This window comes from Neorhizobium sp. LjRoot104 (assembly GCF_964253725.1).
Taxonomy (GTDB): domain Bacteria; phylum Pseudomonadota; class Alphaproteobacteria; order Rhizobiales; family Rhizobiaceae; genus Neorhizobium.
Genome location: NZ_CAXURS020000002.1, coordinates 1307194 through 1531954, shown reverse-complemented (window position 1 = coordinate 1531954; position 224761 = coordinate 1307194). Strand labels below are relative to the sequence as shown.

Sequence of the window (224761 nt, the reverse complement as noted above, 5' to 3'; positions counted from 1 at the left end):
GCGGGTGCCTGGCCGCGTCAACAGTTCGCTGTCGGAGCACGAGGAGGTGCTTGCAGCGATCCGTGCCCGCGACGACGCCCGCGCCCGCGATGCGATGCGCAACCATGTCGTCATCCAGGGTGAATATTTCAGCGACTTCCTGGCGCTGATGCGCCCGGTGGAACGCCAGCTGATCCCCGGCGAATGATGAGGAACATCGCCACCGGGATCGAGCGGGACGGGACGAACGCATGAATTTCTAAGCTCGGGAGGGTCGAGCTTATCGCCGGCGATGGGCCGGATCAAAGGGAGGAGAGATCATGAAGCATGCCATGACTTATGTGGCCGGCCTGGTTCCGGCATTCTTGCTGGCGGCCGGTCTTGCCGGCGCGGCCGATATGACGGCCGGCGAAAAGCAGCTCTACGATGCCGCCAAGAAGGAAGGTTCGGTCACCTGGTACGTCTCGCAGACGACTACCGAGTTCGCCGACGGCATGTGCGGCCTGTTCAAGAAGAAATATGCCGGCGTCGAGTGCAACGTCGTGCGCGCCTCCGGGCAGGTCATTTTCCAGCGCCTGGTGCAGGAATTGCAGGCCAAGGCCGTGCAGGGCGACCTGATGTCGACCAACGACGACGGCCAGATGCTGCAGCTGAAGGAACAGGGCGCGCTTGCCCAGTTCGCGCCGGAAAACCTGAAAGACATGGTGCCGGAGCTTCGCGCACTGGCCGACAAGGAAAACTACTGGATCACGTCGGGCGTCTCACCTCTTGTCATCGCCTACAACACCAAGCTGGTCACCGAGGCGGAAGCCCCGAAGAACTGGACGGATTTTGCCGATCCCAAGTGGAAGGGCCAGGTCGCCATCGGCCATCCGAGCTTCTCCGGCAGTGTCGGGCTCTGGACGATCCTGATGAACGATCTCTACGGCTGGGACTTCTTCACGAAGATCGAGAAGAACAAGCCGCAGATCGGCCGTTCCGTGGCTGACGGGCATAATCTCGTCGCTTCGGGCGAACGCAAGGTGGCGCTGGCGCCGCTGCCGTTGATCCTGTCGGACTCGATCCTGAAAAAGGTGCCGATCGGCGTCATCTACCCGACCGATGGCGCCTTGCTGCCGCCTTCGGCAACCGCGATCATGAAGGATGCGCCGCATCCGAATGCCGCGCGGCTGTTCGAGAACTTCCTGCTCGGACCGGAAATCGCCGAATACTTCGCTAAGGACTACCGTTATCCGCTTCGGGCCGGCGTGCCGCTTGCCGAAGGCATGCGCCCGCTCAACAGCTACAAGACAAAGTCGATCGCGACGGCCGACGGCATCAAGAAGCTGCCGGAAGTCCAGGAAAAGTTCCGCGACACGTTCGGGATCTGAACCGTATCCGGAGGCTGGCAGTCGCTGGCCTCCGCCCATCACGCCCGACGGCGTGACCTGTTTCCGACGCCTCCAGTGACAAAGCGAGCGCCGATCATGACGAGTGTTTCCCATCCCGCGGCCGCCACTTGGTCGGAAGACCAGCCGGTAAAGGTACGCGTGCCCTGGCACCAGCGGCTGCAGCCGGCCAATCTGCTCTGGGTGTTTCTGGCCGGCATCCTGGTCGTATTGATCGTCGCGCCGATGTGGACGCTCGTCGTCTCCAGTTTCACCGACGCCAAGACCGGCGGCTGGACGCTGAACAACTATGTCGAGGCTTATGGCAAGGAACGCCACATCACGGCGCTCACCAACACACTGAAGATGGGCGCCGTCGTCGTGGTGCTGAAACTGGCTTTCGGCGTGCCGCTCGCCTGGGCCTGCACCCGCACCGACATGCCGGGCCGCAATTTTGTGCGTTACAGCGTGTTCGGTGCCTTCATCATGCCGCCCTATCTCGCCGGTGTTGGCTGGATCCTGCTCGCCGGCCCCAATACCGGCTGGATCAACCGCGTCTGGCACAGCCTCTCCGGCTCGACCGAGCCGCTGGTCAATATCTTCTCCTTCGGCGGACTGGTGCTGGTCACCGCGATCGGCGGCTTCTTTCTCGTCTTCGTGCTGGTGAGCTCGGCCTTCGAGATGATCAATTCCGAGATGGAGGACGCTGCCAATATTCTCGGCGCCGGACCGTTCAAGACGGCGATGAAGGTGACCTTCCCGCTGGTCATGCCGGCGATCATCGGCGCAGCGCTTCTGTCCTTCCTCGGTGCGATCGCGCTCTACGGCGTGCCGGCACTGATCTCGATTCCGGCTCGATATCCGGTCGTGGTCATCCAGCTCACCGAATTCTTCTCCTTCCCGTTGCGGATCCAGGTGGCGGCCGCCTATTCGATCCCGCTCCTGCTGATCACCGCCGCGATGCTCGGCCTGCAGAAACTGATCCTGCGTCGCAAGGGCTATGTCTCCGTCAGCGGCAAGGGCGGCGAGCGCCGCATCGTCAAGCTCGGCCGTTGGCGCTGGGTGCTGTTCGGCTATTGCTTCTTCGTCGTGGCTCTGTCGGTGCTGATGCCGCTGTTCGTGCTGCTTCTCGCCGCTTTCTCGGATTCCTGGACGACGGGCTTCTCGTTCAGCAACCTGACGCTTTCCAACTTCCATTACGTGCTCTTCGAGCATTCCAGCTCGCAAAAGGCGCTGGTCGGCAGCATCGGGCTCGGCATCGTCGCGGCGACGGTGGCGATCACGCTGGCGCTGTTCATCGCCTATATCGTGCAGCGCAAGCTGATCCCGTTCTCGGGCCTGCTCGCCTTCCTCGCGGTCTCGCCCTATGTCGTGCCCGGCATCGTGCTCGCCATCGGCTTTTATGCGGCCTATGCCCTGCCGCCGATCGCGCTCTACGGCACTTATACGATCATGGCGCTCGCCTTCGTTACCCGCTTCCTGCCGATCGCCTTCACCACCAGTTCGGCCGGCGTGCGCAGCATCCATCCGGAAATGGAGGAGGCGGTGCGCATCCTCGGTGGTGGACGGGTGACGGCGCTGCGGCATGTGGTCGGGCCGCTCCTGAAGCGCACGCTTGCCGGCGGCTGGCTGCTGATCTTCGTGCCAGCGGCACAGGAACTCTCGACCGCCATCTTCCTCGTCGGTCCCACCACGCGCGTCGTTTCCGTCGTGCTGCTCGATCTCAGCGAGGAAGGCGAGCTCGAAAAGCTCGCAGCGCTGGGCTCTCTGTTGTTGATAATCATTGTCGCAGTCGTCGCCCTCGGGATGAGATATCTGGGCCGCGACTTCATGTTGAGGAGAAGCTAATGGACGGACTTGTCCTCAGGAAACTCGGCCGTCGTTTCGGCGCCGTCGATGCGGTTCTCGATTTCGACCTGCATATCAAACCCGGCGAATTCGTCTCGCTGCTCGGCCCTTCCGGTTGCGGCAAGACGACGACGCTGCGGATGATCGCCGGCTTCATCGACCCGACCTCCGGCTCGATCGAGCTCGACGGCAAGATATTGTCGGCACCGTCGGGCTCGGTGCCGCCGGAAAAGCGCGGCATGTCGATGATCTTCCAGTCCTACGCGATCTGGCCGAACATGACGGTGTCGCAGAACGTCGCCTTCGGCCTCAACCTGCGCAAGCTTCCGAGCGAGGAAGTCAAGAAACGCGTCGGCGCGGTGCTGGAGACCGTGCGCATGAGCCATCTCGCCGACCGTTACCCGGCCGAGCTCTCCGGTGGCCAGCAGCAGCGCGTCGCGCTCGCCCGCGCCGTCGTCATCCGTCCGGCCGTGCTCCTGCTCGACGAGCCGCTCTCGAATCTCGACGCCAATCTGCGCGAAGAAATGCGTTTCGAGATCAAGCGCATGCATGACGAGTTCAAGATCACGTCGGTCTATGTCACCCACGACCAGGGGGAGGCGATGGTGACTTCGGACCGTATCGCCGTGATGAACAACGGCCGCCTTGAGCAGATCGACAGCCCTTACGCGCTCTACAGCCGGCCGAAGACCCGGTTTGTGGCGAGTTTCATCGGCCGCACGAATTTCCTCTCCGGCAATTGCGGCAACCACATGATCGACTTTGCGGGCTTTAGCGTGCCGCTGGCGATGATCGGTGAGGAAGTGACCGGCTCCGGACCGGTCACAGTCTCGATCCGGCCGCAGGCGATGAAGCTTTCGGCGAGGGAGGCTCCCAAGGACAAAGCCATCAACCTGGAGGGTTTGGTTCGGCAGTCCGCATTCCTCGGCGAGACCTGGGACTACGTCTTCCAGCCGAAGGACAGCGGGCTGCAGTTCCGCGTCGCAGCGCCGCCGGCCGATGTCTTCCAGGTCGGCGCTCCGGCCTGGCTGCAGATCGATCCGACCCAGATCGTCCCGATCGCGGACTGAGCCGCTATTTCACCTTGAAGCCCATGCGGCGTACCACATCGAGCAGCACGTGCCGGCCCTTGAGGGCCGGTACGTCGGCGATGCGGCTGGCGACGACGCTGGTCCAACCCCGCACCGCCATGCCCTGGCCCGTCTGGAACGACTTCATCGTGTCGTCATAAGTGGCAAGCCCGGCTTCCCGCGGTGTTGCCTGATATTGCTCGCGGTGAAGCACGAGGGATTGCGGCAGGCGCGGCTTCACCTCCGTCTCGATGGCCGGGTCAGGATAACCGACGGTCATGCCGAACACGGCAAAGGCTTCCGGCGGCAGGCCGAGCAGCTCTCCCACTTCGGCCGGGTGGTTGCGGATGCCGCCGATATAGCAGGTCCCGAGCCCGAGCGATTCCAGCGCGACCAAGGCATTCTGGGCGGCGAGCGTCGCATCGATGGTCGCCAGCAGGAAGCTTTCGAGATAATCGAGACCTTCACCGGTCTTGCCATGTTCGGCGGTGATCTTTCTCAGCCGCGAGAGATCGGCGATCCAGACAAGGAAAAGCGGGGCGGAAATGATCTGCGGGTTGGGGGCGGCAAGTTCGGCGAGCTTTGCGCGGCGCTCCGGATGCTCGACTGCCACGACGCTCCAGGCCTGCAGGCTGGAGGAGGTCGGGGCCGATTGGGCGGCCGCAACGATCAGATGCAGTAGGTTTTCCGGCACTGGTTTTGGCAGATAGGTACGGACGGAGCGATGCCAGAGGATCGCGTCGAGCGCCGCATTCCATTCCGCCGTTGCGGCCTGCTGATCCGATCCGTAGCGCTGGCGCACCAGATCGGCTGGGGTCGGAGAGTTCTCTAGGGCTGAAGCAAAGCGAGAGACGGACATCGAAGAACTCCTTTGAATAGGAAAAGGGACCAAGCCGGCATGCAGGGAATGCTAGCCAACAGTTTCCGCGTGTAGGCATGGCTTGGAGCGGCGAGGATATTGCAGGTTTTACCGCTCTCGACGACCCGGCGGCGTTCGAGACAGCCGCGCATTCAAGACGGTCAGATCCGAACGCCCCGTGTGATGCTACTGTAAATCGCGCACCCACCTTAATGAGACTTGGTGTCGCCCTTTTCCATAATCGAAATAATCCACCGGTAGACGAGCCGCGAGCTTAGCATCCGACATTGCCTTTCGTTCGGCCATGCATGCGTTATCAAGCATTGAAGCGACTTTTTCCGCATCTTTGTTGGAAACGAGATACGATTTAGTAGACCGCTCCAAGCACTTGCCCAATGCACTCCCGGCTGACACGACACGGCGGATCTCTGGCGTGTAGTAGGGTGAAGTAGCGCACGACGCTAGAGCCTTACAAAGCTCGGAATAATGACCGTATATCGCAATGTTATTTCCGCTTAGATTGAAGTTGAGTCTCAGCGTTGCCATCGTGACCACTGAAGCCTATGTTTCAATACATAAATCGTTCGGCTGACCTTCGCCATCTGCGAAACCCCTCACAACACGGCGCAATAAGCTCCCACGCTCCGCCGATATCGTGGAAGACTAGTATCAAAGTCCCTGTCAACCGGAAGGCTGGCGGAGGATGATTTTGGGCGCAAGCGGGAAACGCTCTTCGCCACGACTAAGGCATTGCAGAATTTTGTTCCAGACGCTGGCGATTTCGCTGAAGCCCGGTTAAGGCCTTGAGAAAAGACCAATTTGGAGAGGGCGATGAGCGATATCGACCGCAGCCAGGCAGAGCGCCTGATGGCGCAAGCCGGCTTCGATGCGCTGGTGATCTTTCAGCCCGAAGCCTTTCGTTACGCGATCGGCGCGCCAGCCGGCGTTGCGACCATGTGGGGCAGGGCAGGGGCCGCGATCGGGCTCGTGCCTGCCGATGCCTCCATGGGGCTCGCGGCGGTCGCCAGCGACCACGCCGCCGGATCGATCCGCAAGGCCGCGCCCGATATCGACCTGCGGATCCATCGCGTCTGGATCGACATGCTGGATCTGACGGGCGCCGGAAGTGTCGAGCAGATCAACGAGGCCTATCGCCGGCTCGGTGCAGCGGGTCCGCGACCGGAGACGTTCGACCGCTCCGCCAGTTTCGCCCTGCTCGGCGACCTGCTGAAGGAACGCGGCCTCGAGAGGGCGAGGGTCGGGGCGGATCTCGAATTCATGCCGGCCGCCGATTTCGAAGCCCTGAAGCTCGCGCTGCCGACGGTGATCTGGGCCGATGGCTCGGAAATGTTGCGCCGCCTGCGGGCCGTCAAGACGCCGCGCGAAATCGACCGTCTGCGCCGTGCCGCCAAGGCCGCAGAGTCAGGGCTCGTTTGGATGGCAGCGGCGGTGAGGCCCGGCGCGTCGGTCGCCGAGCTCTCTGCCGCTTGGAAAGCGGGCGCTCAGGCGGCCGCAGGGGAAGGCGGTTTCGGCCTCAGCGGGTATTGGGACTTCATCTCGGTCGGCCCCGATCTTTCGGATATGTCGGCGGTCGTGACGCCGGGCGCGCTGATCAAGGCAGATGTCGGGACGCTGGTCGATGGTTACTCCTGCGACGGGGCTCGCACTTTCACCCATGGCCTTGCGTCGCCACTGGGCCGGGAGATCTTCAAGGCCCTGGAAAACGCGTTCGCGGCCGGGCTGGAGAAACTTCGGCCGGGCAACACGTTCGGCGCCGTGCACGCGGCCATGCTCGCCTCGATGCGCAAGGACGGCTTTGCGGAATATGACCGCGGCCATTTCGGCCATTCGGTCGGCGGCGGCGTCGGTATCGAGGAATGGCCGTTCTTCTCCGCCGGCAATCCGGAAACCATCCTGCCGAACATGGTGGTGGCGTTGGAAACGCCATTCTACGGCCAGGGCATTGGCGCGCTGATGATCGAGGATCAATTCCTGATCACCGACACGGGGGCCGAATGCATGAATGTGCTGCCGCGGACGTTGCGCGATCTTTCGGCAGAATAAGGCAAGACAAGGAAAGCGGCGTTGAACCTTTGTCACCGGTCCTGTATCGGTGTTATGCCTCCGGCGGTCTCGCCGGGAAGGATACCGGCCTGGCGGAATTTCGATCTTTGATGCTTACGAAAAAGGGAAAATACGGGCTCAAGGCCCTTGTCCACCTTGCACAGCTTGAACCCGGCAAGACCGCCTTCGTCAGCGATATCGCCCAACAGAACAATATTTCCAAGAAATTCCTCGATGCTATCCTCCTGGAATTGCGCAAGGGCGGCATGCTGCGCTCCAAAAAGGGACCGGGCGGTGGTTATGCACTTTCCAAGCCCGCGTCGCAGATTTACGTCGGCCAGGCGGTCCGCATCCTCGATGGTCCGCTCGCACCCATCCGCTGCGCCAGCAAGATGGCGTTCGAGCCCTGCGATGATTGCGACCACCCGGAAGATTGCCAGATACGCCATTCGATGACGGAGGTGCGCGATGCGATCGCCTCGGTGCTCGACAACATGACGCTGGAGCAGATGGTCGCCAAGCGCTCAAGCGGCGTTCTCGACAACGCCGAGGTCAGCAGCAAGTAGATCGCCACCCTGCTCATGTGCTGCCTCCCGGATCAAGTCTGTCATTGAGCCACGCCACGAAGGCCGGGAGAAGGAATAAAGCTTCAATTGCACGCGTCGAACGAAGTGAATTCTCTCTTTTTAAGGGTCGCAAAGAGACATTCGCGGATTGTCACGCCAAGTTGAGCGGAAGAAGAGAGAATTTCTCCGGCACGATGCAATCGGCGCAACAACTTTCCTTAGCGCATCCAACAGGAATGCCTAGTTTATGGGACTGAGCCCGTTTCTCCTCTCAACAGAGCAACTCCCATGGCAAGATCGCTACACCTAACCGCCTTCATGCGCCCCGTCAGCCTGCATACCGGCGCCTGGCGTTATCCCGGCGCCTATCCGGACGCCAATTTCAATTTCGGGCATATCAAGTCGTTCATCCAGAAATTGGAGGCCGCCAAGTTCGACGCCTTTTTCATGGCCGATCACCTGGCTGTGTTGAACATGCCGGTCGAAGCGCTGAAGCGCAGTCATACGGTGACGTCGTTCGAGCCGTTCACGCTGCTGTCGGCGCTTGCCGCGGTCACCGAGAAGATCGGTCTTGCGGCGACCGCCTCGACCACGTTCGACGAGCCCTATCACGTCGCCCGCCGGTTTGCCTCCCTCGACCATATCAGCAACGGACGCGCCGCATGGAACATCGTCACCACGTCCAACCCGGATTCCGCCCGCAATTTCGGTCTCGACGAGCATGTCGAGCACGGCGAGCGCTACAAGCGGGCGCGTGAGTTCTATGACGTCGTGACCGGACTGTGGGACAGTTTCGCCGACGATGCCTTTATCCGCGATCAGCAAAGCGGCATTTTCTTCGATCCGGAAAAGATGCATGTGCTCGATCATAGGGGCGAAGAACTCAGCGTACGCGGGCCGCTCAACATTGCCCGTCCGGTACAGGGCTGGCCGGTGATCGTGCAGGCGGGGCAGTCGGAACCGGGACGCCAGCTTGCCGCCGAGACCGCCGAACTGGTCTTCTGCTCGCCACGCGATCTCACAGCTTCCAAGGCGCTCTATGCGGATATCAAGGGCCGTATGGTCGCCGCCGGGCGAAATCCCGACCATTTGAAGATCCTGCCGGCCGCCTTCATCGTCGTCGGCGATACCATCGAGGAAGCAAAGGCCAAGCGCGCGGTGCTCGACAGCCTGGTACACTACGACAGCGCCATCGCCTCGCTGTCGATTGCGCTCGGCCACGACGCGTCGGGTTTTAATCCGGACCGTCCGCTGCCGGACATTCCGGAAACCAATGCCAGCAAGTCCGGCCGCGCCCAGGTCCTCAAGCTCGCCGAGCAGGAAAAACTGACGGTGCGCCAGCTTGCCCAGCGTTATGGCGGCTATTCGGGCCTCGCCTTCGTCGGCACGCCGGCAACCATCGCCGACGAGATGCAGGCCTGGCTTTCGGAAGAGGCAAGTGACGGCTTTACGGTCGTCTTTCCCTATCTGCCACAGGGCCTGGACGACGTGACACAACGGGTCATTCCGGAACTCCAGCGCCGCGGCATCTTCCGCCACGACTATGAGGGAACGACGCTTCGGGAGCATCTTGGCCTGCCGCGGCCTGCCAACCGCTTCTTTGCCTGAAGGAATGCAACCGCAAGCTGGCAGAGCTCTCTATTTCGCCGATTGCCACATTTTGGACATAACAATTTCAAATGTGTCAACGAATTAGTATAGCTTTTTAGTAGACTACGTTGACCGGAACGGCGTTTGGCCCGAAAGTTGGGATGCATGATGTTCAACCAACTGGAGGCTGACGATGATCGCTGGTGGCTTGTCCCTGTTTGGATTTGATCTGTTCGGGGTGACCCGGCGCGTGCCGGATAAAACAGGGGCAGACAGCGCCGAACGCAAGCCCCTCGAAAAAGGGCGCGAGGATCGTGATGAAAGCCGCGATCCTGATCGCGAACATTCTGAAAGCTTCTTCTGGGGCATGTATCCCGTCTATTGAGACGAGGCGCTGCAAGGCGATATCCAGAAATATAAAAAGGCCGGCGAAGCGATACGCTCCACCGGCCTTTTACGTTTGATCCAGCCGATATCAGGCCGTGGGCTGCTTGGTCTTGCGCAGGTAGGGCAGGACCGTGTCGAACGAACCGAAGCGGGTGATCGCATCTTCGTTGGAAACGGCTGCGGTAATGATCACGTCCTCACCCTGTTTCCAGTTGGCCGGCGTCGCCACCTGGTGCTTGGCGGTGAGCTGGATCGAGTCGATCGCCCGCAGGATCTCGTTGAAGTTACGGCCGGTGGTCATCGGATAGGTGAGGATCAGCTTGATCTTCTTGTCCGGGCCGATGACGTAGACCGAACGGACTGTCGCATTGTCGGCGGGCGTGCGGCCCTCCGAGCTTTCGCCGGCTGCGGCCGGCAGCATGTCGTAAAGCTTGGCGATCTTGAGGTCCCGGTCACCGATCAGGGGGTATTCAACGTCGAAGCCGGTCGCGGTCTTGATGTCGTCCTTCCACTTGCCATGGCTTTCGACCGGATCGACGGAGATGCCGATGATCTTGACGCCACGCTTTTTGAATTCGCCTTCAAGGCCGGCCATGGCGCCGAGTTCGGTCGTGCAGACCGGCGTAAAGTTCTTCGGGTGGGAAAACAGCACTGCCCAGCCGCTGCCAATCCAGTCGTGGAAATGGATCGCGCCCTGGGTCGTTTCGGCGGTGAAATCCGGTGCTATGTCGTTGATACGAAGGCTCATGTTTCAGCTCCCTTGAATTGTTGTGTCTGCAGTGACCGGGGCTTGAAAGCCGGCCCGATCAATCGGCCGCTTGGGTCGCCTGTCAATTATAGAGTATTTTGCGGATGCCTGCCTGCCCTTCCGGCCGGCGAGTGATTGCTTCGCCCGGCGGTCAGTTGCCAAAACCTTTCAGGCTCGACCGGCGCCTGGAAATGTCTGGCCGCGGAGATCTCGATTGCCCATCTTCGGGATCGGAATGCTGTTTTCCCGCTGCCCCAAGTGGGCCAAAAGCGAGGGGCGGCCATCGAGAGCTCCATATTCGTGCGATCACAAGAAGGGTATAAACGCTTCAAGATTGCAGGCCGACGCAGTTTGTTCCAAAATGCCGGCGGGAAAGAGTGTGGCTTTCCAAATCACGCCGTACCTGCAACGGTTCCATCATCCGCATCAAGAATGAACGTCAGCGGCGGTAGCCAAGCGCCCGGCTGATATCGTCCGCGGCACTGCGTACCATCAGCAGAAAACCCTCGCGCTGCCCGTTGTAGCGCACGGTCGGAACGCCGAGATTGAGCGCCGCGACAACCGCGCCATCGCCGTCGAAGATCGGCGCGGCAATGCCGGTCGAACCGGTGACGAATTCCTGGTCGTTCAGCGCGTAGCCATCCCGGCGGATCTTCACGAGCATCTCGCGGATGCGCTCGATATCGGTCACCGTGTAGCGGGTGTAGGAGAGAAGCTGGACCCGGGAGAGATAGTGCTCCAGCGCCTCCTTCGGCGTGAAGGCGAGCAGCACGCGGCCGGTAGCCGTGCAATACGCCGCGATCGCCGCGTCGAGGTTGACGTCATACCGGACGCGATGCCGGCTAACGCATTTCGCCAACCGGCGGATGTCGCAATGGGCGTTCATCGTCGCGAGCAGAATGGTCTCGCCGGATTCGTCGCGCAGTTTTTCCATGAACGGTTTTGCCACCACGACCAGCGGTTCCTCGTGGCGCCGAAACGGAAAACCGTGGCGGCTCGCCTCGACCAGCATGTAGCGACCGGCATCGTCCTGAACCACGTGGCCGCGCGCCGCCAGCGTCTGGACAAGGCCATGCGCACTGCTTTTCGGGAAGGAAAGATCCCGCACGATCTGGGCGAGCGGCACTGCTTCCCGCCGGGACGCCATGTATTCCAGGAGATCGAGAATCCGGCCGGCGCTTTTGATTTCGGAGTTCATGTATGTGAACGAAACCCCCATTGATGGTCATCGGATCGGCTCATAACAATTCTGCCTAGAAAGCAGCCACTAACATTTTCGAGTGTCGCGCTGATAAGGGTGAACGATCTCATGAATGCGCCGAATAAGCAAAACGATGCCTCCGAACCCTGGACCTGGCCGGATAGTGTCTGGCAGCAGAAAGTTCAGAAGGTGCGCGCCGGGCGCTCCCTGAGACCGGCGAAATGGAAAAACGGCGCACGCATGGCAGTCGCATTGTCCTTCGATTCCGATCACGAGACGATGGAACTGAAAAACGGGGGCATGTCCTTCGGCACGATGAGCCGCGGCCAGTACGGCTCCCGAGCCGGCATGCCGCGCATCCTGGGCCTGCTCGAAAAATATTCCGTGCCGGCCTCCTTCTTCATGCCGGCCGTCTCGGCGATGGTCAATGCGGAAGAAGTGAAGACCGTGGTTTCGTCGGGCCACGAACTCGGCATCCATAGCTGGATCCACGAGTTCAATTCCCGCCTCGACGAGACGACGGAACGGGATCTTGCGCGGCGCGCCGCCGACACTCTCGAACGCCTGTCCGGCATCCGCCCGGTCGGCATGCGCACCGCATCCTGGGATTTCAGCCCCTATACGCTGAAGATCGCCCGCGAGATGGGATTGCTCTACGACAGTTCGCTGATGGCCGACGAGGAACCTTACGAGCTTCTGGAGGATGGCGAGCCGACCGGCGTGGTCGAAATCCCGGTCGAATGGATCCGCGACGACGCTCCTTACGTGGCGATGGACCGGATGACCGGCGCGCGGCCCTATGGGGGGCCGGCCATGGTACTCGATATCTTTGCCCGCGAACTGGAAGTGGCCTGGGAAGAGGGCGGCCTGTTCCAGCTCACCATGCACCCGCACCATGTCGGCCACCGTTCGCGTATCTTCATTCTGGAAGAGATCATCCGGCTCGCCAAATCGAAGGGCGACGTCTGGTTCTGCACCCATGCGGAATTGGCGCGCTACTGCGCCGACGAGGCCGGGCTGAAGACCGCTGAGAAGGCGGCATAAACAGTTCTTGAATACAGCAGCAACAACAATGAGGGTAAGGAACATGTCTGCCAAATTCACATCCGTAGCCGCAATGCTACTGGCGCTCACCGCATCGACTGCACTTGCGCAAACCAAGGATACGCTGACCATCGATCTGCCGAACGACGCGGCGACGCTCGATCCGCATCTGCAGTGGAATACCGACAGCTATTCGATTTATCGCAATATCTTCGACAACCTGCTGACCCGTGACGTCAAGGGCGAGATCGTTCCGCAGATCGCCAAGTCCTGGAAATATCTCGACGACAAGACGCTCGAGTTCCAGATCCGTGACGACGTCACCTTCCAGGATGGTTCGAAGCTGACCGCTGAAGACGTCGCCTTCTCGATCAACCGCATCATCGATCCGAAGCTGAAGAGCCCGCAGCTTTCGCAGTTCGACCAGATCGCCAAGGCCGAGGCGGTGAGCCCGACCGTCGTCAAGATGACCACCAAGTCGCCCTATCCGGCGTTGCTCGCCCAGCTCGTCAAGCTGTCGATCGTGCCGAAGGCCTATGTCGAAAAGGTCGGCGACCAGGAATTCAACCTCAAGCCGATGGGTTCCGGCCCCTACAAGATGGCCAACTGGCAGAAGGGCGTTCAGACCGAGCTCGAAGCCTATGGCAGCTACTGGCGCGCCAAGCCGCCCTTCCAGAAGGTGGTCTTCCGCACCGTGCCGGACGTCTCGACCCGCATCGCCGACCTGAAGACCGGCAAGGCCGACCTCGTCCGCGACGTGCCGCCGGATCAGGCCGAAAGCATTAAGAACGACGCGAATTCGCAGGTCCTCTCGGTTCCGACCGAGCGCATCGGCTACCTGTTCATCAATGCCCAGGGTGGCGTCACCAAGGACGTCCGCGTCCGCCAGGCGATCGCCTATGCGATCGACCGTAAGGCACTCGTCGAAGCGCTGCTCGAAGGATACGGCAAGCCGGTGGAAGTGCTCGGCGCCGAGCCGGTCTTCGGTTACACCGACAAGATCAAGGGATACGAATACAATCTCGACAAGGCGAAGGAACTGGTGAAGGCCGCCGGCGCGGAAGGTGCGACCGTCGAATTCCTGACATCTCCCGCCTATAGCCGCGCTACCGTCGAAGCCATCCAGCAGATGGTCAACGAAGCCGGCCTCAAGGTGGAGATTTCGTCCAGCGACCAGGCGACCTTCCTGAAGCGCCGCCAGGGCGATCCGGCCAATGCCGGCGGTCTCGCCTTCGGCGCATGGTCCTGCGCCTGCCAGGACGTCGACGGCGTGATCTTCCCGCTGTTCCGCACCGGTAGCATCTGGGCCAAATATTCGAACCCGAAGTTCGACGAAGCCGTCGACAAGGCACGTGTCATCCTCGACAAGAACGAGCGGCTGAAGCTCTACGAACAGGCCTACCAGATCTTGAAGGACGACGTTCCGGGCATGGGCCTCTATCAGGCCTATGCGCTCTATGGCGCGAACAAGAAGCTGAAGTGGCAGCCGACCGCCAACGAAGCCATGTTCGTCACCGACATGAGCTGGCAGCAGTAACAGACGGATAACACGACCATGTTGAGATACGCCGTCGAACGATTGATACAGGCGATCATTGCGATCTTCGGCGTTCTCACCATCGTCTTCGTCGTCATGCATCTCTCGGGCGACCCGACCCTGCTGCTCGTGCCGCAGGACGCATCGGCCGAGATGATCGCCCAATTGCGCAGCCAGCTCGGTTTCGACCGGCCGATCTGGGTGCAATATCTCGAATATCTGGGCGGTCTTGCGCATTTCGACTTCGGCATTTCCGTCGTCCAGCGGGTGCCGGCATTCGATATCGTCGTTTCGCGACTGCCCTATACGGCCATGCTCGCCGCCGGCGCGCTGGTGGTGGCAATCGGCATGGGCATTCCGGCCGGCATCATCATGGCGACCAGACGCGGCGGCTGGCTGGAGCGGCTACTGACCGCGATCGTGGTCACCGGCCAGAGCGTGCCGACCTTCCTGTCCGGCATCGTCCTGATCTTCCTTTTCGGCGTGACGCTGCGCTGGCTGCCGACCTCCGGCTCCGGCGATTTCGCCTCGCTGATCATGCCCTCGATCGCGCTCGGGGCGATCTCGATGTCGACCTTCGCCCGCATGACCCGCATTTCGATCATCGACGAACTCGGCAAGGATTATGTCAGGGCAGGGCGCGCCCGCGGCCTGTCGCTCGGCTCCGTTGTATTCCGTCATGTGCTGCGCAATGCCGCGATCCCGGTGATCACCATTGCCGCGCTCGAAATCGGCAACCTGCTCGCGGGCGCCGTCATCGTCGAGACGGTGTTCGCCTGGCCGGGCATCGGCCAGCTCGCCATCCAATCCATCCAGTCGCGCGACTTCCTGGTCGTCCAGGTGATCGTGCTTTTGATTTCCTTCGTTTATGTGCTGACCAGCGTGATCGCGGATTTCGTCTACGCGCTCGTCGATCCGCGCATCCGTCTGGTCCGATAAGGAGAAGGCTTTGAGCACCGCCGTCCTCGCCCTTCGCCAACGCCTTCGCCGGGTTCCTCTCTCGGTCATTGTCGTATCGGTCATCTTCCTGGTGATCGTGCTTCTGGCGATCTTCGCGCCCTGGGTGGCGCCTGCCGATCCCAACCGGCAGAACCTGCTCGGCCGCCTGAAGCCGCCGGGCTTCGAGATGCGCGGCATCACCTACTGGCTCGGCACCGATGATCTCGGCCGCGATCTGCTGTCGCGTACGCTTTACGGGGCAGGCGTCTCGCTCTCCGTCGCCGTGCTTTCCGTGGTCGTCTCGTCGCTGGTCGGCGTGACGCTCGGCATGATCGCCGGCTGGTTCCGCGGCAAGATCGAGATCCTCATCATGCGCCTCGTCGACATCATGATGTCGATTCCGGCTATCCTGCTGGCGGTGCTCACCGTCGCGGTACTCGGCCCGGGCTTCCTGAAACTGGTCCTGGTGCTCGGCCTCACCCGCTGGCCTCGCTATACGCGCGTTGCCTATGCCCAGACGCTGCAGGTGGCGAACCTGCCGTTCATCAAGGCTTCCGAGCTTGCCGGGGCAGGGGCGGCACGCATCCTTTTCCACCACATCCTGCCGAATATCGCCGGCCCGGTGCTGATCGTCGCGACCGCCGAATTCGGCCTGATGATCCTGATGGAAGCGGGCCTGTCCTTCCTCGGCCTCGGCATCCAGCCGCCGGCTTCGAGCTGGGGTTCGATCATGAGCGTCGGCCGTCAATATATCGAACGGGCCTGGTGGATCGTCGCTTTTCCGGGCGCCTGTCTCTTCCTGCTCGTCTTTTCCGTCAACGTACTCGGCGACTGGTTGCGAGACCAGCTCGACCCTCGTTCCCGTTCGCGTTGAACCATCTGGCGCATTGAGGTTTCAAGTCATGGAATTCGAAAACAAGACCATCGTCATCACCGGCGCCGCAGGCATCTTCGGCCGCTGGATCGCCGCCTATTTCGCCCGGGAAGGTGCAAGGCTTTGCCTCAGCGACATCCGCATGGATGGCCTGGAAAAGGCGGTCTCCGAACTCGGCCTCGACCGCTCCAGGGTTCTGCTGCACGCGACCGAGCTGACCAGCGACGCCTCGATGCTCGAACTCGTCGATCTCGTGAAGCGTGAATGGAAAGCGCCGGATATCCTCGTCAACAATGCCGGCATCTATACCCGCTTCAGCCTGCTCGAGATGGAATTTTCCGACTGGGACCGTGTCTTCGGGGTCAACCTGCGCGCCCCCTTCGTGCTGTCGCGCGAGTTCGCCAAGCTGATGATTGCCGAAGGCAAGGCCGGCTCGATCGTCAACATCTCCTCGGGCGCTGCCCGCAAGATGAACCAGAATTCCGTTCCCTATTGCACGTCGAAGACCGCGATCGAGCGGCTTTCCAAGGGTTTCGCCATGGAGCTTGCGGAATATGGCATCCGCGTCAACGTCGTGGAGCCGGGTTTTGCGCCGGGCAGCGAGGTGAGCGAGCTTTCCGACGAATACGTCACCAACATGCTGAAGAACATTCCGCTCGGCCGCGCCAGCGGGCCGGAGGATGCGCCGAGTGCGATCGCCTATCTCTGCTCGGACAAGGCAGCCTTCATCACCGGCGCCGTGATCAGCGTCGATGGCGGCAATTCGATCGGCAATTACAAGCGCCCCGAACGGGCCAAGACGGTTGGCTGAGGAGGCATGATGGACGCCGCTGCCAATCCACTGCTGACCATCGACCGGCTGACCATCGATATCGGTGGCGCCAACGTCGTCGACGACATCTCCTTCACGGTCGCGCCCGGCAAGGTCATGGCGCTGGTGGGGGAGTCGGGCTGCGGCAAGTCGCTGACCTCCTATGCCATGCTCGGCCTGCTGCCGCCGGCCGCCCGGCGCACCGCCGGCCGCATCATGCTCGAAAACACCGATCTTGCCGCCCTCTCCGAGCGGCAGTTCCGCAAGGCGCGCGGCAAGGACATCTCGATCATCTTCCAGGAGCCGAGCGCCTCGCTCGACCCGCTGACGACGGTCGGTTCGCAGATTGCCGAAGCCTATCGTGTCCATCACGGCGTCTCGAAGGCCGAGGCCTACGAGAAGGCGCGGCAGATGCTGGTCGATGTCGGCATTCCCGACCCGACCCGGCGGGTGGATCAATATCCGTTCGAACTGTCCGGCGGTATGTGCCAGCGCATCATGATCTCGATTGCGCTGATCTGCGGCCCGCGCGTGCTCGTCGCCGACGAACCGACCACGGCGCTTGACGTGACCATCCAGGCGCAGATCCTCGATCTCATGAAGAAGCTGGTCGCCGATCGCGGCACGGCGATCGTTCTGATCACCCATGATATGGGCGTGGTCGCCGACATCGCCGACGACGTAGCGGTCATGTATGCCGGCCGCATCGCCGAAATCGCGCCGGTGCACGATCTCTTCCGGCAGCCGAAGCACCCTTACACGGCTCTCTTGCTGGCAAGCGTTCCCAAGCTCGATGATGCGCCGAAGGCGGACCTCGCGACCATCGAGGGGACGGTGCCGACGCCGAACGAATTCGGCGTCGGCTGCCGTTTTGTCGACCGCTGTCCTCTCGCGACCGACAAGTGTCGCACCGAACAGCCGCCTCTTTTCGATTGTGGTGGAGGCCATCGCTCGGCCTGCTGGCATATCGACCGGATGGTGGAAATCCGCGAGGTGGCGGCATGAGCGAGCATCAGAACGTTCTCGAAATCCGCGACGTGGCGGTGCATTTCGGCGGCCGCGGCGGCTTGCTCGGCAAGGCCGGCCCGGTGGTCAAGGCCGTCAACGGCGTTGACCTCGATATCGCCCGCGGCGAGACCGTGGCGCTGGTCGGCGAGTCGGGATGCGGCAAGTCGACCCTTTCCAACACCATCGTCGGCCTGCAGGCTCCCATTTCGGGAAGCGTGCGCATCAGCGGCGATGAAGTGGTCGGCGCCAATCGCCGGCAGCTCAACGACATCCGCCGCAAGGTGCAGATGATCTTCCAGGATCCGGCGTTGTCTCTCGATCCGCGCTCGACCGTTGGTGCCACGATCGGCGAGCCGCTGATCGTACGCGGCGTCGCCAGGGGGAAGGCGCTGAAGGAACGCGTCGCAACCCTGCTGCAGCAGGTCGGCCTGCGGCCCGAGCACGCGGACCGCTATCCGCACCAGTTCTCCGGCGGCCAGCGGCAGCGCGTGGTGATCGCCCGGGCGCTCGCCCTGGAGCCGGATCTCCTGATCTGCGACGAGCCGGTCTCGGCGCTCGACGTTTCGGTGCGCGCCCAGATCCTCAACCTGCTCGTCGCGCTGCAGAAGCGCACCGGCGTCTCCTACCTGTTCGTCAGCCATGATCTCGGTGTGGTCCGGCATATCTGCGACCGGGTCGTGGTCATGTATCTCGGCCGGTTCGTCGAGATGGCCGACCGTGACACCTTCTTCGCCAATCCGAAACATCCCTATACAAAGGCGCTGATGTCGGCCGTGCCGGAGGCCGATCCCGTGGTGCAGCGTTCGAAGGAGCGGCTGATCCTTGGCGGCGAACTGCCGAGCCCGGCCAACATCCCCTCCGGCTGCGCCTTTCACACGCGCTGTCCGCTGGCGACCGAAATCTGTTCGAACGAGCGGCCGGAGCTGACGCTGCGCACTGACGGCGCCCGCGTCGCCTGCCACCACGCATAAGAGAGTGCCATGACCGACGCCCAGACGAACGAAACCCTCCGGCTGACCGGCCTCGAAGCCCAGGCGGAAATCCGTATCGACCGCTGGGGCATTCCGCATATCAGGGCGGAAAACGAGAAGGACCTGTTCCTCGTCCAGGGTTTCAACGCGGCACGCGACCGGCTGTGGCAACTCGATCTGTGGCGCAAGCGGGGCCTCGGCCTGCTCGCCGCCGATTTCGGGCCCGGCTATCTGGCCCAGGATCATGCCGCCCGGCATTTCCTCTATCGCGGCGACATGGCGCCGGAATGGGTGTCCTACGCGCCGGATACGCAGGCGATCTGCACCGCCTTTGTTGCCGGCATCAACGCCTATGTTACGCTTTGCACGGCGGAGCCGGCCCGCCTGCCGCCCGAATTCGCCGTCTTCGACACCAAGCCATCGCGCTGGGAGCCGGCCGACGTGGTGCGCATCCGCAGCCATGCGCTGACCCGCAACGGTGTTTCGGAAATCCTGCGCGCCAACATCATGGCGCTTGCGGACGCCGAAACGGACCTGCTGCGCTTCGAGCTCGATCCTCCCGTCTCGCCGAAACCGGCCGACGGGATCTCGCTCGCCGATATTCCGCTCGCCGCGACCCGTCTCTTTAAGCTTGCCACCGCGGCCGTCACCTTCGACAAGGCCCGCCTGGCGGCAACACTCGAGGACGTCTGGAAATGGACGGAGGTAACCGATCTCGGCGATATCGTCCAGGCGATCGCGGAGGAAGGGTCCAACAACTGGGCCGTCCACGGTTCGCGCACCGAGACCGGCCGGCCGATCCTCGCAAGCGATCCGCACCGGGCGCATGCCGTGCCGTCGCTGCGTTATCTCGTCCACCTCGAAGCGCCCGGCCTCAACGTCATCGGTACGGGTGAACCGACCGCGCCTGGCATTTCGCTTGGCCATAACGATCGCACCGCCTTCGGCCTCACCATTTTCGGCGCCGACCAGGAAGACGTCTATGTCTACGAGACCAAGGACGGCGATCCGGAACATTATCGCTACGGCGACGGCTGGGAGAAGATCACCCGCATCGAGGAACCTTTCCCGGTCAAGGGCCACTCCGACCAGGCGCTGACGCTTTCGTTCACCCGCCACGGTCCGATCCTCCACGAGAATCCGAAAATCCGGCAGGTCATTGCCATGCGTTCCGTCTGGCTTTCGCCCGGCTCAGCCGCCTATCTCGGCAGCCTGTCCTATATGCGCACCGGTTCTGTCCGGGCGTTTTCCGAAACGCTCGGGTCCTGGGGCACGCCCTCGGTCAATCACGTCAGTGCCGATGTGGACGGCAATATCGGCTGGTTCACCGCCGGTTTCACGCCGGTGCGCCGCAACTGGGAAGGGCTGCTGCCTGTGCCGGGCCACGGCTCTCATGAATGGGATGGGTTCCTCGCCGCCGGCGATCTGCCCTGCGCCTATAACCCGCCGGATGGCTTCGTCGCCTCCGCCAACGAGATGAACCTGCCGGCCGACCGCGACCCGGCAGCCCCTTCCATCGGCCACGAATGGGCGGAGGTCAGCCGCGCCCAACGCATCAAGTCGGTCCTGCGCGCCGACCCCAAGCACACGCTGCGGGCTTCGATGGCTTTGCAGACCGATGTCTATTCCCGCCCGGCCGCGACCATCTGCGCCGTGCTTCAAAAAGTTGCCAGCCGTCAACCGCCGGATGACCGGCAGGAGCGAGCCATAAAGCTTTTCGACGGCTGGGATTGCCGCCTAGAAGCGGGGAGTGCGCCCGCCACGCTCTTCGAAGTCTGGTGGATGAAGCACCTGAGGCCGGCGCTGCTGGCGAGGTTCGCACCGAACCAGACCGTCCGCCAATTGCTGCTGCCCGGCGATGTCGATCGTATGCTGGTGCTGCTCGGCGAGCCCGGCACACTCTGGGACGCCGCCGATCGCGACGCCATGCTGCTATCGACACTTTCCGCTGGTTTTGCCGATTGCGAAACCCGGCTCGGCCCTGATCCAGCCGCCTGGCGCTGGGGCGACCTGCACCGCGCGCTCTTCGAGCACGCGACCAGCCGTATCAAGACCGAAGGGGCCGCCAACTGGAATGTCGGCCCGCTGCCGCTGGGAGGCAGCCGCTCGACGCCCATGCATGCCGGTTACCGGATGGGCGATTTCGGCGTCAACGCCGGCGCATCCGTTCGCCTCGTCATGGATGTCGGCGACTGGGACAACAGCGTCTGCATCAACGCCCCCGGCCAATCCGGCGATCCGCGCTCGCCGCATTATGGGGACTTGGCCGGCATTTGGTCGAAAGGCGAATACGTGCCGCTCCTTTATAGCGACGGCCGCATCGCCGAAGAGACGATCCGTCGCATTACACTTCTGCCGGCTTGAGCGGCGAGCGCATGTTGTATCGTTAAAATCCTGTGGGTTCTGCCTGATTCCGGGGAGTTGGTGGGTCTGGAGAATCTAGGTTGCTGCTTCCAGGCTGAATGCAACGCTTGCTGCAAACGTTATGCTTAGCTTCCCATAACGTGCAGATGATGCCGCCGCCTCGATTAAGGAACCAGGCTCCAGAAACCCTGCTTTTTACCGTGCCGGGACTTCAGCCCGGCGACATAGGCATCGTGGGAACCAACGCCTGCGAAGTCACCGACGTGAGGAGCAAGCGATGCACATTCCACAAGATGCCGCGCCGCGTGTTTGTAGCGGCTGGATCGTGCGTTCTCGAGCGTGAAGTCGATCATCGACCGCAGCACGATCGTTGCCGCGAGCGGGTGTTTCTCGGCAAATGCTTCCGCCGCCGGCGTCATCAGTTCATAAAGATCGCCGTCGAGTTCCGCTTTCCGCTTCTGCACGAGCTTGGCCGCCTCGACCATCGCCGGCCAGCGGAGGAAAAAAGCGAGCGCGCGATGGACCTCCGGAAACGCCTGGGCATAGACGAACGCCTTTTCCTCGGCCTCCATGTCATCGAAGTCCGGCAGCCGGCGGATAAACGCGCGCAGGTGTAAGTCGTTCAGCGACTGCTCGAACCACGTCCATCGATCGGCCTGAGCTTCGTCTGCGCGCCCCAGGGCTTCAAGCACCTCGACGCGGGCGAGTTGCCACTCGATCGGCACGTCGGGGTGGCCTTTGGAATCGACAGCGTCCAGCGTTTCGAGTGCCTCCGCGGTTCGTCCTGCGAAAAGGAGCCGCCGAGCGATGTCCGTCGCCACCAGGGGCATCTTGCGGCTCTTCTCCGGTTGCTGGGCGATATAGGCATCCACGTCGTCTTGAGCATCGGCGATGTCCTGCAGGGCGATGCGTACCGTCAGCTCCCGGTGATTTCCGTAGATCTGGTCTTCGTAGATCGGCCCCTGGCTGCTCCAGCCGATGATCTGACGGTCACCTGGAGCGACCTTGTCCTCCGGTTCCTTCGACCATTGCACAAGCAGGTCCTTGAGCCGGTCAAGACCGTCTCTGCCGAGCGCCGGCGCCATGGCTGCAATCAGCGGGTCATATTGGCCATAGTCATTATTCTGCACCGCCGCGAAGATCTTGTCGGCGAGGACGTCCTTCTCGACACCCGCCGACTTGGCGATCACGCCTGCATCGGCACAGGCTTGATGGAAGCTCTGGATGATCGAGCCGCTGCCGTCGTCGGACCTCTCGAAGATCGGATCGGCGAGAGCCAGGAATTGCCAGACAAGCTCCAGCGCTTCCTTCGGATCGTCGGGGGCGACGGTATCGGCGATCGTCTTGCGCTGCGTCTCCAGATCCGCCGTAAACGCCTTCACCTTGCGCCAGTTTATGACGGTTCGCGAACGGGCGATGCTCGCCAGCCGCTTGCGCACTTCACGGGCGATTTCGGCGCTGCTGTGATTGCCGGCAAGCTCCATGCGAAGCCGTCGTTTGTTTGCTGCGCTGCCGGTGCTGATCTCGATCAGCAGTTCGGCCAGACGCGGCGCGCCCAGCGCTTCGAGATTTTTCGCATTGAGTGTCGTCTTGGCTGCCATGGATTTCCGCTGTCGTTCGAGGCCGACACTAGCTGTGTGGCGGGATCGCGCAAGGCGGCTTTGGCGTCGCCGGGAGATTTTGGACGTCTGCGAATACCATGCCGGGGTCCGGGTGCGGCGGCGTCAAGCGCGCCGCGCGGGGTATTATTCTGGGCGCCCGCAAGCTGGGGGATCAAATGTTCCCAGCGACTACCGATTAGGCACAAATTTTGTTTGCTTAAAAAAATAATCATGCAATATTTGAATTGATGAAGGTCAATGCTGCATTTTGTGCATTATGGGTCGGCGATGGAAATCAAGCAGCTGGAAGTGTTCCTGGCAGTCATGTCGGCAGGCAGCATTACTGCCGCCGCCCGGCTGCTCGACCGCTCGCAGTCGCAGGTGACGCGGCTCATTCAGGAGCTCGAATCCTCCGTCGGTTTCGCGCTTTTCGACCGCAACGGCCCCCGCATCACGCCGACATCGCGGGCGATCGCTTTTCATTCGGATGCCGAGCGTTTCCTGACGGGCATCGGCCAGCTCAAGGAGCGCGCCAGGAATATCCTGTCGGAAGAGCCGGCGCCGATCGAGATCGCGGCGATCCCGGCGTTCGCAAGCGGGCTGGTGCCGCTCGCGCTTGCGGAAATGCCGATGGAACTCGTTCCGCGGAACGTGCATCTGCGCAGCATTTCGGCCGAGGCGGCCGTCCAGTCGGTGCTTGCCCGCACCGCGGATTTCTGCGTCGCCTCGCTGCCGGTCGAGCATCCGGGCCTTGATGCACACGGCCTGTTTCAAGCGCCTTGCGTTGCCGCGGTGGCGGCCGACGATCCCCTGGCGGACAAGGGCGTCATCTCGGTTCGCGACCTTGCCGACCGTTGCCTCATCACCATGGCCAATCCCTTCCGGCTGCGTCGCCGCGTCAATCAGGCGCTGCAGGCGGCCGATGTCCGGCCGTCGCGCGTCGTCGATACCAATGCGGCGCTGAATGCGCTGCAGCTCGCCTCCACCGGTTTCGGGGTCTCGATCGTGGAGCCCGCGACCGCCTACGGCCTGCAGCTCAAGAACGTCGAAATCCGCCCCCTCGATGTCGATATCCCGTTTCTCTGGGGCATTTTCTCGGCCGCTTCCAAGCCGCTTTCGGAAGGTGTCCTGGAACTCATCCAGTTGATCATCAGGGTTTCGGCGGCCCGCATACCGGGCTTCGTGGCGCATGATCCAGGCCACATCGAACGCGTGGCGGATGCGACTTTCGGCGCGGATGCGAAGGCACAGGAGCAGTGATTTTGAAGGCGCAGGACGCACAGCGGATGAAAGGTCTGGAAGCGCTCGAACAGCGGCTTGCCGAGGACCTGTCGTTTCTCGAACTCCCTCCCAAGGAGTGGGTGCCGGCGACCGAATATGAGGGTGTCGAGGTTTTCGATACCGTCGTAATCGGCGCCGGCATGTGCGGCCTGGTCGCGACCGCCTCGCTTAAAATGCTCGGCATCCACAATGTCCTCTGCCTCGACCGCTCCCCGCAAGGTCAGGAGGGCCCGTGGGTGACGTTCGCGCGCATGGAAACGCTGCGCTCACCCAAACAGCTGCCGGGGCCAGCGCTCGGCCTGCCGGCGCTGACATTCAGGGCATGGTATGTTTCGCAATTCGGCGCTCAGGCGTGGGATGCGCTCGGCAAGATCCCCAAGTCGCAGTGGATGGACTACCTGATCTGGTACCGCCGCGTGCTGCAGCTGCCGGTCCGCAATCTCGTCACCGTCACCGGGATGACCCCGGTCACGCAGGATCTGATCGCCCTCGACGTTTCGGATGCGGAAAGCGGTGCACAGGAAAGGCTTTATGCCCGGCACGTCGTTCTGGCGACGGGCCGCGACGGCCTCGGCGGCGGTTACGTGCCGGAATTCGTCGAGCGCGTGCAGCCAGAATTCTGGGCCCATTCCGCCGACGATATCGATTTTTCGGCCCTGAAGGGCAAACGCGTTGCGGTCGTCGGGGCAGGGGCCTCCGCCATGGACAACGCGGCAACCGCGCTCGAAGCCGGCGCCGGCCAGGTCGACATGATCATCCGGCGCAAGGAGCTTCCGCGCATCAACAAGTTCACCGGCATTGCCAGCCAGGGTGTCGTCCAGGGTTTTGCCGGCCTCAGCGACGCATGGAAATGGAAGTTTCTCGACTATGTGCTCGGCGCCCAGACGCCGCCGCCGCGCGATTCCACCCTGCGGGTGTCGCAACATCAAAACAGCCGGTTTTTCCTCGGCACGGCGGTGACCGGCCTGCGGGAAAGCGGTGACCACATCGTTGTTGAAACCAGCGGCGGCGACTTCGACTATGATTTCGCGATCTTCGCCACCGGCTTCCGGGTCGATCTCGACCGCCGCCCGGAACTGAAGCATTTCGCCCCGCATATCCAGTTCTGGAGCGACGTCTTCACGCCCGAAAGGGGCATGGAAAACGGCGAGCTCGCCACGTCTCCCTATCTCGGTCCCGATTTCGAGTTTCTCGAAAAGGTACCCGGCAGCTGCCCGTCTCTGCGCCTCGTCCATTGCTTCAACTATCCGGCCTCGCTCAGCCACGGCAAGTTGTCGGGCGACATTCCGGCGGTCAGCGACGGCGGGCGCCGGCTTGCCCGCGGCATCGCCCGCAATCTCTTCGTCGCCGACCGCGAAACTCATTTCGCCAACCTTGTCGCCTACGAAACACCGGAACTGCTCGGCGACGAATGGACGGATTCCGCCGCGTCGATCCCGGCCATCCTCAAGGGAGCGGCGGAATGACGACCATCGCTCCCGATCCCGCGAGGTGCCGGCCGTGACCCGCTATCTTGTCGGCAAGCTGGCAGAATCGCTGCTCGCCATATGGGGCGTGGTGACGATCGTTTTCTTCGTGAGCCGCGTTCTCGGCGACCCGGCCGTGCTTCTGCTGCCGGTCGGCGCCGGCCAACAGGATCTCGACGCGCTTCGGGCTTCGCTCGGTCTCGATCGCCCGATCCTCGAACAATATCTCATCTCCGTGCTGGCCATGGTCCGGGGAGACTTCGGCATTTCCTTCCAGCACCAGCGTCCTGCCATGGATGTAGTCCTGGAACGTATGCCGGTGACCGTCACGCTTGCCGGTACCGCGCTCCTGTTCGGAACGCTGATCGGAGCGGTGGCCGGTGCCATTGCCGCGCTGAAACGCGGCACCATCTCGGAATTCATCGTCATGGTGGCGGCTCTTCTGGGTCAGGCGACGCCGGTTTTCTGGCTCGGCATCATGCTGATCCTGCTGTTTTCGGTCGATCTCGGCTGGTTCCCGACCGGCGGCTCCGGGACGATCGCGCATCTGGTGCTGCCGGGGCTGACGCTGTCGGTCTTCGTGTCGGCGTCGATCGCCCGCCTGCTCCGCTCGTCGCTGCTCGATATCATGCGTGAGGATTATGTCAGGACCGCGCGTGCCAAGGGCCTGCTGCCGCGCACCGTGTTCTTCTGGCACATCGCGCGAAACGCGCTGATCCCGGTGATCACGATGATTGGCATCATCGCCGGCGAGCTGCTTGGCGGTTCGGTGGTCATCGAGACCGTGTTCGCCTGGCCGGGTGTCGGGCGTATCATCATGCAGGCGATCCAGGCCCAGGATTTCCCGGTTATCCAGGCCGGGGTCGCCCTGGTCGCCGCCATCTTCATCGTCGTCAACCTGCTGGTCGATCTGCTTTACGGCGTGCTCGATCCGCGCATCCGTCGGCGATAGGTGCGGCCATGAAAGCTTTCTTCCTTGCCCTCCTGAAGAGCCGCGCCGGACTGTTTGGGTTCCTGCTGGTGTCAATCTTCGTGCTGGCCGCGATCCTCGCGCCCTATCTCGGGCTGCCGGTGCCGACGCGGTCCAACCTGCTTGCCCGCATGGTGGCTCCCACCTGGACGGGATTGTTTTCGCCCGGCGCCCATCCGCTCGGCACCGACGAGCTCGGCCGCGATATCCTGTCGCGCATCGTCCATGGCAGCCGGATCACGCTGGCGATCGCGGCCGCGGCCGTTATTCTCGGCGGCATCGTCGGTACACTGCTCGGCATCGTCGCCGGTTATTACCGCGGCATGGTCGACCGCATCCTGATGCGCATCGTCGATATCCAGCTTGCCCTGCCGCTGATGCTACTGGCGCTTCTCGTCGTCGCGGCGCTTGGGCCCTCGACCCGCAACCTCGTCATCGTGCTCGCCCTGACAAGCTGGCTCCGCTACGCCCGCATCATCCGCGGCCAGGTGCTGGCCCTTCGCGAACGGGAGTTCATCCTGTCTGCGCATGCCATCGGCGCGGGGACCTGGCGCATCATGCTCAAGCATCTGCTGCCGAACGTCATGACCCCGGCCCTGGTAATCGCGACGCTGGAACTCGCCCGCATCATCATCATGGACGCGGCGCTTTCGTTCCTCGGGCTCGGCGTGCAGCCGCCCAATCCGAGCTGGGGCCGGATGCTCGCCGATGGCCGCGTCTACATCTCGACCGCCTGGTGGATCGTCACCTTCCCCGGCATCGCCATTCTCCTGACTGTGCTCAGCGTCAACCTCCTGGGTGACTGGCTGCGCGATCACTTCGATCCGAAATTGAGGACTACCCGATGAACCAGCTTTCCCGTTCCACGTTGCCGCCCCGTGTCGGCCGCCTGAAGGCCGGAATGGCGAAACAGGGCGTCGATGTCATCGTCTCCTTCAAGCCGGAAAACAGCTTCTATTTCACCGGCTTCAACCCGATCATCTATTCCCACCCGGTGATCGCCATCCTGACCCCGAACCATGACCCGATCATGCTCGTGCATGCGTTGCGCGACGATCACGGCCGCGCCAGCGCCTGGGTGCCGGATATCCGCCTTTACGGTTCCTGGTCGACCAAGGTGACGATGGGGCCGAACTGGCAGGATGCGCTGGCCTCGATCCTCGGCGATCTCGGCGTGGCCGGCAAGACGGTCGGCATCGAGGAGGAATTCATCTCGATCCAGCGGGCCGGCCAGTTGCGAAAGGCGCTGCCGGACGCGACATTCGCCGATGTCAGCCATCTGATCGACCATTGCCGCCTGATCAAGGACCCGGACGAGATTGCCAATGCGCGTATCGCCGCGCGGGCGGCGGATCTTGGCATGGATACGGCGGTCGCGACCCTTGCCGCCGGTGGCAACGAGCGCGAGGTCGCCATCGCCTCCATGCACGCGATGAACAAGCTGTGGACGGCCGAATATCCCGATGTCGAGGTGTGCGACTTCGGCTCGCTGGAAGGCGGGGTGCAGAACGGCATGGCCACCTGGGTGCTTTCGGGGCCGCGCATGTTCTACAATTGCGACAACCCCACCCAGCGCAAGCCGCAGCGGGGCGAGGCCGTTTCGGTGCTGATCTGGACGATCGCCAACGGCATTCACGCCGAAAACGAGCGGACAATTGCGATGGGGCCGCTGCCGGAGGTCAACAAGCGGGCGCTCGACGCCATTTTCGAGATCCGTGAAGAGGTCGATGCGCTGATCCGGCCCGGCACGCCCTACAAGGACCTTTTCGAAAAGACCCGCGAAGGGCTGAAGGCGCGAGGTTACGGGGCCAATATCCCCGGCCGCATCGGCCACGGGATTGGGCTTGGCGCGCACGAACATTCCTCGCTCGACGCATCGTCCTCGCTCGTCCTTGAGCCTGGCATGATCTTCACGTTCGAACCTAATATCCGCAACCCTGGCATTTGCGCGACGCAGATTTCCGATACCGTTCTCGTCACCGAGACCGGCCGCGAATATCTGACCCGCTCGGCCGGCGGCTATCTGGAGGTCTGAGCGTCCGATGGCACCCTTGCTCGAGGTCCGCAATCTTACCGTCGCGTTCGACACGCCCGATGGCACCGTGCATGCCGTCAACGAGGTGTCCTACAGCCTGGAAGAGGGCGAGACGCTCGGCATCGTCGGCGAATCCGGCTCGGGCAAGAGCGTACATGCCCTGTCGATGGTCGGGTTGATCGCGACGCCGCCCGGCCGTATCGTCCGGGGCGAAGTCCTGTTCAACGGCCGCGACCTGCTGGCGCTGTCGCAGCGCGAGCTGTTCGAAGTGCGCGGCAAGGAAATCGGCTTCGTCTTCCAGGATCCGATGACCTCGCTCAACCCGGTCCTGACCATCGAGCGGCAGATCGCCGAGCCGCTGCGGCGGCATTTCGGCATGTCGGCCGGCCAGGCGCGGGCGCGCGTCGTCGAACTTCTCGAGCTCGTCGGCATTCCCGACGCCGCCCGCCGTGCCGGACAATATCCGCACGAGTTCTCGGGGGGCATGCGCCAGCGCGTGATGATCGCGATCGGGATTTCGTGCAATCCGAAGCTGCTGATCGCCGATGAGGCCACCACGGCGCTCGACGTCACGGTCCAGGCGCAGATTCTCGATCTGGTGCGCGATCTCAAGAAGAAGATCGGCACCACCGTTATCTGGATCACCCATGACATGGGCGTCGTCGCCGGCCTCGCCGATACCGTCCAGGTCATGTATGGCGGCCGGATCATGGAGCGCGGTCCTGTCCGCGCGGTGTTCCACGATCCCCGCAACGCTTATACCTGGGGCCTCCTGAAATCGCTGCCGCATGGCGGCCGCCGCGGCGTGAACCGGCTTTACCAGATCCCCGGCAATCCGCCGGACCTGACGAAGAAGCCGGTCGGCGATCCCTTCGCGCCGCGCAATCCCTTTGCGACCGAGCGCTGCCGCATCGAGACGCCGCCGCTTGGCGACGTCGAGGGCAGCGTTCCCGGCCATCAGGTCGCCGCATGGTACGATCTTCGCGCCAAGCTGGCCGCGACGGAGGCGCAGCCATGAACGAGAGCAACATCAAGCCGCTCGTTTCGGTCCAGAACCTCTGCAAGACCTATGGCGGCGAAAAGCGCCTGCTCGGCGGTTCGGCGCCGGCTCTGAAGGCCGTCAACAATGTCAGCTTCGACATCGCCCCGGGCGAGACGCTCGGCCTTGTCGGAGAATCCGGTTCGGGCAAGAGCACGACCGGCCGCGTGCTGCTGCAGCTCGAGGCACCGACCAGCGGCGACATCCTCTACAAGGGCGAGAACATCACGGGCCTCAGCAAGACAATGTTGAAGCCTTACCGGCGCGACATGCAGGTCATCTTCCAGGATCCCTATGCCTCGCTCAATCCGCGCATGACAGTCGGCGAATTTGTCGGCGAGCCGCTGGAGGTCCATAAGCTGGCCGATTCGCGCCGCGAGCGCCAGGATCGCGTCGCCTCGCTGTTTGCCAAGGTCGGCCTCGATCCGTCCTTCATGAAGCGTTATCCGCATGAATTTTCGGGCGGCCAGCGCCAGCGCGTCAATATCGCCCGGGCTATCGCCCTCAATCCCGCCTTCATCGTCGCCGACGAGCCGATCACCGCGCTCGACGTGTCGATCCAGGCGCAGATCGTCAACCTGTTCCAGGATCTGCAGGATGAGCTCGGATTGACCTACCTGTTCATCGCCCATGACCTGTCGATGATCCGTTATCTCTGCCACCGGGTGGCGGTCATGCTGCGCGGGCGCATCGTCGAGATCGGTCCCTGCGATGCGATCTTTGAAAATCCGCAGCATCCCTATACGCGGGCGCTGCTTTCGGCGATCCCCGTTCCCGACCCGGATATCGAACGCAACCGCCGTCCGCTCGTCTTCGACGTCGGCGCCAACCTGCCGCCCGAGCAAGCCGTCCTGCGGCCCGTCGGCGACCGTCATTTCGTCCTGGAGGCTTGAGACAATGACGCATCTCTTCGCAACCCATTTCGGCACTTATGAAGTCGGCACGGATGCGAACGGGAAGCGCAAGCTCCTGCCGTTCCGTCACGACCCGGACCCGTCGGAAATGGGTCTCGGCTACCTGGATCTGGCCGATCATCCGCAGCGCGTCCGCTCTCCGATGGTCCGCAAGTCCTGGCTGGAGAAGGGGCCTCTTGCGGCCACCGGCGCGTCGCGCGGCCGCGAGGACTTCGTCGAGACAAGCTGGGACGAGGCCGCAAGCCTGATCGCCGGCGAGTTGCGGCGTGTCCGGGAGGCCCACGGCAACCAGGCGATCTTCGGCGGCTCCTATGGCTGGGCCAGCGCCGGCCGTTTCCATCATGCACAAAGCCAGCTCAAGCGCCTGCTCAATCTCGCCGGCGGCTTCACCTCTTCCGTCAACAGCTATTCCTATGGCGCCGCGGCCGTTCTTCTGCCGCATATCCTCGGGCCGGACCACAAGGACGCCTGCGATACCGCGCCGTCCTGGAACGACATTGCCGACGGCTGCCAGCTCGTCGTCGGGTTTGGCGGCTTCCGGCTGAGCAATGCGCAGGTCGAGTCCGGAGGGACCGGCAGCCACCGTGCCGTCGAATGGCTGCGGCACTGCCAGGACAAGGGCGTGCGCATCGTCGTGTTCAGCCCCGCTTCGAGCGATGCGCCCTCCGGCCCGAACGTCCGGCATATTCCGCTGCGCCCGAATACGGATGCCGCGGTCATGCTCGGCATGTGTCATACGCTGCTTGCCCAGGGCCTGTTCGACCGCGATTTCCTGAAACGCTGCACGACCGGTTATTGCGATTTCGAGAGCTATCTGGTCGGCGAGACGGACGGCATCGCCAAGGATGCCGAATGGGCTTCGGCCATATCCGGGGTGCCGGCGCAAACCATCGTCGAGATTGCCGAAGACCTGCATGACGCGCCGAGCCTGATCAACGTCGCCTGGTCGCTGCAACGGGCGCGGCGTGGCGAACAGCCGTTCTGGGCCGCGATCACGCTCGCCTCGATGGCGGGTCATGTCGGCAAGCGCGGCTGCGGCTTCGCCTTCGGGCTGACCGCCGTCAATGCCGTTGGCCAGCCGGTGCGGCGCCTGAAAGGGCCGGCATTCGAACAGGGTCCCAACCCCGTCCGCAGCTTCGTTCCGGTGGCGCGGATCACCGAGCTGCTGGAAAACCCGGGCGGGCGGATCGACTACGACGGCCAGGTTCTCGACCTGCCGGATATCCGGCTCGTCTGGTGGGCCGGCGGCAATCCCTTCCATCATCATCAGGATCTCAACCGGCTGGCCGAGGCTTTCCGGCGCCCCGAGACGGTGATCGTTACCGAGAACATGTGGACCGCCACCGCCAAGATGGCGGATATCGTCCTTCCCTCGGCATTTCCGTTTGAGCGCGACGATGTCGCGGCAGCATCGCGCGACAACTGGCTGGTCTACAGCCGTCGCGTGATGGATCCGCCGGCCGGCGTCCTGACCGATCACGAAGCCTATCGTCTGATCGCCGACAAACTCGGCTGCCGCCAGCAGTTCGACGAGGGGCTGAACATCGACGACTGGCTCGCCCGGATCTACGAGGGTTATCGGGAGCGTTATCCGGAATTGCCAGATTTCCAGGCGTTTCGCCTTCGGGGGTATGCGGCGCTCGACGAAGGCGAGCTTGCGCCGTCGCCCGCGAACCATTTTCGAGATTTCGTAAGAGACCCGGATGCGGCCCCGCTGAAAACAGCGAGCGGGAAGATCGAAATCGGGTCAAGTGTTGTCGGCGGCTTCGGCTATTCAGACATTGCCGGCCATCCCGTCTGGCTGGCGCCGGAAGAGTGGCTTGGCGCACCGCTTTCGGTCCAACATCCGTTCCACCTTATATCCCCGCAACCCGCCAACCGCCTGCATGGACAGCTCGAATACGGTCCGGCGAGCCAGGCGGCAAAGCGTGATGGCTACGAGCGGTTCACGCTGAGCGAAACCGACGCCAGGCGTCTTACCCTGAAACAGGACGATCTTTGCGAACTTTACAACGACCGCGGCAGCACGATCGCGGCGCTGACGATCGACTGCGGCTTGATGCCGGGCGTCGCCGTGCTTCCGACCGGCGGATGGTTCCGCCCCGACGCGCGGGGCGTCGACCACGGCGGCAACCCGAACACGCTGACGGCGATCACGCCCGCCTCGCATCTGTCGCAGGCGACCGCCCCCAATTCATGCCTGATCTCGATCCGTGCATGGCCCGGATCCGCAGGTGGAGCTTACCATGGGAATGAGTGACTTGGACCAGATCGACATCCTCTCCGGCCTGAAAGAGGGCTCCGAGCTTTATGCGATCCGCCGCGAGCGGCCGGAATTCGTGGAGGGCACGGAACTGTGCCGTGAAACGGTGTTGAGCCCAAGTCACGGCTTCGGCCTCAGCCATGCTCTGCGCGCCGCGCTTGCTTCGCGCATGGCCCGTTTCATCGGCCGCGAGGATCTCGCTGCAGTCTACGATCTCATGCTGGACGATGCCGGCAGCGACCCGGACCTCGCCGTCATCGCTTCCGGCGCCGAGGCGGCGGCCGATGTCTTTACCGGCGCCATCATCCGTCATGCCGATCTCGTCACCAAAACGCCGCGCGACAACAGCAAGGCGGATATCGAGCGCCTTGAAAGGGCGGGCCTCACGAACCCGCAGATCATCGCGCTGTCGGAGCTGATCGCCTTCGTCAACTACGAAGCCCGGGTCCTTGCCGGCCTCAGCCTGCTGGAGCAAGCCGAATGAGCACGTCGCGTTTCAAGGTCAAGGCGCTTTCGTGGTCGCCCTATATCGAGCCGGTCGAAGTCGCCACGGCGACCGAAGAGCAACTGGCGGCGATGCAGGTAACTCCGTCCAACACCAAGGTTTCCTCCTATGTGCGCACGCTGGCGCACGATCCGGAATCCTATGTGGCCCGCACGAAACTGTTCAACGCCATCATGTATGCCAAGGGCGGTCTCGACCGGGCCGAGCGGGAACTCGGTGCGCTGGTCGCCTCTGCCGTCAATCGCTGCGTCTACTGCGCCTCGGTCCATGCCCGCCGCTATGTCGAACTGTCGGCGCGCGAAGATGTCGTCGAGGAGATTTATGTGCGCGGCCTCGAAGGGCCGTTCGATGCCAGGACCCAGGCGATCGTCGATTTCTGTAAGGCGCTGTCCGAGACGCCGTCGCATGCCACCAGGGAGCAGGTACAGGCCCTTCGCGACCATGGCATGTCGAAGGCCGAGATCGTCGATCTCATCCACTCCGCCGCCATTTTCGGTTGGGCGAACCGGCTGATGCACACGCTCGGTCATTCGGTCCCGGTCGAAGCCAAATGAACGGAATGGAGGAAACAGCATGACCGCCGGCTCCGTCTCTTGAGAACGCAGCGTAAGCCAATGAAAAATCGAGAGAAATCAATCAGAAGGGAATGGACATGACCAGAAAATCGATCTCCGCGGCCATCGCCGCACTTTCGCTCGGCGCCACGATCTCCACATCGGCGCTCGCCCAGGACAAGACGCTGACCATCGCGATCACCAACACGATCAACACGTTCGATCCGCATATGACGGCATCGGTCGGCACCGACCTCAGCCTGCTCAGCCACATCTATCCGTCGTTGGTCCTGCGCGGTCCCGACCTGAAGATCGCTCCGGCGCTCGCGACCGAATGGACGAGCGTCGACGATCTGACCTGGCGCATCAAGCTGCGTTCGGACGCCACGTTCAACGATGGCGAGAAGATCGATGCCGAAGTGGTCAAATGGAACTTCGACCGCGTGCGCGACCCGGCCGTCAATGCGCGCATCAAGGCCTGGTTCACGCTGATCTCCGACGTCAAGGTCATCAGCCCGACCGAGATCGAGATCAAGACGAGTTCGCCTTATCCGGCGATGATCGGCCAGCTGTCGATGTTTTTCCTGCTGCCGCCGAAATGGGCCGCCGAGCACAAGCCGGCAACCGAAACCGCGTCGGGCGGCGCCTATGTCATCTCCTCCGTCAAGCCCGGCGAGAGCATCACCCTCGATGCCAATCCGCAATATTGGGGTCCGAAGCCGGACTTCGGTAAGGTCGTCGTCCGCATCATTCCGGATGCCGCCAGCCGTGTCGCGGCGCTGCTCGCGGGCGAGGTCGATTTCATCAACTCGATCCCGACCACCGAAATCACCCGGATCAAGACGAGCGGCAGCGCCCAGGCCGGCGCGGTGCCCAGCACCCGCACCGCGTTCATCAAGTTCAACACGCTGAAGCCGCCGCTCGACAACAAGTTGCTTCGCCAGGCGCTGAACTACGCCGTCGACAAGGAAGGCATCGTCAAGGCGATCTTCAACGATCAGGCGGAGATCGCCAAATGCCAGGTGACATCGAAGAGCTATTTCGGCTTCAACGCCGATCTGAAGCCCTATGCCTATGATCCGGACAAGGCGGCCGAGCTTTTGAAGAAGGCGGGCGGCGCGCCGCCCGAGCCGATCGAAATCGAGGTGCCGACCGGGATCTACCTCAACGGCGAGGAAGTCGTCCAGGCGGTCGCCAGCCAGCTGGAAGAGATCGGCGTCAAGACCAGGATCGTCGAGATGCAGTTCAGCGCCTACATGGACAAGTATCTGAAGACCAAGGATCTCGGCCGCATGAGCCTGCTCAGCCAGGCCTGGCCGACGATCGATGCCGACGGTCTCCTGACCCTGTTCGCGCCTGGCAACATATACGCCTATTGGGACAATCCCGATTTCGGCAAAGCCCTGGCGGACGGCCGCTCGACCATGGATGTGGCCAAGCGCCAGGCCGCCTACAAAAAAGCGACCGAGGTGATGTGCGACGAAGCGCCGGCGCTCTTCCTCTATACCCAGCCCGCTACCTACGGCCTGTCCAAGCGTATCACCTGGACTGCTCGAGGCGACGATTGGGTCCGCGCTTTCGACATGAAGCCCGCGGCCAACTGAGCGGCAATACGCCAAATATCGCCATCCCGCTTCACTCGAAGCGGGATGGTCTTCCATTGGCCCATGATATCAGCAGGACAGGATCCAATGCCGACAGTGACACTCAACGACGCCACCTTCGTCTACGACGATATCGGTAATCCCGATGCGGAGCCGATCATCGCGCTGCATGGCGGGCGTGGCATCGGCGACCGCCATGGAGAGTTCAACGCCTACAAGGTCCTGTCGGACAGATATCGTGTCATTGCCTATGACCAGCGCGGTTGCGGCGAGACGAGCCTGACGCCTCCTTACACGTTCGAGCAGCTGGCCGATGACGTGGAAGCCTTTCGCGTCAACCTGTGCGGCGGTCGCAAAATCATCCTCGAGGGTGGCTCGTTCGGCGGCATGATCGCGCTCACCTATGCCGTGAAATACGGCCAGAACCTGTCGCGGCTGATCCTGCGCGGCACCGCCGCAAGCTATCACCACGAAGACGATGCGATGGTGGTGTTCAAGCAGCGCATTCACAAGGCAACCAGCGCCTCGCTCGACATGCTCGACAAGATGTTCTCCGACAGGGTCAAGGACGATACCGAGCTGCGCCTGATCTGGCTGGCGCTGCAGCCGCTCTATTACGAAAAATTCGACCCGGATGCCGCGCTGGAGCGCACCCGCACCATGCATCTGCATGCCGAGACCCATAACGCGCTGTTCAGGGAACGGCTCTACGACCTGCGCGACAAGCTTAAAGACATCCCGGTTCCGACGCTGGTCGTCTGCGGTGCGGAAGACTGGATCTGCCCGCCGAACCATTCGCGCCTGATCGCCAAAAGCATCCCAAAGGGCGAACTTCTCGAAGTGCCGAACGCGAACCACGCGGTCCATGTCGAAGCACATGAGGTCGTGATCGCCGCGATCCGCGAATTTCTGGCGCGAACCGCGAACTGAGGCCCACCAGGGTGCGATTTGCGGCCCGTCTGTATCTGGGTCCTTCCGCCATGCGGATGGCGCCGGGTGGTCTACGTCGATATGGTGTGCGTCACGGCCGGCGACCTTGCAACCGAACCACGCCTGGGCGACATCCGTCAGACCCTGTTTCCGGCCGTATCGAACAGATGGAAGCGGGCTGCGTCCGCCGTTAGCGCCATGGTCTCGCCGATCTGGATGCCGGAGCGGCCCGCGACGCGGAAAACGACAGGACTGCCGTCGGCGGTCACGGCATGGACATAGCTTTCGGCGCCGACCAGTTCGACCGCCGCCACCTGAACTTCAGCCCTGACGGCCCCGGGAACATGGCCGTTGGCGATGACGATATCCTCCGGGCGGATGCCGATCGTGGCGGCACTGCTCGGCAGCCGCGCGTCGGGCGACATCTGCCAGCCGGTGCCGTTGCCGAGTTTCATGAGATTCATGGACGGCGAGCCGATGAAGGTCGCGACAAAAGTGGTCGCAGGCTTTTCATAAAGCTCGATCGGCGTGCCGACCTGCTCGATCCGGCCGGCATTCAGCACGACCAGCCGGTCGGCCAGCGTCATCGCCTCCATCTGGTCATGGGTGACATAGATCGAGGTCGTGGCGAGCGAACGCTGCAGGCGGCGGATCTCGACCCGCATCTGGACGCGCAGCTTGGCATCGAGGTTGGACAGCGGCTCGTCGAACAGGAAGGCGGCCGGCTTGCGGACGATGGCGCGGCCCATGGCGACGCGCTGGCGCTGGCCGCCGGAAAGCTGGCGCGGCTTGCGTTCGAGGAAGGGCTCGATCTCCAGCGCACGGGCAGCCTCGGTGATGCGGCGGTCGATTTCGTCCTTCGGTGTGTTGCGGTTCTTGAGGCCGTAGGCGAGGTTCTGGCGCACGGTCATATGCGGGTAAAGCGCATAGTTCTGGAAGACCATGGCGATGTCCCGCTCTGCGGGTTCCAGTTCGTTGACGCGCTTGTCGGCAATTGTCACCTCGCCCGAGGAGATGCCTTCGAGACCCGCTACCATGCGCAGAAGGGTGGACTTGCCGCAGCCCGACGGGCCGACCAGCACGATCATCTCGCCATCTTCGATATCGAGCGACACGCCCTTGATCGCCTCGATGTTGCCGCCATAGACCTTGCGGACATCCTTGAGTTCAATCCTTGCCATTACTTCTCGGTCTCCACCAAACCTTTGACGAACCAGCGCTGCATCAGCACCACGACGATGACGGGGGGAATGATCGCCAGGATCGCGGTGACCATGACGTAGTTCCAGGGGGTTGAGGCATCCGCAAAATCCACCATGCGACGCAGGCCGATGATGATCGTGTTCATCTTGGCATCATTGGTGACCAGCAGCGGCCACAGGTATTGCGTCCAGCCGTAGATGAACAGGATGACGAAGAGGGCCGCGATATTGGTCGTCGACAGCGGCAGCAGGATGTCCCGCATGAAGCGGAACGGCCCGGCATTGTCGATACGGGCGGCCTCGACCATCTCGCCCGGGATCGTCAGGAAGAACTGCCGGAAGAGAAAGGTCGCCGTCGCCGACGCCATCAGCGGCAGCGTCAGTCCCGCATAGGTATCGATCAAGCCGAGATCGACGATGACCTTGTAGGTTGGCAGGATGCGGACCTCGACCGGTAGCATCAGGGTGATGAAGATCATCCAGAAGAAGCCCATCCGAAACGGAAAACGGAAGAAGACGATCGCGAAAGCCGACAGGAAGGAGATGACGATCTTGCCGACGGCAATCGCGATCGCCACCACGAAGCTGTTGAACAGCAGCCTTTCGAGGCTGACGCCCACGACGCGCTCGACGCCACCGGAGATCGACTCGTTGTAGTTCTCCATCATGTGCCCGCCGGGCAGCAGCGAAAGCGGCGGACGGATGATGGCGGTCGAGGTCGCTGTCGAGGCGATGAACGTATAGTAGATCGGGAATGCGACGATGACGATGCCGAGGATCAGCATCAGATGCGCCATGAGGGTGGCAAGCGGGCGGTTTTCGATCATCGAATGTCCTCAGCCATAATGCACGCGCCGCTCGACGAAGCGGAACTGGAAAGCGGTAAGGGCGATGACGATGACCATCAGCACGACCGACTGGGCGGCGGACGAGCCGAGGTTCAGGTTCACGAAGCCATCGTTGTAAACCTTGTAGACCAGCGTTTCCGTCGCCTTGGCAGGCCCGCCGCCGGTCACCGAATGGATGATGCCGAACGTGTCGAAGAACGCGTAGACTGTGTTGACGACGAGCAGGAAGAAGGTCGTCGGCGCCAGAAGCGGGAAGACGATCGTCCAGAAACGGCGGCTGCCGCGGGCGCCGTCGATTGCAGCCGCCTCCAGCAGCGATTTCGGGATCGCCTGCAGGCCGGCGACGAAGAACAGGAAATTGTAGCTGATCTGCTTCCAGGCGGCGGCGACCACCACCAGCGTCATGGCCTGGCTACCGTCGAGCAGCGGATCCCAGGCGATACCGTTGCGCCGCAGGATATAGGCGAGGGTGCCCATTGCCGGGTTGAACATGAAAAGCCACAACATGCCGGCGACGGCCGGCGCCACCGCATAGGGAATGATCATCAGGGTTCGGTAGAAACCCTTGCCGCGCACCACGAGGTCCGCCGCCGTTGCCAGCAGCAGAGCGAGGCCCATGGACAGCAGGGCGGTCGCGACGCTGAAGACGATCGTCACCTGCAGCGCATGCAGATAGTTCTCGTCCGACAGGATCAGCCTGAAATTGGCAAGCCCGACGAAATTGCTCTGCAGGCCGAACGGGTCTTCCCGCATGGCCGACTGATAGAGCGCCTGGCTTGCAGGCCAGAAGAAAAAAATAATCGTCAGGATGATCTGCGGCGCGACCAGGAAATAGGGCAGGATCTTGTTCGGAAAGACGACGCTTTGCACGGGGCGGGCTCCGTTGGAAACGAATGAGGCCGTCCGCGTCGAGGAGACGCGGACGGCCTTTGATACTTATTTGCCGATTGCCTGCTGGATGGCGGCATTGCCGCGTTCGACGGCCTTGTTGAGAGCCGTCTTGGCGTCCTGCTTGCCGGCCAGCATCGACTCGAACTCCTCGTTCATGATGTCGCGCACCTGCGGCAGGTTGACGAGGCGAACGCCCTTGGAGTTCTCGGTCGGCGCCTTGCCCATCATCTGAAGGAGCGGCGTCTCGCGGCCGGGGTTCTTGTCGTAGAAGCCGGACTTCTTGGTTTCCTCATAGGCGACCATCGTTACCGGCATGTAGCCGGAAACCTGATGCAGGCGGGCCTGGATCTTGGTCTGCGACAGGAAGTTGAAGAACTCCGCGGTACCCTTGTATTCCGCATCGCTCTTGCCGCCGAAGACCCAGAGGCTGGCGCCGCCGGGAATGGTGTTCTGCGGCCGGCCGGCACCTTCGTAGTAGGGAAGCTGGCCGATGCCGTAGTTCATGCCGGTCTTGATGATGTCGCCGAGGCCGCCGGAAGATTCCGTCATGATGCCGCATTCGGCCGAAGTGAAGAGCTGCTTGGCTTCCGACGTGCGGCCGCCATAGCGGAACGTGCCGTCCTTGGCGAGGTCGGCGATCGTCTGGAAGTGCTTGACGAAGAAGTCGGAGTTGAAGGCGAGCTTCACATCCACGCCGGCCAGGCCGTTTTCGTTGCTGCCGTAGGAGACGTTGTTCCAGGCGGCGAGATTTTCGGTCTGGATCCAGGTGAGCCAGGTCGAGGTCATGCCGCAGGGGGCAGCACCGCTGGTCTTGATCTTCTTGGCGGCCTCGAACACTTCAGGCCAGGTTTTCGGCGGCTTGGCTGCATCGAGGCCGGCCTTCTGGAAGATGTCCTTGTTGTAATAGAGGATCGGCGACGAGGAGTTGTAGGGGAAGGACAGCATGGTGCCGTCCGGCTTCGAATAATAGGCGACGATGCCGGGCAGGTATTGCGACTTGTCGAACTTGTAGCCGCCCTTGGTCAGCACGTCGGCGACCGGAACGATGGCGCCCTGTGCGCCCATCATCACGCCGCTGCCTGCGTCGAACACCTGGATGATCGCCGGCGGCTGCTTGGCGCGGAAGGCGGCGATGCCGGCATTCAGTGTTTCCGGGTAGCTGCCCTTGAAGACCGGGACGATCTTGTAGTCCTTCTGGCCCTCGTTGAATTCCTTGGCAAGCTGCTCGACGACCTCGTTATTGGCGCCGGTCATGGCATGCCACCATTGGATTTCGGTGACGGCCATGGCGCTCGACGCCATCAGCAGCGATGTGGTTGCGGCAATTGCCGATGTAAGAACGATCTTCATGGATTTTTTCCTCCCTTTCTCATGAACCGAAGATTGGGTCCCGCAGGACCAATTTCTGTGCGCGCCCCCGATCCCGAGGTTCGGACAGCGCGCGAATGAAGCGGCTACGCCGCCGCCGAATCTCCTTCGCCGACACCGGCGATGCGTTTGAGGTCGCTGACGGCCCCCGGGCCTGCCGCGAGCACCGGGGCGCCCTTGGTGAGCCTCCCGCCTTCCGTGGGGAAGGGCAGGAACCAGCCGCCGGCTTCCTCGACGATGCAATAGCCGCCGAGGCAGTCCCAGGCGTGCATGTAGGGCTCGTAGTAGCCGACCAGCCGGCCGGCGGCGACATAGGCGAGCATCAGCGCGCCCGATCCGAGCCGGACGAAATTGCCGCCGCCTTCCAGGAGGTCGCTGACGATCTTGGCGACCGCGGCCGGCGTGACATGGTGGTTGGCGCCGATGCCGGTCAGCCCGTTTCGGATCGTCTTGCGGCCATCGAGCGAAAGCCGCTTGCCGTTCAGCGTTGCGCCCTGTCCGGCCGCCGCCGAATAGATCTCGTCATGGCAGGGCACATGTATGACGCCGACGACCGGCTTCTTGTCATGCAGAACGGCGATCGAGACGCACCAGTTCGGCATGCCGCTGACAAAGGGGCTGGTGCCGTCGATCGGGTCGACGACCCAGGTATAACCGGAACTGCCTTCGGCAAGCCCGTATTCCTCGCCGAGGAACCCGTCCTCCGCGAATGTTTCGGACACCCGATCGCGGATGAGGTTCTCGACCTCCCGGTCGGCAATCGAAACGACATCCTGCGGATCGCCTTTGGTCTCGATGATCAATGTCTCCCGCCGGCTGAAATAGTCGAACGCGACCTTTCCGGCTTCCCGCGCGACCTTTTCGGCAAGTGCGTGGCGATCCCTGATTTGCTGCTCGTTGTTGTTCATGAAGAAACGTGTCCCTGTCTGCGGATCTTTCATTCCGCGATGATGGCGATGCCCCGGCTCTTGAGGCCGATGGCGACCTGCGTGCCGGGGGGAAGAGGGCGGTCGACCGACGGGTCTACGATGAACAAGGTCCCGCCGCTCGTTTCCGCCTCGTATTCGATATGATCGCCGAGATAGGCCGTGTGCCTGATCCGCCCGAAAAAGGCGGCGCTTTCAGCCGGTTCGACGGTGATGGCACTTGGCCTGACAGCGAGCTTGCCGCGGCCGGGTCTCGCACCGCGCGCGGGCACGACATGTTTCAGGCCCTCGATGCTGACGGTCGCTTGGGTGCCCGAGATGTCGATGATCTCGCAGGGCACGACGTTCGCCTCGCCAATGAAGTCGGCGATGAAGGACGAGGCCGGCGCCTCGTAAAGGTCACGCGGGCTGCCCTCCTGGGCGATGTCGCCATCCTTCATGACGACGATTTTGTCGGAGACCGCTAGCGCCTCGTCCTGGTCGTGGGTGACGTAGACGGCGGTGAACTGCAGCCGCTGCTGGAGCTCGCGGATTTCGGTGCGGACGCGGCGGCGTAGCCGGGCGTCGAGATTGGACAGCGGCTCGTCGAGCAAAAGGACCTGGGGTTCGAGGACCAGCGCGCGGGCCACCGCGACGCGCTGCTGCTGACCGCCGGAAAGTTCGGCCGGAAGACGGCGTCCCATGCCCGCGAGGCCGACGAGCTCGAGGCCATGCTCGGCCTTCTGACGCGCTTCCTTCTTGCTCAGCCCGGACGACTCCAGCCCGTAGGCGACGTTGTCGAGCGAATTCATGTGCGGAAAAAGCGCGTAGGACTGGAAGACCATCGAGACATCCCGCTCGTTGGCCGGCAGCATGGTGACGTCCTTGCCCCCGATCAGGATACGGCCGGAGCTCGGATGTTCGAGGCCGGCGAGCATGCGCAGCGTCGTTGTCTTGCCGCAGCCGGAGGGGCCGAGCAAGGTCACCAGCGTGCCGGGCTCGACAGTCAGCGACAGGTCGTGAATGGCCGTGAAGGCGCCGAAAGTCTTGCGGACGTTCTGGAAGACGACGGATCCGGCAGAGGCAAGGCTCATGCGATTTTCTCCTGCTGCAGGGAAGTCGGAATGCGGGCGCGCGAGGCCGAGATGCGGTTTTCACGCCGTAGCCGCCGTTCACCGACAATCAGTTGGAAGCCAGCGATGACGGCGATCATCACCACGATCAGCATCGAGGAATAGGCGATCGCCACGCCGTATTCGCCATTCTCGACCAGGCCGACGATATAGGAGGTCGCCATGTTGTATTGCGCGCTGACCAGGAAGACGACGGCGCTGATCGAGGTGATGGCGCGCACGAAGGAATAGACCAGCGCCGCGGTGATCGCCGGCCTCAGGAGTGGGAGTATGACCTTGCGGATGGTGCGGAAGCTGGTCGCTCCAAGCGTCATCGAGGCCTCGTCGAGGCTCTTGTCGAGCTGGCTCATGGCGGCAATACCGCCGCGCACGCCGACCGGCATGTTGCGGAAGACGAAGCAGGCCACGAGGATCAGCGCCGTGCCGGTCATTTCGAGCGGCGGCAGGTTGAAGGCCATGATGTAGCTGATGCCGATGACTGTGCCAGGAATGGCGAAACTCATCATCAGCGCGAATTCGAAAAGTTCGCGGCCGGCGAATTTCTGCCGCACGATCACATAGGCGGTCGCAAGTCCGACGGCCGCGGTCAGCGGCGCCGAGATCAGCGCGATCTCCATGGTCGTCCAGAACGAGTTCCAGGCGACGCCCGTCCAGACGAGCGAACCGTCGCGGATGGTGACGGAAAAAGCCTTGGCGTAGTGGGCAAGCGTCAGCGTGTTGTCGAGGCCCCAGGTCTTCACGAAACCGCCGAAGATGATCATGCCATAGACGACGAGCGTGAAGATCATCCAGGGGATGACGACCGCATGGACGGCGATCGACAGCGGGAAGGGCAGCGCGATATGGGCGCCGCTGTCGCCCTTGCCGGTGACGGTCGCGAAATTCTTGCCCGAAAGCCAGAGGCGCTGGGCGAGGAAGGCAGACAGGGTGAAGCAGAGCAGGATCATGGCAAGCACCGCCGCGCGCGACGGATCGTTCTGCGAGCCGACGACGGCAAAGAAGATTTCCGTCGAAAGCACGCCGTGACTGCCGCCGAGCACCAGCGGGTTGCCGAAATCCGCCATGCTTTCGATAAACCCGATCAGGAAGGCGTTGGCGAGCCCGGGCTTCATCAGCGGCAGCGAGACACGCCAGAAAGTGCGCCAGCGGTTCGCGCGCAACGTCTGCGAAGCCTCTTCCATCGAGGGGCTCACGCCTTCGACGACACCGATCAGCACCAGGAAGGAAATCGGCGTGAAGGAGAGGACCTGGGCGATCCAGATGCCGGTCAGGCCGTAGAGCCAGCGGCTCGGCTCTATGCCGAAGACTGACGAAAGGCCCTCGGTGACGACACCCGCGCGGCCGAACAGAAGCGTGAGCGCCAGGCCGATGACGAAGGGTGGCGTGATGATCGGCAGCACGGTCAGGAGCCGCAGGCCCTTCTTGAAGGGAAAGTGCGTGCGGGTTGCGACGAGCGCGAAGGCGAGACCGAGCAGGGTCGAACCCGCGGCCGTCATGATCGCCAGCAAAAGCGTGCGCCAGGCGAGCCCGCAGCGGGCACCGCCGATGAGACAATCGAGGCTCCAGATCGAGGTATCGACGATGTTGCGGCTGAATCCGTCGAAATTCACCGAACCGTCGAAATCCTGGAAGGCACCGATGAACATGCTACCGATCGGATAAAAGACGAAGACCGCGACCAGGAAGATCAGCACGGAGATGGTCGAGACGACAAACGCGTCGCCGCGCATCACGCCCCTTTCGGCAAGGCCGAAGGAGAATAGCAGGACGAAGACCACGGACATGAGGACGGCCCCGGCACCCATCGATGGCTGGCCGCCGGCAAGCGCGCCGAAGAGTGTCTCGCTGATCGTCCAGCTCCAGCCGGTACTGCCGATTGCAAGCCCCTGGAGCGCAAGAAAGACGACACCGAAGCCGCCAGCCCAGGCGAGAAGCGCGCCGCGACGCATGGGATCGGCGACGAACCTTGCTGCGACCGCGCCGACAAGGGCCAGCAAGGCGACCAGCAACCAGACGCGGCCATGCATGAAAATCTGCAGCATTCCGGGAGCGGCCGAAGCCGCCCCCGGAAAGTCCCCCAGCCAGGAGAATGACAGGAAACCCTTCTCGATCCGGTACCACGGCAACAAGACCATGGCCGCCGCTCCGACGGCAAGGACAAGGTCAAGTCTGCGGTTGCGATTGTCCATGGCCGGCCGGGGACCTCATCGAGAGCATGAAAAGTTCAGCCGCGCTGCAGGCCGAGCCGCAGCGCGACGACGACGATCGGAATCAGTTGGCGTTCGCGCCGATCTCCTTGTCCCAGCGCTCCAGCAGCTTCTTGCGGGTGCCCGGGTCTCCATATTTGGTGAAGTCGTAGTCGATCAGCTTGATATCGGCGAACTTCGGGGATTCCTTCGGTACTTCAGCCTTGGCGTTCGACGGAAGCTGGAAGGACTTCGCTTCCTTCATGTGCGACTGGACGTCGGCCCTCAACGCCCAGTCATACCATTTCTTGGCGTTTTCCAGGTTGCGGGCGCCTTTGACGATCGACATCGAGCCGATTTCGTAGCCGGTGCCCTCGCAAGGCGCGATCGATTTGACCGGGAAACCCTCGACCGTCTGGGCCACGGCATCGTGCATGAAGACGATGCCGATCGCCGTCTCGCCGCGAGCGGCGGCCTTGACCGGCGCCGAACCGGACTTGGTATATTGCGAAATGTTGGCGTTGAGCTTCTTCAGATAGTCATAGGCCTTGTCTTCGCCCATGATCTGAACGAGCGTCGCCAGCGCCGTATAGGCGGTGCCCGACGAATTCGGGTTGGCCATCTGGATCTCGCCCTTGAACGAGGCATCCAGAAGGTCGGCCCAGCATTTGGGCTCCTTGTAGTTCTTCTGCTTGAAGAGTTCGGTATTGTAACCCCAGCCGAGCGCGCCGGCATAGACACCGACGGTGCGGAAGCCGGAGCTTTCCGCTTGCTTCTTCGCCCAGTCGTTCAGCTCGCCGAGAAGCGGCGACTTGTATTCCTGGGTCAGTCCTTCGGACGCGGCCTGCAGATGCGGGTCGCCGGTGCCGGCCCACCAGATATCCGTTTTCGGATTGCGCGCTTCGGCGCGAATCTTGGCATAGGTTTCGCCGGACGACAGACGAACCATGTTCACCTGGATGCCGGTATCCTTCTGGAACATCTGCTGCATCATCTCGCAGATGACCACGTCTGCAGAGCAGATCAGATTGAGTTCTTCCGCGGCACGAGATGCCGATACATTCATAGTCAAGCCGGCCGCAAGAGCAGCGGCGGCCGTGAGAGCCAGACGCATGATTATCCTCCCAGATTATGGTGACGCCTCCACATCACCCGCCTTTGCAAGCGTGTGCAATGGTTTCACGTAGTCGTGGATCTTGTCAATAACAAATCGCTAAAGAATTCGAGGGGCGTGCTGGACTGCCTGTCATCTGCTTGTTGCACTCGCTTGCAAAAATAGGCATTGATTGAGGCAAGGGAGAGGGCGATGAGCCGTAAGATTTTCGTCAGCGCCAAGGAAGTCGCCGACCGGGCCGGTGTATCTCGGTCGGCGGTTTCGCGGACGTTCACGCCGGGTGCGAGCGTTTCCGAAGAAACGAGGCGGCGGGTGATCGAGGCGGCCGAGGCTCTGGGTTATCACGTCAACCACCTCGCCCGCGGGCTTATGCGCAACGAAAGCGGCATCGTCTGCCTGATCGTTTCCGAGCTTGATACGCCCTACCGCGCCAGCCTCATCCGGGCGCTCACCGGCCAACTCCAGAGCGCCTCGAAGATCGCCATGCTGATCAATACCGACCGCTCCGACGACAGCGTCGACCAGGCGCTGCGGCAGGCGATCAGCTACCGCGCCGATGCCTCGATCATCCTGTCCGGCATGCCGGACAGGTCGATCACCGATCTCTGCCTGAAGAGCGGCCAAAGGCTGGTGCTGATCAATCGCGACGAGGATCGGGAGGGCGCCCTGATGATCAACCTCAATGATCGTGAGGCAGCCCGGCGCAGCTTCATCGCCTTGCTACGCGCCGGCTGTCGCAACTTCGCCTTCGCCAATTCGGAGGCGATGACGCCGAGCCTGATGGCCCGCGAGGAGGGTTTTTGCGCTGCGGGCCGCGAACATGGCCTTGAGGTGGCCGTCGAACGTTTCGGCCCGACCACCTATCAGAGCGGCGCGGTGCTGGCACAGCGGCTGCTCACTCGCGAGAAACGACCGGACGCTGTCTTCTGTGTCAACGACCTGCTCGCCTGTGGCTTGATGGACGCCGCTCGGCATCAGTTCAACCTCGTCGTTCCGTCGGAACTTTGTGTCGTTGGTTTCGACGACATCGAGCAGGCATCCTGGTCCTCCTACAATCTCACGACCTTTGCCCAGCCCGTCGACCGGATTGCGGCGGAAGCCGTGGCCTGGCTCGATCAGGTCACTCCGGCGGAGACGAACTCCCGAAGACTTGACGCGGACCTCGTCTGGCGCGGATCGGTGCGGGGCGGATGAAGCGGCACGCGAGCACAGGGCAGGCCGCCGTGATCAACCTCACCTGGCGCCACCGAGGTTGAAGGCGGGGATCACCTCTCCGTCCGTGGCGAACAGCCGTTCCAGTTCCGCCACATCCGGGCAGACCGGGACGGACTGCAGAAAGGCCGGGTCCATCTCGACATTGGGGAGCGCGATGATCGCCGCGGCGAGCAGCGTCGTCCCTGCCTCGATCTCTCCACGGAGCTGGGGAAGAAGCGTTTTTGCGTGCAGGAGATTGGTATTGGCGATCGGGCTCATGGCATGGCCCTCGCGCCTCAAGGCGGGTGAGAGATCGATGATTGCGCTTGTATCGGTTTGGCCGCGCCAAACGGCGCAACCTCGGCCTTGCTCCGCGATATCGGCATTAAAATCCGCCTGCTCGATGGCGAAGCCGCCTTCCGTCGTTTGCAGAGCGCGAGGCGTGACAATGCGGTGGATGCGGATATGCCAGGGGTTGGCCGGCACCAGCCATGTCTCCACCGTGACATCGCTCCAGGGCTTCCAGCGGGAGTAAAGCCTGTCGCCAGCAATCAGCGCCTGCTCGAGCGTCTCGCGCATGCGGAAATGCACGCCGTCGTCGGAGAGACCGAGCATGCCGTCAAAACTTGCGGCCGCGAAATGCCGGTCGTTGGCCTCGATGTTGAAGGCGTAGCGGGTGGAATAGACGAATTTCGAATATTTCTCGTTGGCGCCGCGCATCCTGTCGTGCTGCTGACCGGAAGCGAGCACCACGACATTGCCGGGCGTATGCATGGCGACCATGCCGGGTTCCTTGAGTGGAACCGGGTCGGCAAAGGACGGCGCGGGCGCTTCCTGTGCCAGCCAGAAGGGATGGTCGGCGGGCAGAGCCAGGGGTAAAAAGAACTTCATCGCCCAATAGGGCGAGCAGGGCGAGTTGTAACTTTCGCTCATCAAGAGATTGGGATAGCCGTAGCCGATCGACAGCACTCCGTCCCGGTCGGCGATCGGAAGCGTCGACCACCAGCGGATATGGCGCATGTAGTAGCCCTTGATCTCGGCCCAGGGCAGGGCCTCGACGCCCGCAAACGCCAATGCGCCCCAGAAGCCGCCGGCCGCGAACCGATAGGTCTGGCTGCGCCCGAAGGCGAGGGCGGCGCCATCCGGGCCGAACCAGTGGCGGATGTCCTGCGCAAACACCCGGGCACGTTCGCGATAGGCATCGCCGCGCTTGGTGTCGGCCTTCGCGAGCACCGAATAGATCAGCGCATAAAAATGCATGGCAAACGGGATATAGTGATCGACGCGCTTGACCGGCCCGTCGCGATACCAGCCTTCGCCCAGCCGGAAGGCCTCGGTTTCGTCTAGATAGCTTTCGGTCTTGGATCGGTCGAAGCCTATGCCCACGCGTGTGAGGCCGAGATCGATGAGAACCCGGAAGAATTTCCAGTTGTTGTCGATGAATTCCTTGTCACGGGCTGACAGGAGGTAGGCTGCGACGGTTTTCTTCGCTGCTTCGCTCAGCGGATCCCAGATATGTTCGGGAACCATGGCAAGCGCAAAACCCACTGCGGCCAGTTCCACCTGACGCTGGTCGCGGTCGGAAATGTCGCCCCAATATTCCGGATGGGACGGATCGGTACCGTTTGCGAGGCCGCGGCGGTAGAGATCCCAATGGGGGAAATCATGGCCTCCGGCTGCCAGCGGTACGATACCCCAGAGCGGTCGGGCGAAACCTTCGAGGTCGGCGGCGGCACGGTCGAAATGCGCGCCGGTGGCACTCAGACGGACCCGCGCGCTGCCTTCCGAAAAATAGGGAAGAAGCGGTTTGAACAGATCCAGGACCGCCTGGCCAAGGTCGTCTCGGGACAGAAGAGGGTTTCCGTAAAGGGGATTGGCTCGAACTGGGTCGTAGATCACTGGCAAACCATTTTTCATCGAGAGAGACCCGCGGAGGAACTCGCCTCCGCGGGTCGGGCTGTTACTTGATGGCCTTCACGCCTTCGGTCATTTCCTTCAGGCCGTCGTCGATGGAGATGTTATCGGTCATGATCGAGTCATGCGCACGATTGAGCACAACTTCGATCTTGGCGGCATTCGGATTAACGGCCATTTCGAGGAAGGACTTGCCGGACTGGAGTGCGTCCTTGCTTGCCTGATCCTGCGGGAACCCCGGCAGCGATGCGATCTTGGCGGTAACTTCCGGCGTGCGAACGGTCGGGATCGTGCCGGTGCCGGCAATGATGGCCGCCCCTTCAGGGCCGGTGACGAACTTGATGAAATCGAGCACCTCGGCCTTGTGAGTGGAGTTGGCATTGACGGCCAGCCCGGAAATCTGGGCTGCGGTCGTGCCTGCTGCAACGCCATCCGGATGCGGGAACTTCACGATGCCCCAGTTCTTGCTCTTGGATTCACCGGAGGCGACCTTGGCGATCTGGGTGCCGACGAACCAGGTCCCCATCGGCAGCATGCCGACCGTGCCATTGAAGAACAGCGCCGAATAGTGGGTGTTGGAGGTTTTCAGCGACGCATAGGACGGAACGACACCGGCCTTCTGCAGGGCAAGGGCGCGCTCGTACCACGGCTTCAGGAAGGCGTAGTCCGGACCCGCCAGCGTCTGCTTGCCGTTGAGAATGCCCGGAAGCTGGACCGTGGAGCGCCACGTGTGGAAGAGCGCGCCATAGGTCTTGTTCGCGCCCATGCCGCCGGCGAGCTTGGTGGCGATCTGGTCGAACTGCGCCCAGGTCATGTCGTTGGTCGGGTAGGTAACGCCGGCCTTGTCGAAAATGTCCTTGTTGTAATAGACGACCCAGAAATCCGAACGGAACGGCAGGGCATAGACCTTGCCGTCGATCTTGAGTTCGTCGACGAGGCCGCCAAAGGACGCAGGATCGATCTTCTGTTCCGTCATGAAGCCCGTAAGGTCCGAGATCGAACCGGCGCGGACGAGGTTCGCGTAGTTCGGGACGTCCTTGACGGTGACGATGTCGATATCCTTGGAGCCGCCCGCGAGCTGCGTGGCGATCATCTGCTGGTAGTCCTGCGAACCGAGGTCGACGGATTCGAACTTAACGTTCGGATGTTTTGCCTGGTATGCAGCCATCAGCGGCTTGTAATAAGCGACCTTGTCCCAATCCCACAACGCCCATTTGAGCGTCACGGCGTTGCCCGACTGTGCGTAGGCCGATCCTGCGATTGAACCCGCCAAGGCAAGACCCGCCATTGCGAACTTTACCGATCTCCCGAGTTTTTCCAAATACATTCCGTTCTCCTTCCCTGAAGTGTCTCTGGATTAGATATGCGTAGCGTCACCAGCTTGCGGTTCGCGATGCGCCTGTATTGCCATTGGCAGGGTTAGAACCATGACCGCTGCCCGATGGACGCCGAATGCGACGGCGAACATTCCGAGTGAAAAATTGAGGGTGGCCGGCATGAACACGGACACCGGATAAAAGACGACATGCGCAAGCCAGAGCGCGGCCACGAAGGCAAGTGCGGCAAGCGTCGGCAAAGGACGGACGACCGATGCAATCGCCGCAAGCCGCAGCAGCGTTGCCGCCGACAGATCGCGCATCACCATCAGCACGACGAGGTGGCAGGCCACGACGGCGATGAAGACGGTCGCGAGCAGCGCGATCGTCAGCGGCAGGGCCAGCACGAGATTGTCTTTCGCGGTCGAGGCATAGGTGACGATCGAATAGACGCCGAGGCCGATGGCAAGGGTGAAGGCCAGGCCCCATGCGGTCGCGCGCCAGAAATAGCGGAAAAACGCTTCGACAAAGTCGCGCAGGAGATAGGTATTCCGGTCCTCGACGAAGGCGACCGAAATACGGGCGGTCGCAGCGATTGCGGCGGGAATGGTAACGACGAACAGGGCGGCCAGAATGAACAGGATGTTCAATTTGACCATCTCCCACCACTCACGGGCGAATGTGTCGGCGAAGAGCGCCAGACCGGTCTTCTTCGGCGCATTCTTTGGAATGCCCGGCCCTTCCTTCGTCCACATGTCGCGCAGCCATTGCATGGCCGTTTCCTCCCGCCCGCCTAATAAAGGATCGAGCGCTCCGTTTGCCTGTCGAACAACTGCATATTGGTCGTATCGACGACCAGCTTGACCTCGTCGCCGATCCCCGCCTTGAACCGTGGCGACACGCGCGCGATCAGGCTGCGCCCGCCGGCGACGATATTGAGGTGGATTTCCGAGCCCATGGGCTCGGCGAGTTCCATGACGGCGGCGAAGGGCGCCAAGTTTTCCGGCGCGATATCGGCCGGCGGCAATTCGTGAAAATTCTCGGGCCGGATGCCGATGACGAGCTCGCGGCCTTCGTAGGGTGCGATGCGGCTTCTGTCGAAATGGGCCGGCAATGGCAGTTCCCGCCCGTCGAACAGGGCAAAATATGCATCGCCGCGCCGCTCGATCACCGATGGCATCATGTTCATCTGCGGCGCCCCGATGAAGCCCGCGACGAACATGTTGACGGGGCGATCATAGAGGTTCTGCGGCGTATCGACCTGCTGGATATGCCCGTCCTTCATCACCACGATGCGGTCCGCCATAGTCATCGCCTCGATCTGGTCGTGGGTGACGTAGATGAAGGTGGCATGGAGACGCTTGTGCAGCTTGGTGATCTCGGCGCGCATGGTGCCGCGCAGCTTGGCATCGAGATTGGAGAGCGGTTCGTCCAGCAGGAAGACCGCCGGATTGCGCACCATGGCGCGCCCGAGCGCGACGCGCTGGCGCTGGCCCCCGGACAATGCCTTCGGCTTGCGGTTGAGCAGGTGGGAGATGTCGAGGATTTTCGCAGCGTCCTGAACCTGGCTGTCGATGAAATCCCGGGACACTTTCCGAAGCTGCAGGCCGAAAGCCATGTTCTTGTAGACGGTCATATGCGGATAGAGCGCATAGTTCTGGAAGACCATGGCGATGTCGCGGTCCTTCGACGGCACATCGTTCATCAGGTCGCCGCCGATCTGGAGCTCGCCGCCGGAAATCTCTTCCAGCCCGGCGATCATCCGGAGCGTCGTCGATTTGCCGCAACCCGAAGGCCCGACGAGGATGATGAATTCCTTGTCGGCGATCTCCAGATCGATGTCATGGACGACGGTGAGAGCGCCGTAGGACTTGTTCAGTTTTTTCAGGGAAATGCTGGCCATCGGATTCTCTCACCAATAGGAGGACCAGGCGCGCGATAGGCGCGTCAGGGCCTCCATGTAATAATAATCGCCCCACGAGACGCACTCGTCGACGCCTTCGCCGCGGCAGGTGTTGTAGGGCGATTTTTTCGAATAGGTCCCGTGCAGGACGAGGCCGTTGGAGATCGCCGGGTCTTTCACCGCATAGTGCTCGACGAGGCTTTTCATCATGCGGCGCGCAAGCTCGCGGTAACGCGCGGCCATGTCCGCTTCGACCAGTTCGGCCATTTCGAGCAGCCCGCAGGCGACGATCGAGGCCGACGAACTGTCGCGGGGTTCGCCATCTGCGTCGGTAAACACCAGGTCCCAATAGGGCACCATGTCGGCCGGCAGTTTCTTCAGGTAGAAATCGAGAAGCCGGCCGAACGTGTTGCGATAGTCGTCGATCCGCTCGTAGCGATAGGAAAGCGCCATTCCGGCAATGCCCCAGGCCTGCCCGCGCGCCCAGAAACTGTCGTCCTTGTAGCCCTGTTTCGTCGCGCCGCGCACGGGCACGCCGGTAACCGGATCCATGTAGAATGTGTGATAGGTGGAATCGTCCGGCCTGACCGAGTTGGCGAGCGTCGTGCGGGCATGGATGAGCGCGATGTCGCGGTATTTCGGGTCGCCCGTCTCGCGGCTTGCCCAATAGAGCAACGGCAGGTTCAGCAGGCAGTCGATGATGTAGCGATATTCCTCGGCGACACCCTTGCGGCCCCAGGCCTGGATGAACTGGCCGATCGGCTGGAAGCGCTCGATAAGCTGGTCCGCGGCAAGAATGGCGGCCCTGCGGCCATCCTCATCCCCGACCAGCTTCCAGGCGGCGATGCAGGAAGGCGAATAGAGGAAGCCCATATCGTGGTGATCGGTCTCGATGCGGTTCTCGATCCGGTGCAGGAAGCTCTGCACCTGGATCTGCGCCGCATGCTGGAAAACCTTGTCCCCCGTATGCTCGAACGCCAGCCAGATTTCTCCCGGCCAGAAACCCGCGGTCCACTGGGTGTTTTCGACGGCGGGATAAAAATTGCCGACGCTGGAATGGTTCTGGGACGCATAGGTGAAGGCGGGCAGATTAAGCCGGATCTGGGCGACGGCGAGATCGAGCGCTGCCTTGACCTCGGCATCGGTGATCGGTTGGGGCGCGATCGGCGTGACGGCATTCATGGCGTTAACCCTTGAGGCCCGACGAGGCGACGCCTTCGACGAAGAAGCGTTGCAGCGACAGGAAGACGATCAGGACGGGAATGAGGGCGACGACAGATGCCGCCATGATCAGCCCGTATTCCGCGGAATATTGCGAGATGAACATGCGCAAGCCGATCTGGATTGTCTTAAGCTCCGTCTTGGTCAGGTAGATCATCGGCCCGAGGAAGTCGTTCCAGGTGGTGACGAAGGTGAAGATGGTCAGCGTCGAAAGCGCGGGCTTCGACAGAGGCAGCATGATGCGCGCCCAGATCTGATATTCGTTCATGCCGTCGATGCGCGCCGCCTCGCAAAGCTCGGTCGGGATCGACATGTAGAACTGCCGCATGAGGAACACGCCGAAGGCGGTGAACGCCTGCAGGCAGATCAGCGCCAGATGCGTATTGTTCAAGCCGAATTCGCGCATCAGCAGGAATTGCGGCACCATGTAGACCTGCCAGGGCATGGCGATCGTCGCGATATAGCCGAGGAAAAGCGTGTTCTTGTAGGGAAAATCGAGCTTGGCAAAGGCATAGGCCGCGAAACTCGACGTCAGCAGCTGAAGCAGGGTGACGATGATCGTCAGCTTCGATGTGTTGTAGATGAACAGGCCGAGCGGAATCTTCGTCCAGATATCCACGTAGTTCTGCCACTGCGGCTGCGATGGGATCCATTCGATCGGAAATACGAAGACGTCGCGGCTGAGTTTCAGCGAGGCTGACAGCATCCAGGCGAAGGGCATCAGCATCACGGCGGTGATGACGATGACCGTCACATAGACTGCAACGCTCTTGGCGGTGACCTTGCGTCCGGCGATCTTCACGGTTCAATCCTCCCTCTGTCGGCGGAACTGGACGACCGTGACCGCCAGCACGAGAAAGAAGAGAACGAGCGCGATCATGCTGGAATAACCGAGATCCCATGAAATGAAGGCTTCGTTGTAGATGTGATAGACGAGAACGAGGGTCGAGGTGCCCGGGCCGCCCTGGGTGATCATGTAGATCTGATCGAAGACCTTGAACGACTGGATGGTCAGCATGACCGTGACGAAGAAGGTCGTCGGCCCGAGCTGCGGCACGGTGACGTAGAGAAACTTCTGCCACGAATTGGCGCCATCGAGATCGGCCGCCTCGTAGAGCTCGGAATTGATGCCCTGAAGCCCGGCGAGGTAGATGACCATGTAGTAACCCATGCTCTTCCAGACGCCGAAGAGGATGACCGTCACCATCGCCCAATGCCGGTCGGCCGCCCAGCCAGGCATGTCCTTGGGGTCCAGGCCTAGCGTATAGAGGATCATGTTCACCGGCCCCATTTCGGGGTTGAAGATCATGTTCCAGACCACGGCGACGGCCACCAGCGAGGCGACATAGGGAAAGAACATCGCCGTGCGGAAGAAATCGCGCCCGAAGATCTTCTGGTTCAACAGGATGGCCAGACCGAGCGCGCAGGCAAGCGTCGCGGGAACCGAAACGACCGTATAGATGATCGTGTTCCAGAATGCGGCGATGAAGACCTTGTCCTCGAACAGACGCCAGAAATTATCGAGGCCGGCGAAGGTGATCGCATTGGAGCCGTCCCAATGCATGAACGCCAGCACGAAGGCGAACAGGATCGGTCCGAGCGTGAAGACAGCAAAACCAAGGAAGTTCGGGGCGATGAAGGAATATGCGACCAAAGCGCTCTGTATCTTGCGCCGGCGGCGCGACAACACTCTGGTCGATCGCCGGGATGCGGCTGGCGCATCACTTGCGGCAATGGTCGAATTCGACACGGACACTTTATCCCTCCTCGAACCAGGACGCTCCAATCGATGCCCAAGGGCTCATCCACGGCCGACAGGCAGCGATGATGCTGCGGGCGTGCCGCCTCCCTATCGAGGGGATAGCACATCTCCCGCATTGGTCAAACAAATTTCTGAATAAATCATATGAATTCTATAGTCATCTCAAAATACGTATGATAGGTGGCATTGCAGGTCGTTGATCGACCGCATGGAGGAAGGGTGATGTTCAGCGAGATCGCCGGAGCACTGCCGCCGGTTTTGGCGGACTTCATGCCCGGCGCGCCGATCCGGGACCGGGCCGCTTGGGATGCCGTACCGGAGGATATGCGTTCCGCTGTCATGCGGGATGCGGAGGCGGCGCTTGGTCGGCCGTGGTCGGTTATCAGGGCATCCGATTATCGGGAATATTCGCTGAACGGTAATCGCTCCCGATTTGAATCGCTGTATTTTTCGCGGCGGCGGATGTTGAACGACCTGGTTCTCGCCGAGCTGCTTGAGGGCAGGGGACGGTTCCTCGGTTCGATCATCGATGGCATCTTTCTGATCTGCGAGGAAAGCGGGTGGCAGCTTCCGGCTCACAACGCCTATGAACGCGGCGGGCAGCGGTTTGCACTGCCCGATACGGAGCAGCCGGTCATTGACCTGTTTGCGGCGGAGACGGGTGCGCTGCTTGCGACCATAGCGGATCTGATGCGCGATCGGCTCGACGAGGTCAGCCCGCAGATCGCGGCCCGGATCGAGCGGGAAGTCCGGCTGCGCATCCTGTCGCCCTATCTCGACCGGCATTTCTGGTGGATGGGCAACGGCACGGAGCGAATGAACAACTGGACGGCTTGGATTACCCAGAACGTCCTGCTGTCGGCCTTTGCCCTGAAGACGGAACAGGACCTGCGGCGCAAGATCGTCGAAAAGGCCCTTTCCGGCCTGGACGCCTTCATCAAGGACTATGCCGAGGACGGGGCCTGCGAGGAGGGAGTGGTCTATTATCGCCATGCGGCGCTTTGCATGGCCGGGGCGATGGTCATTCTGGACGCGGCGGCCCCGGGCTCCATGACGCCGCTCTGGAAGGCTCCAAAAATCCGCAGCATGGCGGAATATGTCGTCAACATGCATGTGACCGGTCGCAGGTATTTCAACTTTGCCGATTCCGCCGCCGTCATGGAACCCTGCACCGTGCGCGAGTATCTCTTCGGGAAGGCCGTGGGGTCGGATCTGTTGGCGGGCTTCGCCGCGCGCGACCGGCTGTCGTCCGAGCACAAGCATCTGCCGGAGGAGTGGAACCTGTGGTATCGGGTGCAGGAACTGCTGGTCATGCCCAAGATCGGCGGGGAACCGAAGCCGGCCGGCGATGCATTTTATCCCGGGATCGGCCTGTTGGTTGCCCGTGACGACCGCTTCGCGCTGGCCGTCAAAGGCGGCAATAACGGGGAAAGCCATAATCACAACGATGTCGGCAGCCTGACTGTCTACAAGGACGGCAAGCCGTTCCTGATCGACGTCGGGGTCGAGACCTACACGGCAAAGACCTTCTCGTCCGAGCGTTACGACATCTGGACCATGCAGTCTGGCTTCCACAACCTGCCGACTTTCGGGGACGTGAACCAGGCCGACGGCGCGGATTTCGCGGCGCGCAATGTCCATACCGAGTTCACCGAAAACCAGGCGCAGATCTCGCTGGATATAGCGTCCGCCTATCCGCTCGAGGCACGCGTGCGGTCCTATCGGCGCACCGTCACGCTCCGGCGCGGGCGGGAGATCGAGGTCGTGGATATCCATGAGGGTGACCTGCCGGCCGTGCTTTCGCTGATGACCTGCGTCGAGCCGGTCATCGACCACGCCCTTCATTTCGAAGGCCTTGGCCGCATCGACCTCGATGGAGCCGGTAAGGTCGAGGTTGACGCAATCGACATCGACGATGCCCGGCTGCGTATCTCCTGGCCCACGAGAATTTATCGACTGCGCATCCCCTTTGCCGGGACGCGCCTGAAACTGCGGATCGTCTGAGGAGGACGAGCATGGAATTGACACTGAAAGTCGTGGATGTGGCGGGCGAGGTTCGCGCCAAGGAGACGGCCGTTAACGAGGCCTATCTCGTTTATCGCGACATCTACAAGGAGGGCGATCAGGTCGTCGTCGAAGCGTCCGAGCCGGGATATCTGATGCTTGCCCTCGACGACGCGATGGCTCCCGCCCTCGTCTATATGAAGGGCGGGACCTACGCGCTCGGGGTCCCCTTCGGTTCCAAGCGCATTCCCTATTCACCGCGCGCCTTCGAGGGCGGGATCCACAGGCTGTGCGTGCGCAAGGCGCGGCCGGAAGAAATCGCTGCGCGCCGGAACCTTGCCCTCAATCCATGGGATGACCATGCCAACGTCTCCATCTTTCCGCACGCCAAGGCGAATGTGGAGACGCGGGGAGAGGCCGTTTTCGCGGCGCGCAACGCTATCGACGGCGAAAAGGCCAGCGACGATCATGGTTTCTGGCCCTACACGAGCTGGGGAATCAATCGCGACCCCGAGGCGACGCTGACCCTCGATTTCGGCCGGCCGGTGAAAATCGACGAAATCGTCCTCTACCTGCGAGCCGACTTTCCGCATGACGCATGGTGGGAAAAGGCGAGCGTCACCTTTTCCAACGCCGAAACCGCGTGTCTTTCACTGATCAAAACGGGTGCGGCGCAGTGCTTTCCGGTGAGGGGGCAGACGGTTGAATGGATCAAGCTGCACAGCCTGATCAAGGCCGATGATCCTTCGCCCTTTCCGGCGCTGACCCAGATCGAGGTCTGGGGACGTGAAGCGGATTAGAACCGAGTGTCGGACCGGACCACGCCGCCGCCGATTTGATGCGGGATCAGCTTGAAAACGCCTTGAAATCCCTCAGCACATCCCGGTAGCGGATCTGGCTGCCTCTCAGGTGGTCGCGCATGGCATTGCGCGCAGCCTCCTCGTTGCGATCGGAGATCGCCATGACGATCGCTTCGTGTTCCGTGTGGATCATGCGGCGATAGGCGGTCTGCTCTCCGGACCGTTCGGCGGGCGTCGCCCTCGATTGCGGAATGACCGCGGTGCCGTGAAATTCCAGATGCTGCCGGAACAGCGGGTTGTTGGTGGCGTCGGCGATTGCGAAGTGAAGTGCGAGATCCGCTTCACGGATGGATTCATTCTGTTCGATACATCGCAGAATATGTCGATGACATTCGAAGATCGCCTCCTCCTGTGCCGGAGACCGACGCATGGCCGCCAGACCGGCAGCCTCGATCTCCAGCGGCGCCCGCACCTCGAGCACTTCCAGGTCGGACGATACGCGCGCCCGGTCGATCTTCCGGTGAGGCGGAACCGGACCATCCTGGCTCAGAACATAAATTCCCGCACCCTGCCTTACTTCGACAAGCCCATCCGAACGCAGCGCGGCGACCGCTTCGCGGATCACCGTCCGGCTTACGCCATGGGTTTCCGTCAGTTCGACCTCGCTCGGGAGTTTGTCGCCGGGAGAGTATTGGCCGCCGGCAATGGCTGCCCGCAGGCTTTCGCCCACCCGTGACACCAGCGATCCCGGTCCCTTGTTCCGATCCTTGGTCTGGGTCGTCACGCTCAATCCCCATTGCAACAATGCGACGCGTCTTCGCCGTATTCATCACACGTGTATGACAAATTCATGCTCATATCAATGCAGGAGTGAATTCCATTTTGCTTCAAGAGGCATCAACGGGACCGAGACGGGCCGAAAACTAAAGCTGGACGCTCAAATTTGTCTGCTGTAATCCATCAATCCGGCGAATGCGGAAAATTGGTATGATGACATGGCTCGCATCATTCTGGAGTGCCCATCTGCCGGGCGCGGGTGGGCACGGGCTTGCCGCGAGGAATTGGCGGGAGGTGCAGGATGAATAAAGGAATGCAGATCGACCGAGGACGGCCGCAATCCGAGACGGATCGAGAAGCCAGGCTTCAATTCCTGACCTGGGAGCGCAAATCGGCGGATATTGAAAGCGATTTCCAGCGGGAGTTGAAGGAAAAGCTGGCGCAGTCCGCCGGAGCGCAGATCGCCGACACCGCTTACATCGCAAAAGATGCCCGGATTTTCACTTCATCGCTGATCGTCGGTGATCGCTCCTGGATTGCGGGGCATGCTCTCGTGCGGGGCGACGTGGAAATCGGCTCCAATTGCTCGATCAACCCTTACGCCTGTATTTCGGGAAAGGTCCGATGCGGAAATGGTGTACGTATTGCGTCGCTCGTCTCGATCGTCGGTTTCAACCACGGTTTCGACGATCCGAATACACCCATCAACGATCAACCTCACCAGACGCTCGGCATTACGATTGGCGACGATGTATGGATCGGCGCCAACGCGGTCATCCTTGACGGCGTGACGATCGGCAGCGGCGCCGTTATTGCCGCCGGTGCCGTTGTCACCAGGGACATTCCCGATCTGGCGATCGCGGCGGGGGTGCCGGCCAAAGTCGTGCGCCGTCGCGGCGAAACGGCAGTCGCGGGAAAATCGCGCCGGACCGAGGTCGAGCAGGCGTTGCTGCGGGTCAGCAAGGCGGCGGAAACCGAATGGCGGGAGGTGCTTCAACAGCATCGGACCCCGGACGGCTATATATCGGCGGACGCCGATGGCACCGCGCGCACGAGTGCCAGGCATGAATGCGATGCGATCGAGATCGCCGCCGGTTTTGGAGAGCAACCTTCAGGGAGCGAGGCCAAGGCGATCGTCGATCGTCTGCAGGCGCTGCAGGACCCGGCGACAGGCTTTTTCCCCGACCCGTTTCGGCCGCCTGATGCGGCAAAGAATATCCGTGACGATTCCCCGGCTCTCTACAACGTCCTGGCGGTCGGTTATGCGCTGGAGATTCTTGGCGCGCATCCCGCCCACCCTGTCTCCGGGGTCGAGATGGACGCCGTTGCGCTTTGCGATTGGCTGGAGACCCTGCCATGGAGCACCCGCGCATGGTGGTGCGGTGACCGGGTGGACGCCATCGCCACGGCGTTTTATTTCAACGCCCGCTATTTCAGGAGCAGCAGGGGCAGGGAAATCCTCTTTGGCTGGCTGACGACCCATGTCGATCGTTCGACCGGACTGTGGGGAAAGCAGACCGCCGAACAGGGGTTGCTGCAGCCCGTAAACGGCTTTTATCGCCTTACGCGCGGAGCGCATGCCCAGTTCGGCATCCCCGTTCCTTTCCCCGAAGCCGCGATCAACACCGTCATGTCGCACTATCGAAACAACGGCGGTTTTTCCGGTCCGGCCTACACGGCCTGCAATCTGCTCGACACGATCCATCCGCTTTGGCTGTGCCTCAAGCAGACGGATTTCATGCGCCGCCAGGCGGAAACGGTAGCTGAAGACATTATTCTGGGTTCGCCGGACCGGTGGCAGGCAAAACGAGGCTTCGCCTTCGCCGACGGTCAGGGGGCAAGCCTGCAGGGCACGGAAATGTGGCTTTCGACCCTGCATCTAGCCGCGGACCTTCTAGGCATCGCGGAAGACTTCGCCTTCATTCCAAAAGGAGTGCACCGGACGCGACCGATGGGAATGGGGCTGTAGCCTCGTAAAGCGTGGGGGCCGGCTAGCGGAAGCGCGGCGGTCGTGGCGGTGAGTTCGACTGGATCTCGTGTGCAGGCGCGTGCTTTCCCAGCAGCCTCAGCATCTTCCTCTCGTCCTCCAGCCGAATTCCATTCTTGCGGCAGTGTTCGGCGACGTCGTGATCGCGTGGCCCGGGAATTCTGACCTGCCGATTGGTATCCTTTTTCATGACCGTTTCCTCCTCGCTACATAACGCTCCCCGCCGGCAAACGTTCGTTAGGTGTAGCTAAAATTCAACGCATCCGTCAAACCCCGGCAATCTCAGACGGCGTGTCAGGAGAAAAGCCCCTCTGCAGAACAGAAGGGCTTTCCGGTATCAACGCCAGTCCCGGCGATCGCGCCAGTCGCGGTGACCTCGCCATTCCCAGCGAGGCGGTCCTCGGTGATCCCATCGATCCCGACGATCCCACCGATGGCTGTAGCGGGGCGGCGGCGGTCGCCAGCGGTTGGGCCGGCAATCTCCCCACCGGTTCAGGTGGTAGCCGCGGCCGCAGGCCCAATCGACCTTCTCGGCGCTGGGCTTCGCCGGGACTGCAATGTTTCCGATCGGCATGGCATTTGCCGCGCCTCCAAAAAGACAAGCTGCGACCAAACTGGCCGCCAGGATTATTCTGCGCATCGGTTCCTCCAGAGTGCACACGCTGACAGATTGCGGTGCGATCCTTGAACCGCTGCTGAAGTCCGTATTCATCTGCGCTTCAGCTTATGTAAGTTCGCTTGAGCGCCGCGCTGGACTTCTCACGGCCTGGCTGACGCTCTTCCATGCGATGTTTGCGAGGCGCGTGGAGGGAGAGCCTGCCCGGTTCCGTCTTGTCTCAGCCAGCCCGTCTCAGCGATAACGTGAGCGGTACCGGCTGTCGTCGCGAGAGTCGGAATCGTTCGATGAGGTTCGCTCCAGCCGGTCCAGCACCTGCAGGAGAAGATCCGCGCAATCCTTTGTCGGTTCGCCGTCGGCGCAACGCAGGTCGATGGTGGTTCGTCCGTTTTCGATGCGGAAGCGGGCACCCCGCTCCCGGGGCGATCGACGGTCCGCCATGGGAGGCATGCGCCATTCGTCTCCGTCCTTGTCGGCGCCCGGTTCCCGAGGATCAGGCGATGCGTTTGGGGCTCGGTCCCGTTCAGCTTGTGGCGGGGCGCCGGGAGACGCGTTTGGGGTTTCCTGCGCGAGTGTCAGGTTGGCCGACAGCGAAAGAACGGCCGCTGCCGTGATGAGAAGACGTTTCATGTCATGCCCTCCGGTTCCGGATGGACAACCAACAAATGACCGGGTTCGTTTGTTCCAGCCGGCGTTCGCGCAGCGGTCCTCTGTTCCGTTGACGCCGGCGGCGCGATCGCCCCCGTCGTAGGTGGACGTTGTCAGACGAGGTAGTGGATATGGGGTCGTGAATGGTGCGGCGAAGCTTCTACCCGTGCTTCGACGCAGAATACCTCCCTTAGCAAAGCCTCGGTCATCACCTCTTCCGGTGCCCCGCAGGCGACGATCCTGCCGTTCTGCATGACGATCAGCTGGTCGCAGAACATCGCCGCATGATTGAGATCGTGAAGCGCGATGATGCTGGTCATCGGCAGGCCGGAAACCAGCCGCATCAGGCCGATCTGATGCTGGATATCCAGATGGTTGGTCGGCTCGTCGAGGATGAGTTCCTTCGGCGATTGCGCCAGCGCCCTTGCGATATGGGTCCTTTGTTTCTCGCCGCCCGAAAGGGATTGCCAACGGTCGTTGCGCTTCTGAGCCATGCCGGCACGAACAAGTGCGGTTTCGACCGCTTCGTCGTCGGCGATCGACCAGCCGGAAAATATCGACCGGTGCGGAAACCGACCGAGCTTCACCACGTCGACGACCCTCAGGTTGGCGTTGGTCGTGGCATGCTGTTCGACGAAGGCGACCCGCTTTGCGATCGAACGCCGGCCGATCGTCTTGAGGTCCTTGCCTTCAAGGGTGATGGAGCCTGAATGCGGCAGCTTCAAACCCGCGAGCAGACGCAGGAGCGACGTCTTTCCAGAACCGTTCGGTCCGAGCAGGCCGAGTGTCTTGCCAGGCTGTGCCTCGAACGAAACGCCGTCGAGCACGGTCTTTCTGCTGATTTTCCAGGTGAGGTTCTCGGTCTTGATGCTCATGACGCGCGTTGGAACCGGTAGAGGATAATTGAAAAGAAGGGCACGCCTACCAGCGCGGTGACGACGCCGATCGGCAGGACCTGCTGCGGGATGAGGGTACGCGAGGCAATGTCCGCCACCACCATGAAAACCGCACCGATGACGGCGCAGGCAGGAAGCAATCGAACATGCAGTGGCCCGACCGCAAACCGCGCCACATGCGGCACGACAAGGCCGACGAAACCGATCGAGCCGACCATGCTGACGATCGTCGCCGTCATCATCGCCGTCAGGGCGAAAAGCACGATGCGTGCCCGCGCGACATTGACACCGAGCGACGCCGCCGCTTCGTCGCCGAAGGCAAAGGCGTCCAGCACGCGGGCATAAAGCAGGCAGGCCACCAGCGCGATGCCGACGATGATCGAGACCAGCATCAATTCCGGCCAGCGCACGCCGCCGAAACTGCCGAGCAACCAGAACATCACGTCGCGCGCCTGCTGGGCGTTGCCCGACGTCGTGACGATGTAGGAGGTCGAGGCATTGAAGAGCTGCGACGCGGCGATACCGGCGAGGATGGTGCGGTCCGCACCGCCGCGCGTGCCGTTCGAAAGCAGCGCGACGAAGAAGAAGGCGGCAAAGGCTCCTGCAAAGGCCCCGGTCGATAGCGATACCGTGCCGGCCCCCAAACCCAGGATGACGATCGCCACGGCTCCGGTAGACGCGCCGGCGGAAATGCCGAGAACATAAGGTTCGGCAAGCGGGTTGCGCAGCAGCGACTGCATGATTGCCCCCGACAGGGCGAGACCAGCACCGCAAAAGGCGGCGACCAGCGCCCGGCTGAGACGATAATCCCAGATAACCGTCTCATGGATACGGTTGAGCTCCACCGCAGTCCACCCCAGCCGATTGGTGACGGCAGAAAAGGTCGTCGCGAGCGGGATCGGCAGATCGCCAATCCCGACGCTTATGCCGACGACAAGGGCGACGGCTGCAAGCGAAGCCACCAGCACGGCCGCGAAAGCGAAAAGCTGCTGAAGGGAGCGGCGCTTTTCAGTCACTTCAGAAGACCGAGGGCCTTCAACTGTTCGGCCACTTGCTCGGCGCCATAGATCGTCCGCACGGTCGGGTTCATCGCCTGCCCGTCCATCACCACCAGTGCCTTGTTCTTCACGGCGGTGATCTGGCTGACAGCCGGATCGGTGGTCAGGAACTTGATCTTGGCTTCCGGCTTGTCGAGCTCCCAGCGGTTGCGGTCCAGATTGGCGACGACGATCACATCGGGATTGGCCGCGATAATGCTTTCCCAGCCAAGGGTCGGCCATTCGGCTTCGGCGGTGACCGCATTGCGACCGCCCAGGACATTGGCGATAAAGCCGGAAGCTGCGTTCTTGCCGCCAAGATAGGCATCGGCCGACGGGCTGGGACTGGAGAACCAGAAAACGTAGGAGAGGCTCTTGCCGTCTTTCGAAACGCCCGAGCGGAGTTTGGCTTCGCGCGCCTTGAAGTCGGCGATCAGCGCCTGGCCGCGATCAGCGACATCGAAGATCTGCGACAGTTCGTCGATTTCCTTGTAGAGCAGATCCATGTTCCAGAGCTGCGCGCGGCTGCCGTACTGATCCTTGACGTCCTTGGTGCTGAGGCAGGTGCTGGGCGAGAGGTAGGTCGGGACGCCGACCTTGTCGAAGTCCTCACGTTTGGCGACCTTGCTGCTCGGGCCGACCAGGCTTGGCAAAGCGGCCGCCACGAAATCCGGGTTCTCCGCCAGGACCGATTCGAAGGTCGGGAACTCGATCGCCAGCAGCTTGACCTTGGCATTGGCGTCGGCGAGCTGCGGCAAAACCTTGCTCGGCCAGAACGCGGTGCCGGCCATCTTGTCCTCGAGGCCGAGCAGAAGCAGGATTTCCGCGCTGTTCTGGCCAAGCCCGATCGCCCGCTCGGGCGCCTTCTGGAAGCTGACCTGCGCGCCGCAGTTTTCGATGGTCAGGGGGTACTTCGTCGATGCGAATGCCGAGGAAACAGTGAAGCTGGATGCAGTGGCGATCAGCAGCGCGGTCAATGTGGATTTGAGCGGGAGCATGGCAGGTCCTGTTTTAAGTCTGCCATGGCGAATAGCCGTTCCTGCTCGTTTTAACAAGATAAAGCCAGTCACCTTTAATGGCGCAAGCTGATATTCGCCAAAGACGCATCGTCACCTGCGTTGGGGGCCTGGGTGGCGGGCGAGCTAAAACAAGCGAGCTCAGACCAGGTTGCGCCGTTTTGCCTTTATCAGGTCGGCGAGTTCGTCACCGCTGATGATCGGCTCGGGGATCTGGCCGCAGTGAATGAAGACCTCGATCGCGGGAAGCTCGCCGATATTCTTCTTGCAATAGGCCAAGGCCTTTTCCAGCGAAACGAAAGTCCGGCTGGGGACGTCTTCTGACCAGCAATGCACCGTGGCCGGTACGGGTGCATATCCCGGAAATCGATCGGGCATTTTTAGCGTTTCCTCGGCGTATCGTTCTGATGCGAATTTTTGTCACAATTATCATATGACAAGAACGGGCGAGGTTTTAGCTGGTCGGGTAGTTACCGATCTGAAACCCGAAACCGGGCAATTTTAACGGACTCGACGCTCCCTGGATCAAGCTATCTTCAGGCCGCTGCCGCGAGCAGGACGCTGGCGATGATCAGGCAGCCCAGCGCCGCGTTAAGCCCGATGTAGAATGCCAGTTCATGGTGGTGGTCGGGTTTGCGATGCATCTCGTGTTCCTCCTGGAAGCACAACCCGTCGTCGCGTCGAAAGTTCCGGCAGCCTTGGTCGTGTCGCTCAAAAAGGGAAGTGCATGCAGGAAAACAGCACGACCCGCCGCCTAGCCTCCCGCTGCCCCAAGCCCCAGCGGGCCATTGATCCTGTTCAAGGCTTGCCCGAGGGATTTGACCGCTTCCATCGTCATGGCCTGTGCCGACATCAACATCGCAAGGTCATCATCCTTCCCCTGCTGTGACAGGGCAAGCGCGCGCTTGTGCAGGTTTTTACTCATGGTGCTCAGTTGCTCAAAAGTATCTTCGTCCATCTTCATCCTCCGAGGTCTACGCGGCTCAAAGCCCCAAGCCGGCGTTCGGTTCCCGCCGGCGCGCGAAAAGGCGCGAGTCGTCAGGGGCGGCGACGTGAGGCAGGGAGCCGGAACTGACGCCGCAGGCTGGGTGCCGGCTCCCGCTTTTGGGCCGGGAGCCGATCCTCGTTTCCAATTCACTGCTGCGGCAGCACCACGTTGCTGTCTGTGGTGCTTTTGACCGGCTTCTGCCCCGGGACGTGGGACATGCTGCGCGTCTTGCTCTGCAGCTCATTATCCTTAACCCGCGTCTTCGTCTGTGATTTGCTGAAGGTGCCCTGGTCCATGGCCTGCGCCTTGGACTGAGCCTTCAGCTGGTTCTGGTTCTCGTTGATCTTGGTCTGGCTCCGGGCTTTGCCATCCGCCGTCGCCGCACTGCCTCCAGAGCCGATCGAGGCTGTGGTGCCGTCGTCGGTCTGGCAGGCCCCCGCAGTGCCGAGTGTGCTTGCCGATGTGCCGCCAGCGGCCGCGCTGCCGGCGGAACCGACCGTGCCGGCCGAGTTGCAGTCCTGTGCAGGTACGGGTGTGGCGGCGACCGAGGCCATAAGCGCCAGGCACGCCAGGGATATTGTCTTCGACATGTCTATCTCCTTCATTTCTGAGGCTTGATGACGTCGCAGGTGCCATCCGACCGACGGGTGATAACGGTTCCATCGGGCCGGGTGACGCTCGCCGTCGAAAATGCCTGGTTGCCGGCAGTGCCGGTTGTGACGGACGAACCGGCGCTGGACGATGCGGAGCCACCACCCGAGTGCATCGTCGTGGTCCTGCCATCGATCGTCGTCGAGGACGAAACGCTGCCGCCGCCTGCGGTTACCGATGTCGACGTCCCGTTGCCGATCGAGCCCGTGCTTTCAATGACGGTGCAGGTCGTGCCGTCGTCAAGCTTGACGGTCTCGGTAGCAAAGGCGGAGATCGCGGTGATGGTCGCCAGGATCAGCGGCAGCGCGAACGTGCCTTTGTATGCGAATGATGCCGAGGTCATTTCGGCTCTCCTATGGATAGGACGAAGGCGGAACGATCCGCCCTCGTCCGATGGATGGGACTAGCAGGAAGCGCCGTCTTTCTTGGCCTGGCCCGGAGGACATGCTTTCTTGCCCTGTCCGTGTTCCAGACCGGCGGCGCCGGCCGAACTGCCGCCGGTTCCGACGGAACTGGTCGACATGCCGTCCTTGGCCGAGGTGCCGCCGGTGCCGAGCGTCGACGCGGAGCCGGAGCCGCTGCCCGAGCCTGCCGCCGAGCCGCCGGTGCCGACGGAGCTGCTTGACTGGCCACCGCCCGCGGATGTGCCGCCGGTGCCGAGCGTCGAGGCCGAGCCGGATCCACTGCCCGAGCCGGCTGCGGATCCGCCGGTGCCAACCGAGCTGCTCGACTGGCCGCCGCCGGCAGAAGACCCGCCGGTGCCCAACGTGGAGGCGGAACCAGAGCCGCAATTGGTGGTGCCCGGTGCACAGGCCGTTCCGGCGGAACTGCCCCCGGTGCCGACTGTGCTGCTGGATGTGCCGCCGCCGGCGCTGGTTCCACCGGTGCCGACGGTGCTGCTTGTCTGGGCGAAGGCGGACAGGGTTGTGCCCGCGAGAAGCGCCGTGGCAAAGGCCACACGAGTAACGATGTTCATCTTTTTATCTCCTTGAGTTTCCACAGGCTTCCGACCGCAACCGCGTCTCCGAAGCTGTGGAACAAACTGAGCTCCCGCGGCGCATGTTCCGCGCTAGGGCTTCGGTCCTATCAGGGGTGAGACCTTTGACCGGAGGGCGTCATCGACCAAGGTCCCGGGCATTGAGGAAAAGGTCCCGAGCGCGGAACTTGAGCGGCAATCGCGGTGTTCGGCGCGTCTCGAAAAAGGAGGTTTAAATGGAAGAGAGCGTCTATCAGGCCCGCTGGCTGCTGATCATCATGGTTTTGCTGGCTATCGGGATGACCACCGTCGGCGCCGCCGCTGGGTGAGCCCGCCGGAGGGCGCGAGGCGCCTTTCTTGGCCAGGGCTGGGAAATCGATATCCAGCCGTTCAATCCGACAGACCGGCAGCCGAACGCCTGTCGTCGGATGACGAGCCGCTTGACCCAAGGTCTTTGGGAAGGCATGCCGGGTCGGGTGGCCGCCCGGCATGCCGGATCATCACTTCACCGCCAGCGCCTCGTTGATCTTACCGGCGTCAGCCTCGAGGTTCTTGTAGGTTTCCTCCAGGCTCAGCTCGCCGACGATGAGCTGGCTCATGCGCTGGACGATCTGCTGGTAGATTGCCGTCCCGCCCTTCAGGCGTTCGAAATCCCGCGCGACCTGGGGAACGTTCTTCTTGTTGTCCAGAAAGACCGCCATGGACGCCTTGGCGTCTTCGCTCGAGATCTTGTATTGCGGGTTCTTGATGTCGGCTCCTGTCAGGACGACGTAATTTTCGGCGATCTCGCGCTGTACCTTCTCCGAGCCCAGAAATTCGATGAACTGGGCGACCGCCTCGGGATGTTCGGTGCGCTTGAAGCCGACGATCGCGGTCGCGCCCGGCATCGCATAGCAGCCTGCATCGCCGCAGGGCGCATTGATGGCCGTCCACTGGAAGGCATTGCCAATCTTCTTCTGGAAGGGGTTCACCATCCAGTTGCCGGCGAGATAGGTGACGACGTTGCCGTTGACGAACTCGTCGCCCATGTTCTTATACTGCGAGCCTCCGGCTGCGCCCCACATTTCCTTCGGGAAACTGCCGTTCTGGGTCCAGGAATAGAGGTCGGCGATATATTTGCGGGCGGCCGCATCCGGGAAACTGAACTTGCCGTCCTTCACATAGACCGAACCGTAGGAATAGGCGCCGCCAGAGAAGCGGTGGCCGGATCGGTCCATGGTGAAGGGGATCTGCGCGCCGGTCGCCTTTGCGACGCGGGCGGAGGCTTCGACGATCTCCTTGAGCGTGGCCTTGGGGCCGGGCAGCGCTTCGCCGGCCTGCTCGAACAGGGTCTTGTTGACGAATGGCAGGTTCAGCGTCTGGGACGCGACATAGCCGTTGATCGACTTCGGATCGTTGATGTTAGGCAGGCGAAGCTGGTTGAGGCTGTCCCCGTGCAGCTTGGCGAAGGTGTCCGGATCCTTCATGTAGGAACGCATGTCGAGATAATACGGCGCGAGCTGCCAGTCGGTGATCTTGGCGAGGTCCGGTCCCTTGCCTGCGGCCAGCTGGACCGGCAGCTGCTTCACCACCGCATCATAGCCGGAAGACACGAAATTGACCTTGATGTCGGGATGCGACGCTTCGAACTCCTTGCTCAAGGCGGCCATGCGCTCGACATAACCCTGGTCGTCATCGGTGAACAGGAAAGTGATTGTCTTGGCATCCGCCATGGCCACGCCGGAAAGGGCGAAGGCCGAGAATACGAATGCACTTATCCCTGATAGAAGTCTCTGCATTTTTCATCCTCCCAATGAAAATATTTTCACAATTCGGAAGGTTCTCTTTCGGAGTTTTACCTTCGAATTTCTCTTTTTTGACGCTTGACAATCCAAACGTCAAGCTGTTTTGTCGGCTAAATTCGAAACTGCTCACAAAGCCGGAGCAGGCGAAGTTCGAATAATGAAAACATTTTCATGATCTGGGAGGCAGTCATGGAGCACTCACCTACAGCCGCGGACCGTTGGCGCGCCGCCGGCTATCACGTCGCCCCCGGCGAAACCTTCACCGCGTGGGTCGTCTCCGATCTGCGCCAGGCGTATTTCCCGGGCGAACCGGCGCCGGCGGAAGATCGAGTCAATTACCGCTTCATCAACGGCTTCGTGGATGTCGGCGACCTGCCTTGCCGGAAAGCCTTCCAGACGCAAATGATCGGGCGGGAAATCCCTGCCGAGCACGATTGGAAACCGGCCTCCCTGAACCTGCCGGGGCCGAACCGGCGCGTCGAATTCACCGGCTTCTGGCATGTACCCACCCATGTCAGCCGCTGGCTGCGTGGCAGTTTCCGCGCCGAGGCTGCCCGCCGCGTACCGATGCGGCTGAGAACCTGCGGCGGCGTGCGGATCTGGGTAAACGGCGAGGAACAGGTACGGTTCGAGCCCTTCCGGCGCAATATCGAGAGCGAGACCGAGATCGTCCTTTCGCTGAAGCCCGGCGACAATGATATCCTTCTCTTGACCGAAGACCTCGCGGAGCGGGACACGATCTGGTTCTTCGAACTGGAACTGGCCGACGCCAGGCCGCTGGATATCGCCCTGCCCACGGAACTGGACCGGCAGGAGGTTCGGCGGCTCGAATTCCTTGCACGTGCCATTCGGCCCGCCGCCGACGTTTTCGTCGACCGCCCGCTGGAGATCCTTTTCGACAGTCCGCCTGGTGCCGATCTGCCGGTCGGCATCGAAGTCTATAGCCATGGTCACGACCGGGCGGTGCTGGCGAGGGCCGACCTGACCCTTGGTGCCCACGAGACCCGGCTCGTCGCGCCTGCCATCAAGGGCCTGCCGGACGGATATCACGGCATCAGGCTGAAGATGGGCTCCGGCGCAGCAGTCGTCGCCCGCCATATCGACGCGGCCTTCGTGAGCGGCCTCGGCTTGCCGCAGGCGGCAGCGACGCTTGCCGAACGCAAACGCGAGGCGCTTATCTTCAGCGCCCGTTTTGGTGCCGAGCGCATCGGTCGGGTCCTCGCCATGGCTGCGGCCGGCGAGATCGAGGGGGAGGCGATGGACAGGATCATCGCCTCCACCCTCGAAGTCATCGACCGGCGGGAGGATTGTTCCGATTTCGTGTTGGTGCCGCTCCTCTGGCTCCTCGGAGAATACGAGCATGTCCTCTCGCCCGAGGCGGCGGAGAGAATCCGCGCATCCGTCGCCGGCTATCGCTACTGGGTGGATGAACCCGGCAACGATGTCATGTGGTTCTGGAGCGAGAACCACGTCCTGTGCTTCCATACGAGCCAGCTCATCGCCGGCAGGTTGATGCCGGATACCGTGTTCTCCGCTTCGGGCAGGACGGGGCGCGAGCAGGCGCAGCTTGCAGAAGACCGTCTTTACCGCTGGTTCGACAGCGTCGAGGCGCACGGCCTCGCCGAGTGGAATTCCGCGGCCTATTATCCGGTGGATTTCATAGGTCTGCTCGCCCTCGAACGCTGGGGCGGGGATGATATCGCCGCGCGCGCGCGCCATCAGCTGGATCTCATCTTCCGGATGATCGCGCTGCACACGCTGGCGGGCGTACCTGCCGGCTCGCAGGGGCGCGCCTATGACAAGGAACTGAGGGCCGGACCGCTGACGGAACTCGCACCGTTCGCCCGCGTGGCATTCGGCAGCGGCTGGCTGAACGGCGGCGTCGCATCGCTGCCGATGTTCTGCGCCGGTTCCTACGCGCCGCCGGACGAACTGCTGGAATTTGCCCAACTGGCGCCCGGACGCTCGATCGAAGCGCGTTATGCCCAGGGGCTCGAAAGCGGCAAGCTCGTGCTCTTCAAGACCGAGGCCTCGCAGCTCTCCACGGTGGTCGATCACAAGACGGGCCGGAAGGGCCACCAGCAGCATGTGCTCGACATCCGGCTCGCCGGCCATCCGATGGCGAGGCTCTGGGTCAACCATCCCGGCGAAGACGACCCCTGGGGCACGCAACGCCCGTCCTATTGGGCCGGCAACGGCATCCTGCCGCGCGTCATGCAATATCGCGACGTCGCCCTGCTGATTGCGGACACCGAAGGTACCCGCCATGCGTGGACGCATGCCTATCTTGGCCGCGACGGCCTCGACGAGGTCGTCATCGACGGCAATTGGCTCTTCGCCCGCTCCGGCCGCGGCTTTGCGGCACTGCATGCCACGAACGGGCTCGAACTCGTCACCGACGGAGCAACCGCCGGGCGCGAGGTGCGCTCAGAGGGCGCGCTGACCGGCTGGGCGGCCGTGGTGGGCGCGGGCGACGAAGCCGCTTTCCGTCGTTTCGTCGAGCGCATCCGCGCCACCTCCGTCTCGTTCGATCGCGGAAGCAAGGTGCTCAGTCTTTCTCCGCCGGACGGCGGGACGCTCGCGCTCTCCTATGCCGGCGACTTCACCGTCGGCGGACAGCCGCGTCCCTTCATCCATGACCAGCCAGTGCCGATCGTGACCTATGACAGTACGACCGCAACCGGCGCCCACCCATTTTATGCATAAAGGACATTCCGACCGATGGATTCGATGACCGTCAACAAACCGGCCCTGCAGGCGACGATCGATCAGGTCGCGATAGCGTTCAGCCGCCTCAAGGGCATCAAGGAAGGCCTTGCCGGGTCCGAGGCCGGCGGCGGCATCCAGTTCGACGAATGGGACTGGGAAGTCGGCGTCGGTCTCTACGGGTTCCTGCGCCGCGCGCTGGCCGCCGGCGACCGGCAGGCCATCGACGATCTCATCGCCTGGTACGGCCGGCAGATCGGCCGGGGCCTGCCGCCGCGGCAGATCAACAGCACGGCGCCGATGCTGCCGCTCGCCATCCTTATCGATCATGTCGACCGGCCGGATTTCCGCGCCCTGGTCGAGGATTGGGCGGACTGGCTCGTCCACCGTCTTCCGAAAACGGAGGACGGCGGCTTCCAGCACGTCGTCAAGGAGCGCCTGAACGACGGCGAGCTGTGGGACGACACGCTGTTCATGGCCGGCCTCTTCCTGGCGCGGGCGGGCGTCGCCTGCGAGCGCCGCGACTGGATCGACGAGGCGGTCTACCAGTTCATGGTGCATACCCGCTATCTGTCTGATCCGGTCACGGGCCTCTGGTACCACGGCTGGACCTTCGTCGGCCGGCACAATTTTGCGAAAGCCTTCTGGGCGCGTGGCAACGCCTGGATCACGGTCGCCATTCCCGAACTGTTCGAACTCGTTCCGGACCTCGAGGACAAAGACAAGCGTTTTCTGTCGAACGTGCTTGCGAGCCAGGTCCGCTCGCTGAAGCGACTGCAACGTCCCGACGGCATGTTCCATACGCTCCTCGACGACCCGACGTCGCCGCTTGAAACGTCGGCGACGGCCGGGATCGCCTACGGCATCCTGCGAGCGATCGATGCGGGCATACTCGACGCTTCCGACCGCATGCATGCGGAGCGGGCGCTCGCGGCGGTGCTCGCCCATATCGACGACGAGGGTGTTGTCCAGGGCGTTTCGGACGGCACGCCGATGGGTCACGATCTCGATTTCTACCGCCGTATCCCCAACCTGCCGACCCCCTATGGACAGGCGCTGACGATGCTGCTGCTGACGGAAGTCCTTCTGGAAGGCGAGGATGGGGCATGAACCGGTTCCCGTCCCTTCTTATAGAGCCCATGCAGGAGGACGAGACGGCGCGAATTCAGGCGGCAATCGACCAGATGGCTGCGCGAGGCGGCGGCTGCGTGGAACTTGCCGAAGGCGTCCACAATACCCGCGGCCTGAGGCTGCAATCCGGCGTCGAGCTTCATCTGGCGAGGGGCGCGATCCTGCGCCCGGTGGCTGACTACGGAGCCTACGAGGAGACGTCGGTTTCGGTCATTGCCGAGAAATCGAACCGTGCGATGATCGTTGCAAGAAACGCGACGGATATAGCCTTGACCGGCCCCGGACGTATCGAGGCGGGAGGCGAGTATTTCATCGCGGGCACCGACGAGGCGATGGGCACGCTCGTTCCGGCGGAGTTCCGCCCGCGGGTGGTGGTCTTCGAATCCTGTCGCGGCGTCCGGATCGAGCGGTTGGAAATCGTCGATTCGCCGATGTGGACGCTGCACCTCGTCAATTGCGTCAACCTCTATGTCGGCGGCGTGAAGGTGGCGAACAACCGGCGCATGCCGAACACCGACGGCCTCGTGCTCGATGCCTGCCGGCATGCGGTGGTCGAGGACTGCGTCATATCGACGGCCGATGACGGCATCTGCCTGAAGACCAGTGCCGGACCGGACGGTCAAGCGATCGGAGAATGTGAAAACGTGCGGGTGCGCCGCTGCGTGGTCGAGAGCAAGAGCTGCGCGCTCAAGATCGGCACGGAATCCTACGGCGATGTTACGGACGTCGTTTTCGAGGACTGCCGCGTCCATGATTCAAATCGGGGTCTAGGACTGTTTTCGCGCGACGGCGGTCATATGACCGATATCCGCTTCTCCCGGATAGAGGTCGATTGCCACGAGACGCTCGACGGCTTCTGGGGATCGGGCGAGGCGCTGACGGTGACGGTGGTGGACCGCATCCCCACCCGCCGGGCCGGTGCTGTTCGCGATCTCGTCGTCGAGGACCTGAGCGGCCAAATGGACGGGGCGATCGCCCTCGTCTCGACGTCCGCCGCGGGTATCCACGGCGTCAGGCTTTCGCGGCTGCGACTGCGGCAGCGGAAGGGGCCGCTCGGCACCGGACTTCGGTATGATCTGAGGCCGACCAACGCGGATATCGCACCGAGCGCGGACGCTGCCGGCCGTGCGAATGCCTGGACGAAGGGGGCGGACGGACGGGTGATCGGCCTTGTCGATTACCCGGGAGGAATGCCGGCGCTTTTCACCGCCGGCATAGAGGGGATTGTGATCGAGGAGACGCAGTTCGAGCGGCCGCAACCGATACCGGAGGGCTGGAACGTCGAAAGCGTCATCCATAAAGTGACTGAACCTGACGGGAGCAGGGAATGGGAAATCTGAAACTTACGAATGTCACCAAGGCGTTCGGTGCGCTGACTGTTCTGCACGGCATCGACCTGACGATCGACGACGGCAAGTTCGTCGTGTTTGTCGGGCCGTCCGGCTGTGGCAAATCGACTCTTCTGAGGATCATCGCGGGACTGGAGGATATCAGCGCGGGCGGCATCGAGATCGGCGGGCGCGACGTCGTCCAACTGTCGCCGGCGGAACGGAAGATCGCCATGGTCTTCCAGTCCTATGCCCTCTATCCCCATATGAGCGTGCGCAAGAACCTCGCGTTCGGGCTCGAGAACCTGAAATTCAAGCGTAGCGAAATCGAAACGCGGATCGCCGAGGCGGCGCGCATGCTGGCGCTCGAGCCCTATCTGGACCGCAAGCCGCGCCAGCTTTCCGGTGGCCAGCGGCAGCGTGTCGCGATCGGCCGCTCCATCGTGCGCAACCCCGATATCTTCCTCTTCGACGAGCCGCTCTCGAACCTCGATGCGGCGTTGCGCGTACAGACAAGAGCGGAAATCACCCGGCTGCATCGCCAGCTCAAGACGACGATGATCTACGTCACCCACGACCAGGTCGAGGCGATGACCATGGCCGACGAGATCGTCGTGCTGAACGGCGGCCGGATCGAGCAGGTCGGAACGCCGCTCGAACTCTTCGACAACCCGAGGAACCTCTTCGTGGCCGGCTTCCTGGGCTCGCCGCGCATGAACATCCTGAAGGGCAAGGTGACGGAACTCAGTGGAACGGGGGTTACGATCGACGTCGGCTACGGCGCTCCGCTCACTGCGTCGATTGATCCCGCTGCGGCGAAAGTAGGCCAGGCCGTGCTGGTGGGCATACGACCCGCGCATTTCTCAATCGGCGATGAAGGGCTGCCGTTCGTCGTCCAGTATCACGAGAGCCTTGGGACCGAGACCTATGTCTACGGGACGCTCGAGGGGCGGGACGAACAGATCATCGTCCACCAGACCGGCCATTTCGCACCGCGGTCGGGCGACCGTTTGCGGATCATGCCGTTGTCCGGCCGGGTGCATGTGTTCGACCCCGATAGCGGCCTGGCTCTGCCGCAGACCGTCGAGCAACGGAGTGATGCCCATGAGCACGCTTAAGGCGAATGATTTCGGAGGCCGTACCCTCGACTTCGTCATGGGCATCGTCGAGGCGCCCATCAACGGGTTCGAACGGCTGATGGGCAGGAAACGGATGCCCTATCTGTTTCTTGCGCCGAACCTCATCCTTTTCGGCATATTCACCTTCCTACCGATCGCGATCGCGGTTGGTTATGCCTTCACCGGAGGCACCGGACTTTTCGTGTCGGACCGGCCCTTCGTCGGTTTCGATAATTTCCGCCAGCTCCTGCAATGCGAAGATTATTTTCGTCCGGGAAGCTGCCGCGAATCGCTGTTCTGGACGGCGGTGTGGAACACGCTCTGGTTCGTCGGCTTCAACGTCGCCGCGACCCTGCTTGTCGCATTGGTGACGGCTCTCATCCTCAACCGGGCGATGGCCGCGCGGGGTTTCTTCCGCGCCATGTTCTTTTATCCCGTCCTGCTGTCGCCGGTCGTCATCGGCCTGATCTGGAAATGGTTCCTGGATCGCAACGGCCTGCTCAACGCCTTCCTGCAGATGCTCGGCGTGCCGCCGGAAATCTTCCTGCTGGACGTCGGCTGGTCGCGCTTCTTCGTGGTGGTCGTTTCGGTCTGGTTCCACATGGGCTTTTACACGCTGATCCTTCTCGCCGGCCTGCAGGCCATTCCCAAGGACCTATACGAAGCCGCGGCGATCGACGCGGCCTCGCCCCGGCGTACCTTGTTCCGCATCACGCTTCCGCTTCTCGGGCCGAACCTGCTCGTCGTGCTGATCCTGCTGATGATCCGCTCGGTGCAGATCTTCGACGAAGCCTGGGTGCTGACCAATGGCGGCGGGCCGGGCACGGCGAACAGCTTCATCGTCCAGTACATCTACCAGATGGCCTTCGGCAGCGACCTGCGCCTTTTCGGCCTCGCCTCGGCGGCCTCGGTGCTTATGGGCCTGGTACTGCTGGCCCTGACGCTCATACAGCTGCGGCTTGGCCGCAAGATGGAGTCCTGATCATGTCGCAAGGCCTCTCCCTCATCGCCTTCCTGACCCGCACCCGCCGGCCGGGTCGGATCGGTACCACCGACATTCTCTCCTGGGCCTGGCTGATCCTGGGCACGCTTGCCGTGCTCATCCCGGTGGTCTGGGCCGGCCTTTCCTCGTTCAAGCCGGCCGCCGAGATCACCCGCTTTCCGCCGACGCTGCTGCCGCGCGCGGCGGTTCAGCAGACCGTACCGGGCTTCGACGCTCCGCTCAGCCTCTGGACCGTCGACGTCGACGGCCAGCCGCGCGAGATGGCGATGGTCCGGCGCATCGGGCTGAAGGCCCAGATGGTCGATCCGAAAGATCCCGGACCGCCGGTCAGCGTCGACGTCAAAAGCATGTCACCGGTCCAGCGGCTCACCATAGCCACCGAGAACTACACCGATCCGCTAACCCGCTTCGACTTCCTGACCTTTCTCAAGAATTCGGTCTTCGTCACCTTCGTCGCCACGCTGCTGACGCTGATCGTCAACGCGCTTGCCGCTTTTGCGCTGTCGAAATACCGGTTCCGGGGTGAGAAAGCGATCTTCGTGCTGATCATCTCGACGCTGATGATCCCGCTGACGGTGGTCATGGTCCCGGCCTATCTGGTCATCGTCGGCGTGGGCCTTGTTGACAGTCTCTGGGGCATCATCATCCCGACGGTCGCCTCGCCGACAGGGGTTTTCCTGCTTCGCCAGTACATGCTCACCATCCCCGACGAACTGATCGAGGCGGCCCGTGTCGATGCGGCGAGCGAGTTCCGGATCTTCTGGCGCATCGTGCTGCCTCTGACGGCGCCGGCACTCGCGGTGCTGGCGATCTTTTCGGTCCTGTGGCGGTGGAACGACTTTCTCTGGCCGCTGATCGTGCTGAGCAGCCGCGAAAACTTCACCCTGCAGGTCGGGCTCAACGCTTTCCAGGGCGAGTTTTCCGTACAGTGGAACTACATCCTCGCCATGACCTTCCTGAGCCTGGCGCCGGTCACGGTCGTCTTCCTGTTCCTGCAGAAATACATCACCACCGGCATTGCCGGCACGGGAATGAAGTGAGGTTCACCTGCGGGGTGGCGCAACGCTGCCCCGCAGCACCAGCTTGCAGCCGAGCTCCAGCCGGTAGGCGGGCCGCAGCGGATCGTTGGCGACGAGCCGCTGCTCCAGAAGGCTGATCGCGGCGGCTCCCAGCCGGTCTGTCGGCAACTGGACAGTCGAAAGCGGCGGCGTGCTGAATTCTCCGGGCACGATATCGTCGAAGCCGAGCACGGACATTTCTTCCGGCACGCGGATGCCGAATGCCGCCAGCGCCCTCAGGCAGCCGAGCGCCAGATTGTCGGCGGCGCAGAAGACCGCCGTTGCACCGCGCAGGCCGGGATCTTCGGACAGCAACTGGCGGATTGCCTGCTCGCCCTGATAGGGCTCGTATCCCTCCGCCTCGACGACCATCTCCGGCGATACCGCAAGGCCGGCGGCGAGATGCGCATCGGCGTAACCGTCGTACCGGCGGTGGATGGTGGTCCTGCCCTTCCATGTCAGATGCAGGATGCGGCGATGGCCGAGCGAAAGCAGGTGCTCGGTCCCCTGACGGGCGCCGAAGCGGTTTTCACCGGTAACCGTATCCACCAGCATCGAAGGGTCCTCGCCGTTCAGGATGACGAGCGGCGTCCGCCCTGCGGCGAGGGCGCGGATCAATTCCGGCCGGTCGTCGTTGAGGATGACGATGCCGTCGACGTTTTCGGCCTGTGCCATGCGGCGCACCTCGTTCGCGTCGATGCGGCTCCCGGCGCTGACGAAAGGCACGATCCGGATACTGAGGCGCTCGCATTCCTGACGCAGGCTGTTGAGCATCGTCCAGCTGACGAGATTGATGTCGCTGTGAGGGGCGGCATCGCTGGTGATCGCCAGGAGGATAGTGCGAAGCGTAGCGATCGTCGCCCGGCTTCTGCGCTTTTCCAGATATCCCAGCCGTTGAGCGGAATTCAGCACACGCTCTCGGACTTCTATGGATATGGGCGCAGTTCCGTTGAGAACATGAGATGCGGTACTGAGCGAAACGCCGGCATCCAGAGCCACATCTTTCAAGCCTATCTTGGCTTTCAACAGAATTTCTTTCGATATATGCCGGTTTTTGAGGCGCCAGGACGATCAGTCAATGTCTCACATTTTTCGTGCAGGCCATTTCCGATTTCTTCGCGCATGATCCGTTGCCGGAGCGACGCCTCATCCCCCTGATGCGATGAACTTTGTCCATCATGCATGCGCAAAGGGCTCGAACGCAAGACAATCCTGACGCGGCCTTTGGTTGAAAAGCCGCGTCGCCGTTGTCGTGGAAGCGCTCCTGTCCTTCCACCCCAGGCACCTGTGGCCGAAACCAGGTTCCTTGGACCTTATTCGCCGATGACGATCGATTTGCCTTCCTTGACGGCCCGCAGGGCTGCGTCGGCCAGCATCAACGCGATCACGCCGTCTTCGGCGGAAGGCGAGGGTGCCGAGCCGCTTTCCAGGCTGTCGATGAAGGCGGAAATTTCCGCTGCATAAGCCTCGGTATAACGGGTCATGAAGAAGTCGTGCAGCGGCGGGCGCGTATAGCCGTCCTTGTTGGCGATCTCGATCGAGACCGGCCGCTGGTTTTCGGCGGCGACGGAGCCGAGCGATCCGTGCACCTCGATGCGCTGGTCATAACCGTAGCTCGCCCGGCGGGAATTGGAGATGATGGCCTGCCTGCCGCTTTTCGTCGTCAGGATGAGGCTTGCGCTGTCATAGTCGCCAAGCTCGCCGATCTTCGGATCGACCAGCACAGCGCCGGACGCCATGACGCTGTGGATTTCCTCGCCGAGCAGGAAACGCGCCATGTCGAAGTCGTGGATGGTCATGTCGCGGAAAATACCGCCCGAGACCTTGATATATTCGGCCGGCGGCGGGCCGGGGTCGCGGCTGGTGATGGTCACCATTTCCACCATGCCGATCCTGCCGTCATCGATCGCCTGGCGCACCGCCCGGAAATGCGGGTCGAAGCGTCGGTTGAAGCCGAGCATCACCTTCGCGCCGGTCCTGCGCACCGTCTCGACGCAGGCTTTGGCGCGGTTTACGTCGAGGTCGATCGGTTTTTCACAGAAGATCGCCTTGCCGGCTTTGGCGAAGCGCTCGATCAGATCCGCATGGGTGTTGGTCGGTGTGCAGATGATGACCGCATCGATATCGCGATCGGCTTCGACCGCATCGATCGTGCTGACCTTGCAGCCGGTGCTGTCGGCGATCGCTTTCGCCGCATCGGTCATCGCATCCACGACGGCGACGAGCTTGGCTCGCTTGTCCTCCGCGATGGCGCGCGCGTGGACCTTGCCGATCCGGCCTGCGCCGAGAAGCGCCAGTTTCGTGACCATGATGTCCTCCCGTGACATTGTCCGCTGTTTCAGCCAGACCCGCCTGCGCGGGCGACACAGCCATTCCCGGCTGCGTTTCGGGCTGTCCAAGCCGGAATTTGGAATATATGTTCCATTTTGCTAGTTTGTGATTTCATCCATGTCAAGGAGAACGGAAGGACCGAATGGAGGACAGGGCGCCGGCCAGCATCAAGCAATTCGAAGAACGGCTGATCGACGTTTCGGAGAGCCTGCCGAAGCGGCTGCGGCAATGCGCCGACTATGTCGCGGCCAACAAGGACCGGATCGCGGTGTCCACGGTGGCCGAGATGGCAGAAGGGGCCGGCGTCCAGCCTTCGGCCTTCATGCGGTTCTGCCGGATCCTTGGTTTTTCGGGATTTTCCGAAATGCAGCGGCTGTTTCGCGAGTCCTACGCGGGCGGCTGGCCGGATTATTCGACACGACTGAGCCACCTGCGGGAAAAGGCCGAGGGCAGCGCTTCCGCCCTGCTCGCCGAGTTCGTCGATGCCGGCCGCGCCTCGCTTGAAAACCTGCTGAAGACGATCGATGCGAAGACCCTGGACGATGCCGTCGAGGCGCTGGTGAAGGCTCAGATGATCCACATCATCGGCCTCAGGCGCTCCTTTCCGGTCGCAAGTTACATCTCCTATGCGTTCGAGAAGATGAACGTCCCGGCTATGCTGCATTCCGGTGTCGGCGGGCTCGACAACCACAATGCCATCCGGAGCGGCGACGTGTTGCTGGCCGTCACCTTTTCTCCCTATTCGGCAGAGACTGTCGATATGGTCGAGGCCGTGAGCGCGCGGGGCATTCCGGTGGTGGCGTTGACCGATACGATCGTCAACCCGTTGCGGAAGTTCGAAGCGATCACACTTTCCGTCGCGGAGGTGGATTTCGGCGCTTTCCGCTCGCTGTCGGCAACGCTCTGTCTGGCTATCGTGCTGTCCGTCGCGGTGGGCACAAAGCGATCTGACTGAATGTTTATGTTGAAATCTTCAAAAATAGAATTTATAGTCCATTTCTGACTGGAGGCGGCCGGGGAGGACCGGACGGCTCCGGGCGGTATCGATGGGCGTCAAGCCCGGCCGCCGCTAGGGAGGAAGTCTTGACGTCATTGGATCTCATCACGATCGGCCGTTCGTCCGTTGATCTCTACGGCGTGCAGGTCGGCGGGCGTCTGGAGGATATGGCCTCCTTCAACAAATATATCGGCGGTTCGCCGACGAACATCGCGGCGGGTGCGGCCCGGCTCGGGCTGAAATCGGCGCTGATCACCCGCGTCGGCGCAGAGCATATGGGCCGGTTCATTCGCGAGCAGCTCGTCCGCGAGAAGGTCGATGTGCGCGGCGTCAAGACCGATCCTGAGCGCCTGACGGCGCTTGTCTTGCTCGGCATCCGCGACCAGCACCAGTTTCCGCTGATCTTCTATCGCGAGGACTGCGCCGACATGGCGCTTTGCGAAGACGATATCGATCCCGGCTTCATTGCGGAAGCCGGCTGCGTCTGCGCCACGGGCACCCATCTTTCCCACCCGAACACCGAAGCTGCCGTGTTGAAGGCGCTGCGGCTCGCCCGCGAAAATGGCGCCCGCACGGCCCTCGACATCGACTACCGCCCGAACCTGTGGGGCCTTGCGGGCCATGAGGCAGGCGAAAGCCGCTTTATCGAATCCGGCAAGGTGACCGCCAAACTGCAGTCGAGCCTGCATCTGTTCGACCTGCTGGTCGGGACGGAAGAGGAATTTCATATCGCCGGCGGTTCGACCGACACGCTCGAGGCGCTGCGGGCGGTTCGCGCCGTTTCCAAGGCGACGCTGGTCTGCAAGCGCGGCCCGATGGGCGCCGTCGTTTTCGAAGGCGATATTCCGGACAGCCTCGATAAAGGCCAGACGGGGCAAGGTTTTCCGATCGAGGTCTTCAACGTGCTCGGCGCCGGCGACGGCTTCATGGCGGGCCTGCTGAAGGGGTGGCTGACCGGCGAGGACTGGCCGACGGCGCTGAAATACGCCAACGCCTGCGGCGCCTTCGCGGTCTCGCGGCATGGCTGTACGCCGGCCTATCCGAGCTGGGAAGAGCTGCAATATTTCTTCCGCACGGGCATCCGCGACAGGGCGCTGCGCAAGGACGGTGCGCTGGAGCAGGTGCACTGGTCGACCAACCGGACGGGCGAATGGCCGGAGATGCGTGTCTTTGCGTTCGACCACCGCATGCAGCTCGAAGCGATTGCCGACGAGGCGGGCCAGAGTTCGGAGCGGATTGACGCGTTCAAATCGCTCTGCCTCGACGCTGCCCTCGAGGTCGCCGGCGATCGGCATGGCTACGGCATTCTCTGCGACGGGCGGCTCGGCCGCGAGACGCTCTACAAGGCGACGGGTACGGGGTTGTGGATCGGCCGGCCGGTGGAATGGCCGGGCTCGCGCCCGCTTACCCTGGAGCCCGAGCTTGGTCCCGATTTCGGCGGCCTCACGGAATGGCCGGTCGAAAATGTCGCCAAGGTTCTCTGCTTCTACCATCCCGATGATCCGGCCGAGATGCGGGAGAAACAGGAAGAGGTGATCCAGCGCCTGTTTGCCGCCACCCGCCGCAACCGGCTCGAAATGCTGCTGGAGGTGATCCCCTCCAAGGTCGGACCGACCGATGACCGGACCGTTGCCGATATCATCGAGCGCTTCTACGAGATCGGCGTTTATCCCGATTGGTGGAAGCTCGAGCCGATGAAGAGCGAGGCTGCCTGGGCGAATGCCTGTGCGGCGATCGAGAAGCACGATCCCTATGTGCGCGGCATCGTCGTGCTCGGGCTCGATGCGCCGATGGCGGAGCTGGAAGATAGCTTCGCCACCGCGGCACGCTTCGACCTTGTAAAGGGTTTTGCCGTCGGCCGGACGATCTTTGGCGATGCGGCGCGGCGCTGGTTTGCCGGCGCGATCGGCGACGACGAGGCGGTCGCCGACATGGTTCGCAAATACCGCGAACTCTGCACGGCCTGGGACACGGCGCGCGCAAGAGCCGGCGGCGGAGGAGGAAACGGCCGATGAAAACAGTGAGACTGACCGCGGCGCAGGCGATGGTGCGCTATCTCGCGAACCAGATGACCGAGGAAGGCGTGCCCTTCATCGCCGGTATCTGGGCGATCTTCGGCCACGGCAACGTCGCCGGCATGGGCGAGGCGCTGGCGGGCATCCGCCACGACCTGCCCACCTATCGAGGCCAGAACGAGCAGTCGATGGCGCATGCGGCGATTGCCTATTCGAAACAGCTTCGCCGCAGCCGGGCGATGGCGGTGACCTCCTCGATCGGACCGGGTGCGCTCAACATGGTGACGGCGGCGGCGCTGGCGCATGTGAACCGCCTGCCGGTGCTTTTCATTCCAGGCGACGTGTTCGCCAATCGCGGCCCCGATCCGGTCCTGCAGCAGATCGAGGATTTCGGCGACGGTCTTGCCAGCGTCAACGACTGCTTCAGGACGGTCAGCCGCTATTTCGACCGCATCAGCCGGCCGGAACACCTTCTGACTGCGCTGCCGCGCGCCATGCGGACCCTGACCGATCCCGCCGATTGCGGCCCGGTGACATTGGCCTTCTGCCAGGACACGCAGGCTGAGGCCTATGACTATCCCGAGAGCTTCTTCGACAGGAAAATCTGGCATTGGCGCCGGCCGCGGCCGGATGAGAACGAGCTCGAGCGTGCGGTCAAGGCGATCAGGGCTGCAAAGAACCCGGTCATCGTCGCTGGCGGCGGCGTGCATTTTTCCGGCGCGACCGGGACGCTCGCAGCGTTTGCGAGCCGGCACAACGTCCCTGTCGTCGAGACCCAGGCCGGCAAGTCGGCGCTGTCTTGGGACCATGCATCGAATTTCGGCCCGGTCGGCGTGACGGGTGCTTCGAGCGCCAATGCCGTTTGCGAAAATGCCGACCTGGTGATTGGCCTCGGCACCCGGTTCCAGGATTTCACCACCGGCTCCTGGGCGCTCTTCAAGAACCCCGCGCGTCGTATCCTGTCGCTCAATGTCCAGCCCTATGACAGTGCCAAGCACGAAGCGATCCCGCTCGTCTCGGACGCAAAGGTCGGACTGGAGCTGATCAGTGCGGCGCTCGGCGATCACCGTTTCCAGGCGGTGGATGCCAGCCTCAAGGAGGACTGGTTCGCCAAGGCGGATGCGGTCACCGCCGCCCCCGAGGACGGCAATCTCCTGCCGACCGACATGCAGGTGATCGGCGCGGTCCAGCGCGCCTCGCGCGACAATACGGTCGTCATGTGCGCCGCCGGCACCATGCCGGGCGAGCTGCACCAGCTGTGGAAGGCCGGGCGGCCGCTCTCCTATCACATGGAATACGGCTTCTCCTGCATGGGCTACGAGATCGCCGGGGGGCTCGGCATCAAGATGGCGGAGCCGGATCGCGACGTGATCGTCATGGTCGGCGACGGTTCCTACATGATGATGAACTCGGAGCTTGCGACGGCCGTCGCCATGGGTGTCAAGATCACCCTCGTCATCACCGACAACCGCGGCTACGGCTGCATCAACCGGCTGCAGATGGCGACCGGTGGTGAAGAGTTCAACAATCTCTATGCGCACACCAACCAGGCGAGCCCGATGCAGATCGATTTCGCCGCCCATGCAGCCGCAATGGGCGCGGATGCCCGCAAGGTCTCCTCGATCGCGGATCTGGAAGCGGCATTGAACGGCGCGCGGGAAGCAAACGTCGCAACCGTTATTGTCATCGACACCGATCCCTATCCGACGCCGGAAGGCGGCGGGTATTGGTGGGACGTCGCGGTGCCGGAGGTCTCGACCCGCGCTGAAGTCACGCAAGCTCGCGCCGCCTACGAAGCGGCACTCAAGGAAAGACGCTGACATGATCCTCTACGGTACCAACCCCATCGCCTGGTCGAACGACGACGACCGCTCGCTCGGCGCACATATCAGCCTCGACCAGTGCCTCGACGAAACCGCGAAGATCGGATTCGACGGCATCGAGAAGGGCCACAAGTTTCCGCAGGAGCCAGCGGCGCTCAAGGCGGTGCTGGAGCCTCGCGGGCTTCGCTACGTTTCCGGCTGGCATTCGTTGAACCTGCTCGTCAACTCCGTCGAGGACGAGAAAAAGGCGATGCAGCCGGCGCTCGATCTGCTGAAGGCCATGGGCTCGAAGGTCATCATCGTCTGCGAGACGTCGAACGCCATTCACGGCGACGACGGCAAGGCCGTCAACGACCGTCCGAAACTCGCCGACGGCGAGTGGAAATCCTTCGGCGCCGGCGTCGAGGCGCTGGCGGAGTTTGCGGCAGGGCAGGGTATCGCGCTCGTCTACCATCACCACATGGGCACGATCGTCGAAAGCGAAGACGAGATCGACAGGCTGATGGCTCATACCGGCCCGCAGGCGAAGCTTCTGCTCGATACCGGCCATTGCCTGTTCGGTGGCGGCGACCCGGAGCGTGCCGCGAAAAACCACATGGCCCGCGTCGGCCACATCCATGCCAAGAACGTGCGGCCCGATATCGCCGCGCAGGTGCGCAGCGAAGGTCTTTCTTTCCTGGAAGGCGTGCGCCGCGGGGTGTTCACCGTCCCGGGCGACAAGGAAGGCGGCGTCAGTTTTCCGCCGGTGCTGAAGGTCGCCGCCGAGCATGGTTATCAGGGTTGGCTGGTCATCGAGGCGGAGCAGGACCCGGACGTCCGCAATCCTTTTGAATACCAGAGCATGGGACTTTCCTCGCTGAAGGCGATGGCGCAGGCCGCCGGCCTCGACAAGGGAGCAAAGGCATGACCGGCCTGTTGCGCAAGCCGAAGGGCTCTTCCGGCAAGGTTCACGACGTGACACCCGAGGAGGCCGGCTGGGGTTATGTCGGCTTTGGCCTCTACCGCCTGAGGCCGGGCGAAAGCGCCGCCGAAAAGACCGGGGAAACGGAAGTCATCCTTGTGCTGGTCGAGGGCAGGGCGGATATTTCCGGAGGCGGCAAGGCTTTCGGAGAGCTTGGCGACCGTATGAACGTCTTCGAGCGCAAACCACCGCACTGTGTCTATGTGCCCGCCGGCTCCGACTGGACCGCCAAGGCGACCACCGAATGCACGCTCGCCGTCTGCACCGCGCCGGCCAAGCCCGGACGCGAAGCGGCGGTGATCGGGCCGGGAGGGCTTTCCCTCAATACCCGCGGCAAGGATGCCAATACCCGCTACATCTTCCCGATCGCCATGGAAGAGCGGGATGTCGCCGACAGCCTCCTGGTCACGGAGGTGTTCACGCCGGCCGGCAATTGGTCCTCTTATCCGCCGCACCGGCATGACGAGGATAATTTCCCCGACATGACCTATCTGGAGGAGACCTATTACCACCGGCTGAACCCGGCGCAGGGGTTCGGTTTCCAGCGGGTATTCACCGAAGACGGTTCGCTTGACGAGACCATGGCCGTCTCGGACCACGATCTCGTGCTGGTGCCGAAGGGCCATCACCCCTGCGGCGCGCCTTATGGCTACGAGATGTATTATCTGAACGTCATGGCCGGCCCGATCCGCAAGTGGCGCTTCAAGAATCACCCGGACCACGACTGGATCTTCAGAAGGGACAATCCTTAAACCGGTTCACTGGGATGCTCGGCGATGTCGCCGATCTCGGCCATATAGGTGTCGAGCTTGTCGAGCATCTCGCGGAAAACTGCCGCATAGCCCGGATCGTCGGCGACGTTCGTCAACTCGTGCGGATCTTCCACGCAGTCGAATAACTCCCATTCCGGCGGGGCGCCGTTCGGTCGGGCGCCTGGCTGCCCCAGGTCGTCATTGTACCAGTAGATGAGCTTGTAGCGGGCGTCGCGCACCCCGTAATGCGCCCAGGCGCCATGGATGGCATCGTTGTGCATCCAGTAGCGATGGTAGACCAATTGCCGCCAGTCGTCCGGGGTCCGTCCCTCCAGCACCGGCCGCATCGATCGCCCCTGCATGAAGGAAGGCGTCCGCACCCCTGCATAGTCCAGGAAGGTCGGCGCAAAATCGACGTTGCAGGCGAGGTCGCGACTGGTCGTGCCGGCCGGGATCGCCGCCGGGTAGCGTGCCAGGAACGGCATCTGCAGGCTTTCCTCATACATGAAACGCTTGTCGAACCAGCCGTGCTCACCGAGGAAGAAGCCCTGGTCGGAGGTGTAGATCACCAGCGTGTTCTCGGTCAGGCCCTTTTCATCGAGGTAGTCGAGCAGGCGGCCGACATTGTCGTCGATGGATTGAACCGTCCGGAGATAGCGCTTCATGTAACGCTGGTATTTGAATTCCGCGAAAGCCTGTGGATCGGTGAAGGTGTAGTTCCGGCCGGTGGACGCGCATACCACCGTGATGCTCTCGCCGCCTTTGAGTTCCGGCACGCGCCGAACCGGGATCTGATCCAGCATCAGTTCTCCGGCGACGGTCGCCGGCCCTTCCGGCTGCACGAGCCCGAGATCCTCCCAGTTGAGGTCGGAACGAACGCGCATGCGGGCAGCCGCCGCAGCGGCGGCCCGGTCGGAATAATCGTCGTTGAACGTCGACGGCAGCGGAAGATCTTCCTCGGCCCAGAGATGATTGTATTTGGGGTCGGGAACGAAATGTCGATGAGGCGCCTTGTGATGACACATCAGAAGGAATGGGCGCCCGTCGCCTTGTTCGATGAAGTCGATCGACTTGTCGGTGATGATATCGGTGACATAGCCCGGAATTCTCCGCCGGCCATCGCGATCTATGAAGGCCGGGTCCCAATAATCCCCCTGCCCAGGAACGACGGCCCAGTCATCGAAACCCTTCGGCTCGTGGAGCGGTCCTTCGCCGAGATGCCATTTGCCGAAGATGCCGGTGCGATAGCCTGCCGCCTTCAAAAGCTTGGCCACGTTGGGGATACGATTGTTCATGTGCGTCACAAGCGTCGTGACGCCATTGACGTGGTTGTGCGTGCCGGTCAGGATCGCGGCCCTCGACGGCGTGCAGATCGAATTGGTCACATAGGTCGCGTCATGTCTCACCCCCTCGTTTGCCAGGCGATCGAGATTGGGGGTTTGGTTGAGACCCGCGCCGTAGGCCGAGATCGCCCGCGCGGCATGGTCATCCGAAATGATGAAAATGATATTCGGTCGCAAGTATTCCTCCCTCGCATGCGGGCGGCAGGAATACGTATGGTCGCAACCATTGAACCCACCGCCTTGGTCAAGGATATCGCGTCAGACCATGCGGAAATAATGCAATTTCAGAAGCAAGCGATGCTGAAAACTGATCACTGCTGATCACTGCTGATCACTGCTGTTCGCCTGGCCCGGTCTCCGGCGGGTTTTCGAGATGGAACCGCTCCTTGCAGAGTGCGATCAGCTGGCGCACCGGAGCCCAGTCGCTCAGTTCTTCGCGATAGATCACTCCCGTCCGCGTATGCCTGTAATTGAGGTTGACCGGAACCGGGACGATGCGCGGGCAGGAGGTCGCGAGAACGGCCGCATCGGGCAGCAGGCAGAGGCAATCACTCCGCTGAAGGATGGACAATGTCGAATGCAAGCTCTCGCAGCTCAACCGGATGTCGGGCTCCCGCCCCAGCCGCTCGAAAAGACCGTGCTGGGTGGTTGCCTGATAGATCGGAAGCTCGGAATGGACGAGCCAGGGATAGTCGAGCAGACGCTCCGGTGGAACCGCTCCTGCGGCATCGCGCGCGGCGAAGATCGGATGATCCTCCCGCGCCATCACATTGTTGATCACTTTCGCCAGCGGAAGTGCGACGAGGCGGAAGTCTTGTGGGTCATCGATCGCCACTCCGGTGAACAGCATGTCGAGGCGCCCCTCCAGGAGATCGGTGAGCGAGGTCGCATAACGGCTGTTCCTGAGTTCGAACACGATCTTGGGGAACTGTCGCTGCATATCGACGAGCAGTTCCGGCAGGATTGCTGGTCGCCACATCGGTCCGGCGCCGATCCGCAGATAGGCCTTGCCAATTGCCCTGTCGGACATCAGATCTTGCTCGGCCACTTCCCAGTGACGCATCATCCGCAGCGATTCCGACAATACCCTTTCGCCGAAAAGCGTCGGACGGACGCCGCGTGCATGCCGCTCCAGCAGCGGCCGCCCGAAATGGGCCTCCAACTGGGCGAGAGATCGAGACAGAGCGGGCTGCGTGAGGTTCAGCCGCTCGGCGGCACGACGGAGACTGCCTTCCTCCACGATCGCTTGCAGACGGAAGAGGTGGGTGATCTGATCCAGCATGGCAGTGATAAACTTGATTTATCGGTCCCGCCGTTAATTGCATTTTTCGTGCATTGCCTCAACTGCTATGACTTCGGAACGCCAAGAATGTGTATCTGGCAGAATCCAATTCGCTACATGCAGCCTGTCTTGCCGGGGAGTGGGCAAGTCAGGCTCTCGGGAGGAGAGCATGCGAAACCGATTGATTTTGTCCGCCTTGATGGCGGCTTTTTTATCCGTGCCACCGGTCGCCCAGGCAGAGGTCGGGAACAGCCCCGAAACGCTTGCGCTCGCCGGCATTCTGGACAACGACACCTTCGACCGTGCCGGCCTTTCCATCGGCCATCGCGCCCAATACTGGATGCCGGTCTTCGACACGCTGCTTTATACGGCCCCGGACGGCAAGACGATGCCGAACCTGGCCACTGAATGGCGTTTCAACGGTGATGGTACGGAGCTGACGCTCAAGCTGCGAGAAGGTGTCAAATTCACCGACGGAATGCCTTTCGACGCGGAGGCGGTGAAGGCAAATCTCGAATATCTGCGCGATGGCGTCGGGCAGAACACCTGGATGGCCGGCGCCGTCAAGAGTGTCGAGATCGTAGGCCCTGCCGAGCTGAAGCTGCACCTCAAGGAGCCAGATCCGGGCATGCTCTTCAATCTGGCGACCGTCGGCGGCGCGATGGCGAGCCCCGCGACGCTCGGCAAGGCCGATTCCAAAATGGTGCCGATCGGCTCCGGGCCTTACATCTACGACACGGCGCGCTCGGTGACCGGGCGTCAATACGTCTACAAGCGCAATCCGGATTATTGGAATGCCGGCGCCTTCCCGTTCGAGACCATGACGATCACGCCCATCAACGATCTCAGCGCGCGGATGAACGCGCTGAAATCCGGCCAGGTGGACGCCGCGGCGGGCGAAGGGCAGGTCGTCACCGAGGCCGAGGCGAGCAAGCTGACGGTCTCCAGATTGCCCGTGGACTGGCTCGGTCTGTTTCTCTCCGATCGCGACGGAAAAATGGTCAAGGCGCTGTCCGACGTCCGCGTCCGTCGCGCGCTCAATATGGCATTCGATGAAAAAGCGATCCTGAAATTCGTCGCCCGGGGTTATGGCGAAGTCACGGACCAGCCTTTCGTTCCGCCAAGCGAGGCATTTGATGCATCGCTCGACGGGACCTATCAATATGACCCGAAGGCGGCACGTGCCCTGCTTTCCGAAGCGGGTTATGCAAACGGCTTCAGCGTCACGATGCCGGATATCGGCACGCTGGCTCCCTACACGCCGATCATCACCCAGCAGCTCAAGGATATCGGTGTCACCGTCAGCTGGGTGAAAGTTCCGCCGAATGTCACGATCGCCGAGTTGTTGTCGGGCAAATACCCGATGTTTCTCTTCCGTCTTGGCAGCCAGTCGCCCTGGGCCGACTTCAACAAATTCGCCTTCGCAAACTCCCCCTGGAACACCTCCAAGGCAAAGGACGAAAAGCTGGAGGCTCTCCTGAAGAAAGCCCAGTATACGCCTCCAGGCAAGGAGCAGAATGCCGCGATGCAGGCCGCCAATCGGTACATGGTCGAGAACGCCTTTTTTGCGCCCTGGTTTCGCATCGACAGCATCTACATTTCCAACGCGCAGGTGAAGGTCCGGATGCAGGCGCAGAACATCGTGCCCTGGCCGCGCAATTATGCGCCCGCAAAGTGAGACCGGACGCCGATGACAAGGTATCTCCTGAAACGGGTCGCTTCCGGCATCGCGCTGCTTTGCCTGGTCTCGACCGTGACCTTCATGATGGTTTTCGGCGCCACCGGCAACGTCGCCCGCAACATCCTCGGTGAGAATGCGACGGTCGACCAGGTGACGGCGCTGAACAGCCGGCTGGGGCTCGACCGACCTCTGATGGTCCAGTTCGGCGATTGGGTTAGCCATGCCATCCGCGGCGACCTCGGCCCGTCATGGACGATGAGCGAGAGCGTGGCGTCTGCACTTGCGAGCCGACTGCCCGTCACGTTGTCGATGGTGACGATCGCCGTGGCGATGATGGCACTCCTTTCGGCGATGCTCGGCATTGCCGCGGCTGTCCGCGGCGGCTGGGCGGACCGTGTCATCCAGATCGTCAGCGTCGCAGGTTTTGCCATGCCGAACTTCTGGCTCGGCCTGCTGCTGGTCCTGACCTTCTCGGTCAAGCTCGGCTGGCTGCCGGCGACGGGTTATGTTTCGTTCGGTGCTTCACCATCCGCATGGGCGGCCTCCCTGGTGCTCCCGGTAACGGCGCTGGTGCTGTCAGGAATAGCCTCGGCCTCCCAGCAGATCCGGGGCGCGGTCATCGATGCGCTCAAGCAGGACTACGTGCGCACGCTCCGCGCCCGCGGCGTCAGCCCCCGTTCGGTGCTCTATCGCCATGCACTGCGCAATGCGATGCCGGCGGCTCTGACCGTCCTTTCCGTGCAGTTCATTGCGCTTCTCGGCGGCGCCGCCGTCATCGAGCGGGTATTCGCCATCCCCGGAATGGGATCCCTGACCGTCTCGGCTGCGCTGATCGGCGACGTCCCGGTGCTCATGGGAGTGGTCGTCACCCTCATCATCGTGGTCGTTCTGGTGAACATCCTGATCGACTTCCTCAACGCATGGGCAAATCCGAAGGTGAGGATGTCATGAGCGATATAGATACCGCCCAGGCGCCACTCCCCGCCGCTTCGCAGCGCCGTCATTTCGTCCGCTCCGTGCTCACCAATCCGACAGGTCTTGTCGCTTCGCTGGCGCTGCTGGTCGTCATCGCTTCGGCTATCTTCGCTCCTCTGCTTGCACCCAACGATCCGTCCGCCGTCCAGATCTTCAAGGTCAATGCCGTCGCCGGCGATGGTTATCTCCTCGGCGGCGACGGTTCGGGGCGCGACATATGGAGCCGTCTCGTCCATGGCGGCCGCAACACATTCCTCGGCGCGCTGATCACGGTGGTCATCGCCGCATCGATCGGGGTAACGGCGGGGCTCTTCGCCGGCTTTTACGGCAGGAAGCTCGATCTGGTGGCCCGCTGGATTTCCGACGGCATCATGGCACTGCCGGCGCTGATCGTACTGCTCGCCTTCTATCAGGCGCTCGGGGCCTCGATCTACCTGTCGATGGCGGTCTTCGGGGTGATGTTGTCTCCGGGTTTTTTCCGGCTGACACGCAATCTCGTCAACGGTGTCAAGCACGAGCTCTATATCGACGCGGCACGGGTCTCGGGCCTTGGCGATCTCCGCATCATCACCCGGCATATACTGCTTTCGGTGCGGGCGCCGGTGGTCATCCAGACCTCCATCGTCGCCGGCATCGCCATCGTCGTCCAGTCCGGTCTCGAGTTTCTGGGATTGGGCGACCCCAGCACGCCGACCTGGGGCGGCATGCTGCAGGACGCCTTCTCCAACATCTATGTCTCGCCGCAGGCGATCCTCTGGCCGGGGCTGGCAATCACGGTAACGGTGGCGTCGCTGGTGCTGCTGGCGAATGCTATTCGCGACCGCATGCAGCAGGGCGGCGTTCAGGTGGGAGCGCCGAAGACCCTTCCCCTGGCGGTGAGCGAACCGCTGCCGCAAGCCGCATCCGAGATGCTCCTCGACGTGCGGGACCTGGTCGTTGCCTATCCTGCGAACGACGGCTGGCGCGAAGTCGTCAAGGGCGTGAGCCTCAGCCTCAGGCGGGGCGAAGTTCTGGGGCTCGTCGGCGAAAGCGGATCGGGCAAGAGCCAGACGGCCTTTGCCATCCTCGGACTTTTATCGCCCGGTGGCCGGGTTCTCTCCGGCTCCATCCTGTTCGACGGCGTCGATCTCGGAAGATCTTCCGAGGATGAGGTCCGGGCTCTTCGCGGCAAGCGCATAGCCTATGTTCCCCAGGAGCCGATGGCCAATCTCGATCCGGCGTTCCGGATCGGATACCAGCTCGTCGAGCCGATGATGACGGTGCTCGGAATCTCCCGGGCGGAAGCGACGCGGCGGGCGCTGAACCTGCTTGCCCGCGTGAAGCTGCCGGATCCGGAACGGGTATTTCGCGCCTATCCGCACGAGATCTCGGGAGGCATGGCCCAGCGCGTCCTGATTGCCGGTGCGGTCGCCTGCAGCCCGGACCTTCTCATCGCCGACGAACCCACCACTGCGCTCGACGTAACCGTGCAGGCGGAAGTCCTCGATCTTCTGCGCGATCTGCAAAAGGAGTTCAACATGGCGGTCATGCTGGTGACCCATAATTTCGGTGTCGTGGCGGATAGCTGCGACCGGGTGGCCGTCATGAAGGATGGCAGGATCGTGGAAGTCAACGCCGTGGCCGACCTCTTCGCCGCGCCGGCGCATGACTACACCCGCATGCTTCTCGATTCAGTTCTCGAGGATGGAGAGACCCGCACATATCGACCGCCGGTTAAAGAAGGAATGCGGGCATGAACGATCAGATCCTTGTCGATTGCCGCAACGTGAATGTTCATTTCGGCGCCCACCATGTCCTGAAGAACGTCAATCTCACCATCCGCCCCGGCGAAACCGTCGGGTTGGTGGGGGAGAGCGGGTCGGGCAAGACGACGCTCGGGCGCGCCATTCTCGGCATCGGCCCGGTCAGCTCCGGCGAGATATTTTTCGACGGAGAGAATATCGCCGGGGTGCCGCCCCGGGCGCGCAACGGCCAGGCGGCCATCCAGGCGGTCTTCCAGGACCCCTACAGCTCGCTCAATCCGTCGATGACGATCGACGACATCCTGACGGAGCCGATTGTCGCGCGCCGGCTCGCCTCGCGGGCCGATGCCTCCCGGCAGGTCCGCAAGCTGCTCGATCAGGTCGCCCTGCCAAGCGACGCGGCGGAACGGTTTGCCCGCGAGTTTTCCGGCGGCCAGCGCCAGCGTATCGCCATTGCCCGCGCGCTGGCGCTTTCTCCGCGCCTCATCGTCTGTGACGAACCGGTCTCCGCACTCGACCTTTCCACCCAGTCCCGGGTCATGGATCTGTTCATCGAAATCCAGGAACGGACAGGCGTCGCCTATCTCTTCGTTTCGCATGACCTGGCGGCGGTGCGTCACATCTCGCACCGTGTTGCGGTGATGCGTTTCGGCGAGATCGTCGAATTCGGCGAGTGCGACCAGGTGACGGCGCGCCCCGATCATGCGTACACGAAACGCCTGCTTCTCGCCGCCCCGGTTGCCGATCCCGCAAGGCAGGCGGAACGGCGCGCCGCGTTTCGCGCGCTAGAAATGACGGCCTAGACCCATGCGCGCGATCGTCCTGATGTTCGACAGCCTCAACCGCCGCCTTCTGCCGCCCTATGGCGACAGGACCGCCCATGCGCCGAATTTCGACCGGCTGGCGCAAAGGACTGCGACGTTCGACCGCTGTTATGCCGGTTCGATGCCCTGCATGCCGGCGCGGCGCGAAATGCATACCGGCCGGTACAACTTTCTCCACCGGTCCTGGTCGCCGATCGAACCGTTCGATGACAGCGTGCCGGAATTGCTGAGAAACGCCGGAATCTATACGCATCTGGTCACCGATCATCAGCACTATTGGGAGGATGGCGGAGCCACCTATCACACGCGCTTTTCCTCGCACGAATTTTTTCGCGGCCAGGAAGGCGACCTTTGGAAAGGCGTCGTCGAAGGTGTCGATCGCGGGCGTCTTGTCGATTTTCTCTACCAGATGCGGCGGCAGGACCCCATCAACAGGACCTATCTCAAGGACGAGCGTGACCATCCGCAAACCCGGACCTTCGATGCCGGACTGCAATTCATAAAGGACAACGCCAGCCAGGATGACTGGATGCTGCAGATCGAGACATTCGATCCGCACGAGCCGTTTTTCAGCTATGCCGAATATCACGCGCTCTACCCCGATACCGGCGAGGATTTCGACTGGCCGCCCTATGATCGCGTCACCGAGGCGGACGAACGGGTTCTCCAGGCGCGGCACCGCTATCTGGCGCTGCTTTCGATGTGCGACCGCAATCTCGGCCGGCTGCTCGACATGATGGACGAAAAGAACATGTGGGACGATACGATGCTGATCGTCTGCACCGACCATGGCTATATGCTCGGCGAAAGGGGCTGGTGGGGCAAGTCCGTCATGCCGTGGTACGACGAGACGATCCACACGCCCTTCTTCGTCTGGGATCCGCGGGCCGGGGTTGCTGGCGAACGGCGCTCTGCGCTCGTCCAGACCATAGACATAGCGCCGACGCTGCTCGATCTCTTCGGCCTTCGGCCAACGCCGGATATGCAGGGAAAACCGCTTCTCGAGACTGTCAGGAACGATGTTCCGATCCGCACGGCGGGATTGTTCGGAAATTTCGGCGGGCATGTGTGCGTCACCGACGGCCGTTACGTCTACATGCGGTGCTGTGTTACCGAGGACAATTCGCCGCTCCATGAATATACGCTGATGCCGACCCACATGCGCGCGCGCTTTGCCCCGGACGAACTGTCGAAGGCGGAGCTCGCGCAGCCTTTCTCTTTCACCAAGGGGGCTCCGGTCCTGCGCATACCGGGATGGACGATCCGGGGGCCCTGGGTCTTCGGGACCCTGCTCTACGACCTCGAAACGGATCCCGAGCAGAAAAATCCGCTCAGGGATGATATGCTTGAATTGCGGATGAGCGAGTTGCTCGTCGAGCTGATGCGCGCCTCCAATGCGCCTTCCGACCAGTTCGAGCGCCTGGGCCTTCCGCAGACAGGGTCCGTGGGGAACGAGCACCTGCTCATCGAAAAACAATGGGCACAGGTCGTTTCCGGCCAGCGCAGCGTGGCGAAGGTCAGTGATTTCCCACCAGGTGCACGCGTGGCGAATATCCCGATCGCGAAGCTCATGGCCGAAGAAACGACGCGACGCATCCTGATCGCGGCGGTTCCTCGTCTGGCGGACGAGCCGCTGGCCGCCCCACTTGCCGCAAAGACGCTCGTGCAGGCCGCGACGGTCTGGCCGGAACTGGACCGGGAAAGGCTTGAGGCGCTGGAACGCGCGCTCGCGGAGCAGGTTTGAAACGGAGTGACCGATGCCATTGACGCTGGATCACCTGACGAAATCACCCTTCAACCTCGATCGCGAAGCGCTCGACTGGGTGGCCGGGACTTTTCACGGCCTCGACGATACCGCCCGTGCAGCCCAGCTTTTCAATCTCAATTCGCGGGGTGACGACCGCGAGACGGAGATCGTCCGCCTCGGCGAACTGCAGCCGGGGGGCATGACCCGTTATTTCGGTGCCGACGGCACGAGGGAACGGGAGCATATGGCCGCGATCCAGGCCAAGGCCAAAATCCCTCTGCTCGTTTCGGCCGATCTCGAAGGCTCCCGCATGAGTCTCCCCTTCGGCACGGCCGTTCCCAACCCGCTGGCGCTGGCCGCCATCGACGATGTCGCGCTGACCGAGGCGATCTCCGACCTGATGGCGCGTGAAGCTCGTTCCGTCGGGATCAACTGGTCCTTCACGCCGGTACTGGATATCAACGCGGCCTTTCGCAGCCCGATCGTTGCAACCCGGGGATACGGTTCGGATCCGGCGCTGATCGAACGTCATGCACTGGCGCAGATGCGCGTCTTCCAGCGCCTCGGCCTTGCCGCAACCGTGAAACATTGGCCCGGCGAAGGGTATGACGAACGCGACCAGCATCTCGTCACCACCATCAATCCGCTGTCGATGGAAGAATGGCGCGCCACCTTCGGCGTGCTCTACACGGCAGCCATCGATCAAGGCGTCAAGTCGGTCATGTCGGCGCATATCGCGCTGCCGGCCTATGTCTTCGAACGCGATCCCGATGCGGGCGAAGAAGCCTATCTGCCGGCTTCAGTCTCTGCGCCGCTCAATATCGCGCTCCTGCGCGGCGAGCTCGGTTTCAACGGCCTGATCGTCTCCGACGCCAGCGAGATGGCGGGCCTCTCGGGCGTGATGCCGGCGCAGGACGCGAAGATCGGGATCATCGCGCGTGGTTGCGACATGGTTCTTTTCTCCTCCAAACCGGAAGCGGAAATCGCTGCCGTGCGCGACGCCGCCCATTCGGGGCGCATTTCAGCCGAGCGTTTCCACGACGCGGTCACGCGCGTCCTCGCCCTCAAGGCGTCGCTCGGCCTGCATCGCGGGGTCGAAATGCCGATCCATGTGAGGGAACCGTCTGTCCAGGAAGTGGCCAACGAGGCTTTTGCTCGCGCGCCAACGCTGGTGAAGGACAGAAACGATACGCTGCCGCTCGATCCCGAAAAACATCGCCGCATCCTTGTCGTTTCCGGTGGGATCGTCGAGCCGATGCCGAATGCGAGGCTGGATTTCAAGCTGCCCGAAATGCTGTCTGCCGAGGGTTTCGAGGTGACCCTCCATCCCTATGGCACGCCGCTCGATGCGGAGGGGCATGACCTCGTCCTCTATCTGTTCGGCGAAGAGACGCTTCTGACGCGCGGGCGTATCTTTCTCGACTGGCGGTCACTTCACGGGGATTTCAGGGCCGCCATGAAACGGCCGTGGACGAGCCTGCCGACGGTGATGATTTCCTTCGGCTTTCCCTATTACCTCTACGATGCCCCCCGGGTGCCCACCTATATCAACGCCTATTCAACCCACGAGGCGATGCAGACCGCGGTGCTTGAGGCACTGATGGGGCGGAGGCCGTGGAATCGCAACAGTCCCATCGATCCCTTCGCCGGAGCGCCTGACGCGCGATACTGATAGGTTCCGGCATGGATGCCGGATGAAAGGCGTGCGGGCCTCCGACCGACCCGCCGAGCCGCCACCGGCAATCAAGGACCATTGTCCTTTCCAGCTACGATGTCATAGGCGATCCGGAAACCTGTATTGCTGGAGGCGCTATCGGGGGAAAGGCCCATACGTGCCGCGATCCGATACCGATAGCAGTAACTTTTGTGGCAGAGGAACGAGCCGCCCTTCAACACCTTGTCCGAAAACCGCCTGGCGATCTCATTGCGCGCCTTTGCCTGTTTCGAAAGTGAGCGCACCTTGAAAGGGTCGGCGGTCCATTCCCAGACATTGCCCGCGAGATTGTAAAAACCCGCCTCATTCGGGGCGAAGCTGCGCGCCGGCGCGGTGCCGAAATATCCGTCCTGCAAGGTGTTGGTGTCGGGAAAGCGGCCCTGCCAGATGTTGCAGAAGATCGTCTCGTCGGTGGGCTCCGCTTCGCCCCAGGGATACCGCCGGCGGCGGTTGCCCCCGCGCGCGGCATGTTCCCACTCCGCTTCCGTCGGCAGGCGGCCGCCGACCCATTGCGCGAATGCGAGCGCATCGTTCCAGGAGACGTGGGTGACCGGATGGTCAAGCCGATCGTCGATCGAACTGCCGAGGCCTTCCGGCTGCCGCCATGTGGCATTGTCGACTCGCGTCCACCAAGGGGTCTCGGCGACGCCACCCATCGCAAGTCGAGGGTCGCCGAGCAGCGGCGCGAACACAGCGGAAGAGCCGAAGCGTTCCGATTCCGTGACGTATCCGCTCGCTTCGACGAACTCGGCAAACCGGCCGATCGTGACCGTCTCGGCTTCGAGGTGAAAATCCTGCAGTGAGACTCGGCGTTCGGGGCCCTCACCGTCGGCGGAAATCACCGGGTCATGGGTTCCGACGAACGTGTCGCCGCCCTTGACGGCGATCGTCTCCCCCCGGATGCCGCGAGAGATCGCGTGTGCCGGTGTGTCGAATGTTCCCCGCTCCGTTTCCAGCCTCGATCCTGAACAGCATCCATCCATCGCGTTTTCCTGATATGCTTCTATTCGTTTCGCGGGCTTTCAGGCCGTTGGCCTCCCGATCGCCCGCGATCGACGACTTCGCCTTGGGAAAGGTATAAACGCTCGATCGCCCGAATGCCAAAGGCAATCGGACGATGAAGGCGAAATGCGCCATCCCGGGCGTTGTGCACTGCACTTTCGCACTTGCGAAGGCCACCACAAAACCAACATCATTTCCGGCCAACTAGGTCGACAGCGGTCTCCAGCCCTGACCAAGGCTGCCGGATCGCGGAGTCGGGCGAGACGATCTACTCGTTCGGCGACTGGGAATGCGCGCTGAGCTACTAGGGGAAAATTGCATGGAGAGATCAATGACCGAAGTGTCCAGCAGATAGGCCCGCCCATTTTAATGCGGCAAGGAGATCTCACGCATCATCGGCGTGGAACCTGCGACCTGAAAAGGAGCCGGAACCCCGCGGAAAAGGGTAGCTACGGAATGATGTCGCTCGCGTACGATCGGTATTTGTCGCGAAGAGGTCGGTCATGAGCATCGCCGATCGCCTGGTCACCGGAAGTCTCTGGGTCTCCCTCTCGAGGGTCATCGTCAATGGGTTGTCGACCCTCAGTACGATCATCCTGGCCTGGTATCTCCTGCCGTCGGATTTTGGCCTCGTAGCGCTTGCGACGACCATGCTCGCCATCGTGACGACTATAACCGAGCTTTCGTTGAACGAGGCGCTTATCCGGCATGAAGCCCCGGAAGAATCCCATTTCAGCGCCGCATGGACACTGGCTGCGACCCGCGGCCTGATATTATGCGCTTTGTTCGCGGCGTTCGCCTATCCGGCGTCCCGCATCTATGACGAGCCGCGCCTCTTTGGCGTCATTCTTGTCCTGAGCCTCAGCCTCCTCATCAACGGGTTCGCCAACCCCCGGAGGATCATGCTCCAGCGGGAGCTCATTTTCTGGCAGGAGTTCGTGCTGAACGTTGCCCAGAAGATTGCCGGATTTGTGGTGACCGTCGCCATCGCCGTCATCTATCAAACCTATTGGGCGCTTGTGGTCGGCACATTGGTGATGCAGATCACCAATGTCGTGGCGTCCTACTTCATCCTGCCGTTCCGCCCCCGGATCACCTTCGCCCATATGCGCGAATTCTTTTCGTTCTCGATCTGGATTACCGCCGGGCAGATCGTCAACACGCTCAATTGGCGTTTCGACTACCTGCTTATCGGCAAGCTGCTGACCGGCTCCGCTCTGGGATATTATTCGCTTGGGGGGCAGCTGGCGATGACGCCGACGCGCGAAGCGACCGCGCCGCTGACCGCCACCATCTATCCCGCTTTTGCCAATGTCCGCCACGATCCCGCGCGTCTCGCCGCAGCCTACCAGCGAACGCAGGCATTGCTGACGGCGGTCGCGCTGCCCGCGGGGATCGGAATGGCCGTCATCGCAGATCCGCTGGTCAGGCTCGTGCTGGGTGAAAAGTGGCTCCCGGTGATTTTCATCATCCAGGCGCTGGCCTCGGTTTACGCGCTGCAGACGCTGGGATCTCTCAACCAGCCTCTCGGCATGGCGCTGGGGCAAACCCGAACCCTGTTCGTCCGCGACGCGCAGATGCTTCTTGTCCGGATTCCGGTGATTACGATCGGCCTGGTGTTCTGGGGGCTTCCGGGGTTGATATTCAGCCGCGTGCTCACCGGCCTCTTCAGCGCTTTCGTGAACATGATCATCGTGAAGCGCTTCATAGATGTTTCGGTCTCCGCACAGCTATGGGCAAATTTCAGGGCGCTTGCCAGCTCGGCTGTCATGGCCGCCGGCGTCTCGCTCGCTGACCGTTACATGGGAGTCGAGACCACACATACCGGGCTGGTTCTACAACTTGCCGCCCTTATCTGCCTTGGAGGCGTTCTCTATTGCGGTTCCAGCATCTTTCTCTGGCTGGTTATGGATCGTCCAAATGGTCCGGAGACCGAAGTCAGAAAGATCGCCGCCAAGGTGTTGTCCAAAGTCAGTCACGCATGATCGCAGGGCTTGTTTTTGTAAACTTTTGAAAGAGAGGCATGATGTCAGGTGCTCAGCAATCCGAACTTATCACCAAGCTTCAGGACAGGACCCACGATTGCCTTAAGGAGTTCATCCGGCCTGATGAACCGATAGCGATACTGGACTTTCCCGACATCAGGAATTGCGGAGATTCCGCGATCTGGCTGGGAGAGATGGCCTACTTGCAGCAGCGGTACGCCAAGCGGCCTTCCTACGTCTGCACGACCGATGATTTTTCATCGGATGAACTCAAGGACTCCGCCCCGAACGGCCCGATCTTCATCCATGGGGGCGGCAATTTCGGCGATATATGGGTGTTTCATCAGGATTTCCGGGAGCGCGTGATGGAGCTGTTTCCCGACCGGCAGATCGTCCAGTTTCCGCAATCGATTCACTACAAGTCCGCAGAACGGCTGGAGCAAAGCAAGCGCGCGATCGGCAAGCACAAGAATTTCGTGCTCCTGGTGCGCGACGAGGAGTCGTTTCAGTTCGCGAAGGAAAATTTTGATTGCCAGGTCTATCTGTGCCCGGACATGGCCTTCTGCATTGGCGGCATAGAGCCGGCTGCGCCGCAATTCCCCGTCCTCGCGATGCTCCGCCAGGACAAGGAGCAGGTTGGAACGGTCGACTTTTCCGCCTATCCGGACATCCCCAAGGAGGATTGGATCACCGAGAGCCGTTCGAAGGTGCGCGTTGCAAAAGCGCTTGGGGCTGCCTCCGCGCTGCTGCATCTCACCCCCTCCGAAATGCGTCTGCGCAAACTGGATGCGGCGGCCAACAACCGCTTCCAGCGCGGCATACGGCAGATTTCCCGTGGCAGGGCGATCGTGACCGATCGTCTGCATGTACATATCTGCTCGCTTCTCATCGGCCGCAGCCATGCTGTGCTGGACAACAACTACGGAAAAATCCGCCGGTTCATGAACGCCTTTTCGGGAGGCACTGATCTCTCCTACAAGGCAACGTCGCTCGACGACGGCATCAGGTGGGCAAGAGAACAGGCGGGTATCGCGGCATGATCCTGCCTCAGATCAACGACCGGAGGCTGTTATGAGTGTTGTGACCTTCATCATCCCTGTACGGCACCAGGATAACGCGCGCGACTGGGGTGTCCTGAAGCGAAACCTGACGCAGACCGTGGCGTCCATCGCGAACCAGACCAATCCCGACTGGCGGGGAGTGATCGTCGCCAACAGGGGGGCCGATCTTCCTGTCCTGCCGGAGAAGTTCTCGGTGGCATGGGTGGACTTTCCGCCGAACGACATCCACGAGCGGGGCGGTGCGACGGAAGAGGATTTTCTCGATTCATTCCGCGCCGACAAGGGCCGCCGCGTCCTGGCGGGCATGCTCACGGCCCGCGATTGCCGCTTCTTCATGATCGTCGATGACGACGATTTTGTCAGCGCCCGAATTACCGAATATGCTGCCCGGCACCAGAACGAGAACGGCTGGACGATCGATAAGGGTTATATCTGGGACGACGGCGGCAGCATTCTGCTGTGTCGCGACCAGTTCAACCACTATTGCGGAACATCGCTGATCATTCGTTCGGACCTCTACGGGCTGCCATCAAAGGCGGAAGACGTTTCCCTCCCATGGATCAAGGACATGCTGGGCAGCCATGTCCGCATAGAATCAATTTTGGCCGAGCGCGGTACGCCCTTGAATGCATTGCCGTTCCGGGGTGCCGTCTATCGTGTCGCCCACAAGGGATCGCACAGCAAGGCGCCCAGCCTGATCCATATGTATTTCCTGAACAGGAATGTTCTCAGGAAGCCTATCCGGATTCTCAAGAATTTGACGAAGCTCCGACCGCTGTCGGCGGGGTACAGAAAGGAGTTTTTCGGGCTTTCCGCTGGAAGGACGGAGTAGATATCGAGGTGTCCAGTCTCAGCCCGGGATCCGTTGACGTGCATCGTAAGGCTAAGGTGCGGTGGCGTGGATTGCCGGGAAAAAGTGGCGCATCGACGGTAACGGCTTGCGAAGCGGCCGGAGCCCGACGACCGGCGCGCTTCGCATTTTGTCGCGGCGATTAAACGGCGCCGCGGGTTTCCACGTAGATCGCGTAGACCGAGTGGCTGCTCGCCATATAGAGGCGGTTCTTCTTCGGGCCGCCGAAGACAAGGTTCGGGCAACGCTCCGGAAGCTTGATGAAGCCGATCGCCTTGCCGGTCGGATTGAATACCTTGACGCCGTTCAGATCCTCGGGCCTTGCGCCTGCAGCGCCGTTCGATCCCCAGCCGCACCAGAGATTGCCATCGACGTCGACCTTGAAGCCATCGAGACCGCCATTGTCGTCGGCCGTCACCAGCGCCGTCTTGTTCGAAAGCTTCACACCATCCGGGCCGAGGTCGTAGCTCCAGATGATACGGAATGGCGATGCACGCCCTTCAACGATGTAGAGCTTCTTTTCATCCGGCGAAAATGCCAGGCCGTTCGGGCCCTTCAACTCGTCGGTGACGAGGCCAAGCTTGCCGTCCGGCGATATGCGATAGACAGAATGCGGCAGCTCCGCTGTTGCCTTATCGCCCTCCCATTCGCCCGCGATGCCGAACGGCGGGTCGGTGAACCAGATGGAGCCGTCCGATTTGCAGACGATGTCGTTCGGGGAATTGAGCTTCTTGCCGTTGTAGTTGTCCGCGAGCACGGTGATCGACCCGTCATGTTCGGTGCGGGTGACACGGCGTGTCAGATGTTCGCAGGAGAGCAGTCGGCCCTGACGGTCGCGCGCATGGCCATTGGCATAGTTGGAGTTGGCGTTGTAGACGCTCCAGCTCTCGTTGGCTTCGTCATAGCGCATGACCCGATTGTTCGGAATGTCGCTGACGAGCAGATAGCGCCCGTCGCCGAACCAGACCGGACCTTCCAGCCAGCGGGCGCCTGTCGCAACCTGCTCGAGCGAACTGCTGGCGACACGATACTTCGCAAAGCTCGGATCGAGGATTTGGATAGCCGGATCGGGATAGATGGGGCTCGGCGTAAAGCCGATCGCCTGCGCGGATGCCGTTTTTGCAACCGTGGTTGCCAGAGCGGCCACGGAGAGCGTCATGATGTTGCGGCGCGAAAAATTCACGTGGAAATCCTTTGAGTATGGATAGTTGATTTCATATCAATTCGCCCGGTTTGACCGGGGACCGGGACCATGGTCCGCCTCTCAGTTAAGGGCAGTCCATTGTGCGTCGCAACAAATATGATTGCCTTCGGTCGCCTATGGTTAAGCAGCGGTAAAATCCGCCTGAAGGCCCGGATGGGCCTTTGATGCGCTGCGGCAAGAGTAAGATTTTATTATGAAAAAGCGCTTATGAAAAAAGACGGTCAAGTTCGATCGCCATGCGCATGATGTGCACCGTCCGGTACCGCTCCGGCATTTTCCTTTTCCGATGCACCGTCGCTCCTTCAGCGTTTTTTGAGGTATCAGATGCTTAAGAACTTAAAGATTAAAACAAAATTTCTGATGGCGATTGCCATCCTCGCGGTGATTTCCCTGGCGGGCCTGATGTATGTGACCAGCAGGTTCAGCGCCGCCAACGAGGCTTATTCCGGCTTCCTGCAGAAGGAAAGCAACGCGGCAACCTTCGGACCCCGCGGCGCTGCCGGCATGTGGACCGCGACGACATGGCTGAGCCGGGCGCTGGCCCAGGACCCGGCGAGTTCGGCTTTCCAGGATCTTTCCGGCCGGTTTTCCAAGGAATTTTCCGGCGCCCGTGACCGGTTGACCCAGATCCCGGCGCTGGTGCCGAGCCGCAAGGCTGCGATCGACGAACTGCTTGCCGGCGCCGACGCGCTGAAGGCAGTCGGCGACGATCTTCTCAAGGCTCATACCGCAGGTGACCAGGAAAAGGTTCGTGCGCTTTCCGCCAAGCTCGACCAGGCAATCGTCGATCTCTCACCGAAATTCGGCGCCAATAACGGCGCCATGGCCGAAATTCTCAACAACGGCGCCAAGACGTTGAGCCAGTCCGTCTCCAGCACGATCACCTACGCGATCGGCGGCATGCTTCTGGGTATCGCGATCGCCGCCATCCTGTCGATGACGATCGCCCACAAGGGCATCACCGCTCCGATGGCCCGCCTGCGTGAGCGCATGGCTTCGCTGGCTGCTAGTCAGACGGAAGCTCCCATCGACGGCCTCGACCGCAAGGACGAAATCGGCGAGATGGCCAAGGCCGTCGCCATCTTCCGCGACAACGCGCTGGAGCGTGCCCGCCTCGAACGGGAAGCCGAAGACAATCGCGGCCTGTCCGAGCGCGAGCGCCTGGAGCGCGAAGCTCAGAAGGCGCGCGAAGCCGCCGAGATCAAGTTCGCCGTCGACAATCTGGCAGAGGGCCTGAGCCATCTCTCCGACGGCAATGTCTCCTATCGCATCGAAAAGCAGTTCACCGCGACGCTGGACGGTGTTCGCAACGATTTCAACGCCTCGGCTACCAAGCTGCAGACGGCCCTGGAGCAAGTGGCGGAGAATGCCCGCAGCATCCAGGCTGGTTCGGCGGAGATCAAGGGCGCTGCCGACGATCTGGCCAAGCGCACCGAGCAGCAGGCGGCTTCCGTCGAGGAAACCGCCGCGGCCCTCGAAGAGATCACCACCACCGTCAAGGACGCCACCAAGCGTGCTCAGGAGGCCGGCGCGCTCGTTGCCCGCACCCGCAGCGGGGCGGAAAATTCCGGCGAAGTCGTCCAGCGCGCCGTCAAGGCGATGGAACAGATCGAAAAGTCCTCGGGCGAGATTTCCAACATCATTGGCGTCATCGACGATATCGCCTTCCAGACCAATCTTCTGGCGCTGAACGCCGGCGTCGAAGCCGCCCGTGCGGGCGATGCCGGAAAGGGTTTCGCGGTCGTCGCCCAGGAAGTTCGCGAACTCGCCCAACGCTCCGCCAAGGCCGCCAAGGAGATCAAGGCGCTGATCACCACATCGAACGAGCAGGTCAATGCCGGGGTGCAGTTGGTCGGCCAGACCGGACAGGCCCTGGTGACGATCGTTGCGGAAGTGCAGGAAATCAACCGACACGTCAACGCGATCGTGGAGTCGGCTCAGGAACAGTCTTCGGGTCTTCAGCAGATCAACACGGCCGTCAACCAGATGGACCAGGATACCCAGAAGAACGCAGCGATGGTCGAGGAATCGACCGCCGCAAGCCATGGTCTCGCCCGGGATGCGGCATCGCTCAACGAACTGCTGGCCCAGTTCAAGCTGCCCGGCCAGCGCCATGTTCCCCGTCCGGCCGATCGCCGCGACACGCCGGCTGCCTCGCCTGCCCGCAATCTGGCCCGCAGGGTTGCCACAGCCTTCTCCGGCGGCTCCGCGGCCGCTGCTGTCAACAACGACTGGCAGGAGTTCTAGGCGCGCCTGCCGGGATCTGACGTCGCACGGTATTTGGAAATGGCGCAGGGTCCTTTCGGACCTTGTGACCGGCTACCTCTATCCGAGCGCTATCTGTACCCGCGCCTGAGCGCCTGCGGGGGCTGTCCCAAGCCTCTTAGGAACGCCCGCCGCATTCGGCCGGCGTCGCCGAAGCCGGCGGCCTCGGCAATATGTTCGAGCGGCGCGTGGCTGGTCTCGACCGCCATCCGCGCCGTTTCGAGCCGCAGGCGCTCCACGGCCTTGGCCGGTGTCGTGCCGGTTTCGGCGGCAAACGCCCGGGCGAAATTGCGGGGGCTCATCGCCGCCTGGTCGGCGAGGCGCTCGACGGTCAGCCGTTCGGCCAGATGCTCGCGCATCCAGCCGATCAGCGCCAAGAACCTGCCCGTATGTCCTCCGAGATCGACAAGCGCCGAAAACTGCGACTGGCCGCCGGGCCGGCGCTGATGAACGACAAGCTGTTGCGCCGTCCTGCGCGCGATTTCCGCGCCCAGGTCGTCTTCTATGAGAGCAAGCGCCAAGTCGATACCGGCGGAGATGCCAGCCGAAGTCCAGACATGGCCGTCCTGGACATAAATCCGGTCGGCGTGCATTTCTATCCTGGGGTAGCGGCGGGAGAAGTCTTGCGAGCTGCCCCAATGGGTGGTGGCCCGGCGCCCATCGAGCAGCCCGGCTTCGGCGAGCAGATAGGCCCCGGAGCAAACGCTCGTCACGCGCCTTGCGCTCGTGCGCTTGAGCCATTCGAGAATTTCGTGCACCGCCTCCATGGAGCGAATGATCTCGCCGCCCGATATCATCACCGTGTCGAAAGGCCCATCCCGGAGGGGGGCGGCCGACAGTTTGAGGCCTGACGAGCTTTCGATCTCGCCGCCGCCCGGCGCCATCAGCAGCAGGTCGTAACTGCCTGGTCGGAACCGCTCCGCCATCTCGAAAGCCGATGTCGGCCCGGCCGTATCGAGAAGCTGGAAACCCGGATGCACCACGAGAGCAATTGTGCGAGCCATGGCAGTTTTCGCCTGATTAATGTCATTTCAGTCAGACGATAGCAGGGGTAACGTCCCCAGCAAACTGAGGCAATTGATCGATCGGGCGAACTATCATGACGTGGCGGTTTGTTCTTAGAGGCGGGTTGGGGCTTGCTGCGGTCTTCCTGGTGGTCGCCGCGGGCTGGATAATCTCCCTGCCGTCCGGGAAATCGGGCGGCGAAGTCAAACCGGTCCCCGGCGAGGAGACACGCGCCACCGTCGAGGCCTTGAAGCCGCCCAAACGCGTCCGCCCGGTGATTGCCATCGTCGGCATCAATGACGGGACGGAGATCACCGACTACCTGATGCCCTATGGTGTCCTGCGCCGTGCCGATGTGGCCGACGTGGTGGCATTGGCGACGCAGCCCGGGCCCATGGCGCTCTATCCGGCGTTGAAGGTCGAGCCGCAGGCGACGATCGCGGATTTCGACAGGCAGCATCCGGAAGGCGCCGATTACGTCATCGTCCCGGCCATGGTGCGCGAGAATGATCCGGCAGCGCTGCGCTGGATCACGGGCCAGGCGGAAAAGGGAGCGATGATCATCGGGGTCTGCGTCGGCGCCAAGGTAGTTGCTGCCGCCGGCCTTCTCGACGGCCGGATAGCCACGACCCACTGGTATTCGCTGGATAGCTTGCTGAAGGAACATCCGAGCATCCGTCATGTCGCCGACCGCCGCTTCCTTGTCGACGGTCGCGTTGTGACGACGACGGGCATCAGTGCCTCCCTGCCGATGTCGCTGACGCTGATCGAGGCGATCGCCGGGCGAGAGAGAGCCGAGGCTGTCGCGGCCGATCTGGGCGTCGCGAATTGGGATGCGCGACACGACAGCGCCGCCTTCAGGTTCACGCGGCCTTTCGCATTGACGGCAATCGGCAATTCGCTCGCCTTCTGGGGCCGGGAGACGCTCGGCATCGAGCTGTCGCAAGGCGTGGACGAAGTGTCGCTCGCTCTGGTCGCGGATGCCTGGTCGCGCACCTACCGCTCGCGCGTGATGACTTTCGCAGCCGGCACGGATGCGGTGGAGAGCCGCAACGGTATCCGCATCATTCCCGACGAGGTGACCACAAGCGCGTCGGCGGTGCGCGTGCCCGGAGCGCCACTTGCCCTCAAGCCGGCGGAAGCGCTGGATGAGACCCTCAACGCCATCGCCGGGCGCTATCGGGCAAACACGGCCGATTTCGTGGCCATGCAGCTCGAATACGGGAGACGTTGACGCCGCAATGGATGGGTCGCGGTCTCCTGTGTGTCGCGGCTACGCTTCGCTCGTGGACGGAGTCCGTGAGCAGGGTGGCGTATCACTCAGAACAGATTCGGCCTGATCCCGGCGGCGTCCAGCAGGAAGTCGCGGCTTGCCTCCAGTTCCGACCTCAGCCTGGGGATGTCATGCCCCAGCAGCGTGCCCTGCCATTTGCGGATTTTGCCGGCGCAAAGCACCGTCGAGACGTTGGAGCGTTCCATCAGTGTGACCACGGCGCCGGGGACGTGGTTCAACGGGGCGACATTGATGGCATTCGCATCGAGCAGGATGATGTCGGCTTCCTTGCCCGGCGTCAGCGTGCCGGTCTTGTGATCGAGCTTGAGGCCGCGCGCCCCTTCGATCGTCGCGAAGCGGATCACGTCGATCGCCGACAACAGCTTCGGATAGTCTTCGCCGCGCAAGGCCTTGTCGTTCGCCAGCATCCGCTGCAGTGTGATCGCCGAACGCATCTGGGTGAACATGTCGGCGGTCATGGTGCATTCCACATCCGTCGAGAGCGACGGCTGGAGACCGAGGTCGAGCGCCTGCTGCAGCGGCGGATTGCCGTGCCGCATCTGCATTTCGATCGGTACGGAGAGCGATATATGCGAACCCGCATCGGCGGCACGCTTCCAGGCCATGTCGCTCATGCCGGTCATGTGGATGAAGATATTGTCCGGCCCGAATTTTCCAGCCTCCGCCAGCTGGTCGAAAACCGGCTGCATGCCGAACGTGCCGACCACATGCAGCGCGATCGGAATGCCGAGTTCGCGGCCGAGCGCCCAGGCCTCCTCGTGGAAGGGCAGATAGATTTCACCGCCCATCACCATGGTCAGCAGCTGGTCGTCGCTCGCAAAATGCTCGGCCTTGATGCGCCGCGCATCGCCCGGGTATTTTGCCGCGTCGCCCCAGCCTTCGAAATATCCGAAAACGCCGCGTCGCCCGGCATCGCGCAGGGCAGAAATAGCGGCATCCGAATGCTCCGGCGAATGATGGATCTGGCTGACATCCATGACGGTCGTCACCCCGGCGTCGATCTGGGAAAGCCCGCCGAACAATTCGGAAATGTAGACATCCTGCGGCCGGTAGAGGACGGAGAACTTTTGGAGTATCCACTCGTAGTAGTTGGAGGCACTTTCCGGCCGCCCGTCATTGATCAGGATCGCGTCGGCAAGCAGGCTTCGGAGCGCCGTCTCGAACTGGTGGTGGTGGGTATCGATGAAGCCCGGCATGACGACCATGCCGGACGCATCGATGACGGCAGCTTCGGGCGCGTTGATCGAGGCGGCGACCTCGACGATCCGCGATCCGCGGATGAGCACGTCGCCCCTTGCAAAATTACCGACCGCGCCGTCCATCGAAAGCACCGCGCCGCCGCGGATCAGAGTGAGGCGATCGGGATCGCCGACGCCCATGGGCATGTTTGCCGGCGCGGCGATGACCTTGCCGGAGCCGCTACCGAGTTCCGCCGGCGCATGCGCCCGGTTGTTGCAGAATCTGCACATGGTCTTCCCCTCCCAAGGTAAACGGTCACGCCTCCCGCAGCCGAACCTGCACCGGGAAGCTTGTCTGGCATGCGTCTGTCAGCGCGCGGCTGCCTGCCAAAGCGCGATGGTCGGATAATCCTTGCCGTTCCAGTGCTTAAGTTTCTCTGCGAATTCGCGCTGGAAAGAGAGCGGGCCGCTCTTCGCCATATAGTCCTCGTCGTAGATCGCGATGAAGATGGTCAGCGACAGGAAGAAGTGGGCGCCCATCTCGAACAGCGCGACGTAGTCGTGGTTGATCAGCGCTTCACGCTCGGCATCCATCAGCGAATTGACCGTCGAGAGCTCCGCATCGTTGAGCCGCGGACCGATCGACTGTTCCCAGCTTTCGACGAGTGCGCGCGGGTTCTCCTTGTAGCGGCGCAGCAGTTCGGGGTCCCGATCGACGGTGAAGAGGAACTTGTTCACATAATACTTGCTCATGCGGCGGCTCCTTCCGGATACCAGGTGAAGTATGCTTCCATCGTGTGGAAGAGGTCCAGATTGTCATGATAGGCGGTCGGGATCGGCCCGGCGATGCCCATCATCAGGATCAGGTCCATGAAGCCATGGGTCGCGTTGCCGCTCTTCGTCATGCTTTCATGCGTCACGTTTGCGAGGATTTCCTCGATATTGCCGGTCGACAGCCATTCGATCGCCTTGCGGTCGAATTCCGGATCCGGCCCCGTTTCCTTGAACTGGCGCGGGCCTCCGAGTTCCAGCGACAAGTGCCCGCTGCCGACGGCGGCGATGCGCTTGTCGGAGGGATATTCGTCGATGATCTCGCGGATGGCGCGGCCGAGATCCCAGAAACGCTTTGGAGACGGCAGCGGCGGCGCGAAGATGTTGGTGTAGATCGGCACGACCGGCAGGTCGGCATCGGGGCGGGTGGTGATGATCGGGCAGATGATCGAATGGTCGAGCTTCAGCTCGTGGCTGAACGCAAAGTCGAAGCCGCGGTCCATCAGGCCCTGATGCATGAAGTTCGACAGTTCCTCATGGCCTTCCAGCACATATTTCGGAATGCCGAACTCGCGTTCCTCGTTGTAGAAGGTCGCGTCGTAGCGCGGCGCCTTGCCGATCAGGAAGGTCGGGTAGTTGTCGAGGAAGAACTGGTGGAAATGGTCGGCGCCGACCATGACCAGGATATCCGGCCTGGCGCGGGTCAGGGTCTCGCGATAGGCCTCGACCTTGCGTTTCCATTCCGCCGCCTGCGGCATCTGCTGTTCCGGCGGCATGGTTGTCGCCTTCAGGTAAAAAGGGTGGTGGGTGGTCGCAAGGACCGCTGCCAGGGTTGCCATCTTCTCCTCCGAATTTGTCCTGTCTATTAGACCGAATTCTTAACTCGCCGCAGCCATCGATTCCGTTTCCAGCGCCGGCCAGGCCGTCGGATCGTTTTCGAGCGCCGAGCGGATCTCGTCTCCGTGCTGGTTGACGACAGGCGCTGCCCTCACGGTCCTTGCGTGTGCCCCATCGAAGGAATAGGCGGGTCGAACCGTCTGCTCGGCACCTTCCATACGGCCGGCGACCGGCACGAACATTTCCAGATGCCGCGCCTGGGGATCGTCCAGCACATCGGGGATCGTGTTGATCGGCGCGAAGGGAACGTCGAACTTCGAGAAGCGCTCCACCCATTCCGGCCGGGTCCGGGTGGCGAAGATCGCGTTGAGCTCGGCATTCAAGGCGTCGTAATTGTCGATGCGCTTCAGCCGCTGCGAGAACCGTTCGTCCTTGGCGAGTGCCTCGCCCTCGATCGCCTCGACCAGTGCATCCCAGAACTTGTCGAGCGAGGAGAGGTGGAAGGCGAACAGCTTGTCGTCCTTGCAGCGGACGATGAAGGCCTGCGCAAGGCGGGGGCGATCGACGCCGCTCGGCTCTTCGCCGAGGGCAAAATAGCCCATGAACGGTTCGACCGCGAAATGCATCATCGCCTCGATCATGGAAATGTCGATACGCTTGCCCTTGCCGGTGCGGCCGCGTTCTATCAGTGCCGCCGAAATGCCGAGCGAGGCATAGATGCCGGTGATCGCGTCGGCGAGCGCCGGCCCGATGAAGCGCGGCTGTTCAGGGTCGATGGAGACGCTGAGGAAGCCGCTGACCGCCTGGGCGACGGAATCGTAGACAGGCCGCTGGGCATAGGGACCGTCCGGCCCAAATCCGCTGATCGAGCAGTAGATCAGCTTGGGATTGATCTTCGACAGCGTCTCGTAGTCGGCCCCGATCCGGGCAGCCGCACCGGGCCGGAAGTTCTGGATGTAGACGTCGGCCTGGGCGATCAGCTGGTAGAAGATCTCACGATCCGCGTCGCTCTTCAGATCCAGGCCGATCGCCCGCTTGTTGCGGTTATAGGCCTGGAAATGGGCGCTGTAGAAACCGGTCTTAAAGCTGCGATAGGGATCGCCATTGCCGGCCGACTCGATCTTGATGACGTCGGCCCCGAGATCGGCGAGCATCATTCCGGCGCAGGGACCGGTAATGAACGTGCCCTGTTCGACGATCCGGATTTGGTCCAAAGCTTTCAGCATGTGCTGGTCCTAGTTCTCGTTTGCCACGAAGCCCTCGGGGGCAGGGCCGTCATATTCGATGGCTGCCGCAGCGGCTTGGGACATGATGAAGCCGATCGGCCTCGTCTGTTCCTCGAGCAGGTGGCCGATCAGCCCGGCGGTGCGGGCGAGCAGCGGCACGCCCTTCAGGGCCAGCAGCGGATAACCGGCATCGAGCAGCACGCAGGGGATGGCGCTGGACACGTTCATGACCAGCGGCCGGCCGATGATCTCGGGTATGAGCCTTTCGACCGTCTTGGCGATCTCGCAATGAATGCCGGCGACGCCGAGCTCGCGGGCTATCGCCAGCAGCCGCTTGGCACGCGGGTCATGGCCCTTGTGAAGGGGATGACCGTAGCCGGGCACGGGTTTCTTCTGTTCCCTGTAGCCGCGCAGCAGCTTTTCGGCAGCCGCTTCTACCGAGCTGCCGCTCGCCTTCGCCTCTTCCCGGATATCCCGGAAGAAGGCGCCGGAGGTTTCGGAGGCTCCGAGAATGACCGAACCGCAGCCGAGCAGGCCGGCCGCGACAGCGCCCTGAACCGCTTCCGGGGAGGCGGCGAGCGTCATCCGCGCCGCCTGCACGCTCGGCACCAGTCCGTGTTCGGCAATCGCCACCAGCGTCGCGTCGAGCATACGGCGCTGTTTCTCGTCCGGCAGCGAGCCGGCGACCAGCAACCAGGTATATTCCGTGAAGGAAATCGAGCCGACGAGATTGTCCACGAGGTCGTGACCACGGACGATGATCGTTTCCGGGTTGGATGTGCAGATCGCCTGGTATGGCGCCGATTGCTTGCCGATTTTCATGCTGATGTCCTTGAAGAATGGTTAGGCTGCAGCAGTCGCCTTGTCGGCGAGGCGGCTGGCCCACCGGTGGAACTGATCCATGAACTGCTGCAGGAAGAGACGGGTTTCCTCATTGGTGACGTCGCCTTCCGGGGTGATCAGCCCAGGCGTGAGATGGATGAAGGCTTCCGGCAGCCCCATTACGGCAACGTCGAGGCAGCCGAGAATAGCACGCAGGTGCTGCTGCGCGGCTGCGGTGCCGATCCGGCCATAGGAAGCGCCGGTAATCGCCGCCGGCTTGCCGGCCCAGACGCTGCTGTCCCTCGGCCGCGAGCCCCAGTCGATGGCATTCTTCAGCATGGCCGAGATCGAGCGGTTGTGCTCCGGTGTCACGAAAAGCAGCGCATCGGCGCGCCCGATCTCGGCTTTCAGCCGTTCGACCTGCGGGGGAGTGCCTGCATCCAGAATTTCCTGGTCGAATATCGGCAGATCACGGATCGCCACCCATTCGAATTCCATGTCGGCCTTCGCGAGCTTCGTCAGGGCAAGGGCCAGCAGCCTGTTCAGCGACGCCTGCCGTGCGCTGCCGACGATGACGGCGACTTTCAATCGCGCCATGAAACACCTCCCATGCCAGTCTCAAAATATTCGCTTAGCGAATTTATATTCGTATAATGAATTTCGATGACGCGAAGTGTCAAGCCCTGTCGCGGAGGCTTGCGAAAAATTAGGGAGCAACGTGGATCGGAGGATCAGCGGGCGGCGGGGTTCGCCGGCGCCAATGAATGTACGAGGGCGGGGAAACGGCTGAACAGCTGCGACAGCCGGTTGGCCGCAAGCCGCAGTTCCGGAAGGCGCTGCTCGACCAGTTCCTCCGGCGTCAGCCGTGGCGTGTAGCCGGAACTGTTGATCGCACAGACGACCCGTCCGGTATTGTCCTTGACCGGGACGGCGAGCGCGGTGATGCCGTAATCGAGCTGGTCGACGGTGATCGAATAGCCCTTGGCTCGGGTCTCAACCAGGATTTCGCGGAGTTCCGATTCGTCGGTGACCGTGTAATCGGTCAGCTTCACGGGCGTATAGGCCTGGAAAAACCGGTCCATCTCCTCTTCGGTAAGAGCCGCCATCAGCACCCGGCCCATCGACGTCGCGTAGGCGGGATAGGTGACGCCGAGGCTTGCATTGCGCCGCACGCCGCGGCTTTCCGAAAGATGCGCGATGTAGAGCACGTTGGTCCCGTCGAGCACGGCCATGTTGGCGGCATCGCCGAACAGCGAGGTGATCCGGTGCAGTTCCGGCGTCACCGCTTCCTCGACATTGAAGGCGTTCAGGTAGGCGGACCCCAGCGTGAGGATGCGGGGCGCCAGCAGAAAATGCTTGTTGTGCCGGCGGATGAAGCCGAGCGCTTCGAGCGTCAGGACATTCCGCCGGACTGTGGCGATCGACATGCCGACCTTGCGGGAAAGCTCGGCCAGCGTCATCTCCGGATCCTTGGCGTCAAAAGCCTCCAGAACCGACAATCCCCGTGCCAACGCCTCGACGAACTCGGGCGAATTGCTGTCAATCATCGGAATTTCTCCTGCTGCACGGCATTTCGTTCGCACACGGGATTGACAAGCGCAAGACCTGCTGCCTATCGTTATGCGAATATTTATTCGTCTAGCGAATTTTCTTGGGAGGGAAAAGCTATGAAGACACGGCGTCAGTTTCACAAGCTCGTGGCCGCCACGGCTGCGGGTCTTGCCGCTCCTGCGATCCTGGGGAGCAAGGTCTTTGCGCAGGACAAGCCGATCCGGGTCGGCGCCAGCGTCTCGCTCACCGGTCCGCTTGCGAGCACCAAGAACGGCCAGATCGGTTACGAACTCTGGCGCGACGACGTCAACGCGGCAGGCGGCCTTCTCGGCCGAAAGGTCGAACTGGTCATCTACGACGACCAGAGCAGTGCTGCCAACGTGCCGGCGATCTATTCGAAGCTTGTCGATGTCGATGCCTGCGACGTGCTGTTCTCGCCTTACGGCGCCAACCTTTCCGCGCCGGTCATGCCCTTCATCAAGCAGCGCGACCTGTTCATGATCGGCATGTTCGGTCTTGCCGGCAACGATGTCGCCAAACACGACAAGTTCTTCCATAGCGGCCCATGGGGGCCGAATTCCGGGCGGGATTGGGCTCGCGGCTTCTTCGATCTTGCCAAGGCGCAAGGGGTCAAGAAGATCGCCATCATCAACGCCGACCTGGAATTTTCGAAAAACGCCGCCAAGGGCGGCGCGGAAGTCGCCAAGGAATACGGCATGGAGATCGTGTTCAACCAGAGCTACCCGCCGAACACGTCCGACTTCTCCTCGATGATCCGCAACATCAATGCGGGCGACCCGGAGGCGATCTTCATTGCCTCCTATCCGGCCGACAGCACGGCGATCATCCGCGGCGTCAAGGAAATCGGCATTTCCGACAAGGTGAAACTCTTCGGCGGCGCCATGATCGGCCCCCAATACGGCGCGCTGCTCGGCTCGCTCGGCCCCGAACTCAACGGGCTCGTCAACTCGCATACCTTCGTTCCGGAGCCGACCATGCAGACGCCGGCGATCAAAAGCTTTTTCGACCGGTACACGCCCATCGCCGTCAAGCAGGGTGTCGATCCGCTCGGTTTTTACATTCCGCCCTTCTATTATGTCGCCGGCCAGCTGGCGGCGGCCGCGATCACCGGTTCGAAATCGGTCGATCCGGCCAAGATGGCGGCCTTCCTGCATGCCAATAGCGTCGATACGATCGCCGGCAAGATCGCCTTCAACGAGATCGGCGACTGGAAGGAACGGCGCGTGCTGATGGTGCAGTTGCGCGGCATCAAGGGCAACGATCTCGAACAGTTCCGCAATCCGGGCCATCAGGTCATTCTCGACCCGCCGTCCCTGAAGACAGGCGATCTCGCCGGACCCTACAACAAGGCGCGCGCCAGCTAGTCCCTCAACCGATCCAGAGAGCCGGCGAGATGCCGGCTCAAGGACCCTGTACATGCTATCGATCGACATTCTGCTGAACGCCATCGTGACGGGCATTCTGCTGGGCAGCGTTTATGCATCGCTCGCCCTCGGGCTCGGGATCACCTTCGGCATTCTTCACATCCCCAATATCGCCCACCCGACGCTCGTCGTCGCCGGCGCCTTCTTCGTCTACACGCTCGCCCAATGGGGCCTCGATCCGATCGTTGCGGCGGTGATCGGCCTCGTCCCCTTCTATCTTCTCGGGGTCGTGCTCTACGCCTTCTACTCCACCGTCTTCGAACGCAAGGGCGGTGCCAATGTGCTGCAGAGCCTGACGCTGTTCTTCGGCCTGTCGCTGGTGATCGAGATCCTGCTGTCGCTCGGCTTCGGCTCCGAGCTCAAGTCCGTCAGCGTTTCCTATATCGGCTCCAGCCTCAAGCTCGGTGTTCTCACCGTTCCATACCGGCTGCTGATCCCGGCGCTTCTCGCTCCCGTGACGATCGCTGCCGTCTGGCTCTATCTGAGCCGTACCAATTCCGGCACCGCGATCCGCGCGGTCGCGCATGAGGAGCGGGCGCTGTCGATCGCCGGCCTCAACCCGGCCTCCGTCAAACGTCACGCTTTCGGCATCGCCACCGCGACCGCCGTCATCGCCGGCGCCGCCCTGATCATGGTCGGCCCGATCGAACCGTTTGCCGGGCGCTACCAGATCGGCCGCGTCTTCGCGATCGTGGTTCTCGCCGGCATGGGGTCCATTCCCGGCAGCCTGGTGATCGCCATCGTCATCGGTATCGCCGAGGCGCTCGTCTCCAGCTACCTCAATCCCTCCTGGTCCCCCGGCGTCGCCTTCGCGATCCTGCTGTTGGGCCTCGCACTTCGCCCGCAGGGCCTGTTCGGAGCTGCGCGATGAAAAAGAGTTCCCTTCTCTTCCTGGCGGGTGTCATCATCGTCCTTGCGCTCGGCTTCCTGATGCCGTGGCTGCTCAGGAACCCGTTCTATTTCTTCGCCGGCTACGTGGTCCTTCAATATGTGACGATCGCCACCGGCTGGAACATCCTTGGCGGTTATGCCGGCTATATCAATTTCGGCGCGGCCGGCTTTTTCGGCGCCGGCGTCTATCTATCGGCATTCCTGTTCACCACATTCGGCCTGCCGCTGCCGTTCTGCATCCTCGCCGCAGCGGTATTTGGCGCCATCCTCGGCGTGCTGATGGGATATCTGACGTTGCGCATCCAGGGCGTCTATTTCGCCATCGCGACGCTCGGGCTTGTCGTCGTTCTCGAAACCATCGTGCACAATATCTCCGGGCTCGGCGGGGCGAGCGGCATGGCCGTCTACGGCCCGCGGCCGCCCGCCTGGAGCCCCGGGCCATCGCAATACAATTTCACCGTCATGCTGATGATCGCGGTCGCCGGCGTCGCCCTCGCCCGATGGGTGGAGATTTCCTGGATCGGCCGGGGCTTGCGGGCCGTGAGGGCAAGCGAAGACGCGGCCGAATGCTCCGGCGTGCCGACGCTTCGTTTGAAGCTGGTGGCTTGCGCCTTGAGCGGTGCGGTGCTCGCCGCAGCCGGTGCGCCGTACCCGTTCTACACGTCCTTCGTCGAGCCGGTCACCGCCTTCAGCCTGATCATCGGTCTGAACGCCATCGCCATGCCGTTGATCGGTGGCACTCGCACCTGGGTCGGGCCGGTGATCGGCGCTCTCCTGCTCGCTTCGGTGCAGCAGATCGCCACCGTCACCATATCCTCCGAGCTCAACATTCTCTTCGTCGGCGCGGTGCTGATCGCCTTCGTTGCCTTTGCTCCGGGCGGGATTTCCGACCTCTTCGATCGCAACAAGGGGAGGGCCAGATCGTGACGGAACCGGTTCTTTCCCTCAAGGGCGTCGAAAAACTGTTCGGATCGTTCCGCGCGCTCGGTCCCGTCGATCTTGCTGTCGGCGCCGGTGAACGGCTCGGCATCATCGGCCCGAACGGTTCCGGCAAGACGACGCTGATCAACTGCATCACCGGCGTCTACCGGCCGGACAGGGGGTCGGTATATTTCGAAGGCCGGGACATCTCGCATCTCCAAGCCCACAAGCGGGCCAGGATGGGCATTGCCCGCAGTTTCCAGATCCCGCGACCGTTCACCGGTATGACGGTGCTCGAAAACCTCCTCGTTCCGCTGGATTATTGCATCGTCGAGGGAAGCAAGGACGAGCGGGCGAGGTCGGTGCTTGCAAGCGTCGGGCTGTCGGCCCGCATCTCCGATCCGTCCGAAAAGCTGACCCAGCTCGAATTGCGAAAGCTGGAACTGGCGCGCGCTCTCGTCGGAAATCCAAAAGTGCTGATCGCGGACGAAGCGATGGCTGGCTTGTCCGAAGAGGAGATCGATGAGGTTCTGGCGATCCTGTTTGGGCTCAACCGGTCAGGCGTTGCGGTGATCATGATCGAACACATCATGCATGCGGTGATGCGCTTCTCGCAACGGATCGTCTGCTTCGAGACCGGCCGTCTGATCGCCGCCGGAACCTCGTCCGAGATCGCCGAAAATCCGCTCGTCCAGAAGGTGTATTTCGGTGAATAGGCTGACTATTGAAAACCTGTCGGCCGGTTACGGCGCCGTCTCGGTCCTGCGAAAGGTCTCGCTGGAACTGAACGAAAGCGAGATGGTGGCGCTGCTTGGCATGAACGGCAACGGCAAGAGCACATTGCTCAACTGCATCCTTGGTTTCGTGCGGGCAAGTGCGGGGCGGATCGTGCTCGAATGGAACGGCAAAAGCACGGACCTTACGAAACTCCAGCCGCACGAGATCGTCCGGCTTGGCCTGTCGATCGTCCCGGAAGGCCGCCGCCTTGTGCCGAACATCTCGGTCGAAGACAATCTCAAGCTCGCGGGCAGCAATCCCATGGTCCGCGACCGGATGAATCAGAACCTCGCCTACTGTTTCGAGACTTTTCCGCTGCTTCTGGAGCGCCGCCGCCAGATCGCTTCGACCATGAGCGGCGGGCAGCAGCAATTGCTGGCAATCGCCCGTTCGCTGATGACGGCGCCGAAGATCATCATCATCGACGAACCCTCGGTGGGCCTTGCGCCGATCGTCGTGCGAGACGTGCTGAATGCCATCACCCAGCTGCGCGACAAGAGCAACATGACGATCCTGATGGCGGAGCAGAGTTTCTTCCAGGCGATCGATGTGTCGTCGCGCGCCTATGTGCTGGCCCATGGCAGCATTCAACGGGAGTTCAAGCGCTCGGACGGCGAGATCGCCCATGACGAGATCCGCCGCGCCATGCTGGGAGCGCATTGAGGGAAACAGCGGGATTCAGGTAGACGCCCGCTGGATTTTTCGTTGAACGATCGCCTTTGCGAGCTCGGGTCCGCCGAGCATGAAGCTTCTGACGCCGTCGCGGACGATGTCGTCCAGAGGTTCCGGGGTGGGGGTCGCATATACAAACCGGCGGATCGCCAGATAGAAGATGCGGCCGTGGAGACCCCAGAACAATTCGGTCTCCCGTTCGGAAAGCGGCGCCTCGTCCGGGCCGGGCAGGCCCAGTTCGTGGCGGAGTTCCAGGCAGGCAGGTTCGACGATCTGCCGGCGCACGATGTCGAGATAGCGCGTCGTGATGTCGAAGGTCTTCAGGCCGGAGAAGACGAAGATCCGGACCCAGTCGTAGTGGAAGACGCGCTCCACGTAGCGCAGGTAGAATTCGGTCAGCCGGCTTTCGAGTGATAGGCGGCGATCGACGATGAGGTCGGCCCAGCTATCGTCCCAGCGGCTGAGATAGACATGTTCGTAGACCCGCTCGATCAAGGCTTCCTTGCTGGGAAAATGCCGGTAGATCGCTGAATGGGTGATGCCGATGCGCTTGGCGAGTTCGCGAGTCTGGCCCTCGAAGCCGTGCTCGGCGAAAAAGCGGACGGCTTCTTGCAGGATGAACTGTTCGCGCTCGTTTGCCCGCATGTATTGCTTGGGACGCCGCGGTTTTTCTCCGCCACCTTCACCCTCAAGGCTCTTTTGCTGATCCGTCATGCCTGCCCTGATCTGCCATGCCCGTCACCGAGTCACCGGTCACTCGTTGCCCATAGCGATACCGCGGTCAGCGTTTGAGACCAAGTGGTAATTTTATTTGAGACCAATTGGTTATTTTCCTTGACCGCTGGATCGACCTGCGAAATATTGTAACCAAGTGGTCACAAAACCGGAGGGCCACGTTGGGAGGAGCCGGTGAAGGCGAGAGCTTTCGATTACATGCGCCCGAAACGCGTGCAGGAGGCATTGGAAGCTTTCGTGGGCGCCGATGGCGATGCGAGCTATATTGCGGGAGGGCAAAGTCTCGTCCCGGCGCTCGCGCTTCGGCTGCAGGCCCCCGGCCTTCTCATCGATATCGCGCGCCTTGACGAACTGCGCGGTCTTTCCGTTGCGAGCGGTCATCTGCGCATCGGCGCGACCAGCCGGCACTGCGAAATTCTGGGCTCGGACCTCGTGCGGGAACACGCGCCGCTGCTTGCAAAGGCGGCTCCTTTCGTGGCGCACCCGGCGATCCGCAACAAAGGCACATTTGGCGGCAGCCTGGCGCTTGCCGATCCCGCGTCGGAATTTCCCGCCATGGCGCTGGCGCTTGATGCGAGCATCGAAATTGCCTCTGTTGAAGGTAGCCGCCGCGTCAGGGCGGAGGATTTCTTCATCGATCTCTATGAAACGGCGCTTCAGCCCGGCGAGATCATCACCTCGATATATGTACCGCTGGCCACCACGAAGACGCGGACAGCCTTCGACGAACTGGCACGCCGGCGCGGTGATTATGCGATCGTCGGGGCCGGCATCGAGGCGGAGATGCAGGGCGATTTTGTCGAGCGCATGCGGATCGCCTTTCTTTCGGTGGGCTCGACGCCGGTCAGGGTGCGCGCGGTCGAAGCCGCGCTGACCGGGCGGCAATTGACGCCGGAGGCGATCCGGCAGGCACAGGACGTACTCGGCACGGAGCTTGACCCGGTCGGCGACGAGCACACGCCTTCCGAGATGCGCCGGCATCTTGCAAGGGTGCTGCTCGGAAGGCTGCTCGGCCGGCTGGAGGCGAATCTATGAGCGGCAAGGTGGCGATTTCGCTGACTGTGAACGGCGAGACAATCGAGGCGCTGGTTGCGCCGCGCACGACGCTTGCCGATTTCCTGCGGCAGGACATCCAGCTCACCGGCACCCATACGGGTTGCGAAATGGGTGTCTGCGGCGCCTGCCTGGTATTGCTGGACGACCGGCCGGTGCATGCCTGTCTGATGTTTGCCGTTCAGGCCGATAGCTGCGCCGTCGAGACGGTCGAGGGCCTGACCCATCGCAGAGCGATCGATGATCTCCAGAAGGCGTTTCATGAACGCAATGCATTGCAATGTGGCTTCTGCACTCCGGGCATGCTGGTGAGCGCCTACGGGATTCTTGGCTCCGGCGATGAGCTCGATCGTGACGGCATCCGTGACGCGCTCTCCGGAAACTACTGTCGCTGTACCGGTTATGAATCGATCGTCGATGCGATCGAAACGACGGCGAGACAGCGTCGGCAGCATAGGGAGGAGGAGAAGGCATGAACGCGTTCGCCGGCTCCATCGACAGGCCTAACTCCTATATCGGTCGCTCGGTATCGCGACCGAATGCCAAGCGTCTGCTGGAAGGCAGGGGGCGGTATGTGACCGATCTCGTGCTGCCGCGCATGCTGCATGCCGCTTTCGTCCGCAGCCCTTACGCTCATGGAAAAATCGTTTCGATCGATATCGAGGAGGCAAAGGCCCTCTCCGGCGTTCGCGCGGTCTTCACGGGCGAGGACCTGGTATCGATCTGCGCGCCCTGGACCGGCACACTCGACCATTTCAGCAACATGACGTCTCCGCCGCAGGTGCCGCTACCGCTTGGAAAGGTCATGTGGTCAGGGCAGCCGGTCGTGCTCATCGTCGCCGACAGCAGGGCAATCGCCGAGGATGCCGCGGAGCTGGTGATCGTCGATATCGATGAGCTGCCGGCGCTGGCGGATCCGGTCCAGGCCATGTCTGCCGAAGCGATTTCGCACGAACTTGACGACAATATCTGTTTTGCCACGACGCTCGACAGCGGCGGCGTCGAGGAGGCATTCGAAGCCGCCGATGCGAGGGTCGAGCAGAGCTTCACTTTCGGCCGGCACACGGCTGTGACGCTGGAACCGCGCGCGATCGTTGCCGATTACGATCCGAGCGAGAACCGGCTGACTGCCCATCACGCGACCCAGACACCTTATCAGTTCCAGGATGTCTATTCCCGCCACTACGGCATTCCGGAAGCCAATGTCCGCGTCATCGCGCCGGATATCGGCGGTTCGTTCGGAATGAAACTGCATGTCTATCATGAGGAGATGGCGGTCGTCGGCGCGTCGATCCTGCTCGGTCGCCCTATCAAATACGTCGCCGACCGGATGGAATCCTTCGTCTCGGATATTCATGCCCGCGACCACCGGATAACCGGGCGTCTTGCCGTCAGCAGGGACGGCCGCATCACCGCCATGGATGTGGACGACATAACCGCGATCGGCCCCTTTTCGAGCTATCCGCGCACCAGCGCAGTCGAAGGAAACCAGGTCATCCGACTGATGGGCGCCCCTTATGACTTCTCTTCCTATCGCGCCAACCTTTCGGTCGTGTTCCAGAACAAGGTCCAGACCAGCCAGTATCGCGCCGTCGGCCACCCGATAGCCTGCGCGGTGACGGAATGCCTGGTCGATGCCGCGGCGCGCGGACTAGGTCTCGATCCGTTCGAGATCCGCGAACGCAATCTCATTCCGGACAACAGCTATCCCCGCATATCGCCGACCGGATACCAATTCGAAAAGCTTTCCCATCAGGTCTGTCTCGCGCGACTGAAGTCGATCATGAATTACGATGCTCTTCGTGCGGAGCAGGCGGATCTGCGGGCGAAGGGCACCCTCCGCGGCATCGGTATCGCCCTTTTCGTAGAGATCACCAACCCAAGCCCGGCTTTCTACGGCGTCGGTGGTGCGCGGATTTCCGCGCAGGATGGAGCGATCCTCAAGCTCACGCCGTCCGGTGAGGTGCATTGTTCGATTTCCGTGACCGAACAGGGGCAGGGGACGGAGACCATCATCGGCCAGATCGTCGCGGACCAGCTCGGCGTCGATCGTGAAAAAGTGCGGGTGATGACCGGCGACACTGATACGACACCCCACGGTGGCGCCACCTGGGCGTGCCGTGGGGCCGGAATCGGCGGCGAAACGGCGCTGCAGGCGGCGCGCAAGCTGAAGGCGAATCTGCTCGCCGTTGCGGGCCTCATCCTGCAGGCGCAACCAGGCGAGCTCGATATCCGCGCTGACTGGATCGTTGAAGCGGTCACCGGCCAGCAACGCCTCAGCCTGGCGGAAGTCGCGCGCATCGCCTTCTTCCGGTCGGACACGCTGCCGCCCGAAACTCAGGCGCAGCTTTCCGTGGTGCATCACTATGCGCCGCAGGGATATCCGTTCGCATTCACGAACGGAGCCCAAGGCTGCCTGGTCGAGGTCGATGCGGATACCGGCTTCGTGAAGATCCTCAAACATTGGGTTGTCGAGGATTGCGGTCGCATCATCAACCCGCTGCTGGTGGACGAACAGGTGCGGGGCGGCGTGGTGCAGGGGCTCGGCGCGGCCTTTTTCGAGGAATGTCTCTACAACGACGAAGGTCAGCTCACCAACGGTTCGCTCGCCGATTACCTCGTTCCGATGGCCTGCGAGATGCCGGATATAGAGATTTCTCACGTCGAAACGCCGACCCGGGACACCGAACTCGGCGCAAAGGGCTGCGGCGAAGCAGGGACGGCGGCGGCTTCCGCCGCCGCGATGAATGCCGTCAACGACGCACTTGTAGGTCACGGCGCGGTGCTGACGCAGATACCCATGACGCCGACGCGCATATTGAAGGCGCTCGGCACGATCTGAACGCAATAACGATCCGATCTCAGGAGGAGGACAGGATGACGAACGGAATTGAGAAGCTGGCTTTAAGGCCGATCGGCCGCCGTACAGCCCTTATCGGGCTGGCCGGCGTGGCCGGGACGCTTTCGATGCCATGGATAGCTCGGGCGCAGGCAGAAACCATCCGCATCGGTTTTCCGACGCCCTTGACCGGCCCTTTCGCTGCCGAGGCCAACGACCAGGTCCGGAGCGCCCAGCTCGCCGTAAAGCTCGCCAACGACAAGGGCGGAATTGCCGGCCGCAAGGTCGAGCTCCTGGTGCGCGACGATAAGCTGAATGCCGGCGAAGCCGCCACCCGCACGCTCGAGCTGATCGAAAAGGACAAGGTCCATGCGGTGGTCGGCGCACTTTCGAGCGCCGTACAGCTTGCGGTCAACGAGGTGACCCGTGCCCGCAGCATGCTGTACATCTCGATCAGCCAGTCGGACACCATCAACGAGGTCAAGGATTTCAGCCCCTATACGTTCCATGAGGCGTTAAATCCGACGATGACGACCGCGGTTGTCGCCAAGCACAGTTTCAAGAAGGGTTCGAAGGTCGCCTACCTTGTTGCCGATTACGCCTACGGGCACGAAATGCTGCGTGGTTTCAAGCGGGCGGCCAAGGAAATCGGTGCGCAGACGGTCAGCGAAATCCTGCACCCGTTTGGCGCTGCGGATTATTCGACCTTCATCCCGACCATCCTGTCGTCAGGCGCAGACATCCTCTGCATCTGCAATTTCGGCCGTGACCAGGCCAATTCCATCAAGCAGGCGGTGGATTTCGGCGTGAAGGACCAGATGAAGATCGTCGTGCCGGTTCTGCTGCATAACCAGCGGCTTGCGGTCGATCCCGAAGTCTTCGAAGGTGTCACCGGCGGCGCGAACTATTATTGGGGCCTGGAAGAAACCATGCCTTCCGCAAAGGCGTTCAACGACGCCTTCAGGGCCATGTACAAGGGAACGATCCCGACCGACTACGGAGCTTACGGCTATACCGGTGTCGCTTCCCTGTTGATGGCCATCGAAAAGGCAGGCGGGACGGAGCCACAGAAGGTGATCGCGGCTCTGGAAGCACTGAAATACGATATCGCCAAGGGGGAGCAGTCCTATCGCAAGTGCGACCACCAGTCGATGCAATCGGTACTCGTCCTGGAATCCAAGGCGAAAAGTGCCATGAAATCGGATGCCGATCTTTTCAAGATCGTCGCTGCGGAACCTGCATCGGAGAGCGTGCTGCGAACCTGCTCCGAACTCGGCTTCAAGAGCTGATACCCTGGGACGGATGAGGTCATGACTGTCCAATTGATTGCAATGCAGCTGTTTTCGGGGCTCGCTCTGGGCGCAGTCCTGATCATGGTTGCGCTCGGCCTGTCGATCATCTTCGGCATGCTCGGCATCGTGAACTTCGCACATGGCGCACTGTTCATGGTGGGAGCTTATGCGGGGCTCTACGTGGCCGGCCTGACGGGGAGCTTCTGGTGGGCTCTCCTGATCGCGCCGGTCATGATCGGCCTGTTCGGCATGCTGATCGAGCGTTTCCTCATCCGTCCACTCTATGGCCGCTCGCCGGACGATCCGCTGCTTCTGACGTTCGGCCTCGGTTACGTGCTGGTCGAAGCGGTGCGCATCCTTTTCGGCACCGACGGCATTCCGTTCTCGACGCCGGCAGCCCTGCGCGGCGTGGTGAACCTCGGTATCGGATTTTTCCCGCTCTACCGGCTGTTCGTCATTGGTGTGGTTGTCGCTGTCCTGTTGCTGCTGTGGATCGGCCTCGAAAAGACGAAATTCGGCCTGATCGTCAGGGCTGGTTCCGCCGATCCGCTGATCATGCGCGTGCTGGGTGTCGATATCAGCAGATTGTGGTTGGTCGTGTTCGGCATCGGCGTCGGCATCACGGCACTCGGCGGAGTGCTTGCTGCACCGATGCGCAATGTCAGCCCGGAGATGGGCACGCTGGTGCTGGCCGAAGCCTTTGTGGTGACGGTCATCGGTGGCATGGGCTCGCTTCCCGGCGCCGTCATTGCCGGCCTGATCGTCGGCGTCTCGGTCAGCATGACATCGCTCTTCGCCCCGGAAATGGCGACGATCGTCATGTTCGCGCTGATGGCGCTCATCCTGCTGGTACGTCCGAACGGCCTTTATGGCCGCGCCGCGCCTGGACTCTAGGGAGATCGCCATGTCCGTCATCAGAAATGCGGAACTCGCCCCCGCGCCCGCCCGACGCAGCTTCGCGACACTGTTTTCCAACGTCGGTCGCTGGCGGGTGCCGCTTTCAATCCTGGCGCTCTGCATCCTGCCCTGGGTGCTGCCCTCGCAGGCGCTGGCCGTCAACGTCCTGATCTACGGCCTCGTCGCTGTCGGCTACAATCTGCTCTTCGGTTACACCGGCCTGCTTTCCTTCGGTCATGCGGCATTTTTCGGAGCCGGAGCCTATGCCACGGGTATCGCGATCGGTGCTTTCGGCGTCCCCTGGTTCATGGCGATGCTGATCGGCGTGCTGTTTTCGGGCCTGCTTGCCGCCGTCATGGGGGTGCTCGCCATCCGCACACGTGGCATCTACTTCTCGATGGTGACGCTCGCGCTGGCACAGCTCGTCTACTATGCGGCGCTGCAAGCCTCCTCGTGGACCGGCGGCGAGAATGGCTTGCGCGGCTTTACGGTCAGCACGCTGCATCTTCCCGGCTTCTCGGTAAATTTCCTCGACCCTTTGGTGAAATATTACGCGATCATGATCGTGGTCGCGGCGGCGCTCTGGTTCGTGTCGAGGGTATTGAATTCGCCTTTCGGCGCGGTGATCGAAGCGATCCGCGAAAACGAGACGCGGGCGCGCGCCTGCGGCTATGATGTCGAGCGAACCAAGCTGTTGTCCTTCATCCTTTCAGGAGTTCTCTGTGGGCTCGCAGGCACGCTGTCGGCGATGCATCTGTCGATCGTGCCCCTGGACTCGCTCCACTACCAGACGTCCGGTCTGATCGTGATGATGACGCTGCTCGGCGGCGCCGGCAGCTTCTTCGGTCCCTTCATCGGCGCGCTGGCGTTTCTTTCGATGGAGGACATCTTCTCGCTCTGGACATCCAACTGGCAGCTGATTGTCGGCGTGATCTTCATCCTCTTTGTCCTCTATCTGCCGAAGGGCATCTGGGGCACATTGATATCCTGGGGCAAAAGCCGATGAGCGCACCCATCATGAGCGTCACCAATGTCGGCAAGCAGTTCGGCGGACTGGTCGCACTGAAGGATGTGACGGCCGATTTCAAGGAGGGCCAGATCACCGCCATCATCGGGCCGAACGGTGCCGGCAAGAGCACGTTCTTCAATATCCTGTCCGGCGCGCTGAGGCCTTCGAGCGGGACGCTGAGGTTTCGCGGCGCGGATATGGCGGGCGTGCCGCAGCACGACTACGTGCACCGCGGCATCGCCCGCTCGTACCAGATCACCAACATCTTCCCCAACCTTTCCGTCCTTGAGAACGTCCGTGTCGCGGCACAGGCTTTCCGGTCCCGCATGAACATCTGGGCAGACCGCGGTACCGACAGGGATAGCGAGGACAGGGCCTCGGCAATGCTCGCATCGGTTGGGTTGTCGGCGCGGGCGGCGACGCCGGCCAAATTCCTGGCGCACGGACAGCAGCGTGCGCTGGAAATCGCGATCGCCCTGGTGGCGGATCCGGCCCTTCTTCTGCTTGATGAGCCGACCGCCGGGATGGGGCCGGAAGAGACGCGCGAAATGGTGGCGCTGATAGAGAAGCTGGCGGCACAACGCACGATCCTGCTCGTCGAGCACAAGATGAAGATGATCCTCGGCCTCAGCGACCGCGTGCTCGTACTTCATCATGGCCAGCTGCTGGCCGATGGGACACCGAAGGAAATCCAGGCGAATCCCGAGGTTCGCCGTGTCTACCTGGGGCAAAATGATGGCTATGCTTGAAATCGAAGGCCTGAACGGCTGGTATGGCGCGAGCCACGTACTTCACGGGGTATCGTTCGCGGTGGAACCGGGCGAGATCGTCGCGCTTGTCGGCCGCAACGGTGCGGGCAAGACGAGCATCATCCGTTCGATCATGGGGCTCATGCCGCGCACCACCGGCGTCATCCGGTTCGACGGCGAAGACATATCCCGGCTCAAAGCGCACGACCGCTATGTCCGCGGCCTCGCCTATGTTCCGGAAGAACGTCGTATCGTGCGCGGGCTGACGGTGCTGGAAAACCTGCAGCTGGGGCTCGTCGCCGACCGCAAGCGGATCGACGAGGCGGCTGCGATCGACGAGATCGCCCGCAGTTTCCCCCGTTTGAAAGAGCGGTTGAATCAGGAGGGTGTCACGATGTCGGGCGGCGAGCAGCAGATGTTGGCGATAGCCCGTGCCATGATCGCCCGGCCGAAGATGATCCTGCTCGACGAGCCGTCGGAAGGGATCATGCCCGTGCTGGTCGAGGAGATGGGCGCTCTGTTCAGGCGGCTGCGGGAGGAGGGGACGACGCTGCTCCTCGTCGAGCAGAATGTCGAGTGGGCGCTGAAGCTCGCGGACCGGGCGGTCATCGTCGACCAGGGCGAGATCGTCTATCGCAGCGATGCGGCGACACTTCTGGCGGACAAGGACATCCAGGAGCGATACTGCGCGGTCTGAATCGGCTGTCCGCTGATCCAACACCATCATCATCATCGAACACAGGGCTTCGTTGCTGACGCGGCGAAGAGCGGTATCCCTATGGAAATCACCGGAGAGTACCGGCTGGAAGAGCCACGTGAGAACGTGTGGGTGAGGCTCTTCGATCCGGATGTCCTGCGCCGTTGCATCCCCGGCTGCAAGGAGCTGACGCAGACGGCCGAGAACAGTTTCGACGCGAAGGTCGTGCTCAAGATAGGCCCGGTTTCCGCAACCTTTGCGGCTACCGTCGAGATCCGCGATATCGAGGCGCCTGAGAGTTGCCGCATCATAGGCAAGGGAAACGGCGGCATCGCCGGTTTCGCCAAGGGAGACTGCGTTGTCAGGCTTGCGCAGGATGGCGACGCCACCATCCTGACCTATCGTGCCGATGCGGACATCGGCGGAAAGATTGCAGCGCTGGGCGGCAGATTGGTGCAGGCGACATCGAAAAAGCTCGCCGACCAGTTCTTTCTTTCGTTCTCATCGCGCGAAGATTGATGCGGGCTCACGCGGCTTGAACCGGAGATGCCCCTCACTTGAAGTGGGGGTTGTCCTCCCGTTCCAGCACCGCCCTCACGGCAGCCCGCTCGAGCATCTGGTTCTGATGCCTTGTGAAGCTCTTCAAGCTGTCCATGGGCAGTCCGTTGCTCCTTCCCCAACCGTAGAAGACGAGGGCGTAGGGATCCACCACCGTGTACCGGTCGCCCATGATCCACTCGTTGTCGGCGATCAGGCCGTCTATCTCCTGCATGCTCTCCCAATAGGAAGACACTGCCTTTGCGCGGACGTCGTCATAGACTTCTTTTCTTTCGACGAACCTATAAGGCCTGAACTTCGCTCTCTGGAAAATATGAGGCGTATTCGAGAACCAGGCCATCTGGGAGATGCAGAGCGTCTGGCCGAGGGTGTCGGCCGGGAACAGGCCGGCGTCCGGGCTGGTCAAGGCAATAAACGTCAATATCGCGGTGTTTTCGGTGATCACCCTGCCATCCGGGGCGATGAGCGCCGGCACTTTGGCGCGGGGATTGATTGCGAGGTATTCCGGCGTCAGATGCTGGTTTTCCGAGAGCAGCGTCTTCACCGGCCTAAACGGCTTGCCGGTCTCCTCGAGGGCGATGTGCGATGCCAGCGCACAGGATCCGGGACTGTAAAACAATGTCAATTCCCCGGTCGGGTTCGATATTCCGCCCGCGGCTGCAGATAGATCCGTCATTCTCCACTCTCCTTCTTATTCGGACTCGGCCGTGCCTGCCGTCTCGTCATGCCATCAGGGCCTTCATGATCCGATCGCGGGTCATCGGCATGTCGTGGATGCGCGTACCCAGTGCATGGGCGACCGCATTGCCGATGGCCGCTGCCGTTGGCCCACCCGCGCATTCGCCGACGCCGATCGGCGGATATTCATTTGCCTCGACGAGCTCGACGCGAATCTCCGGTATTTCCGAAAAGCGGATGACCGGATAGCTTTCCCAGTCGAGTGTCGCGATACCCTGCGGGCCGAAGCGGACCTCCTCGATCAGCGTCCAGCTGATGGCCTGGACGATATTGCCTTCGATCTGGTTGAGAATTCCGTCGGGATTGATGGCAAGCCCGGCATCGACGGCGCACCAGATATCCGTGACCCGCACTGCCTCGTCCACCTCGACGGCGGCGACGACCGCCGCATAGGCCGAGGAATTCTTGTACCGGGCCAGGCCGATACCCAGCCCGCTTCCGGCGCCCCCGGCATCGCGGGATGACCAGTTCGCCATCGCGGCCGCTTTCTCGAGGACGCGGCGGGCGCGAGGGTCGGAAAGAATGGCCAGCCGGTACGCAACCGGATCTTCGCCTGCGCGCCCGGCCAGATCATCAAGGAGGCCTTCGATGGCAAAGACGTTCAGCGTCGCTCCCAGGCCACGCAGTGACGACGTCCTCACCGGCACGTCATGAATCAGATGGAGTTCAATCCGCTTCGGGCCGATGTCGTAAAGAGGAATGCCATTGCGGGCAGCTCCACCACCGCGTTCAAGCGGAATGTCGAAGGGCTTGCGGTCAGGTGGCGGCGTCTTCATGGCGTGGGCGGCGAGCAGGCTGGCGCCGCCGACGCCGGGCCGCTGGCCATGGGTGGCGCTCCAGATTTCCGTGGTCCAGTCGATGGGCCGGCCGGTCCCGTCCAGTCCCGCATGGACGGTGACGGTCATGGCGGAGGAGAGCGGCTCATAGCCGAATTCCTCTTCGCGCCGCCACATGAGGCGGATCGGCTGGTCGGGCAGCGCAAGTGCCACGAGGGCAGCGTCCAGGGCGGCGTCGTCGGCACCGTTGTGACCATAACAGCCGGCTCCCTGGACATGATGGCAGGCAACCGCGTCGAGAGAAAATCCAACCGTCCTTGCGATATTCTCCCGCAGCGGGTGCATGCCTTGTGCATGGGACCAGACGGTAAGGACACCGTCGCGGTAGAGCGCAACCGCGCAGGAGGGCGCGATGGAGCCGTGCGAAAGGAACGGGCGGGTGAAGCGTGCGCAGACGCGGTCCATCGCCGGCTCCGGTGGAGGATCGCCCATCAGACGATCGTCCGACGGCTGGGAGGCGACCCAGTCAGGCGTCGCCTGTTCAGGAGCGAGACTGAGGGCATTGTCCCAGACGGCGCACTCCGTCGCGGCGACGGCCGCAGCGCGGACCGCGGTCTCATCGGTGCCGGCGAATGCCACGAAATTGTCAAGGCGAACGATGCGAATGTCGCCCCCCGCTCTGCGCCGGATCATCTCCTCATCCAGTTGCAGAAGCATGGCGCCGCGCCCGGGCTGGCGCAGTGTTCGCGCGTGCAGCATTCCGGGAAGCATCATATCCTGGATGAAGCCGGACCCGGTGAGCTTGGCCGGCAGATCCAGCCGTGGGACAGATCGGCCGACCAGACGGTGAGCGCTGCGCGGTTTTGGCGGAACCGCGCCCGTGGCCTCGGCGGAAAGGTCGAGTTCGCCAGCAATGCTCCAATAGTCGATGCCGCTCGGCGAACCGTTTTTCAAGAAGGCGCCATCTGCGACCGTCAGTTCGTCGGGTGCGGCGTTCAAACGCAGCGCTGCCCGCGCCAAGGCAAGTGCACGGACTTCCGCCGCCACGAGCCGGATCGCGGCACCGGAATGCTCGATGGACCAGCTGGATGCGGTATAACCTTCGCCGGGACCCTCGACGCTGTTACCGGACATCATCCGCACCTGGTCAATCCGAAGATCCAGTTCCTCCGCCGCGATCTGCGCAAGGGCCGTCAGCACGCCCTGGCCGAGTTCCACCTTGCCGGTGCCGATCCGCACCGTGTGGTCGTCCTGAAAGCGAAGCCAGCGGTCGAGACGGGGATTGTCCTTGAGGCTGAAGGTAAGGGCGGTCATCATGCCACCTTCTCACGCATGTTGGCTGCCGCCTTGAGCACAGCGCGCAAAATGCGGGGGTGCGAACCGCAGCGACAGAGATTTGCGTCGAGCGCGGCGGCGATTTCGGCCCGCGTCGGATCGGGATTGCGATCGAGGAAAGCCTTGGCCGCGATGAGAATACCCGAGAGGCAATAACCGCATTGTCCTGCCTGTTCGTCGAGGAATGCCTGCTGCAGCGGATGCAATGCCTCCGCAGACCCCAAGCCTTCAACCGTCGTGATGGTGCGGCCGGAAAGCGTGCCGATCTCCCGGCTGCAGGAATAGGCGGCAACGCCGTCGATCAGGACCATGCAGGCGCCGCATTGCTCCAAGCCGCAGCCGTACCGGCTGCCTTTCAGCCCCAGGTGATTGCGCAGCACGTCCAGAAGCGGCGCTGTCGAAGGCACGTGCAGTTCATGCGCCTGCCCATTGACAGTCAGGGTGTGGCATTCGTTCATCCAGTTCAATCCATCCTGTTGCCCGCATCTCGATCCCGGCCGAGCGCCGAGAAGATGTTTCTCTCCTCGTCGGCCATCGGTCTGGCTGCGATCCAGCTCGTCGAGGCGGTGATCCTCCGGCCTACGTCCATGCCCCGCCAAACCGGTTCCAAAGGGGCGTCGCGGCGAGGTGATGCGGCCGCGACACCGATAAGGCCCTATTGCGCCCAGACAAGCAGTTTAGGTCGGCTCGACAAGTCCGGCCTTTACCAGCGGCTCGATCGACCGGATCTCGCGTTCGATCGCGCCGGCCATTTCGTCAGGCGAATTGACGATGGGTGTCAGTCCAAGCGACGCAAATTTCTTCTGTGCCGCCGGGGTATCGCTCCACTCCTTGATGGCGGTATGGATCTTGGCTACGATCTCCTTGGGCATTCCCTTTGGACCGACAGCGCCGAACCATAGGGTCTGTTCGTATCCGTTGAGGCCCTGTTCTGCGACGGTCTGCACTTCCGGCAGCTCCGGAATCCGCTTGGCCGAGGTCACCGCAAGCCCGCGGATTTTTGCCTCGCGGATATGGGGAAGATAGTTGGACGGGGCATCGAGCGCGAAGTGGATGTGTCCGCCCAACAGATCGGCCAGCAACGGCGGGGAACCCTTGTAGGGAATATGATTGATCTGCACGCCGGCCATCTGGCCTATGATGGCAGCGGCGATGTGCCCCTTGGTCCCTGCGCCCGGATTTCCGATATTCACCTTTCCGGGGTTTGCCTTTGCATAGGCGATAAGTTCCTGGACGGATTTTGCCGGGGCCGAAGCGCTTGCGCTGAGCAGCGCCGGGCTTTCAGCAACAATCGAGATCGGCGTGAAGTCCACCTGCGGATCATATGCAAGGTTCTTTTGCACCACCTTGTTGGCCGCGATCGGCGCACTGCCGCTGATCATGATCGTATAGCCATCGGGTGCTGCGCGCGCGAGCCTGCCGCCGGCCAGGGCCCCGGCTGCGCCAGCGTGGTTTTCGATGACGAATTGCTGGCCGTATTTGGCGGTCAAGGCGTCGGCGACCAGCCGGGCGATAATGTCACTGGTGCCACCCGGGGGATAGGCCGAGATCACCACGACCGGTTTGCTCGGCCAACTGTCGGCCAGCGCAATTCCCCTGGACGCCAGCATGGCGGCTGTCCCGCCCAATACGATAAATTCCCGCCTGTTCATTATACGTCTCCTCCCACCCGTTGAATCGAGTTCCATAGGCGCAACACTATCGCGCCGCATTGTGTCCGCGAACCTCTGACTGAGACCATTCCGCTGCTTGGAATGGTCCTTTCAATTCCAAGCCATGGCCGTCAGTCCTTGCCGGCAAGCCAGCGTTCCTCGCCTTCGTGAAAAGCGCTGAGTTGGTCCGGCTGGTCGTCGCCCAGCAAATCGGATTTTACATTCACTCCGCGCGTGTGCTGGATATATGCCAGAAACTTGTAGGAAGGCCGCATCGTCGACAGGACGGACCAATCGATGGGAAGGACCTCCGACGGGTTGACGGGCTTGACGATGTCCCTCTCGAACAGGACCTCGAAGGTAAGTAGTTTCCAGGCGCCGCCCTCCCGCACGGCGCGGGAGAAGAACCGGCAGAAGACGTGAAGGTCGATTTCGACGCCCCCAGGCCTCGCGCGGTTGAAGATCATCGCCGGGCTTTCCACCGTTGCCCGGTCCCCCGTCACTTGCGCAAAGGCGGGAAAGACCCAGTGTTTGCTGTTGCCGGTCGCCTTCATCCACTCGCGCGTAGCGTCCACATAGGCCTGACCGCCGTGTCCATCGTACCAGCTTGTTCGGACATAGGCGTCGCGGTGGAAGCATACGCTCATCACCTCAAAACGACGCTGGTCACGTGCGAAGCGTTCGCGGCGCACGAGATCGAAGAGTTCTTCGCGGTCTAGAAGGGCCTTTAGGCGCGTACCGTCGTCCTGTTGCATCAGGGTCTCCTGGAAGTTGGTGCGTATGGATCCGTGCTGTGCCGATCAGTCGACTTCCTGCAGCCCTTCCTCGCGCACCTTGCGAAAGCGCGGCGACACGATCGAGAGGAGCAGCAGGGCGGCGACGACCAATGTTCCGAGACTGAGGGGGCTGGTGAAGAAGACGCTTGCATCTCCGTGGGAGATCAGCAGCGTCCGGCGCAGATATTCTTCCGCCATGGGACCAAGGATCATGGCCAGGATGAGCGGCGCGGGCTCTGCTCCCGTCCGCTTGAAGAAATATCCAAGCACGCCGAACAGTGCCATCATGTACACGTCGAAAACGCTGTTGTTGATGCTGTAGACGCCGATGGCCATGAACACGCAGATCATCGGGAATAGAAAATGGTACGGCACCGAAATCAGCTTTGCCCACATGCCCACGAGCGGCAGGTTCAGGAACAGCAACATCAGGTTGCCAATCCACATCGAGACGACCAGGCCCCAGAACAGGGCTGGCTGCTGGGACAGGATTTCCGGCCCGGGCTGGACACCCTGCACGACCAGCGCTCCAATCATCAGGGCCATGGTGGCGGTTCCCGGCAGGCCGAGCGTCAGCATCGGTATGAAGCAGGTTTGCGCAGCGGCGTTGTTTGCCGCCTCCGGTGCCGCTACCCCCTCGATCGCACCCTTGCCGAATTCCTCGGGACGCTTCGAGATCTTCTTCTCCAGAGCGTATGCCGAGAAGGACGCCAGCAGGACTCCGGCGCCGGGCAATACTCCGAGCAGGACCCCGATGCCGGTGCCACGCAGGATCGGCGCAGTCATCCGCCGCCAGTCCTCGGCCGTCGGGAAGAGGCTGCTGACAGGCGCGACGCCGACCACCCGTAGACGCTCGTTTTCGAGGTTGATGAGGACGTCACCCAGGCCGAATATGCCCGTGGCGACGACGACGAAGTCCAGGCCGTCGAGCAGGTAGGGCGAGCCGAACGTATACCGCGCGGCACCTGTATTGATGTCGGTGCCGATCATCCCGAGGATGATGCCGAACAGCGCCATGCCGAAAGCCGTCAGCAGCGATCCGCTGGTCAGCACCATGGACGTAATGAGGCCGAGCACGATAAGCGAGAAATACTCCGCGGGCCCGAAGGTGAGGGCAAGGCTTGCCAGCAAGGGTGCCGCTATCACGATGAAAAGCGTTCCCACCGTGCCGGCGAAGAAGCTGCCGATTGCGGCCGCCGCCAGCGCGCGACCGGCTTTGCCCTGTTTTGCCATCTGGTGCCCGTCGAGCGTGGTGACGACGGATGAAGCCTCTCCTGGAAGGTTCATCAGGATCGCAGTCGTCGAGCCTCCGTATTGCGATCCATAGAAGATGCCCGCCAGCATGATCAGCGCTGTATCGACCGGCAGCCCGAACGTGAACGGCAAGAGCATCGAGATGGTCGCAATCGGCCCGAGGCCGGGCAGGACACCGACCGCGGTGCCAAGAAGCACCCCCGCAAAACAATAGGCGAAATTGGACAGCGTCGTTGCCGTCGAAAACCCCAGGAGAAGTCCGTTGAAAATGTCCATGTCAATCCTGCGAAGCGGTTAGAAACCGAGAACCGGCAGCCAGCTTCCCACCATGGGGATGGGCAGGCCGAGGAGTTCGATGAAGACGACGGAGCAGAGCGCAGCAAAGGCGAGAGACCCTGCGACGGCCTTCCACCCGATGTGAAACTTGATGCTCGTCGTCGCGCTTAAGATCGTCAGCAGGAGAATGGCCAGCGGCAACCCGAGTGTCTCGACCGCCAGTCCGAAAATCACCACCGCACCGGGGACCAACAAGAGCGGCTTCCATCGAATGGCGGGCAGCATTTCCGGTTGGGCCAACTGCGCGCGAAAGAGGACGAGGAGGCCCGTCAACACCAGCAGACTTGAAATGATGACGGGAAAGTATCCGGGTCCCATCCGACCTGAGGTGCCGAATGGGTAACTCATCGCAATTGAAACGGACACGACACCGAAAACAACGAAAAAGAGTCCCAGTAAAACATCTTGGCTCAGCTTCATCCGAGGCTCCCATTTTCCAAATTGTTCATGCAACCTGCGATTATGCGTGCTGATTTGTCTGTTCAACAGCCGAACCAATACCTTTCACCGCGTCGCAGTCATTCACAATACAAAGCCGGCTCGCGCTGGCAATGTCACAGGCAATCTGTTTCGCCAGACGATCGGCCGATGATGCGGACGCAGCGGGAAGGCGGCGCCCGAGGGCGCCGCCGCCTCTCAGATATCTGCGGCTTCAGCGGCTAAAGATGGCGACCTTCATCGGCCGGTATGACGATCCCTGTCGAACTCGTGAGGTTGACGATGCAGGCCGTCACTGCCCGCGCGACATCGTCGGGAGCGGTGATCCTGGCAAGAGGAAGCCGTTCTGCGACTTTCTGCAGCTGATCCCGGGTACGGTGAGGAACGAAATCAGTATCCACCCCGGCAGGCGAAACGGAGAAAACGCGAACCTTGGGCGCCAGCACCTTGGCAAGCGCAATTGTGAGCGCATCCAATCCGCCCTTCGCCGCAATATAGGCCAGGCTGCTGCCCACCCCGGTCCGGGCGGCAATGGAGGAGATATTGACGACGGCCGCGTTGTTGCCTCGCTCCAGCATCGGTCGAAACGCACGAACCATCGCGAAGGGGCCTCTGAGGTTTATCGCTATCGCGCGATCGAATATTTCGTCGGTGAGCGCGTCGAGGTCGCTTGCCGCGACTGGGTTTGTCGCACCCCCGCAGTTGACCAGGGCATCGAGACCGCCGGTTTTTTCACCGAATTCGACGGCGGCCTCGGTAACGGATGCCGGATCATCGATCGCGATGCGCATGGCGTAGTGGCCGCTGCCGTGAAGGCTTTTGACGACGTCATCCGCCATCTCCCGGCGGCTGTTGTAGCCGACCACGACGGTCGTGCCCATACTGGCGAGCCGCGCGGCGATCGCGCGCCCGATACCGCTGTTCCCACCGGTAACAAGCGCAACTTTTGGAACTGCCAGTTCCGGAACTTCGATCAGTGGCATTTTTCCTCCCGAAAAATCTTGCCGACAATAAATTCAAGCCGAGTATTCCTTGAGAGCGGCCGCGGCGGCCGTTCGGATGAAGCCATGATCGCTCGACACCAACATCGCACTCGCGCCGAGTTCGGTCGCAAAATTGAAGTCGGCCTTGCTGGTCGGCAACATCATGAGCGGAATATCGGCCTCCCGTGCCGCCGCCGCAATCCGCCTGCTCGTTTCCGCCACCTTGGCGCCGGCCTGCGGATCGCCTCGGTATGCTGCCGTCAGATCTCCCCGGCCGATGAATAAAGCGTCTATGCCGTCTACCCTGGCGATATCCCCCGTCCGGTCAACGGCTTCGAAATCCTCGATCATGGCGATGCAGGTGATCCGGCTGTCTTGCAGCGCCATATGATGTACCGCGTCAACACTTCCCCAGTTGCTGGCGCGTGTCAGTCCGGCAAAACCTCGGCTGCCTCCCGTATATCGGCAGCTGCGTGCAATGGCCTGGGCCTTTTCGACCGTGCTCACATGCGGGACCATGATCCCCATCGCGCCCGAATCGAGCGCCGACAGGATGTTTGCTTCGCTGAATTCGGCGATGCGCACGACGGGGGCGATATTTGATGCACGCGCGGCAAAGATCATCAGGTCGGTTATGTCGCGGCCGAGTGCGGCATGCTCCTGGTCGATCACCACGAAGTCATAACCGATCGCCCCCAAAATCTCGACCACCTGCGTCGTGGGAAGCTTGAGGAATGTGCCGAGCATCCGTTGGCGCGTCAGCAGTCGTTCACGGAATGCGGTAAAATCGGGACGCTGTTCTGTCATCTGGCTACCTTTCGATACCGATCCCTAGCCATTTCATTGCCAGAAGCGAAGGCAATTGCGGTCTCGTTTCTCCCTGCGAAATATGCCGCGCCCGGCCGACGTTTCTTCTCGCGAAACGGGCGGCGATACTCATTGCGATCCGTGGCGTCGGATGCGAGCCAATGTCTCAGGACAGTGCCAGTTCATTCGCACATGACGCTCACGGGGAACGCTGAATTTGCCTAATCCAACCATCATAAGCTGCGCCGTCACAGGCAATATCACGACGATCGACCAGTCTCCTTATCTGCCGGTCACTCCGGAGCAGATCGCCGCGGCCTGCATAGATGCCGCGCGGGCAGGTGCTGCGATCGTTCACATCCATGTAAGGCATCCGGACGGCAGGCCCAGCATGGAATTGCAGCACTACCGCGAGGTTGTCGAGCGCCTGCGGGCAGCGGACGAGGACGTGATCATCAACCTCACGACCGGCCCCGGCGGGCGTTTCGTCCCCAGCGAAGACGAACCGCGGATCGCGGCGCCGGGGACCACCCTGATGCGACCGGAGCAGCGGGTCGAACACATCGCTTCCTTGCGGCCCGAGATTTGCAGTCTTGATTTCAACACCATGTATTCCGGCTCTTCGGTCGTCATCAATACGCCCCGCAATCTCGCGGTCATGGCGGACATCATCCGGGATGCAGGCGTACTGCCGGAGATCGAGGTATTCGATACGGGAGACATCCAGCTCGCCAACCAGTTCCTTCAGGAGGGGAGGCTGGCAAAGCCCGCACTGTTTCAGATCGTGCTCGGAGTGCGTTACGGGGCAATCGCCACGCCGGAAACGCTGATGTACATGAGGTCGCTTCTGCCGGCTGGCGCTCATTGGGCGGCTTTTGGCGTCGGGCGCTGGGAGTTTCCGATGCTGGCGCAGGCCTGGCTTCTTGGCGGCCACGTCCGGGTCGGGTTGGAGGATAACATCTATCTGGAAAAGGGCGTTCTTGCCGCGAGCAACACCGTGCTCGTCGAGAAGGCCGTGCGCATTTTAAGGGAGCTTGGAGGCACAATCGCAACCGCCGGCGAAGCGCGAGAAATTCTGGGACTCAAGAAGCAGCTTCCCATGCCACGCTAGATCCTGTCGGCGATGGATGGCGCTCGGTCGGCTTCCCAGAAACGCAACCCAGCCTCAAGGCAATCCGGCCCCTCTTGCGGCGGGGCCAGACGATTTCGACCAAGGCCAGCAATGACTGGCAGACAAGCGGAGATGCCAATGTACGTTCAGGGTGACCCACGATCCAATCTGTCCAATGCTGCGAAACCGAGCGACACAAAAGTGCACGACAGCTATTTCGGCTCGCAGCTTGCCTTATTCTACGAAACCGTGCCCCAGATCGCCGATGCCAACGGCGACACATGGATCAGCCGCGGACAGAATTTTGTCGTCGCATACAGCAACGCCAAAGAAGGTGGCCTCTTCTCACGGCGGTCGCAGCCCGATGAATATGCCCTGATTATTCCCGACGAGGAGACGTCGGTCGAAATCACGACCGCAGAGGGAACCACCCTCGTTCCGGGATATTCCGTCGCCTTCGTGCCGCCGGGCGACAGCTCGATCCGGGTATCCAAGGGCGGCAGCATCGTGCGCCTTTTTACACCGAAGTCCGAGGACCTCGCCAGCATCGCCTCGAACGCGGATGCCTTCCTCGGGGCGCATCCCAATGTCCCGCCCTTCGAAGCCTGGCCGGAGCCGCCCGGCGGGCTGAAGTTGAAGTGGTACACGCTGGAGGTCCCGGACGATCCGTCCCGGTTCGGGCGGATCTACCGTTGCACGACATTCATGATCAATTACCTGTCGCCGCGCATCGGTCCCCGCGAGCGGGACAAGGTGTCCCCGCACCATCACGACGATTTCGAGCAATGCTCGCTGGCGTTAAGCGGTTCCTTTACGCACCATCTGCGCTGGCCCTGGACCACGAACATGAACATCTGGCGGGAGGATGAACATCTCTACTGCGAATCGCCGTCGATCTGCGTTATCCCGCCGCCCTCGATCCACACGACAACCGCTGAATCCACAGGGGTGAACCAATTGGTGGACATCTTTGCGCCGCCGCGGCTGGATTTTTCCGGGAAGCGGGGCTGGGTCCTCAACGCAGACGACTACCCGATGCCCGAGGCCTGACGGTCTATCGGCCGGCCGCCGGCGAGTCTAAGGTGTCGACGGGGGCTATGGAACGGTGTGAGCAAGTGCCGGATCGATGGCAAGGACAACTTTGCCGATCTGGCGGTTTTCGTCCAGGATGCGATGAGCCTCCTGCACTTGCCCGAACGGGACGACCTGATGAATGCGGGTAACGATGCGGCCGTCCTCGAGCAGCGGCCAAACGTGGTCGACCAGGTCCTTGGCAAGTCGTCCCTTGTAGGAGGGCGGCCTTGGTCTCAGCGTCGATCCGGTGATCGTCAGTCGTCGGCGTACGAGCGTACGGATGTTCACCTGCGCCGTGCTGCCTTGATGGCTGGCGATGAAGACGAGCCGACCGTCGTCCTTCAGGAGGTCCAACTGGCGCTGCGTCCCATTCCCGGCTTGCCCGTCCAAGATGACATCGACCCCTTCGCCGCCGGTCAGGCCGCGGATGTGGTCGTCCCAGGCATCGCGATAATCGACCGCGGCTTGCGCGCCGACGATCTGGCAGACCGCCCGCTTCTCATCGGTGCCGGCGGTTGCAAAAACGGTCGCGTCTCGAAGCTGCCTGGCGATCTGGATGCCGGCCATTCCGACCCCGCTGGTCCCGCCCTGGATCAGCAGGGTCTCCCCGTATGCCAGACGCGCCAGCCAGATCAGATTGTTCCAGGCCGTGAAGAAGACTTCCGGAAGCGAGGCAGCCTCTATGAAGCTCAGACCCTTTGGGACCGGCATGCATTGCACGGCCGGCGCCACGCAGAACTCCGCATAGCCGCCGCCGTTGACGAGCGCGCAGACCAGGCTTCCCACCCGAAGCCCGTCAACGCCTTCGCCGACGTCGTCGATGATACCGGCAACGTCGAGACCGGGAATTTGCGAGGCGCCCGGAGGCGGCGGATAGAGACCGCGCCGCTGCTGGACATCCGGTCGATTGACCCCGGCGGCGACGACACGGATCAGCACTTCTCCGGCCTGCGGCCGCGGCCGCGGCCGTTCAACGATCCGAAGAACTTCAGGCCCGCCCGGACGTTCGATCTCGATGACTTGCATGTGGCGAGGTCAGCGAAACGGAATGGTCACGTCGGCAATCCGACCAGCCTGGCCGGATTGTCAGCAACCATGGTCCGCACGTCCGTTTCGCTGAAGCCCAGTGCCAGGCAGAGCTTGATGGCCTGGCGCATGCCTTCCACCGGCGTGGGATTGTCGACCTGCCCGAGATCCGAGCCGATCGAGGAATGCGCGACGCCTGCAGCAAGGATGTGTTCCCTGAATTCCTCCGGCGCATAGGTGTTGAAGCGGGAATCGACGTACAGTCCGGCGGACTGTTCGATGAGGGCGCCCAGTTGGGCCAGTTCGCGGACGTCGTCAGGGGTGAAATGGAGGCCATACATCGGATGGTTGACGAGCAGACGCTTGACGCCCCGGGCACGCGCTTCATCGAAGAGCTTCCAGATTTCCCAGACATGCAGATGTCCGGAGGACAGGATCGCATCGAATTCCGCAATCATGTCGAGAATCTGCTTCACCTCGTCCAGAATGTTCCCGTAGGCGTCGAGAGGTGTCAGCGCCGGCGAATGTCTCAGCTGGACATTAGAAGCAAGGCGCGTCTTGCGATGTGCGCTGCGGATGTGATTGGCTGCCTGTGCGGTCGGCATCCAGATCAGCTTTGCGCCCATTTTCAGCTGAGCATCGACGACGAACGGGTTCAGTCCGCCTGTCGAATTGTTGAGCACGAGGCCGCTGAACATCGACAGACCTCGGTCTCCGAACAGCCGCTCCATCATCGGGATCACTGGCGCCACCGAATAGTGATGGTCCTTGAACAGAAGCCCCCGCATACCCGCCGCCGCCGCCTCTTCGGCGGCCTCCATGTGGTCGAGCTGCCGGGGCATCGTGGACGGACCGGAGTGAACGTGAAGATCAACCGCGCCACGGAGCAAAGTGCTGGCCAGTTCATCGTCAATACCGGCGATAAGCCTTCTGACTTCCTGTCTATTGCGGTTCACATCGTCTGCCGAAGCCATGGCTAATCTCCTACTTACATCTTGAACCTCCCTAAAGCTTGACTCCAGATCGCGACAACTTATCATCCCCGGCATTTCGCTAGTCGAAACAGCCATCTAGATTCTACGGGAGGAGGATCCATGGGCATTCGAGCAATCGAACGCGCGATGAATGTTCTGCAAGAGCTGAACCTTCACCCAATCAACACAATTGCCCAACTGCATGCCCGGACAAAGCTCCCGAAACCGACGCTCGTCCGTATCCTGCGTACGCTTGAGGAAGCCGGATATGTGGAAAATGATACACGCCAGGGAGGCTATCAGGTCAGCGGGCTGGTGACCTCCTTGAGCTCCGGTTTTCACAAGGGGCCGCTGGTCGTCGAAGCAGGACGCGCCTGGGCCATCGCAATGACCCGCAAGCACAAATGGCCGATAGCGATTGCCCTGCCGGACTACGACGGGATGGTGGTGCGCTTCAGCACGGTGCCGGACAGCTTTATTTCGCCGTTTCACAGTACGGTCAACAAGCGTCTCGGTCTGCTTACGCGCGGGCTTGGCCTGGCTTACCTGGCCTTCCTCGACAAGGATGAATTCGACCTGATCATCGACGTGCTGAAGAGGTCGGATGATCCGGAGAACGCACTCAGTCATCATCCGGCCGAACTGAAGCGGGTTGTCGGCAAGGTCCATCGAGACGGCTATGCCACCCGGTCGTCCCTCGTGGAGCCAAAGAACTCCAATACCATCGGCGTTCCCATCATCAGCCGGGGCGGGCGGGTGCTGGCGAGCATAGGGCTGACCTACTTCACGTCGGCCTTCGGCTCGGAACGGGAAGCTTGCGAACGCTACGCTCCGATCCTGCAGTCGGCCGCGGCTGCGATCTCGGAAGATCTGGACCGCCTATCCAACAGTTTTGCGGTCTGATCTACTAGGGTCGTCTGCCGGGCCGTCTTGGCGAGACCTGCGGTCGATCTGCAGCCATGTCAGCGGATCCGGCCGCTCTTCAGAACATGTTCGGTGCCGTTGCGGACATGCCGCGTCAGTATGTCCTGGGCGCCGCCGACATCCCGTTTCATTGCGAGTTCGAAAAGCCGCCGGTGGTCGTCCACCACCGGTTTGCCGCGGAAACTTTCGGCCAGCAGATGGTAACGCAGGAAGCGGTCGAAGACGGATGAGAGGGTCGCCATCAGCGTCTCGGAATTGCAGGCCGAGACGAGAGCCTGATGAAAGTCCCAATCGTAACGTACCCAGTCGACGGTGCGTGAGGCATCGCCTTCAAGAAGCTGACGCTCGATCGCCGAAAGCTTGTGATGCGCCGCGACGATCCGCGCCTCCCAATCGAGATCTCCCGTTGCAAAGGAGAGGCCGATCGCATGGCTTTCAAGCAAGATGCGAAGATCCGCCAATTCCAGGAGTTCCTGCCGGGACGCCGGGCTCACCTCAAACCCACGCTGCCCTTCGGCCACAACAAGGTTCTCTGTCGTGAGCCGGCTCAGTATCTCCCTCAGCGTCGAGACGCTGACCGAATAACGCTCCTTGGTCTGCTCGAGCCTGATTTTGGAACTGGGGGGTAGCGCGCCGGAGATGATATCCTGGCGTATCCGCCGAAATACGGTCTCGCCGATCGTCTCGGCTGCCTCTTTTTCTAATTTCAGCATGTTTCCTCCTCTGAGCCGATGGTATATAGCTGGTGAAGGGAAAAATACAGGATAGAACCACGTTAATATGATGTTTTTTGATTCATGCCTGAAAGATCCAGAAGTCAGGCAAGACTGAATTGACTTATACGAACTATTTCGTACAATACAGAGATGCGACGTTCTCGGGAGGAGAGCCCGCACAAGGGAGGCTTCGTCGCAGCTAGGCGGCGTGCCGTGAGGAGGAGGAACCAGCCCATGACATTCGATCTGACCCGCCGACACTTTCTCGGCGCCACACTGGCAACCGCCGCCCTGTCCGGGCCGGCGCTGGCACAGGACAAGCCGGTCCTGAAATTTTCGGCGGTATTTTCCGAGCAGGATATTCGCGCCCAGATGACCAAGATGTTCGCCGAGGCGATCGCTGGTTCGTACAAGCTGGAGCCTTATTACGGCGGCAACCTCTTCAAGCAGGGCACCGAACTCGTCGCCATCCAGCGCGGCAATCTGCAGATGGGCAATATCGCTCCGCAGGATATTTCCAACCAGATCCCGGAATGGTCGGTGCTCACCTCGGCCTATCTGTTCCGCGATGCGCAGCATGTGACCAAGTTCTTCCAGAGCGAGGTCGGCGCCGAGTTCAAGAAGATGGCCGACGAAAAACTCGGCGTTTATATTCTCGGTCCGACCTATTTCGGCGCCCGTCAGATCGGTTTGAAGCCGAACAAGAAGATTGCCACGCCCGCAGATATGGCGGGCATCAAGCTGCGCATGCCGGGGGGCGACGCATGGCAGTTCCTCGGCGCCTCGTTGGGAGCCAATCCCACGCCGATGGCCTATGCGGAAGTCTATACCGGACTGCAGACCGGCGCGATCGACGGTCAGGACAATCCTCTGCCCAACGTCAAGAACATGAAGTTCTATGAAGTCATGTCGCAGATCGTCATGACCTCGCACCTCATCGGCTACGACCTGCTCACCATTTCCAGCAAGATCTGGAAGGGCATGAGCGCCGATCAGCAGAAGGCTTTCCAGGCTGCCGCCGACAAGGCCATGAAGTGGAGCGAGGACCAGCACCTTGCGCAGGAAAAGACGCTGGTTGACGAATTCAAGAAAGCCGGCCTCAATATTTACGAGCCGAACATCGCCGCCTTCCGCAAATTTGCGCAGGAGAAGTATCTGGCGTCCGACCTCGCCAAGTCCTGGCCAAAGGGCGTCCTCGAAAAGGTCGCGGCCATCTGAAATGACCCGCCTCCGGGCGGGCTCCTTACAAATGCGGCGGCAGGCCGGCGCGGTGAAACGCCCGGCCTGGTGGCCGAACCTCCGGGGGAGGGGTCAATGAATTCGAAACTTATCGCTGCCGGCGACTGGCTGCGGCGCCGCGCCGAAAATCTCCTGGCGCTGATGCTGCTCGGCATGTTTCTCGCCTTCGTCCTGCAGATCATCTTCCGTTATGTCCTGAATCTATCGATCGGCTGGACCAACGAGATCAGCGTCGTGCTGTGGATCTGGATCGTGCTGTTCGGCGCTGCGTTCGTGGTGCGGGAAGTGGAGGAGATCCGCTTCGACTTTTTCTGGGCAGGCGCCGGCGATAGGGCGCGGCGGACGATGCAGGTCATCAGTGCCATAGCCCTGGTCGTCATGTTCGGCATCTCTCTGCCGGCAGTGATTGACTATGTTGCCTTCATGAAGGTGGAAAGCACCGCCTATCTGAAGATCCGGTTCGATTACCTGTATTCCATCTACATCGTCTTCGCCGTGGCGATGATCGTTCGTTACATATGGCTCGGGGTGCTCGCGGTTCGCGGCAAGGCGCCTGAAGCCTTTGATCCCACCAAGGCGGGCTCGGGCGTATGAACTTCGCAAGTCCCTTTTCGATCGCGATCGTTCTCATCACGGCGCTCGCCTTCCTCGGCCTGCCAATCGGCCTTTCCATGATGTGCGGCTCGATCCTCTACCTGCTCCTCGCCGGCGCGGACATGGGCACGGTGGCCGAGCAGTTTCTGAACGGCATGTATTCGAATTACGTCATCCTCTCGGTGCCCCTCTTCGTGCTGGCCGCAGAGTTCATGAATATCGGCTCGATGACCGAACGGCTGCTCGCGTTCTGCAACGTGCTGGTCGGCCGCTTCCGTGGCGGGCTGGCGCAGGTCAATGTGGTGCAGAGCATCATCTTCGCCGGCATGTCCGGCTCGGCGATCGCCGATGCCGCCGGCAGCGGCCGGATGATGCAGAACATGATGACGCGGGACGGGCGTTATACGCCAAGCTATGCCGCGGCGTTGACGGCCGCCACCTCGGTCATCGGCCCGATCATTCCGCCGTCGATCCCGATGGTGATCTACGCGCTCGTGTCGGATGCCTCGATCGGCTACCTCTTCCTCGCCGGGATGGTGCCTGGCCTGCTGATGGCCGGCCTGCAGATGATGCAGGTAGCAATCACCGCGCGGCGCAAGAATTTCCCTGTCGAAGATCCGGTGCCGCTGCGGGATATTCCCCGCATCACCTGGCGGGCCCTCCCGGCGTTGATGATGCCGGTCGTGCTTCTCGGCTGCATCTATTCCGGCATCACGACCCCGACCGAAGCTGCCGCGCTCGCCGCTGCCTATGCGCTGGTCATCTCGTTGGTCATCTACCGCAGCATCAGTTTCGGGGCCTTCTACGATTCGCTATTGCTCAGCGCAAAGTCGACGGCATCGATCGGCATGCTGATCGCCGGTTCCCTGGTCTTCAACTATGTCGTGACGATCGAGAATATTCCGGACACTCTCCGGGTGCTGTTGACCAGCTGGGACCTGACACCCATCGGCTTTCTCATCCTCGTCAACATCCTCCTGCTTCTGCTCGGCTGCGTGCTCGAAGGTACGGCGATCCTCCTGATCATCGTGCCGGTCTTCATTCCGACCGCCCAGGCGCTTGGCATCGACATGGTGCATTTTGGGGTTGTGGTGGTCGTCAACATCATGCTCGGTCTTGTGACGCCGCCCTACGGGCTGCTGCTTTTCATCATGACGAACATCTCCGGCGCGCCGGTCAAGGACATCATCAGGGACGCGGTACCGTTCCTTTTCTGGATGGTGGTCAGCCTCATCATCATCACTTTCGTGCCGGACGTCGTCCTCTGGCTTCCGCGCCTAATGGGCTATCAGGGGTGAGTCTATGAAACCGATCTATATTCTCAATGGTCCGAACCTCAATCGGCTCGGGAAACGCGAGCCGGAAATCTACGGAACCACGACGCTTGCGGAAGTGGAGGCGGGGTGCCGCCAGGCGGCGGGCGAGCGCCCGGTCGAATTCCGCCAGACCAACAGCGAGGAAAAGCTGATCGACTGGGTGCATGAGGCGATCGACGAAGGCGCAGGGATCATCATCAACCCCGCCGCTTTCACATTCACGTCCTTGGCGCTCCTTGATGCGTTGAAGATGTTCAAGGGGCCGATCATCGAGTTTCACATCAGCAACATCCATCGCCGTGAACCGATCTATCACAACTCCTACGTCTCCATGACGGCGACGACGGTGATGGCCGGTCTCGGGGCTACAGGTTATCCGCTGGCGGTCCAAGCCCTGGAGCGACTGATCGAAGAAAAGAGAAGATAGCCAGGTTGAGTGGCTGCTCCCGGGTAAATGACGGTCTCCGTCCAATAGGCTAATATTGACAGCCGATGTATACAGATCTATTGCTGGCAGAACGGCGTGGAGGGGGAGGCAGGCCGATGCATTTTTTTGGCTCGGCGTGGATTTCTGCCTTACATCGGCCTTATCACGGTTTCGATCTCTGGGTCGAAGTTGGTCGCGTTCAGCGGTAGTTTTGGCAAAGCGCGGCGTAAGAAGCAGGTGTGTATACACACTTTTGTGAAAGCGCGCGCCAGCTGTCGGAAACGACGGGGAAATGCGTGGTCACGCTCAGCCGGCGAAGTGAAAGCGGAAAATAGTCGGACGCCAAGCCAGCACGCCCGTTGACTGTTGGTTGTGATGTCCCCGATATATCCCGACAGGCTGTGATGGGCCGGAGACCGCAAGGAGGGCGCGGACTGTCACGCGAGCTTTGAGAGCAGTTCGTCTTAGAGGAGGAAAGAGAATGATTAGCAGAAGAACATTGATGGCTGCGGCAGGGCTCGCCATGGGCGGCCTCGTTGCCATTCCGGCATCCGCGCAGGAGACGGTCAAGATCGGCCTCGTGCTGCCGATGACCGGCCCGTTCGCGTCCACCGGCCGACAGGTCGAGGCGGGTGTCAAGGCCTATATGGCGCTGAACGGCGACACGGTCGCCGGCAAGAAGATCGAGGTCGTGTTGCGCGACGATGCGGGTGTCGCCGACCAGACCCGCCGTATCGCCCAGGAACTCGTCGTCAACGACGGTGTCAAGATGTTGATGGGCTTCGGCCTGACGCCGCTTGCTATGTCCGTGGCGCCGGTTCTCAATCAGGCAAAAATCCCGGCGATCATCACCTCGGCCACGACTTCGGCGATCATGCCGCAGTCGCAATATTACGTCCGCACCTCGATGGGTGGCCCGCAGTCGGCCGTTCCCGTGGCCACCTGGGCGGTCCAGAATAACCTGAAGAAGGTTGTGACCCTGGTTTCCGACTACGGTCCGGGCATCGACATCGAGCAGGGCTTTACCAACCAGTTCAAGAAGGAAGGCGGCACGATCGTCGAGGCTGTGCGGGTTCCGCTCGCCAATCCGGATTTCGCGCCCTTCCTGCAGCGCGTGCGGGATGCCAAGCCGGACGCGGTCTTCGCCTTCGTTCCTTCGGGGGTCGGTTCGCTGTTCATGAAACAGTTCATCGATCGCGGCCTGGCTGACGCCGGCATCAAGCTGATCGGTACCGGCGACATCACCGACGACGACCTCCTGAACGGTATCGGTCCGGCCGCCAAGGGCGTCATCACCGGCCACTTCTATTCGGCCCTGCACGACAGCCCGGAAAACAAGGCTTTTGTCGCCCAGGTGAAGAAGGCTGCCAACAACATGCGCCCGAACTTCATGTCGGTTGGCGGGTACGACGCCATGACGCTCGCTTATATGGCGCTGAAGAAGACCAATGGCGATACCGACGGCACCAAGCTCATCGAAGCCATGAAGGGTGCCACCTGGGTCAGCCCGCGCGGCCCGATCACCATCGATCCGGCCACCCGCGACATCGTCCAGGACATCTATATGCGCGAAGTCAAGGAAGTGAACGGCGAACTCTACAACGTCGAATTTGCGACCTTCCCGAAGATCAAGGACCCGAACGCCAAGTAAGGCGGGATGGAGCCTTCGACATCTGAATGGCGGACCTCGGTCCGCCATTTCTGGTTTCGGGTCTGCCTACGGGGCATCGTAAACTTAACGGCAACGGGGCCACACGATGGCGCGGGCCTATTTCGCTGGTCATGCTCGGGCGATCTTCGCCCACAGGTTCATCACCGCTGAACGCAGTTCGCGATGATGGCTGGAGGTGATGTCGTGGCGCGGGATATGGAACAGGTGGCAATCGGGTCATGGATAGAGACAAAGCGTTTTAGATGTGGCTGTGAGCTTGAAGCGCTTCATGATCCGCTCTCGCCGCCGGACTGGTTGGCGAGAATTCTCCGCCTGATTGTTCAGGCCTTTGTGGGAACGGTGCTCGATGCTGGGCATGATCCAACCTGCAGAACTGCTTTGCCGTTCCGGGTTCAGCTTCAAAAAAACGCTGATGGCGGCGGAACGCGAACGCGCAGATATCAGCCAGGAGCGCGATGAGTGGTGTAAGCATCGCCAGCCAGCGATGCAGCAGAGCCCTGGATTTTCACCAGCCGGCCTCTCGCAGCACGGTGGGTGAACCTCTCGATTCACACCGCTCCCATCAGGTAAACGGGTTCGTTCCGAACGCCTTCCAATGCACTAAGAGCCCCGGATTTCCATGTGCCAGCTTTCGCAAGAAAAAACTGGCGCGGCTCCAGCGGTTGTTTCACAATCCTACAAATGGGGAACGCTGGATGATCTGGTGCCCAGGCGTCGGCAGGCATTAGTGTGCCTCATGTCTGATGATCTTGTCCACCAATTTGCCTGAGCTGCCCGTATATCCGGCGGTGTCAAGTGTCACCATATCTTGGCCGGCCATTCCCGGATGCTCGGCAATTGCCTGTGTAAACGCGACGCCTTCCATGACGGAACGCTGGGCCGCTTCGTAGAGCAGGTGATGGGCCTTGTGGCGACCGATGCGATCGGAAAGCTGCATCATCGCGGCTTCCGAAACGATTAGCCCGTTGGTGATCTCGACATTGCTCTCCATCGCGTCGGCGTGAACAACAAGGCCATCGACCAGGCGCGCGAGCGTTTCTGCCACCGAGGCTCCGAGGATGGCGATTTCCGGTACGGCGACATCGCTGACATTGGACGCCGAGGAATCGCCTTCGTCCAGACGCAGCATCGAACCCATCAGCAGGGGGAGCCGCGCGGACAGGAGTCGGCAGAGGCTGGTCAGCAGAAGTGCTGACGAAGGATTGCGTTTCTGGGCCATGGTCGAACTGCCGACCTTGCCTAAGTGGAAGGCTTCTTCCACCTCTGCAATCTCGGTTCGCTGCATGAAGACGATGTCATGGGCGATCTTGTCTGCCGTGCCGGCCAGCAGTCCGAGCGCGCAAAAATAGTCGTTGGCGCGGTCGAAGGACGAGCGCATCGGCAGTATTGCAGGCTCGAGGCCGAGGACCGCAGCCATTTCCGCCTCGACCGCCGGGCCTTTGTCGCCCATGGCCGCAAAGGTACCGATCGCACCGCCGAGGCAGGCGACGAAGGATGGTCCGATGCGATCCTGGAGGCGCTTGCGGTCGCGGCGGATTTCTTCCAGCCAGCCGGCCACCTTGAAACCGAACGTCATGGGGAGTGCATGCTGGCCATGGGTGCGGCCGGCCTGCAGCGTGTCGCGATGAGTGACCGCAAGCTTTGCCAGCGTGTCCGTAGCTGCCTGCAGACTTGCGTCGATCAGGGTGTGGGTGCGCTGCATCTGCAGGGCGACGCCGGTGTCGAAAATGTTCTGGGTGGTGGCGCCCCAGTGGATGTAGCCCGCGGCCGGCTCGCCGCTGAATTCTTCAAGCTGGCGCAGCACCGGCACGAAGGGATGCTGGGCGTAAGCGATCTCGCGGCTGAGCCGTTCCGTGTCGAAGCGTTCGAAACGGCAGGCTTCGGTGATGACCGGCGCGACGTCGGCCGGAATGACGCCGAGACGGCCCTGTGCCTGTGCCAGAGCTGCCTCGACATCCAGCCATGCCTGCAATGTCTGATGGTCGCTCCAGATTTCCTTCGCCTGAGTGCTGAACCAGTGGCGGGTGATGAAGGAGTCGAACATTCCGACAGTCATGGCAAATCCATTGTCTTGAAAAGGGATAAGAGGGGCGCGCTCCGATTTTGCGCAGCGCGCCCAGTGATCATTCGATGGTGATTTTGGAGTCCGCGACGATCTTCTGGTAAATCACGGCCTGCTGGTCGATGAAGCCGGCGAACTCACCCATCGCCATGGGCGATGCGATGAAGCCGCCGTCGGCGAGACGCTTCTTGACGTCCTCCTGTTCCATCGACGCCGCGATCGCATCGCTGAATTTTTTGGCGATCGCCGGATCGGTGCCGGCCTTGACGAACAGACCCTGCCAGAGCGGCAGCGCCAGGCCCTTGAATTCCGGAATTTCCGTCATCGCAGGAACGTCCGGCAGGGTGGCGGCGCGTTCTTCGCTGGTCACGGCGAGAATGCGAACTTTGCCTTCCTTGAAGAAGGGCAGGGCAGTCGAGGTGGTGAAGACGGCCGAATCCAGGATACCTGCGAGGATGTCGTTGGAGACCTGCGCACCGCCACGATAGGGCGCGTGAACGAATTTCGCGCCGGAGCGCTCGCTGATCATCTCGCCGACCATGTGCTGGGCCGTGCCGATACCCGGCGTGCCGTAGGAAATGCTTTCCGGTTTGGCCTTGGCGGCGGCAACGAGTTCGCCGAGCGTCTCGTAGGGCGAGGCGGCGGGAACGGCGATCGCCATCGAGGTGATCGCGGTGCGGCCAACCGGCAGCGTGTCCTTCTTCCAGTCCATCTTGACCGACTTGTTGAGCATCGGCACGGCAACGGTGTCATGGCCACCGTAATAGAGTGTCGAGCCGTCCGCCTTGCCGTTGATCAGCTTCTGCAGCGCGATCATGCCGCTACCGCCCGTGGCGTTTTCCACGACCACCGATCGGCCGAGGCGCTTGGTCAGTTCCGGGGCGATGACGCGCGCCGCATAGTCTGCGCTGCCGCCCGCGGAATATCCGACCAGAAGCGTGATCGGGCCGCTGTCCTGGGCAAGAGCTGCAACAGGCGCTGCCGCAATGGCGAGCGCGGCAGCGGCCGCGCGAAGAAGATTTCGTCTGAACATGGGTTCCTCCGTTCCAATACAATACATATTGTATTTGTTGTTCAAGCCTGATATAGGCAAATATCGTGCAATTATCGGCTATGCAAGCCTGATTTTCATATAATTGCACTTGAGTGAATGTATTGTAATGTATTATGGAGATCGCAATGACCGACATTGTACGCCTTCAATCCTATCTGCGTTCAGTCGCCCACACCGCGGCGGCCGGTGAAAAGCTGCCGACCGTCCGGCAGTTGATGCGTGATTTTTCGCTGAGCCAGCAGAATGTCGAGCGGGCCTTGAAGAGGCTCAAGGACGAGGGGCTTGTTGCTGCCCATGTGGGCCGCGGGACATTTTTCACGGGCGGATCCGCGACGGAGCCGACGACGGCAGGCAGAAGTCGGGCGGAAGAAGGCTCGCAGCGCAGCGTGATGCTGCTGAGGCGTTCGTCCAACAATCTGCGCGGCAGGATCGTTCTCGAGGAGTTGCAGAGACTCCTCAACGAAGCCGGTCACGTCACGCTGGAAGTTGGCTACTCCGATTCCGAACATGCCAAGCAGGTCTTGCAGACGCTGCCGCGCTTCGATGCCTGCATCGTCCAGAACTCTTTTGACACGATGCCGATCGACATGATCGCCGCTCTGAAGCGCAAGGCCGACACGATCGTCGTCGATGGCGCCTGGCTGGTGGGGACCGATGTCGATGCGGTCGGTTTCGAGTGGGGCCAGTCGGTCGAGACGGCCGTCAACAGGCTGATTGCCGCCGGCCACGACTGGATCCAGTTCGTCACCACGTCGAGCTTCTTCCTGGCCAACGAAATGGGCCTGCATCGCTGGCGCCTCCTGCGGGAACAGCCTGCGTTCGCCCAGGTGCTTCAGCCGGAGACCCGCATCGTCAAGCTGCCCCCGAAGGACTACGAGGAAGTCGCCGTCGCGGCGATCCGCACGGCACATGCGGCCGCATCTGGAGCGCGCCGGCCTGCCGTCATCGTCTGGGGTATTGAGGATGGCGCGAAGTTCCGTTCGCTGCTCGCGGCCGGCGGACTGGATATCCCGTCCGACCTCACCGTCGTCCTGCTCGGACGCACGGATCTTGAGCCGGAATCCGGCACTTTCTTTCACATGATCGGCTATCGCGCCGCCGATCAGGTCAGGGGCGTCTACGACCGCCTGATCGAACGCTGGCGTGAACCGAATGCACCTTATGGCCTGAGGCTGTTGCCGATGACGGAACGCCACGGCCCCTCGCTCCGGGATCAGGAGCCAATTTGATAGCCTTTTCTATCAGGGAGGAAATGATGACGCGGATACGCGGACAACGGGATTTCGGCATCGGGGTGATCTATCTCGCCCTCGGATTGGCCGGCTTTATCATCTCGCGCAACTACAGTTTCGGTACCGCGGGGCGCATGGGGCCGGGATATTTCCCGACGATCATTTCTTCGCTGCTGATGCTGTTCGGGGTGATCACCGTCGCTCGTGGGGTTTTCCGTGAGGGTACGCCGATCGGCGCGATCAATTGGAAAGGCATTTTCCTCGTCACCCTTTCGGTCTGCGCCTTCGGTTATCTGCTGGAGCGCACCGGTGTCGTCTTGGCGCTTCTGGCGCTGATCCTGATCTCGGCTACCGCAAGCGAGCGCTTTCGCCTTGAAATCAGGGCGATTGCCGGTCTCGTCGCACTGATCGTCTTCTGCACCGTGGTGTTCGCCGAAGGCCTCGGCCTTCCCATGCCGATCCTCGGCGAGTGGTTCAGGAACTAAAGGCCCGTCCCATGGATATCTTTGCAAATCTCTGGCTCGGCCTGTCCGTCGCCGCGACATTTTCCAACATGCTCTATTGCCTGATCGGTGTCTTCCTCGGAACCGCCATCGGCGTACTCCCGGGGCTCGGCCCGGTGGCGACGATCGCCATGCTGCTGCCGATCACCTTCGGCCTACCGCCGGAATCGGCCCTGATCATGCTCGCTGGCATTTATTATGGCGCGCAATACGGCGGTTCGACCACTGCCATCCTCGTCAATCTACCGGGTGAACCCTCGTCGGTCGTCACAGCTCTCGACGGTTACCAGATGGCACGGCAGGGTCATGCCGGTAGGGCGCTTTCGACCGCGGCGATCGGCTCCTTTATCGCCGGCACGATCTCGACGGTGCTGATCGCCGTCTTCGCCCCGGCGCTCGCCGCCGTCGCGCTGCAGTTCGGCCCGGCCGAATATTTCTCGCTGATGGTGCTCGGCCTGATCGCCTCGATCGTCATGGCGTCCGGCCCGCTTCTGCACGCGCTCGGCATGATCCTTGTCGGCCTGCTGTTCGGCATGGTCGGCACGGACGTCAACTCCGCCGTGCCGCGCTATACGTTCGACATGCCGCTCTTGGCGGACGGCCTCAACTTCGTCGTCATCGCCATGGGCGTCTTCGGTATAGGTGAGATCGTCGCCAACCTGGAGGACGAGGCTGACCGCACGGTGATGACCAAGCGGGTAACCGGTCTGATGCCGACGAAAGAGGACTGGAAGCGTATTCTTGCGCCGATCCTGCGCGGCACTGCGCTCGGGTCGTTGCTCGGCATCCTGCCGGGCGGCGGTGCGGCGCTTGCCTCATTCGGTTCTTATTCGCTCGAAAAGAAGATATCGAAGACGCCGGAGCAGTTCGGCAAGGGCGCCATCGAAGGCGTTGCCGGCCCGGAGGCCGCCAACAATGCCGGCGCCCAGACGTCGTTTATCCCGATGCTGACGCTGGGCCTGCCGTCCAACTCGGTCATGGCGTTGATGATCGGGGCGATGATCATGCAGGGCATCCAGCCCGGCCCTTCGGTGATGACAGAGCAGCCGGCCCTGTTCTGGGGCCTGATCGCCTCCATGTGGATCGGCAACCTCATGCTGCTGGTGCTGAACCTGCCGCTGATCGGCCTGTGGGTCCGGATGATCGCAATCCCCTACAACCTGCTCTTTCCGATCATCATCGTCTTCTGCGCGATCGGCGTGTTCAGCGTCAACAACAACACGTTCGACGTCTACGCGATGGCGCTGTTCGGCGTCGTCGGTTACGTTTTCCGCAAACTTGATGCGGAGCCGGCACCGATGTTGCTGGCCTTCATCCTCGGCCCGATGATGGAGGAGTTCCTCCGCAGAGCGCTGCTGTTCTCGAAGGGTGATCCGACAGTTTTATTGACGCGGCCCGTCAGTGCCGGCCTGCTGATCCTAGCCGCCACCTTGCTCGCCGCGGTGCTTCTGCCCTCGATCCGCCGGACCCGCGAAGATGCATTTCAGGAGGAGTAGCAAATCTACAGACCAGAACGAGGGACTACGGTCTTCAATAGGGACGCTCCGACGCATTCGAGAACCCTCTCGCTGGTTCAGATTCCTTCTAGGCGACGAGAGGCCGCGAAAGTGGCCTCCCGTCGGACGAAGCTCAACCGGACGAGCGCCGTCATTAGTCAGCGGCGAAGTCAGTGGACACTGAGACGGTGCGCCATTCAGAGAGGATCGCAGCGTCTTGCGCGTGCTTTTTCTCGATCGCGGCGACCGTGTCGCTACCTAGCGGCAGGCGCACCGGCGGATTGGGGGCGTCAGTGAAGGCGATCAGGACCTCTGCCAGCTTTTGAGGATTGCCTGGTTGGTTATGGCTGAGATCGGCTGCAATCGTACGAACCTTGCCGACGGTTTCTGCATAATCGCCGATAATGTTGCCGCTGACCGACAAGGAGGAGCTATCGAGGAAATCGGTGCGGAAATAACCAGGCTCTACGACCGTGACATGGATGCCAAGCGGTGCCAGTTCGTCATGCAGAGCTTCGCTCAGCCCTTCGACCGCGAATTTCGTCGAGGAGTAGACGCCGAAGCCGGCCGCGCCGCGATAGCCGCCGATCGATGAGATATTCAGGATGTGGCCGGAGCGCGCCTGCCGCATGAAGGGCAGGACGGCGCGGGTCACGTTGAGGAGACCAAAGACGTTGGTGCGGTAGACAGCCTCGATTTCGGATACCGTCGCCTCCTCGACAGCGCCCATCAGTCCGAAACCGGCGTTGTTAAGCAGGATATCGATCTGGCCGAAGCGATCGATCGCGGCTTTCACCGCTGCGGTCGCCTGTTTGTCGTCGGTCACATCGAGGGCGACCGGAAGCAGGTTGGGGTGTTCACCGAACCGCTCGATGATCGCCTTTGGATTACGGGCGGTGGCGACGACGGCGTCGCCCTGTGCAAGAGCGCGTGTGGTTACGAGGGCTCCGAAGCCGCGCGAGGCGCCGGTGATGAACCAGATTTTCATGAGGATGTTCCTTGATGTTGGATTGATGGGAAAGGTGCTGTGCCGGATCTCAGGGACGCGGTGATTTCATGGCTCAGAATGTCAGTTCCATGTCCCGGGCCGGCAGGTCCGGGAAGCGCGCCATGACTGCTTTGGCGCAGGGTTGCTGGAAATGCGCATCGGATTGGGCGCGTGATCGCCAGTTCTCACAGAGGAGGATCCAGACTGTCGGATCGTTGCTGTCGCGGTGCAGGTGATAGTCGATCGATCCTGCCTCGGCGCGGGTCGGTGAGACGATAGACTGCAACGCTTCGCCAAGCATCTCGGCAAGGTCCGGTTTGGCCGTCAGCCTGGCAATCAAGGTCAGCGTATCGGTCATGTCAGTCTTCCTTGTAGGCGTTTGCGGGGTAGACGGTTTCCCAGCCTGCGATCGGGTCCGTTGCCAGCGTCCAGATCGTGTCCGCGGCCTCTCTCGCTTCTGTCGATCCGGGGCCGACGATCGTGGCGATTGTCGCCACCGCGATGCGGATGCCGCGTTCGGCCAATGGGCCGGCCAGGCCCTCGACGACGTTTCGCAGCGCAGCCTTGCCAAGGCCGAGACTGGCATAGCCGGCATGGGGGGACACGGCGAGGCCGCCACCTGTGACCAGGATCGTGCCGCCGCGTTCACCGAACAGCTCGACGGACGCCCGGATCGTGTGAAGGCCGGCAGCGACATTGACGGCGAGATCGTTCGTGACCTCATCGTCGCGCATGCTGAACAGATCCTGTTCACGCACGACTGCGGCATTGAAAAGGACCGCCGTCAGCCCGCCGGTGATCCTGTTCGCCTCGGCGATCGCCTTGCGCAGTGCGACCGGGTCGGTCGCATCGGCCTGCAGGGTGGAGCCATTAACACCTTGCCCGGAAAGGGCCGCGGACATATCGGCCAGACGATCGGCATTGCGTGCGGTCAGTACGACATGCCAGCCTTCCCGTCCGAATTTCTCCGCGACCGCCTGCCCGATACCGGGGCCAGCGCCGATAACCATGATGGAGTTCGTCATGGGATGTGCTCCTGATGTGTTGGCCACCGCGATGTCCGGATGGCCAACCGGGTGGGGAAAGGTCACGGCAGGACTTCGGCCAGTTCGATCAGATTGCCGAAGGGATCGCAGAAGAAGGCGAGGCGGCGGCTGATCGCCAAAAGCTCGAACGGCTCGGTGACGATCGTGACGCCGCGTGCCCGCAGATCCTCGACGGTGGCGTCAACACTTGCGACATTCAGGCAGAAATGGTGGTATCCCGCATATTTGAGGCTGTCCCCAAGATCGGTGTAGGGGCGGACGTCTGCGGGCGACGGGTCGCCACCACCAAGGATTTCCACATAGAAATGGTCGTCGGTGGCGGGTGCCAGATAGGCGAGCTGCTCGTCGGCATAGTCCCATTCGGCAACGACACGAAAGTCGAGATTTTCGACATACCAGCGCTTGGCGGTTTCGAGGTCCGGCGTGCGGACGGCAACGTGATGACCGCGCATGTCAGCGAAGGGCGATGCAGTGTTGTGGGCGGGAGGAATGAAGTCGGCCATTGTCTTGTCTCCTGTGTGGTCCGGCACCAGCGCCGGTTTGCGAGGAGAAATCTGGACCTTTTTGAGGATAAGAATTAGAGAGATAATCTTCCTCTCAATGATGAGTGAGATTTGACAATGCGCAGCACGGATCTCTCGGAACTGGCCGCCTTCGATGCGGTTGCCCGTCACCGCAACTTTCGCCGGGCTGGCGAAGAGCGCGGGGTGACGGCCTCGGCGATCAGCCATGCGGTGGGCAATCTCGAGGCACGCGTGGGCATTCGCCTGCTCAACCGGACGACCCGCAGCGTGGCGCTGACCGATGCCGGCGCGATGTTGCTTGCGCAACTGTCGCCGGCCTTCGGGGAAATCGGCTCGGCGCTCGATGCCCTCAACCAGTTTCGTGACACGCCGTTCGGCAAGGTGCGCATCAACGCGCCCAATTCAGTCGCACCGTTCGTGTTCCGATCGGTCATTGGTCCGCTCATCGCAGAAAATCCTGGTCTCCAGCTGGAAATCGTCGCCACCGACCGGCTTGTCGACATTGTGGAGGAGGGGTTTGATGCCGGCATCCGTCTCGGCGAAAGTCTGCGCGATGGCATGACGGCCGTGAAGATCAGGCCACGACTACGGTTTGCCGTCGTGGGCTCAACAAGTTATTTCGAACATCATCCGCTTCCCAAAAGCCCGGATGATCTGCGTCACCATGTCTGCGTCCGCAATATCTATCCAAGCGGCAAGCCCTATGCCTGGGAGTTCAGCCGCGCCGGAAAGATCATCGAATTCGAGCCGACCGGGTCTCTGTCGCTCGATGACCATGAGCTGATGGTCGAGGCAGCGCTTTCGGGCGTGGGGCTGGCTTATGTCTGGGAGGAGCGGGCGCGTCCCCATGTCGAGAATGGCAGCCTGGTCGAATGCCTGGCATCCTGGAGTGCGCCCGAGGACTGGCTTTATCTCTATTACCCGACGCGGAAATACCTGTCGGCCGGCCTGCGCGCCGTCATCGATGCGCTGCGTGTATGAATGAGGGGTGCATCGAACGCTCGTTCTTAACAGCGCGAATAAAATATCTGCGAACATCGGTGCGGCATCCGCGATATGTTCGCCGCGGACGCTGTTCTCGGCTTCACGCTCACCAAGACTCTGTTCAACGACACGATGCGGGTCATCAACGAGACACGCATCGAGTTGTTTCACAGCAATCCGATTAAGGACCGCAAGAAGATCGTCGAGGCTGAGCTGATCCAGAAATCAAAACAGGAACACGCGTCATCTTCGTACGATTGATGACATGCAGGGCAAGTCTTTGCTCGTTCAATGCGGGTCGCTTTCAAACCGACCCACTCTCTAGCCGGTCGCTGGGGTTGTCGCATCCAACAAGCCATGCGATGTGATGATGTTCTGGTTGACGTTCAGCCGAATGACCAACATGACGAGATTGCGATGAACCGGGAAAAGCGGCAGCAAAGACTGGGCCAGGCGTTGGGTCGGATGCTGGCCCGGACGGAAGAGGCGATGGAGGCGGCGGCGCGGCAAGGCAACATGCATCCGACAGACCTACGTTGCCTGGCCGTGCTCTCATCGTCGCCGAGACCTCTCAGCCCAAAGGAAATCATCTCCACGTTGGGGCTTACGTCGGGCTCGGGAACCGCTCTTTTCAATCGGCTCGAAAGGCTCGGGCTGACGACACGGGTGCCGAATGCCGACGACAAGCGCAGTGTCCTGATCCAGCTTGACCGCGACGCGGCAAGCCGCCCCCTGGCTCTGCTCGCAGATCTACGAGAACGATACGAGGATCTCACGAAAAGGTTCTCGGACGCGGAGCTCGATGTCATTTCCGAGTATCTGGAGGCCGTCGCCAAGCTCACACCCTCATCGAAGCCTGAGACGTATAGGGAGGTCGGCCCGAATGTCCCGGAATGCCAGCGAGGATGCACCTCCCGGAATTCGCCGTGAGGTGCAATCCGGTGGTTCCTTCTTAGCTTCCCATCCATTTCGCGTTGATGGCGTCGTCGAAGGAGACCTTTTCGACTTCGTGTCCGAACCTGAGCATAAAGTCGACGTTCTGCTTGAATTGCGCCTGTGTGAGGGTCGGAGGGGACGCCACCGTGGTCGCCTGGTCCTTCACCGTATCGATGACGAGCCGAGCGTCAGTCTGCGCGAAGAACTCCGATTGCATGACAGCTCCGGCCTTCGCCGCGTCCGAATGGATCAGCTTCGCGCCCTTGGCCAGACCGCTCACCAGCTTCCTGGGAATGTCCGGATTGGCGGCGAGATATTCCGGCTTGGCCCCTAGGACCGTATACAGAAAGTTCTCCAGTCCGGGCACTTCCCCCTGGGAAGGCCTTGCAACCCAGACTGCGTGTCCTTCCGCGACCGCCCGGTTGTTCGATGGCGCGGTCGTATTGAAGCCGTCGATCTGGCCGGATATCAGCGCCGGATACATCTGGTCCAGCTTCACGACCGTCAGGGTCACATCCTTGTCCGGATCCAGACCGCCGAGACCGATCAGATAGCGCCAGAGCTTATCGATCCCGCTGCCACGGCTCGATATCGCGAGCGTCATCCCCTTGAGCCGGGCCATCCGCTCCTTGAGCGGCATGTCCTGGGTGATGCCCACCTTCTTGGCCGCGGTCGTGCTGATCACGGCGTCACTCGCATATTGAGACATCAGTGGCGCGAACGCTTGAAGCTTCTGGTTCTTCGCGGATGCGAGAATGATGTCGCTCATCACCAGCCCGCATATGTCGACGCTGCCGCCGAGAGCCGCGGCGAGGGCGTTGGCTCCGCCATTGGCGTTCACGAGTGTCAGGTCGAGCCCCTCTTCTTCGAAATAGCCTGCGGCTTTCGCCACCAGCATGGGCAGGTATGCGAAGGTGATCCCGCCGACCCCGACGTTGAGTTTTCGGAGATCCTTCGCCTGGGCTGCCGCCCGGCGCGGCGAGATGAGCGGCGCCGCCAGCGCGGCGGCCCCGATTGTCCGGAGCAGTTGTCTTCTATCGATCATGTCATCCTCCCAGATTGAACCGATATGCAGTACAGCCTTCCGCCTACTTCCAGCGGAATATCCATTTCTCGAGATGTCCCAGGCCCTCGTTAAGGAGCGAGGTCACGACCATGAGCGCGAAGAGGGCAGAGAACACTCCCGCAGAGCTGAGCTGCCCGGCGGCGTCCTGGGTGAGGAAGCCGATGCCAGCGTTGGAAGCCATCATTTCCGCGGCGACCGCGCCGACAAAGCCGTAGGGCAGACCGAGCTTCAGGCCCGTAAATATCCAGGGCAGCGACGCCGGGAAGACCACCTTCCGCTGGACGGTGAGTGGGCTCGCGCCCATGATCCTCAGCCCGTCGACCATCTTCCTGTCGACCTGCGCGATACCGCTGATCGTGCTGAAGAACACGAGGAAGAAGACGCTGACCGCCGCGAGGACGATCTTCGGGGCAAGCCCGATACCGAACCACATGATGAAGAGGGGAGCCAGAGCGACCTTCGGCACGCCGTAGACCGCAGTCAGGAACGGATCGATCGTCCGCCGCAGCATGTCGTTGGAGCCGATGACAAGCGCCGACAGCACTCCGAGCGTGGATCCGATGGAGAAACCTATGATGGTTTCCTGGAATGTCACCAGGAGATGGCGCTGCAGCAGCCCGGAACCTGTCCATTTCAGCAGGGTGGATCCGATGTCATAGGGGCTGCTGATCCAGAAGGGGTCCACGAGCCGACCAGACGATAGCTGCCACACGCCGAGGAACCCGGCCAGGAAGAGAAGTCGGTAGATCCACACGGGGTCGAGCCTCCGTCTGGCAGCGGCTCCCGCCGCAATCGGGGTAACATCCTGCACGGTCATTAGTCAGCTCCTCCCGCTCCATGGACTTCGATGGCGGCCCAGAGCCTCCGGTAATGTTCCTCGAAAGCCGGATCGAAGCGGACGTCATGAACCTCGCGGGGACGCTTGATCGCGATGTGCTCCTCGAGCTTGATCCGCGACGGCCTGTGCGACAGGACGACGACACGATCGGCGAGCGTTATCGCCTCGACGATATCGTGGGTCACGAAGATGACCGTCTTTCCGGTTGCGCTCCACAGCTTCAGAAGCTCCGCCTGCATCACGAGCTTGAGCTGCGCATCGAGCGGGCCGAACGGCTCGTCCATCAGGATGATCTGAGGCTCGTAGACGAGGGTGCGCGCCAGCATCGCACGCTTGCGCATTCCGCCCGAGAGCTTGCTCGGATGATGATGTTCGAACCCCTTCAGCCCGACCTTGTCGATGATGGCGGCCACGCGCTGCGCCCGCTCCGCCGGATCGACCCCCCGGATCTCGAGAGGCACGGATATGTTCTGCTGCACTGTCAGCCAGGGCAGCAGGTTGTCCTGCTGCGTGATGTAGCCGACGTTGGTGTTGACGGCATCGACTATTCTGCCGTTGCACAGGACCGACCCGCCCGTAACCCCGTCGAGGCCCGACAGGAGGTTGAGAAGCGTCGATTTCCCGCTGCCGCTGGGGCCGACGACGGCAAGGAATTCGCCGTCGCGAACCGTCAGATCGAAAGCTCTGAGCACCTCGAAGCTGTGTCCTCGCGACTCGTACACCTTGTCGACGTTTTGAAACTGCGCGGCGACCGAAGCCGCTCTGGCTACATTCACGGTTGTCATGTTCATTCTCGCTCCTCCCAGGGCGAACGCGTGTCCAGGCGTGCCTGGTTAGTCCCGGCGGATGGATGCGGTGCGCCGCCATCCGCCGGGACTGCCAACCGGGACGCGGTCGGGACGCTTTGTGACCGTCCCGGAAGGTCGTGCAGGGTCAGCGCGCCATGACGGGCTGCTCGCTCTTCATGTTCCAGAGATCGCTCCCATCGTCCGCTTCGCGAACCGCGCCCAGCGCGAGAAGCTCGGCGATCTCCTCCTCGGGATAGCCGGACTGCCGAAGAAGCGCTGCGGTATGCTCGCCGAGCAGGGGAGGCGGATCCTGCAAATTTGTCGCATTAACCGCAGCGGATACCGGGAAGTCCGGCGCGTCAAACCTGAAGGACGCGAAGGGAACGGTGGTGAACTTGGGCGGGTTTCTTGCCTGCTCCGCATCAAGAACCCTGTCGCCGGACAGGACCTCGGTGAACCCCACGCCCGCAACCGCAAGCGAGGCGGCGAGCGAATCGTAGGACGCGTCCCTGACGGCACGTGTGACGATTTGCTCGACGGCTGGCCTGTTCTTGCGTCGTTGCCGCAGAGTGGCGAGGTCGGGATCAAATCCGAGACCGGCTGCGATGCAGAACTTGCGCCAGTGATCGTCCGTGAGCATGACCAGATAGATCCATCGGTCGTCGGAAGTCTCGTAAGCCCCATAGCCCGGCATACTGAATTCGGGGGAGGGCTCCTGCTCCGCCTTTCCGGTGATCTGCGACTTGAGCTGGATGCCGACAAGCTCCCTGGCAGCCACGTGCAATCCCGTCTCGTAGAGGCCGAGTTCGATGTTGCGGCGCTCTGGCGGGGCAACTGGGTCGAGCAAAGCGGACAGGACGCCGATGACGGCGTAGCACCCGGCGAACTGGTCGTGATACGAAGGACCCAGCCGAGAAGGCTTGCCTGTCGAGCGGTTCGAATACATCACGCCCGTGGCGGCTTCCGCTATCGGGTTGGAGGCGATGTCTTCGGACTGCGGTCCGGGCCCATAGCCCTTGATGTGGCAGAAGACGATTCCCGGCCTGACCGCCTCGCAGTCGTCGAAGGTGACTTTCATCTTTCGGGCGGCACTAGGCGACAGGTTGTGCAGAACGATGTCCGCAGTGGCAACGAGATCCCGGAAAACGCGCGCTCCGGCTTCGGATTGCAGGTTGAGGCACATGCTGTCCTTGCCCCTGTTGTAAGCGATATATGTCCCGCTCGGCCCCCCTCGCACCAGCTTGCGGGTGGTTTCCCCTCCGGGCGGTTCGATCTTGATAACCCTCGCTCCCAACTGCTGGAGGATGTGCGTCGCGAATGGCGCCGCAATCATGCTCCCCAGTTCAAGGACGGTCTTGCCTGAAAGTACGCCGTTCATCCAATCCTCCAAAGGTTGGTGGGATGATAATGCATTTTATATCATGCACAAGTTGTTTATCTACTCTTCCATGCGTCGGATGCCGGAACTCCCTTTAAATATATGAAATACCTTTATTAAATTGACTAACGTGGCCGCATTAGGTGATCCAAAACCCCGAAATTACCTTGATCATCAAGAAAATGCTGCAGTGCATAATGCATTTTCTGTTGACCGGATTTCGGACGTGGCATACGGTCCCGGTCGAATGATGGTTGGACGAATTCGATGGGAGGATCGAGATGTTGCCAGGTATCGCAAGGCTGGTCGGACTCACGGCTGGCGCCGTCGCAATGGCGCTCGCTGGCGTCACTGCAACCCGAGCGGAAACGAAGGGGATAGACACCGAGAAGAAGGTGGTGACGGTTGGGGCGTTCACGCCCGTGACCGGGCCTGTCCCGTTCTACTCCGTGCTCACCCATGCCGCTGATGCGTATTTCAAGCATCTCAACGAAAGCGGCGGCATCAAGGGATGGAAGGTCAACTACATCACCTACGATGACGGCTACGACCCGGCGCGCAGCGTCGCTGTGAGCCGCAAGCTAGTCGAGGAGGACGGGGCGTTTGCCTTGTCCGCGCCCGTCGGCACCGCGACCAACGTCGCAGCTATACCGTATGCCAAAGAGAAGAAGGTCCCGATGATCGGCCCGATCGGTGGCGCAAGCGCCTTCTTCGTCGAGCCGAACGTGTTCCCGCTGCTACCGGACTATGGCTGGTCGGCAGCCTCGAATGTCGACTACGCGGTCAAGGATCTCGGCCTCAAGAAGATCGCGCTGCTCTGGGAGAACGACGAACTCGGGAAGTCGGCGAAACGCGGCTTCGACATCTATATGAAGGAGATCGGACTCGAACCCGTGGAGTCCGTTCCCTTCGACGTGAAGACGACCAGCTTCAGTCCTCACATCCGCCGCGTCGCGAACTCCGGCGCTGAAGCCGTCATCCTGTTCGGCTCCAACGCCAACCTGGCTGCCGCTCTCAAGGCCGCGGACCTGCAGGCCCTCAAGGTCAAGTGGTTCGCGCCGTTCTTCACTGCCGACCCTTCGACGGTCAAGCTGGCAGGCGACCTGCTGGACGGAACATACTTTTCATCGTGGCTTCTCCCGGTCAGCAGCGAGGAGCCCGGCGTCAAAGCCTACCGCGAGTCGGTCGCGAAGTACTATCCTAACGATCCTGTCGGGGTCTTCGGGCTCAACGGCTGGAGCAATGCGGCGCTGTTCGCAAAGGGCTTCGAGGCGCTGCTGGATAGTGGAAAGCCGCTGACGGGCGAAAACCTGATCGCCGCGCTCGAAACCCTTGACAATGCGTCGGTGGGCGGGGCCCAGGGCGTGTCATTCAAGGCGGGGGACCACCGCGGCACGCGCAAGGAGGGCATCATCCAGGCGAAGAACGGGAAGTTCGAACTCGTGCGCGAGTTCCGACCCTATCCGACGGCCGTGTTTGACGCCCCGGCTCAATAGCCTTCTCCACCCGACGTCTCCCGCCCGTCAGGGGCGGGAGGAGAGAAACATGCATCCAGGAGCCTTTGATGACCATACCGATCAGTGCCCCCGCCCGTCTCGACGGACGAGTCGCTCTCGTCACCGGAGCAGCCGGCGGAATTGGGAAGGCGACAGCCCTCGCACTCGCCGAAGCAGGCGCAACGGTGATCGCCACGGATCTCGGTGACAGCGCGGATTTCGAGGACGCTGCAATCCACTACCTGAGATACGACGTGACCTCGGCCACACAGACCAGGGAGGTCGTCGCCCACGTCCTCGACCGTCACGGACAACTCGACGTCCTTGTGCTGTGCGCAGGCACCATCACACATCGTTCCCTGACCGAATCCACCGATGACGAATGGCGCGCGATCCTCGATGTGAACCTGATGGGCGTGGTCAACCCTATCCGTGAAATCTATCCGATCATGGCCGAGAACGGCGGCGGCAAGATCGTCGCCCTCGGTTCCATCGCTGCGAAGATCGGCGGCGTTGCATCCGGCCCGGCGTATGTCGCAGCGAAGTCCGCCGTCCACGGCCTGATGAAATGGGTTGCCAAGTCGGGAGCAGCGAAAGGCGTCTACGCGAGCGTGATCGCGCCGGGCCCGGTGGAAACCCCAATGTGGAGCACCGTCACGCAGCGATCCGCTCCCTCCGCCAACGGTAACGTTCCGCTGGGCCGATACGGCCAGCCCGAGGACATCGCGCAGGCCATCCTTTTCCTCTGCTCGCCCGCATCGAACTGGATCACCGGAACGGTGCTCGATGTGAACGGCGGCATGTTGATGGATTGATCCAATGACAAGCACATCCACCATCGGTTTCATCGGACTTGGCGTGATGGGCGGCCCCATGTGCCGCAACGTCGCCCTCAAGCATGCAGGCCGCGTCATCGCCTTCGACATGAACGAGGAGGCCTTCTCAAATCTCGACGGCACCAAGGGAGAGCGTGCCGGCTCCGTCGAGGCGATCTCCGGGGAAGCCGACTTCATCCTGCTGTCGCTTCCCGGAGGTCCCCAGGTGAAGGCGGTCGCTGGCGACATCGCCCGGCATGCGAAGCCCGGCACCACGATCGTCGATCTCTCCACGACACCCGTGGCTCTCGCCAGGGAAGTGGCTGCGGCGCTTGATCTTCAGGGCGTCCGGTTCGCGGACGCACCCGTCGCCCGGACCCGAGAAGCCGCACAACGTGGCGAACTCAGCATCATGGTTGGCGCTTCCGACGAAGTGTTCGAGCTGATCCAACCCATTCTCGCCTACATGGCGACAGACATAACGCTTGGTGGAGCCGTCGGTTCGGGACAGGTCCTCAAGCTCGTCAACAATATGCTCGTGTTCGAACACGTGGTCACGCTCGCAGAGATGATCGTGCTGGGCGAGCGGGCAGGGGTGAAGGCGGAGATCCTGCTGGACGCCGTATCGAAGGGTTCCGGCGACAGCTTCGTCCTGCGCAACCATGGTCGTAAGGCCATGGTTCCGCGCGAGTTTCCAGAACGCTCGTTCCCGCCCGAATACGTCCTCAAGGACATCGACTACGTGTTCCAGCTCGCGGCCGAGACAGGAGTGCCGATCAAGGCGGCGGAGACTGTTCGTCGATACTACGAGATGGCGGTCGCGAAGGGGCTGGGAGGTCGTTACTTCCCGGGAGTGATCCGGCTCGTCGAGGATGGCAGCATGTCGGAGGCATCGACATGAGCGGCTTCCACGACTTCATCCTCGATCTCTTCCCGCTGGTGTGGTCGGGCGTGGTCACCGGATGCCTTTACGCGCTTGGGGCGCTTGGCCTCGTCATGATCTTCAAGAGTTCGCGCGTCGTGAACTTCTCGCACGGAAACATAGCAGGACTTGCCGCCTTTCTCATCTACGGCTTTTCCAGCGGAACACTTCTGAGCCTGTCCTGGGGAAGCGCCGTCGTGCTTGCCATCGTCATCACGGTTGCCATCGCCTTTCTCAGCTACGCGATAATCGCACCGATCATGGGAGCGTCCGACCTGACGGCGACGATCACGACGCTCGGCATCGGACTGATCGCCCAGGGGGCAACGCTACTCGTGTTCGGAGCGGACATCGTTCCGCTCGATCTGCCGCTTCCCCGCTTCAGCGCTTCCCTCCTAGGACTGCGGATCACAGGCTACGATATCACCGTCCTGGCGGTTGCCGTCGTGACCATCGCGGCACTCTTCCTGGTGATCGACTACTCGAAGCTCGGCATCGCCTTCCGGGCAATCTCGGTCAATCCCGTCGCTGCGGAGATCTGCGGACTGAACCTCCGCTCGATACATCTGTTCGCCTGGGTCGTTTCGGCCGTTCTCGGTGTGATCGGCGCGCTGCTGATCGTGCCGACGACGTTTCTCAGCTCGACGACAGTAGCCACGTTCATGCTGCAGGCCTTCGCGGCCGCGGTCGTCGGCGGGTTCGGCAGCCTGCCCGGAGCGCTCATTGGAGGCATTCTCATAGGCGTTCTCATGAACCTGTTCACGTTCTACGTCTCTCCCGAGTTCACGAACACATTCCTGCTTGTCGTGATCCTTCTCGCCCTGAACATCTTCCCGAACGGCCTCTTCGCCAGAGCAGGCGGCACCCGTGTCTGAGACCGCAATTCCCCTCCGAACACAGCGATCGAATTCGATCTCGCTCCGATCCATGGTCACGCAAGGCCGGATTGATCTGGTCGTCCTGACGGCGCTCCTGATGCTGCCTCTCCTCGTCTCCGGGTCGTGGAGCTACGCGCTAGGACTGTGCTTCGCCAACAGCATAGGAGTCCTAGCGGTCAGCGTGCTTGTCCGGTACGGCGGCGAGGTGTCGATCGGCCACAGCTTCTTTGCGGCCATCGGAGCATATTCGGTGGCAATCCTCGAGGCACATTTCGGCTTGCCGCTCGTCGTCTCCCTTCCCGTCGCCTTGATTGCGGGAATCGCTTTCGGTCTGATCTTCGCTTGGCCGTCACGTCGCCTTTCAGGCATCTACCTTGCCGTATCGACCATGGCGCTGGCCCTTGCCATGCCGGAACTCATCATTAGCGCGGACCGATGGACGGGCGGGTTCGAGGGGCTCTACGTCTCGAAGCCGCTCATCCGGGGGGTGGCGATCGAACCGCAGCGGTATTACGCGACACTGCTCGTGCTGGCCGCGGTCGTCTACGCGCTCGTCCAGCTTCGGAGGTCGAGGCAGGGCAGGGCCATGCTGCTTGCCCGGACCCATCCGGCCGCGGCCGAGGCCTTCGGCACTCGCAGATCCTGGGCCCGCGTCAGCGTCATGGGAATTAGCGGCGGGATCGCCGCGGTATCCGGCGCGATGATAGCCTTCGCAAGTTCGGCCGTCTCGCCGACGGGATACACATTCTGGTCGTCGATCTTCCTCCTCGTCGGGTCGGTCGTCAGCTTCTACGGGCTGACGCTGACCAGGGCCCTCATAGGCGGCGCATTTCTCACACTCGTTCCGCAGCTACTGTCCGGGTCGGGTGCATGGATCCCTGTGTTCTACGGCGTGGCCCTCATCGGCGTGGTGCTCCTGGGCCACTTCTCGCCGAAGTGGATCGAGCTGGCTGCCGCGAGACGGCGGGAGGTGAAGTGATGGACGTACGGAGCGTATCGCTCAAAGGAGAGGCCATCGCCCTGTCCTTCGGCGGGATCGAGGTACTGAAGGGCCTCGACGTCGAGTTCAGGTCCGGCGAGATCACGGGGCTGATCGGGCCGAACGGTGCTGGGAAGACCAGCCTCTTCAACTGCCTGACGGGCGCCTACCAGCCGCAGGGCGGTTCGATCACATACGCCGGGGATCCGCTCGACGGGCTTTCACCCGCGGCCAGAGCTGCGCGCGGTGTGGTACGCAGCTTCCAGACGGTGGCGCTCTGCCCCGACCTCACCCTGGTCGAAAACGTCATGATGGGGCTTGCCCGCAATTACCACGCTGGCTGGGCCAGCGCTTTCCTTCCGCTGTCGCGCGGAAGACGGGAGGCTGCGGAAATGAGGCAGGCGGCGCTCGGGGCGCTGGCCAGCCTGGGCCTCCTCGAAGCGGCCGACCTTCATCCGCAGCAACTGCCTCCGGGCATGCAGCGGCTGGTTGAGATCGCCCGCGCCATCGTTGGCAGGCCGTCGGTTCTCCTTCTCGACGAACCTGCTGCCGGGTTAAACAACGCCGAGACGCGCGACCTGACCCGCACGCTGCGAACGATCGCCTCTCCCGATCTGGTCATGGTGGTCGTCGAACATGACATGGACCTCGTCATGTCCCTGTGCGATCGGATCTACGTGATTAACTTCGGCGAAGTCATCGCCTGCGGCTCTCCGGAGGCAGTCCGCGGCGACGAGAGTGTGGTGTCCGTCTATCTGGGGAGCGACGATGACTAGCCTTCTGTCAGTTCAGAACCTTTCGGTCTTCTACGGCGCAGGTGCGCAGGCCGTCGAAGACGTGAGCTTTGAGGTCGAACCGGGCAGGGTCACGGCCCTGCTGGGAGCGAACGGAGCGGGCAAATCTTCAATCATGCAGGCCGTGGCCGGACTTGTCCCATCCAAGGGAAAGCTGCTCTTCGAAGGCGAGGACATCGGCGGGCTTCCGACGCGGGAACGGGTCAGGCGCGGCATCGTCTACGTGCCGGAAAGACGGGAGATCGTGGGAGACCTCAGCGTCAGGGAAAACCTCGTGCTAGGCGGCTACCAGGTCCCGTCACGCGAGCGGCAGGAACGAATGGACGCGATCCTCGAACTGTTCCCGGAGATCGCCAGCAAAATCGACCGGGGCGCGTGGCGCCTGAGCGGCGGCGAGCAGCAGATGCTGGCCATCGGCCGGGGGCTGATGTCGGGGCCGAGGCTCTTGCTCCTGGATGAACCGTCGCTGGGGCTAGCGCCCCTGCTTGTCCGCCGCGTCTTCGAGAGGCTCGGCGCGATCCGCGGCGGAGGCGACCTTGCGATCGTGCTCGTCGAACAGAACCTCAGGATGACGATGCGGCTATGCGATGAGCTGCACTTCCTAAGGGGCGGCCGCATCGTCGGATATCGCCGCGCCGAGGAACTTCAGGACGACGCCGCGCGGCAGCAGGCCATCGATGCCTATCTCGGCGCGACTCCGGCCGAACTTGAAAAAGAACATGCGTGAAGTGACAATGATGACGAAGCAGGTGCGAGACCTCGAAGCGATGACAGCCAACGAAGTCATCTGGGAGATCCATGCAATCCGATACGGCGCGAACCGGGGCCGCACGCGGGGGGACAACTTCATCCTCGAGACGCGTCCCACCGAGCTCATGCCGATGGATTTCTACTGCTGGGTCCTTCGTGCGTCGGAACAAGTCATCGTCGTGGATACCGGAATGGATCCGGTGAAGGCAGCCCGGCACGGGCATGGGATAGAGCACAGTCCGGTCGAGATCTGGCGGTCCCTCGGGATCGATCCCGCCGCCGTGGACACTGCCATCCTCACGCATGCGCACTACGACCATCTCGGTCACCTCGACGCGCTGGAGAATGCGCACTTCCACATGCAGGCGGAAGAGATGGCTTACGTGACTGGCCCGTGGATGCAGAGACACTGGTTCCGCCGCGCCTATGCACCGGACGAGATCTCGCGCCTCGTGCATCTGCTTCACTCCGACAGACTGACGCTCCACGGCCGCGACCAGGACATAGCGGACGGAGTATCCGTGCACTGGGTCGGAGGACATTGCGCGGGTCAGGAAGTCGTGCGCGTGCGGACTGCGAGAGGCTGGGTGGTACTCGCCTCGGACGCGCTGCACTACTACGAGGAATACGAACGCGGCATCCCGTTCTCGGTCGCCTTCAATCTTTCCGACATGATCGCGGGACACGAACGCATCCGCGCGCTTGCAGACACCGACGACCATGTCGTTCCCGCCCACGATCCGCGGATCGCTCTGATCTACCCTGGCTCCGACCAGCAGCCATCGGGTTCCGTATTCCGGCTCGACCTTCCACCACTGCCCGGTGGAGCGAGATGATGGGATATTGCATTGTGCACCATCTCCGAGGTAATGCGGATATCGCATTCGGTCATGAGAGGCATCTGCGTGAAGCACCGTACGAAAGAAGAATTCGTCGCCGACTTCCTGAGGGAGGGAATCATTTCCGGTCGGTTCCCGCGCGGGTCGAAACTCAAGCAGGCGGAGCTCGCGCAGTTGATCGGCACGAGCATCACCCCGGTACGGGAGGCGATCAAGCTTCTCGAAGCGGAGGGGTTCGTGCTCGGCGACTCGCATCGGGGAGCCACGGTCGCGCCGTTCGACATGGATTCGACCGACGAGATCGTGGATCTGCGCGTGACGCTGGAATCGAAGCTTGCCCTCGCCGCACTGAAGCGGCTGACGCCGCAGACCGTGCAGGAGCTGCGCGACCTGCAGCAGCAGATCGAACAGGCAGCGACTGGCGGGGACCGGGAAGCGGTCAGGCTCATCAACTACCGGTTCCACGAGGCGATCTACCTGGCCGCAGAGCTCCCGCAGACGCTGCAGTTCGTTCGGATCCTCTGGGCTCGCTACCCTTTCGATCTGATCAACAAGCTCGACAACCGCATCGAGCGGGCGTCCGCGGAACACCGCGAGATGCTGAGCGCCATCATCGTCCGCGACGAGGCGGCGATGCTTTCCGCTCTTCGCATGCACATCCGAGCCGGATGGGACGAGTTCAAGGCAGGCTACGCCTCCTAGGAGCTTTCCAAGGCGAGCCCGCGCTCGCTCTCCCGGTTCGGACCGATGTCTTCATAGACAAGTCAATCCGGGAGTAAGCAATGGCCGCCAACACGATCCTGCTCGTCATGGACATGATAAACGATCTCGTACATCCCGACGGGATGGGGGCGAAGACCTACGTGGTGAAATGCCGCGAGAGGAACGTCTACGAAAACACCAAGGCACTCATCCGGCGCGCAAGAGCTGCTGGCATGCCGGTTGGATATGTCAGGGTCGGCTTCTCGCCCGACTACAGCGAATGCCCGCGGAACTCCCCCGTCTTCTCCAAGGCGAGAGAGAACGGCTTCTTCAAACTGGGAGAATGGGGGACGGAGGTCTATGAGGAATTCGCGCCCCAGCCCGGGGACATCGACATCGTAAAGCACCGCGTCAGCCCGTTCTATGGGACGAAGCTGATGCCAGTCCTGAGCGCGCTAGGTGTCAGGCGGCTGCTTCTGACCGGCGTCTCCACTAACGGCGTCGTCCAGGCGGCCGCGCGGGAAGGTCACGACCGCGACTTCGAATGCATCGTCGTCGAGGATTGCTGCGCTGGAGCGACCGACGAGGAGCACCAGTACGCGATAGCTGGCGTGCGCCGATTTGCGGCCGTGTCAGCCGCATCCGAGCTTAAGTTCTAAGCACGCGATTCACCTAGGCTCCGCCACACCCGGTCGAACGGGACGGCGGAGCTATGTCAATTTATGGTAATAAAAACAGTTACTTAACCGATCTCGCTAATTCGATTTTGCATTGACCAGGATAATATAAAATGCATTATCTTACTCACCGCGCCTCTTACTGGGCGCAGTGGTCGTCAAATTTCGGAGGATGAAATGAACTTAGAGGTTATCGACAAGTCGAAGCAGGATGTAGGTGGCGCGCCCGCCGAAGGTCGCATTACCGATGAGGCCGTTGCCGCAGCCCGCGGAATGATCGGACTTCAGCTCCGTCCTGAAGGACCCTATCTCCAGGACGCGACTCCAGACACGCTGAGGAACTGGTGCAACGGCATCGGCGATCTCAATCCGCTCTACCGTGAGCAGGAGTACGGCCGCAATTCCCGTTACGGCGGTCAGGTCGCGCACCCGATGTTCCCGATGGCCTTCGGATGGGTCGGACGTACCCGCTGGGGCCTTCCTGGCGTCCACGGCTTCTATGCGGGGAATGACTGGGAGCTGTTCCGCCATATTCGTCCCGGCGACCGGATCAGCGCCATCGAGCGCGTCGTCGGCGTCGAGGAGAAGGAAAGCAAGTTCTCCGGGCGCCTCGTTCTCCAATACGTGGAAGCGACGTACAGCAACCAGCGTGGAGAGATCGTAGCCCGGGCGCTTGGCACCTGCACCCGCCACGAGCGCAAGGCCGCCCGCGATGCCGGGAAGTACAAGGACATCGTGACACACGAGTACACGCAGGAGGAGTTCGAGAAGATCGACGACGCGATCCTGCGCGAGGAATCCCGCATGCGCGGCGCCAACGTCCGCTACTGGGAGGACGTGTCGGAAGGCGAGGAACTCGATCCGATCGTGCGCGGCCCGCTTTCGCTGATGGACACGATGGGCTTCCTGGTCGGCTGCGGCCGCGGACACACCCACGGCGTCGTGTTCAAGGCGGCGATGAAGCATCCGGGTCACTTCTTCCGCAATCCGGAAGCGGGTGGCGGCATCGAATACACCGGCATCGGCCACCACCGCGAATCCACCGCCAAGGAAGTCGGCGTGCCGGGTGTCTACGACTACGGCCCACAGCGGTCTTCCTGGATGGCCTCTCTCGTCACCAACTGGATGGGCGACGCGGCCTTCCTCAAGCGCGTCCGCACCGAGATGCGCCGCTTCAACACGATGGGCGACTCCACCTGGTGCAAGGGCAAGGTCACCCGGAAATACATCAAGGACCGCCACGCGTTGGTCGACCTGGAGATTTGGGGCGAGAACCAACGTGGAGAGATCACCACGCCCGGACTTGCGACCGTCATCCTTCCAAGCCGCGATCCAAACATCCCCGTCCACTTCGACGGCGGCAATCTCGATCTCGAGCTTCCGGTCGTCCGGTAAGGCAGGCGCAGTCATGGACACCTTGCTGCCACTTGATGGGATTCGATGCGTGGAATGCTCGACGGGAGTCGCTGCTGCCTACGCCGGGCGCCTTATGGCGGCGATGGGAGCTGAAGTGATCCTCGTTGAGCCAATCGGAGGCTCGCCACTTCGACGCGAGCCTCCGTTTCTCGGCCCTGACAGCGACGAGAGCGCGCTGTTCGCCTACCTCTCGTCGGGCAAGACGGCGATCTCGCTCGATCTCGCGACCGATGCGGGGAGGTTGCAGCTCAGCGGCCTGTTGGAGACGGCAGGTATCCTGATCGACGACGTCGCCGTTTCGGACAGGAAGCGGCTCGGCCTTGATCCCGACAGGGTGTCTGGCAACTGGCCGGATATCGTTCACCTGTCCGTCCTCCCGTTCGGATCTCACGGTCCAAAAAAGAACTGGGTGGGTAGTGAACTCAATCTGATCCATTCGGCGGGGGAAGGCTTCCTCTTGCCTAATGGCCTGTCAGCCACACTGTTCCCTGAGCGGCCGCCACTGAAGATTGCCGGACACTTCGCCGAGATGCAGGGCGGGGTGGCGGGGGCGCTCAGCGCGCTCGCGGCTTTATGGAGCGGCAAGGGCCAGTATGTCGACGTATCGGTTCAAGACGCGAACCTCGCCGTCGGTGCGTTCACCGTCCAACGCTATGGCGACGGATCTCTCGAGCACAGGCTTTCACGTTCCTTTCGCTATGGAGGCGTAATCGAATGCTTGGATGGTTTCGTCGAACTTCTCACCCTGGAGCAGCGACAGTGGCACGGTCTTGTCGAGCTCATGGGGTATCCGGAGTGGGCAATGGATGCCGCTCTTGAGGACGCCGTCGCGCGCAGCCAGCGAGGCGACTTCATCAACGCCAAGATACGCGCCTGGGCCGCAAGGCGTGCCGTGGAGGACGTCGTCGTTGCCGCGCAGCGTCTCGGCGTTCCTATGGCCCGCTACAACGATCCGGAACAGATCCTCTCCGGCCACCACGAGAAGGCAAGAGGTCTGTTCTCGGAGGTGGCTCTCGCCGACGGCGGCACCTGCCTCATACAGTCGGCGCCCTTCAGGTTCGATGGCGGATCGCTGCCCGCAAGGCCCTGGCCGTCGTCTTCCGATGGAGAGAACGCCCATGACGAGGATCCGACAGAATTGCAGATGAACTCATGGAAGGAGCGGGCATGAAACCTCTGGAAGGTGTGCGGATCGCCGACTTCACGGTGCATGCTGCAGGGCCGTTCTGCACCCACATGCTGTCGCAGCTCGGAGCCGAGTGCATCAAGATCGAGAGCGCGCTGCGCCCTGACATTTTCAGGAAGCCGCATGCGGTCTACGGGAGAAACGGTCCCGCCAGCTTCGATCAGGTGGCGTCGAACAAGCTCTCGGTCCGGGTGAACATGAAGCATCCGGAAGGCGTGGCGCTCGCGAAGAAGATGGTCGCCGTCTCCGACGTAGCTGCGGAGAGTTTCCGGGCGGGCGTTATGAAGAGACTGGGGCTCGGGTACGATGCGTTGAAGGAGGTCAAGTCCGACATCGTCATGGTATCGGTTTCTTCGTCCGGACAGACGGGACCCGACTCTCACTTCGCAGGGTACGCGCCACTGTTCGGCGCATGGGGCGGGCTCGGATTCCTGTCAGGATACACCGACGGCCCTCCCGTGGAGATGCGGCATGTCATGGATCATTCTGTGGGATTGAACGCTGCGCTGGCGACCGTCGCCGCCCTGCATAGACGGCGCAGGACGGGGCAGGGCGCCCATGTCGACATCGCAGCCCGCGAGGTCGCGTCCTCGCTCGTAGGAGACTCGCTGATGGCCGTGTCCGCAGGAGGGCGCGTGGAGCGCCTGGGTAACGACGACTACCGGATGGCCCCTCACGGCCTCTACGCGACTGACAAGCCGGACCGCTGGCTCAGCATCGCGATCGGCAGCGAACAGCAATGGAGGGCGTTCGCGGATCTTGCCGGACTGGCTCACTTCCTTTCCGACCCGCGCTTCAGCTCATCCGAGGCGCGCCATGCAGGCAGAAGGGAATTGGACGCGGCCGTCGGCGAATGGAGCGTCCGGCAGGATGCCGGGGCTGCCGCCGCGTCTCTGCAACGGGTCGGTGTGCCCGCCCACGTGTCCTTCAACACGCATGACCTGGTGACCGACGAGCACCTAAGGCAGCGCGGCGCGATCGTGGACGTCGACGACAGCGAAGGGGGCAAGCGCGCCGCAGTTGGCTATCCGGGGCGGTTCTCCGTCAGCTCTGCGCCCGCCATCGAGAGGGGAACGCCGAAGCTCGGCGAGCATGAGGACTACGTCTACGGGGAGCTCCTCCGGATGACGCAACGCGAAATCGCCGATCTTGCGGATCGGGAAGTCATCTTCTGAGTAACGGGAGCCTTAGCATGTCAGCAAATCCGGCCATCACCCCCGCCGAGGACTATTCGGACTACGTGGGACGGACAGAGCGGCGCTCCGCCCTGATTGATCCGGAGCGTGTCGCAGCACTCGCCAGCACGTTAGACATGCCTTCTGCTCCTGCAGAAGGCGAGGATCTTCCTCCTGCCTGGCACTGGATCTTCTTCAACCCCTTCGTCCGCCGCAGCGAACTCGGAAGCGACGGCCATCCTCGAAAGGGCGGGTTCCTGCCGGATGTCGGCCTTCCGCGACGAATGTGGGCGGGCGGGCGCCTCAGTTACCTCACGCCGCTGGCGATCGGCGAAAGAGCCGAACGTGTCAGTGAGATCATGAGCGTGACCCCGAAATCGGGCAAGGCTGGTCGGCTCGTGTTCGTCACCGTCCGTCATCGGGTGATGGTTGGCGGGGACATTTGCATCGAGGAGGAGCAGGACATCGTCTATCGCGAGCCTCCACAGCCGGGCTCTCCGGCGCCCGCCACACAGCCAGCACCGACGGACCCAGATTGGTCCGAGGTCGTCACTCCCGATCCCGTACTCCTGTTCAGGTATTCGGCGCTGACCTCCAATGGTCACAGGATCCACTACGACACGCCGTACGCGCAGGCCGAGGAGGGATACCCCAATCTCGTCGTTCATGGCCCGCTGATTTCGAGCCTGCTGCAAGGACTCGCCGTTCGTGCCAAACCAGACCATCGACTAGCGCGCTTCGACTTCAGAGCCGTATCGCCGTTGTTCGTCGATCGGTGCTTCAGCATCGAAGGTGCCGAAAGCAATGGGGGAGGAGCGCTTCGTTTCTGGGCCAGGGGGCCCGGCGGCAACCTGGCCATGACGGCGGAGGCATGGTTCGAATGACCGCAAGCTCATCCTCCACGCTCTCCGACATGCAGGATCCGCGGAGCTACCTGTTCGTTCCGGGGAATCGACCCGACAGGTTCGACAAGGCTGTTTCCTCGGGAGCCGACCGCGTCATACTCGACCTGGAGGACGCCGTTTCGCCCGGCGAGAAGGAGGAGGCCCGCCACGCCGCGAGCAGGTGGCTCCAGCAGGGCATTTCCGCTGTCCTGCGCATCAATGGCGTCGACAGCTTCTGGTTCGATGGCGACCTTGCAGCAGCGGCCGCGCTCCGGACGGCGGAAGTCATGCTTCCGAAGGCGGATGTACCATCCCTGGAACGTGTCCTGCACTTTCTAGTCGATCGTCCCGTGATCGCTCTGATCGAGACCGTGGCAGGGCTTACCCAGGCAAACGAAATCGCCAGGATGAAGGGGGTGTCGCGGCTCGCGTTCGGCAACGTCGACTTCAGCACGGACGCAAGGCTTCCAGCGTCGAGTCCGGCTCTGGACCACGCCCGCTTCCAGATCGCGATGGCGTCCCGCGCAGCCGGCATCGCTCCGCCCATCGAAGGTGTGACGCTATCGCTGGATGACGACGAAGCTCTGTCCCGCGATGTCAGGACCGCTCTCGACTTCGGGTTCGGCGGGAAGCTATGCATTCACCCGAAACAGGTCGCCGCCGTCAACACACTGCTCGGACCGAGCGACGAGGAGGTCATCTGGGCCGAAGCGGTGCTCAGGGCCGTCGAATCAGCAGGGGAGAATGTCATTCAGTTCGAGGGCAAAATGATCGACAAGCCTGTGGTCCAGCGGGCGGACTATATCCTCCGACAGCGCCGGGGGACGGCGCGGGCGTCGCAGGAGGTCGGCGACCGCGCGTGACGTGGGCGCGACATCGAACAAGAGCTGAGGATGCTGCCTGATGCATTCCCGGATCTCGTTACCTTTGTCGAAAGCTGATCCTCGGCACTGCAGGCGATTGGCATGGCAAGCGGCGGAAGAACAAGAATCCCTTGACGCTGGCGCATAATAAAAGCTTTAAGGCAAAACGGAGGTGCTGGAATTACCCTGTTCTTCGGCGAAGGAACCTCGTAGGCAAGACAATTGTCAAGCAGGAGCGCAACCAGGATCAATGTCAGCGCACGAGACGGCAGCCAAAAAAACAAGGCGGACTCAAGCCGAGCGATCTGAAGAAACGCGCACCAAGCTCTGTCAGGCGGCACTGGACGCAATGAACGAGGTAGGGTACGGCCGTTTTTCGACGGAAGACGTTGCGCTCAGGGCGAATGTCTCGCGAGGTGCGCTAACCCACCAGTTTCCCAGCCGCAATGCGCTGATCATCGCCGCCTTTCAATATCTAATTTCCTCCTGGGAAGAAGATTGGCTTCTCTTCATTGAAGCAAATCAGAGGCGCCTGAGCCCGGATGAAGTGACGGATTTCCTCTGGGAGAAGCTTTTCCAGGCGGACAACTACATTGCGTCGCTGGAAATCATGCTGGCTTCCCGCAACGACGACGAACTCGGCAACGGCATTCGCGAGATCATGGTTCGCTGGGCATCCAGCCGTGACAAGACGATCGCCAAGCTTCTCGGCGTTTCGCTGGAGCGGCCGGAAACAGACGAGTTCATCCAGCTCAGTCTGTGCGTTCTGCGTGGCATCGCGCTTCACAGCAGCTTCAGTTCCAACTCCACCAAGGGGCTTCAGACGAGCCTCCTTGGTAAGTGGAAGGAAATGCTGGTCGCAACGCATGGCGGCAGCCAATAAGCAGGAGCTTCGCCCGGCGCCTTACTTCAGGATGAAGCCGTGGGCGAAAGGGTCCCGGTCGTCGATCAAGATCGTGTTGACGCCCGTGGTTCGGGGCCGCAGCCGCCTGATCAGTGAACTTCCCGCTCATAGAAAAGGCCCCGGGCGGGGCCTTTCGTCTTAGGGACAATGGGGCTCAGGCCTTGCAGGCCTGTACCGCGCCAGGGAGCTTTTTCCACTCGGCGTACCATGTTTCGAACAGGTTGAGCTGCGTCTCGACATAACGACGCTGGCTTTCGGAAAGGCTGTCGGTTTCGTTGAAGTGCAGCGTGTATTCCTTGTCGCCCTTCAGCACCATCATGTGCTTGAAGAAGAGGACCAGATCCGGACCTTCGTCGAAGGAGGACAGGACGGCAAGTGCCTGTTCCAGTTCCAGCGCGCGCTGGCGTGCATCGACATCGCCGCGAGCAGCTGCCTGGGAGAGGTTGGACAGGTGGATCACCTCCTTCGGCAGCACGTTGCCGATGCCGGTGATGGCGCCGGTCGCGCCGCAATTCACGAAGCCGTGGAAGACGGCAGTATCGACGCCGATCATCAGCGAGACGCCATCGTCACGGCTGGTGATGTTTTCCGCCGCATAGCGCATGTCGGCCGGGCCGCCGAATTCCTTGAAACCGGCAAGGTTCGGGTGCTCTGCCCGAAGGCCGAAGAACAGTTCGGCGCGCGTCGCGAAACCGTAATAGGGGCTGTTGTAGATGACGGCCGGAAGATCTGGAGCGGCAGACAGGATCGCCTTGAAATGGGATTTCTGGGCCGCGACTACCGATCCGCGTGACAGGACGCGCGGAATGACCATCAGGCCCTTGGCGCCGACTTTCTGCGCATGCGCGGCATGGGCAACGGCGGAAGCCGTATTGACGGCGCCGGTTCCGACGATCACCGGAATGCCTGCAGCAGTGAGGCGTCCGACGCCTTCCATGCGCTGGGCGTCCGTCAGAAGTGGCCAATCACCCATGGAGCCGCAATAGACGACAGCGGACATACCGGCCGCGATCAGTTCCTGACCCTTGCGCACCAACGCGTCGAAATCGGGCGTACGGTCATCCTTGCAGGGGGTCATCAGGGCCGGAATGACACCGGAAAAAATGCTGGCTTTCATCGCAAATTCCTTTTTGAACCGGGCCTGGAACTGGCTCTGCGCACGCAGGATTGCTCGCAAGAGCCATCGCCTCGCGAGATCAGGTAGCATCTTGTATTCAATTTGTCGACAGAAAATCGACGCCAGTTTTGCAGATCCGTTCCGTCGTAGCGGGCCCGCAATTTCTGCGCCTGCTGAACGATCTGTTCGGTATGCCCCGGACAGGATGTTCGGCTCGCTTGAGATCGTGCGCTGAAGATTTCGTTGTGCTCCTCAACAAGGCGGGCCGGTAGACGATCGTCGCAAGGCAGAAAATCTGCATTGGCGGCCATCATTGTCGGCGCATTCTACGATCGCCCCGCCGCGGCAAAGGCGGACTGGGGTTCGAACCCCGCAAGCGACGTGGAATTGTGCGGCTGCAATATAATTTGCCCGATAAGTGAGCAGATGCGGCATTTGCACCGCAAAGGGCATTTTTAATATTTTCGCTATTTACAAACAGACGTGATCGTTTTTATTGTCCGAATGGTTGCGAATGAGGGACTTCATGAACAGTTATATTTTCCACGGCGGCAATGTTCTCGACGTCGATAGCGGCGTGCTGCTCGACGGCGTCGAGGTCCAGGTCGAAGGCGATCGGATCGTCCGGGTCTCGTCGCAGAAGATCGATGCCACGGGCGTGGAACGGATCGATCTGAAGGGCCGCACGCTGATGCCGGGACTGATCGATGCGCATGTGCATGTCATCGCCACGCTGGTCGATCTCGCCAAGAATGCCGAGCTTCCGTCCTCCCTTATCGCACTGCGTAGTCGCAAGATCATGCACGAGATGCTGATGCGCGGCTTTACCACTGTCCGCGACCTCGCTGGCGCCGACCTCGGGCTCAAGCTCGCGGTGGAAGAGGAACTGATCGACGGACCTCGGCTGGTCATTTGCGGAAAGGCGCTGAGCCAGACCGTCGGCCATTGCGACTACCGCGCCCGCAACGACAAGCGGGAACTGCATGCCGCATCGCTCGGCGCACTCGGACGCATCGCCGATGGCGTGGACGCGGTTCGCCGCGCAACCCGCGAGGAAATCAAGGGCGGTGCCGAGTTCATCAAGATCATGGCGAACGGCGGTGTTTCTTCGCCCAACGATCCAATCCACGTCCTGCAATATTCCCGCGAGGAAATCCGTGCCATCGTCGAGGAGGCGGAGAATTACGGTCTCTACGTTGCCGCCCATACCTATTCCGATGCTTCGATCCGGCGCGCGGTGGAATGCGGCGTAAAATCCCTCGAGCACTGCAACCTCATTACCTTGGAGACCGCCAAACTCGCCGCGGAGGCCGGCGCGATCGCTTGCCCGACGCTGGCCGCCTATGAAGGCTTGGCGCTCGAAGGGGCCGCATTTGGTCTCAGCGCGGATTCCGCGGCCAAGATCGAAACCGTGCGCACCGGTGGCCTTGAATCCCTGCGCCTGATGAAGGAAGCCGGCCTGCCGATGGGCTTTGGCACGGACTTGCTCGGGCAGTTGCACAAGTATCAGTCGATGGAGTTCGAGATCCGGGCCAAGGTCCTGTCGGCACACGACATCATCTATTCGGCAAGCCGGGTTTCCTCGAAGCTCTGCATGCTGGAAAACCAGATCGGCGTTATCGCGGACGGCGCCTATGCGGATTTCGTCGTCGTGAACGGCAATCCGCTGGAGGATGTCACGATCCTGTCCCGCCCCCAGGAGAGCCTCGCTGCAATAGTTCGCGGCGGTACCTTCTACAAAAATACGCTCGCTGCGTGATCCGCGATGATCCGGGGATGCACCCTTCCTGAAAGATCCGGGCGCTGGCTCGTCGGCGGCCTCAATCTCCTCGCACCGGGATTGATGCTCTTGCCACTGATCCTCGTGTCGTGGTTGTCGATGATCTCGAACGAAATACTGGCGGCATTTGTGCCGTCCTTCATCCTGTTGTCCGTCACCGTCTCGATCACGATCGTCGCGGGCTATTACATAAAACGACGATACTGAGCTCTTTGGTCGATGCTACCACATCGGATTGATCGGTTCGTTTTTCTTCAATGGGGTTGAAATGCTGGAAATCAGCGGAGTAACGCGAAATTTCGGTGGGGTCCATGCCTTGTCCGGCGTCGATCTGACCATCGCGAAAGGCGGCATCGTCGGCATGATCGGCCCCAACGGCGCCGGCAAGACGACACTCTTCAACTGTATTTCCGGCGTGCTGCCGGTTTCGAGCGGCGAGATCCGGTTCCAGGGAAAGCGCATCGATGGCATGCGGCCGGACGAAATTTCCAGCCAAGGGCTGGTGCGCACGTTCCAGATCGCTCGCGGTTTCCCGCGGCTCACCGTGTTCGAAAGCCTCATGCTTTACGGCACGGATCAGCCGGGCGAGGGCCTCATCCAATCCTTGATGCGCGGCAAGGCGGGCCTCGAACGCGAAAAGAAGCTCATCGACAAGGCGCTCAACATCGCCGAACAGCTGAAGCTGTCGCATGTACTGGACAACAAGGCGTCCGACCTTTCCGGCGGCCAGAAGAAGCTTCTGGAAATCGGCCGGGCCATGATGCGCGACCCTGGCATGCTGCTCCTCGACGAACCGATGGCGGGCGTCAATCCGTCGCTCGTGCGGGAAATCGGCGAGCGTCTCGTCACAATCGCCGCCGAAGGCGTCACCATCGTATTGATCGAACACCAGATGGATCTGATATCGCGGCTCTGCGATCACGTCGTGGTCATGGCTGAGGGCAAGAAGATGATCGAGGGAACCTTCGATTTCGTGGCCGGCAACAAAGAGGTTCAAAACGCCTATATGGGGACCCGCAAATGAGTGTTCTGACCGTCGAGAAGGTCATCGTCGGTTATTCCGCGGGCGACCAGATACTCAAGGGCGTCAATTTCCACGTCGGCGCGCGCGAAATCGTCTGCATAGTCGGCCCGAACGGTGCCGGCAAATCGACCCTCTTGAAGACGATCGCCGGGCTGCTGCGTCCCTCGGAAGGTCGCATCATTTATGAAGGTACGCCACTCAACGGCATGAAGCCGCATGACGTTTCGCGCCATGGGATCGCGTTCGTGCCGCAGGAGCACAATGTTTTCGGCAACATGACCGTCTACGAAAACCTGGAAATGGGCGGCTACATCGCGCCGAAGCATTTTCGCGCCCGCGCGGATGAAGTGATGAAACACTTCCCCATCCTGCTGAAGAAAAAGAGCCAGCTGGCAAGGACTCTTTCGGGTGGGCAGCGCCAGCTGTTGGCGGTCGGCATGGCGCTGATGGTCGATCCGGGCCTGATCCTGCTTGACGAGCCGACTGCTGGTCTCTCGCCGGCGGCGGCAGACGAGCTTTTCGAGGAAATCCGCAAGCTCCGCGATGCGGGCAAGGCGATCGCGCTGGTCGAACAGAACGCGCGAGAAGCCATGGCAATCTCCGACCGGACCTACATCCTGGTCGATGGCAAGAACAGTATCGAGGGACCTTCCCCGGAACTGCTGGCCAACGAGGACATCAACCGGATGTTCCTCGGAGGATAAAACCGAAATGTCCAAGAGCTCAGAAAAAGAGGGAACGCAAATGAATAGAAGAGAATTTCTCGCCGCATCCGCCATCGTTGCCGGTAGCATTTCCGCTCCCGGCATCCTGAGGGCTGAGACCGCCATCAAACTGGGTGTCCTGACGCCCCTGACCGGCGCCGGCGCATCCGATGGCCCGCGCATGGTCAAGGCGATGCAGGCGGTTGTCGAAGAGGTCAACAAAGCCGGCGGCGTGATCGGCCGACCGATCGAACTGGTCATCGAAGACGACCAGACGAACCCCGAGGCGGCCGTGCGCGCCGCACAGAAGCTGGTCGGCGTCGATCGTGTTCCCGTGATCATGGGCACCTGGGCGTCGGCCGTCACCTCGGCCGTGGCGCCCGTATGCTGGGAAAGCAAGACCTGCCTGATGACTGTTTCGGGAGCTGACTCCATCACTCAGCTGCCGCATCAGGGTTACATCTTCCGCACCCAGCCGAACACCGCGCTGCAGGCGACCAAGCATGCCGAGTACATCGCGTCCACCGGCGCCAAGAAGGTGTTCTACATCGCCGTGCAGACGCCGTTCGCGGCAACGATGCGCGAGCAAATCGCCTCAGTCCTGACGGCGAACGGCTCCTCGCTCGTCGGTGGCCTGATCTACGAGGCGAACAAGACCAGCTATCGCTCCGAAATCGACAGCGCCATCGCCGCCAAGCCCGACTTCATCTACCTCAACAGCTATGCGCCCGACCTCACCGTCCTGCTTAAGGATCTCTATCGTGCCGGTTATTCCGGTGGCCGCATCACGCAGTCTTATGCCTATACGAGCAAAGTGGCCGAAGGCATCCAAGCCGATGTTACCGATGGGCTGGTCACCGTGCAGCCGTCCAGCGACGTCGGCAGCCAAGCCTATTCGCTGGTTCAGAAGCGGTTGAACAACCCGGCCGCGGATTCCTACGAGGCCCAGGCGACCGACTGGATCAGCCTCGCGCTCATGGCAATCCAGAAGTCCGGCAAGGCCGTCGGCACCGACATCCGCGATGCCGTTCGCCTGATCTCTCAGGGCAATGGCGTCAAGGTCTATTCGGCCGCCGAGGGGCTCAAGCTCCTGCAGCAGGGCAAGGACGTCAACTATGACGGTGCGAGCGGCAACTGCGATTTCAATGAGAAGGGCGATATCATCGATTGCCGTTTCCGTTACAGCGCAGCCAAGGGCGGCAAGATCGAATTGATCAAGATCGTCTGATCGGGGATAGCAGATGAATGTTCTCCAGTTGATTGCGAACGGGATCATGGCGGGAAGCATTCTCGCCATTCCGGCCATTGGATTGACGGCAATGTATTCCGTGCTCCGGTTCCCCAATTTTGCGATCGCTTCGCATGCCACAGCCGGCGCATTCGCCGGCTGGGTCGCGAATTCCGTTTACGGATTCTCGGTGCTTCCATCGCTTGCGATAGCACTTCTGATCAGCGGGCTCATCGGCTTGCTAACCGACGAACTGATCCTGAAGCCGTTCAGGTCGGCCGGCGTCGTCACGACGGCCATCGGTTCGCTCGCCCTGACGATCGGACTGGAGAACACCGTCCGGCTTTTCTTTGGAAATGACCTGCGTGGATACGACTTGCCCCTGGCACGCGACATCATCGTGGGCGGCATTCACCTCGGCCCGCAGCAATTGAACAATCTTGCCGTGTCGATAATCGTCATGGCACTGGTCTTCGGCTTTCTTTTCTTCACTCGCATGGGAAAGGCCATGCGGGCTGTGGCCGACAATCCACGGCTGGCTGATATCAAGGGCATCGATTCCCGGATCGTGGCGCGTATTGCCTCCTTCATGGGCATGGGGCTCGCCGGTCTGGGCGGAATGCTGATCGGACTCGATTCTTCGATCGACCCGCTGACGGGCTTCCGCTCCATGCTGCCGATTTTCGCCGCAGCCGTGGTTGGCGGGCTCGGCAGCATTCCGGGGGCGGTAGCGGGGGCCCTCGTGGTCGGCATCGCCGAGGAACTGTCGCTTCTCGCGTTGCCGGCAAGTTACAAGTCCGCCGTAGCCTTCATCGCGATCATGCTCATCCTGACGCTTCGCCCACAGGGGCTTTTCGGACGCGAGGCCAACTAGCATGGAAATCTATATCATCAGCATGTGCGTCGTGGCTGGCATTTATGCGGTCATGGCGCTGGGTCTCAACGTCATGTGGGGCATGGCCGGTCTCGTCAACCTGGGTCTGGTCGGATCGGCCGCCGCAGGCGCCTATACGAGCGCGATCCTGACCAAGACATTCGCGATACCGATCCCGCTTGGAATCCTGGCGGGAGCCTTCGTTGCGGCGGTCGTTGGGGCGGTCCTGTCACTGGTCACTCGCCGTCTGAAGGAACATTACCTGGCGATCGTCACGCTCGGATTTGCCGAAACGATCCGTATCGTCGCTTCCAATGAAATCTGGCTGACCAATGGCACCGATGGAATTTCCGGCATTGCCGGCCCGTTCCGGGCCGATCTCACGCCGTTCCAGTACAACCTCGTCTATCTCGGGATCGTCCTGCTGGTCCTCCTTGGACTTTATGTCTGCTGCCAGCGCATTTCGTATTCACCGTTCGGCCGCGTTTTGCGGGCGGTGCGCGATGACGACATGGTGGTCAGCGTCGCGGGCAAGAACGCGCAGTCATTCAAGTTGAAGGCCTTTTCCATCGGTTCCGGCATCATCGGTCTGGCAGGCGGGCTTTATGCGCACTACACGTCGTTCATCTCGCCGGACCTCTTCGTGCCGCTGCTCACGCTCTACGTGAAGCTGTCGCTCCTCGTCGGCGGTGTCGGGAACAATCGGGGCGCCGTTGTCGGGGCCGCCCTCATAATTCTCATTCTCGAAGGCTCGCGCTTCGTCGTCCCGTTTATTCCCTATATTTCGCCGGCGCAGGGCGCCGCGATCCGCGAGCTATTCCTCAGCGCAACCCTTCTCATCGTGCTGCGGTTCAGGGTCACCGGCCTGATGCCTGAACCACACGATCATCCTGTCATTCCACGCCCCGGAACCGCCAGGGCCGGAACATCCATCAAAGCATCCTGAAAGGAACATGTCCTCATGAAAACCAAGGCCCTCGCCCTGGAAGACGTCGCACGTCTGGTTTCCGTCATCACTGCACGCAATGATATTGCGGAAACTGCGCAGCTTCTGGATGAGATCATTCAGGCGCGCTACGGTCACAAGCTCTTTACCCTGTTCCGTATTGTCGAAGATGGAGAGGCCGTCGAGCGCCTGCATTCCAGCGACAAGGCCGCCTACCCGGCGCGCGGACGCAAGAAGCGGGAGGATACCGTCTGGGGGCGCGTCGTGTTCGGGGAAGGCAATGTCCTCATTTCGCGGAATGCCGAGGATATCCGGGTCAACTTCCCCGATTACGAGGTCATTTTCGGCCTTGGCATCAACAGCATGATCAACATCCCGGTCGTCTGGGAAGGCAAGGTGATCGGTTCGGCGAACCTGTCGCATCAGGATGAAGGTTTCTTTGACGACAAGGACGGCGACGGCCTGCGCATGCTCGTCGGCATCGTCGCGCCCGTCGTTGCCGGCACGCTCGACTGACCGCCCGATCCGGCAGGCTTTGCCCGGTCATCACCCGGAGGAACAGGCGTGAACATAGAGCGGATGATCTCGACGGTGGAAGTTCACACCGGTGGGGAACCGTTCCGGATCGTCGAACGCCGGGCCTGGGTGGAAGAAAACCTCGACAAGGTTCGTGAGGTTCGTGAAACGCTCATCTACGAACCGCGCGGCATGCGGACATGTGTGCCGGATATCTGACCGAACCAGTGAGCCACGAAAAATGATCATAGACCTGGTTTTGCTCGTTGAGGATCATGACGATCTCGAGCACCGGGTTCGGTGATGTGCGGGATTCCGGCATAGCGAATCGCGATGAAGGCCATGAGGCTGGCGACCGCGAACGCGTTAAGGTTCAGCAGGGTCGAAAGGTCGATATCTTTCCATACATGCAGGGCCGGGCCGATGGCGTATCTTGAGAAAACGAAGGACAGGAACACGAATGCCGCCAATCCGCGTTGCCACCACGCCTCCTCCGCGCGGAAGGAGAGGGCGACCAGCATGATGCAAGGCGCCAGGAAAAGTTCCGTGCCGGAACCGGTGCCGAACAGTTTGGTCGCGAACAGCGTGTCGAGCGTTCCGACCAGCGGCAGGGCGATGCGGGCGGCCGTCGGGGCCTGGCGGGCAATGAGGGGAATGGCGAGGAAAAGCGGCGCGGCAAGCAGGGTGCCGAGCGACGCCGTGACGCCGTCGCCAACCAGATACCAGACATAGAGCGGATAAAAGGGTTTGTTGCCGCAGATCACCCAGGCGATCGTAACGCTCGCCTGGGTCAGCGGGTCGAGCGGGGCCCGTGTGTGGGTCATCACGTGCGCTGTTGAGTGAGAGTTGGGCTAAGGAGATAGTGGCCGACGCCCCAGACATCGCCATTGTCATGACCGAACAGGCCGGCGGTTGCGAGAAAGAACAGCCGCCAGCGGCGCTGCCAAAGCGATGCATCCTTGCCATAGACCTCTCGGAAGATGGGCTGGATGCGCTCGATCCTGCGATCGAAGGCATCGAGCCAGTCGAGCGCAGTGCGGCGATAATGCGTGCCCGACCAACGCCACTCCTGCTCGACCTTGAAAAGATCGCCAAACCGGTGCGGCAGATCATGGGCCGGCATGATGCCGCCGGTGAAGAAGTGGTGGGCGATCCAGTCTGCAGGATCGTCGTGGTCGAAGCGGTAGGAGCGGTCCTTGTGGGTAAAGACGTGCAGGAAAAGCTTGCCGTCCGGTTTTACCCAGCCGCGCACGCGTTCCAGCAGCGCGCGCCAGTTCGACATATGCTCGAACATCTCCACTGAGACGACGCGGTCGAAACGTTCATCGGTGGCGAAATCGTTCATGTCCGCAGTGACGACGGTGAGGTTCGTCAATCCGCGTTTTGCTGCGAGATCGAGGATATAGGCGCGTTGCGAAGCGGAGTTCGACACCGATGTGATGCGGGAACTTGGAAACTGCTGGGCGACGTAAAGCGAAAGTGAACCCCATCCGCAGCCGAGTTCCAGGACCCTCATGCCGTCCTGGAGCGCTGCGTGCGCCACCGTTTCTGCCAGCGCATAGGTTTCCGCTTCCTCAAGTGTGGTGGCTGGCGTCGGATAAAGACAGCAGGAATATTTCCGCTGGGGGCCGAGTGCGAGGGCGAAGAATTCTGCCGGTACTTCATAGTGCTGGCGATTGGCTTCGTCGGTATGGGTGGCGACAGGGAAACGTGCCATCGCTTCCGCGAAAGTCTGTTCTTCCGCAGCCGGCGTCGCGGCCAGCTTTCGCTTGGTGCGGCTGCAGAGGAAATCGATACCTGCAAGGGTCATACTGTCGCTCAAAGGCGCGCGCTCGGCGGTATTGATGACGAAAGCCAGCATGCTCATGGCAGTTCTCCGTTTCTACAGGGTCCGGGAAAGAAGGCGTTGACGCGGTTCTGATAGGCGCGGAACTTGTCTCCGCGCGAGCGCAGCATGTGCTCTTCGAGCAGAGGGATGCCGGAGACATGCACCAGCAACCAGTACATCAGCGCCGGCGCGAGCAGTGATGTCCATGTCCACGCCAGTGGGGTCAGTGCGAAGATCGGCCAAGCGCACCAGAATAGCCATTCGAAGAAATAGTTGGGGTGGCGGGAGTATCGCCATAGGCCGATCTCGCAAACCTCGCTCTTGGCGGCGGGCGTGCTGCGAAAGCGGGCAAGCTGCCGGTCGGCGATCGCCTCTCCAGCCAGCGCGACGATGGCGACGAGGATGGCCAGCCCATCCAGCAGGCGTGGGAAGGGTGTGTCATTCGCGGCGGCCAGGTAGATGGCCAGCACGAGGATGAAGGCGGCTAGCGCCTGGATCTGCAGAAACAGGAAAAGCCGTGCCGGCGCGCGATCGCCCCATTCCTCGATAAGCTTGAGATAACGCGGATCTTCACCGCCGCCATGCGTGCGGAAGCCGATATGGCTGGCGAGCCTGGCCGCCCAGATGGCGATCAGGATCAGGAGCGTCATCCGCCTCCCGAATTCGCTATCGGCGAAGAGCGCCGCCACGATGCCGCCAAGTCCGACAGCGAGCGACCAGATCGTATCGATCCAGCCGCTCAGGCCGGTGACGCGCTGCACGCCCCAGGCGCCAGCCATCGCAAGCGACAGCCAGATTGCGATGAAGATCAAAACCTCCATGTCCATCCTTCCACGATCAGTACAAATGCAACCTCTTCATCAACTACGGGGCCGGCGCCCGATCAGTTTCGCCCGAACGTAAAAAAAATCGAAAAATTTCTGTCGCTCGCGAAACTAAACAGAACGACGTCTCGTAGGTGCTGAGTGGAACGAAACAAGACGACAACGAACACGGGGTGGACGAGAGGAATTTATGACGTTCTATCAGAGGGTTTCGGGCGAAAAGCGCCTGAATGTCGCAGTCGTGGGCAGCGGAATTTCAGGGCTGTCGGCCGCCTGGCTGTTATCGCAGCGCCACGCCGTCACGGTATTCGAGGCCGCTGATCGGATCGGCGGTCATAGCAACACGGTGGAATTCGAAAGCGCAGCCGGCCCGGTCGCGGTCGATACCGGTTTCATCGTCTATAACGAGGCGACCTATCCCAACCTGACGGCGCTGTTCAAGACACTGGAGGTGCCGACAGCCGCTTCCAACATGTCGTTTGCAGTCTCGATGAATGACGGTGCCTTTGAGTATTCCGGAGGCACGGGACTCGGCCTCCTGGCGCAACCGACCAATGCGTTCAGCCCGCGCTTCTGGTCGATGATACGCGATCTGCTACGATTCTATCGCAATGCGCCGCGCGATCTGGCGATGATGGGCGGCATTTCGCTCGATGACTACCTGATGCGCAACGGCTATGGCCGCGCCTTCCGCCACGATCACCTTTATCCGATGGCAGCGGCAATCTGGTCGACTCCAACCATGGAAGTCGGCGCCTATCCGGCCGCCAATTTTGTGAAATTCTGCTGCAATCATGGACTGCTTGAACTTTGGGATCGGCCGATCTGGCGCACGGTCAAGGGCGGTAGCCGCGAATATGTGGCGCGGCTGACCCGTCGATTTTCTGACAGGATCAGGCTGTCGACGCCGATTGCAGCGATCCGCCGTGACGCCGGGCAGGTGGAGATCCGCGATGCGCACGGCAACAGCCATGTCTTCGACGACGTGGTGATCGCTACCCATGCCGATCAGGCGCTGCGCATGCTGCTGGACGCCAGCGAGGACGAACGGCGCATTCTCGGCGCCTTTCGGTATTCCCGCAACGAGGCGGTACTCCATGGCGACGCCAGCCTGATGCCGAAGCGGCGGGCCGCGTGGTCGAGCTGGAATTATGTCGCCGATACCAGAGACGGACCGACGCAACCGTCGATCACCTACTGGATGAACCGGTTGCAGCCGCTTGGCCATGCGCCGCCGACATTCGTCACGCTCAACCCCCGTCGCGAACCGCGTGAGGAGACGGTCATCCGCCGGGAGGTCTGCGAACATCCCGTGTTCGATCTCGGGACTGATCGGGCGCAGCATGAGGTTTGGTCGCTGCAGGGCGTGCGCAACACCTGGTTTTGCGGCGCGCATTTCGGCTCCGGCTTCCATGAGGACGGTATCCAGGCCGGGCTGGCGGTGGCCGAAGATTTGGGCGGCGTGCGGCGCCCCTGGCAGGTCGCGCAGGAAAGTGGGCGCATCGTTCGCAAGCCTCTGATCCGGCCGATTGATCTGCCGATAGACCTGGAGGCGCTGACATGACTCTATCGCTCCAGTCGGCCCTGTTTCCTGGACAGGTGACACATGCGCGGCTGAAGCCGAAGGAACACCGGCTGTCCTACAGAATATATTCGCTGCTGCTCGATCTCGACGAGCTGGATGCGCTCGACAAACGGTTGTGGCTGTTTTCGGTGGATGGCTTCAACCTGTTTTCGTTTCGCCGAAAGGATCGCGGCGATCGTTCGGGCTCGGACCTGAAGGGCCAAGTAGAGCGTTCGATGCGATCGGCCGGCATCGAACCGGATGGCGGGCCGATCCGGCTACTGACAATGCCGAGGCTGCTCGGTTGGGCCTTCAATCCGCTCAGCGTATTCTTCTGCCACGGTCGCGACGGCGCGTTGCGGGCGATCCTCTGGGAGGTGGACAATACCTTTGGCGAGCGCCACGGTTATATGATCCCGGTCGTAGGCCAGGGCGACGGCGGGGAGATCTTCCAGTGCTGCGACAAGGCATTTTACGTCTCCCCTTTCATGGACATGGATCTCCGCTATAAATTTCGGGTCGCGGCGCCGGGCAAACACCTTTCCATCCGCATCGACACCTTTGATGCCGACGGGCTGGTGCTGACGGCCCGGCATCTGGCAAAGCGCCGCGAACTGACGGATATGGCCCTGCTCAGGGCATTTCTGGCTATCCCGTTCCTGACGCTGAGGGTGGTCGGTGGCATTCATTGGGAGGCGTTGAAGATCTGGACGAAGGGCGTGCGTCTGCGGGCGCGCCCGCATCTGCCCGAAGAAGCGGTTTCCTTCATTCGCCCGCCTGTAGCCGAAAGCGTGCATTCCGTCCGGAGGATTGAGACCAATGAGCCAGTTTGACGATTCCTCGCGCTTCCCCTTGTGCATGGATATCGAGGCCGGCAGGCCAGGCTTTGGTGGCCGACTGATGAAGCGCCTTATAGCCGGTCTCCGCCATGGCCGCCTGCGGGTCGTATTGCCATCCGGCGCAGCGGTGGAAGCGGTCGGGTCGGAGCCAGGCATGGATGCGGCTATCGTGATGCGCCGCTGGCGCATGCTGCGTCGCCTCCTCACCGCCGGCGATATCGGTTTTGCTCAGGGCTTTTTGGAGGAAGACTGGACAACGCCGGATTTGACCGCGGTTATCCGGCTGGCCGCCCAAAATGCCGATGTGCTGGCGCCGGCAATCGATGGCAACGTCCTCATGCGTTTGATGAACCGGGTAGGCCATCTGTTGAACGCAAATTCAAAACGCGGTAGCCGCCGCAACATCGAAGCGCATTACGATCTCGGCAACGACTTCTACAAGGAATGGCTTGATCCATCGATGCTCTATTCCTCGGCGATTTTTGATGAGACGACGCCGAGCCTCGAAGCCGCCCAACAGAAGCGGCTCGACCTTATTCGCGAGAAACTGGTACTTAAAGGCGGCGAACGGATTTTGGAAATCGGTTGCGGCTGGGGTGCATTGGCTATCGATCTCGCGACAAAGGCCGATGTTCAGGTGACCGGCATTACGCTGTCACCCGCACAGCTGGTCTGGGCGCGCAATGCGACGGCGGAAGCAGGCAAGGCGAGTAAAGTCAATCTGCATCTCCAGGACTATCGCAATGTCACCGGTCGCTTCGATCGCATCGTGTCGATCGAGATGTTCGAGGCTGTAGGCGAGGCATACTGGCCAAACTACTTCGACACGCTGAAGCGCTGCATGAAACCCGACGGTCGTGCGGTCCTGCAGATCATTTCGATCGAGGAAAACCGCTATGAAGCGTATCGCGGCAGCATCGACTTTATTCAGAAGTATGTTTTTCCCGGCGGCTTCCTCCCATCTGACCGCGCGCTTGAGGCCGCGATTGCCACCGCCGGTTTGAAGCTCGTGGAAGTCGAACATTTCGGAAAATCCTATGCCAGAACGCTGCGGGAGTGGCGGACGCGGTTTCATGCGCATTGGCCGTCGATTGCCGCGATTGGCTTCGACGAGCGCTTCAAACGCCTCTGGCACTATTACCTCTGCTACTGCGAGGCCGGCTTCGAAGAAGGAAGCATCGATGTTGGCCTCTACACGATCGAACATGCGTAACAACGTGCAGGAATCCGAGCATGATGAAGATGACGTTAGCCGCTGCCCTGTCGACGCTCTCCGCTTTCACCTTCGCCGATGCCGCCGATATCGGCGGCCAGTGGGCGCGCGGAGATGGCAACGCCAGGGTGAAGATCGCGCCATGCGGATCGGATATCTGCGTGGTCAATACGTGGATCAAGCCGGGCACACCTAAGGAAAAGAAGGGCGACAAACTCGTTATGAGCATAAAGCCGGGCGCTGGCGGCGTTTATTTCGGTATGGCCTTCGATCCGCAGCGTGACATGACCTATGAGGTTACAGTGACGGTACAGGGAGACAAGATGACCACCAAAGGGTGCATCGTGGCCGGCCTTTTGTGCAAAGGCATCGATTGGACACGGCTCAAGTGAGCGAGGAGGATTACGGAATGAAGAACGTCGGCGTGAAGCGTGTTATTTTGGCCTATATCGCGACGCTGATCGTCTTCGTGGCAATCGACTTCGTCTGGTTGAGCGTGATGGCAAGCAAGCTTTATCAGCCGGTCATGGGCGATATGCTGATCGCCGATTTCAGGCTTATGCCTGCCGTTGTCTTCTATCTGATCTATATAGCCGGCCTGACGTTCCTGGCCGTGAGGCCGGGATTGGAAAAGAGTTCGCCGTGGCAGGCTGCCCTCTCGGGAGCAGTCCTCGGCTTTACGGCCTATGGGACCTACGACCTGACCAATCAGGCGACCCTAAAAAACTGGTCCACACAGCTCACCCTTGCCGATCTTGCCTGGGGAACGATCCTGTCCGGGACGGCTGCCGCATTCGGCTGCTGGATTGCATTGCGCGCGTTCGGATCGAAAAGTCCCGTCTCGGGAATATCCAGATGACCTCAAGCAGTCGAATGGCGTCATTCAGTGTCATCGACAAGGTTCTTCTGCCGAAGATATAACTTGGTGCAATTGAATTATGGGAAAGGCCGGTGCCCCTGGGGGCGTCGGCCTTTCCACTCCGCATCGATTGGACGATCGACCGCGCGCGTTACATCGCCGGCAGAACGGCGATGTCGCGGATTTCGTTGTCGAGCCCGGTGATCGGCCCGACCACCGTCGCCGCACCGGTTTCCAGATTGACCGTATAAAGTGTCTTGGATGCCGCGAGATAGGCGGTGTTCTTGCCGTCCGCCGTGCCCTGAATATCGAAAGCATAGGCCGCAGGCTTGTCCTTGAGGCCAAGCTTGCCGATCGCCTTCAGCGTGCCGTCATTCGGCTTGGTCTGCTGGACCAGCGCTCCGATCGTCGCGTCAATATTGTACATCGCCGTCTTTTCCGGCTTGCCGATCGAGTTGGTATAGGCGGCAGCGACGATGTCCGGGGTCTCGCCCTTGTGCATGTCGCCCTCCTCGAAGGCGAGCAGGCCATCGACTGTGACAGCGCCCGTGTCAGGATGGACTCTGTGGTTGGTCGTGCCGGTCATGAAGCGAAGGCGATCCGCCATCGGGTTGAAGTCGGCGACGACTGGCGACTGGGTCATGGTCAGCATCTTGTCCATCTTGGCGACATCGGTAGCTGCGCCCGTCTCTAGGTTGATCGAGACCATGCGGTGATCCGGGGTGATACCGATCACGGTCTTGTTGCCGGGCCGGAAGTCGATACCGATGAGCTTGTCGACGCCGGCCACATCCATCTTCTTGGAAATGGCCGGATTTTCCGTATCAAACATGACGAGGGTCTTGTCGCCAACGAGTGCGAGGACGGGGGCAGCGAGTGCGGTCGATGCCATCGCGATCGAGGCTGCCGAAACGATCAAAGCGAATCCAATGGTCTTCATGTCTTTCTCCCGAGTTGATCCTATTGAAAGTCGTCTGGCGCTCGGCTCTCGACGCTTCCTGAGTTGAAGACACGGCGGCGATCCCCATTGGATGCAGGCCGCGAAAAAATAAATGCGAGATGCATCCATCCGGCCCTTCGGCGGGTATAGCTTTCAAAGTCGACTGCTTTCGCGGTCGCCATTGGGAGAAATTATTGATGCTGATGGGCTCCGGGCCGGACGATCTCGATACGGCACTCGCTGCTTGCGCCAACGGTGATCGCAACGCGCTACGCGCCGTCTTCGATCGCGAGGCAGGACGTCTGATCGCGGTCGCCGAGCGCATCGTCCGGCGTCGCGAACTTGCGGAAGAAGTTGTGCAGGACGCATTCATTCGTATCTGGACTCATGCCCACCAGTACAATGCCGAACGCGGGTCCGCGCGGGGCTGGATATATGCCATTGTCCGCAACCGGGCACTCAATCTCCTGCGTGACGGCAATCGGGAGTTTACGGTCGAGGAGGTGGAGACGATCCGGGAAAGCGAGCAGGCCGATGAGGTAATGGCAGCCTGGCAAAAGCTGGACCGCAATTCCCGCCTCTACGATTGCCTTGGCGCGCTCGACGAGACGAAACGGCGCGGCATCCTGATGGCCTATGTCGGCGGCTATTCGCACGGCGAGATCGCGGAGCGACTGCGCATTCCGCTCGGCACGACAAAATCCTGGATCCGACGCGGCCTTTCGGCTTTGCGGGAGTGCATGGCATGACCTATGACCGCAGGGATATCCTGAGCATTGCCGATGAATATGTCCTGGGCCTGCTCGAGGCCGCGGACGCTGCGGAAATCGAGGTTGCCATGGAACGCGATGCCGATCTGAGAGCGGCAATCGCCGCCAGCCGTGAGCGCTTCCTGCCACTCGACACGGGCGTGTCGCCCGCTGCCGCGACGGAGGAGCTATGGCAGCGCATCGAAGCAGCCTTGCCTGCGCAGGATCGAAGCAATTCTGCGTCCGGAATAGCCAACGCCAACGACAACCGAAAGAACGGTTGGCGAGCGGCTGCGATTTCCGCCATTGCCGCCACCTTTGTGCTCGCCATTGGTTTTGCCTACAGCGTGACCCGGACGGTCGAGCCGCTTGTCGTTGCGGTCCTGATCAACGAGGCGGGCGAGGTTCAGGCGGTCGTCGAGGATTTCGGGAACGAGCAGGCCACCATCCGCCTCCTGGCCGACTTCACGGTCCCCAGAGACAAGACGATCCAGGTCTGGACTTTGCCGTCGCGGGAGATGGGCCCCATATCACTCGGCCTGATCGACGGAGTGCGCTCGGCACGTCTTGATGGTCCCGCATTGCCGACACCGAGGAACGACCAGCTTTATGAGATCACTTTGGAACAGGCCGGCGGATCGCCGACCGGTCGGCCTACGGGACCAATCCTGGCGAAGGGCCTGGCGAAGTTGCCGCGATAGCATTCATCCGGGTGAGTTTTTGAAGCCGAAATCATATAATCAACCACTCGGCATCGGTTTTTGAAGCTATACGTTACGGTTGTCGGCGTTCTCATGGCCGGTAACCACCTCCTGGTATGAGGTGTTGCGACGACCGGTTGGATTTGCCCATTGCACCGCCTTGAAATTCCTGCCAACTGCGGACAGCGGACCTGCCCGCACGGGGGCGGGCCACGGCTAGATTGATGGCAGGTTTTCCCGCAGAAAGATGTTCATCTCCAACGGCGGGGTCTGTTGCGCAAACGCGAGCGCCCGCACCACGAAATAAGCCCTCAAAAATACCACCATATCGCCCGTGCGTAGTGATTGAACCACAGTGGAAGGGTCCGCGTCGTAACTGCAGCCGCGTCGCGCCAGGATTAATATCAACGTTGCCGGGCGCGCTCTTGAGGCCCCCTCCGCCGATATCTTCGCCAAGCTTCCCACCCCAGCCGGATCTCTTTCAAAACTGCGGGCACGACTGGGATTGCTACTGCCACCAACATCACCCAATCCGTCTTGCTCATCCAAAATCTCCACTGCTATTGCATATCGTTGAGAATACAACGGTGAAAATTGATGGGGATCTTGAGTGCGCCATCAAACGTGGAGCGACAAGGTAACCCTTTGGAATCGCCACTTCGGGAAAATTAAACGTGGCTTACACGGATGACTGACGTCCCCTTCTTTGAAGGCAAGTCGATACGGCTCGACGTGCTCCCGGTCGCCCATACGGCGCCGCCGGGGTAGAAATCCATTGTTGCTCTGGATTTTCATCGGCGATCGATAGATTTCCTCGCACTCCTCGCACTCCTCGCACTCCTCGCACTCCTCGCACTCCTCGCACTATCCATGGACATCTCCGATTTCTTTCTCTCGAAAGAGAAAGGGACGCCCCGGACAATCATGAAAATCGGTCCCTTTGAGAGCCAACCAGAGGCCATTTGGCGCGGTTGGGCTGCGCCCGCGTATCGCCGGGGCTGGACCCTCAGCGCGATATTGGTTATCTGCAGCACTTGTCAGGCGATGCCAAAGACGTCGCTGAAACATCACCGAAAATACCCAAGGCCTCTTAAAGTGAAAAAAGTCCAGCGCGGCTTTGCCGTAGAATACAAACCCGGCCGGCGAAGATCCGCCCCCAAATCGAACTCGATCTGGGGAGACATGGATCTCAAGTCCGTTGCGCGAAATCTGCAGGACGAGGAGACGCCATTCCCGCCGGCAAGTCCTTCGGGCAGCGAATCCGGCAAGGTGACGTCTTTCGCCGGGGAAGAACAAGCGTCGGAATTGTTGACACTACCGATTGAGCAGGAGACAAATGTGCCGGCTTTACAGGAGACCAAAATGGCCGACGAAAACAATACGATGACTGATGCTGATACGCCGGCCGCAACGGTGCTTGATGTACCGAAGAAGGAGCGCAAACCTCGCGCCAGGAAGGCGGCGCCTGAAACGGCCTCAGTGGCAGTTTCGGCCCAACCGGCAACGACTTCGGATGCCGCCGTTGGAAAACCGAAGGGCGGACGCAAGGCAAAGTCTGACGAAAGTTCGACAAGCACCAAGCGTGCGCGGGTCAAACGTGCTCAGAAGGCGGTGCAAGCAGCGACCGCACCGTCGGCGGCGGCAGTTGACGAGTTTGCGGATCTTCTCCAGCTGGAAGAGGAAAACCAAAGACTGCGTAAGCAACTGGCGGAAAAGCTCCGTGCTGAAAATGCGGATCTGCGAAAGCGGCTCAACCTCGGTTGACAGGTCGCGGCCGGCCAAGCGCTGGCCGCATTCTCAAGGCTATATCGAGACGAACATATTGGCGGCGGTTAGTCCTGCCGCCAACGCCTTTGCCCGCTGTCTGCATGCGGAGTAGAATACGAGGTCGACAAAATGGCGTCTCCATGGAAACTTCTTGCTCGGCTGGTGCCACCGCGACGTCAGCAGCGCCAGGAACACGGCTCGACCGATGACGTGAAGCCGGACCTATTGGCCATTGCCAAGCCGACTGAAACGGCTGTCGATAACCGATTGAACGCCGCGGAGCCTCCGGTCGACGAACAGCTGGTCGCTGGCGAACAATCCGACGCGGTGTCAGCGGCCCCGGATAATTTCGAAGAAACGGCAAGCGGTCTTCACGGCACGGCAGATATCGAAGGCGCCAGTCTTGCGGAAGCGGCTGATCCGGCCTTGTCCGATGAGGCCGGTACGGCCGCACACGACGCACTGAAACCCTCCCAGGCTGGCGACGGTGCAGCGCGAAAGCGCAGCACGCGGGGCAAGAAAGCGGCAGGGGGTGAGGCTGTTACGCCATCCTCTCCGGGCGTTCCCGCCGTTTCTGACGATGCAATCCGCCTTGATGAAGAGATCAGGCTGCTGCGGGATCAGCTGGCGCGCAAGCTTCGGCTGCAAAATGCACAACTGAAGAGCACGCTGGAGCGGTTCGAACGCTGAACGTGTCATTCACAACTGGGCCAATCCCTGTTCACTCGACAGGCTTTCGCACTGCCGCCTTTCCCATAGCGGCGCCTGCTGACATTCATACTGACCGAGGATGGCCGCAGCTCCCTCCGCATTGATGGATAAATCGCGCTGCGACCTGCAATTAGGCCTGAGATGCCGCGCTAGATTTCCGGACCCGTGGGGTCTGTTTAACTCACCAGCCTGATCGCCGTCACAGCTCAGACAACGCCCTGTGCTCGGCCGCAGCTGCCTTCAGCCTTTCGATTGTTCGGTTTCCTTCGCGAAACAGGTTGAGCATCACAGCTGCCGCAAGCTCGACGTCCGGATTGTCCTTTGTCAAACCGCGTTGCGCCCTCCATTCCTCCAGCACAACGTCCAAAATTTCCAGTTCGTCGGGCCCAAAGGTCGTTTCCAGAAACTGATGCATGCTCGAATGACCTCTTCACAAGTGACGGCCGCAATGTGGGGAGGGATCGGCGCGGATCAAGGGCGGATTCGCATGCGGAGCGGTCGCAGAGAGGAAGAGGAGGGAAGGGGAGCTGTGACGGATTGAGAGGGTTGGAGAGAGGCTCCGGCCGGTCCGTCACGGAGAAAGCGACATGGCACAGGCCATCCAGAAAATCACGCTCAGCAGTGGACGTGACATTTCCTTCAACAAGCTCGTCTTGAGCCAGCAGAATGTCCGCAAGATCAAGGCGGGCATTTCAATCGAGGATCTCGCGGAAGATATCGCGCGCCGGGGACTTTTGACCAGTCTCAATGTCCGCCCCGAGCTCGATGGCGACGGCAACGAGACAGGCATCTACCGCATTCCGGCCGGCGGCCGGCGCTATCGGGCGCTCGAATTGCTCGTCTCCCAGAAAAGGCTTTCGAAAACCGCCGGCGTGCCTTGCATCGTGAGCAGCGGCGAAACGCCGGAGATCGAAGATTCGCTCGCTGAGAACGTGCAGCGTGTCGACCTTCACCCTCTCGACCAGTTCAGGGCATTCCAGAGCTTGCGCGAGCAGGGGCAGAGCGAAGAAGACATCGCCGCCCGCTTTTTCGTCTCGGTCGCGACCGTGCGACAGAGATTGCGATTGGCCTCCGTTTCGCCGCGGCTGCTCGATCTTTACGCGGCCGACGAGATGACCCTGCAGCAGGTAATGGCCTTCTCGATCACCAACGATCATGTTCGTCAGGAGCAGGTCTGGGATACCGTTTTGCGGTCTCATGCCCAGGAGCCCTACTATATCCGCAGGCTCCTGACCGAGACGACAATCCGGGCGACCGACCGCCGCGCCGCCTACGTCGGCATCGAGGCTTATGAAGCTGCCGGCGGTGTGGTCATGCGCGACCTCTTCGATGAGGACAATGGCGGATGGCTCCAGGATCCGGCGCTGCTCGAGCAATTGGTGATCGAGAAATTGACGACGGATGCAGAGGCACTCAAGGCCGAGGAAGGCTGGAAGTGGGTCGAGGCCGCCTTCGACTTCCCCTACGGTCATACATCCGGGCTGCGCCGCTTATACGGCGAGCAGGCCGAGATGACCCAGGCGGAACTCGATCGTCATGACACGTTGAGGACCGAATACGACAAACTCGACGCGGACTATGCCGAAGCCGAGGACTATTCCGGGGAGACCGAGCGCCGCTTGGAGGAACTCGGAGCCGAGCTCGACGAGCTGAATGATCGGCCCTACGTTTTCGATCCTGAAGAGGTTGCCCGCGGTGGTGCCTTCATCTCGCTTGCTGCCAGTGGCGAGCTGAAAATCGAACGGGGGTTCGTCAGAAGCGAGGATGAGCCACCGGTCGAAACAACCGATGCAGATGCAGCGGGATTGGACGGCAACAACAACAATCCGATGCCCGCATCGTCTGCAGGCGGGATTTCCGTGAATGGTCAGGCGGTCTCTGGTGAGCCCGCGGAGGATGACGACGACGTTGTCAGGCCATTGTCCGATCGGCTTGTCGTGGATCTGACGGCGACGCGAACGGTCGCGCTGCGCAATGCGCTTGCCAATGAACCGGTCATCGCGTTTATCGCGGTGCTGCACGCCTTCGTCCTGAAGACCTTCTATCTCTACGGCTCCGACTCATGCCTGGAACTGACGCTTCAGAGCGCCAGGTTCACCCAGACGCCTGGGCTCGGAGATACCGTCTGGGCCAAGGAAATCGATCAGCGGCACGAAGCCTGGGGCCAGGATCTCCCGAAATCGCCGGACGATCTCTGGACCTTCCTGATCGCGCTCGACGACGTCAGCCGACAGGTTCTGTTTGCCCATTGCACCTCGTTGTCGCTCAATGCGGTCACCGAGCCGTGGAACAAGCGCACACGTGCGATTGCCCATGCGGACCAGGTCGCCCATTCTATTGGTTTCGACATGGTCGCGGCGGGCTGGGGGCCGACAGTGGAATCTTATCTCGGCCGTGTCACCAAGGCGCACATTCTCCAGGCGGTCCGTGAGGCGAAGGGTGATCAATCAGCGGAGCTGATCGGCCATCTGAAGAAGGCCGATATGGCCCGCGAGGCCGAACGGTTAATGGCTGGCAGTGGTTGGCTTCCGGAGCCTCTCCGTCTCGGGGCAGATGTCGCTTCCATCGAAGAATCGACGTTCGAAAACGCGGGGATTCCCGACAGAGATGCCAGCGAGAGCGGCAATCCCGATCTTCCGGCGTTCCTGACCGACTAAGCCGGCGACGTACCCGCGCCGACGGAGGAGCTCGCCGAAGAGCAGCATCTCGATGCGGCCGAGTAACTATTTCTCGGATCAATCTGCGGCCTGGCTCCGAAAGGAGACCGGGCCGCTTCCATTTTCAGGAGCATTTCAATGCCCGCCTTTACGATCGAAACCACCTATCACCTGCCGGTTTTCCGGCATCGGACCTACGCCGCAGCGACGCTCGAGGCGGCCTGCCGAGCAGCCGTCGACGACGACAATTGGGATCTCGCCGAGAAAGACTTCGATTCCTCCGGCGAGATTCATATCACCGGCGTCTGGGAAGGCTCCCATAGCGCCTATACCGAACCGTCAGCCTCGGTGCCCTCGCAATTCGATGAAGCTGTCCAGCGGCGTGCACGTCATTTCGAGATCCTGCTCGGTCTCTTGAAGATCTTCTTCGACGACGCACATGCGGCGCGGCCTCCGTCGCTCGACTGGCTTGCCCGTTCGGCCTGGGAGATTGCCCGTGGTGAGGCCATCCTTGGCAACGCGCCGGATCCGGATGGGCCTGTGGATCCGCCAAAGGCGAGCCACATACTGGCCCGACTACAGGAAGATCAGGTTCGCAATGCGATCACCGCCGTGCTGGAGGTCGACGACAGTTTCAGCGCGCTCTCGCTGGCGGCTGTGACTGATGACGATATCCATGCGGCGTGCCTCACCATCGCGACGACGATGGATGTCTCGGACGTCGTCGGCAATGCTGAGTTCCAGGCCGCGCTCGCAGCGATCCGGGCAGCGCATCAGCGCATCCATCCAGACTGACCGACTATCAACCATTTCACTTCCCCCAACCCAGCCCGGCCACCACGCCGGGCGTTTGTTTTTCAGGAGACTCCAATGAACACTTTAACACCCGACGCCCGGTCCGTGTCCTCGGGCTTCAAGGTCGACATTTCCCGCGGCGAACGCATTGGCCGTGTCTCGTCCGAATGGTTCTCGCGTCCCGACGACGAGCGGTTCCTGTCGCTGACCGAGCTCTATGATACCGTTCGTTCACGGGCCGACCGCGCCCATGCCCGAACCTTCGAAAGCGCTGCGATCCGCGTCGAGGCAACGCGCGACAATGCCGAGCGGCTCGAGCTTCTCGTACCCGGTCAGCGTCAGTCGATCGCACCGACCCATTGGAGCTATGGCCAGCTCTGCAGCCTGATCGGCGCACCTTCGACCTATATGCGTCAGTTGCCGGCGCCGCTGGCAGCGATCAACCTGCAGCACGGCCTGCTCAATCATCGTGCGGAACTTGTGAAGACACTGGAACTCGATGACGGCCGTGTCGAGCTGCGAGCAGTGACCGGTCCCGAATACGGCCGGATCTGGGACCATGAACTCGTGTCGGCGGTGATGAAGATCGCCGGTAATGGCACCGGCGACACCATGTGGAAAGTGCCGGGTGTCCTGGATTGGGCGACGATGACCCACAACCCGTTCGTCGACATCACCAAGGATACGACGACACTTTATGCCAGCGACCGTGACGTCTTCCTGTTCCTGGTCGATGACACCCATCCGATCGAAGCCGGACGTCTGCCGAACGGCGAGCCGGACCTCTATTTCCGTGGCTTCTACGCCTGGAACTCGGAGGTTGGATCGAAGACGCTCGGCATCGCCTCCTTCTATCTGCGGGCGGTCTGCGCCAATCGCAACTTGTGGGGCACGGAGAACTTCGAGGAGATCACAATCCGCCATTCGAAGTTTGCTGCCCAGCGCTTTGCGCATGAGGCGGCACCTGCGTTGACGAGTTTCGCCAACTCCTCGCCCGCTCCGTTCATCGCCGGCATCAAGGCAGCACGCGAGCGGATCGTCGCTCGCAAGGACGACGACCGCGAAACCTTCCTTCGCCGCCGTGGCTTCTCCAAAGCCGAGACCGGTAAGGTCATCGAGATGGTGCTGTCGGAGGAGGGGAGGTCGCCGGAATCGATCTTCGATTTCGTGCAGGGCATCACCGCGCTGGCACGCACCAAAGCCAATCAGGACACGCGCCTCGAACTCGAAGGCAAAGCCAAGAAGCTGCTCGAAAGTGCTGCCTGACATGTTCACGCGCGCCTGGCTCAGACCCGGCCGCGTCTGCAAAACCCATCGTTGTCATCTCAGAGCCCAGTCAAGCGCCGGGCCTCTTTTTGTCTGGAGCACCCCAATGGCTATCCCCGATCATGCCCGCGCAAACTTCGACACCCTGCTGCGCGCCGCAGCCGATGGCAATCTTGCTCTTATGGAATGCCTCGATGCATCTACACGCGAGCCGCGTTACGTGCTTTGCGCCGTCGGCCGCAGTGACGGCGAATACGTCTTCACGCCGTTTGGCCATCTTGCCGATGCCAACCCGTTTGACGCCTACCTGCCGCCTGATCCCGACGATCCCACCGGCTTCATTGTTAGCCCGGCAACCTAAGCACTGATGATCGCCGACAGTTTTAGCTGGCGATTCCCGATCCCTCTCTGGCTGCCCGATTACGCCCCCTCCGACCCCTTCGGCAGGGCGCTGGGCTCGGCCGTTCTTTCCTCACTCTTGGAGCATCCTTCGATGAATATCATCTCACATCCTCAAACCGTTTCCGCCTCTCCACGTCTTGAGACCAAAACCCGCACTGAGGCAGTTCTCAAGGCTGCCGAACAAGTCACATCGCTTCTGGAGCATGGTAAAGTCGTCACTGCGGGTGATCTTCGGCAAATCATGACGGCGATTTTCGGAGGCAGCGATGCCGAGGGCCTCTGGCTCTGGAAGGATGCCTACGAGGCGACTGAGATCGCCCAAGTGCTGTTCCTGCGCAAGTTCCGCGCGGTCGTATCCCGAACCCAGTCGCCTCAATCGACGCTTGCGATGGTGACGAGGTTGGCGCGGCTCCTGCCGACACACACATGCCGATCCGAGGAGAGCCAGGCCCTGCAGCAGTTCTCGACTCCGATCCCTCTTGCCTATGTCGCATCGCGTGCTGCCCGCATCACGGCCGCTGATGTGATCCTCGAACCGTCGACCGGAACCGGCCTCATGGCGATCTTCGCGGAGCTCGCGGGCGCGCGCTTGGCGCTCAACGAATATGCGGCTGCTCGGCACGCACTGTTGGAGCAGCTTTTCCCCGTTCCGATATCGCAGCACGACGCCGCGCATATCGACGATTACCTGGGTCGTTCCGTTCGGCCGACCGTGGTGCTGATGAACCCGCCGTTCTCGGCTGGCGTCCATGTGGAAGGTCGCGTCGCCGACGCCGCCTGGCGGCATTTGACCTCCGCATTCGCCCGCCTGCTCCCGGGCGGCCGGTTGGTCGCGATCACCGGCGCAAGCCTTTCTCCAGACAATCCGGCATGGCGCGACGCTTTCGTCCGTCTTCAGGGGCAGGGCACCGTGTTGTTCACCACGCCGGTCGATGGCAGCGTCTACGCCCGTCATGGAGCGACGATGGAGACGCGTCTGATCGTAATCGACAAGATCCCGGCGGGCGATCCTTCGAAGCTGTCGGCGTCCAGCGGCACTGACCTGGGAACACTGCTCACTTGGATCACGGGCCTTCCACCCCGCCAGCCTTCGACGGCGCCGAACTCCATTGGAGCGCTCGCCAACGGTATGCTGCGCGCGGACACGATGCGTCCAGCAGCGGTTGCCGCGCCGTCGCATCGCCATGCGGTCGCCGCGCAGGCGAAGCCTGCACCAATGGCCCGCCCTGAATGCGTCGATGAAGAGGTTATCAAACTCTCCTACGAGCTGCGCGACGCTCAGCCGAAGGATGAGACCGATGCTTCGTATGGAATCTACGAAACCTACCGGCTGCAATCGATCCACATCCCCGGCGGCATGACGCTGCGGCGGGTGCGGGTGATGAACGACTACCGCGTCGAGCTCATCGGCTTTACCGATGGCATGCGCGACTGGCTGCGGTCGATCGGCCTGTTCTCCGAGATGATCAATTGGAAGCTGCGTTTGTTCGTGCCTGTTACAGACGAGGGTGCGGCGATCCTGTCGAAGCTGATTGAGCGTCATCGCCTCGTCGATGTCGCGCGCCGGTCATGACGGAGGTCTTCCATGCTCTCCGCCGGCGAACTGGCGGACCGTCTCGCGCAGGACGCGGAGGCGGTCTGCCGCCACTATCTCTCCGCCGGCCGCCGGGCCGGCAACTACTGGCTCGTCGGCGATGTCGACAACAACAAGGGCAGGTCGCTCTACGTGCATCTTACCGGTCCCCGCGCCGGCCGATGGACAGATGCTGCGACCGGCCAGTTCGGTGATCTGCTCGATCTTGTCCGCGAGAGCTGCGGCCTCGTCGACTTCCGGGACGTTGCCGAGGAGGCGCGCCAGTTCCTCAACCTGCCTCGACCGGAGCCTGTATCGTCCAGCAGGGCTTACGGCGATGACAATCGGTCTGTCGATAGGCGAGCCGTGGAACGGGCACGCCGCTTGTTTCGGATGACCGTACCGCTGGTCGGCACTTTGGCAGACGCGTATTTGCGCGAGCGCGGCATCCTGCGGGCATCCGCGCATACAGCGTTACGCTTCCATCCGTCCTGCTACTACCGCGATCTCGTCACCGGCCGGACGACAAGCTATCCGGCCCTGATCGCGGCCGTGACCGACGCCTTTGGAGCAATCACTGGCGTCCACCGCACCTATTTGTCTTCAGGCCCCCACCCGGACGGCGTCGGCAAGGCCAGGCTAGCCGATCCCCGCCGCGCGCTTGGCGGTCTTCTCGGCAATGCCGTCCGCTTCCATTTTCCTGTGAATTCAACTATTCCGGTGATGGCAGCCCCGGTGATGGCGGCAGGCGAGGGCCTCGAAACCATGCTGTCCCTCTCACACGTGATGCCCGGCATGCCGATTGTGGCGGCGCTCACGGCCAATCACCTTGCGGCATTTCGCTTCCCCTCGGGATGCCAGCGCCTCTACATCGCCGCGGACGCCGATGCCGCCGGCCGCCACGGGATCGAGGGGTTGAGCCGCAGGGCACAGGAATGCGGGATCCTACCGCTGGTGCTGTCGCCCGAGCTCGGGGACTTCAACGAGGATCTGCGCTGGCTGGGTCCGGACCGGCTGACCGCAAGCCTCAGGGCTCAACTCACTCCGGACGATGCGATAGCCTTCCTGCCCTGATGAGGCTTGTCGGAAGAGGGCAGGCGCGGGATTGCTGCGGCCTCGGCGAAGGACGGTTCAGGGCGTTGGCTTCCGTGTGGTCTCGCGCCCGCGGGCCTGCCGAGAGGCGACCCCTACCACGCGGGCCTCCGGGCCTTCAGCGGGTCACTCGGGTTTCTTCCCCTGCCGGGCCATTTTTGCGCATGGGCTCTTCCGAAAACCGGTTCCCACTTTTCGGGCCAATGCGATGGCCCGTCATTCCTCGCGGATCAATAAACCCTCTTGTCCCCGCCCGGCGCTTCGCTGGGCCGCCGTGCTCCGCTTGCGGTTCCGGCCTCGGCCCGCGTGACCCGGTTCGCCGTCAGGCCGCGAGAGGCGCGGCCCAAACCGACGGAGACCATCATGGACCTGATCCTTCACCCCGACGACGGCTTCGAGCCCCACCACGCGTCCTCCCCGACCGACCGCTTCATCTACGAGATGCAAATCTACGGCTATCGTCCCTTCCAGGACGATCCCGACCCACGGCCATTGCCGGAGGAACCGCAGGTCCGCTCATCGATCACTGCGATCTTCGATGCCGTCGCCGAAATGCTCGGCGACACCCGGCTGGAGCCCGATCTCGAAGAGCTGTTCTGGTCGATCCCCAATCTCTTTCATCGCGCCGGCGAGCGCATCCAGCGCGAGCTAGACCGCAACGAGGACGCGCAGCGTACCGGCCAGCGCGAGCAGGACGGCTCGGAGGTGAAGAGCGTCGAACTCGAACGCCTCGTCGCCGAAGGCGTCACGCTCCTGGAGCGCAGAAACAGCTTCGAGTTCATGCGCGACTACGCGGCCGACCTGTTCGGCGCGCAGACTGGATCGTCCTGGCGGCCACGCACTGGCTCCAAGGTCAACCACGCTAACATGACCGCGGCGATGATCGATAGCCGGGACTTCCTCTCCGCTCGCCGGCGCGCCGAAACCGAAGTCCTAATCCCTGCTGGCACCAAGATCGTGTTCGCCGGCGGCATGGACTACAATGATCATGAGCGCATCTGGGGGAAGCTTGATCAGGCGTATGCCAAGCATCCCGAAATGGTGCTGCTGCACGGAGGCTCGCCGAAAGGCGCCGAGCGGATCGCCGCCTGCTGGGCAGAGGCGCGTCGGGTGACGCAGATCAGCTTCAAGCCGAACTGGACCAAACACGGCAAGGCCGCCCCCTTCCGGCGCAATGACGAGATGCTTTCGGTCATGCCGGCCGGATTGATCGTCTTTCCCGGAAACGGCATCACCGGCAATCTCGCCGACAAGGCACGTAGGCTCGGCATCGCTGTCTGGCAGGCTTCAGGAGATGGCGCGTAAGCGCCGTTTTCCTTGAAGTATGTAAAAGATGGAAAACATGGGAAAATTGGATTATATGGAGACAGTACCGGAGACCATTGCGATGAAGCAGTTCACGACAGGCGATTTGAACAAACAGATCGGCGATATCACCGATGCGGCGAGCCGCGAGCCGGTCATGCTCACCCGGCACAAGAAGCCGCGTTTCGTGCTGATGAGCTACGAGCACTATGAGCGCATGCGCACCGGCGGCGATCCGCGCCGCGCCTATCATATCTCCGAAATGCCCGACGAGCACGCATCGCTGTTCGACGAGGCGCTCGATCGGCTGGCGCGTGGCGAAGGCTACGACGATGAGCCATGAATTCCGGCTTGGCGAGGTCATCTCTTATCCGTACCTCTGGGCCTGGCAACAGCAGCGCGGTGAGATCGAAGGCCGCAAGCAGCGCCCCGTCTGCGTCGTCATCGCCATTCGAAATGCCGCCGATGGGAATACCCATCTGGCCCTCCTCGCCATCACCACGCAGCCGCCGCAGACGGGTCGCATCGCGCTGGAGATCCCTGACATCGAGCGCAAGCGCGCGGGTTTGAGCGATCTGAAGCAGTGCTGGACCATGGTCGATGAATACAATTACGATATCGTCGAGCGCTCCTGGTATATCGAGCCGGATCAGGACACCCTCGGCCGCTTCAGCAAGCCCTTCATGATGAAGATCGCCAGGCTGTTTGCCGAGGCGCGTGGCCGAACCGGTCGTGTCAACAGGCTCGATTGAGACTTGCCGCCTCCCTGAACGCGCCTCCGCAAGGGCGGCTCTCTTGGGCTTCTGCTCAATTGGTCGGTACATCGCGAGCCTTTCGATCGATCTCGATGCCTCGCATTGCCGCACTCGAAGGCGACACCCCTCAAATCGCGTCTGTCGCGGTCCTGCTCCGTAGAACTGCAGTTGCGTCAAGAGAGGCGGACAATCGAGTGTCACGCCGGCTGAAGCCGTCTTTGATGATGAGGCCGGAATCAGTACGGTGCTGATCTATCGCGTCGCATCCGCCCGGTTGACGGCCAGCGTTCGTTGACCCGAACACCCCGACGCAGGTCGAGAGCGCGGCACTTCGCGCGGCAGCAAACGGCCGCCACGGCAAGGTCTCCTGCTGACGTCGCAATCAAGGACCATTCCCGTGGTTTATGTCGCCTTTCTAAGGGACCGGCCGCCATCAGCGTCAACCCCGCAAGGGGGTTTCCCTGCGCTTCGCTCCGGTGACGCCTGCGGCGCGGCCCCTTCTTCGGGCGCCGTCGGGAATGGTCCCGATGCAACGAAGGAGACACCACCATGGCTACCACGATCGCAACCCTCACCGAAAAGACCGACGGCACTCTCGAAGGGGTCTTCGCCACCATCCGGGTCAACGCCCCGATCGCCCTCGTCCCGAACTCCAACAAGGCGAGTGAGGAAGCCCCGGACTACCGCATCATCCATCGCAGAACCGGCTTTGAGATCGGCGCAGGCTGGAACCGCATCTCCCGCCAGACCGGCGAGGAATACATCTCCACCAAGATCGAAGCGCCCGAGATCGGCGTGATCTTCGGCAACGTCGCTCCGGCGCCAGGCGGCGAGCCGGGCAAGAAGGTCATCCTCTGGAACAGTCCGGCCTGAACAGGACGCCGGCCCCGCGATCGGGGCCGGCGTCCCTCATTCCAAAGGAGGCCGCCATGAGCCGCTACACAATAACGGTCACCAGGACCGCATCCCGCCACGCCGATCCAGACGCTACCATTGGCTACGATAGACCTCTTCAGACGCTCCTCCTCCAGGCATTTCCGGACGCCGATGGCCAGAATCTTGAACTATGGCTTGGTACGGACTTCCGGGAGTTCGAAACACTTTCGCGACTGCGGACCGCAGCAATCGCGCTCGGTTTCGACTGCATCCCCTTGGCATCCGGCATTCTTCACAAGCTGCTGGACGACCATGCCCGCGAAGCCCATCACGCGGTCAGCGACTCGATCAACCAGGATATTCGCAACGGGACATCCGCCCGCTGACGCAAGGCCAAAACGAAAATAGCCCGGCACGGCGCCGGGCTATTTTTTTATGCTGACAAGATTACTTGTTCAGCGCATCCTTCAGTGCCTTCGCCGGCGTAAAGGCTAGCTTCTTGGCCGCGGCAACCTTGATCGTTGCACCAGTCGATGGGTTGCGAGCCTCGCGTTCCGGTGTCGCCTTCACCTTGAACTTTCCGAAGCCGGGCAAGCTGGTTTCGTTGCCGGCGACCGCTGCCTCGGTGATTGCGGCAATAACCGCCTCAACCACGGCCTTGCCCTGCACCTTGGTCAGGCCATGTTCGGTGGCAAGCTTGTCGGCGATCTCATTCGTTGTCGGCATATCAGGTCTCCGTATTGCATCAATATCGCAATCACTGACAGCCAATCCGGGCGATGTCATTGTGCCGTAATGGCAATCGGCGCCGGATAGCCCGGATTTCCACAGCTTGTGCGCGGGCGATAGCCCTTCTTGCGCTTCTCCGACAGCAAATCGAGGAGCAATGCGACTGCCTGTACCTCAGCCGCGAACATGTGGATTATCTGCTGATCGCGACAGCCAATGCGGCTCCAGCAGCACAGGAGCGACGCCTCTCCGAACAAGGTTGGCGGATTGACAGCGAATAGACCCGTGCCATCTTCTTCGTGGGCATCGATCCGTTCGATAAAGATGATAGGGCTGGGCAATCATGCCGTCACAATCGTCGCTTTGCGAATCTGCGTTCAATGAGAATTTTGAATCGGTTAACCAGGATCGATTCGACCCAGTGATCCAACGAGTCCTACCCGATCGGAATGGGCGGCATCTCGCCTTCTCCCACACGCCATATCCACGGTTCGACATCGCCTCGCGCCGCGATCATCTCCGAAAGCGCTGCTTCGAATTCATCATCGGCATCGGGGGGCACGATATAGAGCGCTGCGGGACGCGGCCGACGATGGGGAAGGGTTGCCGCTGCAATCGGCTGTGTCGACGACAGGTTAAACCGCAGGCCTTTGACGCTTTTCAGGCTGAGCCGCGACAGGCGCTCGACCAGTCGTTGCTCGTCGGTATTCTCAACCGGGAGCCATTGCTCACTTGCCGACATCAGGGCAACCTCGTCAATGCTCGCTAGACCGGACTGCGTCACCCCAAATGTTGCTATGACGACAAGATGAAATCCGTCATTGGCCTGCCAGAGTTCCAACTCCGCAGCGTAACGCTTCTGCAGGCGCCGCCATGCACTCTCCTCGATCATCAACGGAAAACCCGGCATATGCTTGACGACGATCTTCCGGCCACTGCGCGCCGACGCAAACTCCTTCACCTCGCCGATCAGCAGCATCAGTTTCTTCGGCCCTGACGCCGGAGCGCGAATGCCTCCAAGCGCAGCAGCCCGTCTTTGTTCGATGCCGGCCTTGTCATCCAGTCGAAAGTTCTCAGGGATGAACAGGCGCTCCGCCAGTGACCCGCCTTTGACGGTCATCGTCGCCGCCGCTTCGATGAGATGGCTGCGAACCTGAAACCAGTGTCGCTTGCCGGCCCAATGCGCGGTCCACTCGGTCAATCCGCCCTGGTGCCAGAGATAGTGCAGCAGACCGCGCAGCGATAGCTTCTTGATCTCATTCTTAACTGACCCTTCATCTTGCGCCGCGCCACCCGTGGACTTTACTGCCCCACGCTTCGACAGGGAGAAATCCAACTTGAGCGCTGCCATGCCGCTATCCGGATCGAGCTGGATCGCTCCGCCGATCAATGGGCCAAGGCCTGAAAGCTCGTACGGCGGTTCATAGGAATGGCATTGCGGATCGTGTTCAGAACCCGAAAGGGGCATACGCTTGACGAGAAACTGATCGCCGTTGCGGGCGATATACATTGCCACGCCCGTATCGCCGCACAGGCAGATCGGCCTTTGCCGGGTCCGGTACGCCTCGGCAAGGACGGCGCCAAAGCGGGCGTCCTCCTCTGTCACGATGGCCTGGCCTATCCGGTAACGTCTGCTCATGGCACCAGCGCCTCCAACCGATCTTTCGCTTGAGGTGCGGTCCCAAGAGGGTGCCACACGAGAGAATACCCCTGTCTGCTGAGATCTTCGATTGTGGCGCAAGGATAATGCCGCCTCAAGGCCACGCGGCCCCTCCAATTTTGCCTGCGCGTTGCTCCGACAAAATCGTTCAGATACAGCATGGACTTGTTTCTAAACGTGAATTCCAGAATAAAATAAAGCGCGAACCCGACGATTTTCCCGTCCGGGTTTTCGCTGACCAAGATGTTACAAGCCGGCGGTGCCCGGTCGAGGACCAGCCAGCTTAATGCCTGCTCGTCTATGGCAAAAATGTCACCATAGCCTTCGACGTCCGCGTGCCTCTTCATCAAGGCGAGGACGCTTGTCACATCACCATGCTGGATCTTACGGACCGCCATGCCCACACCCCGGATTGACTTTCGCCCGGTTGATCTTAGCAGGGTAGGGACATGATCAGTGCAAAGTTCATGTGAATTATTTCGGCGGTATCGAGAAGTTCTACGAAGCCAGCATTGAAATGTGAAGGGACATTTCGGGAGCCGGCCTTGTCCGGGTGCGCTCGATGATCACGGTCGTCAGTTCCGCGCTTAGGGGCGGGAGGTTGCAGGGCGGCAGACAATGTCTTTCGGCGAACGGTGACGGTGGCCGCCCTCGAGGGCCGACGAGATCGGGCAGAGCCGTGTTTCCACGGTTGCCGCTCGACAATATACAACCGGATGATGCCGCATTTGTGATAATCGCCATGTTGGCCGCCAGCCCAGCGTTTCAATCCACCCTGACGATGAGAATGTTGCCACTCCTGTCCTCTCTGATATTGCCCTACGCGCTTATGCTGATCACACCGGGACCGAACCTGCTGGTCGTCCTGCGCACCGCGCTCAAGCCATCATGGCGTCGGGTTATCAGCGTCGCCGCAGGCATTGCATTTGGAGCGACATCTGCGTGTCTTCTGGCGGCCTTCGGCGCATCGACCTTGGGCAAGCTCGACAACATCGAATGGCTGGGTACCCTGCTGCTTGCCGGCATCCTAGTGAGTTCGGCCTTCCGCATTGATACACGCGGACGTTGATGGTTTTCTAGGGAATAGATCAAGGGCAGGTGGGCGCCATTCGGTCTGCCCTCCGGCACAGGGGCAGAGGTCGCGCGCATCCAGAGGCTACCCGTCAAAACGTATGGTTCAAATGAACGTCATCCTTGTTACCTTTTAAGTAGAGGGACGGGCTAGCCATGGATGATTTGAAGAAGGTCATTGAGCACCTGCGCGGGCTTTTGGAGATGGTCCGGGGCCATCCGAATCTGACCATGGTCGGGTATTTCCTGGCAATGGCTCTTGTCGAAGCCGAGGAGGAATTTGCTCGTCAGGGTTTTAGGACGCGCAATCCGCCACCCCCCCAAGCAATGACTATGAACGGCTGGTCCCGTTCCTTAATATTGAAATTTGCCTTCGGTCAGCGTGGACTGCTCGCGCGATCTGCCGCTATTTGCCGGAACGGCACGGATGCTATCATGCGGCTTGCACACGCCAGATACTAACCCTATAATGTTAGAAAAGCCAATTTATAGGCAATTCTAACATTATGATATTACTTGTGAGCCCGTCACATGCCCAGCAAATGCTCGCGGATCATGTCCGTACCCGGCGGCTGGCCATGGAATTGACGCAGGAAGGGCTGTCCAAGCGCTCCGGGGTGCCGCTGCCGAGCCTGCGCAAGTTCGAGCAGAAGGGCGTGATCTCGCTGGAGGCGTTTTTGAAGCTTCTCATGGTGGTTGGCGGTATGGAAGAGGTGGTGCAGGCGGTGGCGTCGCGCGAGGCACCTTTCGCCTCGATCGATGACGTCCTCAAGGCCGACACCAACAGGGTCGTGCGCAAGCGGGGCCGCCGCTCATGAAGAATTATCTGTCTGCTACGGAAATCAAGGTGGGCTTGAATTTTGGCGGCGAAACGATCCCCGTCGGACGGCTCGCCGCGCGCGCGCGCAGGATTTATTTTGAGTATGACAGCGGCTTCATTCGGAGCGGCATGGAGATTTCCCCGCTCCGGTTGCCCCTGAAACCCGGACTTGCGACGTTCGACGGCTCTCTGTTCGAGGGTTTGCCGGGGGTGTTCAGCGACAGTCTCCCCGATGGGTGGGGCCGCCTCTTATTCGACCGCTTTGTACGCTCCGAGGGTATTGCCCCGGAAACGCTCACGCCGCTCGACCGATTAGCGCATGTCGGCCGCGACGGCATGGGTGCCCTGGTCTTCGAACCGGATTATGGCGTCGCGGATGTGGACGGCGCGGTCAACCTGGATGAACTCGCCCGGCAGGCACAGGACGTGCTGGACGGGGCGTCGGAAGACGTCCTGAAAGAACTCTTGCTTTTGAACGGCTCCTCCGCCGGCGCGCGTCCCAAGGCGATGATCGGTTTGGACGCCGCACGGCGGCACATCGCGCACGGCGTGGCCAGGTTGCCGCAGGGGCATGACCATTGGCTGGTGAAGTTTGCCAATTCCCAGGACGGGAGCGACGCCGGCGCGGTCGAATATGTGTATGCCCTGATGGCGCGGGACGCCGGTGTCGACATGCCGGATGTCCATCTTTTCCCGGCCCGGAAAGGTGCGGGGTATTTCGCCACCAAGCGCTTTGACCGGCACGGGGAAAAACGCCTGCATATGCACACCGCCTGTGGCGTGCTGCATTCCGATTTCCGCGTCCCGGCCCTTGATTACGAAGACCTGATTGCGTTGACCGGGTTCCTGACCAGGGATGTCCGCGAAATCGAGAAGATGTTCCGCCTGGCCGTCTTCAACGTGCTGGCCCATAACCGTGACGACCACAGCAAGAACTTTTCGTTCCTGATGGACGAAACGGGCCGATGGGCGCTGTCCCCGGCCTATGATCTGACGTTCTCCCATGGACCTCGCGGGGAGCAGAGCACCATGGTCATGGGGGAGGGACGCAATCCCGCCACCAACCATCTGCAGAAACTTGGCGAGGCCGCCAAACTGAACAAGAAAACGATCGCCGAGGCGATTGACCGGACGCGCGAGGCTTTGTCCCGCTGGCCTGAACTCGCGGGCAAGCATGAGGTCAGCAAAGTGACCGTTGAGCGGATTCGCAAGGCGCTAGCTTAGCGGATACGGTTTCTGACACGCAGGGGCGCTATTCCAGCACCAGAGCCGGAGCGAGCTTTGCCTTGCGCCGCACATTGAGGGCGCTTGCATCCAGCGTGTTCTTGAGATGCACCGCATAGTGCTTCTCGATCATCTCCACGCTCGTTCGGCAGTTTTTCGCAATCTGGTAGATGTCCGCTCCCTCCAGCAGACGCAGGCAGATATAGGTGTGGCGCAGGCTCACGGAGATGGAAGCGGGACGTTTTGCCATCCGGGACGGCAACTCAACCTTCATCAATGCGCTGATCGCTGGGTGGCCCGATATTCCGTGCCGTCGTGGCTCAGAAGAGAACTGACGTGTCGTACGTCAAAATTCAAATCAGCGTTTGCTCGGGGCTCGCGGATAAAAAGAGAGGACCTCGTCAATAAGGCTGGAGATCTCTCCACCCGGAAGGTTGATCCTGAGTTCTTGTGGTATCTCAGGCAAAGCTGATCGCACAGTAGATAAAAATACATTTTTTAGTGGGGGGCTAAACAAAATGACAAATGAGCTTATGAATGCCATTTTGGCTATGAACGCTTATAATCTAGAGGCGAGTCGCTCGACGCTATCCGCTCCACCATCGCCGACCATCTCAGGTCAGAGGAACCTCTCACGCTGAACGCAATCATCATTACGGATGCGGTGGGCCGCGTCCTTTCGCGGATTTCTCTTGTGGATGCGCTGCAATAGATTTTGCCGTCCGCCTTACGTCTTTATGCAACGGACGCGCCATATGACATGGGGCGTTTGATGTAGGGAGCCTGCGACATGATGGTACTGGTCTCGAACAATCGGAAGGCAATGTCGGACCAGACGGGCATGATCGTCACCGCCTTTCGATCAGCGATCCCACGCTCCGACACAGCGCGGATCGCTCATTACGTCAACGTCTCCTACTGGAGATTTTAGCCCTCTTTATAGCCATGTGACGTCAGGATCAGCACGACTGATGCATCCCGGGTAATGACAGACTGCTCGCGCAGGATCTTGAGTCCGGCGAGCGCGACCGCGCTCGAACTCTCGACGAAGAGACCGGCTCGTGCCAGTTCAAGCTGCGCGGCGATTGTCTGATCGGCCGACGGCCCGGCGACCGCTCCTCGCGAGCTGAGCAACGCAGCGATCGCCTGATAGGTGACGGTTGTTCCACCCAGAGAGAGAAACGGCGACTGCCCATCAAACTGTCCCACATAGTCTTCCCCCGCCATGACCCGCGCAATTCGGGGAAACGGTTCGGCGGCGTGAATTCGCGGGATGTCTCTCACAAGACCGGCGCAGACAAGGTCGGCATACCCCTTTGCCAGTCCCCACAGCAGATCGCCCCGGGAGACCGGCACGATGATGTCGCTTGGCTGCTCCGCTCCCAAGGCCAGATAGAGTTCAAGCGCTATCGCCCTGTACCCGTCCACGGCGAACAGGTTGCTGCCGACGGCCGGGATTGTAAAGTTACTGGCCGGATACCACTCGCCTGACCTGGCTTGGACGGAAACCAATTCCCATCGCGCCGCGGCGTTCGGCGCCACGATCACTTCGGCGCCGTGTAGCTCGATCGCTTTTCGCCAGCCTGACGCCATTGCTGCGGTGGTGACGACCACGCATTTGAGGCCTGCATGGGCCGCAAATGCCGCGAGCGAGACGCCGGCATTTCCACTTGAAGCGACCGTGAGTGTGCGGGCGCCGATATCGAGGGCTCGGCGAACGATGGCCGCGCTCATTCTGTCCTTGTGCGAGCCGGTGGGATTTGCGCCCTCGTTTTTTATTCTCAGCCATTTGATCTTGTTCTTTGCCGCGGTCTCGGTCAGTTCGAGGAGGGGGGTATTTCCCTCACCGAGGTGGGGATGACCCGGATAAGCGAGCCAGTTTGCAATATCGCCGGCGCCCTTCAATTCCGGAAAACTATCAAAAACCGGTGCAACGCTCGCGGGCGCCCCTGACGCAGAGCATGCCGGACAGCCGTAAAAATAGTCGCCGATCGGCCAGGTCCTTTGGCATTTGATGCACTGCATGCCGGACAGAGAAGGATTTGGCTCGATGACGCGAACCGGTCTGATCCCGTTTGCTTGCCTGACCATTGCCTTATGGCCGGACTTCGTCATTGAGGAAGGTGCACAGCTCGTCGCCTCTGCCAACCAAGGCGGGTATATGGCGGGACAGGACATAGCCGGATGTTTCGAAACGCACTTCCTTCGGTTCGCAAAGGGGGAAGTCCGGGAAATGAATGAGCCCTGCGAGCTTGCCGGCGGAAACATATTCGCCCAGCTGGATGCGATGTTCGAATATTCCGGCGACAGGTGCATGCAGGCGACTGCTTGGCCCCTTTACCATCCAGCGCGTCAGGTTAGCTGTTGTCACGTTTATCGAGGGCAGGACGCCGACCTGTTTCAGGATCCTCTTTATCCCCTCGCTGGCAAGCTGGAGCCCTTGCAGGGACAGCATTTCACCTCCTCCGAGCTCGACCGTCAGGCAGGCTATGCCTTGCCTCGTGCATTCGCCCGAAAGGGTGAGACTGCCTCCTCCGCCCTTGCCACTGCTAAAAAAGCTGACGGGCGCGCCGAACCACTCGGCCAGGCGTCGCAATTCGGCGGGCTGTTGGCCACTTTCATTCTCGCGCAACAACGCGCAGGGGATAAACTCCGAGGAGCGCCCCCCGGCGTGCAGGTCGAGCACCAGATCGACGCGGGGCAAAAGTACCGTGCTGACATAATGCGCGATCACTTGCGTCGGACTGCCGAGTGCGTTGCCAGGAAAGCAACGATTGAGGTTCGAGCCATCAAGCGGGGAGGACCTTGTTCCGGCCATCACCGCCGGAAAATTCAGCGATGGCAGGATGATGATCTGACCGTGCACCCATTCCACCTGAAGATCACGGGCTAGGTTCATCAGTGCAACGATACCTTCATACTCATTGCCATGATTGCCGCCGACCAGCAGGGCCGTCGGACCAGTGCCATTCTTGAGCGAGATCGCCGGGATCGGAATGTAGCCATAGCCGTTGGTTTCCCGTGAATGGTAAAGGTGAAGGGACCCGTCCTGCTTGCCGTCCTTGTCGAAGTCGAGAAGGGTCGAGATCGGCGTTTCCACCCCATTCGCGACGATCCGACCCGTCCGGTTCGCCGATCCGGCTTGTGCTGTTTGCCTGCTGGTCGAGGGCTCAATTTTGACCATGGCGGTATCCTCCCTTGCGTCGGATCAATTCCGAAACCACGATGATGATGCTCATGAAAACCAGCAGGAGGCTCGCCACCGCTGCCAGACGCGGGCTGACCGCCAGCAGGGCATCCTCGTACATGAGCTTGGGCAGGGTGGTGATGCGGCCGCCGGTGACAAACAGAGCGATCGTCAACTCGTCGAAGGAAATGATGAATGCGAACATGAACGACGCGATGATGCCTGAGCGGATCAGGGGAAATGTCACGCGGCGGAAGGTCTGCATGCCGCTTGCACCCATGGTGGCGGCCGCATAGTCGAGATTGCGATCGTAACCCTTGATGACGGCAAGCACGGTGATGACGATGTAAGGGATCACAATGACCGTATGCCCAAGGACGACCGCAAACGTGGTCCCGGCAATTCCAATCCGCGAAAAGAGAAAGAACAGGCCAACGGCGATGAAGATGTTCGGTACGATCATCGGCGCAACAACCAGCCCAAACAGGGCAGGCTTTGCGGCGAAATTGTCGCGCGCCAGTGCGAAAGCACAGGGCACGGCAAACAGCATTGCGATGGTGGCAGCGATGAGTGCGACCATGAAGGATCTCGCAGCCGCACCGAGCCATACCGGCGAATCCAGCAGCAACCGATACCATTGTAGCGAGAAAAGCTTTGGGGGCCACGTGAGGAAGGCCTCGGAGGTGAACGAGACCGGCAGAACGAATAGGGTGGGAAGCGCGAGAAAGGCCAGGACGAACGCACAAGCGGCGTAGAGTCCGATGCGCGTTCTGCCACCTCGGATTTTCTCTTGTTGTTTCAGGATCGTTAATGCGTAGATGGCCGCATCGGTAAGATTGGCTAACACGGAAGTGACGGCGTTTCCCGCAAGGACCGCCCACCGTCTGACGGACGATCTCTTCGCTGGCACGCTTGCCTGCGCGCTCCCGCCGATAACCGACAGGCCGAATACCCGGTCGTAGACGAGAAAGATCGCCATGAAAGTGATGACGAGCAGAACGCCGATGGCTCCGGCAAATTGCCAGTTCAGGACTTCCCTGATTTGGAATATGATGAGCTGGACGATCATCGTGTCGTGAGGGCCACCCAAAAGGGCTGGGGTGATGAAAAAGCCGAGCGACGTGATGAAGACCAGAAGCGCGGCGGACGCGACGCCAGGCATGGTCAGGGGGAAGTAAATCCGCCAAAAACGTGTCCCACCCTTTGCCCCCATCGTCGCAGCAGCCCTCGGCAGGTTCGGGTCGATACCCTCCATCACCGCAAGAAGCGTCAAGATCGCCAACGGCATCAGAGCATGGGTCATGCCGATCATCACGCCGGCGAAGTTGTAGATCAACTGGAGCGGGGCATCGACAATCCCCATTGCAAGCAAGATCTGATTGACGGCGCCCTTGCGGCCTAGAAGCACGATCCATGCGAACGCCCTCACGAGGAAGCTCGTCCAAAACGGCATCAAGACCAGAATGATGAGCCAGTTACGTGTTGATCCCCGTGAGGCCGCCAGGAGATAGGCCACCGGATAGGCGCCAACGACACAAAGCAGCGTGGTGTAGAAAGCCACCTGAAGAGTCGTGAGCAGCACCTTGCCGTAGAGCGGGACTTCGATCAGCCGTTGGTAATGTTCAAGCGACGGCAGGCTGCGATCATCCAGGAAGCTTAGGCCCAGAAGCAACACGACAGGAATGACGAACAGCGATAGCAGAAACACCGCCACGGGTCCGGTCTGCCAATAGAGCTTGTTCCATGTCGGCCAGATGCGCAGCGGTGCTGCGGTTCCGGCGACAAAATCAATTCTCGCCATCACGCAGCCTCCCGCTGGTCATCAGAGAAGACCCTGCCGACGTCATCGTCCCAACCGATGGTGAGCAGCTCGCCTTTGCAAACACCTCGCGAACCGCGGGTCAGTTGCGAAAGCTGCAATATCGATGTCTCTCCGACAAGGATGAACAGTTTGGTGATCGCCCCTGAAACGACGACATCAGTCACCTGACCACGCAATTGGTTAGCCCTGGTCTCCGCGCCGGAAAGGATCTCGATGGATTCCGGCCGTGTAAAGTGGACGACATCGGTGCCATGCCCATCCAGCGATGTGTGCCGACTCCGGATCGTCCCGATTCCCGGGAGTTCCAGGACAAGACATCCCGCTTCTTCGGCGATGATCCTGCCGCTGATGAGATTCGACTCGCCGAGGAAGTCCGCCGCAAACAGACTTTTCGGCCGGAAGTAGAGCTCGTCAGGTGCACCGATCTGCTCGATCCGTCCGCGGTTCATCAGGCAAATGCGGTCGGACATCACCATTGCTTCCTCCTGATCGTGCGTCACATAAAGAACCGTCATTCCCAGCTGCGCATGCAGCCGCTTGATCTCCAATTGCAGATGATCGCGCAATTTCTTGTCGAGCGCCCCAAGCGGCTCATCCATGAGCACGATCGATGGATTGGCGACGAACGCACGCGCTAGGGCGATACGTTGCTGCTGTCCGCCCGAAAGCTGACTGCAATAGCGGTTTCCGACATGCTCCAGTTTCACCATTTCAAGCGCCCGCCTGATCGCCGGCAGGCGCTCGGCGGCAAGCATTTTCCGCATCTCGAGCGGAAACGAAATATTTTCCGCCACCGTCATGTGGGGAAACAGCGCATAGTTTTGAAAAACCATGCCGATGTCGCGATCTGACGCGGGCAGATAGGTCGCTTCGCGACCGTCGATCCATATCTTGCCGTCGTCAGGCTGATTGAGGCCTGCGACCGCCCACAGGAGCGTCGTCTTGCCGGAGCCGGAAGGGCCCAGCATGGTCAGAAATTCACCATCCGCCAGATCAAGATCGACGTGGCTGAGGGCGGTGGCCGATCCGTATCTTTTTGTAAGTCCCCGGATCGCCAGCTTGTTGATGCGTTCTTTCAATGCAAATACCTCCCGGATATGCGGTCTGATCGATGCTCGCGTTAGAGCCATGGTGAGGCCTGGCCGGGCGTTACCCGACCAGCCAGTTCTCGTAGCGCTCTTGAGCGATGGCGTTATTGCTGCCCCACCATCTCGCGTCCATGACGAACATTTCCGCGAAATAGCTGGGGTTTGTGGGAAGGATCTTGGCAAGCTTCGGCTCGATGAAATCGAAGGCTTTGGGATTGCAAGGGCCGCTCGTCGAGTGCTTGACGAACTCTGCCTGACGTTCGCCTGCTGAAGCGAATTCCACGAACTCGCGCATCAGTTCGACATTCGGGCCGCCTTTGAGAATGGCGAAGCCGGCAAACGAAAACATTGCGTCCTTCCAGACGATGTTCACGGGCGCGCCGTCGTCGATTGCGACCTGCGCCCGCGCATTCCAGGTCACTAGGCAGTCCACCTCGCCGGTCTTGAGCATCTGGGAGGTCTGCGCCCCACCTGTCCACCACACCGCGATATCGTTCTTGATCCTGTCGAGGCTCCTGAACGCCCGATCGAGGTCGAGGGGGTAAAGATGCGGCTTTTCGACCCCGTCGGCCAACAGGGCCGGTTCAAGTGTTCCGTTGGCATGTTTGCGAAGCGAACGTACTCCGGGAATTGCGGCGGTATTCCAGAAGTCCGCGAGGTTTGTTGGTGGCTGTCGGCCCATCGTGTCCGTGCGATAGGCAAGGATCGTGGCATAACCCATTGCTCCGATCAGGAAATCATTGCGCAGGTCGGCAGGGATCTGCGAGGCATTCGGTCCGAGCCCTCCCGGTCCCGACACCGTTTCGAGATACTGGCGGTCCGTGAGGACGGCGACATCGCTCATGTCAAGCAGCGCGCCGTCCCAGGCATAGTTGCCTGCCTCGACCATCGCCTTAATCTCACCGGTCGGGCCGTGAGAGGATTGGACGCCGATAACGTCAACCCCGGCCCGTTTGCTGAACGGTTCAAAGAATGCTTTTCTGTAGGCTTCTCCGACCGGGCCTCCCGGATCACGAATGGTCAGGGTACGGTTTCTGGCCGAGGCGGTTCGTATGAACGGCGCGGCCAGCAGCGCGGTGCCCGACGCCGCCATGAAGCCCCTGCGATCGATTGCCGCCATCCTTGTTTGAGTTTTTGACTGCATGTCTGCCTTCCCCTTTTGGTCCGTCCATCGTCTGGCGCGATGGATTGTTGGCAATCGAGATCCACAGTCGGCGAGACCAAGGCGCTTGACGCGGCGATAGCGACGCGATCCGTATGCGCCCATCGGAATGAAACGGTTGCGTGCCGAACTATTGCGAATTCAGCGGATCCAGAGCTCAGCGTCCAATCGAAATATGATCGCAATTCATGCGCGGGTGTAATGTGAGTTTACGCCGGTCAAGAGGGTTCCGCTGATCGAGTTCACCAGTCAGGAATAGAAGAACGAATTTAATCAACACGATGGATGAAATTCATGTCTGCTCTCCTTTGCGCGGACCGGTCCAGGTTCTTTATCCGTGAGATCTTCCGGGGGCGTCGATCTGCACCGCGGCCATGCTGATCTGCGCGAGGGCGCGGTCCCGTTCCTCTCGTAAAACCGCAAGAAACCTGCTGGTAACCGCGGATTGAGGTCGCAAGCTCGGCCTTGCCATCAGATAGTCAAGTTTGACCGCTGGGCGGAAGTTGCGCATGACGAGCCCATGGCCCGCAAAGTCGAGCGCGGCAAATGGGCTGACGACCGACACACCGGCGCCGTGGGCGACGAAGTTGCAGACGGTCGCGGCGTACTGGGTTTCGATATGCAGTTTCGGTTTGACACCCGCATCGGCGAAAATCTGGTCGACCTGCCGCCGGGTGACGTCATCCTTCACAAACCCGATGAACGGCGAACCAGAAAGGTCACCAGGTCCGATTTCGGATTTATCTGCCAGAGGGTGGCCGGAGGGCAGGATGCATATCGCGTCAACACCGGCGAAATGTTCCAGATGCTGGTCGCCGTCATTCAGGGGACCCGGCAGAAATCCAAGATCGAACTCCTGGGTGGCCGTTACGCCTCTGACGGCGCCGGCGCTGCGAACCTGCAGCGAAACATCGACGTTCGGATGCTGTTTCGAAAAGCGCGTGATCACCCGTGGTAAAAAACCGAACCCGAGCGCGGAAATCGATGTGATGCGCAGATGGCCGGTGTTGAAATTGCTGATCGTATCGGCGATGTGGCGAAGGTTCTCCAACCCCACGAATGCGCGCTTCACCTCTTCATAAAAAGCCATGCCCTCGGGGGTTGGCT

General features: G+C 61.7%; 219 protein-coding genes and 2 pseudogenes (2 of these 221 running past the window's edge). 133 read left to right on the top strand and 88 right to left on the bottom strand.

Annotation, left to right across the window (positions count from 1 at the left end):
- From ACSQ8R_RS29370 to ACSQ8R_RS29355, 4 genes are all read left to right on the top strand, one after another.
- Window positions 1-187, top strand: partial view of a GntR family transcriptional regulator gene (locus ACSQ8R_RS29370; RefSeq protein ID WP_436256858.1) — the 3' portion only. Its footprint begins 503 nt before the window's first position; only the last 187 of its 690 coding nucleotides appear in the window; its start codon lies off the left edge, out of view; the stop codon is at window positions 185-187.
- A 112-nt stretch (window positions 188-299) separates the two neighbouring features.
- On the top strand, window positions 300-1349 hold the full coding sequence (locus ACSQ8R_RS29365; protein WP_436256857.1) for an ABC transporter substrate-binding protein: 1050 nt from the start codon (window positions 300-302) through the stop codon (window positions 1347-1349).
- Window positions 1350-1445: 96 nt separating this feature from the next.
- Entirely contained in the window at window positions 1446-3194 is a 1749-nt protein-coding gene (locus tag ACSQ8R_RS29360; protein WP_436256856.1) for an ABC transporter permease, read from the top strand.
- Window positions 3194-4264, top strand: a complete 1071-nt coding sequence (locus ACSQ8R_RS29355) for an ABC transporter ATP-binding protein (protein ID WP_436256855.1) — start codon at window positions 3194-3196, stop codon at window positions 4262-4264. The genes ACSQ8R_RS29360 and ACSQ8R_RS29355 overlap by 1 nt, the downstream gene beginning before the upstream one ends.
- A 4-nt stretch (window positions 4265-4268) precedes the next feature.
- Here the strand turns inward: ACSQ8R_RS29355 and ACSQ8R_RS29350 are convergent, their stop codons facing one another.
- Both ACSQ8R_RS29350 and ACSQ8R_RS29345 read right to left on the bottom strand, forming a co-directional pair.
- Window positions 4269-5123 (bottom strand): NADPH-dependent oxidoreductase, encoded by an 855-nt coding sequence (locus ACSQ8R_RS29350; protein WP_436256854.1) that lies wholly within the window; start codon window positions 5121-5123, stop codon window positions 4269-4271.
- Window positions 5093-5275, bottom strand: coding sequence for a hypothetical protein (locus tag ACSQ8R_RS29345; RefSeq protein ID WP_436256853.1), 183 nt, complete (start codon window positions 5273-5275; stop codon window positions 5093-5095). Before ACSQ8R_RS29345 ends, ACSQ8R_RS29350 begins: the two co-directional genes overlap by 31 nt.
- A gap of 679 nt (window positions 5276-5954) precedes the next feature.
- On the opposite strand from ACSQ8R_RS29345, the gene ACSQ8R_RS29340 reads away from it, so the two are divergent.
- The 4 genes from ACSQ8R_RS29340 to ACSQ8R_RS29325 all read left to right on the top strand — a co-directional run bounded on the left by ACSQ8R_RS29340 (window position 5955) and on the right by ACSQ8R_RS29325 (window position 9728).
- Complete coding sequence (locus ACSQ8R_RS29340; protein WP_436256852.1) at window positions 5955-7187, top strand: M24 family metallopeptidase; 1233 nt, start codon at window positions 5955-5957, stop codon at window positions 7185-7187.
- A gap of 110 nt (window positions 7188-7297) precedes the next feature.
- Window positions 7298-7753: an RrF2 family transcriptional regulator gene (locus ACSQ8R_RS29335; RefSeq protein ID WP_436256851.1), complete on the top strand. Its 456-nt coding sequence runs from the start codon at window positions 7298-7300 to the stop codon at window positions 7751-7753.
- A gap of 288 nt (window positions 7754-8041) precedes the next feature.
- Window positions 8042-9361, top strand: coding sequence for an LLM class flavin-dependent oxidoreductase (locus ACSQ8R_RS29330; protein ID WP_436256850.1), 1320 nt, complete (start codon window positions 8042-8044; stop codon window positions 9359-9361).
- Between the two features lie 175 nt (window positions 9362-9536).
- A complete protein-coding gene (locus ACSQ8R_RS29325; protein ID WP_436256849.1) occupies window positions 9537-9728 on the top strand; it encodes a hypothetical protein in 192 nt (63 codons plus the stop codon).
- A 90-nt stretch (window positions 9729-9818) separates the two neighbouring features.
- On the opposite strand, the gene ACSQ8R_RS29320 is transcribed toward ACSQ8R_RS29325, so the two are convergent.
- Entirely contained in the window at window positions 9819-10478 is a 660-nt protein-coding gene (locus tag ACSQ8R_RS29320) for a peroxiredoxin (RefSeq protein ID WP_436256848.1), read from the bottom strand.
- A gap of 439 nt (window positions 10479-10917) precedes the next feature.
- Entirely contained in the window at window positions 10918-11676 is a 759-nt protein-coding gene (locus ACSQ8R_RS29315; protein ID WP_436256847.1) for an IclR family transcriptional regulator, read from the bottom strand.
- A 111-nt stretch (window positions 11677-11787) separates the two neighbouring features.
- Here ACSQ8R_RS29315 and ACSQ8R_RS29310 point away from each other — a divergent pair, with 111 nt between their 5' ends.
- The 8 genes from ACSQ8R_RS29310 to ACSQ8R_RS29275 are packed head-to-tail and all read left to right on the top strand — an operon-like array spanning window position 11788 to window position 21227.
- Window positions 11788-12723 (top strand): polysaccharide deacetylase family protein, encoded by a 936-nt coding sequence (locus tag ACSQ8R_RS29310; protein ID WP_436256846.1) that lies wholly within the window; start codon window positions 11788-11790, stop codon window positions 12721-12723.
- 43 nt (window positions 12724-12766) lie between these two features.
- Entirely contained in the window at window positions 12767-14260 is a 1494-nt protein-coding gene (locus tag ACSQ8R_RS29305; RefSeq protein WP_436256845.1) for an ABC transporter substrate-binding protein, read from the top strand.
- A gap of 18 nt (window positions 14261-14278) precedes the next feature.
- On the top strand, window positions 14279-15199 hold the full coding sequence (locus ACSQ8R_RS29300; RefSeq protein ID WP_436256844.1) for an ABC transporter permease: 921 nt from the start codon (window positions 14279-14281) through the stop codon (window positions 15197-15199).
- A 10-nt stretch (window positions 15200-15209) separates the two neighbouring features.
- Window positions 15210-16073, top strand: a complete 864-nt coding sequence (locus tag ACSQ8R_RS29295) for an ABC transporter permease (protein WP_436256843.1) — start codon at window positions 15210-15212, stop codon at window positions 16071-16073.
- A 28-nt stretch (window positions 16074-16101) separates the two neighbouring features.
- Window positions 16102-16884 carry an SDR family NAD(P)-dependent oxidoreductase gene (locus tag ACSQ8R_RS29290; RefSeq protein ID WP_436256842.1) on the top strand — a complete coding sequence of 261 codons (783 nt, stop codon included), beginning with the start codon at window positions 16102-16104 and terminating at the stop codon, window positions 16882-16884.
- Window positions 16885-16890: 6 nt separating this feature from the next.
- The gene (locus tag ACSQ8R_RS29285; RefSeq protein WP_436256841.1) at window positions 16891-17889 is read left to right on the top strand and encodes an ABC transporter ATP-binding protein; all 999 of its coding nucleotides are present in this window, start codon (window positions 16891-16893) and stop codon (window positions 17887-17889) included.
- Entirely contained in the window at window positions 17886-18863 is a 978-nt protein-coding gene (locus ACSQ8R_RS29280; RefSeq protein ID WP_436256840.1) for an ABC transporter ATP-binding protein, read from the top strand. The genes ACSQ8R_RS29285 and ACSQ8R_RS29280 overlap by 4 nt, the downstream gene beginning before the upstream one ends.
- Before the next feature lie 9 nt (window positions 18864-18872).
- Window positions 18873-21227, top strand: a complete 2355-nt coding sequence (locus ACSQ8R_RS29275) for a penicillin acylase family protein (RefSeq protein WP_436256839.1) — start codon at window positions 18873-18875, stop codon at window positions 21225-21227.
- Between the two features lie 164 nt (window positions 21228-21391).
- Here the strand turns inward: ACSQ8R_RS29275 and ACSQ8R_RS29270 are convergent, their stop codons facing one another.
- Complete coding sequence (locus ACSQ8R_RS29270) at window positions 21392-22828, bottom strand: DUF6880 family protein (protein ID WP_436256838.1); 1437 nt, start codon at window positions 22826-22828, stop codon at window positions 21392-21394.
- Between the two features lie 288 nt (window positions 22829-23116).
- Here ACSQ8R_RS29270 and ACSQ8R_RS29265 point away from each other — a divergent pair, with 288 nt between their 5' ends.
- The 12 genes from ACSQ8R_RS29265 to ACSQ8R_RS29210 all read left to right on the top strand — a co-directional run bounded on the left by ACSQ8R_RS29265 (window position 23117) and on the right by ACSQ8R_RS29210 (window position 36389).
- Window positions 23117-24088, top strand: a complete 972-nt coding sequence (locus ACSQ8R_RS29265) for a LysR family transcriptional regulator (protein WP_436256837.1) — start codon at window positions 23117-23119, stop codon at window positions 24086-24088.
- A gap of 26 nt (window positions 24089-24114) precedes the next feature.
- Window positions 24115-25575 carry an NAD(P)-binding domain-containing protein gene (locus tag ACSQ8R_RS29260; protein WP_436256836.1) on the top strand — a complete coding sequence of 487 codons (1461 nt, stop codon included), beginning with the start codon at window positions 24115-24117 and terminating at the stop codon, window positions 25573-25575.
- A 34-nt stretch (window positions 25576-25609) separates the two neighbouring features.
- A complete protein-coding gene (locus tag ACSQ8R_RS29255) occupies window positions 25610-26527 on the top strand; it encodes an ABC transporter permease (RefSeq protein ID WP_436256835.1) in 918 nt (305 codons plus the stop codon).
- 8 nt (window positions 26528-26535) lie between these two features.
- A complete protein-coding gene (locus ACSQ8R_RS29250) occupies window positions 26536-27393 on the top strand; it encodes an ABC transporter permease (protein ID WP_436256834.1) in 858 nt (285 codons plus the stop codon).
- Window positions 27390-28580 carry a M24 family metallopeptidase gene (locus ACSQ8R_RS29245; protein ID WP_436256833.1) on the top strand — a complete coding sequence of 397 codons (1191 nt, stop codon included), beginning with the start codon at window positions 27390-27392 and terminating at the stop codon, window positions 28578-28580. The genes ACSQ8R_RS29250 and ACSQ8R_RS29245 overlap by 4 nt, the downstream gene beginning before the upstream one ends.
- Window positions 28581-28587: 7 nt before the next feature.
- A complete protein-coding gene (locus ACSQ8R_RS29240) occupies window positions 28588-29598 on the top strand; it encodes an ABC transporter ATP-binding protein (protein WP_436256832.1) in 1011 nt (336 codons plus the stop codon).
- Window positions 29595-30512 (top strand): ABC transporter ATP-binding protein, encoded by a 918-nt coding sequence (locus ACSQ8R_RS29235; RefSeq protein WP_436256831.1) that lies wholly within the window; start codon window positions 29595-29597, stop codon window positions 30510-30512. The genes ACSQ8R_RS29240 and ACSQ8R_RS29235 overlap by 4 nt, the downstream gene beginning before the upstream one ends.
- A 4-nt stretch (window positions 30513-30516) precedes the next feature.
- Window positions 30517-32793: a molybdopterin-dependent oxidoreductase gene (locus ACSQ8R_RS29230; protein ID WP_436256830.1), complete on the top strand. Its 2277-nt coding sequence runs from the start codon at window positions 30517-30519 to the stop codon at window positions 32791-32793.
- A complete protein-coding gene (locus ACSQ8R_RS29225; protein WP_436256829.1) occupies window positions 32786-33280 on the top strand; it encodes a CMD domain-containing protein in 495 nt (164 codons plus the stop codon). The genes ACSQ8R_RS29230 and ACSQ8R_RS29225 overlap by 8 nt, the downstream gene beginning before the upstream one ends.
- Window positions 33277-33855 carry a peroxidase-related enzyme gene (locus ACSQ8R_RS29220; RefSeq protein WP_436256828.1) on the top strand — a complete coding sequence of 193 codons (579 nt, stop codon included), beginning with the start codon at window positions 33277-33279 and terminating at the stop codon, window positions 33853-33855. The genes ACSQ8R_RS29225 and ACSQ8R_RS29220 overlap by 4 nt, the downstream gene beginning before the upstream one ends.
- A gap of 98 nt (window positions 33856-33953) precedes the next feature.
- On the top strand, window positions 33954-35459 hold the full coding sequence (locus ACSQ8R_RS29215) for an ABC transporter substrate-binding protein (protein WP_436256827.1): 1506 nt from the start codon (window positions 33954-33956) through the stop codon (window positions 35457-35459).
- An 87-nt stretch (window positions 35460-35546) separates the two neighbouring features.
- Window positions 35547-36389 (top strand): alpha/beta fold hydrolase, encoded by an 843-nt coding sequence (locus ACSQ8R_RS29210; RefSeq protein ID WP_436256826.1) that lies wholly within the window; start codon window positions 35547-35549, stop codon window positions 36387-36389.
- A gap of 137 nt (window positions 36390-36526) precedes the next feature.
- Here ACSQ8R_RS29210 and ACSQ8R_RS29205 read toward each other — a convergent pair whose 3' ends face one another.
- The 8 genes from ACSQ8R_RS29205 to ACSQ8R_RS29170 form a co-directional block, all read right to left on the bottom strand.
- Complete coding sequence (locus ACSQ8R_RS29205; protein WP_436256825.1) at window positions 36527-37570, bottom strand: sn-glycerol-3-phosphate import ATP-binding protein UgpC; 1044 nt, start codon at window positions 37568-37570, stop codon at window positions 36527-36529.
- Window positions 37570-38418 (bottom strand): sn-glycerol-3-phosphate ABC transporter permease UgpE, encoded by an 849-nt coding sequence (gene ugpE / locus ACSQ8R_RS29200; RefSeq protein WP_436256824.1) that lies wholly within the window; start codon window positions 38416-38418, stop codon window positions 37570-37572. The genes ACSQ8R_RS29205 and ugpE overlap by 1 nt, the downstream gene beginning before the upstream one ends.
- A 9-nt stretch (window positions 38419-38427) precedes the next feature.
- Window positions 38428-39309: a sn-glycerol-3-phosphate ABC transporter permease UgpA gene (ugpA, locus tag ACSQ8R_RS29195; protein WP_113131193.1), complete on the bottom strand. Its 882-nt coding sequence runs from the start codon at window positions 39307-39309 to the stop codon at window positions 38428-38430.
- Between the two features lie 66 nt (window positions 39310-39375).
- Window positions 39376-40680: a sn-glycerol-3-phosphate ABC transporter substrate-binding protein UgpB gene (gene ugpB / locus ACSQ8R_RS29190; protein WP_436256823.1), complete on the bottom strand. Its 1305-nt coding sequence runs from the start codon at window positions 40678-40680 to the stop codon at window positions 39376-39378.
- Between the two features lie 104 nt (window positions 40681-40784).
- Entirely contained in the window at window positions 40785-41606 is an 822-nt protein-coding gene (locus ACSQ8R_RS29185; RefSeq protein ID WP_436256822.1) for an inositol monophosphatase family protein, read from the bottom strand.
- Window positions 41607-41635: 29 nt separating this feature from the next.
- The gene (locus ACSQ8R_RS29180; RefSeq protein WP_436256821.1) at window positions 41636-42697 is read right to left on the bottom strand and encodes an ABC transporter ATP-binding protein; all 1062 of its coding nucleotides are present in this window, start codon (window positions 42695-42697) and stop codon (window positions 41636-41638) included.
- On the bottom strand, window positions 42694-44925 hold the full coding sequence (locus ACSQ8R_RS29175) for an ABC transporter permease (protein ID WP_436256820.1): 2232 nt from the start codon (window positions 44923-44925) through the stop codon (window positions 42694-42696). Before ACSQ8R_RS29175 ends, ACSQ8R_RS29180 begins: the two co-directional genes overlap by 4 nt.
- A gap of 82 nt (window positions 44926-45007) precedes the next feature.
- On the bottom strand, window positions 45008-46036 hold the full coding sequence (locus tag ACSQ8R_RS29170; protein WP_436256819.1) for an ABC transporter substrate-binding protein: 1029 nt from the start codon (window positions 46034-46036) through the stop codon (window positions 45008-45010).
- 192 nt (window positions 46037-46228) lie between these two features.
- Between ACSQ8R_RS29170 and ACSQ8R_RS29165 the strand changes: the two genes are divergently transcribed.
- Window positions 46229-47230 (top strand): LacI family DNA-binding transcriptional regulator, encoded by a 1002-nt coding sequence (locus ACSQ8R_RS29165; RefSeq protein WP_436256818.1) that lies wholly within the window; start codon window positions 46229-46231, stop codon window positions 47228-47230.
- A gap of 39 nt (window positions 47231-47269) precedes the next feature.
- Here the strand turns inward: ACSQ8R_RS29165 and ACSQ8R_RS29160 are convergent, their stop codons facing one another.
- The 7 genes from ACSQ8R_RS29160 to ACSQ8R_RS29130 form a co-directional block, all read right to left on the bottom strand.
- Window positions 47270-49129 (bottom strand): DUF2264 domain-containing protein, encoded by a 1860-nt coding sequence (locus ACSQ8R_RS29160; RefSeq protein ID WP_436257307.1) that lies wholly within the window; start codon window positions 49127-49129, stop codon window positions 47270-47272.
- 61 nt (window positions 49130-49190) lie between these two features.
- The gene (locus ACSQ8R_RS29155) at window positions 49191-50471 is read right to left on the bottom strand and encodes an ABC transporter substrate-binding protein (RefSeq protein WP_436256817.1); all 1281 of its coding nucleotides are present in this window, start codon (window positions 50469-50471) and stop codon (window positions 49191-49193) included.
- Between the two features lie 30 nt (window positions 50472-50501).
- On the bottom strand, window positions 50502-51233 hold the full coding sequence (locus tag ACSQ8R_RS29150; RefSeq protein WP_436256816.1) for a DUF624 domain-containing protein: 732 nt from the start codon (window positions 51231-51233) through the stop codon (window positions 50502-50504).
- Between the two features lie 20 nt (window positions 51234-51253).
- Complete coding sequence (locus ACSQ8R_RS29145; protein ID WP_436256815.1) at window positions 51254-52363, bottom strand: ABC transporter ATP-binding protein; 1110 nt, start codon at window positions 52361-52363, stop codon at window positions 51254-51256.
- A gap of 9 nt (window positions 52364-52372) precedes the next feature.
- Complete coding sequence (locus ACSQ8R_RS29140) at window positions 52373-53545, bottom strand: glycoside hydrolase family 88 protein (RefSeq protein ID WP_436256814.1); 1173 nt, start codon at window positions 53543-53545, stop codon at window positions 52373-52375.
- Between the two features lie 4 nt (window positions 53546-53549).
- Window positions 53550-54386: a carbohydrate ABC transporter permease gene (locus tag ACSQ8R_RS29135; protein ID WP_436256813.1), complete on the bottom strand. Its 837-nt coding sequence runs from the start codon at window positions 54384-54386 to the stop codon at window positions 53550-53552.
- A gap of 3 nt (window positions 54387-54389) precedes the next feature.
- The gene (locus tag ACSQ8R_RS29130) at window positions 54390-55340 is read right to left on the bottom strand and encodes a carbohydrate ABC transporter permease (RefSeq protein ID WP_436256812.1); all 951 of its coding nucleotides are present in this window, start codon (window positions 55338-55340) and stop codon (window positions 54390-54392) included.
- 228 nt (window positions 55341-55568) lie between these two features.
- Here ACSQ8R_RS29130 and ACSQ8R_RS29125 point away from each other — a divergent pair, with 228 nt between their 5' ends.
- Window positions 55569-57350: a heparinase II/III domain-containing protein gene (locus ACSQ8R_RS29125; RefSeq protein WP_436256811.1), complete on the top strand. Its 1782-nt coding sequence runs from the start codon at window positions 55569-55571 to the stop codon at window positions 57348-57350.
- Window positions 57351-57361: 11 nt separating this feature from the next.
- On the top strand, window positions 57362-58150 hold the full coding sequence (locus tag ACSQ8R_RS29120; protein WP_436256810.1) for a discoidin domain-containing protein: 789 nt from the start codon (window positions 57362-57364) through the stop codon (window positions 58148-58150).
- Between the two features lie 46 nt (window positions 58151-58196).
- Here the strand turns inward: ACSQ8R_RS29120 and ACSQ8R_RS29115 are convergent, their stop codons facing one another.
- Entirely contained in the window at window positions 58197-58934 is a 738-nt protein-coding gene (locus ACSQ8R_RS29115; RefSeq protein WP_436256809.1) for a FadR/GntR family transcriptional regulator, read from the bottom strand.
- Window positions 58935-59228: 294 nt separating this feature from the next.
- On the opposite strand from ACSQ8R_RS29115, the gene ACSQ8R_RS29110 reads away from it, so the two are divergent.
- Window positions 59229-60896: an acyltransferase gene (locus tag ACSQ8R_RS29110; protein ID WP_436256808.1), complete on the top strand. Its 1668-nt coding sequence runs from the start codon at window positions 59229-59231 to the stop codon at window positions 60894-60896.
- A gap of 22 nt (window positions 60897-60918) precedes the next feature.
- On the opposite strand, the gene ACSQ8R_RS29105 is transcribed toward ACSQ8R_RS29110, so the two are convergent.
- From ACSQ8R_RS29105 to ACSQ8R_RS29050, 12 genes are all read right to left on the bottom strand, one after another.
- The gene (locus ACSQ8R_RS29105; RefSeq protein WP_436256807.1) at window positions 60919-61104 is read right to left on the bottom strand and encodes a hypothetical protein; all 186 of its coding nucleotides are present in this window, start codon (window positions 61102-61104) and stop codon (window positions 60919-60921) included.
- Window positions 61105-61251: 147 nt separating this feature from the next.
- Window positions 61252-61488 carry a GCG_CRPN prefix-to-repeats domain-containing protein gene (locus tag ACSQ8R_RS29100; protein WP_436257306.1) on the bottom strand — a complete coding sequence of 79 codons (237 nt, stop codon included), beginning with the start codon at window positions 61486-61488 and terminating at the stop codon, window positions 61252-61254.
- A 276-nt stretch (window positions 61489-61764) separates the two neighbouring features.
- Window positions 61765-62160 carry a hypothetical protein gene (locus ACSQ8R_RS29095; RefSeq protein ID WP_436256806.1) on the bottom strand — a complete coding sequence of 132 codons (396 nt, stop codon included), beginning with the start codon at window positions 62158-62160 and terminating at the stop codon, window positions 61765-61767.
- 131 nt (window positions 62161-62291) lie between these two features.
- Complete coding sequence (locus tag ACSQ8R_RS29090; protein WP_436256805.1) at window positions 62292-63053, bottom strand: ABC transporter ATP-binding protein; 762 nt, start codon at window positions 63051-63053, stop codon at window positions 62292-62294.
- Window positions 63050-64090, bottom strand: coding sequence for a FecCD family ABC transporter permease (locus ACSQ8R_RS29085; protein WP_436256804.1), 1041 nt, complete (start codon window positions 64088-64090; stop codon window positions 63050-63052). The genes ACSQ8R_RS29090 and ACSQ8R_RS29085 overlap by 4 nt, the downstream gene beginning before the upstream one ends.
- Window positions 64087-65109, bottom strand: coding sequence for an ABC transporter substrate-binding protein (locus ACSQ8R_RS29080; protein ID WP_436256803.1), 1023 nt, complete (start codon window positions 65107-65109; stop codon window positions 64087-64089). The genes ACSQ8R_RS29085 and ACSQ8R_RS29080 overlap by 4 nt, the downstream gene beginning before the upstream one ends.
- Before the next feature lie 159 nt (window positions 65110-65268).
- Window positions 65269-65505: a hypothetical protein gene (locus tag ACSQ8R_RS29075; protein WP_436256802.1), complete on the bottom strand. Its 237-nt coding sequence runs from the start codon at window positions 65503-65505 to the stop codon at window positions 65269-65271.
- 376 nt (window positions 65506-65881) lie between these two features.
- Window positions 65882-66085: a hypothetical protein gene (locus ACSQ8R_RS29070; RefSeq protein WP_436256801.1), complete on the bottom strand. Its 204-nt coding sequence runs from the start codon at window positions 66083-66085 to the stop codon at window positions 65882-65884.
- A 176-nt stretch (window positions 66086-66261) separates the two neighbouring features.
- Window positions 66262-66705: a hypothetical protein gene (locus ACSQ8R_RS29065; protein ID WP_436256800.1), complete on the bottom strand. Its 444-nt coding sequence runs from the start codon at window positions 66703-66705 to the stop codon at window positions 66262-66264.
- An 11-nt stretch (window positions 66706-66716) separates the two neighbouring features.
- Window positions 66717-67109: a hypothetical protein gene (locus ACSQ8R_RS29060; protein ID WP_436256799.1), complete on the bottom strand. Its 393-nt coding sequence runs from the start codon at window positions 67107-67109 to the stop codon at window positions 66717-66719.
- 60 nt (window positions 67110-67169) lie between these two features.
- Window positions 67170-67742, bottom strand: coding sequence for a hypothetical protein (locus ACSQ8R_RS29055; protein WP_436256798.1), 573 nt, complete (start codon window positions 67740-67742; stop codon window positions 67170-67172).
- 500 nt (window positions 67743-68242) lie between these two features.
- On the bottom strand, window positions 68243-69520 hold the full coding sequence (locus tag ACSQ8R_RS29050; protein WP_436256797.1) for an ABC transporter substrate-binding protein: 1278 nt from the start codon (window positions 69518-69520) through the stop codon (window positions 68243-68245).
- Window positions 69521-69715: 195 nt separating this feature from the next.
- Here ACSQ8R_RS29050 and ACSQ8R_RS29045 point away from each other — a divergent pair, with 195 nt between their 5' ends.
- From ACSQ8R_RS29045 to ACSQ8R_RS29020, 6 genes are read left to right on the top strand one after another with little or no spacing between them, the layout of a single operon-like run.
- Window positions 69716-72232 (top strand): hypothetical protein, encoded by a 2517-nt coding sequence (locus ACSQ8R_RS29045; RefSeq protein ID WP_436256796.1) that lies wholly within the window; start codon window positions 69716-69718, stop codon window positions 72230-72232.
- A gap of 15 nt (window positions 72233-72247) precedes the next feature.
- Window positions 72248-73342 carry a beta-galactosidase BglB gene (gene bglB, locus ACSQ8R_RS29040; protein WP_436256795.1) on the top strand — a complete coding sequence of 365 codons (1095 nt, stop codon included), beginning with the start codon at window positions 72248-72250 and terminating at the stop codon, window positions 73340-73342.
- Window positions 73339-74703 carry a polygalacturonase PglB gene (gene pglB, locus ACSQ8R_RS29035; protein WP_436256794.1) on the top strand — a complete coding sequence of 455 codons (1365 nt, stop codon included), beginning with the start codon at window positions 73339-73341 and terminating at the stop codon, window positions 74701-74703. Before bglB ends, pglB begins: the two co-directional genes overlap by 4 nt.
- Window positions 74691-75809, top strand: coding sequence for an ABC transporter ATP-binding protein (locus tag ACSQ8R_RS29030; protein WP_436256793.1), 1119 nt, complete (start codon window positions 74691-74693; stop codon window positions 75807-75809). Before pglB ends, ACSQ8R_RS29030 begins: the two co-directional genes overlap by 13 nt.
- Window positions 75796-76791: a carbohydrate ABC transporter permease gene (locus tag ACSQ8R_RS29025; protein ID WP_436256792.1), complete on the top strand. Its 996-nt coding sequence runs from the start codon at window positions 75796-75798 to the stop codon at window positions 76789-76791. The genes ACSQ8R_RS29030 and ACSQ8R_RS29025 overlap by 14 nt, the downstream gene beginning before the upstream one ends.
- 2 nt (window positions 76792-76793) lie before the next feature.
- A complete protein-coding gene (locus ACSQ8R_RS29020; RefSeq protein WP_436256791.1) occupies window positions 76794-77852 on the top strand; it encodes a carbohydrate ABC transporter permease in 1059 nt (352 codons plus the stop codon).
- A gap of 3 nt (window positions 77853-77855) precedes the next feature.
- Here ACSQ8R_RS29020 and ACSQ8R_RS29015 read toward each other — a convergent pair whose 3' ends face one another.
- A complete protein-coding gene (locus tag ACSQ8R_RS29015; RefSeq protein WP_436257305.1) occupies window positions 77856-78914 on the bottom strand; it encodes a LacI family DNA-binding transcriptional regulator in 1059 nt (352 codons plus the stop codon).
- A gap of 269 nt (window positions 78915-79183) precedes the next feature.
- Window positions 79184-80179 (bottom strand): inositol 2-dehydrogenase, encoded by a 996-nt coding sequence (gene iolG, locus ACSQ8R_RS29010; RefSeq protein WP_436256790.1) that lies wholly within the window; start codon window positions 80177-80179, stop codon window positions 79184-79186.
- Between the two features lie 164 nt (window positions 80180-80343).
- Between iolG and ACSQ8R_RS29005 the strand changes: the two genes are divergently transcribed.
- From ACSQ8R_RS29005 to iolB, 5 genes are all read left to right on the top strand, one after another.
- On the top strand, window positions 80344-81156 hold the full coding sequence (locus ACSQ8R_RS29005) for a MurR/RpiR family transcriptional regulator (RefSeq protein WP_436256789.1): 813 nt from the start codon (window positions 80344-80346) through the stop codon (window positions 81154-81156).
- Window positions 81157-81284: 128 nt separating this feature from the next.
- Complete coding sequence (locus tag ACSQ8R_RS29000; RefSeq protein WP_436256788.1) at window positions 81285-83213, top strand: bifunctional 5-dehydro-2-deoxygluconokinase/5-dehydro-2-deoxyphosphogluconate aldolase; 1929 nt, start codon at window positions 81285-81287, stop codon at window positions 83211-83213.
- Window positions 83210-85033: a 3D-(3,5/4)-trihydroxycyclohexane-1,2-dione acylhydrolase (decyclizing) gene (gene iolD / locus ACSQ8R_RS28995; RefSeq protein ID WP_436256787.1), complete on the top strand. Its 1824-nt coding sequence runs from the start codon at window positions 83210-83212 to the stop codon at window positions 85031-85033. Before ACSQ8R_RS29000 ends, iolD begins: the two co-directional genes overlap by 4 nt.
- Before the next feature lies 1 nt (window position 85034).
- A complete protein-coding gene (gene iolE, locus ACSQ8R_RS28990) occupies window positions 85035-85943 on the top strand; it encodes a myo-inosose-2 dehydratase (protein WP_436256786.1) in 909 nt (302 codons plus the stop codon).
- Window positions 85940-86749 (top strand): 5-deoxy-glucuronate isomerase, encoded by an 810-nt coding sequence (gene iolB / locus ACSQ8R_RS28985; protein ID WP_436256785.1) that lies wholly within the window; start codon window positions 85940-85942, stop codon window positions 86747-86749. Before iolE ends, iolB begins: the two co-directional genes overlap by 4 nt.
- Here iolB and ACSQ8R_RS28980 read toward each other — a convergent pair.
- Window positions 86746-88269, bottom strand: a complete 1524-nt coding sequence (locus ACSQ8R_RS28980) for a sulfatase family protein (RefSeq protein ID WP_436256784.1) — start codon at window positions 88267-88269, stop codon at window positions 86746-86748. The genes iolB and ACSQ8R_RS28980 overlap by 4 nt on opposite strands.
- Window positions 88270-88423: 154 nt before the next feature.
- Window positions 88424-89374: a LysR family transcriptional regulator gene (locus tag ACSQ8R_RS28975; RefSeq protein WP_436256783.1), complete on the bottom strand. Its 951-nt coding sequence runs from the start codon at window positions 89372-89374 to the stop codon at window positions 88424-88426.
- Window positions 89375-89543: 169 nt separating this feature from the next.
- Here ACSQ8R_RS28975 and ACSQ8R_RS28970 point away from each other — a divergent pair, with 169 nt between their 5' ends.
- The 6 genes from ACSQ8R_RS28970 to ACSQ8R_RS28945 are packed head-to-tail and all read left to right on the top strand — an operon-like array spanning window position 89544 to window position 98015.
- A complete protein-coding gene (locus ACSQ8R_RS28970) occupies window positions 89544-91052 on the top strand; it encodes an ABC transporter substrate-binding protein (protein WP_436256782.1) in 1509 nt (502 codons plus the stop codon).
- Between the two features lie 12 nt (window positions 91053-91064).
- Window positions 91065-92006 carry an ABC transporter permease gene (locus tag ACSQ8R_RS28965; protein WP_436256781.1) on the top strand — a complete coding sequence of 314 codons (942 nt, stop codon included), beginning with the start codon at window positions 91065-91067 and terminating at the stop codon, window positions 92004-92006.
- A complete protein-coding gene (locus ACSQ8R_RS28960; RefSeq protein WP_436256780.1) occupies window positions 92003-93766 on the top strand; it encodes a dipeptide/oligopeptide/nickel ABC transporter permease/ATP-binding protein in 1764 nt (587 codons plus the stop codon). Before ACSQ8R_RS28965 ends, ACSQ8R_RS28960 begins: the two co-directional genes overlap by 4 nt.
- Window positions 93763-94575, top strand: coding sequence for an ATP-binding cassette domain-containing protein (locus tag ACSQ8R_RS28955; protein ID WP_436256779.1), 813 nt, complete (start codon window positions 93763-93765; stop codon window positions 94573-94575). The genes ACSQ8R_RS28960 and ACSQ8R_RS28955 overlap by 4 nt, the downstream gene beginning before the upstream one ends.
- A gap of 4 nt (window positions 94576-94579) precedes the next feature.
- Complete coding sequence (locus ACSQ8R_RS28950) at window positions 94580-96340, top strand: sulfatase (RefSeq protein WP_436256778.1); 1761 nt, start codon at window positions 94580-94582, stop codon at window positions 96338-96340.
- A gap of 13 nt (window positions 96341-96353) precedes the next feature.
- On the top strand, window positions 96354-98015 hold the full coding sequence (locus tag ACSQ8R_RS28945; protein WP_436256777.1) for a glycoside hydrolase family 3 protein: 1662 nt from the start codon (window positions 96354-96356) through the stop codon (window positions 98013-98015).
- A 71-nt stretch (window positions 98016-98086) separates the two neighbouring features.
- On the opposite strand, the gene ACSQ8R_RS28940 is transcribed toward ACSQ8R_RS28945, so the two are convergent.
- Entirely contained in the window at window positions 98087-99040 is a 954-nt protein-coding gene (locus ACSQ8R_RS28940) for a formylglycine-generating enzyme family protein (RefSeq protein ID WP_436256776.1), read from the bottom strand.
- 522 nt (window positions 99041-99562) lie between these two features.
- Between ACSQ8R_RS28940 and ACSQ8R_RS28935 the strand changes: the two genes are divergently transcribed.
- Genes ACSQ8R_RS28935 through ACSQ8R_RS28925 form a run of 3 tightly spaced genes read left to right on the top strand, consistent with a single transcriptional unit; the run spans window position 99563 to window position 102937 of the window.
- Window positions 99563-101044: a lipopolysaccharide biosynthesis protein gene (locus ACSQ8R_RS28935; RefSeq protein ID WP_436256775.1), complete on the top strand. Its 1482-nt coding sequence runs from the start codon at window positions 99563-99565 to the stop codon at window positions 101042-101044.
- A gap of 41 nt (window positions 101045-101085) precedes the next feature.
- Window positions 101086-102084 carry a polysaccharide pyruvyl transferase family protein gene (locus tag ACSQ8R_RS28930; RefSeq protein ID WP_436257304.1) on the top strand — a complete coding sequence of 333 codons (999 nt, stop codon included), beginning with the start codon at window positions 101086-101088 and terminating at the stop codon, window positions 102082-102084.
- Window positions 102085-102115: 31 nt separating this feature from the next.
- The gene (locus tag ACSQ8R_RS28925) at window positions 102116-102937 is read left to right on the top strand and encodes a galactosyl transferase (protein WP_436256774.1); all 822 of its coding nucleotides are present in this window, start codon (window positions 102116-102118) and stop codon (window positions 102935-102937) included.
- Between the two features lie 160 nt (window positions 102938-103097).
- On the opposite strand, the gene ACSQ8R_RS28920 is transcribed toward ACSQ8R_RS28925, so the two are convergent.
- Window positions 103098-104138, bottom strand: a complete 1041-nt coding sequence (locus ACSQ8R_RS28920) for an SMP-30/gluconolactonase/LRE family protein (RefSeq protein WP_436256773.1) — start codon at window positions 104136-104138, stop codon at window positions 103098-103100.
- A 345-nt stretch (window positions 104139-104483) separates the two neighbouring features.
- Here ACSQ8R_RS28920 and ACSQ8R_RS28915 point away from each other — a divergent pair, with 345 nt between their 5' ends.
- Window positions 104484-106406, top strand: a complete 1923-nt coding sequence (locus tag ACSQ8R_RS28915) for a methyl-accepting chemotaxis protein (RefSeq protein ID WP_436256772.1) — start codon at window positions 104484-104486, stop codon at window positions 106404-106406.
- A gap of 89 nt (window positions 106407-106495) precedes the next feature.
- Here ACSQ8R_RS28915 and ACSQ8R_RS28910 read toward each other — a convergent pair whose 3' ends face one another.
- Window positions 106496-107428, bottom strand: coding sequence for a GlxA family transcriptional regulator (locus ACSQ8R_RS28910; RefSeq protein WP_436256771.1), 933 nt, complete (start codon window positions 107426-107428; stop codon window positions 106496-106498).
- Window positions 107429-107523: 95 nt separating this feature from the next.
- Here ACSQ8R_RS28910 and ACSQ8R_RS28905 point away from each other — a divergent pair, with 95 nt between their 5' ends.
- A complete protein-coding gene (locus ACSQ8R_RS28905) occupies window positions 107524-108663 on the top strand; it encodes a DJ-1/PfpI family protein (RefSeq protein WP_436256770.1) in 1140 nt (379 codons plus the stop codon).
- Between the two features lie 86 nt (window positions 108664-108749).
- Here the strand turns inward: ACSQ8R_RS28905 and ACSQ8R_RS28900 are convergent, their stop codons facing one another.
- From ACSQ8R_RS28900 to ACSQ8R_RS28870, 7 genes are all read right to left on the bottom strand, one after another.
- Complete coding sequence (locus ACSQ8R_RS28900) at window positions 108750-110192, bottom strand: amidohydrolase family protein (RefSeq protein WP_436256769.1); 1443 nt, start codon at window positions 110190-110192, stop codon at window positions 108750-108752.
- Window positions 110193-110270: 78 nt separating this feature from the next.
- Window positions 110271-110654 (bottom strand): hypothetical protein, encoded by a 384-nt coding sequence (locus tag ACSQ8R_RS28895; protein WP_436256768.1) that lies wholly within the window; start codon window positions 110652-110654, stop codon window positions 110271-110273.
- Window positions 110651-111511 (bottom strand): extradiol ring-cleavage dioxygenase, encoded by an 861-nt coding sequence (locus ACSQ8R_RS28890; RefSeq protein WP_436256767.1) that lies wholly within the window; start codon window positions 111509-111511, stop codon window positions 110651-110653. Before ACSQ8R_RS28890 ends, ACSQ8R_RS28895 begins: the two co-directional genes overlap by 4 nt.
- Before the next feature lie 39 nt (window positions 111512-111550).
- Entirely contained in the window at window positions 111551-112735 is a 1185-nt protein-coding gene (locus tag ACSQ8R_RS28885) for a CaiB/BaiF CoA transferase family protein (protein WP_436256766.1), read from the bottom strand.
- A gap of 9 nt (window positions 112736-112744) precedes the next feature.
- Window positions 112745-113557 carry a citryl-CoA lyase gene (locus ACSQ8R_RS28880; protein WP_436256765.1) on the bottom strand — a complete coding sequence of 271 codons (813 nt, stop codon included), beginning with the start codon at window positions 113555-113557 and terminating at the stop codon, window positions 112745-112747.
- Window positions 113558-113578: 21 nt separating this feature from the next.
- On the bottom strand, window positions 113579-114154 hold the full coding sequence (locus ACSQ8R_RS28875; protein ID WP_436256764.1) for an NADPH-dependent FMN reductase: 576 nt from the start codon (window positions 114152-114154) through the stop codon (window positions 113579-113581).
- Window positions 114155-114288: 134 nt separating this feature from the next.
- Window positions 114289-115104 carry an IclR family transcriptional regulator domain-containing protein gene (locus tag ACSQ8R_RS28870; protein WP_436256763.1) on the bottom strand — a complete coding sequence of 272 codons (816 nt, stop codon included), beginning with the start codon at window positions 115102-115104 and terminating at the stop codon, window positions 114289-114291.
- A gap of 120 nt (window positions 115105-115224) precedes the next feature.
- Here ACSQ8R_RS28870 and ACSQ8R_RS28865 point away from each other — a divergent pair, with 120 nt between their 5' ends.
- Genes ACSQ8R_RS28865 through ACSQ8R_RS28845 form a run of 5 tightly spaced genes read left to right on the top strand, consistent with a single transcriptional unit; the run spans window position 115225 to window position 119805 of the window.
- Window positions 115225-116493, top strand: coding sequence for an amino acid ABC transporter substrate-binding protein (locus ACSQ8R_RS28865; protein ID WP_436256762.1), 1269 nt, complete (start codon window positions 115225-115227; stop codon window positions 116491-116493).
- A gap of 52 nt (window positions 116494-116545) precedes the next feature.
- Window positions 116546-117424: a branched-chain amino acid ABC transporter permease gene (locus ACSQ8R_RS28860; protein WP_436256761.1), complete on the top strand. Its 879-nt coding sequence runs from the start codon at window positions 116546-116548 to the stop codon at window positions 117422-117424.
- Complete coding sequence (locus ACSQ8R_RS28855; RefSeq protein ID WP_436256760.1) at window positions 117421-118371, top strand: branched-chain amino acid ABC transporter permease; 951 nt, start codon at window positions 117421-117423, stop codon at window positions 118369-118371. Before ACSQ8R_RS28860 ends, ACSQ8R_RS28855 begins: the two co-directional genes overlap by 4 nt.
- Window positions 118368-119081 (top strand): ABC transporter ATP-binding protein, encoded by a 714-nt coding sequence (locus ACSQ8R_RS28850; protein WP_436256759.1) that lies wholly within the window; start codon window positions 118368-118370, stop codon window positions 119079-119081. Before ACSQ8R_RS28855 ends, ACSQ8R_RS28850 begins: the two co-directional genes overlap by 4 nt.
- Window positions 119074-119805: an ABC transporter ATP-binding protein gene (locus ACSQ8R_RS28845; protein WP_436256758.1), complete on the top strand. Its 732-nt coding sequence runs from the start codon at window positions 119074-119076 to the stop codon at window positions 119803-119805. The genes ACSQ8R_RS28850 and ACSQ8R_RS28845 overlap by 8 nt, the downstream gene beginning before the upstream one ends.
- 15 nt (window positions 119806-119820) lie before the next feature.
- Here ACSQ8R_RS28845 and ACSQ8R_RS28840 read toward each other — a convergent pair whose 3' ends face one another.
- Window positions 119821-120459, bottom strand: a complete 639-nt coding sequence (locus ACSQ8R_RS28840; RefSeq protein ID WP_436257303.1) for a TetR/AcrR family transcriptional regulator — start codon at window positions 120457-120459, stop codon at window positions 119821-119823.
- Between the two features lie 264 nt (window positions 120460-120723).
- Here ACSQ8R_RS28840 and ACSQ8R_RS28835 point away from each other — a divergent pair, with 264 nt between their 5' ends.
- The 9 genes from ACSQ8R_RS28835 to ACSQ8R_RS28795 all read left to right on the top strand — a co-directional run bounded on the left by ACSQ8R_RS28835 (window position 120724) and on the right by ACSQ8R_RS28795 (window position 129604).
- Window positions 120724-121584, top strand: a complete 861-nt coding sequence (locus ACSQ8R_RS28835; RefSeq protein WP_436256757.1) for an FAD binding domain-containing protein — start codon at window positions 120724-120726, stop codon at window positions 121582-121584.
- Window positions 121581-122078: a (2Fe-2S)-binding protein gene (locus ACSQ8R_RS28830; RefSeq protein ID WP_436256756.1), complete on the top strand. Its 498-nt coding sequence runs from the start codon at window positions 121581-121583 to the stop codon at window positions 122076-122078. Before ACSQ8R_RS28835 ends, ACSQ8R_RS28830 begins: the two co-directional genes overlap by 4 nt.
- Entirely contained in the window at window positions 122075-124444 is a 2370-nt protein-coding gene (locus ACSQ8R_RS28825) for a xanthine dehydrogenase family protein molybdopterin-binding subunit (protein ID WP_436256755.1), read from the top strand. The genes ACSQ8R_RS28830 and ACSQ8R_RS28825 overlap by 4 nt, the downstream gene beginning before the upstream one ends.
- Before the next feature lie 35 nt (window positions 124445-124479).
- Complete coding sequence (locus tag ACSQ8R_RS28820) at window positions 124480-125730, top strand: ABC transporter substrate-binding protein (RefSeq protein ID WP_436256754.1); 1251 nt, start codon at window positions 124480-124482, stop codon at window positions 125728-125730.
- A gap of 21 nt (window positions 125731-125751) precedes the next feature.
- The gene (locus ACSQ8R_RS28815; protein ID WP_210011836.1) at window positions 125752-126627 is read left to right on the top strand and encodes a branched-chain amino acid ABC transporter permease; all 876 of its coding nucleotides are present in this window, start codon (window positions 125752-125754) and stop codon (window positions 126625-126627) included.
- A 10-nt stretch (window positions 126628-126637) separates the two neighbouring features.
- Window positions 126638-127636 (top strand): branched-chain amino acid ABC transporter permease, encoded by a 999-nt coding sequence (locus ACSQ8R_RS28810; protein WP_436256753.1) that lies wholly within the window; start codon window positions 126638-126640, stop codon window positions 127634-127636.
- Complete coding sequence (locus ACSQ8R_RS28805) at window positions 127633-128388, top strand: ABC transporter ATP-binding protein (protein ID WP_436256752.1); 756 nt, start codon at window positions 127633-127635, stop codon at window positions 128386-128388. Before ACSQ8R_RS28810 ends, ACSQ8R_RS28805 begins: the two co-directional genes overlap by 4 nt.
- Complete coding sequence (locus tag ACSQ8R_RS28800) at window positions 128381-129085, top strand: ABC transporter ATP-binding protein (protein WP_436256751.1); 705 nt, start codon at window positions 128381-128383, stop codon at window positions 129083-129085. The genes ACSQ8R_RS28805 and ACSQ8R_RS28800 overlap by 8 nt, the downstream gene beginning before the upstream one ends.
- An 81-nt stretch (window positions 129086-129166) precedes the next feature.
- Entirely contained in the window at window positions 129167-129604 is a 438-nt protein-coding gene (locus ACSQ8R_RS28795; RefSeq protein WP_436256750.1) for a CoxG family protein, read from the top strand.
- 34 nt (window positions 129605-129638) lie between these two features.
- On the opposite strand, the gene ACSQ8R_RS28790 is transcribed toward ACSQ8R_RS28795, so the two are convergent.
- The 9 genes from ACSQ8R_RS28790 to ACSQ8R_RS28750 all read right to left on the bottom strand — a co-directional run bounded on the left by ACSQ8R_RS28790 (window position 129639) and on the right by ACSQ8R_RS28750 (window position 138738).
- On the bottom strand, window positions 129639-130319 hold the full coding sequence (locus ACSQ8R_RS28790; protein ID WP_436256749.1) for a glutathione S-transferase family protein: 681 nt from the start codon (window positions 130317-130319) through the stop codon (window positions 129639-129641).
- A 46-nt stretch (window positions 130320-130365) separates the two neighbouring features.
- Window positions 130366-132474, bottom strand: a complete 2109-nt coding sequence (locus tag ACSQ8R_RS28785; protein WP_436256748.1) for a molybdopterin cofactor-binding domain-containing protein — start codon at window positions 132472-132474, stop codon at window positions 130366-130368.
- Entirely contained in the window at window positions 132471-132950 is a 480-nt protein-coding gene (locus tag ACSQ8R_RS28780) for a (2Fe-2S)-binding protein (RefSeq protein ID WP_436256747.1), read from the bottom strand. The genes ACSQ8R_RS28785 and ACSQ8R_RS28780 overlap by 4 nt, the downstream gene beginning before the upstream one ends.
- 219 nt (window positions 132951-133169) lie before the next feature.
- Window positions 133170-134144, bottom strand: coding sequence for a Bug family tripartite tricarboxylate transporter substrate binding protein (locus ACSQ8R_RS28775; RefSeq protein WP_436256746.1), 975 nt, complete (start codon window positions 134142-134144; stop codon window positions 133170-133172).
- A gap of 131 nt (window positions 134145-134275) precedes the next feature.
- Window positions 134276-134899, bottom strand: a complete 624-nt coding sequence (locus tag ACSQ8R_RS28770; RefSeq protein ID WP_436256745.1) for a nuclear transport factor 2 family protein — start codon at window positions 134897-134899, stop codon at window positions 134276-134278.
- 45 nt (window positions 134900-134944) lie between these two features.
- On the bottom strand, window positions 134945-136450 hold the full coding sequence (locus ACSQ8R_RS28765) for a tripartite tricarboxylate transporter permease (protein ID WP_436256744.1): 1506 nt from the start codon (window positions 136448-136450) through the stop codon (window positions 134945-134947).
- 18 nt (window positions 136451-136468) lie between these two features.
- Window positions 136469-136930, bottom strand: a complete 462-nt coding sequence (locus ACSQ8R_RS28760; protein WP_436256743.1) for a tripartite tricarboxylate transporter TctB family protein — start codon at window positions 136928-136930, stop codon at window positions 136469-136471.
- A 239-nt stretch (window positions 136931-137169) separates the two neighbouring features.
- The gene (locus ACSQ8R_RS28755; RefSeq protein ID WP_436256742.1) at window positions 137170-137931 is read right to left on the bottom strand and encodes an SDR family NAD(P)-dependent oxidoreductase; all 762 of its coding nucleotides are present in this window, start codon (window positions 137929-137931) and stop codon (window positions 137170-137172) included.
- A 33-nt stretch (window positions 137932-137964) separates the two neighbouring features.
- Window positions 137965-138738: an HpcH/HpaI aldolase family protein gene (locus ACSQ8R_RS28750; protein ID WP_436256741.1), complete on the bottom strand. Its 774-nt coding sequence runs from the start codon at window positions 138736-138738 to the stop codon at window positions 137965-137967.
- Between the two features lie 217 nt (window positions 138739-138955).
- On the opposite strand from ACSQ8R_RS28750, the gene ACSQ8R_RS28745 reads away from it, so the two are divergent.
- Window positions 138956-139849, top strand: a complete 894-nt coding sequence (locus tag ACSQ8R_RS28745) for a 3-keto-5-aminohexanoate cleavage protein (protein ID WP_436256740.1) — start codon at window positions 138956-138958, stop codon at window positions 139847-139849.
- A gap of 249 nt (window positions 139850-140098) precedes the next feature.
- Window positions 140099-140899, top strand: a complete 801-nt coding sequence (locus ACSQ8R_RS28740; protein ID WP_436256739.1) for a hypothetical protein — start codon at window positions 140099-140101, stop codon at window positions 140897-140899.
- A 45-nt stretch (window positions 140900-140944) separates the two neighbouring features.
- Here ACSQ8R_RS28740 and ACSQ8R_RS28735 read toward each other — a convergent pair whose 3' ends face one another.
- The gene (locus ACSQ8R_RS28735; RefSeq protein WP_436256738.1) at window positions 140945-141949 is read right to left on the bottom strand and encodes an NAD(P)H-quinone oxidoreductase; all 1005 of its coding nucleotides are present in this window, start codon (window positions 141947-141949) and stop codon (window positions 140945-140947) included.
- A 26-nt stretch (window positions 141950-141975) separates the two neighbouring features.
- On the bottom strand, window positions 141976-142923 hold the full coding sequence (locus tag ACSQ8R_RS28730) for a DUF6282 family protein (RefSeq protein WP_436256737.1): 948 nt from the start codon (window positions 142921-142923) through the stop codon (window positions 141976-141978).
- 120 nt (window positions 142924-143043) lie between these two features.
- On the opposite strand from ACSQ8R_RS28730, the gene ACSQ8R_RS28725 reads away from it, so the two are divergent.
- Window positions 143044-143826: a helix-turn-helix domain-containing protein gene (locus tag ACSQ8R_RS28725; protein ID WP_436256736.1), complete on the top strand. Its 783-nt coding sequence runs from the start codon at window positions 143044-143046 to the stop codon at window positions 143824-143826.
- Between the two features lie 59 nt (window positions 143827-143885).
- Here the strand turns inward: ACSQ8R_RS28725 and ACSQ8R_RS28720 are convergent, their stop codons facing one another.
- Entirely contained in the window at window positions 143886-144560 is a 675-nt protein-coding gene (locus ACSQ8R_RS28720; protein ID WP_436256735.1) for a GntR family transcriptional regulator, read from the bottom strand.
- A 237-nt stretch (window positions 144561-144797) separates the two neighbouring features.
- On the opposite strand from ACSQ8R_RS28720, the gene dctP reads away from it, so the two are divergent.
- The 5 genes from dctP (at window position 144798) to ACSQ8R_RS28695 (ending at window position 149790) form a co-directional block, all read left to right on the top strand.
- On the top strand, window positions 144798-145781 hold the full coding sequence (gene dctP / locus ACSQ8R_RS28715) for a TRAP transporter substrate-binding protein DctP (RefSeq protein ID WP_436256734.1): 984 nt from the start codon (window positions 144798-144800) through the stop codon (window positions 145779-145781).
- Between the two features lie 96 nt (window positions 145782-145877).
- A complete protein-coding gene (locus ACSQ8R_RS28710) occupies window positions 145878-146396 on the top strand; it encodes a TRAP transporter small permease (RefSeq protein ID WP_436256733.1) in 519 nt (172 codons plus the stop codon).
- Window positions 146393-147694: a TRAP transporter large permease gene (locus tag ACSQ8R_RS28705; RefSeq protein ID WP_436256732.1), complete on the top strand. Its 1302-nt coding sequence runs from the start codon at window positions 146393-146395 to the stop codon at window positions 147692-147694. Before ACSQ8R_RS28710 ends, ACSQ8R_RS28705 begins: the two co-directional genes overlap by 4 nt.
- A gap of 4 nt (window positions 147695-147698) precedes the next feature.
- Window positions 147699-148139: a type II 3-dehydroquinate dehydratase gene (locus ACSQ8R_RS28700; RefSeq protein WP_436256731.1), complete on the top strand. Its 441-nt coding sequence runs from the start codon at window positions 147699-147701 to the stop codon at window positions 148137-148139.
- Between the two features lie 481 nt (window positions 148140-148620).
- Window positions 148621-149790, top strand: coding sequence for an ABC transporter substrate-binding protein (locus ACSQ8R_RS28695; protein ID WP_436256730.1), 1170 nt, complete (start codon window positions 148621-148623; stop codon window positions 149788-149790).
- A gap of 129 nt (window positions 149791-149919) precedes the next feature.
- Here the strand turns inward: ACSQ8R_RS28695 and ACSQ8R_RS28690 are convergent.
- Window positions 149920-150171 (bottom strand): annotated as a pseudogene (locus tag ACSQ8R_RS28690) (IS6 family transposase); the annotation flags it as partial.
- Between ACSQ8R_RS28690 and ACSQ8R_RS28685 the strand changes: the two are divergent.
- Entirely contained in the window at window positions 150158-150349 is a 192-nt protein-coding gene (locus tag ACSQ8R_RS28685) for a hypothetical protein (RefSeq protein ID WP_436257343.1), read from the top strand. The pseudogene ACSQ8R_RS28690 and the gene ACSQ8R_RS28685 overlap by 14 nt on opposite strands.
- Window positions 150350-150535: 186 nt before the next feature.
- Here the strand turns inward: ACSQ8R_RS28685 and ACSQ8R_RS28680 are convergent, their stop codons facing one another.
- Entirely contained in the window at window positions 150536-151867 is a 1332-nt protein-coding gene (locus ACSQ8R_RS28680) for a class-II fumarase/aspartase family protein (RefSeq protein ID WP_436256729.1), read from the bottom strand.
- A 67-nt stretch (window positions 151868-151934) separates the two neighbouring features.
- Window positions 151935-152906, bottom strand: a complete 972-nt coding sequence (locus ACSQ8R_RS28675) for a Bug family tripartite tricarboxylate transporter substrate binding protein (protein ID WP_436256728.1) — start codon at window positions 152904-152906, stop codon at window positions 151935-151937.
- 146 nt (window positions 152907-153052) lie between these two features.
- On the opposite strand from ACSQ8R_RS28675, the gene ACSQ8R_RS28670 reads away from it, so the two are divergent.
- The 3 genes from ACSQ8R_RS28670 to ACSQ8R_RS28660 are packed head-to-tail and all read left to right on the top strand — an operon-like array spanning window position 153053 to window position 156158.
- Complete coding sequence (locus ACSQ8R_RS28670; RefSeq protein ID WP_436256727.1) at window positions 153053-154156, top strand: GntR family transcriptional regulator; 1104 nt, start codon at window positions 153053-153055, stop codon at window positions 154154-154156.
- A 23-nt stretch (window positions 154157-154179) separates the two neighbouring features.
- Window positions 154180-154644, top strand: a complete 465-nt coding sequence (locus ACSQ8R_RS28665) for a tripartite tricarboxylate transporter TctB family protein (protein WP_436256726.1) — start codon at window positions 154180-154182, stop codon at window positions 154642-154644.
- Between the two features lie 11 nt (window positions 154645-154655).
- Complete coding sequence (locus tag ACSQ8R_RS28660; protein WP_436256725.1) at window positions 154656-156158, top strand: tripartite tricarboxylate transporter permease; 1503 nt, start codon at window positions 154656-154658, stop codon at window positions 156156-156158.
- Between the two features lie 154 nt (window positions 156159-156312).
- Here ACSQ8R_RS28660 and ACSQ8R_RS28655 read toward each other — a convergent pair whose 3' ends face one another.
- The 4 genes from ACSQ8R_RS28655 to ACSQ8R_RS28640 all read right to left on the bottom strand — a co-directional run bounded on the left by ACSQ8R_RS28655 (window position 156313) and on the right by ACSQ8R_RS28640 (window position 158695).
- Complete coding sequence (locus tag ACSQ8R_RS28655) at window positions 156313-157146, bottom strand: oxidoreductase (RefSeq protein WP_436256724.1); 834 nt, start codon at window positions 157144-157146, stop codon at window positions 156313-156315.
- 73 nt (window positions 157147-157219) lie between these two features.
- On the bottom strand, window positions 157220-157504 hold the full coding sequence (locus ACSQ8R_RS28650) for a putative quinol monooxygenase (protein WP_436256723.1): 285 nt from the start codon (window positions 157502-157504) through the stop codon (window positions 157220-157222).
- 1 nt (window position 157505) lies between these two features.
- Entirely contained in the window at window positions 157506-158171 is a 666-nt protein-coding gene (locus tag ACSQ8R_RS28645) for an SDR family oxidoreductase (RefSeq protein ID WP_436256722.1), read from the bottom strand.
- A 62-nt stretch (window positions 158172-158233) separates the two neighbouring features.
- Window positions 158234-158695 (bottom strand): VOC family protein, encoded by a 462-nt coding sequence (locus ACSQ8R_RS28640; protein ID WP_436256721.1) that lies wholly within the window; start codon window positions 158693-158695, stop codon window positions 158234-158236.
- Between the two features lie 117 nt (window positions 158696-158812).
- On the opposite strand from ACSQ8R_RS28640, the gene ACSQ8R_RS28635 reads away from it, so the two are divergent.
- The 3 genes from ACSQ8R_RS28635 (at window position 158813) to ACSQ8R_RS28625 (ending at window position 160630) form a co-directional block, all read left to right on the top strand.
- Entirely contained in the window at window positions 158813-159697 is an 885-nt protein-coding gene (locus tag ACSQ8R_RS28635; protein WP_436256720.1) for a LysR family transcriptional regulator, read from the top strand.
- 75 nt (window positions 159698-159772) lie between these two features.
- Window positions 159773-159961: a hypothetical protein gene (locus ACSQ8R_RS28630; RefSeq protein WP_436256719.1), complete on the top strand. Its 189-nt coding sequence runs from the start codon at window positions 159773-159775 to the stop codon at window positions 159959-159961.
- Window positions 159962-160165: 204 nt separating this feature from the next.
- Window positions 160166-160630 (top strand): MarR family winged helix-turn-helix transcriptional regulator, encoded by a 465-nt coding sequence (locus ACSQ8R_RS28625; protein WP_436256718.1) that lies wholly within the window; start codon window positions 160166-160168, stop codon window positions 160628-160630.
- Between the two features lie 22 nt (window positions 160631-160652).
- On the opposite strand, the gene ACSQ8R_RS28620 is transcribed toward ACSQ8R_RS28625, so the two are convergent.
- The 4 genes from ACSQ8R_RS28620 to ACSQ8R_RS28605 form a co-directional block, all read right to left on the bottom strand.
- Window positions 160653-161681, bottom strand: coding sequence for an ABC transporter substrate-binding protein (locus ACSQ8R_RS28620; RefSeq protein ID WP_436256717.1), 1029 nt, complete (start codon window positions 161679-161681; stop codon window positions 160653-160655).
- Between the two features lie 43 nt (window positions 161682-161724).
- Complete coding sequence (locus ACSQ8R_RS28615) at window positions 161725-162519, bottom strand: ABC transporter permease (protein WP_436256716.1); 795 nt, start codon at window positions 162517-162519, stop codon at window positions 161725-161727.
- Window positions 162519-163331, bottom strand: coding sequence for an ABC transporter ATP-binding protein (locus tag ACSQ8R_RS28610; RefSeq protein WP_436256715.1), 813 nt, complete (start codon window positions 163329-163331; stop codon window positions 162519-162521). Before ACSQ8R_RS28610 ends, ACSQ8R_RS28615 begins: the two co-directional genes overlap by 1 nt.
- Window positions 163332-163473: 142 nt before the next feature.
- Window positions 163474-164706 carry a CaiB/BaiF CoA transferase family protein gene (locus ACSQ8R_RS28605; protein ID WP_436256714.1) on the bottom strand — a complete coding sequence of 411 codons (1233 nt, stop codon included), beginning with the start codon at window positions 164704-164706 and terminating at the stop codon, window positions 163474-163476.
- Window positions 164707-165038: 332 nt separating this feature from the next.
- On the opposite strand from ACSQ8R_RS28605, the gene ACSQ8R_RS28600 reads away from it, so the two are divergent.
- The 16 genes from ACSQ8R_RS28600 (at window position 165039) to ACSQ8R_RS28525 (ending at window position 179965) form a co-directional block, all read left to right on the top strand.
- Window positions 165039-166202 carry an ABC transporter substrate-binding protein gene (locus ACSQ8R_RS28600; RefSeq protein ID WP_436256713.1) on the top strand — a complete coding sequence of 388 codons (1164 nt, stop codon included), beginning with the start codon at window positions 165039-165041 and terminating at the stop codon, window positions 166200-166202.
- A 68-nt stretch (window positions 166203-166270) separates the two neighbouring features.
- Complete coding sequence (locus ACSQ8R_RS28595) at window positions 166271-167017, top strand: SDR family NAD(P)-dependent oxidoreductase (protein WP_436256712.1); 747 nt, start codon at window positions 166271-166273, stop codon at window positions 167015-167017.
- Between the two features lie 4 nt (window positions 167018-167021).
- Window positions 167022-167918, top strand: coding sequence for an NAD(P)-dependent oxidoreductase (locus tag ACSQ8R_RS28590; protein WP_436256711.1), 897 nt, complete (start codon window positions 167022-167024; stop codon window positions 167916-167918).
- A complete protein-coding gene (locus ACSQ8R_RS28585) occupies window positions 167915-168814 on the top strand; it encodes a branched-chain amino acid ABC transporter permease (RefSeq protein WP_436256710.1) in 900 nt (299 codons plus the stop codon). The genes ACSQ8R_RS28590 and ACSQ8R_RS28585 overlap by 4 nt, the downstream gene beginning before the upstream one ends.
- Window positions 168807-169796, top strand: coding sequence for a branched-chain amino acid ABC transporter permease (locus ACSQ8R_RS28580; RefSeq protein WP_436256709.1), 990 nt, complete (start codon window positions 168807-168809; stop codon window positions 169794-169796). The genes ACSQ8R_RS28585 and ACSQ8R_RS28580 overlap by 8 nt, the downstream gene beginning before the upstream one ends.
- Window positions 169796-170572, top strand: coding sequence for an ABC transporter ATP-binding protein (locus ACSQ8R_RS28575; protein ID WP_436256708.1), 777 nt, complete (start codon window positions 169796-169798; stop codon window positions 170570-170572). Before ACSQ8R_RS28580 ends, ACSQ8R_RS28575 begins: the two co-directional genes overlap by 1 nt.
- The gene (locus ACSQ8R_RS28570; RefSeq protein ID WP_436256707.1) at window positions 170565-171317 is read left to right on the top strand and encodes an ABC transporter ATP-binding protein; all 753 of its coding nucleotides are present in this window, start codon (window positions 170565-170567) and stop codon (window positions 171315-171317) included. The genes ACSQ8R_RS28575 and ACSQ8R_RS28570 overlap by 8 nt, the downstream gene beginning before the upstream one ends.
- On the top strand, window positions 171310-172176 hold the full coding sequence (locus tag ACSQ8R_RS28565) for an N-acyl homoserine lactonase family protein (protein ID WP_436256706.1): 867 nt from the start codon (window positions 171310-171312) through the stop codon (window positions 172174-172176). The genes ACSQ8R_RS28570 and ACSQ8R_RS28565 overlap by 8 nt, the downstream gene beginning before the upstream one ends.
- Before the next feature lie 69 nt (window positions 172177-172245).
- On the top strand, window positions 172246-172881 hold the full coding sequence (locus ACSQ8R_RS28560; protein ID WP_436256705.1) for a GntR family transcriptional regulator: 636 nt from the start codon (window positions 172246-172248) through the stop codon (window positions 172879-172881).
- Between the two features lie 80 nt (window positions 172882-172961).
- On the top strand, window positions 172962-173540 hold the full coding sequence (locus ACSQ8R_RS28555) for a cysteine hydrolase family protein (protein ID WP_436256704.1): 579 nt from the start codon (window positions 172962-172964) through the stop codon (window positions 173538-173540).
- Window positions 173541-173735: 195 nt separating this feature from the next.
- Window positions 173736-174953, top strand: a complete 1218-nt coding sequence (locus ACSQ8R_RS28550) for an FAS1-like dehydratase domain-containing protein (RefSeq protein ID WP_436256703.1) — start codon at window positions 173736-173738, stop codon at window positions 174951-174953.
- Window positions 174954-174966: 13 nt separating this feature from the next.
- The gene (locus ACSQ8R_RS28545) at window positions 174967-176145 is read left to right on the top strand and encodes a CoA transferase (RefSeq protein WP_436256702.1); all 1179 of its coding nucleotides are present in this window, start codon (window positions 174967-174969) and stop codon (window positions 176143-176145) included.
- On the top strand, window positions 176142-177335 hold the full coding sequence (locus ACSQ8R_RS28540; RefSeq protein WP_436256701.1) for a CaiB/BaiF CoA transferase family protein: 1194 nt from the start codon (window positions 176142-176144) through the stop codon (window positions 177333-177335). Before ACSQ8R_RS28545 ends, ACSQ8R_RS28540 begins: the two co-directional genes overlap by 4 nt.
- A gap of 17 nt (window positions 177336-177352) precedes the next feature.
- On the top strand, window positions 177353-178219 hold the full coding sequence (locus ACSQ8R_RS28535; protein WP_436256700.1) for an acyl-CoA dehydrogenase: 867 nt from the start codon (window positions 177353-177355) through the stop codon (window positions 178217-178219).
- Window positions 178216-179082, top strand: coding sequence for an HpcH/HpaI aldolase/citrate lyase family protein (locus tag ACSQ8R_RS28530; RefSeq protein ID WP_436256699.1), 867 nt, complete (start codon window positions 178216-178218; stop codon window positions 179080-179082). Before ACSQ8R_RS28535 ends, ACSQ8R_RS28530 begins: the two co-directional genes overlap by 4 nt.
- 172 nt (window positions 179083-179254) lie before the next feature.
- Window positions 179255-179965, top strand: a complete 711-nt coding sequence (locus tag ACSQ8R_RS28525; protein ID WP_436256698.1) for a TetR/AcrR family transcriptional regulator — start codon at window positions 179255-179257, stop codon at window positions 179963-179965.
- A 175-nt stretch (window positions 179966-180140) separates the two neighbouring features.
- Here ACSQ8R_RS28525 and ACSQ8R_RS28520 read toward each other — a convergent pair whose 3' ends face one another.
- Window positions 180141-181103: a dihydrodipicolinate synthase family protein gene (locus ACSQ8R_RS28520; protein WP_436256697.1), complete on the bottom strand. Its 963-nt coding sequence runs from the start codon at window positions 181101-181103 to the stop codon at window positions 180141-180143.
- Window positions 181104-181629: 526 nt separating this feature from the next.
- Here ACSQ8R_RS28520 and ACSQ8R_RS28515 point away from each other — a divergent pair.
- The 9 genes from ACSQ8R_RS28515 (at window position 181630) to ACSQ8R_RS28475 (ending at window position 188394) form a co-directional block, all read left to right on the top strand.
- A complete protein-coding gene (locus tag ACSQ8R_RS28515) occupies window positions 181630-182862 on the top strand; it encodes an amidohydrolase family protein (RefSeq protein ID WP_436256696.1) in 1233 nt (410 codons plus the stop codon).
- Between the two features lie 90 nt (window positions 182863-182952).
- The gene (locus ACSQ8R_RS28510) at window positions 182953-183090 is read left to right on the top strand and encodes a hypothetical protein (protein ID WP_436256695.1); all 138 of its coding nucleotides are present in this window, start codon (window positions 182953-182955) and stop codon (window positions 183088-183090) included.
- 61 nt (window positions 183091-183151) lie between these two features.
- A complete protein-coding gene (locus ACSQ8R_RS28505) occupies window positions 183152-183907 on the top strand; it encodes an ABC transporter ATP-binding protein (RefSeq protein WP_436256694.1) in 756 nt (251 codons plus the stop codon).
- The gene (locus ACSQ8R_RS28500) at window positions 183904-184611 is read left to right on the top strand and encodes an ABC transporter ATP-binding protein (RefSeq protein WP_436256693.1); all 708 of its coding nucleotides are present in this window, start codon (window positions 183904-183906) and stop codon (window positions 184609-184611) included. The genes ACSQ8R_RS28505 and ACSQ8R_RS28500 overlap by 4 nt, the downstream gene beginning before the upstream one ends.
- A 40-nt stretch (window positions 184612-184651) precedes the next feature.
- On the top strand, window positions 184652-185839 hold the full coding sequence (locus ACSQ8R_RS28495) for an ABC transporter substrate-binding protein (RefSeq protein WP_436256692.1): 1188 nt from the start codon (window positions 184652-184654) through the stop codon (window positions 185837-185839).
- A gap of 13 nt (window positions 185840-185852) precedes the next feature.
- Window positions 185853-186713, top strand: coding sequence for a branched-chain amino acid ABC transporter permease (locus ACSQ8R_RS28490; RefSeq protein WP_436256691.1), 861 nt, complete (start codon window positions 185853-185855; stop codon window positions 186711-186713).
- A 1-nt stretch (window position 186714) separates the two neighbouring features.
- On the top strand, window positions 186715-187659 hold the full coding sequence (locus tag ACSQ8R_RS28485; protein ID WP_436256690.1) for a branched-chain amino acid ABC transporter permease: 945 nt from the start codon (window positions 186715-186717) through the stop codon (window positions 187657-187659).
- Between the two features lie 15 nt (window positions 187660-187674).
- On the top strand, window positions 187675-188175 hold the full coding sequence (locus ACSQ8R_RS28480) for a GAF domain-containing protein (RefSeq protein WP_436256689.1): 501 nt from the start codon (window positions 187675-187677) through the stop codon (window positions 188173-188175).
- A 48-nt stretch (window positions 188176-188223) separates the two neighbouring features.
- Window positions 188224-188394, top strand: coding sequence for a hypothetical protein (locus ACSQ8R_RS28475; RefSeq protein WP_436256688.1), 171 nt, complete (start codon window positions 188224-188226; stop codon window positions 188392-188394).
- 26 nt (window positions 188395-188420) lie between these two features.
- Here the strand turns inward: ACSQ8R_RS28475 and ACSQ8R_RS28470 are convergent, their stop codons facing one another.
- Genes ACSQ8R_RS28470 through ACSQ8R_RS28460 form a run of 3 tightly spaced genes read right to left on the bottom strand, consistent with a single transcriptional unit; the run spans window position 188421 to window position 190830 of the window.
- The gene (locus ACSQ8R_RS28470; protein WP_436256687.1) at window positions 188421-188999 is read right to left on the bottom strand and encodes a hypothetical protein; all 579 of its coding nucleotides are present in this window, start codon (window positions 188997-188999) and stop codon (window positions 188421-188423) included.
- Window positions 188999-190042: an SAM-dependent methyltransferase gene (locus tag ACSQ8R_RS28465; RefSeq protein ID WP_436256686.1), complete on the bottom strand. Its 1044-nt coding sequence runs from the start codon at window positions 190040-190042 to the stop codon at window positions 188999-189001. Before ACSQ8R_RS28465 ends, ACSQ8R_RS28470 begins: the two co-directional genes overlap by 1 nt.
- Window positions 190039-190830, bottom strand: coding sequence for a DUF1295 domain-containing protein (locus ACSQ8R_RS28460; RefSeq protein WP_436256685.1), 792 nt, complete (start codon window positions 190828-190830; stop codon window positions 190039-190041). The genes ACSQ8R_RS28465 and ACSQ8R_RS28460 overlap by 4 nt, the downstream gene beginning before the upstream one ends.
- A gap of 187 nt (window positions 190831-191017) precedes the next feature.
- Here ACSQ8R_RS28460 and ACSQ8R_RS28455 point away from each other — a divergent pair, with 187 nt between their 5' ends.
- Genes ACSQ8R_RS28455 through ACSQ8R_RS28435 form a run of 5 tightly spaced genes read left to right on the top strand, consistent with a single transcriptional unit; the run spans window position 191018 to window position 195302 of the window.
- Window positions 191018-192391, top strand: a complete 1374-nt coding sequence (locus tag ACSQ8R_RS28455) for an NAD(P)/FAD-dependent oxidoreductase (RefSeq protein WP_436256684.1) — start codon at window positions 191018-191020, stop codon at window positions 192389-192391.
- Complete coding sequence (locus tag ACSQ8R_RS28450) at window positions 192388-193224, top strand: DUF1365 domain-containing protein (protein ID WP_436256683.1); 837 nt, start codon at window positions 192388-192390, stop codon at window positions 193222-193224. The genes ACSQ8R_RS28455 and ACSQ8R_RS28450 overlap by 4 nt, the downstream gene beginning before the upstream one ends.
- Window positions 193211-194443 carry a class I SAM-dependent methyltransferase gene (locus ACSQ8R_RS28445; protein ID WP_436256682.1) on the top strand — a complete coding sequence of 411 codons (1233 nt, stop codon included), beginning with the start codon at window positions 193211-193213 and terminating at the stop codon, window positions 194441-194443. Before ACSQ8R_RS28450 ends, ACSQ8R_RS28445 begins: the two co-directional genes overlap by 14 nt.
- 20 nt (window positions 194444-194463) lie before the next feature.
- Window positions 194464-194835, top strand: coding sequence for a DUF2147 domain-containing protein (locus ACSQ8R_RS28440; protein ID WP_436256681.1), 372 nt, complete (start codon window positions 194464-194466; stop codon window positions 194833-194835).
- Window positions 194836-194867: 32 nt separating this feature from the next.
- The gene (locus ACSQ8R_RS28435; protein ID WP_436257302.1) at window positions 194868-195302 is read left to right on the top strand and encodes a DUF2177 family protein; all 435 of its coding nucleotides are present in this window, start codon (window positions 194868-194870) and stop codon (window positions 195300-195302) included.
- 151 nt (window positions 195303-195453) lie between these two features.
- Here ACSQ8R_RS28435 and ACSQ8R_RS28430 read toward each other — a convergent pair whose 3' ends face one another.
- Window positions 195454-196242, bottom strand: coding sequence for a DUF4394 domain-containing protein (locus ACSQ8R_RS28430; RefSeq protein ID WP_436256680.1), 789 nt, complete (start codon window positions 196240-196242; stop codon window positions 195454-195456).
- Window positions 196243-196445: 203 nt separating this feature from the next.
- On the opposite strand from ACSQ8R_RS28430, the gene ACSQ8R_RS28425 reads away from it, so the two are divergent.
- The 4 genes from ACSQ8R_RS28425 (at window position 196446) to ACSQ8R_RS28410 (ending at window position 200149) form a co-directional block, all read left to right on the top strand.
- Entirely contained in the window at window positions 196446-196991 is a 546-nt protein-coding gene (locus ACSQ8R_RS28425; protein WP_436257301.1) for a sigma-70 family RNA polymerase sigma factor, read from the top strand.
- Window positions 196988-197692, top strand: a complete 705-nt coding sequence (locus ACSQ8R_RS28420; protein ID WP_436256679.1) for an anti-sigma factor — start codon at window positions 196988-196990, stop codon at window positions 197690-197692. Before ACSQ8R_RS28425 ends, ACSQ8R_RS28420 begins: the two co-directional genes overlap by 4 nt.
- 1095 nt (window positions 197693-198787) lie before the next feature.
- Window positions 198788-199456, top strand: a complete 669-nt coding sequence (locus ACSQ8R_RS28415; RefSeq protein ID WP_436257300.1) for a transcriptional regulator — start codon at window positions 198788-198790, stop codon at window positions 199454-199456.
- Between the two features lie 132 nt (window positions 199457-199588).
- Window positions 199589-200149 carry a hypothetical protein gene (locus ACSQ8R_RS28410; RefSeq protein ID WP_436256678.1) on the top strand — a complete coding sequence of 187 codons (561 nt, stop codon included), beginning with the start codon at window positions 199589-199591 and terminating at the stop codon, window positions 200147-200149.
- Between the two features lie 220 nt (window positions 200150-200369).
- Here the strand turns inward: ACSQ8R_RS28410 and ACSQ8R_RS28405 are convergent, their stop codons facing one another.
- Window positions 200370-200585 (bottom strand): hypothetical protein, encoded by a 216-nt coding sequence (locus tag ACSQ8R_RS28405; RefSeq protein WP_436256677.1) that lies wholly within the window; start codon window positions 200583-200585, stop codon window positions 200370-200372.
- Between the two features lie 172 nt (window positions 200586-200757).
- Between ACSQ8R_RS28405 and ACSQ8R_RS28400 the strand changes: the two genes are divergently transcribed.
- The 11 genes and pseudogenes from ACSQ8R_RS28400 to ACSQ8R_RS28350 all read left to right on the top strand — a co-directional run bounded on the left by ACSQ8R_RS28400 (window position 200758) and on the right by ACSQ8R_RS28350 (window position 211277).
- A complete protein-coding gene (locus tag ACSQ8R_RS28400; RefSeq protein WP_436256676.1) occupies window positions 200758-202827 on the top strand; it encodes a ParB/RepB/Spo0J family partition protein in 2070 nt (689 codons plus the stop codon).
- Between the two features lie 138 nt (window positions 202828-202965).
- Complete coding sequence (locus tag ACSQ8R_RS28395) at window positions 202966-203622, top strand: hypothetical protein (RefSeq protein WP_436256675.1); 657 nt, start codon at window positions 202966-202968, stop codon at window positions 203620-203622.
- Between the two features lie 75 nt (window positions 203623-203697).
- Entirely contained in the window at window positions 203698-204888 is a 1191-nt protein-coding gene (locus ACSQ8R_RS28390) for a DUF932 domain-containing protein (protein WP_436256674.1), read from the top strand.
- Between the two features lie 106 nt (window positions 204889-204994).
- On the top strand, window positions 204995-205249 hold the full coding sequence (locus ACSQ8R_RS28385) for a DUF6117 family protein (RefSeq protein ID WP_436256673.1): 255 nt from the start codon (window positions 204995-204997) through the stop codon (window positions 205247-205249).
- Window positions 205250-205381: 132 nt separating this feature from the next.
- A pseudogene (locus ACSQ8R_RS28380) lies at window positions 205382-206641 on the top strand (methylase); the annotation flags it as partial.
- 234 nt (window positions 206642-206875) lie between these two features.
- Window positions 206876-207937, top strand: coding sequence for a DUF7146 domain-containing protein (locus ACSQ8R_RS28375; protein WP_436256672.1), 1062 nt, complete (start codon window positions 206876-206878; stop codon window positions 207935-207937).
- A 381-nt stretch (window positions 207938-208318) separates the two neighbouring features.
- The gene (locus tag ACSQ8R_RS28370) at window positions 208319-209260 is read left to right on the top strand and encodes a DUF2493 domain-containing protein (protein ID WP_436256671.1); all 942 of its coding nucleotides are present in this window, start codon (window positions 208319-208321) and stop codon (window positions 209258-209260) included.
- 82 nt (window positions 209261-209342) lie between these two features.
- Complete coding sequence (locus tag ACSQ8R_RS28365; RefSeq protein ID WP_436257299.1) at window positions 209343-209603, top strand: type II toxin-antitoxin system prevent-host-death family antitoxin; 261 nt, start codon at window positions 209343-209345, stop codon at window positions 209601-209603.
- Window positions 209593-210012, top strand: a complete 420-nt coding sequence (locus tag ACSQ8R_RS28360; protein WP_436256670.1) for a hypothetical protein — start codon at window positions 209593-209595, stop codon at window positions 210010-210012. Before ACSQ8R_RS28365 ends, ACSQ8R_RS28360 begins: the two co-directional genes overlap by 11 nt.
- Before the next feature lie 552 nt (window positions 210013-210564).
- Window positions 210565-210888: a DUF736 domain-containing protein gene (locus ACSQ8R_RS28355; RefSeq protein WP_436256669.1), complete on the top strand. Its 324-nt coding sequence runs from the start codon at window positions 210565-210567 to the stop codon at window positions 210886-210888.
- A 56-nt stretch (window positions 210889-210944) separates the two neighbouring features.
- Window positions 210945-211277 (top strand): hypothetical protein, encoded by a 333-nt coding sequence (locus tag ACSQ8R_RS28350; protein WP_436256668.1) that lies wholly within the window; start codon window positions 210945-210947, stop codon window positions 211275-211277.
- Between the two features lie 61 nt (window positions 211278-211338).
- Here the strand turns inward: ACSQ8R_RS28350 and ACSQ8R_RS28345 are convergent, their stop codons facing one another.
- The 4 genes from ACSQ8R_RS28345 to ACSQ8R_RS28330 all read right to left on the bottom strand — a co-directional run bounded on the left by ACSQ8R_RS28345 (window position 211339) and on the right by ACSQ8R_RS28330 (window position 213678).
- Window positions 211339-211617 (bottom strand): HU family DNA-binding protein, encoded by a 279-nt coding sequence (locus ACSQ8R_RS28345; RefSeq protein ID WP_436256667.1) that lies wholly within the window; start codon window positions 211615-211617, stop codon window positions 211339-211341.
- Window positions 211618-211673: 56 nt separating this feature from the next.
- Window positions 211674-211961 (bottom strand): WGR domain-containing protein, encoded by a 288-nt coding sequence (locus ACSQ8R_RS28340; RefSeq protein ID WP_436256666.1) that lies wholly within the window; start codon window positions 211959-211961, stop codon window positions 211674-211676.
- Between the two features lie 95 nt (window positions 211962-212056).
- Window positions 212057-213259 (bottom strand): DUF1173 domain-containing protein, encoded by a 1203-nt coding sequence (locus tag ACSQ8R_RS28335; RefSeq protein ID WP_436256665.1) that lies wholly within the window; start codon window positions 213257-213259, stop codon window positions 212057-212059.
- The gene (locus ACSQ8R_RS28330; RefSeq protein WP_436256664.1) at window positions 213256-213678 is read right to left on the bottom strand and encodes a hypothetical protein; all 423 of its coding nucleotides are present in this window, start codon (window positions 213676-213678) and stop codon (window positions 213256-213258) included. Before ACSQ8R_RS28330 ends, ACSQ8R_RS28335 begins: the two co-directional genes overlap by 4 nt.
- Before the next feature lie 344 nt (window positions 213679-214022).
- Here ACSQ8R_RS28330 and ACSQ8R_RS28325 point away from each other — a divergent pair, with 344 nt between their 5' ends.
- The 4 genes from ACSQ8R_RS28325 to ACSQ8R_RS28310 all read left to right on the top strand — a co-directional run bounded on the left by ACSQ8R_RS28325 (window position 214023) and on the right by ACSQ8R_RS28310 (window position 216395).
- Window positions 214023-214349, top strand: coding sequence for a LysE family transporter (locus ACSQ8R_RS28325; RefSeq protein WP_436256663.1), 327 nt, complete (start codon window positions 214023-214025; stop codon window positions 214347-214349).
- 158 nt (window positions 214350-214507) lie between these two features.
- Window positions 214508-214813 (top strand): hypothetical protein, encoded by a 306-nt coding sequence (locus ACSQ8R_RS28320; protein ID WP_436256662.1) that lies wholly within the window; start codon window positions 214508-214510, stop codon window positions 214811-214813.
- Window positions 214814-214929: 116 nt separating this feature from the next.
- Window positions 214930-215169: a helix-turn-helix domain-containing protein gene (locus ACSQ8R_RS28315; RefSeq protein ID WP_436256661.1), complete on the top strand. Its 240-nt coding sequence runs from the start codon at window positions 214930-214932 to the stop codon at window positions 215167-215169.
- Entirely contained in the window at window positions 215166-216395 is a 1230-nt protein-coding gene (locus tag ACSQ8R_RS28310; RefSeq protein ID WP_436256660.1) for a type II toxin-antitoxin system HipA family toxin, read from the top strand. Before ACSQ8R_RS28315 ends, ACSQ8R_RS28310 begins: the two co-directional genes overlap by 4 nt.
- 28 nt (window positions 216396-216423) lie before the next feature.
- Here ACSQ8R_RS28310 and ACSQ8R_RS28305 read toward each other — a convergent pair whose 3' ends face one another.
- Complete coding sequence (locus ACSQ8R_RS28305) at window positions 216424-216645, bottom strand: hypothetical protein (protein WP_436256659.1); 222 nt, start codon at window positions 216643-216645, stop codon at window positions 216424-216426.
- Between the two features lie 540 nt (window positions 216646-217185).
- On the opposite strand from ACSQ8R_RS28305, the gene ACSQ8R_RS28300 reads away from it, so the two are divergent.
- The gene (locus tag ACSQ8R_RS28300; protein ID WP_436256658.1) at window positions 217186-217326 is read left to right on the top strand and encodes a hypothetical protein; all 141 of its coding nucleotides are present in this window, start codon (window positions 217186-217188) and stop codon (window positions 217324-217326) included.
- On the opposite strand, the gene ACSQ8R_RS28295 is transcribed toward ACSQ8R_RS28300, so the two are convergent.
- From ACSQ8R_RS28295 to ACSQ8R_RS28270, 6 genes are all read right to left on the bottom strand, one after another.
- A complete protein-coding gene (locus ACSQ8R_RS28295) occupies window positions 217323-218510 on the bottom strand; it encodes a threonine synthase (RefSeq protein WP_436256657.1) in 1188 nt (395 codons plus the stop codon). The genes ACSQ8R_RS28300 and ACSQ8R_RS28295 overlap by 4 nt on opposite strands.
- On the bottom strand, window positions 218491-219579 hold the full coding sequence (locus tag ACSQ8R_RS28290; protein ID WP_436256656.1) for a succinylglutamate desuccinylase/aspartoacylase family protein: 1089 nt from the start codon (window positions 219577-219579) through the stop codon (window positions 218491-218493). Before ACSQ8R_RS28290 ends, ACSQ8R_RS28295 begins: the two co-directional genes overlap by 20 nt.
- Complete coding sequence (locus ACSQ8R_RS28285; RefSeq protein WP_436256655.1) at window positions 219566-221383, bottom strand: ABC transporter permease subunit; 1818 nt, start codon at window positions 221381-221383, stop codon at window positions 219566-219568. Before ACSQ8R_RS28285 ends, ACSQ8R_RS28290 begins: the two co-directional genes overlap by 14 nt.
- Window positions 221383-222483 (bottom strand): ABC transporter ATP-binding protein, encoded by a 1101-nt coding sequence (locus ACSQ8R_RS28280; RefSeq protein WP_436256654.1) that lies wholly within the window; start codon window positions 222481-222483, stop codon window positions 221383-221385. Before ACSQ8R_RS28280 ends, ACSQ8R_RS28285 begins: the two co-directional genes overlap by 1 nt.
- Window positions 222484-222553: 70 nt before the next feature.
- Window positions 222554-223636 carry an ABC transporter substrate-binding protein gene (locus ACSQ8R_RS28275; protein ID WP_436256653.1) on the bottom strand — a complete coding sequence of 361 codons (1083 nt, stop codon included), beginning with the start codon at window positions 223634-223636 and terminating at the stop codon, window positions 222554-222556.
- Window positions 223637-223985: 349 nt separating this feature from the next.
- Window positions 223986-224761, bottom strand: the 3' portion of a protein-coding gene (locus ACSQ8R_RS28270) for a LysR substrate-binding domain-containing protein (protein WP_436256652.1). Its footprint extends 166 nt past the window's final position; 776 of the gene's 942 nt are visible here — the last part of the coding sequence; the start codon falls outside the window, past its right edge; the stop codon is at window positions 223986-223988.

What these genes read in the sequence shown, in the direction of transcription:
- ACSQ8R_RS29060 (WP_436256799.1), bottom strand. Translation starts at nt 67,109, where the DNA reads ATGACCTCGGCATCATTCGCATACAAAGGCACGTTCGCGCTGCCGCTG.
- ACSQ8R_RS28885 (WP_436256766.1), bottom strand. Translation starts at nt 112,735, where the DNA reads ATGCTGAAAGCTTTGGACCAAATCCGGATCGTCGAACAGGGCACGTTC.
- ACSQ8R_RS28305 (WP_436256659.1), bottom strand. Translation starts at nt 216,645, where the DNA reads ATGGCAAAACGTCCCGCTTCCATCTCCGTGAGCCTGCGCCACACCTAT.
- ACSQ8R_RS28855 (WP_436256760.1), top strand. Translation starts at nt 117,421, where the DNA reads ATGAAAAAGAGTTCCCTTCTCTTCCTGGCGGGTGTCATCATCGTCCTT.
- ACSQ8R_RS29265 (WP_436256837.1), top strand. Translation starts at nt 23,117, where the DNA reads ATGGAAATCAAGCAGCTGGAAGTGTTCCTGGCAGTCATGTCGGCAGGC.
- ACSQ8R_RS29315 (WP_436256847.1), bottom strand. Translation starts at nt 11,676, where the DNA reads ATGAACTCCGAAATCAAAAGCGCCGGCCGGATTCTCGATCTCCTGGAA.
- ACSQ8R_RS28770 (WP_436256745.1), bottom strand. Translation starts at nt 134,899, where the DNA reads ATGCAACAGGACGACGGTACGCGCCTAAAGGCCCTTCTAGACCGCGAA.
- ACSQ8R_RS29005 (WP_436256789.1), top strand. Translation starts at nt 80,344, where the DNA reads ATGGAGGACAGGGCGCCGGCCAGCATCAAGCAATTCGAAGAACGGCTG.
- ACSQ8R_RS29235 (WP_436256831.1), top strand. Translation starts at nt 29,595, where the DNA reads ATGAACGAGAGCAACATCAAGCCGCTCGTTTCGGTCCAGAACCTCTGC.
- ACSQ8R_RS28790 (WP_436256749.1), bottom strand. Translation starts at nt 130,319, where the DNA reads ATGACGGATCTATCTGCAGCCGCGGGCGGAATATCGAACCCGACCGGG.
- ACSQ8R_RS28710 (WP_436256733.1), top strand. Translation starts at nt 145,878, where the DNA reads ATGAATTCGAAACTTATCGCTGCCGGCGACTGGCTGCGGCGCCGCGCC.
- ACSQ8R_RS28315 (WP_436256661.1), top strand. Translation starts at nt 214,930, where the DNA reads ATGGAATTGACGCAGGAAGGGCTGTCCAAGCGCTCCGGGGTGCCGCTG.
- ACSQ8R_RS28950 (WP_436256778.1), top strand. Translation starts at nt 94,580, where the DNA reads ATGCGCGCGATCGTCCTGATGTTCGACAGCCTCAACCGCCGCCTTCTG.
- ACSQ8R_RS28310 (WP_436256660.1), top strand. Translation starts at nt 215,166, where the DNA reads ATGAAGAATTATCTGTCTGCTACGGAAATCAAGGTGGGCTTGAATTTT.
- ACSQ8R_RS28460 (WP_436256685.1), bottom strand. Translation starts at nt 190,830, where the DNA reads ATGGACATGGAGGTTTTGATCTTCATCGCAATCTGGCTGTCGCTTGCG.
- ACSQ8R_RS28595 (WP_436256712.1), top strand. Translation starts at nt 166,271, where the DNA reads ATGACCATACCGATCAGTGCCCCCGCCCGTCTCGACGGACGAGTCGCT.
- ACSQ8R_RS28765 (WP_436256744.1), bottom strand. Translation starts at nt 136,450, where the DNA reads ATGGACATTTTCAACGGACTTCTCCTGGGGTTTTCGACGGCAACGACG.
- ACSQ8R_RS28795 (WP_436256750.1), top strand. Translation starts at nt 129,167, where the DNA reads ATGGAAATCACCGGAGAGTACCGGCTGGAAGAGCCACGTGAGAACGTG.
- ACSQ8R_RS29030 (WP_436256793.1), top strand. Translation starts at nt 74,691, where the DNA reads ATGGGAAATCTGAAACTTACGAATGTCACCAAGGCGTTCGGTGCGCTG.
- ACSQ8R_RS29230 (WP_436256830.1), top strand. Translation starts at nt 30,517, where the DNA reads ATGACGCATCTCTTCGCAACCCATTTCGGCACTTATGAAGTCGGCACG.
- ACSQ8R_RS28785 (WP_436256748.1), bottom strand. Translation starts at nt 132,474, where the DNA reads ATGATGACCGCCCTTACCTTCAGCCTCAAGGACAATCCCCGTCTCGAC.
- ACSQ8R_RS28680 (WP_436256729.1), bottom strand. Translation starts at nt 151,867, where the DNA reads ATGACTGTCGGAATGTTCGACTCCTTCATCACCCGCCACTGGTTCAGC.
- ACSQ8R_RS28830 (WP_436256756.1), top strand. Translation starts at nt 121,581, where the DNA reads ATGAGCGGCAAGGTGGCGATTTCGCTGACTGTGAACGGCGAGACAATC.
- ACSQ8R_RS28605 (WP_436256714.1), bottom strand. Translation starts at nt 164,706, where the DNA reads ATGAACGGCGTACTTTCAGGCAAGACCGTCCTTGAACTGGGGAGCATG.
- ACSQ8R_RS28940 (WP_436256776.1), bottom strand. Translation starts at nt 99,040, where the DNA reads ATGGATGGATGCTGTTCAGGATCGAGGCTGGAAACGGAGCGGGGAACA.
- ACSQ8R_RS28800 (WP_436256751.1), top strand. Translation starts at nt 128,381, where the DNA reads ATGCTTGAAATCGAAGGCCTGAACGGCTGGTATGGCGCGAGCCACGTA.
- ACSQ8R_RS29020 (WP_436256791.1), top strand. Translation starts at nt 76,794, where the DNA reads ATGTCGCAAGGCCTCTCCCTCATCGCCTTCCTGACCCGCACCCGCCGG.
- ACSQ8R_RS28450 (WP_436256683.1), top strand. Translation starts at nt 192,388, where the DNA reads ATGACTCTATCGCTCCAGTCGGCCCTGTTTCCTGGACAGGTGACACAT.
- ACSQ8R_RS29290 (WP_436256842.1), top strand. Translation starts at nt 16,102, where the DNA reads ATGGAATTCGAAAACAAGACCATCGTCATCACCGGCGCCGCAGGCATC.
- ACSQ8R_RS28935 (WP_436256775.1), top strand. Translation starts at nt 99,563, where the DNA reads ATGAGCATCGCCGATCGCCTGGTCACCGGAAGTCTCTGGGTCTCCCTC.
- ACSQ8R_RS28420 (WP_436256679.1), top strand. Translation starts at nt 196,988, where the DNA reads ATGACCTATGACCGCAGGGATATCCTGAGCATTGCCGATGAATATGTC.
- ACSQ8R_RS28515 (WP_436256696.1), top strand. Translation starts at nt 181,630, where the DNA reads ATGAACAGTTATATTTTCCACGGCGGCAATGTTCTCGACGTCGATAGC.
- ACSQ8R_RS29080 (WP_436256803.1), bottom strand. Translation starts at nt 65,109, where the DNA reads ATGCTCCCGCTCAAATCCACATTGACCGCGCTGCTGATCGCCACTGCA.
- ugpE (WP_436256824.1), bottom strand. Translation starts at nt 38,418, where the DNA reads ATGATCGAAAACCGCCCGCTTGCCACCCTCATGGCGCATCTGATGCTG.
- pglB (WP_436256794.1), top strand. Translation starts at nt 73,339, where the DNA reads ATGAACCGGTTCCCGTCCCTTCTTATAGAGCCCATGCAGGAGGACGAG.
- ACSQ8R_RS28925 (WP_436256774.1), top strand. Translation starts at nt 102,116, where the DNA reads ATGAGTGTTGTGACCTTCATCATCCCTGTACGGCACCAGGATAACGCG.
- ACSQ8R_RS29105 (WP_436256807.1), bottom strand. Translation starts at nt 61,104, where the DNA reads ATGAAAAAGGATACCAATCGGCAGGTCAGAATTCCCGGGCCACGCGAT.
- ACSQ8R_RS29075 (WP_436256802.1), bottom strand. Translation starts at nt 65,505, where the DNA reads ATGCCCGATCGATTTCCGGGATATGCACCCGTACCGGCCACGGTGCAT.
- ACSQ8R_RS29345 (WP_436256853.1), bottom strand. Translation starts at nt 5,275, where the DNA reads ATGCGCGGCTGTCTCGAACGCCGCCGGGTCGTCGAGAGCGGTAAAACC.
- bglB (WP_436256795.1), top strand. Translation starts at nt 72,248, where the DNA reads ATGGATTCGATGACCGTCAACAAACCGGCCCTGCAGGCGACGATCGAT.
- ACSQ8R_RS28910 (WP_436256771.1), bottom strand. Translation starts at nt 107,428, where the DNA reads ATGGCTCGCACAATTGCTCTCGTGGTGCATCCGGGTTTCCAGCTTCTC.
- ACSQ8R_RS29365 (WP_436256857.1), top strand. Translation starts at nt 300, where the DNA reads ATGAAGCATGCCATGACTTATGTGGCCGGCCTGGTTCCGGCATTCTTG.
- ACSQ8R_RS28895 (WP_436256768.1), bottom strand. Translation starts at nt 110,654, where the DNA reads ATGAGCAAGTATTATGTGAACAAGTTCCTCTTCACCGTCGATCGGGAC.
- ACSQ8R_RS28550 (WP_436256703.1), top strand. Translation starts at nt 173,736, where the DNA reads ATGAACTTAGAGGTTATCGACAAGTCGAAGCAGGATGTAGGTGGCGCG.
- ACSQ8R_RS28660 (WP_436256725.1), top strand. Translation starts at nt 154,656, where the DNA reads ATGGATATCTTTGCAAATCTCTGGCTCGGCCTGTCCGTCGCCGCGACA.
- ACSQ8R_RS28650 (WP_436256723.1), bottom strand. Translation starts at nt 157,504, where the DNA reads ATGACCGATACGCTGACCTTGATTGCCAGGCTGACGGCCAAACCGGAC.
- ACSQ8R_RS28470 (WP_436256687.1), bottom strand. Translation starts at nt 188,999, where the DNA reads ATGACCCACACACGGGCCCCGCTCGACCCGCTGACCCAGGCGAGCGTT.
- ACSQ8R_RS29170 (WP_436256819.1), bottom strand. Translation starts at nt 46,036, where the DNA reads ATGCGTCTGGCTCTCACGGCCGCCGCTGCTCTTGCGGCCGGCTTGACT.
- ACSQ8R_RS28675 (WP_436256728.1), bottom strand. Translation starts at nt 152,906, where the DNA reads ATGTTCAGACGAAATCTTCTTCGCGCGGCCGCTGCCGCGCTCGCCATT.
- ACSQ8R_RS28330 (WP_436256664.1), bottom strand. Translation starts at nt 213,678, where the DNA reads ATGGCGGTCCGTAAGATCCAGCATGGTGATGTGACAAGCGTCCTCGCC.
- ACSQ8R_RS29210 (WP_436256826.1), top strand. Translation starts at nt 35,547, where the DNA reads ATGCCGACAGTGACACTCAACGACGCCACCTTCGTCTACGACGATATC.
- ACSQ8R_RS28670 (WP_436256727.1), top strand. Translation starts at nt 153,053, where the DNA reads ATGACCGACATTGTACGCCTTCAATCCTATCTGCGTTCAGTCGCCCAC.
- ACSQ8R_RS29270 (WP_436256838.1), bottom strand. Translation starts at nt 22,828, where the DNA reads ATGGCAGCCAAGACGACACTCAATGCGAAAAATCTCGAAGCGCTGGGC.
- ACSQ8R_RS29110 (WP_436256808.1), top strand. Translation starts at nt 59,229, where the DNA reads ATGAATAAAGGAATGCAGATCGACCGAGGACGGCCGCAATCCGAGACG.
- ACSQ8R_RS28405 (WP_436256677.1), bottom strand. Translation starts at nt 200,585, where the DNA reads ATGCATCAGTTTCTGGAAACGACCTTTGGGCCCGACGAACTGGAAATT.
- ACSQ8R_RS28645 (WP_436256722.1), bottom strand. Translation starts at nt 158,171, where the DNA reads ATGACGAACTCCATCATGGTTATCGGCGCTGGCCCCGGTATCGGGCAG.
- ACSQ8R_RS28630 (WP_436256719.1), top strand. Translation starts at nt 159,773, where the DNA reads ATGTTCGCCGCGGACGCTGTTCTCGGCTTCACGCTCACCAAGACTCTG.
- ACSQ8R_RS28810 (WP_436256753.1), top strand. Translation starts at nt 126,638, where the DNA reads ATGTCCGTCATCAGAAATGCGGAACTCGCCCCCGCGCCCGCCCGACGC.
- ACSQ8R_RS28465 (WP_436256686.1), bottom strand. Translation starts at nt 190,042, where the DNA reads ATGAGCATGCTGGCTTTCGTCATCAATACCGCCGAGCGCGCGCCTTTG.
- ACSQ8R_RS29025 (WP_436256792.1), top strand. Translation starts at nt 75,796, where the DNA reads ATGAGCACGCTTAAGGCGAATGATTTCGGAGGCCGTACCCTCGACTTC.
- ACSQ8R_RS28695 (WP_436256730.1), top strand. Translation starts at nt 148,621, where the DNA reads ATGATTAGCAGAAGAACATTGATGGCTGCGGCAGGGCTCGCCATGGGC.
- ACSQ8R_RS28735 (WP_436256738.1), bottom strand. Translation starts at nt 141,949, where the DNA reads ATGCAAGTCATCGAGATCGAACGTCCGGGCGGGCCTGAAGTTCTTCGG.
- ACSQ8R_RS28915 (WP_436256772.1), top strand. Translation starts at nt 104,484, where the DNA reads ATGCTTAAGAACTTAAAGATTAAAACAAAATTTCTGATGGCGATTGCC.
- ACSQ8R_RS29275 (WP_436256839.1), top strand. Translation starts at nt 18,873, where the DNA reads ATGACCGACGCCCAGACGAACGAAACCCTCCGGCTGACCGGCCTCGAA.
- ACSQ8R_RS28540 (WP_436256701.1), top strand. Translation starts at nt 176,142, where the DNA reads ATGAAACCTCTGGAAGGTGTGCGGATCGCCGACTTCACGGTGCATGCT.
- ACSQ8R_RS28275 (WP_436256653.1), bottom strand. Translation starts at nt 223,636, where the DNA reads ATGCAGTCAAAAACTCAAACAAGGATGGCGGCAATCGATCGCAGGGGC.
- ACSQ8R_RS28815 (WP_210011836.1), top strand. Translation starts at nt 125,752, where the DNA reads ATGACTGTCCAATTGATTGCAATGCAGCTGTTTTCGGGGCTCGCTCTG.
- ACSQ8R_RS28495 (WP_436256692.1), top strand. Translation starts at nt 184,652, where the DNA reads ATGAATAGAAGAGAATTTCTCGCCGCATCCGCCATCGTTGCCGGTAGC.
- ACSQ8R_RS28705 (WP_436256732.1), top strand. Translation starts at nt 146,393, where the DNA reads ATGAACTTCGCAAGTCCCTTTTCGATCGCGATCGTTCTCATCACGGCG.
- ACSQ8R_RS28345 (WP_436256667.1), bottom strand. Translation starts at nt 211,617, where the DNA reads ATGCCGACAACGAATGAGATCGCCGACAAGCTTGCCACCGAACATGGC.
- ACSQ8R_RS29325 (WP_436256849.1), top strand. Translation starts at nt 9,537, where the DNA reads ATGATCGCTGGTGGCTTGTCCCTGTTTGGATTTGATCTGTTCGGGGTG.
- ACSQ8R_RS28455 (WP_436256684.1), top strand. Translation starts at nt 191,018, where the DNA reads ATGACGTTCTATCAGAGGGTTTCGGGCGAAAAGCGCCTGAATGTCGCA.
- ACSQ8R_RS29320 (WP_436256848.1), bottom strand. Translation starts at nt 10,478, where the DNA reads ATGAGCCTTCGTATCAACGACATAGCACCGGATTTCACCGCCGAAACG.
- ACSQ8R_RS28655 (WP_436256724.1), bottom strand. Translation starts at nt 157,146, where the DNA reads ATGAAAATCTGGTTCATCACCGGCGCCTCGCGCGGCTTCGGAGCCCTC.
- ACSQ8R_RS28300 (WP_436256658.1), top strand. Translation starts at nt 217,186, where the DNA reads ATGATGGTACTGGTCTCGAACAATCGGAAGGCAATGTCGGACCAGACG.
- ACSQ8R_RS29340 (WP_436256852.1), top strand. Translation starts at nt 5,955, where the DNA reads ATGAGCGATATCGACCGCAGCCAGGCAGAGCGCCTGATGGCGCAAGCC.
- ACSQ8R_RS28490 (WP_436256691.1), top strand. Translation starts at nt 185,853, where the DNA reads ATGAATGTTCTCCAGTTGATTGCGAACGGGATCATGGCGGGAAGCATT.
- ACSQ8R_RS29225 (WP_436256829.1), top strand. Translation starts at nt 32,786, where the DNA reads ATGAGTGACTTGGACCAGATCGACATCCTCTCCGGCCTGAAAGAGGGC.
- dctP (WP_436256734.1), top strand. Translation starts at nt 144,798, where the DNA reads ATGACATTCGATCTGACCCGCCGACACTTTCTCGGCGCCACACTGGCA.
- ACSQ8R_RS28295 (WP_436256657.1), bottom strand. Translation starts at nt 218,510, where the DNA reads ATGACGAAGTCCGGCCATAAGGCAATGGTCAGGCAAGCAAACGGGATC.
- ACSQ8R_RS28520 (WP_436256697.1), bottom strand. Translation starts at nt 181,103, where the DNA reads ATGAAAGCCAGCATTTTTTCCGGTGTCATTCCGGCCCTGATGACCCCC.
- ACSQ8R_RS28870 (WP_436256763.1), bottom strand. Translation starts at nt 115,104, where the DNA reads ATGATTGACAGCAATTCGCCCGAGTTCGTCGAGGCGTTGGCACGGGGA.
- ACSQ8R_RS29360 (WP_436256856.1), top strand. Translation starts at nt 1,446, where the DNA reads ATGACGAGTGTTTCCCATCCCGCGGCCGCCACTTGGTCGGAAGACCAG.
- ACSQ8R_RS28610 (WP_436256715.1), bottom strand. Translation starts at nt 163,331, where the DNA reads ATGAACATGACAACCGTGAATGTAGCCAGAGCGGCTTCGGTCGCCGCG.
- ACSQ8R_RS29280 (WP_436256840.1), top strand. Translation starts at nt 17,886, where the DNA reads ATGAGCGAGCATCAGAACGTTCTCGAAATCCGCGACGTGGCGGTGCAT.
- ACSQ8R_RS28390 (WP_436256674.1), top strand. Translation starts at nt 203,698, where the DNA reads ATGAACACTTTAACACCCGACGCCCGGTCCGTGTCCTCGGGCTTCAAG.
- ACSQ8R_RS28960 (WP_436256780.1), top strand. Translation starts at nt 92,003, where the DNA reads ATGAGCGATATAGATACCGCCCAGGCGCCACTCCCCGCCGCTTCGCAG.
- ACSQ8R_RS29045 (WP_436256796.1), top strand. Translation starts at nt 69,716, where the DNA reads ATGGAGCACTCACCTACAGCCGCGGACCGTTGGCGCGCCGCCGGCTAT.
- ACSQ8R_RS28430 (WP_436256680.1), bottom strand. Translation starts at nt 196,242, where the DNA reads ATGAAGACCATTGGATTCGCTTTGATCGTTTCGGCAGCCTCGATCGCG.
- iolE (WP_436256786.1), top strand. Translation starts at nt 85,035, where the DNA reads ATGATCCTCTACGGTACCAACCCCATCGCCTGGTCGAACGACGACGAC.
- ACSQ8R_RS28575 (WP_436256708.1), top strand. Translation starts at nt 169,796, where the DNA reads ATGGACGTACGGAGCGTATCGCTCAAAGGAGAGGCCATCGCCCTGTCC.
- ACSQ8R_RS28385 (WP_436256673.1), top strand. Translation starts at nt 204,995, where the DNA reads ATGGCTATCCCCGATCATGCCCGCGCAAACTTCGACACCCTGCTGCGC.
- ACSQ8R_RS28640 (WP_436256721.1), bottom strand. Translation starts at nt 158,695, where the DNA reads ATGGCCGACTTCATTCCTCCCGCCCACAACACTGCATCGCCCTTCGCT.
- ACSQ8R_RS28325 (WP_436256663.1), top strand. Translation starts at nt 214,023, where the DNA reads ATGTTGGCCGCCAGCCCAGCGTTTCAATCCACCCTGACGATGAGAATG.
- ACSQ8R_RS28805 (WP_436256752.1), top strand. Translation starts at nt 127,633, where the DNA reads ATGAGCGCACCCATCATGAGCGTCACCAATGTCGGCAAGCAGTTCGGC.
- ACSQ8R_RS29050 (WP_436256797.1), bottom strand. Translation starts at nt 69,520, where the DNA reads ATGCAGAGACTTCTATCAGGGATAAGTGCATTCGTATTCTCGGCCTTC.
- ACSQ8R_RS28355 (WP_436256669.1), top strand. Translation starts at nt 210,565, where the DNA reads ATGGCTACCACGATCGCAACCCTCACCGAAAAGACCGACGGCACTCTC.
- ACSQ8R_RS28750 (WP_436256741.1), bottom strand. Translation starts at nt 138,738, where the DNA reads ATGACAGAACAGCGTCCCGATTTTACCGCATTCCGTGAACGACTGCTG.
- ACSQ8R_RS28825 (WP_436256755.1), top strand. Translation starts at nt 122,075, where the DNA reads ATGAACGCGTTCGCCGGCTCCATCGACAGGCCTAACTCCTATATCGGT.
- ACSQ8R_RS29155 (WP_436256817.1), bottom strand. Translation starts at nt 50,471, where the DNA reads ATGTATTTGGAAAAACTCGGGAGATCGGTAAAGTTCGCAATGGCGGGT.
- ACSQ8R_RS29305 (WP_436256845.1), top strand. Translation starts at nt 12,767, where the DNA reads ATGTCTGCCAAATTCACATCCGTAGCCGCAATGCTACTGGCGCTCACC.
- ACSQ8R_RS28320 (WP_436256662.1), top strand. Translation starts at nt 214,508, where the DNA reads ATGGATGATTTGAAGAAGGTCATTGAGCACCTGCGCGGGCTTTTGGAG.
- ACSQ8R_RS28900 (WP_436256769.1), bottom strand. Translation starts at nt 110,192, where the DNA reads ATGTGCAGATTCTGCAACAACCGGGCGCATGCGCCGGCGGAACTCGGT.
- ACSQ8R_RS29090 (WP_436256805.1), bottom strand. Translation starts at nt 63,053, where the DNA reads ATGAGCATCAAGACCGAGAACCTCACCTGGAAAATCAGCAGAAAGACC.
- ACSQ8R_RS28955 (WP_436256779.1), top strand. Translation starts at nt 93,763, where the DNA reads ATGAACGATCAGATCCTTGTCGATTGCCGCAACGTGAATGTTCATTTC.
- ACSQ8R_RS29220 (WP_436256828.1), top strand. Translation starts at nt 33,277, where the DNA reads ATGAGCACGTCGCGTTTCAAGGTCAAGGCGCTTTCGTGGTCGCCCTAT.
- ACSQ8R_RS29175 (WP_436256820.1), bottom strand. Translation starts at nt 44,925, where the DNA reads ATGGACAATCGCAACCGCAGACTTGACCTTGTCCTTGCCGTCGGAGCG.
- ACSQ8R_RS29310 (WP_436256846.1), top strand. Translation starts at nt 11,788, where the DNA reads ATGAATGCGCCGAATAAGCAAAACGATGCCTCCGAACCCTGGACCTGG.
- ACSQ8R_RS28570 (WP_436256707.1), top strand. Translation starts at nt 170,565, where the DNA reads ATGACTAGCCTTCTGTCAGTTCAGAACCTTTCGGTCTTCTACGGCGCA.
- ACSQ8R_RS28975 (WP_436256783.1), bottom strand. Translation starts at nt 89,374, where the DNA reads ATGCTGGATCAGATCACCCACCTCTTCCGTCTGCAAGCGATCGTGGAG.
- ACSQ8R_RS29205 (WP_436256825.1), bottom strand. Translation starts at nt 37,570, where the DNA reads ATGGCAAGGATTGAACTCAAGGATGTCCGCAAGGTCTATGGCGGCAAC.
- ACSQ8R_RS29145 (WP_436256815.1), bottom strand. Translation starts at nt 52,363, where the DNA reads ATGGCCAGCATTTCCCTGAAAAAACTGAACAAGTCCTACGGCGCTCTC.
- ACSQ8R_RS28375 (WP_436256672.1), top strand. Translation starts at nt 206,876, where the DNA reads ATGCTCTCCGCCGGCGAACTGGCGGACCGTCTCGCGCAGGACGCGGAG.
- ACSQ8R_RS28555 (WP_436256704.1), top strand. Translation starts at nt 172,962, where the DNA reads ATGGCCGCCAACACGATCCTGCTCGTCATGGACATGATAAACGATCTC.
- ACSQ8R_RS28445 (WP_436256682.1), top strand. Translation starts at nt 193,211, where the DNA reads ATGAGCCAGTTTGACGATTCCTCGCGCTTCCCCTTGTGCATGGATATC.
- ACSQ8R_RS28820 (WP_436256754.1), top strand. Translation starts at nt 124,480, where the DNA reads ATGACGAACGGAATTGAGAAGCTGGCTTTAAGGCCGATCGGCCGCCGT.
- ACSQ8R_RS29285 (WP_436256841.1), top strand. Translation starts at nt 16,891, where the DNA reads ATGATGGACGCCGCTGCCAATCCACTGCTGACCATCGACCGGCTGACC.
- ACSQ8R_RS29240 (WP_436256832.1), top strand. Translation starts at nt 28,588, where the DNA reads ATGGCACCCTTGCTCGAGGTCCGCAATCTTACCGTCGCGTTCGACACG.
- ACSQ8R_RS28285 (WP_436256655.1), bottom strand. Translation starts at nt 221,383, where the DNA reads ATGGCGAGAATTGATTTTGTCGCCGGAACCGCAGCACCGCTGCGCATC.
- ACSQ8R_RS28585 (WP_436256710.1), top strand. Translation starts at nt 167,915, where the DNA reads ATGAGCGGCTTCCACGACTTCATCCTCGATCTCTTCCCGCTGGTGTGG.
- ACSQ8R_RS28535 (WP_436256700.1), top strand. Translation starts at nt 177,353, where the DNA reads ATGTCAGCAAATCCGGCCATCACCCCCGCCGAGGACTATTCGGACTAC.
- ACSQ8R_RS28350 (WP_436256668.1), top strand. Translation starts at nt 210,945, where the DNA reads ATGAGCCGCTACACAATAACGGTCACCAGGACCGCATCCCGCCACGCC.
- ACSQ8R_RS28500 (WP_436256693.1), top strand. Translation starts at nt 183,904, where the DNA reads ATGAGTGTTCTGACCGTCGAGAAGGTCATCGTCGGTTATTCCGCGGGC.
- ACSQ8R_RS28365 (WP_436257299.1), top strand. Translation starts at nt 209,343, where the DNA reads ATGAAGCAGTTCACGACAGGCGATTTGAACAAACAGATCGGCGATATC.
- ACSQ8R_RS29330 (WP_436256850.1), top strand. Translation starts at nt 8,042, where the DNA reads ATGGCAAGATCGCTACACCTAACCGCCTTCATGCGCCCCGTCAGCCTG.
- ACSQ8R_RS28545 (WP_436256702.1), top strand. Translation starts at nt 174,967, where the DNA reads ATGGACACCTTGCTGCCACTTGATGGGATTCGATGCGTGGAATGCTCG.
- ACSQ8R_RS28590 (WP_436256711.1), top strand. Translation starts at nt 167,022, where the DNA reads ATGACAAGCACATCCACCATCGGTTTCATCGGACTTGGCGTGATGGGC.
- ACSQ8R_RS28775 (WP_436256746.1), bottom strand. Translation starts at nt 134,144, where the DNA reads ATGAACAGGCGGGAATTTATCGTATTGGGCGGGACAGCCGCCATGCTG.
- ACSQ8R_RS28335 (WP_436256665.1), bottom strand. Translation starts at nt 213,259, where the DNA reads ATGAGCAGACGTTACCGGATAGGCCAGGCCATCGTGACAGAGGAGGAC.
- ACSQ8R_RS29245 (WP_436256833.1), top strand. Translation starts at nt 27,390, where the DNA reads ATGAACCAGCTTTCCCGTTCCACGTTGCCGCCCCGTGTCGGCCGCCTG.
- ACSQ8R_RS28890 (WP_436256767.1), bottom strand. Translation starts at nt 111,511, where the DNA reads ATGGCAACCCTGGCAGCGGTCCTTGCGACCACCCACCACCCTTTTTAC.
- ACSQ8R_RS28360 (WP_436256670.1), top strand. Translation starts at nt 209,593, where the DNA reads ATGAGCCATGAATTCCGGCTTGGCGAGGTCATCTCTTATCCGTACCTC.
- ACSQ8R_RS28780 (WP_436256747.1), bottom strand. Translation starts at nt 132,950, where the DNA reads ATGAACGAATGCCACACCCTGACTGTCAATGGGCAGGCGCATGAACTG.
- ACSQ8R_RS29125 (WP_436256811.1), top strand. Translation starts at nt 55,569, where the DNA reads ATGTTCAGCGAGATCGCCGGAGCACTGCCGCCGGTTTTGGCGGACTTC.
- ACSQ8R_RS29260 (WP_436256836.1), top strand. Translation starts at nt 24,115, where the DNA reads ATGAAAGGTCTGGAAGCGCTCGAACAGCGGCTTGCCGAGGACCTGTCG.
- ACSQ8R_RS28485 (WP_436256690.1), top strand. Translation starts at nt 186,715, where the DNA reads ATGGAAATCTATATCATCAGCATGTGCGTCGTGGCTGGCATTTATGCG.
- ACSQ8R_RS28530 (WP_436256699.1), top strand. Translation starts at nt 178,216, where the DNA reads ATGACCGCAAGCTCATCCTCCACGCTCTCCGACATGCAGGATCCGCGG.
- ACSQ8R_RS28565 (WP_436256706.1), top strand. Translation starts at nt 171,310, where the DNA reads ATGCGTGAAGTGACAATGATGACGAAGCAGGTGCGAGACCTCGAAGCG.
- ACSQ8R_RS29120 (WP_436256810.1), top strand. Translation starts at nt 57,362, where the DNA reads ATGGAATTGACACTGAAAGTCGTGGATGTGGCGGGCGAGGTTCGCGCC.
- ACSQ8R_RS28970 (WP_436256782.1), top strand. Translation starts at nt 89,544, where the DNA reads ATGCGAAACCGATTGATTTTGTCCGCCTTGATGGCGGCTTTTTTATCC.
- ACSQ8R_RS28730 (WP_436256737.1), bottom strand. Translation starts at nt 142,923, where the DNA reads ATGGCTTCGGCAGACGATGTGAACCGCAATAGACAGGAAGTCAGAAGG.
- ACSQ8R_RS29250 (WP_436256834.1), top strand. Translation starts at nt 26,536, where the DNA reads ATGAAAGCTTTCTTCCTTGCCCTCCTGAAGAGCCGCGCCGGACTGTTT.
- ACSQ8R_RS28725 (WP_436256736.1), top strand. Translation starts at nt 143,044, where the DNA reads ATGGGCATTCGAGCAATCGAACGCGCGATGAATGTTCTGCAAGAGCTG.
- ACSQ8R_RS29185 (WP_436256822.1), bottom strand. Translation starts at nt 41,606, where the DNA reads ATGAACAACAACGAGCAGCAAATCAGGGATCGCCACGCACTTGCCGAA.
- ACSQ8R_RS29300 (WP_436256844.1), top strand. Translation starts at nt 14,279, where the DNA reads ATGTTGAGATACGCCGTCGAACGATTGATACAGGCGATCATTGCGATC.
- ACSQ8R_RS28480 (WP_436256689.1), top strand. Translation starts at nt 187,675, where the DNA reads ATGAAAACCAAGGCCCTCGCCCTGGAAGACGTCGCACGTCTGGTTTCC.
- ACSQ8R_RS29070 (WP_436256801.1), bottom strand. Translation starts at nt 66,085, where the DNA reads ATGGACGAAGATACTTTTGAGCAACTGAGCACCATGAGTAAAAACCTG.
- ACSQ8R_RS29180 (WP_436256821.1), bottom strand. Translation starts at nt 42,697, where the DNA reads ATGAGCCTTGCCTCTGCCGGATCCGTCGTCTTCCAGAACGTCCGCAAG.
- ACSQ8R_RS28600 (WP_436256713.1), top strand. Translation starts at nt 165,039, where the DNA reads ATGGCGCTCGCTGGCGTCACTGCAACCCGAGCGGAAACGAAGGGGATA.
- iolB (WP_436256785.1), top strand. Translation starts at nt 85,940, where the DNA reads ATGACCGGCCTGTTGCGCAAGCCGAAGGGCTCTTCCGGCAAGGTTCAC.
- ACSQ8R_RS28635 (WP_436256720.1), top strand. Translation starts at nt 158,813, where the DNA reads ATGCGCAGCACGGATCTCTCGGAACTGGCCGCCTTCGATGCGGTTGCC.
- ACSQ8R_RS29095 (WP_436256806.1), bottom strand. Translation starts at nt 62,160, where the DNA reads ATGAAACGTCTTCTCATCACGGCAGCGGCCGTTCTTTCGCTGTCGGCC.
- ACSQ8R_RS28965 (WP_436256781.1), top strand. Translation starts at nt 91,065, where the DNA reads ATGACAAGGTATCTCCTGAAACGGGTCGCTTCCGGCATCGCGCTGCTT.
- ACSQ8R_RS28930 (WP_436257304.1), top strand. Translation starts at nt 101,086, where the DNA reads ATGTCAGGTGCTCAGCAATCCGAACTTATCACCAAGCTTCAGGACAGG.
- ACSQ8R_RS29055 (WP_436256798.1), bottom strand. Translation starts at nt 67,742, where the DNA reads ATGAACATCGTTACTCGTGTGGCCTTTGCCACGGCGCTTCTCGCGGGC.
- ACSQ8R_RS28615 (WP_436256716.1), bottom strand. Translation starts at nt 162,519, where the DNA reads ATGACCGTGCAGGATGTTACCCCGATTGCGGCGGGAGCCGCTGCCAGA.
- ugpB (WP_436256823.1), bottom strand. Translation starts at nt 40,680, where the DNA reads ATGAAGATCGTTCTTACATCGGCAATTGCCGCAACCACATCGCTGCTG.
- ACSQ8R_RS28665 (WP_436256726.1), top strand. Translation starts at nt 154,180, where the DNA reads ATGATGACGCGGATACGCGGACAACGGGATTTCGGCATCGGGGTGATC.
- ACSQ8R_RS28720 (WP_436256735.1), bottom strand. Translation starts at nt 144,560, where the DNA reads ATGCTGAAATTAGAAAAAGAGGCAGCCGAGACGATCGGCGAGACCGTA.
- iolD (WP_436256787.1), top strand. Translation starts at nt 83,210, where the DNA reads ATGAAAACAGTGAGACTGACCGCGGCGCAGGCGATGGTGCGCTATCTC.
- ACSQ8R_RS28905 (WP_436256770.1), top strand. Translation starts at nt 107,524, where the DNA reads ATGACGTGGCGGTTTGTTCTTAGAGGCGGGTTGGGGCTTGCTGCGGTC.
- ACSQ8R_RS28400 (WP_436256676.1), top strand. Translation starts at nt 200,758, where the DNA reads ATGGCACAGGCCATCCAGAAAATCACGCTCAGCAGTGGACGTGACATT.
- ACSQ8R_RS28425 (WP_436257301.1), top strand. Translation starts at nt 196,446, where the DNA reads ATGGGCTCCGGGCCGGACGATCTCGATACGGCACTCGCTGCTTGCGCC.
- ACSQ8R_RS28880 (WP_436256765.1), bottom strand. Translation starts at nt 113,557, where the DNA reads ATGAAAATCGGCAAGCAATCGGCGCCATACCAGGCGATCTGCACATCC.
- ACSQ8R_RS28875 (WP_436256764.1), bottom strand. Translation starts at nt 114,154, where the DNA reads ATGGCGCGATTGAAAGTCGCCGTCATCGTCGGCAGCGCACGGCAGGCG.
- ACSQ8R_RS29355 (WP_436256855.1), top strand. Translation starts at nt 3,194, where the DNA reads ATGGACGGACTTGTCCTCAGGAAACTCGGCCGTCGTTTCGGCGCCGTC.
- ACSQ8R_RS29165 (WP_436256818.1), top strand. Translation starts at nt 46,229, where the DNA reads ATGAGCCGTAAGATTTTCGTCAGCGCCAAGGAAGTCGCCGACCGGGCC.
- ACSQ8R_RS28505 (WP_436256694.1), top strand. Translation starts at nt 183,152, where the DNA reads ATGCTGGAAATCAGCGGAGTAACGCGAAATTTCGGTGGGGTCCATGCC.
- ACSQ8R_RS28620 (WP_436256717.1), bottom strand. Translation starts at nt 161,681, where the DNA reads ATGATCGATAGAAGACAACTGCTCCGGACAATCGGGGCCGCCGCGCTG.
- ACSQ8R_RS28395 (WP_436256675.1), top strand. Translation starts at nt 202,966, where the DNA reads ATGCCCGCCTTTACGATCGAAACCACCTATCACCTGCCGGTTTTCCGG.
- ACSQ8R_RS28700 (WP_436256731.1), top strand. Translation starts at nt 147,699, where the DNA reads ATGAAACCGATCTATATTCTCAATGGTCCGAACCTCAATCGGCTCGGG.
- ACSQ8R_RS29350 (WP_436256854.1), bottom strand. Translation starts at nt 5,123, where the DNA reads ATGTCCGTCTCTCGCTTTGCTTCAGCCCTAGAGAACTCTCCGACCCCA.
- ACSQ8R_RS28760 (WP_436256743.1), bottom strand. Translation starts at nt 136,930, where the DNA reads ATGAAGCTGAGCCAAGATGTTTTACTGGGACTCTTTTTCGTTGTTTTC.
- iolG (WP_436256790.1), bottom strand. Translation starts at nt 80,179, where the DNA reads ATGGTCACGAAACTGGCGCTTCTCGGCGCAGGCCGGATCGGCAAGGTC.
- ACSQ8R_RS28840 (WP_436257303.1), bottom strand. Translation starts at nt 120,459, where the DNA reads ATGCGGGCAAACGAGCGCGAACAGTTCATCCTGCAAGAAGCCGTCCGC.
- ACSQ8R_RS28685 (WP_436257343.1), top strand. Translation starts at nt 150,158, where the DNA reads ATGCTGGGCATGATCCAACCTGCAGAACTGCTTTGCCGTTCCGGGTTC.
- ACSQ8R_RS29335 (WP_436256851.1), top strand. Translation starts at nt 7,298, where the DNA reads ATGCTTACGAAAAAGGGAAAATACGGGCTCAAGGCCCTTGTCCACCTT.
- ACSQ8R_RS28860 (WP_436256761.1), top strand. Translation starts at nt 116,546, where the DNA reads ATGCTATCGATCGACATTCTGCTGAACGCCATCGTGACGGGCATTCTG.
- ACSQ8R_RS28410 (WP_436256678.1), top strand. Translation starts at nt 199,589, where the DNA reads ATGGCGTCTCCATGGAAACTTCTTGCTCGGCTGGTGCCACCGCGACGT.
- ACSQ8R_RS29100 (WP_436257306.1), bottom strand. Translation starts at nt 61,488, where the DNA reads ATGCCGATCGGAAACATTGCAGTCCCGGCGAAGCCCAGCGCCGAGAAG.
- ACSQ8R_RS28290 (WP_436256656.1), bottom strand. Translation starts at nt 219,579, where the DNA reads ATGGTCAAAATTGAGCCCTCGACCAGCAGGCAAACAGCACAAGCCGGA.
- ACSQ8R_RS29140 (WP_436256814.1), bottom strand. Translation starts at nt 53,545, where the DNA reads ATGAATGCCGTCACGCCGATCGCGCCCCAACCGATCACCGATGCCGAG.
- ACSQ8R_RS28625 (WP_436256718.1), top strand. Translation starts at nt 160,166, where the DNA reads ATGCTGGCCCGGACGGAAGAGGCGATGGAGGCGGCGGCGCGGCAAGGC.
- ACSQ8R_RS28755 (WP_436256742.1), bottom strand. Translation starts at nt 137,931, where the DNA reads ATGCCACTGATCGAAGTTCCGGAACTGGCAGTTCCAAAAGTTGCGCTT.
- ACSQ8R_RS28370 (WP_436256671.1), top strand. Translation starts at nt 208,319, where the DNA reads ATGGACCTGATCCTTCACCCCGACGACGGCTTCGAGCCCCACCACGCG.
- ACSQ8R_RS28865 (WP_436256762.1), top strand. Translation starts at nt 115,225, where the DNA reads ATGAAGACACGGCGTCAGTTTCACAAGCTCGTGGCCGCCACGGCTGCG.
- ACSQ8R_RS29215 (WP_436256827.1), top strand. Translation starts at nt 33,954, where the DNA reads ATGACCAGAAAATCGATCTCCGCGGCCATCGCCGCACTTTCGCTCGGC.
- ACSQ8R_RS28945 (WP_436256777.1), top strand. Translation starts at nt 96,354, where the DNA reads ATGCCATTGACGCTGGATCACCTGACGAAATCACCCTTCAACCTCGAT.
- ACSQ8R_RS29150 (WP_436256816.1), bottom strand. Translation starts at nt 51,233, where the DNA reads ATGCAATGGCTGCGCGACATGTGGACGAAGGAAGGGCCGGGCATTCCA.
- ACSQ8R_RS28440 (WP_436256681.1), top strand. Translation starts at nt 194,464, where the DNA reads ATGATGAAGATGACGTTAGCCGCTGCCCTGTCGACGCTCTCCGCTTTC.
- ACSQ8R_RS29065 (WP_436256800.1), bottom strand. Translation starts at nt 66,705, where the DNA reads ATGTCGAAGACAATATCCCTGGCGTGCCTGGCGCTTATGGCCTCGGTC.